231 protein-coding genes, 8 tRNA genes and 6 pseudogenes (1 of these 245 only partly in view) are annotated in these 230686 nt (G+C 38.9%); 92 read left to right on the top strand and 153 right to left on the bottom strand.

Translation table 11 applies throughout. The features are described from left to right. Positions 1–110, top strand: the end of a protein-coding gene (locus MJX77_RS07755) for an acyl-CoA dehydrogenase family protein (RefSeq protein ID WP_151823161.1). It extends 1063 nt beyond the left edge of the window; 110 of the gene's 1173 nt are visible here — the last part of the coding sequence; its start codon lies off the left edge, out of view; its stop codon occupies positions 108–110. A 51-nt stretch (positions 111–161) separates the two neighbouring features. Here MJX77_RS07755 and MJX77_RS07750 read toward each other — a convergent pair whose 3' ends face one another. The 30 genes and pseudogenes from MJX77_RS07750 to MJX77_RS07605 all read right to left on the bottom strand — a co-directional run bounded on the left by MJX77_RS07750 (position 162) and on the right by MJX77_RS07605 (position 16373). After that, entirely contained in the window at positions 162–1652 is a 1491-nt protein-coding gene (locus tag MJX77_RS07750; RefSeq protein WP_252061110.1) for a flavin-containing monooxygenase, read from the bottom strand. Positions 1653–1833: 181 nt separating this feature from the next. Then, on the bottom strand, positions 1834–2211 hold the full coding sequence (gene rplQ / locus MJX77_RS07745; RefSeq protein ID WP_002049717.1) for a 50S ribosomal protein L17: 378 nt from the start codon (positions 2209–2211) through the stop codon (positions 1834–1836). Between the two features lie 18 nt (positions 2212–2229). Continuing rightward, entirely contained in the window at positions 2230–3237 is a 1008-nt protein-coding gene (locus tag MJX77_RS07740) for a DNA-directed RNA polymerase subunit alpha (protein WP_003653641.1), read from the bottom strand. A gap of 17 nt (positions 3238–3254) precedes the next feature. After that, on the bottom strand, positions 3255–3881 hold the full coding sequence (gene rpsD, locus MJX77_RS07735; protein WP_005301294.1) for a 30S ribosomal protein S4: 627 nt from the start codon (positions 3879–3881) through the stop codon (positions 3255–3257). Positions 3882–3893: 12 nt separating this feature from the next. Continuing rightward, complete coding sequence (gene rpsK, locus MJX77_RS07730) at positions 3894–4280, bottom strand: 30S ribosomal protein S11 (protein WP_001040166.1); 387 nt, start codon at positions 4278–4280, stop codon at positions 3894–3896. 19 nt (positions 4281–4299) lie between these two features. Then, positions 4300–4656: a 30S ribosomal protein S13 gene (gene rpsM / locus MJX77_RS07725; protein WP_004789609.1), complete on the bottom strand. Its 357-nt coding sequence runs from the start codon at positions 4654–4656 to the stop codon at positions 4300–4302. Positions 4657–4761: 105 nt separating this feature from the next. Further along, positions 4762–4878 (bottom strand): 50S ribosomal protein L36, encoded by a 117-nt coding sequence (gene rpmJ / locus MJX77_RS07720; RefSeq protein WP_000867907.1) that lies wholly within the window; start codon positions 4876–4878, stop codon positions 4762–4764. A gap of 20 nt (positions 4879–4898) precedes the next feature. Continuing rightward, positions 4899–6218, bottom strand: coding sequence for a preprotein translocase subunit SecY (gene secY / locus MJX77_RS07715; RefSeq protein ID WP_171056864.1), 1320 nt, complete (start codon positions 6216–6218; stop codon positions 4899–4901). 45 nt (positions 6219–6263) lie between these two features. Then, entirely contained in the window at positions 6264–6704 is a 441-nt protein-coding gene (rplO, locus tag MJX77_RS07710; protein ID WP_004789613.1) for a 50S ribosomal protein L15, read from the bottom strand. Positions 6705–6707: 3 nt separating this feature from the next. After that, complete coding sequence (gene rpmD, locus MJX77_RS07705; RefSeq protein WP_000849088.1) at positions 6708–6884, bottom strand: 50S ribosomal protein L30; 177 nt, start codon at positions 6882–6884, stop codon at positions 6708–6710. A gap of 6 nt (positions 6885–6890) precedes the next feature. Then, a complete protein-coding gene (gene rpsE, locus MJX77_RS07700) occupies positions 6891–7388 on the bottom strand; it encodes a 30S ribosomal protein S5 (RefSeq protein ID WP_003653653.1) in 498 nt (165 codons plus the stop codon). A 2-nt stretch (positions 7389–7390) separates the two neighbouring features. Continuing rightward, positions 7391–7741, bottom strand: coding sequence for a 50S ribosomal protein L18 (gene rplR / locus MJX77_RS07695; RefSeq protein WP_003653654.1), 351 nt, complete (start codon positions 7739–7741; stop codon positions 7391–7393). A gap of 14 nt (positions 7742–7755) precedes the next feature. Next, entirely contained in the window at positions 7756–8289 is a 534-nt protein-coding gene (gene rplF, locus MJX77_RS07690) for a 50S ribosomal protein L6 (RefSeq protein ID WP_005301272.1), read from the bottom strand. 13 nt (positions 8290–8302) lie between these two features. After that, positions 8303–8698: a 30S ribosomal protein S8 gene (gene rpsH, locus MJX77_RS07685; protein ID WP_004789617.1), complete on the bottom strand. Its 396-nt coding sequence runs from the start codon at positions 8696–8698 to the stop codon at positions 8303–8305. 11 nt (positions 8699–8709) lie between these two features. Further along, positions 8710–9015: a 30S ribosomal protein S14 gene (gene rpsN, locus MJX77_RS07680; protein WP_004789619.1), complete on the bottom strand. Its 306-nt coding sequence runs from the start codon at positions 9013–9015 to the stop codon at positions 8710–8712. A 9-nt stretch (positions 9016–9024) separates the two neighbouring features. Continuing rightward, positions 9025–9561: a 50S ribosomal protein L5 gene (rplE, locus tag MJX77_RS07675; protein WP_004789621.1), complete on the bottom strand. Its 537-nt coding sequence runs from the start codon at positions 9559–9561 to the stop codon at positions 9025–9027. A gap of 15 nt (positions 9562–9576) precedes the next feature. Continuing rightward, positions 9577–9894, bottom strand: a complete 318-nt coding sequence (gene rplX / locus MJX77_RS07670; protein WP_002116820.1) for a 50S ribosomal protein L24 — start codon at positions 9892–9894, stop codon at positions 9577–9579. A gap of 9 nt (positions 9895–9903) precedes the next feature. Next, complete coding sequence (rplN, locus tag MJX77_RS07665; RefSeq protein WP_001982634.1) at positions 9904–10272, bottom strand: 50S ribosomal protein L14; 369 nt, start codon at positions 10270–10272, stop codon at positions 9904–9906. A gap of 92 nt (positions 10273–10364) precedes the next feature. Then, positions 10365–10622: a 30S ribosomal protein S17 gene (gene rpsQ, locus MJX77_RS07660; RefSeq protein WP_001291845.1), complete on the bottom strand. Its 258-nt coding sequence runs from the start codon at positions 10620–10622 to the stop codon at positions 10365–10367. Then, on the bottom strand, positions 10619–10816 hold the full coding sequence (gene rpmC, locus MJX77_RS07655) for a 50S ribosomal protein L29 (RefSeq protein WP_000849928.1): 198 nt from the start codon (positions 10814–10816) through the stop codon (positions 10619–10621). Before rpmC ends, rpsQ begins: the two co-directional genes overlap by 4 nt. Further along, complete coding sequence (rplP, locus tag MJX77_RS07650; RefSeq protein ID WP_002049688.1) at positions 10816–11229, bottom strand: 50S ribosomal protein L16; 414 nt, start codon at positions 11227–11229, stop codon at positions 10816–10818. The genes rpmC and rplP overlap by 1 nt, the downstream gene beginning before the upstream one ends. Continuing rightward, positions 11169–11985: pseudogene (rpsC, locus tag MJX77_RS07645) on the bottom strand (30S ribosomal protein S3). The gene rplP and the pseudogene rpsC overlap by 61 nt, the downstream one beginning before the upstream one ends. A 1-nt stretch (position 11986) precedes the next feature. Beyond that, the gene (gene rplV / locus MJX77_RS07640; RefSeq protein WP_004639524.1) at positions 11987–12316 is read right to left on the bottom strand and encodes a 50S ribosomal protein L22; all 330 of its coding nucleotides are present in this window, start codon (positions 12314–12316) and stop codon (positions 11987–11989) included. 11 nt (positions 12317–12327) lie between these two features. Beyond that, a complete protein-coding gene (rpsS, locus tag MJX77_RS07635; RefSeq protein WP_001138119.1) occupies positions 12328–12603 on the bottom strand; it encodes a 30S ribosomal protein S19 in 276 nt (91 codons plus the stop codon). A gap of 13 nt (positions 12604–12616) precedes the next feature. Beyond that, positions 12617–13441 (bottom strand): 50S ribosomal protein L2, encoded by an 825-nt coding sequence (rplB, locus tag MJX77_RS07630; protein ID WP_004789629.1) that lies wholly within the window; start codon positions 13439–13441, stop codon positions 12617–12619. A gap of 11 nt (positions 13442–13452) precedes the next feature. Beyond that, on the bottom strand, positions 13453–13773 hold the full coding sequence (gene rplW, locus MJX77_RS07625) for a 50S ribosomal protein L23 (RefSeq protein WP_003653662.1): 321 nt from the start codon (positions 13771–13773) through the stop codon (positions 13453–13455). After that, positions 13770–14372 (bottom strand): 50S ribosomal protein L4, encoded by a 603-nt coding sequence (gene rplD / locus MJX77_RS07620; RefSeq protein WP_003653663.1) that lies wholly within the window; start codon positions 14370–14372, stop codon positions 13770–13772. The genes rplW and rplD overlap by 4 nt, the downstream gene beginning before the upstream one ends. Positions 14373–14383: 11 nt before the next feature. After that, positions 14384–15022: a 50S ribosomal protein L3 gene (gene rplC, locus MJX77_RS07615; protein ID WP_004639526.1), complete on the bottom strand. Its 639-nt coding sequence runs from the start codon at positions 15020–15022 to the stop codon at positions 14384–14386. A gap of 58 nt (positions 15023–15080) precedes the next feature. After that, a complete protein-coding gene (gene rpsJ / locus MJX77_RS07610; protein ID WP_000070912.1) occupies positions 15081–15392 on the bottom strand; it encodes a 30S ribosomal protein S10 in 312 nt (103 codons plus the stop codon). Positions 15393–15644: 252 nt separating this feature from the next. Next, positions 15645–16373, bottom strand: a complete 729-nt coding sequence (locus tag MJX77_RS07605) for a type 1 glutamine amidotransferase (RefSeq protein WP_049837382.1) — start codon at positions 16371–16373, stop codon at positions 15645–15647. Positions 16374–16541: 168 nt separating this feature from the next. Between MJX77_RS07605 and MJX77_RS07600 the strand changes: the two genes are divergently transcribed. The 7 genes and pseudogenes from MJX77_RS07600 (at position 16542) to MJX77_RS07570 (ending at position 22706) form a co-directional block, all read left to right on the top strand. Then, positions 16542–17732: a PLP-dependent transferase gene (locus tag MJX77_RS07600; protein WP_252061108.1), complete on the top strand. Its 1191-nt coding sequence runs from the start codon at positions 16542–16544 to the stop codon at positions 17730–17732. Positions 17733–17775: 43 nt separating this feature from the next. After that, positions 17776–19323 carry a helicase HerA-like domain-containing protein gene (locus MJX77_RS07595; protein WP_144732986.1) on the top strand — a complete coding sequence of 516 codons (1548 nt, stop codon included), beginning with the start codon at positions 17776–17778 and terminating at the stop codon, positions 19321–19323. Between the two features lie 29 nt (positions 19324–19352). Then, positions 19353–19465 (top strand): annotated as a pseudogene (locus MJX77_RS07590) (hypothetical protein); the annotation flags it as partial. 2 nt (positions 19466–19467) lie between these two features. Beyond that, a complete protein-coding gene (locus MJX77_RS07585) occupies positions 19468–20232 on the top strand; it encodes a globin domain-containing protein (protein WP_252061106.1) in 765 nt (254 codons plus the stop codon). A gap of 85 nt (positions 20233–20317) precedes the next feature. After that, the gene (locus tag MJX77_RS07580) at positions 20318–20755 is read left to right on the top strand and encodes an RrF2 family transcriptional regulator (RefSeq protein WP_252061104.1); all 438 of its coding nucleotides are present in this window, start codon (positions 20318–20320) and stop codon (positions 20753–20755) included. Between the two features lie 100 nt (positions 20756–20855). Next, positions 20856–21632: a ribosome biogenesis GTP-binding protein YihA/YsxC gene (yihA, locus tag MJX77_RS07575; protein WP_004789642.1), complete on the top strand. Its 777-nt coding sequence runs from the start codon at positions 20856–20858 to the stop codon at positions 21630–21632. 123 nt (positions 21633–21755) lie between these two features. Next, on the top strand, positions 21756–22706 hold the full coding sequence (locus MJX77_RS07570) for a metal-dependent hydrolase (protein WP_252061102.1): 951 nt from the start codon (positions 21756–21758) through the stop codon (positions 22704–22706). A 47-nt stretch (positions 22707–22753) separates the two neighbouring features. Here MJX77_RS07570 and MJX77_RS07565 read toward each other — a convergent pair whose 3' ends face one another. Together MJX77_RS07565 and MJX77_RS07560 are read right to left on the bottom strand one after the other, a co-directional pair. Next, positions 22754–24019, bottom strand: coding sequence for a dicarboxylate/amino acid:cation symporter (locus tag MJX77_RS07565; protein ID WP_005301217.1), 1266 nt, complete (start codon positions 24017–24019; stop codon positions 22754–22756). Positions 24020–24127: 108 nt separating this feature from the next. Next, the gene (locus tag MJX77_RS07560; protein WP_003653674.1) at positions 24128–25000 is read right to left on the bottom strand and encodes an acyl-CoA thioesterase; all 873 of its coding nucleotides are present in this window, start codon (positions 24998–25000) and stop codon (positions 24128–24130) included. 276 nt (positions 25001–25276) lie between these two features. Here MJX77_RS07560 and plsB point away from each other — a divergent pair, with 276 nt between their 5' ends. Next, positions 25277–27850: a glycerol-3-phosphate 1-O-acyltransferase PlsB gene (plsB, locus tag MJX77_RS07555; RefSeq protein WP_252061100.1), complete on the top strand. Its 2574-nt coding sequence runs from the start codon at positions 25277–25279 to the stop codon at positions 27848–27850. Positions 27851–27897: 47 nt separating this feature from the next. Here plsB and MJX77_RS07550 read toward each other — a convergent pair whose 3' ends face one another. Together MJX77_RS07550 and MJX77_RS07545 are read right to left on the bottom strand one after the other, a co-directional pair. Beyond that, positions 27898–28881 carry a putative solute-binding protein gene (locus MJX77_RS07550; protein WP_252061099.1) on the bottom strand — a complete coding sequence of 328 codons (984 nt, stop codon included), beginning with the start codon at positions 28879–28881 and terminating at the stop codon, positions 27898–27900. Positions 28882–28960: 79 nt separating this feature from the next. Then, a complete protein-coding gene (locus MJX77_RS07545; RefSeq protein ID WP_252061098.1) occupies positions 28961–29776 on the bottom strand; it encodes an NAD-dependent epimerase/dehydratase family protein in 816 nt (271 codons plus the stop codon). Between the two features lie 20 nt (positions 29777–29796). Here MJX77_RS07545 and recG point away from each other — a divergent pair, with 20 nt between their 5' ends. Both recG and MJX77_RS07535 read left to right on the top strand, forming a co-directional pair. Then, positions 29797–31842, top strand: a complete 2046-nt coding sequence (recG, locus tag MJX77_RS07540) for an ATP-dependent DNA helicase RecG (protein WP_252061097.1) — start codon at positions 29797–29799, stop codon at positions 31840–31842. Then, the gene (locus MJX77_RS07535) at positions 31835–32464 is read left to right on the top strand and encodes a ComF family protein (protein WP_252061096.1); all 630 of its coding nucleotides are present in this window, start codon (positions 31835–31837) and stop codon (positions 32462–32464) included. The genes recG and MJX77_RS07535 overlap by 8 nt, the downstream gene beginning before the upstream one ends. Before the next feature lie 5 nt (positions 32465–32469). Here MJX77_RS07535 and MJX77_RS07530 read toward each other — a convergent pair whose 3' ends face one another. Together MJX77_RS07530 and MJX77_RS07525 are read right to left on the bottom strand one after the other, a co-directional pair. Beyond that, positions 32470–32868, bottom strand: a complete 399-nt coding sequence (locus MJX77_RS07530; RefSeq protein WP_252061094.1) for an NUDIX hydrolase — start codon at positions 32866–32868, stop codon at positions 32470–32472. 14 nt (positions 32869–32882) lie between these two features. After that, entirely contained in the window at positions 32883–33464 is a 582-nt protein-coding gene (locus tag MJX77_RS07525) for an LOG family protein (RefSeq protein WP_004789659.1), read from the bottom strand. A gap of 158 nt (positions 33465–33622) precedes the next feature. Between MJX77_RS07525 and MJX77_RS07520 the strand changes: the two genes are divergently transcribed. Continuing rightward, the gene (locus tag MJX77_RS07520) at positions 33623–34636 is read left to right on the top strand and encodes a CorA family divalent cation transporter (protein ID WP_004789661.1); all 1014 of its coding nucleotides are present in this window, start codon (positions 33623–33625) and stop codon (positions 34634–34636) included. 72 nt (positions 34637–34708) lie between these two features. On the opposite strand, the gene MJX77_RS07515 is transcribed toward MJX77_RS07520, so the two are convergent. The 9 genes from MJX77_RS07515 to dxs all read right to left on the bottom strand — a co-directional run bounded on the left by MJX77_RS07515 (position 34709) and on the right by dxs (position 43555). Further along, on the bottom strand, positions 34709–34996 hold the full coding sequence (locus tag MJX77_RS07515) for an STAS domain-containing protein (RefSeq protein WP_004789663.1): 288 nt from the start codon (positions 34994–34996) through the stop codon (positions 34709–34711). 10 nt (positions 34997–35006) lie between these two features. Further along, positions 35007–35648 carry an MlaC/ttg2D family ABC transporter substrate-binding protein gene (locus MJX77_RS07510; RefSeq protein WP_191900427.1) on the bottom strand — a complete coding sequence of 214 codons (642 nt, stop codon included), beginning with the start codon at positions 35646–35648 and terminating at the stop codon, positions 35007–35009. 26 nt (positions 35649–35674) lie between these two features. Then, positions 35675–36358, bottom strand: a complete 684-nt coding sequence (gene mlaD / locus MJX77_RS07505; RefSeq protein ID WP_005301188.1) for an outer membrane lipid asymmetry maintenance protein MlaD — start codon at positions 36356–36358, stop codon at positions 35675–35677. After that, entirely contained in the window at positions 36358–37137 is a 780-nt protein-coding gene (gene mlaE, locus MJX77_RS07500) for a lipid asymmetry maintenance ABC transporter permease subunit MlaE (RefSeq protein WP_005301186.1), read from the bottom strand. The genes mlaD and mlaE overlap by 1 nt, the downstream gene beginning before the upstream one ends. After that, positions 37134–37952 (bottom strand): ABC transporter ATP-binding protein, encoded by an 819-nt coding sequence (locus MJX77_RS07495; protein ID WP_252061092.1) that lies wholly within the window; start codon positions 37950–37952, stop codon positions 37134–37136. The genes mlaE and MJX77_RS07495 overlap by 4 nt, the downstream gene beginning before the upstream one ends. A gap of 90 nt (positions 37953–38042) precedes the next feature. Further along, positions 38043–38252, bottom strand: coding sequence for a hypothetical protein (locus MJX77_RS07490; protein ID WP_081399100.1), 210 nt, complete (start codon positions 38250–38252; stop codon positions 38043–38045). Between the two features lie 107 nt (positions 38253–38359). Next, entirely contained in the window at positions 38360–40294 is a 1935-nt protein-coding gene (locus tag MJX77_RS07485) for a DEAD/DEAH box helicase (protein ID WP_013196768.1), read from the bottom strand. A gap of 408 nt (positions 40295–40702) precedes the next feature. Further along, positions 40703–41533, bottom strand: coding sequence for an inositol monophosphatase family protein (locus MJX77_RS07480; protein WP_004789677.1), 831 nt, complete (start codon positions 41531–41533; stop codon positions 40703–40705). Between the two features lie 117 nt (positions 41534–41650). Next, positions 41651–43555, bottom strand: coding sequence for a 1-deoxy-D-xylulose-5-phosphate synthase (gene dxs / locus MJX77_RS07475; protein WP_252061091.1), 1905 nt, complete (start codon positions 43553–43555; stop codon positions 41651–41653). Between the two features lie 303 nt (positions 43556–43858). Between dxs and ribA the strand changes: the two genes are divergently transcribed. From ribA to aroE, 3 genes are all read left to right on the top strand, one after another. After that, on the top strand, positions 43859–44470 hold the full coding sequence (ribA, locus tag MJX77_RS07470) for a GTP cyclohydrolase II (protein WP_252061090.1): 612 nt from the start codon (positions 43859–43861) through the stop codon (positions 44468–44470). Positions 44471–44588: 118 nt separating this feature from the next. After that, positions 44589–45539 (top strand): oxygen-dependent coproporphyrinogen oxidase, encoded by a 951-nt coding sequence (gene hemF, locus MJX77_RS07465; RefSeq protein ID WP_252061087.1) that lies wholly within the window; start codon positions 44589–44591, stop codon positions 45537–45539. Between the two features lie 180 nt (positions 45540–45719). After that, positions 45720–46508, top strand: coding sequence for a shikimate dehydrogenase (aroE, locus tag MJX77_RS07460; RefSeq protein WP_252061085.1), 789 nt, complete (start codon positions 45720–45722; stop codon positions 46506–46508). Positions 46509–46558: 50 nt separating this feature from the next. Here the strand turns inward: aroE and MJX77_RS07455 are convergent, their stop codons facing one another. Further along, complete coding sequence (locus tag MJX77_RS07455) at positions 46559–48901, bottom strand: hypothetical protein (RefSeq protein ID WP_252061082.1); 2343 nt, start codon at positions 48899–48901, stop codon at positions 46559–46561. Positions 48902–49156: 255 nt separating this feature from the next. Between MJX77_RS07455 and MJX77_RS07450 the strand changes: the two genes are divergently transcribed. Further along, entirely contained in the window at positions 49157–50980 is a 1824-nt protein-coding gene (locus tag MJX77_RS07450) for an acyl-CoA dehydrogenase C-terminal domain-containing protein (protein ID WP_005301163.1), read from the top strand. A 73-nt stretch (positions 50981–51053) separates the two neighbouring features. Here MJX77_RS07450 and MJX77_RS07445 read toward each other — a convergent pair whose 3' ends face one another. Further along, positions 51054–51701, bottom strand: coding sequence for a hypothetical protein (locus tag MJX77_RS07445; RefSeq protein WP_151821445.1), 648 nt, complete (start codon positions 51699–51701; stop codon positions 51054–51056). A gap of 250 nt (positions 51702–51951) precedes the next feature. Here MJX77_RS07445 and MJX77_RS07440 point away from each other — a divergent pair, with 250 nt between their 5' ends. Further along, positions 51952–52206 (top strand): PspC domain-containing protein, encoded by a 255-nt coding sequence (locus tag MJX77_RS07440; protein WP_004789692.1) that lies wholly within the window; start codon positions 51952–51954, stop codon positions 52204–52206. Between the two features lie 63 nt (positions 52207–52269). On the opposite strand, the gene MJX77_RS07435 is transcribed toward MJX77_RS07440, so the two are convergent. The 4 genes from MJX77_RS07435 to MJX77_RS07420 form a co-directional block, all read right to left on the bottom strand. Next, the gene (locus MJX77_RS07435; protein ID WP_252061079.1) at positions 52270–53370 is read right to left on the bottom strand and encodes an HPP family protein; all 1101 of its coding nucleotides are present in this window, start codon (positions 53368–53370) and stop codon (positions 52270–52272) included. 133 nt (positions 53371–53503) lie between these two features. Next, positions 53504–54301 (bottom strand): TIGR03915 family putative DNA repair protein, encoded by a 798-nt coding sequence (locus MJX77_RS07430; protein ID WP_252061077.1) that lies wholly within the window; start codon positions 54299–54301, stop codon positions 53504–53506. A gap of 2 nt (positions 54302–54303) precedes the next feature. Continuing rightward, on the bottom strand, positions 54304–55566 hold the full coding sequence (locus tag MJX77_RS07425) for a putative DNA modification/repair radical SAM protein (RefSeq protein WP_252061075.1): 1263 nt from the start codon (positions 55564–55566) through the stop codon (positions 54304–54306). Between the two features lie 109 nt (positions 55567–55675). Continuing rightward, positions 55676–56092 carry a lysozyme inhibitor LprI family protein gene (locus MJX77_RS07420; RefSeq protein WP_053531377.1) on the bottom strand — a complete coding sequence of 139 codons (417 nt, stop codon included), beginning with the start codon at positions 56090–56092 and terminating at the stop codon, positions 55676–55678. Positions 56093–56895: 803 nt separating this feature from the next. Between MJX77_RS07420 and glyQ the strand changes: the two genes are divergently transcribed. Further along, positions 56896–57873, top strand: coding sequence for a glycine--tRNA ligase subunit alpha (gene glyQ, locus MJX77_RS07415; RefSeq protein WP_002044989.1), 978 nt, complete (start codon positions 56896–56898; stop codon positions 57871–57873). Next, positions 57873–59942 carry a glycine--tRNA ligase subunit beta gene (gene glyS, locus MJX77_RS07410; protein ID WP_252061072.1) on the top strand — a complete coding sequence of 690 codons (2070 nt, stop codon included), beginning with the start codon at positions 57873–57875 and terminating at the stop codon, positions 59940–59942. Before glyQ ends, glyS begins: the two co-directional genes overlap by 1 nt. A gap of 52 nt (positions 59943–59994) precedes the next feature. On the opposite strand, the gene MJX77_RS07405 is transcribed toward glyS, so the two are convergent. Both MJX77_RS07405 and MJX77_RS07400 read right to left on the bottom strand, forming a co-directional pair. Then, positions 59995–60279, bottom strand: a complete 285-nt coding sequence (locus tag MJX77_RS07405; RefSeq protein ID WP_151302269.1) for a YciI family protein — start codon at positions 60277–60279, stop codon at positions 59995–59997. Between the two features lie 67 nt (positions 60280–60346). Next, positions 60347–61249, bottom strand: coding sequence for a DMT family transporter (locus tag MJX77_RS07400; RefSeq protein ID WP_252061071.1), 903 nt, complete (start codon positions 61247–61249; stop codon positions 60347–60349). A 109-nt stretch (positions 61250–61358) separates the two neighbouring features. On the opposite strand from MJX77_RS07400, the gene MJX77_RS07395 reads away from it, so the two are divergent. The 3 genes from MJX77_RS07395 (at position 61359) to MJX77_RS07385 (ending at position 63324) form a co-directional block, all read left to right on the top strand. Then, positions 61359–62225, top strand: coding sequence for a LysR family transcriptional regulator (locus MJX77_RS07395; RefSeq protein ID WP_252061070.1), 867 nt, complete (start codon positions 61359–61361; stop codon positions 62223–62225). 148 nt (positions 62226–62373) lie between these two features. Then, entirely contained in the window at positions 62374–62793 is a 420-nt protein-coding gene (locus tag MJX77_RS07390) for a hypothetical protein (protein ID WP_013196750.1), read from the top strand. Positions 62794–62889: 96 nt separating this feature from the next. Then, complete coding sequence (locus tag MJX77_RS07385; RefSeq protein WP_252061068.1) at positions 62890–63324, top strand: hypothetical protein; 435 nt, start codon at positions 62890–62892, stop codon at positions 63322–63324. Positions 63325–63425: 101 nt separating this feature from the next. Here MJX77_RS07385 and MJX77_RS07380 read toward each other — a convergent pair whose 3' ends face one another. After that, a complete protein-coding gene (locus MJX77_RS07380) occupies positions 63426–64781 on the bottom strand; it encodes a S8 family peptidase (RefSeq protein WP_252061067.1) in 1356 nt (451 codons plus the stop codon). Between the two features lie 35 nt (positions 64782–64816). Beyond that, a complete protein-coding gene (locus MJX77_RS07375) occupies positions 64817–65125 on the bottom strand; it encodes a hypothetical protein (protein WP_252061066.1) in 309 nt (102 codons plus the stop codon). A gap of 591 nt (positions 65126–65716) precedes the next feature. Between MJX77_RS07375 and MJX77_RS07370 the strand changes: the two genes are divergently transcribed. Continuing rightward, positions 65717–66550, top strand: a complete 834-nt coding sequence (locus MJX77_RS07370) for a hypothetical protein (RefSeq protein ID WP_111855035.1) — start codon at positions 65717–65719, stop codon at positions 66548–66550. A 61-nt stretch (positions 66551–66611) separates the two neighbouring features. On the opposite strand, the gene astE is transcribed toward MJX77_RS07370, so the two are convergent. The 8 genes from astE to MJX77_RS07330 all read right to left on the bottom strand — a co-directional run bounded on the left by astE (position 66612) and on the right by MJX77_RS07330 (position 78261). Continuing rightward, positions 66612–67586, bottom strand: coding sequence for a succinylglutamate desuccinylase (gene astE / locus MJX77_RS07365; protein WP_252061065.1), 975 nt, complete (start codon positions 67584–67586; stop codon positions 66612–66614). 12 nt (positions 67587–67598) lie between these two features. Beyond that, positions 67599–68942, bottom strand: coding sequence for an N-succinylarginine dihydrolase (gene astB / locus MJX77_RS07360; RefSeq protein WP_004789725.1), 1344 nt, complete (start codon positions 68940–68942; stop codon positions 67599–67601). A gap of 17 nt (positions 68943–68959) precedes the next feature. After that, positions 68960–70429, bottom strand: a complete 1470-nt coding sequence (astD, locus tag MJX77_RS07355; RefSeq protein ID WP_013196744.1) for a succinylglutamate-semialdehyde dehydrogenase — start codon at positions 70427–70429, stop codon at positions 68960–68962. Continuing rightward, the gene (gene astA / locus MJX77_RS07350; protein ID WP_005301103.1) at positions 70429–71460 is read right to left on the bottom strand and encodes an arginine N-succinyltransferase; all 1032 of its coding nucleotides are present in this window, start codon (positions 71458–71460) and stop codon (positions 70429–70431) included. Before astA ends, astD begins: the two co-directional genes overlap by 1 nt. A gap of 19 nt (positions 71461–71479) precedes the next feature. Next, positions 71480–72694 carry an aspartate aminotransferase family protein gene (locus MJX77_RS07345; RefSeq protein WP_252061063.1) on the bottom strand — a complete coding sequence of 405 codons (1215 nt, stop codon included), beginning with the start codon at positions 72692–72694 and terminating at the stop codon, positions 71480–71482. 135 nt (positions 72695–72829) lie between these two features. Then, the gene (locus MJX77_RS07340; protein WP_013196743.1) at positions 72830–74104 is read right to left on the bottom strand and encodes a Glu/Leu/Phe/Val family dehydrogenase; all 1275 of its coding nucleotides are present in this window, start codon (positions 74102–74104) and stop codon (positions 72830–72832) included. Between the two features lie 1038 nt (positions 74105–75142). After that, complete coding sequence (locus MJX77_RS07335) at positions 75143–76570, bottom strand: amino acid permease (RefSeq protein ID WP_252061061.1); 1428 nt, start codon at positions 76568–76570, stop codon at positions 75143–75145. A 413-nt stretch (positions 76571–76983) separates the two neighbouring features. Continuing rightward, entirely contained in the window at positions 76984–78261 is a 1278-nt protein-coding gene (locus MJX77_RS07330) for a hypothetical protein (protein ID WP_252061060.1), read from the bottom strand. A 127-nt stretch (positions 78262–78388) separates the two neighbouring features. Between MJX77_RS07330 and MJX77_RS07325 the strand changes: the two genes are divergently transcribed. Both MJX77_RS07325 and MJX77_RS07320 read left to right on the top strand, forming a co-directional pair. After that, complete coding sequence (locus MJX77_RS07325; RefSeq protein ID WP_252061059.1) at positions 78389–79177, top strand: class I SAM-dependent methyltransferase; 789 nt, start codon at positions 78389–78391, stop codon at positions 79175–79177. A gap of 26 nt (positions 79178–79203) precedes the next feature. Further along, the gene (locus tag MJX77_RS07320) at positions 79204–79737 is read left to right on the top strand and encodes a hypothetical protein (protein WP_023274370.1); all 534 of its coding nucleotides are present in this window, start codon (positions 79204–79206) and stop codon (positions 79735–79737) included. A gap of 52 nt (positions 79738–79789) precedes the next feature. Here the strand turns inward: MJX77_RS07320 and MJX77_RS07315 are convergent, their stop codons facing one another. After that, positions 79790–80353, bottom strand: coding sequence for a hypothetical protein (locus tag MJX77_RS07315; protein WP_013196738.1), 564 nt, complete (start codon positions 80351–80353; stop codon positions 79790–79792). Between the two features lie 139 nt (positions 80354–80492). Further along, on the bottom strand, positions 80493–80960 hold the full coding sequence (locus MJX77_RS07310) for a Holliday junction resolvase-like protein (protein ID WP_002116954.1): 468 nt from the start codon (positions 80958–80960) through the stop codon (positions 80493–80495). A 158-nt stretch (positions 80961–81118) separates the two neighbouring features. Here MJX77_RS07310 and MJX77_RS07305 point away from each other — a divergent pair, with 158 nt between their 5' ends. From MJX77_RS07305 to yccS, 4 genes are all read left to right on the top strand, one after another. Continuing rightward, positions 81119–81763 (top strand): ParA family protein, encoded by a 645-nt coding sequence (locus MJX77_RS07305; RefSeq protein WP_013196737.1) that lies wholly within the window; start codon positions 81119–81121, stop codon positions 81761–81763. A 124-nt stretch (positions 81764–81887) separates the two neighbouring features. Then, positions 81888–83006: an AI-2E family transporter gene (locus tag MJX77_RS07300; protein WP_005301078.1), complete on the top strand. Its 1119-nt coding sequence runs from the start codon at positions 81888–81890 to the stop codon at positions 83004–83006. Between the two features lie 126 nt (positions 83007–83132). Then, complete coding sequence (sodC, locus tag MJX77_RS07295; RefSeq protein WP_081402079.1) at positions 83133–83702, top strand: superoxide dismutase family protein; 570 nt, start codon at positions 83133–83135, stop codon at positions 83700–83702. 203 nt (positions 83703–83905) lie between these two features. Next, positions 83906–86056, top strand: a complete 2151-nt coding sequence (yccS, locus tag MJX77_RS07290) for a YccS family putative transporter (protein ID WP_252061058.1) — start codon at positions 83906–83908, stop codon at positions 86054–86056. A gap of 43 nt (positions 86057–86099) precedes the next feature. Here yccS and craA read toward each other — a convergent pair whose 3' ends face one another. Together craA and MJX77_RS07280 are read right to left on the bottom strand one after the other, a co-directional pair. Then, the gene (gene craA, locus MJX77_RS07285; RefSeq protein ID WP_252061056.1) at positions 86100–87329 is read right to left on the bottom strand and encodes a chloramphenicol efflux MFS transporter CraA; all 1230 of its coding nucleotides are present in this window, start codon (positions 87327–87329) and stop codon (positions 86100–86102) included. Positions 87330–87696: 367 nt separating this feature from the next. After that, the gene (locus MJX77_RS07280; RefSeq protein WP_252061055.1) at positions 87697–88062 is read right to left on the bottom strand and encodes a hypothetical protein; all 366 of its coding nucleotides are present in this window, start codon (positions 88060–88062) and stop codon (positions 87697–87699) included. 224 nt (positions 88063–88286) lie between these two features. On the opposite strand from MJX77_RS07280, the gene MJX77_RS07275 reads away from it, so the two are divergent. Further along, the gene (locus MJX77_RS07275) at positions 88287–88874 is read left to right on the top strand and encodes an NAD(P)H-dependent oxidoreductase (RefSeq protein WP_252061054.1); all 588 of its coding nucleotides are present in this window, start codon (positions 88287–88289) and stop codon (positions 88872–88874) included. 13 nt (positions 88875–88887) lie between these two features. Next, complete coding sequence (locus MJX77_RS07270) at positions 88888–89202, top strand: putative quinol monooxygenase (RefSeq protein ID WP_013196729.1); 315 nt, start codon at positions 88888–88890, stop codon at positions 89200–89202. 45 nt (positions 89203–89247) lie between these two features. Here MJX77_RS07270 and MJX77_RS07265 read toward each other — a convergent pair whose 3' ends face one another. Next, on the bottom strand, positions 89248–89616 hold the full coding sequence (locus MJX77_RS07265) for a hypothetical protein (RefSeq protein WP_004789750.1): 369 nt from the start codon (positions 89614–89616) through the stop codon (positions 89248–89250). A 94-nt stretch (positions 89617–89710) separates the two neighbouring features. Further along, complete coding sequence (locus tag MJX77_RS07260) at positions 89711–91120, bottom strand: D-2-hydroxyglutarate dehydrogenase (RefSeq protein ID WP_252061053.1); 1410 nt, start codon at positions 91118–91120, stop codon at positions 89711–89713. A 378-nt stretch (positions 91121–91498) separates the two neighbouring features. Here MJX77_RS07260 and serA point away from each other — a divergent pair, with 378 nt between their 5' ends. The 3 genes from serA to MJX77_RS07245 all read left to right on the top strand — a co-directional run bounded on the left by serA (position 91499) and on the right by MJX77_RS07245 (position 94670). Further along, positions 91499–92731, top strand: coding sequence for a phosphoglycerate dehydrogenase (gene serA, locus MJX77_RS07255; RefSeq protein ID WP_004789759.1), 1233 nt, complete (start codon positions 91499–91501; stop codon positions 92729–92731). 98 nt (positions 92732–92829) lie between these two features. Continuing rightward, complete coding sequence (locus MJX77_RS07250) at positions 92830–93714, top strand: EamA family transporter (RefSeq protein WP_252061051.1); 885 nt, start codon at positions 92830–92832, stop codon at positions 93712–93714. A gap of 92 nt (positions 93715–93806) precedes the next feature. Next, entirely contained in the window at positions 93807–94670 is an 864-nt protein-coding gene (locus MJX77_RS07245) for an EamA family transporter (RefSeq protein WP_151963874.1), read from the top strand. 7 nt (positions 94671–94677) lie between these two features. On the opposite strand, the gene MJX77_RS07240 is transcribed toward MJX77_RS07245, so the two are convergent. The 3 genes from MJX77_RS07240 to truB all read right to left on the bottom strand — a co-directional run bounded on the left by MJX77_RS07240 (position 94678) and on the right by truB (position 97034). Further along, positions 94678–95121: a hemerythrin domain-containing protein gene (locus MJX77_RS07240; RefSeq protein ID WP_001019905.1), complete on the bottom strand. Its 444-nt coding sequence runs from the start codon at positions 95119–95121 to the stop codon at positions 94678–94680. Positions 95122–95332: 211 nt separating this feature from the next. Next, positions 95333–96109, bottom strand: a complete 777-nt coding sequence (locus MJX77_RS07235; RefSeq protein ID WP_005301047.1) for a sulfite exporter TauE/SafE family protein — start codon at positions 96107–96109, stop codon at positions 95333–95335. Positions 96110–96128: 19 nt separating this feature from the next. Next, complete coding sequence (gene truB / locus MJX77_RS07230; RefSeq protein ID WP_151826477.1) at positions 96129–97034, bottom strand: tRNA pseudouridine(55) synthase TruB; 906 nt, start codon at positions 97032–97034, stop codon at positions 96129–96131. A gap of 153 nt (positions 97035–97187) precedes the next feature. Here truB and MJX77_RS07225 point away from each other — a divergent pair, with 153 nt between their 5' ends. Next, the gene (locus MJX77_RS07225; RefSeq protein ID WP_252061049.1) at positions 97188–98219 is read left to right on the top strand and encodes a lipase secretion chaperone; all 1032 of its coding nucleotides are present in this window, start codon (positions 97188–97190) and stop codon (positions 98217–98219) included. A 117-nt stretch (positions 98220–98336) separates the two neighbouring features. After that, positions 98337–99278, top strand: a complete 942-nt coding sequence (locus MJX77_RS07220) for a lipase family alpha/beta hydrolase (protein WP_252061315.1) — start codon at positions 98337–98339, stop codon at positions 99276–99278. A 52-nt stretch (positions 99279–99330) separates the two neighbouring features. Here the strand turns inward: MJX77_RS07220 and rplS are convergent, their stop codons facing one another. The 11 genes from rplS to MJX77_RS07165 form a co-directional block, all read right to left on the bottom strand. Beyond that, positions 99331–99699: a 50S ribosomal protein L19 gene (gene rplS / locus MJX77_RS07215; RefSeq protein ID WP_004789772.1), complete on the bottom strand. Its 369-nt coding sequence runs from the start codon at positions 99697–99699 to the stop codon at positions 99331–99333. 219 nt (positions 99700–99918) lie between these two features. Next, positions 99919–100674, bottom strand: a complete 756-nt coding sequence (trmD, locus tag MJX77_RS07210) for a tRNA (guanosine(37)-N1)-methyltransferase TrmD (RefSeq protein WP_192836274.1) — start codon at positions 100672–100674, stop codon at positions 99919–99921. A gap of 42 nt (positions 100675–100716) precedes the next feature. Next, the gene (gene rimM / locus MJX77_RS07205; RefSeq protein WP_004789777.1) at positions 100717–101265 is read right to left on the bottom strand and encodes a ribosome maturation factor RimM; all 549 of its coding nucleotides are present in this window, start codon (positions 101263–101265) and stop codon (positions 100717–100719) included. Positions 101266–101285: 20 nt separating this feature from the next. Further along, a complete protein-coding gene (gene rpsP / locus MJX77_RS07200; RefSeq protein ID WP_000260334.1) occupies positions 101286–101537 on the bottom strand; it encodes a 30S ribosomal protein S16 in 252 nt (83 codons plus the stop codon). Positions 101538–101683: 146 nt separating this feature from the next. Next, positions 101684–102106, bottom strand: a complete 423-nt coding sequence (locus MJX77_RS07195) for a type IV pilin protein (RefSeq protein WP_252061047.1) — start codon at positions 102104–102106, stop codon at positions 101684–101686. Then, entirely contained in the window at positions 102106–102633 is a 528-nt protein-coding gene (locus MJX77_RS07190) for a type IV pilin protein (protein ID WP_252061314.1), read from the bottom strand. The genes MJX77_RS07195 and MJX77_RS07190 overlap by 1 nt, the downstream gene beginning before the upstream one ends. A 45-nt stretch (positions 102634–102678) precedes the next feature. Then, entirely contained in the window at positions 102679–106728 is a 4050-nt protein-coding gene (locus MJX77_RS07185) for a PilC/PilY family type IV pilus protein (protein ID WP_252061044.1), read from the bottom strand. A gap of 25 nt (positions 106729–106753) precedes the next feature. Then, positions 106754–107443, bottom strand: a complete 690-nt coding sequence (locus MJX77_RS07180) for a pilus assembly PilX family protein (protein WP_252061043.1) — start codon at positions 107441–107443, stop codon at positions 106754–106756. After that, entirely contained in the window at positions 107440–108357 is a 918-nt protein-coding gene (locus MJX77_RS07175) for a PilW family protein (RefSeq protein ID WP_252061041.1), read from the bottom strand. Before MJX77_RS07175 ends, MJX77_RS07180 begins: the two co-directional genes overlap by 4 nt. Then, entirely contained in the window at positions 108350–108841 is a 492-nt protein-coding gene (gene pilV, locus MJX77_RS07170; RefSeq protein ID WP_104075345.1) for a type IV pilus modification protein PilV, read from the bottom strand. Before pilV ends, MJX77_RS07175 begins: the two co-directional genes overlap by 8 nt. Positions 108842–108855: 14 nt before the next feature. Next, positions 108856–109296: a pilus assembly FimT family protein gene (locus MJX77_RS07165; protein ID WP_252061039.1), complete on the bottom strand. Its 441-nt coding sequence runs from the start codon at positions 109294–109296 to the stop codon at positions 108856–108858. On the opposite strand from MJX77_RS07165, the pseudogene MJX77_RS07160 reads away from it, so the two are divergent. Continuing rightward, a pseudogene (locus MJX77_RS07160) lies at positions 109202–109454 on the top strand (hypothetical protein); the annotation flags it as partial. The gene MJX77_RS07165 and the pseudogene MJX77_RS07160 sit on opposite strands and share 95 nt — an antisense overlap. Before the next feature lie 12 nt (positions 109455–109466). Here MJX77_RS07160 and ispH read toward each other — a convergent pair. Next, positions 109467–110417 (bottom strand): 4-hydroxy-3-methylbut-2-enyl diphosphate reductase, encoded by a 951-nt coding sequence (gene ispH / locus MJX77_RS07155; protein ID WP_252061038.1) that lies wholly within the window; start codon positions 110415–110417, stop codon positions 109467–109469. Between the two features lie 122 nt (positions 110418–110539). Between ispH and gmk the strand changes: the two genes are divergently transcribed. The 7 genes and pseudogenes from gmk (at position 110540) to bfr (ending at position 115487) form a co-directional block, all read left to right on the top strand. Then, a complete protein-coding gene (gene gmk / locus MJX77_RS07150) occupies positions 110540–111169 on the top strand; it encodes a guanylate kinase (RefSeq protein WP_004789787.1) in 630 nt (209 codons plus the stop codon). Between the two features lie 72 nt (positions 111170–111241). Then, entirely contained in the window at positions 111242–111520 is a 279-nt protein-coding gene (rpoZ, locus tag MJX77_RS07145) for a DNA-directed RNA polymerase subunit omega (protein WP_002116990.1), read from the top strand. An 80-nt stretch (positions 111521–111600) separates the two neighbouring features. Beyond that, positions 111601–111690 (top strand): annotated as a pseudogene (locus MJX77_RS07140) (hypothetical protein); the annotation flags it as partial. A 39-nt stretch (positions 111691–111729) separates the two neighbouring features. Then, positions 111730–113835 carry a RelA/SpoT family protein gene (locus tag MJX77_RS07135; protein ID WP_049837437.1) on the top strand — a complete coding sequence of 702 codons (2106 nt, stop codon included), beginning with the start codon at positions 111730–111732 and terminating at the stop codon, positions 113833–113835. Between the two features lie 144 nt (positions 113836–113979). Continuing rightward, the gene (gene ridA, locus MJX77_RS07130; RefSeq protein ID WP_004789789.1) at positions 113980–114363 is read left to right on the top strand and encodes a deaminase RidA; all 384 of its coding nucleotides are present in this window, start codon (positions 113980–113982) and stop codon (positions 114361–114363) included. Between the two features lie 219 nt (positions 114364–114582). Further along, positions 114583–114777 carry a bacterioferritin-associated ferredoxin gene (locus MJX77_RS07125; RefSeq protein ID WP_004789790.1) on the top strand — a complete coding sequence of 65 codons (195 nt, stop codon included), beginning with the start codon at positions 114583–114585 and terminating at the stop codon, positions 114775–114777. Positions 114778–115022: 245 nt separating this feature from the next. Next, positions 115023–115487, top strand: coding sequence for a heteropolymeric bacterioferritin subunit Bfr (bfr, locus tag MJX77_RS07120; RefSeq protein WP_000678123.1), 465 nt, complete (start codon positions 115023–115025; stop codon positions 115485–115487). A 42-nt stretch (positions 115488–115529) separates the two neighbouring features. Here the strand turns inward: bfr and MJX77_RS07115 are convergent, their stop codons facing one another. The 17 genes from MJX77_RS07115 to MJX77_RS07035 form a co-directional block, all read right to left on the bottom strand. Beyond that, entirely contained in the window at positions 115530–117158 is a 1629-nt protein-coding gene (locus MJX77_RS07115; protein WP_252061036.1) for a PglL family O-oligosaccharyltransferase, read from the bottom strand. Between the two features lie 111 nt (positions 117159–117269). Then, positions 117270–118580 (bottom strand): O-antigen ligase family protein, encoded by a 1311-nt coding sequence (locus MJX77_RS07110; protein ID WP_252061034.1) that lies wholly within the window; start codon positions 118578–118580, stop codon positions 117270–117272. Between the two features lie 59 nt (positions 118581–118639). Next, positions 118640–119101 (bottom strand): pilin, encoded by a 462-nt coding sequence (locus MJX77_RS07105; protein WP_252061032.1) that lies wholly within the window; start codon positions 119099–119101, stop codon positions 118640–118642. 349 nt (positions 119102–119450) lie between these two features. Continuing rightward, positions 119451–120011: a TPM domain-containing protein gene (locus tag MJX77_RS07100; protein WP_107880561.1), complete on the bottom strand. Its 561-nt coding sequence runs from the start codon at positions 120009–120011 to the stop codon at positions 119451–119453. Then, the gene (locus MJX77_RS07095; protein ID WP_252061030.1) at positions 120005–121087 is read right to left on the bottom strand and encodes a TPM domain-containing protein; all 1083 of its coding nucleotides are present in this window, start codon (positions 121085–121087) and stop codon (positions 120005–120007) included. The genes MJX77_RS07100 and MJX77_RS07095 overlap by 7 nt, the downstream gene beginning before the upstream one ends. 24 nt (positions 121088–121111) lie before the next feature. After that, the gene (locus tag MJX77_RS07090; RefSeq protein ID WP_252061027.1) at positions 121112–121702 is read right to left on the bottom strand and encodes a LemA family protein; all 591 of its coding nucleotides are present in this window, start codon (positions 121700–121702) and stop codon (positions 121112–121114) included. Positions 121703–121832: 130 nt separating this feature from the next. Beyond that, positions 121833–122720 (bottom strand): metal-dependent hydrolase, encoded by an 888-nt coding sequence (locus tag MJX77_RS07085; protein WP_013196702.1) that lies wholly within the window; start codon positions 122718–122720, stop codon positions 121833–121835. A gap of 173 nt (positions 122721–122893) precedes the next feature. Then, on the bottom strand, positions 122894–124315 hold the full coding sequence (locus MJX77_RS07080) for a glutamate synthase small subunit GltD family protein (RefSeq protein WP_004789801.1): 1422 nt from the start codon (positions 124313–124315) through the stop codon (positions 122894–122896). A gap of 69 nt (positions 124316–124384) precedes the next feature. Continuing rightward, the gene (gene gltB / locus MJX77_RS07075; RefSeq protein ID WP_171067762.1) at positions 124385–128860 is read right to left on the bottom strand and encodes a glutamate synthase large subunit; all 4476 of its coding nucleotides are present in this window, start codon (positions 128858–128860) and stop codon (positions 124385–124387) included. Positions 128861–129321: 461 nt separating this feature from the next. After that, positions 129322–130200, bottom strand: a complete 879-nt coding sequence (locus MJX77_RS07070; RefSeq protein ID WP_252061025.1) for a hypothetical protein — start codon at positions 130198–130200, stop codon at positions 129322–129324. Positions 130201–130216: 16 nt separating this feature from the next. After that, positions 130217–131299 (bottom strand): 3-dehydroquinate synthase, encoded by a 1083-nt coding sequence (gene aroB / locus MJX77_RS07065; RefSeq protein ID WP_252061022.1) that lies wholly within the window; start codon positions 131297–131299, stop codon positions 130217–130219. Between the two features lie 28 nt (positions 131300–131327). Then, positions 131328–131897: a shikimate kinase AroK gene (gene aroK / locus MJX77_RS07060; RefSeq protein WP_004789808.1), complete on the bottom strand. Its 570-nt coding sequence runs from the start codon at positions 131895–131897 to the stop codon at positions 131328–131330. Between the two features lie 11 nt (positions 131898–131908). Continuing rightward, positions 131909–134038, bottom strand: a complete 2130-nt coding sequence (locus MJX77_RS07055) for a type IV pilus secretin PilQ (RefSeq protein WP_252061018.1) — start codon at positions 134036–134038, stop codon at positions 131909–131911. Between the two features lie 63 nt (positions 134039–134101). Then, positions 134102–134629, bottom strand: a complete 528-nt coding sequence (locus MJX77_RS07050; RefSeq protein WP_042895464.1) for a pilus assembly protein PilP — start codon at positions 134627–134629, stop codon at positions 134102–134104. A gap of 10 nt (positions 134630–134639) precedes the next feature. Then, a complete protein-coding gene (locus tag MJX77_RS07045) occupies positions 134640–135389 on the bottom strand; it encodes a type IV pilus inner membrane component PilO (RefSeq protein WP_252061016.1) in 750 nt (249 codons plus the stop codon). After that, positions 135386–136027, bottom strand: a complete 642-nt coding sequence (locus tag MJX77_RS07040) for a PilN domain-containing protein (RefSeq protein WP_013196695.1) — start codon at positions 136025–136027, stop codon at positions 135386–135388. Before MJX77_RS07040 ends, MJX77_RS07045 begins: the two co-directional genes overlap by 4 nt. Next, on the bottom strand, positions 136027–137085 hold the full coding sequence (locus MJX77_RS07035; RefSeq protein WP_252061013.1) for a pilus assembly protein PilM: 1059 nt from the start codon (positions 137083–137085) through the stop codon (positions 136027–136029). Before MJX77_RS07035 ends, MJX77_RS07040 begins: the two co-directional genes overlap by 1 nt. 161 nt (positions 137086–137246) lie before the next feature. Here MJX77_RS07035 and ponA point away from each other — a divergent pair, with 161 nt between their 5' ends. Beyond that, the gene (gene ponA, locus MJX77_RS07030) at positions 137247–139808 is read left to right on the top strand and encodes a penicillin-binding protein PBP1a (protein WP_191900376.1); all 2562 of its coding nucleotides are present in this window, start codon (positions 137247–137249) and stop codon (positions 139806–139808) included. Positions 139809–139861: 53 nt separating this feature from the next. Here the strand turns inward: ponA and MJX77_RS07025 are convergent, their stop codons facing one another. From MJX77_RS07025 to MJX77_RS06985, 9 genes are all read right to left on the bottom strand, one after another. Then, complete coding sequence (locus MJX77_RS07025; protein ID WP_252061010.1) at positions 139862–140686, bottom strand: putative RNA methyltransferase; 825 nt, start codon at positions 140684–140686, stop codon at positions 139862–139864. 2 nt (positions 140687–140688) lie between these two features. Then, positions 140689–141021 carry a DUF7709 family protein gene (locus tag MJX77_RS07020; protein ID WP_252061008.1) on the bottom strand — a complete coding sequence of 111 codons (333 nt, stop codon included), beginning with the start codon at positions 141019–141021 and terminating at the stop codon, positions 140689–140691. Between the two features lie 59 nt (positions 141022–141080). After that, entirely contained in the window at positions 141081–142199 is a 1119-nt protein-coding gene (mraY, locus tag MJX77_RS07015; protein ID WP_004789827.1) for a phospho-N-acetylmuramoyl-pentapeptide-transferase, read from the bottom strand. Beyond that, complete coding sequence (locus MJX77_RS07010; RefSeq protein ID WP_252061007.1) at positions 142200–143600, bottom strand: UDP-N-acetylmuramoyl-tripeptide--D-alanyl-D-alanine ligase; 1401 nt, start codon at positions 143598–143600, stop codon at positions 142200–142202. It abuts the gene before it with no gap. An 8-nt stretch (positions 143601–143608) separates the two neighbouring features. After that, positions 143609–145108, bottom strand: coding sequence for a UDP-N-acetylmuramoyl-L-alanyl-D-glutamate--2,6-diaminopimelate ligase (locus tag MJX77_RS07005; RefSeq protein WP_252061005.1), 1500 nt, complete (start codon positions 145106–145108; stop codon positions 143609–143611). A gap of 3 nt (positions 145109–145111) precedes the next feature. After that, positions 145112–146944, bottom strand: coding sequence for a penicillin-binding protein PBP3 (gene ftsI / locus MJX77_RS07000; protein WP_005300944.1), 1833 nt, complete (start codon positions 146942–146944; stop codon positions 145112–145114). Positions 146945–146955: 11 nt separating this feature from the next. Continuing rightward, positions 146956–147288, bottom strand: a complete 333-nt coding sequence (gene ftsL / locus MJX77_RS06995; RefSeq protein WP_004789835.1) for a cell division protein FtsL — start codon at positions 147286–147288, stop codon at positions 146956–146958. Further along, a complete protein-coding gene (gene rsmH, locus MJX77_RS06990) occupies positions 147288–148211 on the bottom strand; it encodes a 16S rRNA (cytosine(1402)-N(4))-methyltransferase RsmH (protein WP_005300940.1) in 924 nt (307 codons plus the stop codon). The genes ftsL and rsmH overlap by 1 nt, the downstream gene beginning before the upstream one ends. A gap of 258 nt (positions 148212–148469) precedes the next feature. Beyond that, positions 148470–149075 carry an NAD(P)H-dependent oxidoreductase gene (locus MJX77_RS06985; protein WP_151822042.1) on the bottom strand — a complete coding sequence of 202 codons (606 nt, stop codon included), beginning with the start codon at positions 149073–149075 and terminating at the stop codon, positions 148470–148472. Between the two features lie 121 nt (positions 149076–149196). Here MJX77_RS06985 and MJX77_RS06980 point away from each other — a divergent pair, with 121 nt between their 5' ends. Beyond that, entirely contained in the window at positions 149197–149796 is a 600-nt protein-coding gene (locus tag MJX77_RS06980; RefSeq protein ID WP_151766988.1) for a TetR/AcrR family transcriptional regulator, read from the top strand. A gap of 81 nt (positions 149797–149877) precedes the next feature. On the opposite strand, the gene MJX77_RS06975 is transcribed toward MJX77_RS06980, so the two are convergent. Continuing rightward, positions 149878–150876 (bottom strand): sulfate ABC transporter substrate-binding protein, encoded by a 999-nt coding sequence (locus MJX77_RS06975; protein WP_252061004.1) that lies wholly within the window; start codon positions 150874–150876, stop codon positions 149878–149880. Positions 150877–151275: 399 nt separating this feature from the next. On the opposite strand from MJX77_RS06975, the gene MJX77_RS06970 reads away from it, so the two are divergent. From MJX77_RS06970 to MJX77_RS06935, 8 genes are all read left to right on the top strand, one after another. Next, positions 151276–151575, top strand: a complete 300-nt coding sequence (locus tag MJX77_RS06970; protein WP_005300933.1) for a hypothetical protein — start codon at positions 151276–151278, stop codon at positions 151573–151575. Between the two features lie 116 nt (positions 151576–151691). Beyond that, a complete protein-coding gene (gene gltX, locus MJX77_RS06965; protein WP_252061003.1) occupies positions 151692–153200 on the top strand; it encodes a glutamate--tRNA ligase in 1509 nt (502 codons plus the stop codon). A 57-nt stretch (positions 153201–153257) separates the two neighbouring features. After that, positions 153258–153333, top strand: a tRNA-Ala gene (locus tag MJX77_RS06960). Positions 153334–153358: 25 nt separating this feature from the next. Next, positions 153359–153434 (top strand) — tRNA-Glu (locus MJX77_RS06955). Positions 153435–153562: 128 nt separating this feature from the next. Then, a complete protein-coding gene (locus MJX77_RS06950) occupies positions 153563–154984 on the top strand; it encodes an amino acid permease (protein WP_005300929.1) in 1422 nt (473 codons plus the stop codon). Positions 154985–155103: 119 nt separating this feature from the next. Then, positions 155104–156003, top strand: a complete 900-nt coding sequence (locus tag MJX77_RS06945) for a hypothetical protein (protein ID WP_199986871.1) — start codon at positions 155104–155106, stop codon at positions 156001–156003. A 121-nt stretch (positions 156004–156124) separates the two neighbouring features. Next, positions 156125–156200 (top strand) — tRNA-Glu (locus tag MJX77_RS06940). Between the two features lie 30 nt (positions 156201–156230). Further along, positions 156231–156306: transfer RNA gene (locus MJX77_RS06935), tRNA-Glu, on the top strand. 87 nt (positions 156307–156393) lie between these two features. Here MJX77_RS06935 and MJX77_RS06930 read toward each other — a convergent pair. Further along, positions 156394–157344, bottom strand: coding sequence for a hypothetical protein (locus tag MJX77_RS06930; RefSeq protein WP_005300925.1), 951 nt, complete (start codon positions 157342–157344; stop codon positions 156394–156396). A gap of 275 nt (positions 157345–157619) precedes the next feature. Here MJX77_RS06930 and MJX77_RS06925 point away from each other — a divergent pair, with 275 nt between their 5' ends. Beyond that, entirely contained in the window at positions 157620–157958 is a 339-nt protein-coding gene (locus MJX77_RS06925; RefSeq protein ID WP_005300922.1) for a membrane protein, read from the top strand. Between the two features lie 18 nt (positions 157959–157976). Here the strand turns inward: MJX77_RS06925 and MJX77_RS06920 are convergent, their stop codons facing one another. The 5 genes from MJX77_RS06920 to MJX77_RS06900 all read right to left on the bottom strand — a co-directional run bounded on the left by MJX77_RS06920 (position 157977) and on the right by MJX77_RS06900 (position 165298). After that, positions 157977–158927 carry a cation diffusion facilitator family transporter gene (locus MJX77_RS06920; RefSeq protein WP_107880547.1) on the bottom strand — a complete coding sequence of 317 codons (951 nt, stop codon included), beginning with the start codon at positions 158925–158927 and terminating at the stop codon, positions 157977–157979. A gap of 131 nt (positions 158928–159058) precedes the next feature. Next, on the bottom strand, positions 159059–162217 hold the full coding sequence (locus MJX77_RS06915; RefSeq protein WP_252061002.1) for an efflux RND transporter permease subunit: 3159 nt from the start codon (positions 162215–162217) through the stop codon (positions 159059–159061). Next, positions 162207–163427 carry an efflux RND transporter periplasmic adaptor subunit gene (locus MJX77_RS06910; RefSeq protein ID WP_252061000.1) on the bottom strand — a complete coding sequence of 407 codons (1221 nt, stop codon included), beginning with the start codon at positions 163425–163427 and terminating at the stop codon, positions 162207–162209. The genes MJX77_RS06915 and MJX77_RS06910 overlap by 11 nt, the downstream gene beginning before the upstream one ends. A 2-nt stretch (positions 163428–163429) precedes the next feature. Further along, entirely contained in the window at positions 163430–164845 is a 1416-nt protein-coding gene (locus MJX77_RS06905; protein WP_252060998.1) for a TolC family protein, read from the bottom strand. Between the two features lie 54 nt (positions 164846–164899). Further along, positions 164900–165298, bottom strand: coding sequence for a cation efflux protein, CzcI-like (locus tag MJX77_RS06900; protein ID WP_215903543.1), 399 nt, complete (start codon positions 165296–165298; stop codon positions 164900–164902). A gap of 157 nt (positions 165299–165455) precedes the next feature. Here MJX77_RS06900 and MJX77_RS06895 point away from each other — a divergent pair, with 157 nt between their 5' ends. Both MJX77_RS06895 and MJX77_RS06890 read left to right on the top strand, forming a co-directional pair. Beyond that, complete coding sequence (locus tag MJX77_RS06895) at positions 165456–166148, top strand: YidX family protein (protein ID WP_252060997.1); 693 nt, start codon at positions 165456–165458, stop codon at positions 166146–166148. 359 nt (positions 166149–166507) lie between these two features. Then, positions 166508–166891, top strand: a complete 384-nt coding sequence (locus MJX77_RS06890; protein ID WP_005300904.1) for a tetratricopeptide repeat protein — start codon at positions 166508–166510, stop codon at positions 166889–166891. Between the two features lie 44 nt (positions 166892–166935). Here the strand turns inward: MJX77_RS06890 and ettA are convergent, their stop codons facing one another. Further along, positions 166936–168597: an energy-dependent translational throttle protein EttA gene (ettA, locus tag MJX77_RS06885; protein WP_107880541.1), complete on the bottom strand. Its 1662-nt coding sequence runs from the start codon at positions 168595–168597 to the stop codon at positions 166936–166938. Positions 168598–168892: 295 nt separating this feature from the next. Between ettA and MJX77_RS06880 the strand changes: the two genes are divergently transcribed. After that, the gene (locus tag MJX77_RS06880; protein WP_252060995.1) at positions 168893–170170 is read left to right on the top strand and encodes an O-acetylhomoserine aminocarboxypropyltransferase/cysteine synthase family protein; all 1278 of its coding nucleotides are present in this window, start codon (positions 168893–168895) and stop codon (positions 170168–170170) included. Positions 170171–170292: 122 nt separating this feature from the next. Here the strand turns inward: MJX77_RS06880 and MJX77_RS06875 are convergent, their stop codons facing one another. After that, positions 170293–171240 (bottom strand): GlxA family transcriptional regulator, encoded by a 948-nt coding sequence (locus MJX77_RS06875; RefSeq protein WP_252060994.1) that lies wholly within the window; start codon positions 171238–171240, stop codon positions 170293–170295. A gap of 270 nt (positions 171241–171510) precedes the next feature. Here MJX77_RS06875 and MJX77_RS06870 point away from each other — a divergent pair, with 270 nt between their 5' ends. From MJX77_RS06870 to MJX77_RS06860, 3 genes are all read left to right on the top strand, one after another. Further along, complete coding sequence (locus tag MJX77_RS06870) at positions 171511–171846, top strand: DUF3817 domain-containing protein (RefSeq protein WP_151988696.1); 336 nt, start codon at positions 171511–171513, stop codon at positions 171844–171846. After that, a complete protein-coding gene (locus MJX77_RS06865) occupies positions 171843–172268 on the top strand; it encodes a CopD family protein (RefSeq protein ID WP_252060993.1) in 426 nt (141 codons plus the stop codon). Before MJX77_RS06870 ends, MJX77_RS06865 begins: the two co-directional genes overlap by 4 nt. A 275-nt stretch (positions 172269–172543) precedes the next feature. Beyond that, the gene (locus tag MJX77_RS06860) at positions 172544–173434 is read left to right on the top strand and encodes an SDR family NAD(P)-dependent oxidoreductase (protein ID WP_005300894.1); all 891 of its coding nucleotides are present in this window, start codon (positions 172544–172546) and stop codon (positions 173432–173434) included. 67 nt (positions 173435–173501) lie between these two features. Here MJX77_RS06860 and MJX77_RS06855 read toward each other — a convergent pair whose 3' ends face one another. Together MJX77_RS06855 and MJX77_RS06850 are read right to left on the bottom strand one after the other, a co-directional pair. Further along, positions 173502–175688 (bottom strand): bifunctional SulP family inorganic anion transporter/carbonic anhydrase, encoded by a 2187-nt coding sequence (locus tag MJX77_RS06855; RefSeq protein WP_107880537.1) that lies wholly within the window; start codon positions 175686–175688, stop codon positions 173502–173504. Positions 175689–175984: 296 nt separating this feature from the next. Further along, positions 175985–178333, bottom strand: coding sequence for a Tex family protein (locus tag MJX77_RS06850; protein WP_252060992.1), 2349 nt, complete (start codon positions 178331–178333; stop codon positions 175985–175987). A gap of 667 nt (positions 178334–179000) precedes the next feature. Between MJX77_RS06850 and ompR the strand changes: the two genes are divergently transcribed. From ompR to MJX77_RS06825, 5 genes are all read left to right on the top strand, one after another. After that, the gene (ompR, locus tag MJX77_RS06845) at positions 179001–179765 is read left to right on the top strand and encodes an osmolarity response regulator transcription factor OmpR (protein WP_000060753.1); all 765 of its coding nucleotides are present in this window, start codon (positions 179001–179003) and stop codon (positions 179763–179765) included. Positions 179766–179782: 17 nt separating this feature from the next. Further along, entirely contained in the window at positions 179783–181240 is a 1458-nt protein-coding gene (locus MJX77_RS06840; protein WP_151988697.1) for an ATP-binding protein, read from the top strand. Positions 181241–181276: 36 nt separating this feature from the next. After that, positions 181277–181396, top strand: coding sequence for a hypothetical protein (locus MJX77_RS06835; protein ID WP_252061313.1), 120 nt, complete (start codon positions 181277–181279; stop codon positions 181394–181396). 35 nt (positions 181397–181431) lie between these two features. Then, positions 181432–182946, top strand: coding sequence for a succinyl-CoA:acetate CoA-transferase ScpC (gene scpC / locus MJX77_RS06830; protein WP_005044101.1), 1515 nt, complete (start codon positions 181432–181434; stop codon positions 182944–182946). 129 nt (positions 182947–183075) lie between these two features. Next, positions 183076–183507 (top strand): GNAT family acetyltransferase, encoded by a 432-nt coding sequence (locus MJX77_RS06825; RefSeq protein ID WP_004789884.1) that lies wholly within the window; start codon positions 183076–183078, stop codon positions 183505–183507. Between the two features lie 172 nt (positions 183508–183679). Here MJX77_RS06825 and MJX77_RS06820 read toward each other — a convergent pair. The 3 genes from MJX77_RS06820 to MJX77_RS06810 form a co-directional block, all read right to left on the bottom strand. Further along, positions 183680–183755, bottom strand: a tRNA-Phe gene (locus MJX77_RS06820). A gap of 126 nt (positions 183756–183881) precedes the next feature. Next, positions 183882–183957 (bottom strand) — tRNA-Phe (locus MJX77_RS06815). A 105-nt stretch (positions 183958–184062) separates the two neighbouring features. After that, positions 184063–184446, bottom strand: a complete 384-nt coding sequence (locus tag MJX77_RS06810; RefSeq protein ID WP_004789887.1) for a GNAT family N-acetyltransferase — start codon at positions 184444–184446, stop codon at positions 184063–184065. A gap of 102 nt (positions 184447–184548) precedes the next feature. Here MJX77_RS06810 and hisB point away from each other — a divergent pair, with 102 nt between their 5' ends. From hisB to hisA, 5 genes are all read left to right on the top strand, one after another. Continuing rightward, on the top strand, positions 184549–185142 hold the full coding sequence (hisB, locus tag MJX77_RS06805; protein WP_002116767.1) for an imidazoleglycerol-phosphate dehydratase HisB: 594 nt from the start codon (positions 184549–184551) through the stop codon (positions 185140–185142). Further along, entirely contained in the window at positions 185142–185759 is a 618-nt protein-coding gene (gene hisH / locus MJX77_RS06800) for an imidazole glycerol phosphate synthase subunit HisH (protein ID WP_002116911.1), read from the top strand. The genes hisB and hisH overlap by 1 nt, the downstream gene beginning before the upstream one ends. A gap of 150 nt (positions 185760–185909) precedes the next feature. Next, positions 185910–186458, top strand: a complete 549-nt coding sequence (locus MJX77_RS06795; protein WP_049837468.1) for a DUF805 domain-containing protein — start codon at positions 185910–185912, stop codon at positions 186456–186458. An 86-nt stretch (positions 186459–186544) separates the two neighbouring features. Further along, positions 186545–187186 carry a 3'-5' exonuclease gene (locus tag MJX77_RS06790; RefSeq protein ID WP_252060991.1) on the top strand — a complete coding sequence of 214 codons (642 nt, stop codon included), beginning with the start codon at positions 186545–186547 and terminating at the stop codon, positions 187184–187186. 94 nt (positions 187187–187280) lie between these two features. Next, positions 187281–188012, top strand: coding sequence for a 1-(5-phosphoribosyl)-5-[(5-phosphoribosylamino)methylideneamino]imidazole-4-carboxamide isomerase (gene hisA, locus MJX77_RS06785; protein WP_032049901.1), 732 nt, complete (start codon positions 187281–187283; stop codon positions 188010–188012). A gap of 56 nt (positions 188013–188068) precedes the next feature. Here hisA and MJX77_RS06780 read toward each other — a convergent pair whose 3' ends face one another. Then, positions 188069–189760: an ATP-binding cassette domain-containing protein gene (locus MJX77_RS06780; protein ID WP_252060990.1), complete on the bottom strand. Its 1692-nt coding sequence runs from the start codon at positions 189758–189760 to the stop codon at positions 188069–188071. A 183-nt stretch (positions 189761–189943) separates the two neighbouring features. Continuing rightward, positions 189944–190495 (bottom strand): helix-turn-helix domain-containing protein, encoded by a 552-nt coding sequence (locus MJX77_RS06775; RefSeq protein WP_252060989.1) that lies wholly within the window; start codon positions 190493–190495, stop codon positions 189944–189946. 98 nt (positions 190496–190593) lie between these two features. Here MJX77_RS06775 and MJX77_RS06770 point away from each other — a divergent pair, with 98 nt between their 5' ends. Then, the gene (locus MJX77_RS06770) at positions 190594–191496 is read left to right on the top strand and encodes a DMT family transporter (protein WP_191900358.1); all 903 of its coding nucleotides are present in this window, start codon (positions 190594–190596) and stop codon (positions 191494–191496) included. Positions 191497–191528: 32 nt separating this feature from the next. Here MJX77_RS06770 and MJX77_RS06765 read toward each other — a convergent pair whose 3' ends face one another. Genes MJX77_RS06765 through MJX77_RS06750 form a run of 4 tightly spaced genes read right to left on the bottom strand, consistent with a single transcriptional unit; the run spans position 191529 to position 193859 of the window. Beyond that, complete coding sequence (locus MJX77_RS06765) at positions 191529–191834, bottom strand: antibiotic biosynthesis monooxygenase family protein (protein ID WP_252060987.1); 306 nt, start codon at positions 191832–191834, stop codon at positions 191529–191531. Positions 191835–191837: 3 nt separating this feature from the next. Then, positions 191838–192230 carry a DUF4870 family protein gene (locus MJX77_RS06760; protein WP_016139947.1) on the bottom strand — a complete coding sequence of 131 codons (393 nt, stop codon included), beginning with the start codon at positions 192228–192230 and terminating at the stop codon, positions 191838–191840. Between the two features lie 36 nt (positions 192231–192266). Further along, complete coding sequence (locus tag MJX77_RS06755; RefSeq protein WP_252060986.1) at positions 192267–192896, bottom strand: DUF1294 domain-containing protein; 630 nt, start codon at positions 192894–192896, stop codon at positions 192267–192269. 12 nt (positions 192897–192908) lie between these two features. Continuing rightward, positions 192909–193859, bottom strand: coding sequence for a homoserine kinase (locus tag MJX77_RS06750; protein ID WP_252060985.1), 951 nt, complete (start codon positions 193857–193859; stop codon positions 192909–192911). Positions 193860–193971: 112 nt separating this feature from the next. Between MJX77_RS06750 and hisF the strand changes: the two genes are divergently transcribed. Further along, a complete protein-coding gene (gene hisF / locus MJX77_RS06745; RefSeq protein ID WP_198071962.1) occupies positions 193972–194730 on the top strand; it encodes an imidazole glycerol phosphate synthase subunit HisF in 759 nt (252 codons plus the stop codon). A gap of 41 nt (positions 194731–194771) precedes the next feature. Here hisF and MJX77_RS06740 read toward each other — a convergent pair whose 3' ends face one another. Next, complete coding sequence (locus MJX77_RS06740; protein ID WP_252060984.1) at positions 194772–195410, bottom strand: hypothetical protein; 639 nt, start codon at positions 195408–195410, stop codon at positions 194772–194774. Positions 195411–195519: 109 nt separating this feature from the next. Here MJX77_RS06740 and MJX77_RS06735 point away from each other — a divergent pair, with 109 nt between their 5' ends. Continuing rightward, positions 195520–196524, top strand: coding sequence for an AraC family transcriptional regulator (locus MJX77_RS06735; RefSeq protein ID WP_252060983.1), 1005 nt, complete (start codon positions 195520–195522; stop codon positions 196522–196524). 132 nt (positions 196525–196656) lie between these two features. Next, positions 196657–197346, top strand: a complete 690-nt coding sequence (gene aqpZ, locus MJX77_RS06730; protein ID WP_005300839.1) for an aquaporin Z — start codon at positions 196657–196659, stop codon at positions 197344–197346. Positions 197347–197564: 218 nt separating this feature from the next. Here the strand turns inward: aqpZ and MJX77_RS06725 are convergent, their stop codons facing one another. The 3 genes from MJX77_RS06725 to MJX77_RS06715 all read right to left on the bottom strand — a co-directional run bounded on the left by MJX77_RS06725 (position 197565) and on the right by MJX77_RS06715 (position 199629). Further along, positions 197565–197807, bottom strand: coding sequence for a hypothetical protein (locus MJX77_RS06725; RefSeq protein ID WP_252060981.1), 243 nt, complete (start codon positions 197805–197807; stop codon positions 197565–197567). A gap of 45 nt (positions 197808–197852) precedes the next feature. Further along, the gene (locus MJX77_RS06720) at positions 197853–198452 is read right to left on the bottom strand and encodes a LysE family translocator (RefSeq protein ID WP_252060980.1); all 600 of its coding nucleotides are present in this window, start codon (positions 198450–198452) and stop codon (positions 197853–197855) included. Positions 198453–198549: 97 nt separating this feature from the next. Beyond that, positions 198550–199629 (bottom strand): DNA/RNA non-specific endonuclease, encoded by a 1080-nt coding sequence (locus MJX77_RS06715; protein ID WP_252060978.1) that lies wholly within the window; start codon positions 199627–199629, stop codon positions 198550–198552. Between the two features lie 255 nt (positions 199630–199884). Here MJX77_RS06715 and MJX77_RS06710 point away from each other — a divergent pair, with 255 nt between their 5' ends. Then, a complete protein-coding gene (locus tag MJX77_RS06710) occupies positions 199885–200325 on the top strand; it encodes a hypothetical protein (RefSeq protein WP_252060977.1) in 441 nt (146 codons plus the stop codon). A 56-nt stretch (positions 200326–200381) separates the two neighbouring features. On the opposite strand, the gene MJX77_RS06705 is transcribed toward MJX77_RS06710, so the two are convergent. Further along, positions 200382–202259, bottom strand: coding sequence for a potassium transporter Kup (locus MJX77_RS06705; RefSeq protein ID WP_151766969.1), 1878 nt, complete (start codon positions 202257–202259; stop codon positions 200382–200384). A 118-nt stretch (positions 202260–202377) separates the two neighbouring features. On the opposite strand from MJX77_RS06705, the gene MJX77_RS06700 reads away from it, so the two are divergent. From MJX77_RS06700 to MJX77_RS06685, 4 genes and pseudogenes are all read left to right on the top strand, one after another. Beyond that, positions 202378–202467 (top strand) — tRNA-Ser (locus MJX77_RS06700). A gap of 136 nt (positions 202468–202603) precedes the next feature. After that, positions 202604–202906, top strand: a pseudogene (locus tag MJX77_RS06695) (AraC family transcriptional regulator); the annotation flags it as partial. Beyond that, positions 202902–203036 (top strand): annotated as a pseudogene (locus MJX77_RS06690) (isoprenoid biosynthesis glyoxalase ElbB); the annotation flags it as partial. The pseudogenes MJX77_RS06695 and MJX77_RS06690, both read left to right, overlap by 5 nt. A gap of 643 nt (positions 203037–203679) precedes the next feature. Next, a complete protein-coding gene (locus MJX77_RS06685; protein WP_252060976.1) occupies positions 203680–203985 on the top strand; it encodes a cupin domain-containing protein in 306 nt (101 codons plus the stop codon). Positions 203986–204246: 261 nt separating this feature from the next. Here the strand turns inward: MJX77_RS06685 and MJX77_RS06680 are convergent, their stop codons facing one another. From MJX77_RS06680 to MJX77_RS06660, 5 genes are all read right to left on the bottom strand, one after another. Next, a complete protein-coding gene (locus MJX77_RS06680; RefSeq protein WP_252060974.1) occupies positions 204247–204588 on the bottom strand; it encodes a DHCW motif cupin fold protein in 342 nt (113 codons plus the stop codon). An 81-nt stretch (positions 204589–204669) separates the two neighbouring features. Then, on the bottom strand, positions 204670–205128 hold the full coding sequence (locus MJX77_RS06675; RefSeq protein WP_252060972.1) for a hypothetical protein: 459 nt from the start codon (positions 205126–205128) through the stop codon (positions 204670–204672). A gap of 120 nt (positions 205129–205248) precedes the next feature. Then, the gene (locus MJX77_RS06670; protein WP_252060970.1) at positions 205249–205821 is read right to left on the bottom strand and encodes a hypothetical protein; all 573 of its coding nucleotides are present in this window, start codon (positions 205819–205821) and stop codon (positions 205249–205251) included. A 53-nt stretch (positions 205822–205874) separates the two neighbouring features. Beyond that, positions 205875–206654 carry a hypothetical protein gene (locus MJX77_RS06665; protein ID WP_252060969.1) on the bottom strand — a complete coding sequence of 260 codons (780 nt, stop codon included), beginning with the start codon at positions 206652–206654 and terminating at the stop codon, positions 205875–205877. 145 nt (positions 206655–206799) lie between these two features. Then, the gene (locus tag MJX77_RS06660; RefSeq protein WP_252060966.1) at positions 206800–207357 is read right to left on the bottom strand and encodes an NAD(P)H-dependent oxidoreductase; all 558 of its coding nucleotides are present in this window, start codon (positions 207355–207357) and stop codon (positions 206800–206802) included. A gap of 116 nt (positions 207358–207473) precedes the next feature. On the opposite strand from MJX77_RS06660, the gene MJX77_RS06655 reads away from it, so the two are divergent. The 4 genes from MJX77_RS06655 to MJX77_RS06640 all read left to right on the top strand — a co-directional run bounded on the left by MJX77_RS06655 (position 207474) and on the right by MJX77_RS06640 (position 211199). Beyond that, complete coding sequence (locus tag MJX77_RS06655; RefSeq protein ID WP_005066976.1) at positions 207474–207809, top strand: winged helix-turn-helix transcriptional regulator; 336 nt, start codon at positions 207474–207476, stop codon at positions 207807–207809. A gap of 27 nt (positions 207810–207836) precedes the next feature. After that, the gene (locus tag MJX77_RS06650; RefSeq protein ID WP_252060965.1) at positions 207837–208055 is read left to right on the top strand and encodes a DUF6500 family protein; all 219 of its coding nucleotides are present in this window, start codon (positions 207837–207839) and stop codon (positions 208053–208055) included. A 214-nt stretch (positions 208056–208269) separates the two neighbouring features. After that, a complete protein-coding gene (locus tag MJX77_RS06645) occupies positions 208270–210507 on the top strand; it encodes a DEAD/DEAH box helicase (RefSeq protein WP_252060964.1) in 2238 nt (745 codons plus the stop codon). Continuing rightward, complete coding sequence (locus tag MJX77_RS06640; RefSeq protein ID WP_252060963.1) at positions 210507–211199, top strand: DUF2290 domain-containing protein; 693 nt, start codon at positions 210507–210509, stop codon at positions 211197–211199. The genes MJX77_RS06645 and MJX77_RS06640 overlap by 1 nt, the downstream gene beginning before the upstream one ends. A 62-nt stretch (positions 211200–211261) precedes the next feature. Here MJX77_RS06640 and MJX77_RS06635 read toward each other — a convergent pair whose 3' ends face one another. Then, positions 211262–211810 carry a TetR/AcrR family transcriptional regulator gene (locus MJX77_RS06635; protein WP_252060962.1) on the bottom strand — a complete coding sequence of 183 codons (549 nt, stop codon included), beginning with the start codon at positions 211808–211810 and terminating at the stop codon, positions 211262–211264. A 761-nt stretch (positions 211811–212571) separates the two neighbouring features. On the opposite strand from MJX77_RS06635, the gene MJX77_RS06630 reads away from it, so the two are divergent. Both MJX77_RS06630 and MJX77_RS06625 read left to right on the top strand, forming a co-directional pair. After that, a complete protein-coding gene (locus MJX77_RS06630; RefSeq protein ID WP_252060961.1) occupies positions 212572–213474 on the top strand; it encodes a helix-turn-helix domain-containing protein in 903 nt (300 codons plus the stop codon). Positions 213475–213586: 112 nt separating this feature from the next. Further along, positions 213587–214588 carry an aldo/keto reductase gene (locus MJX77_RS06625; RefSeq protein ID WP_252060960.1) on the top strand — a complete coding sequence of 334 codons (1002 nt, stop codon included), beginning with the start codon at positions 213587–213589 and terminating at the stop codon, positions 214586–214588. A gap of 46 nt (positions 214589–214634) precedes the next feature. Here the strand turns inward: MJX77_RS06625 and MJX77_RS06620 are convergent, their stop codons facing one another. The 6 genes from MJX77_RS06620 to MJX77_RS06595 all read right to left on the bottom strand — a co-directional run bounded on the left by MJX77_RS06620 (position 214635) and on the right by MJX77_RS06595 (position 219954). Continuing rightward, positions 214635–215027 carry a hypothetical protein gene (locus MJX77_RS06620; protein WP_252060959.1) on the bottom strand — a complete coding sequence of 131 codons (393 nt, stop codon included), beginning with the start codon at positions 215025–215027 and terminating at the stop codon, positions 214635–214637. A gap of 21 nt (positions 215028–215048) precedes the next feature. Further along, a complete protein-coding gene (locus MJX77_RS06615; protein ID WP_252060958.1) occupies positions 215049–215792 on the bottom strand; it encodes a hypothetical protein in 744 nt (247 codons plus the stop codon). A 156-nt stretch (positions 215793–215948) separates the two neighbouring features. Beyond that, entirely contained in the window at positions 215949–217145 is a 1197-nt protein-coding gene (locus MJX77_RS06610) for an ATP-grasp domain-containing protein (protein WP_252060957.1), read from the bottom strand. Further along, positions 217142–218353, bottom strand: coding sequence for an ATP-grasp domain-containing protein (locus MJX77_RS06605; protein WP_252060956.1), 1212 nt, complete (start codon positions 218351–218353; stop codon positions 217142–217144). The genes MJX77_RS06610 and MJX77_RS06605 overlap by 4 nt, the downstream gene beginning before the upstream one ends. Positions 218354–218367: 14 nt before the next feature. Beyond that, positions 218368–219258: a 2Fe-2S iron-sulfur cluster binding domain-containing protein gene (locus MJX77_RS06600; protein WP_252060955.1), complete on the bottom strand. Its 891-nt coding sequence runs from the start codon at positions 219256–219258 to the stop codon at positions 218368–218370. 15 nt (positions 219259–219273) lie between these two features. Beyond that, entirely contained in the window at positions 219274–219954 is a 681-nt protein-coding gene (locus tag MJX77_RS06595; protein WP_004789949.1) for a hypothetical protein, read from the bottom strand. Between the two features lie 351 nt (positions 219955–220305). On the opposite strand from MJX77_RS06595, the gene MJX77_RS06590 reads away from it, so the two are divergent. Next, positions 220306–221190 (top strand): DMT family transporter, encoded by an 885-nt coding sequence (locus MJX77_RS06590; protein ID WP_252060953.1) that lies wholly within the window; start codon positions 220306–220308, stop codon positions 221188–221190. Positions 221191–221197: 7 nt separating this feature from the next. On the opposite strand, the gene sxtR is transcribed toward MJX77_RS06590, so the two are convergent. Continuing rightward, entirely contained in the window at positions 221198–222109 is a 912-nt protein-coding gene (gene sxtR, locus MJX77_RS06585) for a multidrug efflux pump transcriptional activator SxtR (RefSeq protein WP_252060951.1), read from the bottom strand. A 140-nt stretch (positions 222110–222249) separates the two neighbouring features. Here sxtR and sxtP point away from each other — a divergent pair, with 140 nt between their 5' ends. The 3 genes from sxtP to MJX77_RS06570 all read left to right on the top strand — a co-directional run bounded on the left by sxtP (position 222250) and on the right by MJX77_RS06570 (position 224031). After that, positions 222250–223494: a multidrug efflux MFS transporter SxtP gene (gene sxtP / locus MJX77_RS06580; RefSeq protein ID WP_252060949.1), complete on the top strand. Its 1245-nt coding sequence runs from the start codon at positions 222250–222252 to the stop codon at positions 223492–223494. 23 nt (positions 223495–223517) lie between these two features. Next, positions 223518–223844, top strand: coding sequence for a gamma-glutamylcyclotransferase family protein (locus MJX77_RS06575; RefSeq protein ID WP_252060947.1), 327 nt, complete (start codon positions 223518–223520; stop codon positions 223842–223844). Positions 223845–223955: 111 nt separating this feature from the next. Then, positions 223956–224031, top strand: a tRNA-Thr gene (locus MJX77_RS06570). Between the two features lie 124 nt (positions 224032–224155). Here the strand turns inward: MJX77_RS06570 and MJX77_RS06565 are convergent. After that, the gene (locus tag MJX77_RS06565; RefSeq protein ID WP_252060945.1) at positions 224156–224668 is read right to left on the bottom strand and encodes a DUF2059 domain-containing protein; all 513 of its coding nucleotides are present in this window, start codon (positions 224666–224668) and stop codon (positions 224156–224158) included. A gap of 300 nt (positions 224669–224968) precedes the next feature. On the opposite strand from MJX77_RS06565, the gene MJX77_RS06560 reads away from it, so the two are divergent. Next, positions 224969–225352 carry a hypothetical protein gene (locus tag MJX77_RS06560; protein WP_252060944.1) on the top strand — a complete coding sequence of 128 codons (384 nt, stop codon included), beginning with the start codon at positions 224969–224971 and terminating at the stop codon, positions 225350–225352. A 545-nt stretch (positions 225353–225897) separates the two neighbouring features. Here MJX77_RS06560 and MJX77_RS06555 read toward each other — a convergent pair. The 4 genes from MJX77_RS06555 to MJX77_RS06540 form a co-directional block, all read right to left on the bottom strand. Further along, positions 225898–226320, bottom strand: a complete 423-nt coding sequence (locus MJX77_RS06555) for a GFA family protein (RefSeq protein WP_192836194.1) — start codon at positions 226318–226320, stop codon at positions 225898–225900. After that, a complete protein-coding gene (locus tag MJX77_RS06550) occupies positions 226310–227155 on the bottom strand; it encodes an SAM-dependent methyltransferase (RefSeq protein WP_252060942.1) in 846 nt (281 codons plus the stop codon). The genes MJX77_RS06555 and MJX77_RS06550 overlap by 11 nt, the downstream gene beginning before the upstream one ends. A 4-nt stretch (positions 227156–227159) precedes the next feature. Next, positions 227160–228458 (bottom strand): FAD-dependent oxidoreductase, encoded by a 1299-nt coding sequence (locus MJX77_RS06545; RefSeq protein WP_043961653.1) that lies wholly within the window; start codon positions 228456–228458, stop codon positions 227160–227162. Positions 228459–228897: 439 nt separating this feature from the next. Further along, complete coding sequence (locus tag MJX77_RS06540) at positions 228898–229770, bottom strand: pirin family protein (RefSeq protein WP_252060940.1); 873 nt, start codon at positions 229768–229770, stop codon at positions 228898–228900. 277 nt (positions 229771–230047) lie between these two features. Here MJX77_RS06540 and ycaC point away from each other — a divergent pair, with 277 nt between their 5' ends. Further along, positions 230048–230674, top strand: a complete 627-nt coding sequence (gene ycaC, locus MJX77_RS06535; protein ID WP_005300736.1) for an isochorismate family cysteine hydrolase YcaC — start codon at positions 230048–230050, stop codon at positions 230672–230674. Positions 230675–230686: the final 12 nt, after the last annotated feature.

Genomic DNA, 230686 nt, shown 5'->3' with positions numbered 1-230686 from the left:
GTTACATGCTTGAATATCCGATTGCGCGTGCCTACATAGATCACCGAGCAAATCGAATTTATGCAGGTACCAATGAAATTATGAAAGAATTAATCTCTAGAACGCTTTAATAAATTCAATATAAAAGGGGCATTACGCCCCTTTTATTTATCTAATATCTATTAAGATACTAGTTTTGGCTTACGCTCATTCGTTTCTGAACGTTTATGAAAATGTAGAACACCATCTTCAAATTTTGAATTTTTAAGCGACTTTCTATCTTCTAAATAGTTATTAGTAACTTGCCATGGAGCATGCTTACCTTGTTTTGGAAGTTCATGTGCCGCACGACTGATATAACCTGAAGATAATTTACCCATTACAGTATCTTCTTCCATTTCAGTCTTATCACCAGATGGAACTACTTCATCATAACTATTTTTGTCCATATAGTTTAACAAGCGACAAATATATTCCGCAGCGATATCAACCTTAAGCGTCCATGATGCATTTACATAGCCAATGATCATGGCCATATTTGGTACATCACTCAACATCACGCCATTATAAAGCATATGTTCAGATGAATTAAGAGCTTTACCATCAATAGTAGCCTGAACCCCACCCATAATTTGAACTTGCAAACCAGTTGCAGAAATCACAATATCCGCATCAAGATGTTTACCAGATTTAAGTAAAATACCTTTTTCAGTAAATTTCTCAACTTGATCTGTTTCTACACTCGCTTTACCTTCACGCAAAATCTTAAATAAGTCACCATCTGGTACAACACATAGACGTTGATCCCAAGGATTGTATGAAGGGGTAAAATGCTTCATATCAACTTTACCCTTTAACTGCACTTCAATTGCTTTTAAGAGTAAACGACGTACAGTCTTTGGATGCTTCTGAGACAATGCATAAATAGCGCGCTGCATACCAATATTACGTGCACGGGTAAATTTATAAGCCGCTTCTTCAGACATAAATTTACGCGTTTTTTCATAAATAAAGTCGATAGAAGGTACACTAGCAATATATGTTGGTGAACGCTGCAACATCGTTACATGACCAGCCCCACCTTTCGCCATTGCCGGCACTAAAGTAATCGCTGTTGCACCACTACCAATAATAACGACCTTTTTACCTGTGTAATCTAAATTTTCAGGCCAATGCTGCGGGTGAATAAGCTGCCCTTTAAATGCTTCTTGATTTGGGAAAGAAGGCGCATATCCTTGATCATAGTTATAGTAACCAGTACACCCTACAACAAAATTAGCAATCCAAGTCTTTTGTTTTTTCTTGCTATCTTCAATTACAACCTGCCATTTCTTTGATTCAGAATCATAATTAGCAGAAAGTACACGATGACCAAAGTGAATTTTTTCTTTTAATTTATATTCATCAATAACTTCGCCTAGATATCCTTTAATAGAAGCACCATCAGCTAATACATTCGCTTTACACCACGGCTTAAAATTAAAACCAAATGTGGACATATCTGAGTCTGAGCGAATACCTGGATAACGGAAAAGATCCCATGTGCCACCAAAAGATTCACGACGCTCTAAAATTTCAAATTGGCGTTGTGGAGAATTTTTTGATAAATGGGCAGCAACTCCAATTCCTGAGATACCTGCGCCAATGATTAAAATATCAACTTGCTTTTCCATTTTATTTTTATACCCATTGTTGAGAATATAAGTTTATTAAAGCACAATTTTGACAATACACAATGTCAAGTTTGACCGTTTATCCGTTTTTTTATGTCACTTGAGGACATTTTTATAATTTTAGTAATTATCAAAAATAAAAAAGACCGGTATAAAACCGGTCTTTTTTGAATAAAATCAATTATTCAGCTGAAGTATTCACTTCACGATCTACTAGCTCAACGTAAGCCATCGGTGCTGCATCACCAGCACGGAAGCCCGCTTTAAGAACACGTAGATAACCGCCGTTACGTTCTTTGTAACGAGGGCCGAGTACGGTAAATAATTTACCTACAGTTGCAGCATTACGAGTACGAGCAAATGCTAAACGACGATTTGCTACAGTATCGTTTTTTGCTAGAGTGATTAAAGGCTCAGCAACACGACGTAATTCTTTAGCTTTAGGAACAGTTGTTTTGATCAACTCGTGTTCAAATAAAGAATTAGCCAAGTTTTGGAACATCGCTTTACGATGGCTGCTTGTACGGCCTAATTTCACACCACTATTACGATGACGCATGGTGATAGTCCTACTTAATTAACGGCTACGATAGGCAAAACGGTCGTCCATACGAAGACTAGCTGGTGGCCAGTTTTCAAGACGCATACCGAGTTGTAAGCCTTTCGATGCCAAAACATCTTTGATCTCTGTTAACGATTTTTTACCAAGGTTAGGAGTTTTTAACAACTCAACTTCAGTACGTTGAACAAGATCACCAATGTAGTAAATATTTTCTGCTTTCAAACAGTTAGCAGAACGAACAGTAAGCTCTAGATCATCTACTGGGCGAAGCAAGATTGGGTCAACTTCTTCACGAGGCTCTTGAGCAACTGGAGTTTGGTCTTTCTGAAGATCAACAAAAATTGCAATTTGTTGTTGCAAGATTGTTGCCGCTTTGCGGATTGCTTCTTCAGGATCAACCGTACCATTTGTCTCGAGGTCGATTACCAGTTTATCTAAATCGGTACGTTGTTCTACACGCGCATTTTCAACGGTGTAAGAAACACGCTTAATCGGGCTATAAGAAGCATCTAATTGCAAACGACCAACAGGACGTGTTTCACCTTCAGGGAAACGAGAATCAGATGTTTCATAACCACGACCTTGAGCAACCTTCAAGCGCATTTTTAATGAGCCTGAAGCACTCAAAGTACCGATCAAATGTTCTGGGTTAACCACTTCAACATTATGAGGTAAACGAAGGTCAGCAGCAGTAATTTCGCCAGGACCTTGTTTCTCCAATGTTAAATATGCTTCATTTTGATCGAACAGCTTAATAGACAATCCTTTTAGGTTCAGCAAGAGCTCGACGATGTCCTGCTGCAAGCCTTCTAAAGTACTGTACTCGTGCTCGACACCTTCTATCTCTACTTCAACCACAGCAGCGCCAGGTAAAGAAGACAATAGAATGCGACGTAAAGCATTACCTAGAGTATGGCCAAAACCACGCTCTAAAGGTTCTAGAATCACTTTTGCCGAGGTCCCGCTAACCGCTTCGACCTTGATCGCTTGCGGAGTTAGAAACTCGTTTGCAGTACGCGTCATTATTGCTACCTCAAGGATTATTTAGAATACAATTCTACAATCAAGCTTTCATTGATTTCAGCAGGTAAATCCGCACGATCTGGTGCAGCTTTAAACGTACCTTCAAGCTTAGAATGATCAACATCGATCCAAGCTGGAATACCACGTTGTGCAGCTAACTCAATCGCGTTTTTAATACGCAATTGTTGTTTAGCACCTTCGTGAACCGCAATTACATCACCAGCTTTAACTTGAATAGATGCGATGTTTACACGACGACCATTCAAAGTAATGCTACGGTGACTTACTAACTGACGAGCTTCTGCACGTGTAGAACCAAAACCCATGCGATAAACAACGTTATCAAGACGGCTTTCAAGCAATTTCAACAAGTTCTCACCTGTTGCGCCTTTAACACGAGCTGCTTCTTTATAGTAGTTACTAAATTGACGTTCTAACACACCGTAAATACGACGGACTTTTTGTTTTTCACGTAATTGTAGTGAATACTCAGATTGCTTACCACCGCGTGCCTGACCATGTTGACCAGGTGCTTTGTTAGCTTTTTTAGTTTTGACGTCAAAAGGTTTAACGCCAGATTTAAGTTGCAGGTCTGTCCCTTCGCGGCGAGAGAGTTTGCATTTTGGACCAATATAACGAGCCATGAATGTTTCTCCTTACACGCGACGTTTTTTAGGTGGACGGCAACCGTTGTGAGGAATTGGCGTCACATCGGTAATGCTGTTAATTTTATAACCCACTGCGCCTAATGCACGAACCGCAGACTCACGACCTGGACCAGGACCTTTTACAAGGACATCCAGATTTTTCAAACCGTAATCTAAAGCTGCTTTACCAGCAACTTCAGCAGCTACCTGAGCAGCAAACGGAGTTGATTTACGTGAACCACGGAAGCCTTGTCCACCAGAGGTGGCCCAAGCCAATGCATTACCTTGACGATCAGTAATCGTAACAATGGTGTTATTAAAAGACGCGTGAATGTGTGCAACACCTTCAGAGACGGTACGAGTGACCTTCTTGCGTGTGCGAGTATCTTTAGCCATCTTTTAGCTTCCAGAAATCTTACTTTTTAATCGGTTTGCGCGGACCTTTACGGGTACGTGCGTTAGTTTTGGTGCGTTGACCACGGACAGGCAAGCTGCGACGATGGCGAAGGCCGCGATAGCAACCCAAATCCATTAAACGTTTAATGTTCATGGAAATTTCGCGACGTAAGTCACCTTCGGTAGGAACCTTAGCAACTTCTGCACGAATCGCATCAAGCTGAGCATCGTCCAACTCACGGATCTTAGTAGTTTCAGTAATACCAACTGTAGCTAAGATATTCTTAGCAGTATGGCGACCGACACCAAAGATGTAAGTGAGGGAGATAACAGCATGCTTGTTATCCGGAATGTTTACACCGGCAATACGAGCCATTCACTTTCTCCAAAAAGGCAGTAGAGATAATCAACCGCCCCACAAAATCTTGAGGGGCGGATATTAACCCAATTCGCCTACTGAAATCAACAGGTCTTGATTAGATTAACCTTGACGCTGCTTATGACGAGGTTCTGCGCTACAAATTACGCGAATAACCCCATTACGACGGATAACTTTACAGCTACCACAAATTTTCTTTACAGAAGCTTGTACTTTCATGATGAAACCTCTAAGTGCGCTTATCCCTTAGGATGAGCAGTCGTTTTTCTCATTAATGTTTGATTATCATATTGATGAGATGTTAAGTGCGCTTGTAGCTGAGCCATAAAGTCCATAACAACGACAACTACGATTAGTAATGATGTTCCACCCAAAGAGAATGGGATTCCAAAAGAACTTTGTAGAATCATTGGCATTAAACAAATGACCGTAATATAAATCGCACCAATAAACGTCAAACGATTAAGAATATGATCTAAGTAACGAGCAGTTTGCTCACCTGGGCGAATACCAGGCACATAAGCTCCGCTGCGTTTTAGATTTTCTGATACTTCCTTAGGGCTAAATACTAAAGCCGTATAAAAGTAACAGAAAAAGATAATTAACGCACCAAAGAGCACCAAATACAAAGGCTGTCCAGGCGACAATACTAAAGCTAAATCTTGTAAGCTACGCTTAATTAATCCAGCATTTGCATCTGCACTTCCTACCCATTGACCAAGACTCGCTGGGAACAATAGTAAAGAACTTGCAAAAATCGCAGGAATCACACCAGCCATATTAATTTTTAATGGCAAGTGTGTCTGCTGTGCCGTAAATATACGACGACCTTGCTGCTTTTGTGCATAATTTACTGGAATACGACGTTGTGCTTTTTCAATAAACACAATGGCAGCCAGCACACCTACAGACAAAAGACCAAAGATCACAAGACCAATTAAGCTTGTCTGACCATTATCTACTGATGAAACTGATTGCATAATTAACTTAGGCAAACCAGAAACAATACCAGCAAAAATAATCATTGAGATACCGTTACCAATACCTCTTTCAGTGATTTGTTCACCCAGCCACATTAAGAACATAGTTCCAGCGACAAGCGAAGTAACCGCTGGTATATAAAACTCAAGACCAACTGACAGAGTAATACCCTGACCAATCAAACCTGCGCACATACCAACTGCCTGAACCACTGCAAGCAACAATGTACCCTGACGCGTATATTGATTAATTTTACGCTTACCTTGCTCACCTTCCTTTTTCAAGGCTTCTAGTGAAGGAATTACCGTAGACATTAACTGCACAATAATTGATGCAGAAATGTAAGGCATAATTCCTAAAGCAAGAATAGACATTCGCTCTAAAGCACCGCCAGAAAACATATTGAATAGCCCAAGAATAGTTCCTTGGTTCGCATGAAATAAATTTTCTAACGCAGCATTATTAATGCCTGGTACTGGAATATGCGCTCCTAGTCGAAAGACCAGCAATGCACCGATTAGAAAACTCATCCGGCGAATAATTTCACGATATTTCACGTGAAATGGCTGACCTTTCATCATGTTGACATGACCTGAAGAACTAGGAGACATAGACACTCGAGATTACTCCTCGACTTTGCCGCCAGCTGCTTCAATTGCAGCTTTAGCGCCTTTAGTCAATGCAACACCTTGAACAGTGAATGCACGAGTGATTTCACCAGAAAGTACGATACGAGCACGAACTTGGTCACGACGAACAACATTCGCAGCTTTCAAAGTTTCTAGGCTAACGATGTCGCCTTCAACTTTGCTTAACTCAGATAAACGTACTTCAGCAGTTTTTAAAGCGATTTGGCTAGTGAAACCGAATTTAGGTAAACGACGATAAATCGCTGTTTGACCGCCTTCAAAGCCTGGACGAACGCCACCACTTTTACGTGATTTTTGACCTTTGACACCACGGCCACCAGTCTTACCAACGCCAGAACCGATACCACGGCCTAAACGACGGTTTTCACGTTTTGCACCTTCCGCAGGCGCAAGCTCATTTAAACGCAGAGTCATGGCTTATTCCTCTACACTAACCATATAGTAGACTTTGTTGATCATACCGCGGTTAGAAGGCGTATCTTGCACTTCTACAGTATGACCAATACGACGCAGACCTAAACCTTGTAAGCAAAGCTTGTGATTTTTCAAGCGATGTGAAGAAGATTTAGTCTGGGTAACTTTAATCGTTTTCATGATTGATTACCCTTGAATTTCTGCTACTGATTTACCACGTTTCGCAGCGACTTTCTCAGGAGAAGTCATATCACGCAAACCTTTGAAAGTTGCGTTTACTACGTTTGCAGCATTAGTAGAACCATAACATTTAGCAAGTACGTTATGCACGCCCGCAGCTTCTAGAACGGCACGCATTGCGCCACCAGCGATTACGCCAGTACCTTCAGAAGCAGGTTGCATGTATACACGGCTTGCGCCATGACGAGCATTCACAGGGTGTTGTAAAGTAGTACCTGCAAGGTCTACAGTAATCATGTTGCGACGTGCAGCTTCAAGTGCTTTAGAAATAGCAGCTGGAACTTCACGTGCTTTACCACGACCAAAACCAACACGACCATTACCATCACCCACAACAGTTAATGCTGTGAAAGAGAAGATACGACCGCCCTTAACAACTTTGGCTACACGATCAACGGCAACCAGCTTTTCAACAAGACCTTCGTTTTGTTCAACTTTAGCCATGATTAGAACTCCAAGCCGTTTTCACGAGCAGCATCAGCCAAGGCTTTGATACGACCATGATATTTAAAACCAGAACGGTCAAATGCAACTTTAGTTACACCAGCTGCTTTCGCGCGTTCTGCGATTAAAGCACCTACTTTAGTAGCCGCGTCTACATTACCTGTAGTACCGCTACGTAAAGATGCATCCAAAGTTGAAGCTTGCGCTAAAACTTTGCCACCATCTGCTGAAATAACTTGAGCATAGATGTGACGCGGAGTGCGGTTTACACACAAACGAGTCGCACCCAATGCACGGATGTGCAAGCGTGTGCTTTTCGCACGACGCAAACGGGTTTGTTTCTTTTCGTTCATAAGAACCTCGCGCCTTATTTCTTCTTAGCTTCTTTACGAAGAATGACTTCATCCGAATAGCGAACACCTTTACCTTTATATGGTTCAGGAGCACGATACGCACGGATTTCTGCCGCTACTTGACCTAACAACTGCTTGTTTGCTGATTTCAAAATGATTTCAGTTGCAGTTGGAGTTTCCGCTGTTACACTTTCAGGTAAAGCGTAGTCAATTGGGTGTGAGTAACCAAGGTTAAGGTTTACAACAGTACCCTTAACCGCAGCTTTATAACCAACACCAACTAGCTGCAACTTACGTTCGAAGCCTTCACTAACCCCTTTTACAAGGTTATTCAATACAGCGCGAGCAGTACCAGCTTGCATCCAAGCATCTTTCGATTCTTTAACTGGAGCAAGTTGAAGTTTACCTTCTTCCTGTTTTAGCTCGACCAGCGCATGCAGGTTGAAAGACAACGTACCTTTGCTGCCTTTCACTTCGACCTGCCGGCCGTTCTGAGTAACTGTTACACCATTCGGTACAGTTACTGGGGCTTTAGCCACACGAGACATGAGGAATCACCTATTAAGAAACAAAAGCAATAACTTCACCACCAACGCCCGCAGCACGTGCAGCGCGATCAGTCATGATGCCTTTGCTTGTAGAAACAATTGCAATACCTAAACCTTGCTTAACGCTTGGAAGTTTATCTTTACCACGGTATTGGCGAAGACCTGGACGGCTTACGCGCTTAACCATTTCGATAACTGGTTTGCCTTCGAAATATTTTAAAGTAATTGTCAAAGTAGATTTTGTCTCTTCTTGAGCAACTTCTACGTTTGAAACATAACCTTCTTGTTGAAGTACGTTTGCAATTGCAACTTTCAACTTAGAAGAAGGCATAGAAACAGTTTGTTTCTTAGCCATTTGTGCGTTACGAACACGTGTTAGCATGTCGGCAACGGTATCTTGCATACTCATTTAGTCGCTCCTTACCAGCTTGCCTTAACAACGCCTGGTACATCACCCTGCATTACTGTGTCACGTAATTTGTTACGGCTTAAACCGAACTTACGGAAGTAACCATGAGGACGACCAGTTAAACCACAACGGTTACGAAGACGTACCGGAGATGCATTACGTGGCAACGCTTGTAACTTTAACATCGCTTCGAAACGTTCTTCTTCACTTGCATTTACGTTTGCAATCGTAGCTTTTAATTCAGCACGTTTTGCAGCGTATTTAGCAACTGTTTTTTCGCGTTTCAATTCGCGATTAACCATACCTTTCTTAGCCATATCGACCTCTTATTTGAACGGGAAGCCGAATGCACGCATAAGCGCACGGCCTTCGTCATCGGTGCGAGCAGTCGTAGTAATAGTAATATCCATACCACGAATACGATCAATCTTATCGAAATCGATTTCAGGGAAAACGATTTGCTCTTTCAAACCCATTGAGTAGTTACCACGACCATCAAATGATTTCGAAGAGAAACCACGGAAGTCACGGATACGAGGGATTGCGATTGAGATCAAACGGTCCAAGAATTCGTACATTTGGTCGCCACGTAAAGTAACTTTACAACCAATCGGCCAACCGTCACGGATTTTAAAACCAGCGATAGATTTGCGAGCAAGTGTAATTACTGGTTTTTGACCAGCAATTAATTGCATGTCGACTACAGCGCCATCTAATAATTTCTTATCAGTTGCAGCTGCGCCTACACCCATGTTTAGGGTAATTTTTGTGATGCGTGGAATTTCCATCACGTTCTTAATGCTAAGTTCTTCTTTTAACTTTGCTTTAAGTTCATCATTGTAACGTGCTTTAAGTCTGGCCATTGCCTTTTCAACCTATTACTTCGCTACCGCCACTGATTCACCATTTGATTTATAAACGCGAGTTTTCACGCCATCAATCACTTGGTAACCAACACGGTCAGCCTTCTGGGTTGTAGCATTTAAAATTGCCACGTTTGAAATATGAAGCGAAGCTTCTTGAGTAACGATACCGCCTTCAGCGCCAGTTACACGATTCGGCTTTTGATGCTTCTTCACTAAGTTAAGGCCTTCAACCTTAACGCGGTCTTCAGAAACAGACAATACAGTACCCTGTTTGCCTTTTTCTTTACCTGCGATCACGATAACTTGATCGCCTTTTTTAATCTTAGCCATGATTGCCTCTTATAGAACTTCAGGAGCCAATGAAATGATTTTCATGAACTGTTCAGTACGAAGTTCACGAGTCACTGGTCCGAAGATACGAGTAGCAATCGGAGCTTTGTTGTTGTTCAGGATAACTGCAGCATTATCATCAAAACGGATCACAGAACCATCTGGACGACGAATGCCGAATTTAGTACGAACTACAACCGCATTCATCACGTCACCTTTTTTAACACGTGCGCGTGGGATTGCTTCTTTTACAGTAACTTTAATAATGTCGCCAACAGAAGCATAACGACGATGTGAACCACCAAGTACTTTAATACATTGTACGCGGCGAGCACCACTGTTGTCTGCTACGTCGAGCATAGTTTCGGTTTGAATCATTGCCCTACTCCAAAACCGAGCATCACCGGTCACAATTTCGAAAGGCTCAAAGAGTACTCGAAATTGACCGATGATGCAACAAGAACGTCGAATTACTCAGCAGCTGCTTCAACTACTTCCACTAAAGTCCAAGCTTTAGTTTTAGAAATTGGGCGGCTTTCTTTGATTGTCACAACATCACCAATTTTAGCGACATTGTTCTCATCATGAGCGTGTAACTTAGTTGAACGGCGAATTGACTTGCCATACAACGGGTGTTGAACGCGGCGTTCAATAAGAACAACAATAGATTTATCCATTTTGTCACTTACGACTTTGCCGGTTAACGTGCGGACTGTTTTTTCACTCATTGTCCGTTCCCCTGTTTTTCGGTAAGGAGTGTCTTAATACGAGCAATTGTCTTACGAGCAACTTGCACTTCGTGCGATTTACCCAACTGACCAGTTGCTTTCGCCATACGAAGACGGAATTGGTTAAGCTGTTGCTCATCAAGCAAAGCTTTCAACTCTTCTACCGACTTTTCACGTAAATCTTTAGTTTTCATTACATTACCGTCCGAGTCACGATAGTGGTTTTAAACGGAAGTTTAGCAGCAGCTAAAGCAAATGCTTCACGCGCTAATTCTTCGTTCACACCTTCAATTTCGTACAGGATCTTACCTGGTTGGATCTGGCAAACCCAGTATTCCACGCTACCCTTACCTTTACCCATACGCACTTCAAGAGGCTTTTGAGTAATTGGTTTATCCGGGAATACGCGAATAAAGATTTTACCACCACGCTTAATACGGCGGCTAATAGTACGACGTGCAGCTTCAATCTGACGCGCAGTCATACGACCACGTTCAGTTGCTTTGATTGCAATCGAACCAAATGATACTGTACTACCACGATGCGCTAGACCAGTATTACGGCCTTTGTGCACCTTACGGAATTTGGTACGTTTAGGTTGCAACATGGATTATTCTCCCTTGTCAGCAGCACGGTCACCGCGACGACCACGACGCTCTTGACCTTCACCACGACCACGACCACGTTTAGCTGGACGATCTTCAGCAGGAGCAGGGTTCATGACTTGTTTCATGCCACCTAAAATCTCGCCACGGAAAATCCAAACTTTAACACCAATCGTACCGTAAGTTGTTTCTGCACGCATAGTTGCATAGTCAATGTCTGCACGTAATGTATGCAAAGGTACACGACCTTCACGATACCATTCCGTACGAGCAATCTCTGCACCACCTAAACGGCCAGACACTTCAACTTTGATACCTTTAGCACCAGCACGCATAGTGTTTTGAACCGCACGCTTCATAGCACGACGGAACATTACACGCTTTTCTAATTGAGAAGCGATTGCTTCAGCAACTAAACGCGCATCTAAGTCTGGGCGATCAATTTCATTGATACTTACTTGCGCAGGAACACCCATAATGCTGGTAAGTTCGCGCTGTAATTTCTCAATATCTTCGCCTTTTTTACCGATTACGATACCAGGACGAGCTGTGCTAATTGTTACTTTAGCAGCGCCTGATGGACGTTCGATAAGAATGTTGCTAATCATCGCATTCTTAAGTTTTTTAGTTAAAAACTCACGAACTTGAAGATCTTTAAGCAAGTATTCAGCGTATTGTTTCGGACTCGCATACCAGTTAGCGTTATGACGTTTCACAACACCTAGGCGGATACCGATTGGATGAACCTTCTGACCCATATCAAACCCCTACCTTAACGGTGATGTGACAAGTACGCTTCGTAATACGATCTGCACGGCCTTTAGCACGTGGCATAATACGTTTAAGGCTAACACCTTCATCAACGTAAATCGTAGAAACTTTAAGATCGTCAACATCTAAACTGTTATTATGTTCAGCGTTTGCAATCGCAGATTCCAATGCTTTTTTTACTAAAACAGCAGCTTTTTTATTGCTGAAGTTTAAGATATTCAAAGCATGCGCAACAGATTTGCCGCGAATAAGATCTGCAACCAAACGTGCCTTTTGTGCCGAGATAGCGGCACCGCGTAATTTAGCAGTTACTTCCATCATGACACCTATTAACGTTTAGACTTCTTGTCAACACCGTGACCACGATAGGTACGAGTTGGCGCGAATTCACCGAGTTTATGACCAACCATATGCTCAGTAACAATTACTGGAACGTGATTACGACCATTATGAACAGAAATTGTTAAACCAACAAAATCTGGAAGGATCATCGAACGACGAGACCAAGTTTTAATCGGCTTGCGAGAGTTACTAGCAACAGCCGCTTCAACCTTAGCGAACAAGTGCGCATCGACGAATGGGCCTTTTTTCAGAGAACGAGGCATTAGTCAGATTCCTTTACTTGACGCGACGGTCGCGAATAATCATCTTAGTCGTACGCTTATTGGTACGTGTCTTGTACCCTTTAGCTTTTTGACCCCATGGGCTTACAGGTTGAATACCTTTGTTACGCCCTTCACCACCACCGTGCGGGTGATCAACTGGGTTCATCGCCATACCACGTACGGTAGGACGAACACCACGCCAGCGCGCAGCACCAGCTTTACCCAATGAACGAAGGTTGTTTTCTTGGTTAGAAACTTCACCAATTACAGCGCGGCATTCAACATGAATTTTACGCATTTCGCCTGAACGAAGACGAACAATCGCGTAAGAACCATCACGACCCAACAACTGAACAGAAGCACCAGCAGAACGCGCTAATTGCGCACCCTTACCAATTTTAAGTTCAACGTTATGAAGTGTAGAACCGATAGGCATGTTACGAAGTGGCAAGCAGTTACCTGGACGAATTGGAGCATCGTTACCAGATTGTACTTTATCGCCAGCACGTAAGCCTTTAGGAGCAATGATATAACGACGCTCACCATCAGCATATTTCAACAAAGCAATATGTGCTGTACGGTTAGGATCGTACTCAATGCGCTCTACAACAGCTGGGATGCTGTCTTTATTACGCTTAAAGTCAACGATACGATAGTGTTGCTTATGACCACCACCAACGTGACGAGTTGTAATGTGACCGTTATTATTACGACCACCAGTACGTTTTTTTGCTTCAACCAACGGTGAGTAAGGCGCGCCTTTGTGAAGGTGGTCATGAACCACTTTCTCTACAAAGCGACGTCCTGGAGACGTTGGCTTACATTTTTGAATCGGCATAATTTTCGTCCTTATTCCGCTGCGCTTTCAGCGGTATCGCCCAAGTCAGCCATTTCAACATCTTGGCCAGCTTTCAGGGTGACGTATGCTTTTTTAACATCAGAACGACGTCCTAATGTTTTACCAAAGCGCTTAGTTTTACCTTTAGTAATAGTAGTGTTAACTTTAACAACTTCTACACCAAAAAGTTTTTCAACTGCTTTTTTAACTTCAAGTTTAGTAGCATTAATATCTACTTTAAATACTTGAACGCCAACAGTATCACCTAAAACTTGTGCCTTTTCTGAGAAGACTGGTCCTTTAAGGACTTGATAGATACGTTCGTTGTTCATCCGAGTTCTACCTCAATTTTCTTAGCAGCAGCTACAGACATCACAACTTTATCAAACGCGATCAAGCTTACAGGATCGATTGCAGTAGCATCCACCACATCTACATGCGGAAGGTTGCGTGCTGCAAGATATAAGTTCTCATCTACAGCTTCAGTAACGATCAATGCACGAGCGGCATTTAAATCGCCAAGCTTTGCAAGCAATTCTTTAGTTTTTGGAGCTGCAATAGCAAACTCTTCAACTAATACAAGACGATCTTGGCGAACAAGTTCAGCTAAGATACATTGCATTGCACCGCGATACATTTTACGGTTTACTTTTTGAGACCAATCTTGTGGACGAGCAGCAAAAGTTTTACCACCACCAACCCAGATTGGGCTACGAGTAGAACCCGCACGAGCACGACCAGTACCTTTTTGACGGAATGGTTTTTTACCACCGCCAGAAACGTCTGCACGTGACTTCTGAGCACGAGTACCTTGACGACCACCTGCTAAGTAAGCAGTAACAACTTGGTGTACAAGAGCTTCGTTAAATTCACGTCCGAAAGCAACTTCAGACAATTCAACAGCAGAGCCGGAAACAGTTTTCAAATTCACGGTATTTCCCCTCAGGCCTTGATGGTAGGACGTACAATCACGTCACCGCCAGTTGAACCAGGAATTGCACCTTTAACAACTAAAACAGAACGTTCAGCGTCAATAGATACGATTTCAAGACCTTGTACTGTTACGCGTTCATCACCTAAGTGACCAGCCATTTTTTTGCCTTTGAACACGCGACCAGGAGTTTGGTTTTGACCTGTAGAACCTAATACACGGTGAGAAACTGAGTTACCGTGAGTAGCGTCTTGGGTACGGAAGTTCCAACGTTTAACACCACCTTGGAAACCTTTACCTTTTGATTGACCAGTTACGTCAACTACTTGACCAACTGTGAACAAATCAACACCAATAGTACCGCCAACTTCACGACCTTCAAGCTCAGCTTCAGTAACACGGAACTCTTTAACTAAACGACCAGCAGCAACACCAGCTTTCGCGAAGTGACCTTTCTGAGCGTTAGTTACGCGAGATTCGCGACGTTCACCAGTAGTTACTTGAACAGCTTGATAACCATCAGTTTCAAGTGTTTTGATTTGCGTAATGCGGTTTGGATCGACTTCGATGACTGTAACAGGTACAGAAACACCTGCATCTGTAAAGATGCGAGTCATACCACATTTGCGACCGACTAAACCAATAGCCATGTGCATAAACCTCTAAAAAAGCGGCCTAATTAACTTAAAAGTTAATCAACCGAAAGCCTTAACCCAAAGCGATCTGAACATCAACACCAGCCGCAAGATCTAATTTCATCAATGCATCAACAGTTTTATCTGTAGGTTGAACGATGTCGATCAAACGTTTGTAGGTGCGGATTTCGTACTGGTCACGCGCATCTTTGTTAACGTGCGGTGAAGTAAGAACGTTGAAGCGTTCGATGCGAGTAGGCATCGGAATTGGACCACAAACTTGTGCGCCAGTACGCTTAGCGGTTTCTACGATCTCTTGAGCTGATTGATCAATCAGACGATGATCAAAAGACTTCAAACGGATACGAATTCTCTGGTTAGACATACCAGTAAACTCCAAGCCAAACATATAAAGAATCACCTTTGACGCATCTCACCCATTGGTAAGTGTCAAAGGCAGTGAAAATCACTAAGGTCATGATCGATGCCACGACTGTAATGCACATTTACCACTTTCTTCGCAGCAAATGCCCCTCCTATTGAGGGTCGCTCATTATAACGATTGTTTAAGTCTTATGCAATTCTCTTTTTCTATTTTCTCCACAAAACCTGCTTTAATCGAGTATTAGGAACTAAACTAAGCACTTATTACAAATTCAATCGCTTTATTTAGAAGTTGATTACCTTGTTCAAATTTTTGTGCTTCGGAATAGTATAGTTCACGCGTAGATTGAACATATTCTCCATCAAAAATAGAAAGCTCTTCTTCATCTTCAAGTAAAAGCGCTAGAGCTGCTGGTGTCATCTCTGGATGGAACTGAAAACCTAGTACATTTTTTCCAATCTGATACATCTGATTGCGACAGGCCTGATTTTCAGCCAAATGTATAGCACCTTTAGGTATTTCAAATGTCTCGCTATGCCACTGCATCACCTTTATCTTCTCTGGTAATGGGAAGCTTTCTTGAGGTAGATTTGCAACTCTCTGAACTGTTGACCATCCAAGTTCCTGATAGCGATTACGGCTTACCGCAGCACCTAACGCATTAGCAATTAACTGCCCTCCTAAACAAAGACCAATAGCTGGCTTTCCCGCTGCCAAATAACGGCGCAACCATCTTTTTTCTATCTTTAGCCATGGGAAGTTTGCCTCATCATTTACACTCATGGTGCCACCCATGACCAATAGTAAATCAACCTCATCAATTCGAGGCAAAGCTTCTATTTCAAGTGACCGATCAACCGGAAGTGCAAAAAACTCTGTAGAGCTAATTGTCGCGTGGTGGGCTTTTAAAAATGAATAACAACTTCCAAATCCCTCACCCGCGATATGTTGAAAATAGTGAACACGTAAATGCGACTTCATGCGCTTAAACCTATTGTTGTTAGAATGTTGTAGTGGTCTTTGCAAAAATAAAGCCAAGTTTTTATTTTATGAGCCTACTGTAACGAAACGTCCTATAAAACTTCGTAAATCTAGCGAAGAATCTAAATTTCTCTTAATCTAACTTTATTATTTAAAATGCAAAGCACTATGAAAAAGCATAACGACTTCCAGACTCGCCTCATTCATGCACAAAGAAAGGCTCCGCAATTTATTGAAACCGTGCAACCACCCTTATTTCGTGCATCTACTATTATTTTTAAATCAACTTCGCACCTTTTTGATCGTCATTGGACAGATGACTACGATTATAGCTATGGGACACACGGCACCCCCACTACCTTCACCTTAGGCGACAATATTGCGCAAATTGAAGGTGGATTGCATTGTTTACTTGCACCAAGCGGCTTATCAGCAATTAATGTTGTGAACTCAGCATTTTTAAGTACTAATGATGAAGTATGGGTACCAGACAACATTTATGGACCAAACCTTGAGCATTTAAATCATCTGCAAAATCAATATGGCGTTATTGTCAAAGTGTACAACCCTATTGACGCCTCAAGCTTCCAACCAACTGAAAGAAGTAAACTGTTGTGGTTAGAGGCTGCAGGCTCAGTTACTCTAGAATTTCCTGATCTTAAGAATCTAGTCAAAAAAGCCAAAAAACACGGTGTATTAACAGCCCTAGATAACACTTGGGGAGCTGGGCTTGCGTTTAATGCTTTTAATTTTTCTGATGAACATCTATCAGTCGATTTAACCGTGCATGCCCTCACCAAATATCCGAGTGGCGGCGGTGACATCTTAATGGGTAGCATTGTAACTCGCGATGAGAAACTTCATCACCGTCTGTTCCGTACGCATGCCATTTTAGGTATTGCAGTTTCAGGAGACGATGCAGCTCAAGTCCAACGCAGTCTTGCTCATATGTCTTTACGTTATGAACAACAATCAGCCAATGCTCAAACTTTACTTAAATGGCTAAAAGACCAATCTCAATTTGCACAAGTTCTACATCCAAGTGATGAGGCTGCCCCAGGCCATCAATATTGGCAAGAAATCTGCATAGACAGTCAAAGTGCTGGTCTAGTTAGTGTTATTTTCAAACCTGAATATGACATTACAGCAGTACGTCGTTTTTGCGATGCATTAGCGTTATTTAAGCTCGGTTTTAGCTGGGGAGGACCCGTTAGTCTGATTATGCTTTATGATTTAAAAATGATGAGAAAACTTGAGAATACACATTTACAACAAGGATTATTGGTTCGCTTCTGTATAGGACTAGAAGATCCACAAGATTTAATACAAGATATCGAAAATGCACTGAAACAACTGTAAAAACGACAAGATCATAGTGACTCGAACCACAGGATAAAAATATATGGGTACACCGATTGTTATTGCTAAAAATATTAATGACACATCCAAAGAAATTGTTTTACTTTCCCAGTTTGCTAACCGCCATGGGCTTATTGCGGGCGCCACAGGTACAGGTAAAACAGTTACGTTAAAAGTTCTAGCAGAGAGTTTTTCTCGAATTGGTGTACCGGTATTTCTTGCCGATGCTAAAGGTGATGTTTCGAGTCTCGCAAAAGCGGGAGAGGCTTCAGATAAATTTAATGAACGACTAAAGCTTTTGCAGATTGATAGCGTTCCTTTCGCAGCAAATCCTGTCGTTTTTTGGGATTTATTTGGTCAACAAGGCCACCCTATTCGCACTACCATTTCTGAAATTGGGCCAATTTTATTGGCTCGTATGCTCAATTTAAATGATACTCAAGAGGGTGTGCTATCTGCTGTATTCCGTATTGCAGATGACCAAGGTCTACTATTAGTAGATTTTAAAGATTTAAAAGCCATGATCACTTTTGTGAGTGAACATGCAGCCGAGTTTAAAGCAGAGTATGGCAATTTATCTCCAGCAAGCCTAGGCGCTATTCAGCGTAATTTACTCGCCCTTGCCGACCAAGGTGGAGAGCAATTTTTTGGTGAACCTGCTTTAAATATTTTAGATTTTATTCAAACCGATGCAAATGGACATGGCTACATTAATATTCTTGCTGCTGACAAGCTCATGAATACACCTAAGCTATATGCCACTTTCCTTTTATGGATGCTTTCAGAATTATTTGAACAGCTTCCAGAAGTCGGTGATATGGATAAACCTAAACTCGTGTTTTTCTTTGATGAAGCTCACTTATTATTTGACAATGCCAGCCAAGCACTCCAAGACAAAATTGAACAAGTTGTACGTTTAATCCGTTCTAAAGGAGTAGGTATCTATTTCATTACCCAAAATCCACTCGATTTACCTGAAAGTGTACTAGGTCAACTTGGTAATCGCGTTCAACATGCCCTACGCGCATTTACCCCTAAAGATCAAAAAGCGGTAAAAACCGCAGCAGATACTTTCCGAGCCAATCCAAACTTTAAAGTTGATGAAGCGATTACTGAACTTGGTGTTGGTGAGGCACTCATTAGCTGCCTAGATGAGCAAGGTACTCCACAAATTGTTGAGCGTGGTTGGGTCATGCCTCCTTACTCTGCATTTACACCAATCACTCCAGAAGAGCGTCAAGCCTTAATCTCACAAAGTATTATTGCCGGAGTTTATGAGCAGGTTGTAGATCGTGATAGCGCCTATGAAATGCTACAAAATAAAGTGGCTGAACGCGAACAGCAGCAACAAAATGCCGAGCTTGCAAAACAACAAGCGAAAGAGCAAGAAACCCTAGCAAAACAGCAGGCGAAAGAGCAGGAAAGATTGGCACGTGATCAATTAAAAGAGGAAGAACGAGCAGCACGTGAAAGAGCTAAACTCACCCAAGATATTGTTGGAACTTTTGCAAAAAGTGCTGCGCGCAGTTTAGGAGGAAGTACAGGTCAAAAACTTGTTCGAGGCCTACTTGGTTCTTTATTTGGTAAATAAAAATATTTAATAACATAATGTTAATTTAAGGGGATTTTATATCCCCTAATTTTTTTATGGTTTTTATCGAAAAGCTATTGCCATTACTTTTTTAAAGATGTATTTTAAATACATCTTATATAGCCAGATAAATAAGGTCTAGCCATGACTCCACAACAAATTGAACTTGTTAAATCTACTGTACCGGTTTTACGTGAACACGGTGTTACGCTGACTACATACTTTTATAAGCGTATGCTTAATAACAATCCCGAATTAAAAAATGTTTTTAACTTAGATGACCAAACTAGCTTACGTCAGCCGCGTGCGCTTGCAGCTGCGGTTCTTGCTTATGCAGAAAATATTGAGAACCCTACTGTTCTAGCTAAAGCTGTTGAACGTATCACTACTAAACATGTGAGCTTGGATATTCAGCCTGATCAATATGCAATTGTTGGTGACAACCTACTTCATTCAATTAGTGAAGTACTTAACGTGCCATTTGAATCAGAACTTATCGAAGCGTGGAAGCAAGCTTATCTACAATTGGCAGATATCTTGATTGGCGTTGAAAAACAAAAATATGAACAACTTGAGAGCTTAAAAGGTGGATGGGCTGGCTGGCGTCCATTTGAAATTACACAAATTGATTCTCTTGAATCTGGCAAACGTTTCACGTTAAAAGCAACTGATCATGAGGACGTACTAACCAGTCCTGCAAATGCTTTTATTTCGGTTAAGGTACAAGTTCCAGAGCAACAGCTTGAACAGCCGAAAGCTTTTAAATTTACAGAAGCTCAAGAAAACAACTCATATCACTTTGAAGTTCAGCCTGAAGAAAACCATACTGAATTTTCAGTTTCAAATATCTTGCTTGAACATTATAGAGTTGGCGATCAAGTACAGGTTTCAGCTCCTTTAACGCTGTAATGTAAAAACCTCTTGCCTGAAAGTTTTCTTATTTAAACTTTCAGGCTAAGATGATCATCCTTTTTCTCTTCCATTTTTGGTGATCATGCAGCTTAATAAATTTACCGATTATGCATTACGAATATTAATGTATGTTGCACGCCCAAGTGATGCACCCTACACGATTGCAGAAATCGCGAAAGATTTGCATGTTTCACAAAACCATCTGGTAAAAGTTGTTCACTTTATGGGTAAACAAGAATGGATTATTACCATTCGTGGAAAAGGCGGTGGAATTCGCTTAAACCCAGATGCACTTAACTCCAATTTAGGTTCAATTGTTCGAATATTACAAGGCGACAATCAAATCGTTGAATGCAATACACCACCTTGTGTATTACGCAGTAACTGTGGTTTAAAAGGTATTTTAGATCAAGCTCTAGAGAGCTTTTATCAAAGCCTAGACCAATACACACTCGGAGAAGTTTTGCAGCAATCTAAATCTGCTCCTGCTAACTCCCCTATTGCCTTTTTAGAAATCTAACTTCTATTGATTTTCATAAGTTGATTTATTGAAAATTAGCAAGAATACCCAAGCTCCTTTATACTAGGCGCGAGCCCTTTCATTTAAAAAGTTATTTTTTATGCGTCGTAGTGAAAAATCGAAAGACACCAAAGCCAGACTCGCACCCAAGCAAAAGATCAGCTATGAAAAAGCACCAGATCCGGCGATCACAGCCTATGCTGTGCAATCTCTAAACTGGTTACGCCAAGCTGAGTTTCTAATGAGTGCACCTAAATTGGCACTTTGTGTTGAAGATAGTGGCTACGAAATTGCTTTTGCAGGACGCTCAAATGCGGGTAAGTCTAGTGCTATTAATGCATTAACTAATCAGAAACAACTTGCCCGTGCTTCTAAAAAGCCTGGTCGTACCCAGATGATTAACTTCTTTAGTCTAGGTAATCCTGATCAGCGTTTAGTCGATCTTCCAGGTTACGGTTATGCAGCTGTACCTGAAGATATGAAAAAGGTGTGGCAAAAGGAATTAGAAAACTATCTAATTCACCGTAAAAGCTTACAAGGCTTAGTCTTACTTATGGATATTCGCCATCCTCTACAGCATTTTGATATGATGATGTTAGAGTGGGCTTATTCGCGCCATCTATTCGTTCATATTCTCTTAACGAAAGCAGACAAACTTAATCGTGGTCCTGCAAATAAAGTATTGCTTGAAGTTAAACAACAACTTAAAAAAATGAAGCTTGATTTTTCCATTCAGCTTTTCTCTTCACTTAACAAATTAGGTTTGGAAGAGCTTGCAAGTGTCATGGGTGGACGTCTGCATTTTACGCTAGATCAACAGCCAGAATTTGATGTCGATTCAATCCCTGAAGCGACAGATGAAGATGCTGAAAGCTAAATTGTCATAACAGATACAATTTTTTCATTAAATTTATACTCAATTGTCCCCTATTGCTAAACACAAATGTAGGGGCTTTTTTTATACTCGTTATAACTTCATCGAGTTAAAAATCAGGACTAAATGATGAAATTGTTATCTTTTTTGAAGAACAAGGCTTTAGGTTCTTCTATTGATTATAAAATTCTTCCACGTAAAGTTAAATTTGACTGGAAAGATACCCCTGTCGACTGGATTCCTAATCAGCCTTTCGCAAGTTATTTTATTAATGAGATTAATAACATCTTGCCTGCTGGAGAGTTCTGGTTTTGCCGTTTGTATAACAAGGTTTTACCGCAAATCACAGATGAAAAACTCAAGCAGGATGTACAAGCATTTATACGGCAGGAAGCTATGCATGCCAATGCACATACTTCAGCCAATAAAGAATATTTAAGTGCGCGCAATATTGATATCCAGAGAAATCTGGACATTATGAATTATCTATTTACCAAAGCCTTAGCAGATAAGCCTTTCGATAAAGAAGTTCCAAATTTCTTACAAGGCCAATGGGACCTTTTCCGTTTAGGCGTTATTGCCACTGTTGAACATATGACCTGTGTGTTAGGCAAATATGCACTCTATAACAAACGTTGGGAAGAATTAGGCGCTGACCCTGAAATGGTCGATCTGGTTAAATGGCATGGTTCAGAAGAAATTGAACACCGTACCGTAGCCTTTGATTTATATCGTCATCTTGGTGGTGGCTATATTCCCCGCTACTATTTAAGCCTTGCAGTGATTGTATTGGTACTTGGTTTATGGGTAGACGGTGCTGCACATATTATGAAACAAGATCCACGTTTTGCTGATGCAGCTAAATCTAGATTTTTCCCAGTATGGGTTGCTGTAGAATGGCTTAAGATTAGCCGCAAAGATAACCAAGTGCTACCAAATCCATTTTGGCTTATTTCGCAACAAATTGATTACCTCATGCCTTGGTATGATCCAGTCAAAGAAGGTAGCACTGAAGATGCGGTTAGCTATTTATCGCAATCTCCAGCAGCAAAAAGAGCAGAACTTCAAGCAGCTTAAAAATAAAAAAAGCAGGATTTAAAATCCTGCTTTTTTATTTAGAGGTATTAAACACTGATATCTTTATCTTTCGTATAGCGATCTACAACCACACTAATCATCATATCCCCTTGCACATTTACTACCGTTCTTACCGTATCTAGTAAACGGTCAATTGGTAGTAAAATGGCAATTGCTTCAGCTGGTAAGCCTACCGATTGTAAAACCATAATCATCGTCACCATGCCAGCGCTCGGAATTCCAGGAGCACCAAGTGATGCGATCATTGCTGTTAAACACACAATAATTTGCTGTGTCAGGTTTAAATCTAGACCCACCAAATTTGCTACAAACAGTGCAGCTGCCGCCTCATATAGAGCAGTACCATCCATATTAAGCTGAGTACCAAGTGGGATAACAAAACCAGCTGTTTGAGGGCGTACCCCTAAGTTTTCTTGTGCACACTTCATGCTAAGTGGCATCGTGGCAGAACTAGAACTGGTTGCAAATGCTGTAATTAATGCTGTACGTGTTCCTTTGAAAAAAGTCCAAGGACTCATGCGACCAAAAATCCAAAGCAGTAGTGGTAAAACAACTGCACCATGGAAAATGGTTGTACCTGTTACAACAACTGCAAACTCAGCCAAACGACTTAATACCGAAATATCTTCGGTTGCCATTAGTTTTGCTAATAAAGCAAAAATACCCAAAGGCGCTAATTTCATGACCCACCCAACGAGCAGCATCATCATTTCAAAGAACTGGTGGCTCAATACACGAATACTTTTAAAACGTTCCCCACCCTGCACCAAAGCGACACCGACAAATAAAGCAAAGACCACAACGGCCAAAACGTTGCCATCACTAAATGCTTTAAATGGATTGATTAAAGTATTTTGAATAAAATTAGTGAAAAAACTTGCTGGGTTTAAACTATCTGGTGCTTGATAATTTTGCATAGATGTCTGAAAAATAGAAATATCTATGCCACGCCCCACCTCAAATAAATGAGCACAACTAATACCTAAAATTAGAGCTAAAGTTGTTGTAGTTAAACAGCATAAAAATGTGATTTTCCAGACTGGCCCTAACTGTCCGCCCGCTTGTAAGTTTGATACCCCTACAACAATCGAACTGAAAATTAAAGGCACCAAAAGCATTTTAAGAAGCCCGATAAAAACACTACTTAATATTCCAAGACCATATAAACTATGTTTTACAAAAGCTGTGTCTGGATACATGGTGAGTAGGAAACCAAAGGCTAAACCTAAAATGGCGGCAATCAGAATTTGTGTATTTAAGTTCATATCAGCATTATTTTTTTCAGTTGGCATACCTATTTACAATATGACATGAGGTTGCTTTTCATTCGAGCAATTTTTTGTCACATCGTTCCCATTAAAAATAAAAAAGCCATCTGGTTAGATGGCTCTTCAATAGGACTATTGAGTTTCAATTTCCCGCAAACGAATTAAACCCTCTTGTACGGTACTGCATACAAGTTGGCCATTTTGCCACATACGACCGAAATTGAGACCTCTTGAAGCCGCACTCACTGTGGCTTCCATGTCATAAAGCATCCACTCATCAGCACGCAATGGACGGTGGAAATAAATTGCATGATCAATACTTGCACATTGCAAACTTGGAGAAATATAACTTAAGCCATGCGGTCTTAAAGCCGTGGTCATTAAGGTAAAGTCTGAATAAAACGCCACAATTGCTTGATGCAAGGCAATATCATCTAGCTGTTTTGGAATGCGATCATGGGTACGAATATAGTGCGCATTATAGGGAGCTTCAGGTTGTGGCTGAAACGGGTTTACCGGATCAATTGGGCGAATTTCTACATGACGCTCACGCATGAAACTAGCACGAACATTTTCAGGTACAAAGTTTAAAATACCCTGTTTTAGCTCATTTTCAGATTTAAGTGTTTCCGGTGCAGGATACTCAGGTTCTTGATGTTGATAGTTCAAGCCTTCTTCTGGATTGGCAAAAGACACCATTGCTGAAAATATAACTCGCCCATGCTGAATCGCACGAACTTGACGACTTACAAAGCTTTTTCCATCCCGTAAACGGTCTACTTCATAGATAATTGGGGCATTAATATCGCCACCATACAAAAAATATGCATGTAAAGAATGCGCTGGGCGATCCGTTGTATAAGATGCTGCACGTAAAGCCTGACCCAAAACCTGTCCACCAAAGACACGTTTACCGACAAGATTACGGCTCATGCCACGGTAAATATTTTCTTCTAGCTTTTCTAAAGTGAGAAGCTCGACTAGTTCTTGGGTTAACGCATTCATGAGAGATACCTTCATATTTCAGGTAAAAAATCGTATTAAAGGACAGATGTGTAGAATCTATTGTGCCATAAAAAACTATTTGAACATGGAACAATCAGTCAACTTCTGATGAACATTGCTCATATAACAGCTAAAAATACGATTTTTAACGATAAAATATGCCAAAAGCATTATAATTTATAAGAAAGTAGCATATTGTTTTTTTTAATAAATGCCTCAAAATAATTACCCTCCGCATTTGGTGCTGGGATTTGTCTTTAAGAAGTAGGAGTTCTTATGTCCAAGAGTGGGTTTGGTCAAATGTATCGTCGGCTTTCGAGTAAACTACTTGACCTCGTGGTAACACCACATGTTCTTGGGGAAGTTCCTACTGAACCAGTATCAGAAACAACAGAAGCAGAAGCAAAGACTGACCGCCAAAAAGTGGTGTGCTATGTCTTACAAAACCACTCTCGAAGCAATGCTTTGGTGGTTGATGGAGAAACGCGTCGTTTAAATTTAAAACCTGCGTTAGACCCATTAGTTGTTGGCACTCATCAGGAAAAAGCATCAGTTTTATTTTTACAGCACAATGATGAAAATAATTTACTGAATCCTCCTCCTCATGCTTTTCCACCACGCTTATTAAAACTGATCGAAGTCTTACAAGAAAATCCTGAACTTGATATAGAGCTTGTTCCAGTTACCGTTTTATGGGGTCGTTCTCCAGATAAAGAAGACTCTTGGTTTAAGCTTTTATTTTCAGATACATGGGCTACACCAAGCACCGTTAAGCAATTGGTCAACATTGGCTTACATGGTCGCCAATCTTACTTAGAGTTTCATGAACCACAATCGCTACGTGAATTGGTTGAATACGCTCAACAGCATTATCCGAATCTTTCACCAGCCACTTATATTGTAAGTACGTTAAATGATTACTTAGATCGTCAGCGTGAAGTGGTCTTAGGCCCCGATTTATCGGATCGCCGTAATGTCATGCAGTCGGTTGTGAAATCTCGTGATGTTCAAGAAGCAATCCGCCGTGAAAGTATTCGCGGGAAAGTTAGTATGCTCGAAGCTGAACGTCGTGCGATTGGCTATGTCAATGAAATCGTATCGGATTATTCACATTCAGCAGTGCGCTTTGCCGATCTTGCTTTAACGCGCTTATGGACTCAGCTTTATGACGGCGTAGATGTGCATAACTTCAGTACCGTTCGTGAACTGGCAAAAGATTATGAAGTGGTTTACACACCTTGCCACCGCAGTCACATCGACTATTTATTATTGTCTTATGTGATTTATAGACGTGGCCTTATGGTTCCGTATATTGCTGCGGGTGATAACCTAAACTTGCCTTTCGTAGGTCAGCTTTTACGTGGTGGTGGTGCCTTCTTTATTCGCCGCTCTTTCCGCGGAAATGGCCTTTATACAACGGTATTTAAAGAATATTTATATAGTATCCTTTCTCGCAATACGCCACTTGAGTACTTTATTGAAGGTGGACGTTCGCGTACAGGACGCCTATTACCGCCTAAGACTGGTATGCTTGCCATGACGATTCATAGTCATTTACGTGGCCGTACAAAGCCAATTGTATTTGTACCAACCTACATTGGTTATGAACGCCTGATGGAAGGCTCGACCTACGTAGGCGAAATGCAAGGTAAACCGAAAGAAGCTGAATCAATTTTTGGTATTGTGAAAACCTTACGAAAAATTGAACGTATTTTCGGTAAAGTCCACGTGAACTTTGGTGAACCTGTTTTCCTTGATGATCTGCTTAAACAACATAATGCAGAAAACGTTTTTATCGAGAAAAATGATGACCCAATTCCTCAAGCAGTTTCAGATGCCGTAAATAGCTCTGCACATGCAATTTTAGAAAATATTAACCGAGCTGTGGTGATTAACCCTGTCTCTTTACTTTCTATTATTTTGCTTGCAACTCCAAAGCATACGCTTGATGAAGAAATTTGTATTAAGCAGCTTGAAGCTTACCGCAATCTGGCATCTAACTTCCCATATGACCAACGTATGGAAGTAACGCCGCTTTCTGGTAAAGAAATCATTGCGTATGGTTTAAAGCTTAAACTCATTAAACGAGTTCAGCATGCACTCGGCGATATTATTGCGATTGAAGATAACCAAGCTGTTCTTCTAACCTACTTCCGTAATAACATTTTGCATGCCTTTGTTTTACCGTCATTGGTTGCATCACTTGTTGAACACAATGGAAAAATCAGCCGTTCAGATTTAACCAATGTGATCTACACCCTGTATCCATTCTTGAAAGCAGAATTATTCCTTAAATGGAAGAGTAGCGAACTTAAAGAACAAATTGAGCAATATGCAAATGCATTGGTTCAATCAAATCTTATTCAGCAAGATGATGAAGGTAATTTAATTAGCTCTGCACCAAACACTGAAGAGCATAATCAGCTTGTTGTTTTAGCTACACCTGTTAAGCAAAGTCTTGAGCGTTACTACATGACACTTGCGCTCATTACTCAACGTGGTTCGGGTAATATTTCTGCTAAACAGGTTGAAGAATTAAGTCATTTACTCGGACAACGTTTGTCAGTTCTATATGAATTTAATTCACCAGAGTTCTTCGACAAAGCTTTATTCCAAAGCTTCTTAAAAGTTCTGACACAGCAAAATTACATTCGTACAAATGACCAAGGCCAAATCGAGTTTGATGATAATTTCCGTCAAATGGCTGCTGGAGCACAGTTGGTTCTTGATGAAGTAACCTTACAAATGTTACAGCACATCACGACCTTTACCGACGAAGAATTAAAAGATGCGCTTGAAGCGATGGCATCTCAACAAGCAAAACGACGTTTAAAGCGTAAAAAATCTTAAGGTTTTTACTCAAAATAAAAGGCAACTTCGGTTGCCTTTTTATTTTATTAGCGAATTGGACATTCAAAATAGCGTGGATCATCCATACAACGTAGACGCTTCATAAGTTGAACAAAATAAGCATCGTAATAACCTGAAAGCACGTACTGATTACGTATTTTGGCAACCATCACGTCATAACTTTGCTTTTCATAAAAAGAGACATCCACCCAATAATAAGCAGGTAAATGATTTTCCCACTGAGTTGCACGATTAGTTAGTAATTGGCTATTTTGAACAAACCATCCTCGAATTTTTCGACCAAAATTAGCAGGATAAGCTTGCGGCTTAATAATTAAATTAACGCCAAAATATGCCAAAGGAAAGTTAATGACTTGGACATCTGGTCCAAATTCTTTTTGTAGGTTATATGGTAATAGTCCATACACTGGCGCAGGAACAATATCGATTTTGTCTTGCTTAAATTGCACAATCGCATTAGATAAATCAACGTAAACTGGCTGAGCACCTACACTTCGTACCAATGCTTGTTGTGGTGGATTATTTGGTAACACGCCAATACGCTGATTTCTTAATTGAGCAACTCTAGAGATTTTTTTATTTTTTAGAACCATATAGGCCGTGCCAACAGGAATCATTCCTACAGCTTCATAGTCTTTAGAAATTAATCTTTTTTCGACTGTTGGATGATTCAAAAGTTGTAATAAACTTTTCGCAGTACGATTATTAGGAATAAGCCCGATACCAGCAGTGCTTCCCATAAACTGGTTATAACGATAAGTATTAAAATTAGATGCCGCTAAACCTGAACATTTACCTTCATCAAAAGCTTGTATGGCCTGTTGTTCTTTTTGATAGGTCACCACTTTAAATTTGACTTGGTACTGCTGTGCATATAACCGAATGTCATTTAAACGACGTGTAATATCTCCTTGGGAACCAATCGGATCATATGCACACCATACCTGATCCTCGGCCCAACTCGCAACAGCTGTTACGCTCAAAATAAGAGCTAAACAAATTCTTTTCACTTTCAAACTTTTTATCTTTATCGGCAATTTGACTGCCTCATCAGGTATTTCTGTTCTTATTTAAAGTTTAATCAAAATTTTATTTAGTGCTATGAACATTTAAACATAATAAATAGTCATTAAAGCAAATCGGATGCTCTAATTGAAAACCCGTTTCAGGCAAATGTTTCGCATAAATTCGTTTACCTGAAGTTTGGTTTGATTCTAAAGTTAACTCGGGTAACCCCAATTGTTTTTGGAACCACAAGATAACTTCATGCAAAGGCAATGGTTGGTTATTAGTCACAATATAGCTGGCTTGATGATTTTCATAGTCAGCCATAAAAGCCAAAAATCTTGCTAAATCATCAATATGTATTCGATTGCTATAATGTATATTTGGATAACTTTGACTATTTTCAGCCATCTTTTTTAAACGGACAACTGAGGTTCCGTAAATCCCAGTTGGGCGAATAATTACACATTGTGCTGGATAGTGTTTTTGCCAAAGGAGTTCCATATTACGCAATATATGGCCTTGTGCGTCATTTGGCTGAATTTCACTAAAATCATCAATGATCTCCCCCGCATTTTCGCCGTATACCCGCGTAGACGACACTACGATTATTTTTTTTACTGGATGTATTTTTAATGCATCTCGAATCGGTTCAATACTATCGACATAAGTATGTTGATAGCCCTCAACCGTACTCTCATTTGGAGAAAGTAAAATATATACAACATCCACAGGTTCAATTTTACTTAAATCAAGTTTAAAGATATCTTGAACAAGATGTGTTGCGTAACTATCCGTTTTTACACTACGGCTGATTGTGGTAATTTGATGTTCTTTCTCAAATAGTTGTTTAGCAACACGCTGAGATGTTTTACCATAACCGATAAATAATATATGCATAGAAAACTCGTTGAGGGGACATGACTTCAGTCCATCAGTTACAAGGCGTTGGATCGGCTTCAGCAGCCCTACTCGAAAAACTAAATATTTTTACCACAGATGATTTACTGTTTCATCTGCCACGTGATTATGAAGACCGCAGCACGATTATTGCAATGAATCAACTTGTGGTTGGGCGGAGCTATTTACTTGAAGGTGAAGTCAGATCAATTGATTTTCCTCCGGGAAAAAGAAAATCTATGGCAGCCTTGGTTCAAGATGAATTCGGTAAAGTTACCTTACGCTTTTATCATATTTATAAAAACCTGACTGACAAAATAAAACCGGGTCATCGCTTACGTATTTTTGGTGAAGTTCGTGTCGGCGCTCGCGGGCTTGAGATGTATCATCCTGAAATTCAGCTCATTCATGAACATACACCTCTACCAAAAACTCAGCTTACAGCAATTTATCCAAGTACGGATGGGCTAACTCAACCCAAACTGCGCGAATATGTAAAACAAGCTTTAAAGCACCATAGTGATGCCTTACCAGAGCTACTCCCTAAAAAATATACTAATGGCTATGCGCTTAAAGAGGCTTTGTATTACATTCATGAGCCTCCTGTTGATGCCAATATGCTCCAGTTGGCCCAAGGTTCACATCCAGCCCAACAACGACTTATTTTTGAAGAACTGGTTGCACACCAGATTAGTTTACTTAATCGTCGTGCTTATATTCGTCAAATTGCATCTCCAGCTTTTTCAAGCAGTAAAATATTAGCTAAAAAGCTTTTAGAAGCTTTACCTTTTCAAATGACCAATGCACAAAAACGTGTATCTAAAGAAATTCTAAATGACTTAAAACAACACCAACCTATGTTGCGCCTAGTACAAGGTGACGTTGGGGCTGGAAAGACTTTAGTTGCTGCTGTAGCGGCTTGCCATGCTTTAGAAGCGGATTGGCAAGTTGCATTAATGGCCCCGACCGAGATTCTTGCAGAACAGCACTATTTGAATTTTAAACGTTGGTTTGAACCATTAGGCATTACAGTTGCTTGGCTATCTGGCAAACAAAAAGGTAAAGCCCGTGCCCAAGCAGAACAACAGATTAAAGAAGGTCATGCAGAACTTATTGTTGGTACACATGCCTTATTTCAAGACAATGTTGGCTTCGCTAAATTAGGACTAGTAATCATTGATGAACAACATCGTTTTGGTGTAGACCAACGCTTAGCTTTACGTAATAAAGGTGCTGAGCAATTCACCCCACACCAACTCGTCATGACAGCCACCCCTATCCCAAGGACACTAGCAATGAGTGCCTATGGGGACTTAGACACATCAATTATTGATGAATTACCACCAGGCCGTACTCCAATTCAAACCGTTACGATTCCACTTGATCGTCGCGAAGAAGTACTTCAACGAATTGCTTCGAATTGTAGAGATGGAAAACAGGCATATTGGGTATGTACACTGGTTGAACAGTCTGAAACTTTAGATGCTCAAGCAGCTGAAGCCACCTATCAAGAAATGAGGGAACGCTTCCCTGAGCTTAATATTGGCTTAGTGCATGGCAAAATGAAAGCTGACGAAAAACAGTCGGTCATGCAAGCGTTCAAAAATAATGAGTTACAGCTTCTTATCGCAACTACGGTCATTGAAGTTGGTGTCGATGTTCCCAACTCTTCTATTATGGTCATTGAAAATGCTGAACGTTTAGGGCTTTCTCAGCTACATCAATTACGCGGTCGTGTAGGTCGAGGCGCACAGGCCAGCTTTTGCGTCCTTTTATATAAAACGCCTCTTTCACAAAATGGGCAAGAAAGACTTTCTATTTTAAGAGAAAGCAATGATGGCTTTGTGATTGCAGAAAAAGATCTTGAGTTACGCGGACCGGGTGAATTACTAGGTACTAAACAAACTGGGGATATGGGGTTTAGAGTTGCTCGTTTAGAGCGAGATGATCACTTACTCAGTCAAGCTCATTATGTAGCTCAGCAAGTCTTAAAAGATTATCCAGAACAAGCAGATGCATTATTAAAACGTTGGCTTCCGGAAGCGCCTCGCTACGCGTATGTTTAGTTTCTTAAATCCACAGCATCTTATTCAATTGCTCACACCTTGCTTGTTATGTGAGTCAGATGTACGAGAAAAACATTCGCTCTGTAAGGAATGTTGGAAGCAGTTTCCTTGGCTTAAGCAAACAATTCAACGCAATGATCAATCAGTTCTTGTGGCCTGTGATTATGCTTATCCAGTTAGCCGAATCATTCAGCAGTTTAAATATGAACAGAAATTACATTATGAAATTTTGTTAGGTGAAATTTTACAACAACTCAAATTTCCCAAGGTACAAGCTATCGTACCTATGCCTATTTCAAATCAACGTTTAATCGAACGTGGCTTTAATCAGTCATTGTTACTTGCAAACATCTTAAGCAAACAATTAAAAATACCTGTTTGGCAGCCAGTACAACGTCTTGCTGAACATTCGCAGAAAGGGCTTTCTCGACTTGAACGCTTTGAGAACATTGAGCAACAATTTATTGCGCTTTCTCAAGAAAAACGGCGTTATCGCCGTGTTCTTATTATTGATGATGTAATAACCACTGGAAGCTCTATTCAAGCACTCAGCCAAGCACTTAAACAATTAGGCTGCACATCTATCTATGCCGCTTGTTTAGCGGCAACTTTGACCAGTTAAAACGATTAAACTGTAGATAAATGCTGCTCACACCAAGGAATAACAATTTCACGGGTTAATGGTGCAAGGTGCGTTTCTGAATCATTTAAATCAACCCATTTCATTTCTGCAATTTCGGCTGCGATTTTAGGCGCCTGATTGAGCTGAACAAGATATAAATGACTGACCAGAATATGATCTGGTTCATTGGCAGCTGCCGTTTCGAAACGACCAAGAAATTGTTCAATTACACAAGAACTTCCAACTTCTTCTAAAATTTCTCGCTGCATTGTAATCTCTGGCACCTCATTGGGTTCCAGCTTACCACCCACTTGCATAAAAGCATGAGTATTACGCTTCCTCACGAGCAACAACTGATTTTGCTCATTCAAGATCACTGCAGCAGCGACCGTAATTGTTTTCACTTATTTAACCTCGTTTATGGTTGAACATCTGCATTTGTCCATTTTGGAGCAGGAGCCTGATATTGCTCAAATTGTTGAAGAATGTCTTCAATTTTGTCTGATGCGATCAATTTATCAACGAACCGTGCTTGGCTGAATCCATTATCCACCGTCCCTTGAATCATTTTAAGTAAATCTTCATAAAAGCCAGCTACATTTAAGAAAGCACATGGCTTTTGATGAATACCTAATTGCGCCCACGTCCATTGTTCAAAGATTTCTTCCAATGTACCCGCACCACCAGGTAAAGCAATAAAACCATCGGAGAGATCCGCCATTTTGGTTTTGCGCTCATGCATATTTTCGACCACATATAATTTGGTTAAGCCCGGATGAGCTAACTCACGATCGACCAAAGCACGAGGAATCACGCCAATGACTTGTCCACCCGCCTGCAAGGCACTATCAGCGACAACGCCCATTAAGCCTGAGCGACCGCCACCATAAACCAAGGTCTTACCTTGTTTTGCAATAGCCTCACCAGTAATTTTGGCAATTTGTTGGAAAATTGGGTTTGAACCAAGAGATGAACCACAGAAAATACAAATTGAATTCATAGTGTAAAAAACCGTTTTATTGAACTGTCATGCTGACAAACTAAACTATCGATAGAGTTTTTTTTTGCAAAATAGCGTATTGGCAAGTGTTTTTCGGCAAATCCTTGTCTAAAATACACCCATCCATTTCCATCAGACTGCGTGAGGAAAAAAGACACATGCTTGAAGCCTTTTATGCCACAGAACGCGGAAGTCTGGAAGATGCCACCATCAATGGTGGATTTGATCTACATCCCGAATTAGTCTGGCTTGATCTTATTGCACCCTCGCAAGAAGAGCAACAATGGGTACTAGATGCCTATGACCAAAATTTACCCACACTAAAATCGCTGGAAGATATTTCATCCTCAGCACGATTCTACCGTGATGATGATGGTATTTTGCATATCAGTACTTATTTTTTAACGAAAAATAAAAACTATCAAGTGGATGGTGATGCAGAAGATTCATCACACATTTTGGCGATGGTACAAACGGTCGCATTTATTTTACATAAAGACCGTCTCTTTACGATGCGGGGAGAAAAATTAGTTGCGTTCCGTGCCTTTCGTGCGCGTGCTCGCCGAAATGACTACGACATGGACTATAAAGATCCAACATGGATTTTATTAGGTCTTCTTGAAGCAAAACTCGATGAGCTTGCGGATATCTTAGAAGATATCCACAAAGATTTAGAAAAATACTCGACAGAGGTTCTTAACAATCACCAACGTGAACAAATTCTAGATCTAGATGACATGATTACGCGCCTAGCTCAACAAGAAGACATGCTAGGAAAAGCTCAGCTCTGTTTAATTGATTTACGACGTGTACTTACTTTTTTATCACGTCCTCGAGCATTAGGCAGTCATATTTACGATGCTGATATTCGAGAATTGAGTGAAGATGTCCGCTCACTCGTAGAACATGATGCTTTCTTATTCCAAAAAGTACGATTCTTGCTTGATACAACGTCTGGGTTCATTAATACCGAACAGAATGACACGATCCGTCGATTCTCGATCTTACCAAGTATGTTAGCTCCTCCAATGCTTATTGCCAGCATCTATGGGATGAACACAGATGTATTGCCTTTTGCACATGGTACGACCAGTTTCATCATCGTTTTACTGATTATTATCGGTTTCTTTATTGGCCCCATTATTTATTTCCGCTGGAAAAAATGGATTTAGGCTTTGTAATAAAATGCTAGTCCAAAGCATAAAAAAGCACCTAAATATAGGTGCTTTTTTACATCTAGAACATCAGATCAAATGTAGATCTTCCTGCAAATGGCAGGCTTGAATGATCTTCAGCATTTTTTCGGGTACATTTTTAAAATGCAAACCAGCTTTTTGTGGAGTCACTCGTAACCATTGAACTAAAACAGCCAAGGCCAAGGTACTACCATGCTCAAGCTCTGTTAAATCTACCACCAGAGGAAAGCTTTGCTGCTTCTTGATGATAGCTAAACCTGCTTGATACTGTTGTTCCGCATTTTCAAAATCAATTTTTCCCGAAACAACCAATTGTTGGTTGAGATACTGAACCACTCTTCACCTACTATTTTTGTTTATTCTGATTAACAGCAGCGTCTGCATCCGGTTGGAAGGTTGCAATTGCTTTATTCAAATCGCCACCGTTACGTTTCACTGTTGCAGCAAACTGATTACGGAACTGTAATCCCAAATCAATACCAGAAACATTGATATTACGGATTTTCCATTGAGTACCTTTATCAGCTAACTGGAAAGATACTGGAATTTTGTCGCCGTTATGACTGAAGTCCAATGTCACTACTGGGTTTTTACCCGCAGTTGCCTTGTAAGGGCGCATGGTATAGCTTTGGTTCGTATATTTAGCAAATGCACTACCGTAATTTTCAATTAAAGTATTACGGAAGTTAGTCTCGAACTGAGCACGCTGTGCCGCTGTACTATACTGATTTGTTGCATAAGTACCCATTACAATGCGAGTAAATGCTTGTGAATCAACATACGGGTCTAAATTCTGACGTACGATACTCTTCACTAATGCTGGGTTATTTTGCAATTTTGCATGATCAGCTTTCAAACGAGCAATCAAACCATCAGCAACACGCTTGATAAAATCAGGTGGTGCTTCTGAAGGTGCAGCAAATGCTGTACCTGCAATCATGGTAGACAAAAGACTTGCTGTCAGGGTTTGTTTAAACAACGTATTCACCAGGAACCACTCCTTCAAATAATCTTTTACTCAACAAATGAGGCTTGTGCACTATCTTTATCAGTGCTTGCAGGAGCACTCGCTTCTGTTGAGCCTGAACCGGCAGCAACTTTACCAGCCCCACCACCAGTAATAAATTTACTAATTAAATCTTCTAAATCCATAGTTCCTTGAGTGTTTGAAATCGTGTCACCTCGTTTCAAGTAGTTCACACCACCACCAGGTACAACTTTCAAATATTTCTCACCCAACAAACCATTGGTTGCTACCATTATATAAGCATCTTCATCAATACTTGTGATGGAGGTCATGTTACTGGTCAGTTGCTGTTCCATTGCTTTTTGTTGCTCTGGAGAAGCTTGAGTATAATCTGAGCTATAACGCAACTCTTCCAGCGCATTCTTCTGAACTTCTTTTAATTGTTCAGGATTGAAACTTGTCAACTTTCCATCTAAACCAAATGTTACGGTAGCCAAACGCGTAACCGGATCAAGCGTAATTGAATCAACACGACCAATTGTAACACCACTCATTGTCACTTTAGCACGTGGCTTTAGCCCATTGACGTTATCAAATTGAGCCTTCATGGTATAACTATCACTTAAGTTCGTACCAACAAGCCCACTAACTTTCATTGCTAAGAAAAACAATGCAATACCGAAGATAATAACAAAGATACCAACGGCCAGTTCACTACTACGTGATTTCATTAAATCCCTCCGAACATGACCGCAGTCAACACGAAATCAAAACCTAAAACACATAATGAAGAATACACAACCGTCCGGGTCATTGCCGTTGCAATGCCTTCTGGTGTCGGATCACAGGCATAGCCCTGATAAACAGCGACCCATGTACAAATCAAAGCAAAAACAATACTTTTAATAATCGTGCCATTGATAATGTCATGCCCGAAACGCACTGTATTTTGCATGCCACTCCAGAAGGAGCCTTCATCAGCACCTAAAAAGTCAACACCGACCATCTTGCCACCAATAATACCAATGGCTGCAAATATCACAGTTAACATTGGCAAACTGACAATACCTGCCCAAAGACGTGGCGATACGATTTGCTTTAAAGGGTCAACCCCGATCATTTCCATACTGGCAAGCTGTTCGCTTTGCTTCATTGAACCAATTTCGGCAGTCAATGCAGAACCTGCTCGTCCTGCAAATAGCAATGCAGCAACCACAGAAGCAAGCTCACGGAGTAGGGTTAACGAAATCGCTGTACCCAACATCGACTCAGCACCGAAAGTGACCAAAATGCTATACATCTGCAAGCCAAGAACCGCACCAATAAACAAACCAGAAACGGTAATAATAAGTAAGGACATCACACCTACGCGGTGCATTTGGTAACCAAAACGACCAAAACCACCCTTGCTAGGAAGTGAAAAAATAATCTGCAAGAGCATATGTGCCGCAGCACCAATGCCTCGAATCCGCTCAATAACGAGTCTACCTAACCAGGCAATCGTATTCATGGACGAACCTCGTTATTTAAATAAGCTAGATGACTAAACTGGTATTCAACTGGTCCTTCTGCCGAACCTGTTAAGAATTGGTGTACAAATGGAGAAGCATGTTTTTGCAACTCGTCAGGTGTACCCTCTCCCTGAATTTTTCCTTCAGCTACCACATAGATGTAGTCAGCAATCGATAATGTTTCTGCAACATCATGCGAAACAATAATTGTTGTTAAATCTAACGCTTCACGTAGTGAACGAATTAAACGTGTCAAAACACCTTTCACAATTGGGTCTTGACCAGCAAAAGGTTCATCGTACATGATCAAATCGGGATCAAGTGCAATCGCGCGAGCCAATGCTACACGGCGATTCATACCACCTGAAAGTTCTGTCGGCATTAATTGTTCAGAACCACGTAGACCCACCGATTCAAGTTTTAATGCAACCAGTTCAGCAATGAGATTTTCGGGAAGCTTTGTGTGCGCTCGGATTGGAAACGCCACATTTTCATAAACGGACATATCCGTAAATAGAGCTCCACTCTGAAATAACATTCCCATACGTGCACGAGCGGAAAAAAGTTCCTGACGAGACATTTTGGCAATATCTTTAGCGTCGAGTAAAACTTCCCCCTGATCTGGAACTAATTGTCCACCAATCAGACGTAATAAAGTTGTTTTACCTGTACCAGAAGGTCCCATAATGGCCGTAATCTGGCCTCGACGTATATTTAAACTAATATTGTCATAAATGACGCGTTCCCCTCGATTAAAACTCAAGTTCTTCACTTCAATAAGCGGTTGAGTCGAGAGAGGAGTTTTATTATTCATAATGGCAATCGTTCCTGCACTTTTATGCACGCATACTATAACACTGAAAATTAGCAAACTTGTTGTAATTTTGACAAAAGCAAAGCTAACTTACTTGAGAGAATTCGAAGAAGTATGTTCGTAAAAAGAGGTCAATTCAGAAGCTTGGAATTGCTCAACAGAACTTCCATTTATAAAAGCGTAGGCGAAGTAAACCCCATTACACAAAACGAGTGCAATAAAAAGATAAGGCAACCCATGCTGAACCAGAAGGTTCTTCAACTGTGCCATTATTGTCTCTTTTCGCTTACTTTTACGCATTATTTAATAAAAAATTGAACCAATTCACATTTTGTTAGTTTATAACAAAACTGAAAAATAAAAAAGGCCAGTATTTTTACTGGCCTTTTTTTCAAACTAAATTTTGATTAGCGGTCGAATTTACGACGCGGCGGTTTGTCATCAAAACTACGACGCGGACGATCTTCACCACCAAAGCTACGTTTTGGACGATCTTCACCAAACGCTGGACGTTCACCACGTGGTTTATCATCGAAGCTACGACGTGGCTTATCGCTGAAACCGCCTTCACGACGTGGACGATCTGAGTTGAACTCGCGACGCGGACGATCTTCACCACCGAACGCTGGACGTTCACCACGTGGTTTATCATCAAAACTACGACGTGGACGATCTTCACCACCAAACGCTGGACGCTCGCCACGTGGCTTGTCATCAAAACTACGACGTGGACGATCTTCACCACCGAAGCTACGTTTTGGACGATCACCAAAACCACTTTCACGACGTGGTTTATAATCTACGCGATTACCACGGTTGTCATCATTCGAGTCAAAACGCGGTTTATCATTGAAACCACCTTCGCGACGCGGACGATCTGAACCGAACTCACGACGTGGACGATCTTCAAAACCACCTTCACGACGTGGACGGTCTGAATTGAACTCGCGACGTGGACGATCTTCACCACCAAATGCTGGACGCTCACCACGTGGTTTATCATCGAAGCTACGACGTGGACGGTCATCACGACCACCTTCACGGCGTTTGAAGTTGCTTTCGCCTTCAAAACGACGACCGCCACCGAAACCGCCGCCACCACGACGACCATCACGGCTACCGCCATTACCGCCACGACCACGACCACCGCCATCACGACCTGAACGAGCAGGAGGTGGAGATGGCTCTAAGCCTTCAATTTCAGAAACACTTAAACGCGCTTCTAAATATTCTTCAAGTGCACGAATCTTACCGCGTTCACGATAAGTCGCTAAAGTAATTGCTTGACCAGTACGACCAGCACGACCAGTACGACCAATACGGTGTACATAATCTTCATGCTTCATCGGAAGACCGAAGTTAATTACGTGAGAGATTGTCGGAACGTCAAGACCACGAGCAGCAACGTCAGTTGCAACTAAGATTTTTGCACGACCTTCACGAATACTACGTAAACGACGGTTACGAACTGTTTGTGGCATTGCACCATGAAGTGCAACTACAGAATGACCTGCTTCAGCAAGTTCTTCTGCCAACATATCTGTATCTTCTTGCGTACTAGCAAAAACAACAGCTTGATCTAAGTTTTCATCACTTAACCAATGGGTAAGTAATTTTTTCTTATGTTCGAAGCCATCAGTCCAATGCAATGTTTGTGTAATATCAGTATTGGTTGAATGACCTGTTTCAATTGCGATACGCATAGGATCTTTCATCATGCATGATGCAAGACGAATAATACGGTCAGCAAATGTTGCAGAGAACATTAATGTTTGTTTACGGTTAGCCGCTAATTCGCTAATTGCTTCTAAGTCTTCAGAGAAACCTAGGTCAAGCATACGGTCCGCTTCATCAACGATTAAAGCATCTACTTGATCTAATTTAATTTGACGACGATTTACCAAGTCAAGTAAACGACCAGGTGTTGCAACAACAACTTGCGCGCCTTTTAATTGTTGAATTTGTTTTGCAAATGGCATACCACCCATAATGGCAGCAATACGAACACCTTTCATGTGACGTACAAATGCAATTGCATCTTGACTTACTTGCTGAGCCAATTCACGAGTTGGTGAAATTACCAAGATATTCGGTTGAGTTACTGCTTTCATACGGTCTTTGAACGGTACAACAGTCTCTTGACCAGCTAAAGCATTTAATGTTGGGAGTAAGAATGCAGCAGTTTTACCAGAGCCAGTTTGGCTTGATACGAGAAGGTCTTTACCTTCTAAAGCAGCAGGAATTGCTTGTTCTTGCACAGGAGTCGGGGCAGTAAAACCTAAACCTTCAAGCGCTTGTTGTAAGGTTTCATGCAAAGAAAATTCGGCAAAAGTTTTGCTCATAGAGAGTTTCACCCTTGTGGGTGCTCCATTTTTAATAAATACAAAAAAATAGACATCGGCAAAAAGCGGCAAAGCAAAATTAGCTGAAACGTTTTTTCAGCAGCAATCCGAGTAACGACGATGTGGACTAAACGCACGCTTGATTACGGCCGAACCTGAAGAATCGCTGAGCGATTGGGGCGCAAGTAATGGTCCTCTCTATGGACAGCGTGCGCTTACAATGAATAGAACAGAATGTTCAGGTAATGAACGGAAATTTAAGTGCGTTGGCGGATTATAGCAGAAATAATTTAAAAGTCACCTTTTTTAATCAACTTTATGCATATTTCTTGAATTAACTTAATTTTACTCTTTATTTAAAACATAAAACCCTCTGAATACAGAGGGTTTTATTAATAATGAACCAAATTATTTTGCAGCTTTATCCCAAGCTGGAACAACTGTTTGCATTAAAGGTTTTAGCAATTTAAGCGAACATGCGAGTACTTGACCATTTTCAAGTGAATTATTACCACCACGTGCGTCAACCACTACACCGCCTGCTTCTTTAAGAATAAGTTCGCCAGCAGCAATATCCCATGGCTTTAAACCAAGTTCAAAGAAACCATCAAAACGACCAGCAGCTACATAAGCTAAATCTAGAGCAGCTGAACCACCACGACGGATTTGTGCGCCTGCTTCAGTAACAGCTAATAATGATGCGAAATGCTGCTCTGCATAAGATACGATTTCGCCAGCACGTTTAGCACGGTAAGGATGGCCTACTGCCAAGAATGTATTTTCTAAACTATCTTTTACATTTACACGAATACGGCGTTGATTCATAACTGCACCGCGACCACGGCTAGCAGAGAATAACTCATCACGTACTGGATCGTAGATTACGCCGTGTTGAGTAACACCTTTATGCTGAACTGCAATAGAAATACAGAAATGAGGGAAACCATTAATAAAGTTTTGTGTGCCATCAAGCGGGTCAATTACCCAGCACCACTCTGCATCATGGCCTTTGCCTTCTTGTAAACCAAACTCTTCACCTAAGAAGCTATGGTTTTTATAACTTTTACGTAACGTATCAATCGCTAACTGTTCTAAATAACGATCTACACGTGTTACTGGGCCATCAATGCCTTTCTCTTCAACTTGTAAATCGAGTTTATGACGATTTTGATGCGCTTTTAAAAGCTCTTGACCAACTGTTTGAGCCGCACGCGCAGCCATAACCACCATAGGTTCCATTGAACACCCACTAGACAAATTTGAAGATTTTGACAAAGAATAATGCATAAAAGCGCAAATATTTTAGCAAATATATGCGCTTTTAGGGGGAAAATGTTTCAAAAATTTTATTGAGGGTTAAACGACCTGGTTTAACTTGAGCCAAACTTTCTCAATTGAGCTCAAAATACCCTTAGCGTCTAGACCACAGTCTTGCAACATTTGTCCGTGTGAAGCCTGTTGTAAGAACAAATCTGGCAAGCCTAAATTAATGATTGGTTTCACAATTTGTTCTTGAGCCATGAACTCATTTACCGCACTTCCCGCACCCCCCATAATGGCATGCTCTTCAACAGTGACAAATAAATGTGTGTGCTCAGCCAAATCACGAATAATTTTTTCATCAAGTGGTTTCACAAAACGCATATTTACAACACGCACACCCACATCATGTTTTTGTGCAAATTGTTCAGCAGCTTCTATGGCAACCATAACGCGGCTACCAAATGCCAAAATTGTAATCTGTTCATCACAAGCAGATTTAATTTCTGCAACGATTTCAGCTTTTCCTAACTCAATAGCAGTCAACTCTTGCTGAATTTCAACACCTACACCTGCACCACGTGGGTAACGTACTGCCGCTGGTCCATTATAGACATAGGCTGTATGAAGCATCTGACGGCATTCATTTTCATCTTTTGGTGCCATGATGACCATATTTGGCACTGTACGCATGTATGCATAATCATATGCACCTGCATGAGTTGGACCATCTTCACCAACCAAACCTGCACGGTCAATTCCGAAAGTCACATCAAGGTTTTGTAATGCGACATCATGAATAAGCTGATCATAACCACGCTGTAAGAATGTTGAGTAGATCGCAACAACAGGTTTTAAGCCTTCACAAGCCATTCCTGCTGCAAGTGTTACTGCATGCTGCTCAGCAATCGCTACATCAAAAAATCTCTGCGGAAATTCTTTAGCAAACTGAACCATACCTGAGCCTTCACACATCGCTGGTGTGATCGCAAGTAGACGCTCATCTTGTGCTGCTTCATCACATAACCACTGACCAAATACATCAGAATATTTAGGTGGTGTTTTACCTGCTGAAGTTGCATTAATTTTGCTAATTGCATGGTAGGTAATCGGATCCGCTTCTGCTGGAGTGAAACCTTTACCTTTTTTAGTATAGACGTGGACTAAACGTGGGCCTTTACGCTTCTTGAGAGCATTAAATACTTGGGCCAGTTGATTTACGTCATGGCCATCGAATGGGCCAAAATAATCAAAACCAATCGCTTTAAATAAATTGTCTGCCGCATCTGTTGCCGATTGATGTAAACGAGAGTTATAGGTCCATTTTGGATGTGGCTGAATGTAAGCCTCACCATGTTCATCTACATTTACTAAATGGCCTTTTTCCCAAATTGCAGCTAAATGTTTAGCAAAACCGCCTGTGCTACAAGAAATTGACATGTCATTGTCATTCAGCACAACAATTAAATCAGCATCATGTGCAACAGCGTCGTTCATGGCTTCAAACGCCATACCTGCTGTCATTGCACCATCACCAACAATACAAACGACTTCACATGGATCATTTTGATAGCGACGTGCTAACGACATTCCTAAACCAGCTGAAATTGCTGTTGATGAATGTCCTACGCCGAATGTATCAAAAACTGATTCTTCTCTGGCTGGAAATGCTGCTAAACCATTTTTAGAACGAATCGTGGTCATTTGCTCACGACGACCTGTCAGGACTTTATGCGGATACGCCTGATGTCCCACATCCCAAACTAATCGGTCATTTGGTGTATTAAAGCAATAATGCAGCGCAACCGTCAGCTCAACCACGCCGAGATTAGCACCGAAATGGCCACCACTCTGGCCTGCTGCATATAAAATATATTGACGCAACTCATCAGCCACTTGAACCAATTGGCTATGCTCGAGCTGACGTAATTGTTGAGGATGATCAATTGCATCTAACAATGGCGTAACAGGGCGTTGAGTTGGAATTTCGGTATACAACATATGTGGCAAAGCCTTTATAAGCCTGGCAAATCCTAAGCTGGGTCAAAATGGGTCGATCATACAATCGAATGAAGTCACCTTCAATCAGCCACATTTGCGAACGAGGTCATGCAAAGCAGTCTCTCATACATCATGGGTATGGTTGGCAGATTATCCTGAATAATCTGACTATTTATCAACTATTATCGTCATCTTTATACAAAAAAGAAAACCTTAGTGTGCAAAATGATTATGACAATTCGACCAATCTCCCAGCATTACGCTATACTTTAAACCGTTTTCGGTTAAAAGATGAGTTAATCTGTGCCTATAGAGTTCATTGCAACATCAAAACTCCCGACCGCTTTTGGTGAATTCAATATTTCTGTGTTTCAAGATCCAGTATCAGGTGAAGAACATGTGGCACTTTCTAAAGGGTTAGAAAATCCCCCTACAGGCCCTGTTTTGGTTCGTGTACATTCAGAATGTTTAACAGGTGATGCCTTTGCATCATTAAAATGCGACTGTGGTCCTCAATTACAGGCAACTCAAAAGCTCATCAACGAGACAGGCCAAGGCGTTATTTTATATTTACGTCAAGAAGGTCGTGGTATTGGGCTTACAAATAAAATTCGCGCCTATGCTTTACAAGATCAAGGTCATGACACCGTAGATGCTAATTTACTTTTAAATTTACCTGCCGATGCACGTCGTTACGACATGTGTAGCATCATGCTAGATCATTTAGAAGTTAAAGAAGTTAAATTAATTACCAATAATCCTTTGAAAATTCAGGCACTCAAAGATCAAGGAATTAATGTTGTTGACCGTGTTCCATTAACGGTTGGGCGCAACCCTTTTAATGAACAATATTTAAAAACTAAACGTGAACGTATGGATCACCTTTACCAAAAAGATGATTTTTTAAAAAAATAAATATTAAAAAAGCAATCACAGGGAATTTTTGAGACATTTCTCAAAAATCCCTTACTTTTTTTATGGTTTTGTGTTTTGATGTACCTATCTCCTATCTCAATCATCTTTGAGGGTCATTATGCAACATCCGACTTCCACAGATATTCAACGTGTCCGCGAATTTCTCCTCGATTTACAAGCTCGTATATGTGCTGGTTTAGAACAACAAGAAAAAGCTGGCGGCGGTACGAGTGAATTTATTATTGATGATTGGGAACGCCCTGAAGGCGGCGGTGGTCGTTCACGTGTACTGCAAAATGGCACAGTGATTGAAAAAGGTGGTGTGATGTTCTCTCACATCAACATTAGTAAACTGCCTGCTTCCGCTACAGAAAGACACCCTCAAATTGCTGGTGCTAAAGCTCAAGCGCTTGGCGTTTCGTTAGTGATTCACCCTAAAAACCCGAATATTCCGACTTCTCATGCCAATGTACGTTTATTCGTTGCAGAGCCTGAAGGTCAAGATCCAATTTGGTGGTTTGGCGGTGGTTTTGACTTAACTCCTTTTTATCCAGATGAGCAAGATGTTATCGATTGGCATCAAGCCGCACATGACCTATGCCAGCCTTTTGGTGACCATGTCTACGCTGAACATAAAAAATGGTGTGATGACTATTTCTATTTAAAACACCGTGATGAACAACGTGGTGTTGGTGGTTTATTTTTTGATGATCTCAATGGCTGGGATTTCGAAACTTGCTTTAAATATATTCAAGCTGTAGGTAATGGTTATTTAAATGCCATTCTGCCAATTTTTGAAAAACATCGTGAACAGCCGTATACACAAGCTCAACGTGAGTTCCAAATTTACCGTCGCGGTAGATATGTCGAATATAACTTAGTATATGACCGCGGAACATTGTTTGGCTTACAAACAGGTGGACGTATCGAATCTATTTTAGTCAGCCTACCGAACCTTGCAGGTTGGTCGTATCGTCCAGAATGGGATGAAGATTCCCCAGAGAAACGTTTAACTGACTATTACCTAAAACCACGTGACTGGTTAAATCTAAAAGAAAAAGTTGCTTAATTTTTTGCTTTTTGGAGATTCTTTGGCTTCCACCCTAGAGAATCTCCTTTTTTATTTTCACTTTTCTGAACCTCATTCAAATATTTTTTCTTATTCCAATTTGGCTTATAGTGAGGCCTGCTGAATATTCAGCACACGTTTTTAACTGCTTCATGCCATTTTAAAATTTTGGATATAAGAATGACCAAACAGTTTGCAGTAATTGGCAACCCGATCGAACAATCACGCTCTCCTGAATTGCATCATGCTTTCGCTGAAAAAACAGGTGTTGATCTCGACTATCAAAAACGTCTTGCCCCTCTTGATGGTTTTGAACCGAGTATGCGTAGTTTCTTTGCAAATGGTGGAAGTGGCATGAACGTTACCGTACCATTTAAAGAACAAGCTTTTGCTTTGTGTGATGTGTTAACCGAACGCGCTCAAATTGCGAAAGCGGTGAATACATTATGGATGCAAAATGGCAAATTGCATGGCGATAATACTGATGGCCAAGGCTTAGTGGCCGCAATTCAAGCCTTAGATTGGAACTTAGAAAATACAAATATTTTAATTTTAGGAGCTGGGGGTGCAACTCGTGGTGTTATTTACCCACTGGTACAGGCTGGCGCTAAAAAGATAGTGATTGCAAACCGTACTCTCGCTCGTGCAGAGCAACTTGTAGATGACTTAAAATTAGCAGTTCCTCAAGCTCAATTACAAGCAATTTCTCTTAGTGAGCTAGAAGGGAATTTTGATATTGTAATTAATGCAACTTCTGCAAGCCTTTCAGGTGATGCATTACAATTACCTGAAAATTTAGAGTTCAAATATGCCTATGAAATGGCTTATGGCAAGCCATCCAGCTTCCTTGAGCAAGCTAAACAACGCAATGTGCCTTATGCGGAAGGTTTTGGAATGTTAGTGGGTCAGGCTATTGAAGCCTTCTATATATGGAATGGTGTGAAACCTGAATTAAAAGATTTTCTATAAAACAAAAAAGAACCTACTTTAAGTAGGTTCTTTTTTGACGGCATTATTTATTATTTTTTGGTCACGACCATTTGCTGGTAAACATCTCGGAAAATCTCATAATCAATAAATTCATTATGTTCAGGTTTTAAATTCTGAATTGTTTTTTCCGTAAGTTGCTGTTTACGCGCAGCAGCATAGGCCTTACCTAAAATATCAGCTGTTTGTGACAATAATGGTTTTTCTTCAGCAGAAGCACCATTTTGTTGTTCAAATTTTAATTGATATTGCTTCGAGAAAAGCTGCTCAGGCTGCTTATATTGTTTCTGTAATTTTTGCCATGCTTCACGCCCTGCCTCACCTTGTATTGTCGTAATCACAATATGGTCCACAGCACGACCTAAATCATTATCAAATTGCTCTTCTTGCTCAAGATGATGCTTTTTCTGCAATGCTTCAATACGCTCTAAAGCCTTACCTTGAGGATTATAAGTTTCTTCTTCAGAGAACCAATAAGCATAAACTTCAGCAATTTCTTGCAACTGTTGAACTGAATAATAATTAATATATGACGGTTTTTCGGCAGTCAATTTTGCAATAAACACAGCCTTATATGTTTTGTCATAGGCACGTGTTGCATCATAAGTTTGGTTAGCCAACAGCGCTAGACTAGAATCTAAATCTTGTACATCGCTATGTAAGCCAACTGGATGCTCAGAAACATCACTCTGCCCAAGTTTTTCACTAAAGCCTTTTACAAAGTTTTCAAATAGCGAACCTTTGCTTGCTTCAGCAACTGATTTAGCTTGTTTAAGCTGCTGCTGGTCAATTGAAGTGGCTTTACCATAATTTAAAATTTGCATGTCCATTTTAATATTAAAGCGATGATTAAACTCGGCTGGTGTATATGCCACATCATAGTCTGCGTTAACTAAACGGCCTTTTTCATCAAGTCCAACATCAATCGTAATTGGATTTCTTTGTTTTGGTAAAGCTTGCTCAATCTCGGCTTTATGTTTTAACCATAAAGCTTTAAATGCATCATCATTCACAAACTGGTTCTGATCATAAGCAGCAAAAGTTTGTTTTAGTGCAGCTTGACGAGCTTTCAACTGAGTTTTTTCGGTATTTACAGCGCTCTGATCAAGCACATTAATACCGTAAATTTGACAGTAATTAACATCACCTAAGGCAACTGGTTTCTTAAGAGACTGTAATTCAACACACTGCTCTTCTGTAAGTGTAGCCACTTCTTCATCTTGTGCAGTTGGTTCAGCATTTGCCACAGCAACGTCTTCGGCTTGAGCTGAATCAGAGGCTGCTTCTGCTGCTGCCACATCTTGAGCTGCACTTGCTTGGTCTTCATCACCTTCCTCAGAAGCCAATGTATTGCCAAAATGAGCATTAATAAGTGAGTAGAGTTGCTGACTGACAGCCGCTGCATCTTCAGAAGAAACCCTCTGCCCCTCAGCACCAGTCACCTTTTTCTTAGCTTCAGAAGCAGCAAGTTCAGTTGCTATAGATTCGGCAACCTTTTGGTCATCAAACCCTAAAACATTTTTTTGCAAATATTTTTCATTGACTTGACCATAGAGTTCCGATTGCAGCAATAACTCTTCGACCGTATCTTTTAAACGAATTTTTTCTACAATTCCGGCTTTGCGGTCAGCATCGGTAATGGGTAAACGCTGTAAATTTTGTGGTTCAGCCAAACGATAAGATACCGCGCTAGAAGCTTTTGCATATTCAACAAACTTCTTCATATCGACGTTTGTAAACAGATTTTTATACTTTGAAAAATCGACATACGCCAAGTTATTTTGATTGTCTTTATTGACCAAATAAGGCATTAATCCGAAATAATTAACGTAAAATTTATAGTCTTTCAGATCAAGTACCATTGGCAATTTTGCCTGTACCAATAAGGTCGGTTTCTCATATCTTGCAGTGAGATTTAATGACCCCATTTTTTGATGGTAATGAACTGAACCATCGTAACTAAATTGGAGATCATTTAATAAATTTATTAATACGGCATTTACTTTTTCTGAACGTGATTCGTCAGATACACCCGAAACAGATTGCTCATTTGCAATTGCAGCATAAAGCGCCTGCTTCTGTTTTTTATTCAAATTAGTTTTTTGTTCACGTAAATATTGATCTACTTTTTTTTGCACTCCAGCATCAAGCTGAGCCGTTTTCTCTACAGTACTGATTTTCTTAGGCTGATTTGAATCAACATTAACTTTAAAATGCCCGCGGTAGTCATAGCTTGGGTATTCATACATTGCATTCATACCCTGAATGACTTTTTGATCTAAGTTGGCAGATGCCACTGATGGACGTAGGTTATGCTGCGCACATGCGGTCAAACCCAAACTAAATAAACATAAACTGAGATATTTTAAATGCATAACCTTTTTTAAAACCTTATAGCTTTATCTTTTTAGCAAAACTTGCTAAAAATAAAAAATAGTTGTTTTTTCACATAAAAGTATAAGTCCTGAATGTAGCAGAAAATGTATTTTCGGGTGTATTTATTTTCGACAAAATTCGCTTTTCTGACATTTCTTTCGGATGTGATTATCATTGTATTTTTATCAGGTGAGTGAATAATCAAATCATCGATTCAGATAATCCCACAATGATTCAAAATTAGGATTAAAGCCATGCCAGCATATAAAGCCCCGCTACATGATATTCGTTTCTTAATGAATGAAGTATTAGATTACCCTGCTCACTATAAAACTTTATCAAATGGTGAAAATGCAGATCCAGATACAGTTGATATGATTCTTGAAGGTGCGGCAGATTATTGTGAAAACGTATTGTCGCCACTTAACCAACCTGGTGATGAAGAAGGTTGCCATTTTGACAATGGTGAAGTGAGAACGCCTAAAGGCTTTAAAGAAGCTTATGACCAATTCGTAATGGGCGGTTGGCAAGGTCTTTCTTATCCAGAAGAATTTGGTGGCCAAGGCCTACCAATGTCATTAAATCTGATTAAATCAGAAATGATGGGTACTGCAAACTGGTCATTTACGATGTACCCTGGCTTAAGTTCGGGTTGTATGAATACTATCTTGCAATTCGGTACTGATGAGCAAAAACAAACCTATATGCCTAAACTTGTTGAAGGAACTTGGAGCGGCACAATGTGCTTAACCGAACCTCAATGTGGTACAGACTTAGGTCAAGTTAAAACTAAAGCTGAACCTCAAGCAGATGGCACTTATAAAATCTCTGGTACAAAAATCTTCATTTCTGCCGGTGAACATGACTTAACTGAAAATATTATTCACATCGTACTTGCACGTCTTCCAGATGCTCCTGCTGGTACTCGTGGTATTTCATTATTTATCGTACCTAAATTCATCCCTACTGCTGATGGCGGTGTTGGTGAGCGTAATACAGTCGCTTGTGGTTCAATCGAACACAAAATGGGGATTCGTGCCTCTGCTACCGCGGTGCTGAACTTTGATAATGCAACTGGTTATTTAATCGGTGAAGTGAACAAAGGCTTACATGCAATGTTTACCTTCATGAACACAGCACGTATCGGTACTGCTGTTCAAGGTATTGCACATGCTGAGTTATCTTATCAAGGTGCGTTACCTTATGCGAAAGACCGTATGTCTATGCGTGCGCTTTCTGGTAAAAAAGATCCAGATAAAGTTGCTGACGCAATCATTCATCATGCTGACGTACGCCGCCTATTGTTGACTCAAAAAGCAATTGCTGAAGGTGGTCGTTCAATGATCTATCATGCTGCAAAACTTGCAGACAAAATGACAGATGCATTAACACGTGGCGACCAAGCTGCTTATGAAGACTATGATGACAAACTTGGTTTCTATACCCCGATTTTAAAAGGTTTCTTGACTGAACTTGGTTTAGAAGCTGCAAATAACGGTATGCAAGTTTACGGCGGCCACGGCTACATCAAAGAATGGGGCATGGAACAAATCGCTCGTGATGCTCGTATTTCAACGCTATACGAAGGTACCACAGGCATTCAAGCACTTGACTTGATTGGTCGTAAAGTATTGCTTAGCTCAAAAGGTAAAGTGGTTCGTGACTACACTGCTGAAATCTTAAAATTCTGTGCTGCACACGCACGTAATAAATATTTACGTCGTTTTGCTTGGGACTTAACTAAGCTTTGTGCTCAATGGAATACTTTAACTGTTCGTATCATGCTTGCTGCACGTAAAGACCGTGACATCGTATCTTCTGCTTCTGTAGACTTTTTAATGTTCTCAGGTTACGTGATGATGGCTTACTTCTGGGCGCAACAAGCAGTCATTGCTTCTGAAAAACTTGAAGCAGGTGATGGTGCAGAAACACCTGAATTCTATAAAGCTAAAATCAAAGTTGCAGACTTCTACTTTGACCGTATGCTACCTCGTACTCAAGGTCATGCAGAGTCGATGGTAACAAGCTCTCGCACATTAACATCATTACCAGTTGAACACTTTAGCTTCGACTACTAATGATTTTTAAATAGAGAAACGAAAAGAGCGCAATTTATATTGCGCTCTTTTTTATTAAAGGAAAATTGAATATTTATTCTTTAGTTAATACATAAGCCTGATTTGGAACAAAATAGTTTTGCTCTAAAAATTCACGATTTTTACCATAATCGCTATAAAACAGTTTTTCTAGATTCATGACCAATCTTTTGTTTGAATCAAAATTAAAATAAAAATTAACTTTAGACAAAGGACATTGAATGGTTAACTCATGCTCTTTTTCATCCACCTTCCAATTTAAAGAAGGACATAATTCATTTACAGCGGCACTTTTAGCTCCATCTTTACTTCCCACGCGACCAAAATGAATAACATTCCAATAAGCCGATCCATTGGGTAATAAATTTAAAATGTACTCTGCTTCACCCGACTCACAATCAGCAAAAGCATCCTCACATGAAATTCGGGTGTGATATCGCCCTACATATTGCAATAAGGTTCCGCTTAACTTTTTAGCTTGATCTAAGTTTTCTTCGGGTAAAAAAGTACGGCCTGCCACATAATCTAATGTTTTTGTAGATGTACTATTTTTTATTAGATTTTCTTCATGCGTAGAATTAGAGCTGGCACTAGAGTGATCTTTTGAGTTGGCATGGTTTATATCGCAAGCACTCAGTGTCAGGCACATCATAGCCCCTACAACTAAATACTTAACTAAAAAACTAGACCGCTTCAAAGACATATACATTATTCACAGATAACAGCAACCGCCATGTTTATATTCATTTCAGGCATTAACCAATTGCTGTAATAACCCCTTAAGCCCTGAAAAGGTGCATTTTAGTTGATGTTGGTTTCCTTCATCCCAATCCTTTACATATTTTAACCAATTTACTTTTGAGAGGACTTTAAACCCGTTATTTCGCCTCCATATTTTTATTAAGAAAGAGCACAATAGCTTCTTGTAATTATTTATCTTTAAGGAGAATTAGATGGCCAGTTCTGGTTTATATCGCTCGAACCGACACAGCATGATCGCCGGTGTAATGGGTGGTATTGCTGAACGTTTTGGTTGGAACGTAACTTTACTACGTGTCATTTTTGTTTTGATCTCAGTTATGAGTGCGGCCTTTCCAGGAATTTTAGTTTATCTGGTTTTATGGTTAGTCATTCCGAAAAAACAGCCAGAGCATATTGAAGGCTATCGACAATCCGTTCGAACAGTAAATGAAGAACAAGTACGTTAATTAATAATTTTGGTCGCTACGGTTGCATCCCCTAATCAACCGTAGCTTTTTTTATTCTAAAAATTATAGCTTTTGATTTAACTGTTGCTGTAACGCAGCAATCATATCTGCGCGGCTGATCATTCCTACGAGCTTGCGATGTTCAACCACAGGTATGTAGTTAAACGACTTTTCTACAAAGTATGGTACCAAATCTTGAATAGGTTGAGTTGGCAGTACCGTGACCACTCGATGACTCATAATTTGTTTTACATAGTGCTGCCAAGAGTTTCTTGGATCTGCTGCGCCCTTAAACCACTCTACAACTTCATATAACGCTAAAGTTCCTACCAAATGATTTTCTGCATTTACTACAGGTAGGCTCATCAAGTTCACTTGTTTAAATTTATCGAGTGCCTGATGAATGTCGTCATCTTCATGTAGTTTGATGACATCACGACTCATAATATCCTGACAGATATATTGATTTACCATACGCTCATTGGCATGTTCCTGAGCCTCTAAAATGATCTTTTCTAAATCATACTGACTAATATCTAAAAGCTCAGTGTGATGCCCTAATGCATACTCAATGTCTTTGGGTTGAATTGATACTTTTTGAGTCGGTGTAGGGTCTTTACTGCGGTCATTAAGATGAGCAGTAACTGGATAATGCCGCCCAATTAATCTATTAAAAAAGATGGCGAAACCGAGTAGAAGTAACGAGTTGAGTAAAACTGGATAAAAAATAAAATAAAAGCCTAATTTATGAATTGCAGCCCCACCTAATACCGCGGTAATTGCGACTGCGCCACTCGGCGGATGCAAAGAGTCGGTGGTCATCATTAAAAATATGGCAAAACCTACTGCGACACTAAAAGCTGTAGTTAAATCAGGAATCCACTGTGCGCAGGAAACACCAATAATTCCAGCTAAGGTATTACCAACAATCACATTCCATGGTTGAGCCAAGGGACTAGTCGGCACAGCAAACAATAGAACAGATGAGGCGCCCATTGGGGCGATGTACCAAGCATTAATTCCACCTAGAACATACCAGCTAATTAAGGAAGAAATTGCTAAACCACACAACGCTCCAATACCGCAAAATAACCGTTCCTTTAAAGGTAAAACCTTAAAATTTGGCTTTAAAATCTGTAACCATTCTGGCTGTATAACACTCACAGTACACCTTTGGGGATATGCCGTTATTTATAACGGGCAAAAGTATACGCCCAAAGCCACATAAAGTGCATTTAAATTATATCTTTAAACGACAAGAAAACTTATTAAAAATAATCTTTATAATTTTAAAACTTTAATATTCCAACAATTTTTCATTTAAATAACGCCAATAGCGCGTCGGCAAATATTGCACATGAAGTTTTATATTCTGGCGTTCAGTAATATTAACGCTATTAAAATAATCTTTCCAAAGCTGGTCATATAAAACTTCTTGTTCATCCAACTCAAGCTGAAAGCTTTGACTCATGCCATTTTTTAAATTACGGTCGACCTCAGAAGCTTCAAGTGAAACTTCATGTATTTCACGTAAATCATAATAAATTCCGAACTTACGTTTTTCGTCATAAATCAGCCAACGCTGATCTTGGTAACGCCGTTTAAAATGAGGCTGAATAAGCGGTAAAACATTAAAATCAGGACGTACTAAACTCAAAAAAAGCTCATCTTTGGTTTTCTTAAACCGAATAAAAGCCTCCATCCGATGCTTCTCTCGCCCGACCTTTTTCGTCCATTGTGCAATCGCTAAAACACTAGGATTTGAATAATCTTTTTCTACGGAAAAATGGCTAGTAAACACATAGATACAGTAATTAAATAAATGCTGATAAGCGTCTAAAGACTCAGATAAAGAGGCAAAATAAAATTGTTTTAACGATGAAGATGAAAGCTTTTTTTGTAGCGCGGACCAAACACGTTCGGCATGTTGTTCGTTATTTGAAACCTCAATCTTATCTGCAAATAAGCCATGTTGAGCCGCATCATTTAAACAGAGTCTGACCTGCAATTCTTTAAATTGAAATGCACGAAAAACACAGCTCAGCAGCCCCACCATTGAACCATCAAAATAGTAAGCCACTTCATCATTAAACATGGCTAAAACCCAAGGCTTAATTGTGGCGAGAGTTGCTGCACATATTTCGAAGAACCTTGCGTTAAAATCTGCTGCCGAATAAAACTTGAAGAAAGTTCTTTTTGGAACTTTAGGCTGTCTTCACAGCGAATAAAGAATTTAGCACGCTGATAAGCTACACCGAGTTTTTTAAGTAAATCGATATGGATTTTTCCAAAACGGCGAGCCTGCACAATTTTCTTAGCTGATTTCACGCCAATGCCCGGCACACGTAAAATCATTTGATAGTCGGCACGATTTAAATCTACTGGAAACTGTTCAGGATGCCTTAAAGCCCAGCTTAATTTCGGGTCTACATCAAGATCTAAGTTTGGGTGTTTTTCATTGACGATTTCATTGACCTGAAAACCATAAAAACGCATCAACCAATCGCTTTGATAGAGTCGGTTTTCCCGCAGTAATGGCGGTGCAGAACCCACTGCTGGCAAGTAATTATTTTCGGTATTAATTGGGATATAACCCGAAAAATAGACACGTTTGAGTTTAAATTCCTTGTAGTGCTTATCTGCCATAAACAAGACATCTTGGTCTGACTCTTGATGTGCTCCCACTACCATTTGCGTAGTCTGTCCTGCTGGTACATATTTCGGCACATGCTTAATGATTTGGCGTTCATCTTTAAGCTGAATGAGCCTGTCACGGACCAAACCTAAATCTTTTTGCACTTCCTGATGTGATTTTTCTGGTGCAAAAGTTTTTAGGCCAACCTCGGTAGGCATCTCTAAATTAATACTCATACGGTCAGCATACAAACCAGCTTCATGAATCAGTTCAGGCGATGCCCCCGGAATAGTTTTTAGATGAATATAGCCATTAAAATTTTCTTCAAGACGTAACTTTTTCACGACTTGGAGCATACGTTCCATCGTATGATCCGCCGATTTAAAAATACCTGAGCTTAAAAATAAGCCTTCAATATAATTACGACGGTAAAAATTAATGGTTAAATCTACAACCTCTTGCACCGTAAATGCTGCACGCTGGACATCATTAGAACGACGTGAAACGCAATAGGCACAATCAAAAATACACACATTACTAAATAGAATTTTTAAGAGAGATACACAGCGACCATCTTCGGTATAACTATGGCAAATACCTGAATGACTGGCATCGCCTAGGCCTTTATCTTTGTTTTTACGGTCACTGCCACTTGATGAACAAGACACATCATATTTAGCAGCATCAGCAAGAATCTGTAGTTTTTCTCGAATGCGATCAGACATATCAAACGACTCATTTATGGCATCGTTTAAAAAATATCATTTTGCATTCTTAAATTTAATCCAGTGAAGTACGCTATGCGTCATGAGGTGACGTTTAAAATAATCCGTCTTAATTAACGTATTCTTCAAGCTGTTTTACACGCGCTGCATACTCTTGCATTGGACAATATGAATACATCGGTGAGCCAATGTATGAGCCTGCATTATTACACTCCTGATCTACATAAGCTTTCCAAAGTCGCTGAGATTTTAAAATATCTTGGTAACGCTCTGGCTGTTTGTATTCTTCGCTTTGTGTACGAATTTGATCAATGAGAGCAACAATTTTTTCTTCATAAGTCTTTTTAGCTTGTTCAGAACAGCTATGCACGACCATGTTGTTAATACTCTCAAGCTTCATTTCTTTAATGGTCTGATCTACACATTGGTTATATTCATCTTGCTCATCAGTTTCGGTTTGTGCATATAGCCACGGACTACAGAAAAGACTGGATAAAACAATGAGTTTGCAGCAAAATTTCAGCATAATTAATTCTCGATTCTATAATTTTTAATATGCTTCAATATAACAAAAATTCTGTAACGGTTGCTTATCAGTCTAAATTCACAGAACAGAACATCAACATTGAATGAACGCTCAGCTAATTGAATATAAAATCCTTATAAGCAGAACTATATTAATTAAATACTTTTATTTGATCGCATTCTTAAATACATTAATTTGCATTCATGTTATATAGTTATAAAAATCAAATTTACATTGATTTATATGAAGAACGCTATCTTTAATAATTTAAAAATCTTCATTCAAAATTTAGATCCAGATAAAGATCAAATTTGGCATTGTCTAATCATGACACCAATCCACCTATATATTATTGCTTTATTCCTATTATTAGGCCACATAACTATCTACGGAAGATTTGCTTTTGGAACTATAGGAGATATTCCTATAATTTTGCTTTTCATGACAGTAATTTATTACGTATTAGTTTTTATACCTGCATATTTTTTACAATTATTCTTGTTGAAATTCAATTTCCTTAATTTCTTCTCTATCCTTGCAAGTGCAATTATTCTCACCTTTTTAATACCTAATATCTTAATAATTTTTTTTCGAGACTCATGGGAACTAATGCCATTAGAAGGCTTATTTTTCTTCAGTTGTTTTTCTATAATTTTCGCTATTACATATTGGATATTACTACTCAAAAGTATAAAAAAAGCAGCTAAACCATCAAATCTGAAATTCCCAAACTAGCCTTTGCCACTCCCCCACAAAATCCTTATACTTAGGGGCAATTTTTCTCATAAATTCGTGGATGCTACATGAGTCGCGCCATCTCGCACATTGATACATTTCAGGGCTTAATTCTTGCCCTACAAAACTATTGGGCCGAACAAGGCTGCGTCGTACTACAACCTTACGACATGGAAATGGGCGCTGGAACATTCCACACCGCAACATTCTTACGTGCTTTAGGGCCTGAAACTTGGAATGCTGCATACGTTCAACCTTCACGTCGTCCAAAAGATGGCCGCTATGGTGAAAACCCGAACCGTTTGCAACACTACTACCAATTCCAAGTGGTGCTTAAGCCAAATCCAGACAACATCCAACAGCTCTATCTTGATTCTTTAAAAGCAATCGGGATTGATACGCTTACTCATGACATTCGCTTCGTAGAAGACAACTGGGAATCTCCGACGCTAGGTGCTTGGGGCTTAGGTTGGGAAGTTTGGCTTAACGGTATGGAAGTGACTCAGTTCACTTACTTCCAACAAGTCGGTGGTGTTGAATGTTACCCAGTAACAGGCGAAATCACTTACGGTTTAGAACGTCTTGCAATGTACCTTCAAGGTGTTGACTCGGTTTATGACCTTGTTTGGACCAAAGGCCAATTTGGTACTGTGACTTACGGCGACGTATTCCATCAAAATGAAGTTGAACAATCGACTTATAACTTTGAATACGCTCCAGTTGAAAAACTATTTGAACTATTTGATTTTTACGAATCAGAAGCAAACCGTTTAATTGAAGCAAAACTTTCTCTTCCTGCTTATGAGCAAGTTGTTAAAGCATCTCATACCTTTAACTTGCTAGATGCACGTGGCGCAATTTCTGTGACTGAGCGTCAACGTTACATTTTACGTGTACGTACTTTAGCGCGTGCTATCGCACAAAGTTATGTACAAGCACGTGCTGAACTTGGCTTCCCAATGGCAGAACCACACTTACGTGATGAAGTATTGGCACAGTTAAAAGCACAAGCTGAAAGTGAAGCAGCAAAGGCGGAGAAAAACTAATGAGCAAACATACTGTTTTATTCGAACTTGGCTGTGAAGAGCTTCCACCAAAAAGCTTAAAAACTTTACGTGATGCTTTACAGGCAGAAACGGTAAAAGGCCTAAAAGATGCTGGCTTAAATTTCGCATCAATTGAAGCTTATGCAGCTCCACGTCGTTTAGCGCTTAAAATTGTTGATATCGATGCTGCTCAAGCTGATACACAAAAACGTTTTGATGGCCCTGCTGTTCAAGCGGCTTACGATGCAGAAGGCAAACCGACTAAAGCACTCGAAGGCTTTATGCGTGGTCAAGGGATTACAGTTGACCAGCTTTCTACTTTCCAAGCAGGTAAAGTTGAAAAAGTTTGCTATTTAAAAGATGTAAAAGGTCAAAGCCTTGATGCTTTACTTCCACAGATTTTACAAACTGCGCTAGACAATTTACCAATTGCTAAGCGTATGCGTTCTGCGGCAAGCCGTACCGAATTTGTACGTCCAGTGAAATGGGTTCTTTTACTCAAAGACGACCAAATTATTGACGCGACTATTCAAGATCACAAAGCTGGTAATGTGACTTATGGTCACCGTTTCCATGCACCTGAAGCGATTACTTTAGCCAATGCCGATGCCTACTTAGATGCACTTCGCGCTGCAAAAGTTGTGGCAAATTTTGAAGAACGTCATGCAATCATTTTAGATCAAGTATTAGCTCTTTCTACTGAAGTTAATTGCCAAGCAATTGTACCAACTGATCTACTTGAAGAAGTTATTAGCTTAGTTGAATGGCCAGTTGCGCTTCGTGCCAGCTTTGAAGAACGCTTCCTTGCCGTGCCTCAAGAAGCTTTAATTACTACGATGCAGGACAACCAAAAGTATTTCTGCTTGGTAAATGCGGACAATAAATTACAGCCTTACTTTATTACTGTTTCAAACATTGAGTCTAAAGACCCAACTCAAATTATTGAAGGTAATGAAAAAGTTGTTCGCCCTCGTTTGTCTGATGCTGAATTCTTCTTCTTACAAGATCAAAAGCAACCGCTTGCATCTCGTAAAGAAAAATTAGCAAACATGGTATTCCAAGCACAGCTTGGTACGCTTTGGGACAAATCAACACGTATTGCAAAACTTGCTGTTGCATTGTCTTCAATCACTGGTGCAAACCCAGCCGATGCTGAAAAAGCTGCATTACTTGCTAAGTGCGACTTAACCTCTGAGCTTGTAGGTGAGTTCCCAGAACTTCAAGGTATTGCGGGTACTTACTACGCACGTATTGAAGGTGAAAACACTGAAGTTTCAGAAGCTTTAGGTGAGCAATATTTACCAAAATTTGCGGGTGATGTTTTACCTAAAACTAAAACAGGTACAACGATTGCTCTTGCTGACCGTTTAGATACGCTTGTTGGTATTTTCGGTATTGGACAAGCGCCTACAGGTTCTAAAGACCCGTTTGCTCTTCGTCGTTCAGCAATTGGTATCTTACGTTTAATCATTGAAAATGAATTAGATGTAACAATTGAAGAGTTAGTAAATCTTGCACTTCAAGGTTATGGCGATATCGTTAAAGACCATGACAAGACTCGCGCTGATGCTGTTGCATTCTTGGAAGGCCGTTACCGAGCTAAGTACGAAGACCAAGGTGTTGCTGTTGACGTACTTCAAGCAGTTCAAGCACTTGCACCAAAATCTCCACTTGATTTTGACAAGCGCGTAAATGCAGTTAATCACTTCCGTACATTACCTGAAGCTGCTGCACTTGCTGCTGCAAACAAACGTGTTGCTAATATTCTTGCAAAAGAAGCGGCACCAGAAGGTTCTGTAGTTGAAGCAAACTTGGTTGAAGATGCTGAAAAAGCATTATTCGCTGAACTTCAAGCAGTTACCCCTGCTGTTGAACCATTACTTGCGGCAAAAGACTACACTGCTGCCCTATCTAAGCTTGCAGCACTTCGCGCGCCGATTGATGCATTCTTTGATGGTGTAATGGTAATGGCAGATGATGCTGATCTGAAAGCAAACCGTTTACGTTTATTGGCTCAGTTACGTCACTTGTTTACCGCTGTGGCTGATGTGAGTGTATTGCAGGGTTAATTAGCTCATTATTAAATAAAGGGATCTTTTATAGATCCCTTTATTTTTTGAGTTAAACAAACTCTTTAATTTCTTCTAAACTTTTTGATGGCTCAAACCACATAAAATCATAATCAGCTACATCATGAATATAAAACGGATCATTTTTCATAATTTCTTCAGCTTCTGGAATCGAAGAGCTTAAAACCAAAATCACCCCACCTACTCTATTTTCTCGACGCCCTGATGCCAAAAACTTCTTTTGCTCATAATAATGATCTAAAAAAGCAATATGCTCTTTGAGTACAGCATCAACTTCGGCTAATGGTTTTTTATAGGTCAAGGTAACAACAATCATCTCATTCTCTTAAAGCAAGTAACACATGACATAGCATCAATCTACAGAATATTTAAATATCTGTAGCTTATTCGATAGTACGCCGATTGCCCCAATTCATCCACACCAAACTCCCCACAATAATCGCTCCACCCAACAACACCATCATGGATGGTTTTTCATTTAAAAAAAGCACTGCCAAACTCATCGCGACAATGGGCGAGCAATACAAAAAATTCGATGCAATCGTTAAAGGCATATTTTTAAGTACATATCCCCAAAGCACATACGCCATCGCACTTGGAAAAATACCCAATAAGACAACCGACATATTAGCCTGCCAAGTAGCATGTAAAATCTCATTAGGCAAATGAGCACTATAAAATAGTAAAGGAATAGTCCCGAACCAGATGATGTAGCACATCATGCTCAAAGCATCATAATTTAAAGCAAATTTTTTATATAAATTAAAATAAAGACCCCATGCAATTGCGGCTAACACAATCAATAAACTGTAAGGGCTCGGCACACCAAAACCATGATCTCCACTAACCACCAACACGGCGCCGCAAAGACCGAGCAAAATACATAACCATTGTTTGAAACTAATTTTTTCTTTAAAAAGCAAAGCTGAAATAATAAAGGTGAATAGAGGAATGGATTGACTCAAAATACTAGATGCGACTGCACTTACATATTGCTGCCCTGTATTTATAAGCAAATGATGCAGAGTTACAGAGAAAAAACCTAATACAGCAAGTGCAGGGACATCTTTCCACTTTAAAGGCTGAATGCCTTTTTTCATGACCAAAAGCAGTAAAAAAAATGATGCAATCAAAAAGCGGAGCAAGGCAATATGCTGCGGTGTATATGAATGCAAAGCGCTATGTACGCCAATAGGTGAATAGCCCCAACAAAAGACAGTCACAGCAATACATAAATAGAGCTTAAATGCGGGAGGCTGGGTTTCGGCAGCAAGAGAAATTGCCATGTTAAATCTGCACTAATGAAATGGAACACTTTCATCATATGCGCATGGATAGTTGAATAAAATTAACTTATATTGAGTCAAATATTCATTAAAAGTGAATGATAAAATCATGGATATCACACAGTTAAAAATGTTTCAGACCGTGGTTGAATGCGGAACAATGGCTAAGGCATCAATGCAACTACATTGTGTACCATCCAATATCACAACGCGCATTAAACAACTCGAAGAAGAACTAGGCGCACCGCTGTTTTATCGGGAAGGAAAAAGTTTAAAACTCACGCCATCAGGAGAAATCTTTCTTAATTATTGCCATAAAATTTTAGCGCTGTGCGATGAAGCAAAACGAAGTATTCATCCTGATGCACCGCCCTCTGGCCCATTAAAAATTGGGGCGATTGAATCTTCAGCTACAACTCGCCTACCCAATTTACTTGCGAAATATCATCAACGTTTTCCAGAGGTTTCCATTCAAATTATTACAGGCACATGGAAACAGCTATTAGTCGATATTTCTCAGCACAAACTTGATGGTGCAATTGTCGCGGGCAATATTGAGTTTCCGATGCTAAATAAACTTAGTATTTACCAAGAAGAAATGGTCTTGATTGCATCTCATTCTTTGGGAGAAATCCACAACCAAGAAGACCTGATTGGTAAAGAAATTTTTATGTGGACTGAGGGCTGTCCTTACCGAGCAGCTCTTGAAGAATGGCTTAAGCTCAAAAATATTTCACTTCCAATTACTAGCATTACCAGTTACGCCACCATTATTGGTTGCGTCAGTGCAGGCTCTGGTGTGTCTTTGGTACCGAAGAGTATTTATGAACAATATAAAAATTTAACCAATATTCGAGCCTATAAATTTGAACACCTTGCCTTTATGCAAAATCAATTTTTCTGGCATAAAAATGTGAGCAACCATAAAGCCAGAGATATGTTTTTAGATTTAATTAAGTCTGAATTTTGTTTATGAGTCATTGGGATAATTACTTTATTGCGAACAAGTGATGATTTATCGTAATCAAATCGTATGGGTTTTATCTCATTGCAGTACAAGCTTTATTTTTAACAGTAAGATCACCACTTCATCTTTTGATTCTGGTTGGGGAGATTTATCCAAAATGAAAACCATACACATTTTATGTATTGCGACCTCTATGTTGGCTTCATCAACCTTATTTGCAGAAACAACGCAACCACAACAAGTGGGTGAAACAACCTCTAAAGCACAACCTTATGGTGATAACCCAAGTTTAGGTCGTGTATTGTTGTATAAAACTGGAAAAGGCATACAAAATTTAGGAGACTCTATTCAAGGAGCTTCTGAAAAAACCTCAAATAAAATTAGCGAAAAGTGGAAAAACACCAAAGAATTTACAGCTGAAAAAGCAGAAGTTGTTCAGCAGAAAGCAGATACAGCCAAAGCTTTTACAGAAAATAAAATAGATCAAGCGAAGCAAAATATTACCAGTAGTCGAAACGGTGAAAATATCCCAATTGAACAAGGTGAGCTAAGTAAATCGAGCACAACAACTAACTAATTTGCTAAGACAGCGCGATAAATTCGCACTTTTATAAATACAGATATTCATTTAGAACTATTGATCATCAACTATAAAGAGCTAGGAATCTGCCTTATGAATAGTCAAAAACTTCTCTTTTCAACACTATGCTGCTTAGCATTAACTGCATGTGCAACCTCTACACCTCCTTCTTCATCTTATTCTCAGGCACAAGTTCTAGAGCAAGATACCAATATCGAAGCTTATCCATCAACTACAGGCAATGTGGCCAAACTCATTAAACAAGATAAGCAAGCTTGTATGATTGAATTTACGGGATATTTAGGGGGCGGACACGTTACTGAACACTGGGTATTTAATGATAAAGGGCTCATTGCAGCCACATCATTTACACAACAATACCCTGATGAGTCAGGCATATTAAATCAGGCAACAAACTCTACGACCAAAAGCTCAACGACTTTTAATATTCAAGATCCAGAAATTCAGAATAATTTCAAAAAACTCCAAAATAACTTTAATCCAGCAAATTTAGAAAAGTGTCATTAATACTTTTCATAAAAAGCCCGTTGCAAAAGCTACCTTCTGCAACGGGTTATAGCTATTTTAAAAATTTCTTGGACCTAATTTAAAAATTATAAATAAGCTATTTAGTTAATAGTCAAACCATTTGTTGCTGCCAGTAAATCAATACGCGGGAAAACTAAGCCCGTTCTTGAGTCAGTAATTGGTTTACCTGTCGTTTTTAAACGGCTGATGGTTTGATCAATACTTTCTGTTGGACTTACGCTATTCGCTCGTAATAAAGCAATCGCACCGGCCACATGTGGTGTCGCTTGAGATGTACCTCCCATAGTGTAGCCACCTGCCGTAATCATTGCTCCCGGTGCCAATAAAGTCACAAGGCTACCACCATTACTGAAACACGCCACTTTGTCTGCTGCTGTTGTTGGGTCAGAACATTTCACTGGATTCCCCCATGACACACCACCAATATTACTATCATAAACAGCACCAACTCTTACTGCACCAGCAACACAGGCAGGAGATGAAATTCCATCTGAAAATGCATCATTGCCTGAAGCGACTACAGGTACCACACCAGCAGCTCGTGCATTAGCAAATGCCGTTCCATAACTGCTGTCGCTACACTCCGAGGTATATTTAACACCTGGTACGCCAAGGCTTAAGTTAACTGCTTTAATATTATAGGTTTGTGCATTATTTACAGCCCAGTTAATCCCTGCGAGGATATCACTATCATAAGCTGTGCTTACCCATTTACCTTGGGATCTGACCTTTCTAAACACATCAATGCCTATAATTTTGGTCTTGGTGGCAACCTTAGACACAATGCCTGAAACATTACTACCATGCCCATCATCATCTAAAGCGCCATCATCTGGTGCACTATCAAATGAGTAAACAACGTGACAAGTATTTGATGGTGTATTTACTGCCGTACAACCAAAATCAGAATGAAGATAATTCACCCCTGTATCAATCACTGCCACACTAGAGCCTTCACCAGTGAAACCATTGGTATTTGCTTGTGGTTGATTAATCAAAGGTAAACTTTCATTGGTCGTGGTTTGATTAATACGATTTGGATAAACCGCTTTAACATTCGGATCATTGAGTAAAGAGACCAAAGCTTCTCGGTTACTAATCCGATAAAAAGCTAAAGGCAAATTATTGTAGTCCCGAAGTACTTGAACACCACCAGCACGGTTAAACCTTGCCTGTAAATTTTTCTTATTTGTTGCAATATAACTTCGCCGTTCTAACCCGGAAGGCACGCTCACCGAAGCAATATTGTATTCAACAATTAAATCATTCGAATCATTATTCACCAAGGCATCTAAATCGATTTTACCCTGAAATACTTTTTGTTTTGCTGCCTGATTTAATCGCTGTTTAGCACCTTTAGAATCTAAAGGAAGAGCAGATGCAGTTGTACTTAAAATCGTACATAGACCTAATAGAAATAACGTTTTACTTTGCATTATTTTTCTCCGTAGTTTTTCAACTAACAATTTACTTATTTCGCTTTTATTTCATTTGCTGGATCTTTTTCTGGATCAATCGGTTGAATTGAAGGATCACTTTTTGTGTCATAAAAAGGAACAGTATCAGCTGATACCGATTGTGAATGAGTTGAATGTTGAGATAGATTTTTAGGTTGAGTAGGCTCCTTAAGTTTAGAAAGAAAAGATGATGTGTCTGGTTGTGGCGAATTCGACTCATGTAAAGCAGAATTAAACACATCAGATGCACCACTTGTGGGCTTTAAATAGAGAACAACGGCGATCAAGCCGACGATTACAAGAAGGGAAGCAATAATTTTCATCTGTCATATCTCTGTTTTTTTGTTTATAGATATCTATTTTTATTTTTGATTATTTGAAATAAAGCAGCATTTCTTAATAGATTTATCATGTGAAAAATCTATTTAATGAAATACATAACCACTAAAAAGTTAAAATAACTTTATCCCGAATAAGCAAAAATACAGTTCTGCCCTGTACGTTTATATTTCTGGCAGAAGATGGTTCAAAAAAGTGCTAAAAAGCGCCTTATTCTCATAATAAGCAATAACTATGCCGTTTACTCCAATAAATAATGAGATTTACATCACATTTGAAGATATAGAGAACAAATTCGAAAAAACGAAATGAAAAAATTAAAATATATTTTTTTAAAAACTAAATAATAAGAACTCATTTTGCTTAATTAGATTTTCTAATAAATAAATGTTCTTTTTCACTTTATTATTAATTTTTATTAATCTCCACAATTCCTCCCTAGTCTGTTTACTCAACGTAACACTGTTGTAACGTTTTGATGAAGTCAGTTCCCAAGCCCATATTCCCTTGGCTATGATTCGTTTGCGTTTATGAAATACCTCACTAAAAGGGTATATTCTTTGAAGGATATCGCAATGAAAATGATGAAAACAGCTATCGTTACTGCAAGTGTTCTTGCTTCTGCTTCTATTTTTGCACAAAGTGCGGGCGTTAATGCAGATGCTTCTGCTCAAGTAAATGTACAACCGGGTGGTCTTGTTAGTGGCGTAGCCAATACAGTCAAAAATACTGCACACACTGTAGGTAGCACAGCAAAGCATGCTGGTCATGTCGCTGCTGACACTACAGTTAAAGCAACTAAAAAAACAACAGGAAAAGTGACTGAACTTTCTTCTAAAGCTGCAAATGGTACAAAACACATAGCAACTGAAGCTGCAACGGGTACCAAACACTTTGCTACCGAAGCTGCGACAGGTACTAAAAATGTAGCGACTAAAGCTGCAACTGGTACTAAACATTTTGCTACCGAAGCAGTAACAGGTACTAAAAATGTAGCGACTAAAGCTGCAAACGGCACTAAAAACCTAGCAGTTGAGGCTAAAGCTGATACAAAAGCAGGTTTTAATGCTGTAAAGACTAAAGTTACAGAAAAACAAGCAGACCAAAAAGAATTTACTGCTGAAAAACAAGCTAATGCTCAAGCGCATGTAGATGCAGTAAAAACTCGTGTAGCTCAAAATCAAGCTGAGCAAAAAGAATTTGTAGCTGATACTAAAGCTGATGCCCAAGCACAGTTGAATGCAGCTCAACCAGCACATGCAATTAATGCTCAAACTGGTGTAAATGTTGGCGTTAACGTTGGTCCTGTTGGAGTTAACACAAACGCAAATATAAACGCTGGTGCTCAAACATCTACACAAAAAGCTGAAAAGAAATCTTGGGTTAAAGGTCTTTTCGGTACAAACTAATATCTTATAAATAAAAAAGGGCAATTCATTGCCCTTTTTTTATTTCTTAAAAATCAAATGTTCAGCTGGTTTCAGTTAAAACCAAACCTGCACGTAAACCAATTTTCACATTTGGATTTGGAAATAAAATCCAGACTTGATCTTGCTCAACAACATAATTGCCAGAAGGTTGAGCTGCAATGATTTCACCTTTGGTAAAAGTCGAAAAATTTGGTGCTTCAGCCGATAAGTTCATCTGAAAATCTTCGTCTTTTTTAATTAAAGAGTCCGATACTTTAAAAACCCGAATTTTTGTTTTATTACGTGGTGGCAAAGCTTGCTCAGAAACCACATGACGAATAACTTCATCAATTGCAGCAAACTGGCTCAAGTCATTTTGTCCAAATGGTAAGGCTTTGCCTAACTCTAAAGTTGCGCTCGCAGCTTTAAAATTTTCACTAGTAAAATGCGTAAAGGTTTTACCGACCGCATTGTGGTAAACCAAAGCATCCAAGTCAGCTGCTTCAAGGCTCGCTGTCAAATCTGCATCATAAGCATGTGTTTGATAGGGAAATAAAGCAAACGTTGGCAATAAAGAAGCGCGAATTGCGGTGTGCAAATCATAGTGATAACGTTTTGCTTGGCTTGAACTTTCCTGAAAAAAAGTCGTAACCACTTGCTCTAAAACTTCAGCACGTTTTGATTCTTCAGTCACAGGTAGAGTTTTATACCCACCACAAAACATTCGGTTTACATCGTCATACACATAACGTTTACCTTGACGCATTGCATAAGGATTACCCAGTACAAACAGTAATCTCACAGCAAGGTTTAAACGTCCTGCAAACAAATCTGTGCATAGATGAGATAACAATTCAATTGGTGCTGTTTCATTACCATGTACTCCAGCTGACAGTACGACAGCTTTGTCGTACTGTGCATTTGGTGTACATTCAAGAATCCCCTCACCCAACCAACGCCAAGAAAAATTATTTTGTTTTCCTTCGCGGGTTTTAGGCTGCTCACCTTGTAAGGTTAATGCTAGAAAATCTTGCATGTCACCTCCTCATTATTTTTGGAAAGGATAAACCGAACCTAAACCTAAAATTTTGGTCAGTTCATCGAGTGCCATACGGCTTTCCATGAGTAAATGCGGATCAGCCAAATCTTCTTGTGCTAAACGATCACGATAATGTTTATCAACCCATTGATTGAGTGTGCCAAACAATTGATCATTCATTAATACTTTTGGATTTACAGCATTTAACTCAGTTTCGTTTAAAGCTACGCGTAAACGTAAACATGCCGGACCACCACCATTACGCATACTTTCACGTAAGTCATATACCTGAATAGCATCAATTGGTGTGCCCATCTGAACCATATCGTTCAGATAACCCCAAACTGCCTTATTCTGGCGAGACTCTTCTGGCACAACAATAGTCATTCCACCATCTGGACGAGTCAAAATCTGGCTATTAAATAAATAAGTTGCTACGGCATCATCAACAGTAACGCGGTTTTCAGGAACTTCAATCGAGATAAAATCTTCACCGATGCTTGCCATTTTCTGACGAATTTCAGCAAAAGCTTGATCTTGATTTAAGAATGCATGTTGATGATGGAATAAAACCTGTTGGTTACTTACCGCAATAACATCATTATGGAATACACCCTGATCAATTACATCCGGATTTTGTTGAACAAAAACGGTATGCGCATCATCTAAACGATGCAAACGTGCAATTGCTTCACTTGCTTCACGCGTCTGACGAGCTGGATAGCGTTTTGGTCCTGGTAAACCATTATTTAAATGTTGTTGACCATAAACAAATACTTGAACACCGCGCTTAGCATAATCACCACCTAAACGGTTGTGATTTGCTGCACCTTCATCACCAAACAAGGCCACTTGTGGTAAAGCTTCATGATGAACAAAATGACGTTCATTTTTAAAGATCGCTTGTAGGACCTGACTTGTAGTTTCAGCCTCAATTGAACGGTGAAACTTATTATTCAAGTTCGCTGCTGTAAAATGCACGCGTTCATCTTGGCTATCTGCCGAAGGTGAAACAGTTGCCGCATTTGCAGTCCACATTGGCGAAGCTGAACTTAGCGATGATAATAGTTCAGGTGAATGACGCATTGCTTGAGCAACTACGCTAATGTCATCTCCTGTAAAACCTAAACGGCGTAACATTGGAACATGTGGGCGCTCATGCGGAACAAGCACACCTTGTTTCATTCCCATGTCAGCCAAGGCCTTCATCTTTAGCAAGCCCTGTTTAGCTGCTAATTTTGGATTCGAGGCATTATTACGGTTTTTTGTCGATGCTTCATTACCAAACGACAAGCCCGCGTAGTGATGTGTTGGTCCCACCAAACCATCGAAATTTACTTCATATCCTTTCATTTTTCTTTCCCTAGTGTTTAAGGCAACACAATCCCTGGAGATAATTTTTCTGGTAAGGTTAAGCTGTCACTTTCAAGTGAAGCCATTGGCCAAGCACAATAATCAGCTGCATAAAAGGCACTTGCGCGGTGGTTACCAGATGCACCGACACCACCAAAAGGTGCAGCACTTGAAGCACCTGTTAATGGCTTATTCCAGTTCACAATACCGGCACGCGCTTCAATAAGTACTTGATCAAACAGTGCACGTTTTGGTGAAACCAGACCAACTGACAAACCAAAGCGAGTTGCATTCGCAATTTTTAATGCTTCTTCAAAGTTGTCATAACGTTGAATCGTCGTAAGCGGACCAAAATATTCTTCATCTGGAATATCAGTGATGCCTGTTACATCAACAATGCCTGGAGTAAGTAACGAACTATCTTCTTGCGGACGCGTCATTGGCAACAAGCTTTTTGCGCCAAGCTCAAGCAATTTTTGCTGAGCAAGCATCATATTTGATGCGGCAACTGACGAGATAACGCCACCCATAAATGGTTGTTGCTCATCGTTCCAACGACCAACTTTTAGATTTTTAGCAACTTCAACGAAACGTTGAATAAATGCATCACCTTCTGCGCCATTTTTCACCAAGATACGGCGTGCACATGTACAACGCTGACCCGCCGAAACAAATGCAGATTGAATAGTGAGATTAACTACAGCATCGACATCGATAATTTCATCAATAATCAATGCATTATTGCCACCCATTTCAAGCGCAAGGATTTTCTCAGGTGCACCCGCCATTTGCTTATGCAAGTGATAACCCGTGTTTGCACTTCCGGTAAACAATAAACCATCAATTTCATGTGAAGCAGCTAACGCTTCACCAGTGGTACGACCACCTTGCACCAAGTTCATAACACCATTTGGCAAACCAGCTTGCTGCCAAAGTTTTACAGTTTCTTCAGCAGTCCAAGGTGTTAATTCGCTTGGTTTAAATACCACGGTATTACCTGCTAGTAATGCAGGAACAATATGCCCATTTGGTAAATGGCCCGGGAAGTTATATGGACCGAAAACTGCAAGCACACCATGTGGACGGTGACGTAAAGATGCTACACCATCGGCCATTTCAGTTGAGCTTTCACCTGTACGCTGATGATAAGCACGGATTGAAATCGCAACTTTGCCAATCATTGATTGAACTTCAGTTAATGTTTCCCAAAATGGCTTACTGGTTTCTTGGCTAATTACTTCTGCTAAATGCTTTTTATTTTCTTCAAGCAAAGCTGCGAATTTCTCAACAATCGCTACACGTTCTGCAAGTGGCAAACGTGCCCATGCTGGAAATGCAGTACGCGCTGCCTGACAAGCTTGCTCTACATCAGCAGCAGTTGCTTCAGCACCTGACCATACAGTTTGGTTATCAACTGGATTTGTTTTTTCAAATGTTGTGCCGCTGCCTTGTAACCAGACACCGTTTATAAATAAAGAGTTTGACATCAGGATACTTCCATTGGATTTAGTGATAACACACGAACAACGTGACCTTCTTGTACACCGAGTTTTTCAGCTTGTTCATGTGTTAAATTTATAGTGTTATCAACAAGATCAAGCTTCATCAACATTGCCTTATAGTCATGATAATTATCATTGGCAACGAGATATTGGGTCTTACCGACCGCAGCTTCACTTGTAATTTTGACGTTTAAAAACTGACTTTCTTTTACTGCCCGCAATTCATCAATATTGGCTTCAATGGTTGGACCCGCATCAAAAATATCGACATATCCTTGATAGCGTAAGCCTTCTGACTCAAGCACATGGTAAGCAGGCAAAGTTTGTGGGTGCATTTTTCCAATCACCTCTTGCGCATCTTTTGGCAAGAGATCCACATAGACTGGAAAACGTGGCATAAGCTCTGCAATAAATACTTTTTGCCCAATTCCACTTAAATAGTCTGCTGTTGAGAAATCCATATTAAAGAAATGGTGACCAATCGCATCCCAAAATGGAGAACATCCATTTTCGTCTGAGAAACCACGCATTTCAGCAATTAACTTTTTCTCGAAATATTGCTTAAAGGCAGCAATAAACATAAAACGGATTTTCGATAAGAATTTACCGTTTTGGTTTTCACGACGCTCTGGATCTAAAAATAATGTACAGAGTTCACTACTACCCGTTCTGTCATTACTCAAAAATAAGGTAGGTAGTGACTTATAAACGTTTAGTGCTTTTGAAGCGTGTACTTGAGTACCAACATGAAAGTTGTACCAAGGCTCAATGAGTCCTACAGCAACTTCAATTGCGCTTAAACCAATAACACGTTGAGCTTCTGTATCTTCGAGAACAAACAGATAGCCTTGTTCACTTTTATGGACATTGCCATTTAAAGTATTGCGAGTACGTGAAATTCGAGCCGAAAGTGTATCCATATTTTGTGGCAAGGAAGTCAGGCCTACACCCGACTTACCCGCTAATTTATAAATATCTTCAAGGTCTCGAAACTCGGCATGACGGACAATCATCATGGCTAGCTTTCCTTTTTTTTTATTTAGCCAATTTAGCCAACGCTCTTTTTAAACGAGCAATCCCTTCATCAATATCTTGTTCAGGAATGATAAGCGACGGAGTAAAACGAACCACATTCGGGCCTGCAATTAAAGCAAGTAAACCTTCTTCACCCGCCCAAGTCGTAATATCTTTAGCTTTCCCTACATACTCAACTTTTAATTCACAGCCAATCAATAAACCTTGACCACGAATTTCTTCAAAAATCTGATGTTCAGCGTTTAATGCATTTAGTGCATCGAGGAAATATTGATGACGATGCTTCACACCTTCGAGTACTTCAGGCGTATTAATAAATTCGAATACTGCACCTGCAACTGCACTTGCTAATGGGTTACCACCATAAGTCGTACCATGTGTACCGACTGAAAAATGCGGAGCAAATTTATCAGTTGTTAACATTGCACCCACTGGGAAACCACCGCCTAGTGCTTTTGCAGTCGTTAACACATCTGGAATAACACCAGAGTTCATGTAGGCATACAGTGCACCTGTACGGCCAACGCCAGTTTGCACTTCATCAAAAATAAGTAAGGCACCGAACTCATCGCACAGTGCACGTAAACCTTTTAAAAATTCGATGTCAGCAGGAATAACGCCGCCCTCACCTTGAATCGGTTCAACAATGACTGCACATGTTTGCTCATTAATCACCGCTTTTGCAGCTTCTAAATCGTTAAAGGCAACGTGGTTAATTCCGTTTGGAAGTGGTGCAAAGTCTTGTGAATATTTAGGTTGACCGCCTGCCGAAACGGTAAATAAGGTACGGCCGTGGAAAGCGTTATTAAATGCCACAATGCCACTTTTGCCAGCAATGCCGCTGTCTAAACCAACTTTACGAGCCAGTTTTAAAGCAGCTTCGTTGGCTTCAGCACCTGAGTTACAGAAGAAAACCTTATCTGCAAATGTATTATCGGTGAGTTGTTTTGCAAGGCGTAGAACGGGTTCATTTGTATAACCGTTGCCTACATGCCAAAGTTTTGTTGCTTGTTCTGTTAAAGCATTCACTGCCACTGGATGCGCATGACCTAATGCGTTTACTGCAATCCCGCCTGCAAAATCAATATATTCTTTATTTTCTTGATCCCAAATACGTGAACCTTCGCCACGTACCGGAATGAAATTTGCCGGTGCAAAAACTGGAACCATCCAGTCGTTAAAGTTGCTTCGAGTTACAGAAATTGGCTGTTCCATGCTTACCTCAGTATTTATTTAATATATTCGATAACACTTAATTTTGAATAATTCAGAAAAAGGGGCTGAACAAATAACCCTATAACATCCTTAATATTTGCTCAGACCACTTTTCCTAAAAGTAATTTCCGCAGATTAGCCTGGGAAAATACCACGCTCTTTACGAGCTTTTAAAATACGCTCACATGCCAAGATGTAAGCTGCTGTACGTAAAGTACAAGCGTTACTGTTCGCTGTGTTCCAAACGTCATCCATAGCTTGAACCATCAATTTGTCTAAACGCTCATTGATTTCTTCTTCAGTCCAGAAGTAGCTCGCCATGTCTTGAACCCATTCGAAGTAACTTACAGTTACACCGCCGGCGTTACATACAACGTCAGGTACTACAACAATGCCACGCTCAACTAATACGTCTTCAGCTTTAGGATAAGTCGGGCCGTTCGCACCTTCTAAAATCAACTTAGCTTTAAGTTTTTCAGCACGTTCAACTGTGATTTGACCTTCTAACGCAGCAGGAATAATGATGTCTACATCTGCAGTCCAGAAATCTTCATCAGCAATTGCTTGCGCGCCAGCGAAACCACCAACACCACCTTGGTTTGCATTTACGTGTTCACGTAATGCAACAAGATCAATACCATCAGCATTGAAAATTGTGCCAGTGTGATCTTGAACGTGAGTGATTTTTGCTTTTGATTCAACAAATAAGAAAGCAGCTTCACTACCTACGTTACCAAAACCTTGGACAGCGATTTTCGCGCCTTCAATTGGTAAATTGATTTTTGCAGCTACTTCACGACCTGTAACGAATACACCACGACCAGTCGCTTTTACACGACCTAAAGAACCACCTAAGTGAACTGGCTTACCAGTTACAACACCAGTTACTGTGTAACCTTGGCTTGTAGAATAAGTATCCATCATCCAACCCATGATATTGGCATTTGTACCAACGTCTGGAGCTGGGATATCTTTTTGAGGCCCGATAATGTGACCGATTTCAGTCGTATAACGACGAGTTAAACGCTCTAATTCACGATTAGATAATTTACGTGGATCAACACGGATACCACCTTTTGCACCGCCAAATGGCAAATTCAAAACAGCAGTTTTAATTGTCATCCATGCAGACAACGCCATAACTTCGTTCAAATCAACATTCGGATGGTAACGAACACCACCTTTACCAGGACCACGAGACAAGTTGTGTTGTACGCGGTAGCCTTCAAAGTGCTGAATAGAACCGTCATCCATTACAATTGGCACGTCTACAATAAGTGCACGTTTTGGACGTTTTAAAGTGTCGATAAACTCAGCCAAGTGGTCTAAGTACGGAGCAACACGGTCAATTTGTGCCAAGTAAGTTTGCCATGCATCACTGTGTTCGTTTACGTATGAAAGATCTGACATCTTTTTTCCTATATACCTTCATAGACTCAGATTTGATAAATCTGTAATCTTTATTATTTAGCAACTAAAACCCTGAAATAACAGTGCTTTAGTTTATTTACTAAATCTTTTGCTCTTCTAAAGCATCAGATTTTTTAAATTCCATTTGTTGGTACTAAAAGTACGATTTACTTTTATATACCGATATCTTTTACAAGTTTTCTTTTGTCTAAATTGCTGTTTATAAAGAGAGTTTTATAAAAGCAAAAAACTAGCCACAACCCACTAAAACCAGCCGGCTGAAATATAAATACAAAAGAAGTGACATAACCGTTTGGGAGTTAAAAAGAACTATGATTTACAAAAACCATGAGTCCATAAAATTTTTTTGACTAATCGATAGATCCCTCCATTAGTCTTTTTAAAATAAACTTTGTTCAATAATCCTACAGATTAATTATTTCCACACATACTGCTTAAAATTAAGCCGCAACATAGATATAAAATCTTCCAATAAATATAGCATAGAGCAAGCTCATTTAGAACATTTTAAAATAAATAAGAAGAGAAAAAATAATCAAATCGAACGGACATTTATAATAAAAAAACAACAAATATTAAAAAATCCTTAACTTTAATAAAAAAATATTATAGAAAACACACAACCATAAATACAAAAAATGTAAATATTTTTATTAATATATAACAATAACTTAATAACTTTTAATTTTTAAAAAACCATCAAAAAATTATTTATTCTTCACATTAAATCCATATTACGTTCATTCAAGCCTTATATTCAAAAAAACTAAAAACAGCTCTTTATTAAATAACAAGACTAAACATAGACTTAATCAAATATTTATAATAAATAAATATTAATAAAAATCCGATCAGTGGTAAATTCATAAAACAATATTTGTTTTTATGATCAAAAATAAAAATTCATTTTTAAAAAAAATATATAAAATCCCCCCTTTTCTAATTTCCTACAGGCAATAAAAAAGCCCCAAATGGGGCCTTTAGACTATGCTTCAGAAAGCATATCTTTACTTAGCTCTACACCGCATCTTTCTTGTGATAAAAAATGAAGTAGCTCGCATAACACAAAAGAATGAAAACAATACAACAGATGAAGCCAACCTGCATCGAAGGATCGAATACCATGCTAATACAAGTAATAGCACAGAACAGACCACCCACGATTGGAGTCAAAGGAAATAAAGGAGCAGCAAAACGCAAATCTTTTGCAGTTTTACCTGATTTATACCACTGTCTACGGAAGTTGAATTGAGATACGCAAATTGCAATCCACACTACAACCATGGTGAAAGCAGCGACACCCAATAAATTCTTAAAAATAGTTTCAGGTGCAAATTGTTCTGAAAGTAAACCTGGTATAGCACCCAGCATTGTGACCACAATAGCTACAATAGGTGTTCCTGAAGGTGTAAGTTTAGAAAAGATTTTTGGTAATTGATTTTTTGCAGAAAGCGACCACATCATACGTGAAGCAGCAAATAAACCAGAATTTGCAGCAGAGAGTAAAGCCGTAATAATCACAAAGCGAATAATATCTTCGGCATACGGGATACCAATATAATTAAACACAGTCACAAATGGACTATTACTCACTTCATTACCACTCAAACCAGCAAGCTGGAATGGTAACAATGAACTAATTACAACAATTGTGCCGACAAAGAAAATCAGTAGTCGCCAAATAGCAGCATTGATTGCTTTAGGAACTGTCTGTGCTGGATTCTCCGCTTCTCCAGCTGCCACTCCAATTAATTCTGTACCCGAAAAAGCAAAATTAACAATCAGCATGGTTGTAAAAATTGGAAATAACCCATGTGGGAACCAGCCTTGGGCAGTTAAATTGCTAAACAACGGGGCAGTTTCGTGTCCGTGATAAGGAATAAAACCAAAAATCGCCAGCAAACCCAAGCCAATAAAACAAATAATCGTGACAACTTTCACAAGTGCCAACCAAAACTCTGACTCGGCAAATAATCGCGTTGAACTAATATTAATGAAAAATACTAAGGCACCAAAACATAATGTCCAAGCCCAAACCGAAGTAGAAGGAAACCACTCCCGAACCAGTAAAGCTGCGGCGGTAAATTCAGTTCCTAAAGTCGCGGTCCAAGTTAACCAATATAACCAAGTGATCATATAACCTGTACCCGGACCAATATAACGACGAGCGTACTCACCGAATGATCCTGATTCTGGTACATGTACCGCAAGTTCACCAAGACATAACATCACGGTATAGGCAATTAAACCGCCTAAAAAATAAGAAATAATTGCGCCAATTGGGCCAGCTTGGGAAATTACATCACCCGACCCTAAAAAAAGACCTGTACCTATGGCACCGCCAAGGGAGATCATCACCAAATGTCGAGTACTCATTGCTCGTTTCAAAGGTGCAGAACTTCCATGTTGCGATGCATCATTATTCCGATAATTTAATGATTGCATATAAAAAACTGTAACGACAATTTAGTAAAAAATCATTTTAGGAGAAAAAAATAAATATGCAATTATCTTTGAATAGTGAACTTATTTTAAGCAACCCCATCTTCTTTAAATAAAATAAATAACAAAAACATAATCTTACAAAAGGACATCGTTATTTATGTATTTTAATTAACCTAACACTATTTCTATAATTTATATATTAATAAAACCCATTTATTTTAAAATATAGTATTTATATTCACTACTAGTTATATCTACTTTTAATACAGTAAATATTCGCAGAACAAACCCACTATTTATTTAAATAATGAATTTCAAATTAATATACAAATAAGTTTATGAAAAAATATTTTTTAAGCAAAAAATAAAGCTCAAACCTAAAGGTCTGAGCTTTATTTAACCACTATCAAATTTTAAAAGTTGATCGAGGCTAGTTGTTCAGTCGGCTGAATTGAACCTTCTATAAATTCACACATCCCATGTTCATCACAAGATAAATTTAATTGCTTATAGCTGATTGCAAAACAATCGGAATATTTTTTGATTACAAATGGGCTCATATCAGATGATAAAGGTTCGTCGTGCTTGAACAATTTAATGACTTTGCGATCATTCATTCCCAACAAATAAGTTTCATTATTTAATTTAATATGCACTACACCAGTGTGTTCAGCCACAATTGGAATCAAATAAGACTTATTCGCCAGCAGAATATCTAGAGCGTAACTTTCAAACTTTGAATTAATGAGGTTGAATACCAAAATTGAGCCAAAGCTGGTCTGCAATCCTTCGTTATAATTTGCAGTGTCCTGAATTCGCTGTATTTTGATACCTAACTTTTGAAAGTCTAGCTCAGTTGCTTGCTGTGTCTTTATCAGACTACGAGTAATAGCCTGTTTAAGGGGGTTATCAAAATAACGCTCATCAAGCTGAAAATCATTTTGGCGTAATATTTTTAACAACATGTCATCATGATGTGAAAGTACATGCGCAAGTACATTACGGAAGTAAAACTTACTTTGCTTTTTGACCTTGCGAACCTGCTGATAAAAATAAATTTCATCAAATTCATGTTCAATAAAATCATGCAATAAACTTGAGCTTGCCAATACAGACAATGCTTCATGACCAGTAAATGGCAAATGAATCGTATGTAAGCTTGGTAATAGCTCTTTTATTTTTAGATAATGTTCACGGTCAGTTGAAAAATAAGGATCATAAACAATGACATATTCACGCGCTGCATCGACATCTTGCGACTGGATTTGCATGTCTTTATTTGCTACATCATCGAAAAACTCAGCATAGCGTCGATCTTCAACCTGCTCAGGATCAATTGAATATTGAGGCACAAATGCAATCACACGATTCATATTCAATAAATTAGAATATTTGATTGCTGCATAGCCGCCCATTGAACCGCCATAACCCACAATATTTTTAAAGCCTTCTAGAATAGGCGAAATCGCTTTTGCCAGCTCAATCATGCTCGCTTGAGGAAACCATGATTTTTGTTTTGGCATTACCCCAATAATATTATATTGGTATTTAATTAGGGACTTTTCAGCATTGATAGATAAGCCACTCGCTCGGGTAATCAAATCGCCAAAAGAGAGAACCAATGTATTAGAATCGCCTGATAAAAAAATGGCTCTAATGTGTTCGTCTTCAAAAATAATTTGCTTATCCATGCTCACACCGAAAGAAAATTTACTCCCACATACAACGTCAAAAATGAAACAAAATAGGTGTTTTGCCAATTTATGATTGCGGAGTATCTTATTTTATAGATGCCAGTCAGATTAAAAAGCGCAAAATATGACACAATCCTTACATCCTGCCGCTCAAAAAGGCTTCAGCTCAGCTGCTGAACTATATCAGCAAGTTAGACCTAATTATCCCGCAGAAATAGTAAGTTGGCTGCAAAATTGCCTACAAATACAGGAAAACTCTACTGTTATCGATCTTGGATCGGGTACTGGCAAATTCTTACCCTACTTAAAACAAACACATGCAGATGTTATTGCAGTTGAGCCAATTGGCGAGATGTTACAGCAGCTTCAACAAGTTTATCCTGATATTAAAACATTACAGGCTTTTAGCCATTCGATTCCTGTAGCAGACCATGAAATTGATGCCATTATTTGTGCGCAATCTTTCCACTGGTTTGACAACCTTGAGACCCTAACAGAAATGTATAGAGTATTAAAACCACAAGGACATTTAGGACTTGTTTGGAATCAACGCGACGAGCGTACGGATTGGGTGAAAGCCTTAGCTGATTTTCTACTTCCACTTGAAGGAGACACGCCGCGTTACCATAGTGAAAAGTGGAAACGTGTGTTTGAACAACAAGATTTATTCGTATTTGATAGCCTACAAACATTTACACAGTCGCAATGCGGTCCTGTCGAACAAGTCGTGAGTAAACGTTTGCTCTCTACGAGTTTTATTGCTGCAATGACTGAAAAAGATCAGTTACAACTCAAAGCACAGTTTGAAAAAATTGTTTATGATTTTACAGGATTAGGTCCTCAAGATCAGATTGATTTTCCATATGTCACATATGCATATCACTTTCAGAAAAGTACGTTACCCGTTAAATAATTAGTGAATAGGTTTGGTTGAAAGTTATGAAGAAGAAAACACCTCAAGTCATATTAATGTCTTTGCTTTGCTCTAGCCTATTACTTACTGCTTGTAAAAAAGCGGATGAGCCTGCTAAGACGGAGCAACCGTCTGCCACTTCATCTACAGATCAGGTTTTAGAAAAACTAAATGAAAGACCTGTTAAGACGTTCCCTGCCACTGCTGATGATGCACACGATATTGCACTTTTAGAGGACTATGACCGCCGCTTTACAGAAATGAGCGATGAGATGGAAAATGAGTTAGCAAAAATGCATGAAGCGGGAACACTCACAACAGATTTTGAGCAAAAACGTACACTCGATAATGTACGCTCTGCTCTAACCATGTTAAAAGATTTAGATTTAAAAACTGAACAAGGCCGTTATATTCAGGGACTACTTTATCAATATTGGGAAAACCAAGAAAAACACTATAGTGATAAGCACGCGACTAAAGATGAACAGATCAATGATCTTGCCGACTATTTACAAGCGCAAAATCAACTAAAGTATTGGAAAGCATCGCAGCAGAAATAAGTATTACTTTACTTATAAAAAAGCCTTCATATTTATGAAGGCTTTTTTCAAATTATATATTTTGCTTTTCAACCCAATGAATTGCCTGAACACGGAATAATTCACATGCACCATCACCCGTGTCGGTTGGCGTAAGTGAAGATTTCCAGACTAAGTTTTTGTCTTTAATCTCGACAAGATCCCCTTTTAGATAAACGAGATCACCACGTTTAACTTGTTTAATCTGCTGAGCAATTTCAGGGTTTGCAGGAATGATATGCATGTTAGACACCATTTGCATTGCTTGCTCTGCTGGAACAGGTAATTTAGGAATTTTCCAGTTTAAATAACGGTCATATTGTTTCACTGAAATATGACGTGCAATTTCAGGCTGGGCAAACAACCCCCAACTTACGGCATAGTCGATAGGAGAAAATTTAGCTTGTTCATCATTTTGATAGACTTTTGATCCCAAGATCCTGAAATTTCCTTGAAAAGGCTGTAACACAGAAATAGATTGATCTTTTTCTATCGGGTTCAAACCATTGGCAATATTATATTCACTTGAGGTCGATGCAAATGCTGAACTCATGCCAATAGCAGTCAGCAAGCCCATCATCAAACATTGTTTTTTCATCGCGTTACACCTCAAATATTGCCAGATCAAAGTGAATAGATCTTCAATTTATAGTAGCTTTAAGCGATGAAAAAAATATCGGAATTTAGTAACAATACAGATCAATTTCGTCTATTTTTGTGCTGAATTAAACAGTTTGTTAATCTTCAAAATCTATTCTCAAAGTTTCAAAACGAACCTTACCTTGTTGAACCGCTTGCGCAATGGCTTGCTGGCCCTTAGTCAGTCGAGCACCGCCACTTTTTACATCAAGTAGAATAATATTAATGTCTTCTGCCGTCCCATCACCATCACGAAAATCGGTATATCCATCAAAGATAATATAGTCCACCGGATCGCCCATGAATTTTGCATCGCTGGGTAGATACTGAAATTCAGGCAAAACTGGAGCAAATTGTTCTGCCATTTTTCCTTTCAACACAGCACGGCTTGTATTTACACTTCTCTTTTGTGCTTGAGTAAGAGCTTGTTGATGCTCTAATTCAAGTTCAGCAATATATTGCTCATATTCAGCCTTAATTCGACCATTCCGAGTGTTTGATAAAATAAGAGTAGTGATAATGATGCCAATTCCAGCACCAATAAGCATGGCAAGCCATACAGACATAAATTTTCCTTAAAAAGCGCGAATTAAGATTACAGATCTAATCATATCTAAAATAACGAAACAGCTTAAACTTTTGTCAAATGTGGTCATCTCCTTCACATAAAAAGATGCTAAGGTATAAAACATAAACAAATGTGCTGCTGAAAATAATTGGATTTATGAAAACGATACTTATTGCAAATCAAAAGGGCGGATGCGGAAAAACCATGACGGCCATTACGTTGGCAACAGCATTGGCACAAAAAGGATATAAAGTAGCATTAGCAGATTCGGACAATCAAAAATCGGCTTTACAGTGGTTAAAACAGCGCCCCGATGGTGTCGCAAAAATTCAAAGCCTCGACTGGCGTCATGAAAAATCAATTGGTGACGCGCCTAAAAATCTGGATTATTTAATTATTGATGCGCCTGGTGCACTTTCAGGTGAACATGCTGAGCAACTGATTAGTGAAGCTCATGCCATTATTACTCCACTTCAGCCTTCATTTTTTGATATAGACAGTACTCGTCGCTTTTTAAAGCATTTACAAGATATTAAGCGTATTCGTAAAGGCAAAGTTCAGATTTTACTTCTTGCAAATCGCGTAAAACCAAACAGTGCCAGTTCAAAAGATATTCAGCAGTTTTTTGAAAAAATTGAACAGGAACCTGTTGCTTGGATTGCTGAACGCACTGCATATGGTAGCTTAGCAATGCAAGGCTTAAGCATTTTTGATAAGCCTCAAAAAAACTTTATTACGATTCAAAATCAATGGCAACCTGTTCTAAACAAGTTAGTTGAAGATAAAGCTGAGTGGTTTTAAATGACTTTTAGTCTCTAAAAAGAGATGTATAAGGTTCTTTACATTACGGCCTTAAAATTTGCCTCAGGTTATTTTTCAGTTAATATGACTTTATTCTATGTAGAAAATTAGAGAAATATTGTTCGTGCATCCATACGCTCCTAATTTACAGCGCGTTTTATTGTTTGGGCTGTTTTTTATTTTGATTTTTTTAGGATTTAATATCCTGAAATATTTTATTGTTCCTGTACTTTGGGCTGCCATCATTGCTTATATGACTTGGCCTATTTATTTAAGAATTCAACGTTTTTTTGGAGAAACCCGTAATACTTTAAATGCAACTCTAATGATTAGTCTGGTCATTTTGGTTGTTGGCGTCCCTTTTACATGCGCTATTTTTATTTTGCAGCATGAAGGCCGCAACTTATATTTTGACTTACAACGTCAGGTTTTTTCAGGTCATTTAAGTGTTCCTGATTTTATTCGTGATCTTCCTTTTGTTGGAAAAGAAATTTCTCGCACACTCAATGAGTTAAATAACGATCCTAATAGCACGATTCAAAATGTTGCAGCTTGGGTACAAAGCCACTTAAGTTATGGCCGTGTACTGCTCGGTGAAATTAGTAAAAATATTGTCAAACTTGGCTTTGCTGTATTTAGCCTATTTTTCTTCTACCGTGATGGTCAAATGATTTTGTCTCAGGTGAGCAAAGCCTTAGAAATGGTTATAGGCCCCCGTATTCACCATTATCTCGATACGATTTCGGAGACGACTCGTGCTGTAGTCTATGGCGTGGGTTTAACTGCAATTGCTCAAGCTGTTTTAGCTGGATTAAGTTATTTCGTAGCAGGTGTCCCAAACCCAATGGTACTTACCATTGCTACTTTCTTATTGGCTTTAATTCCATTTGGTACACCAATTTCCTATTTAGGGGTCGGTCTATGGTTGTTCTCTCAGGGACAAACTATGGAAGCAATTGGTGTAGTGGTTTGGGGTGTAGTGATTGTTAGTAGCTCAGATAATGTGATTCGACCACTTGTGATTTCTGGCGCCACAAAAATTCCATTCTTATTAATTATGTTTGGTGTATTAGGCGGTATTGCTAGTTTTGGATTAGTAGGTTTATTTATTGGACCTGTAATTCTAGCTATTTTATTGGCAATTTGGCGTGAATGGTTACATGAAACCATTGAGCCTGAACCTATGCCTAAAACGACTATGATCTATGATTCTGAAAATGAATCTTCTAATGATAAAGAGTGATCCTATTTATTTAATTTAAAAATGTTTCTAGATACAAATTAACTATTTAAATTAACTTGTAGGTTAAACCTTCGTTTGTTTGAATCAAACAATCATATATATTTATAAGGACATCCGATCATGCAGATGTTTAATAAAATTGGCGCAGTCTGTGCGCTTACAGCTTTTTTTACGGTTGGCTGTAGTTCAGTCACAAAAACTGTATCAGATACAGCTCAAGCATTAACGACAATGCATACGAAAAAAGTGGTCGATGTAAATGAAGTGACTGCCGCTGGTATTGGTAAAAAATTAGGTACGATTAGCTTTCAAGATAGCGACAAAGGTTTAATTATTACGCCTGCTCTAGCTGACTTACCAAGTGGTACACGCGGCTTCCATATTCATGAAAATGCCTCTTGTGAACCAGCTGTAAAAGATGGGAAACCGGGTGCTGCCTTAGCTGCTGGTAGTCACTACAACCCGAATCAAGCTCCTCATCACGGTACTCCAACAACTGGCCACTTAGGTGATTTACCTGCTTTAGTAGTCGATAATACTGGTGTTGCAACGACTGCTGTAATCGCACCTCGATTGAAACTTGCTGATCTTCAAGGTCGAGCTATCATGATTCATGCGGGTGGTGATAACTACTCAGACTCACCTCTTCCTCTCGGTGGTGGCGGAGCACGAATTGCATGTGGTGTGATTAAATAATTTATGTCTTTTTCAAATTGTGGGTATCTAAAAAGATATCCACAATTTTGTTAATTTATTGATCGTTACAACTTGATTTAAGTCTAATAAAATCTTAAAAAATGACTGACTTTTGTAGATAAAAAGAATAATATTTTTGAAGTAATAAAAATTTAAAGTTACATACTGCTTTCTCACGTATTCTCTAATTTAGAACAAAAGCCGTGAACTATCTGACCCAAATATTTAATAGTTTTAAGACAAACTCGATTTTAATTTATTGCCTGCAAATTTTGATTGTACTCACAGGCACAACTTTGGGTTTACTTTGGCTGGGCCATAACGAACTCATCGTTCCCGTGACTTTAGGCGCAATTGCAGCAGCGTTAACCGACTTTGATGATCGCTTAAGTATTCGATTACGTAACTTGGTTTACGTCTGCCTCCTCTTTTTTACAGTCAGTAGTATTCTTGGCTTTTTAGCTCCCTACAAAATTTTCTTTATTTTATATCTTTCTCTTTCGAGTGCTTTTTTCATTTTATTAGGCGCTTTAGGGCAACGTTATGCCACAATTTCGTTTGGCACTATTTTGCTTTCCATTTATAGCATGTTCGGTTTAGGAGAATATGCACACTGGTATCAACAACCTACCTACTTTGTTTATGGTGCTTTGTGGTACGGCTTTACATCTATTTTGTTTTTTATTATTAAGCCGACACTTCCCTTACAAGATAAACTCTCACAAATTTTTAAAGAAATTTCTGTTCTACTACAAGCAAAAGCACGTTTGTTTGATCCCGACAATAAAGAGAATGTAGAACAACTTTTATATGAACTGTCCTTACAAAATACGCAAGTTGCTCAAAGTCTCAATCAAATACGTAGCTCCCTCCTCACTCGACTCAAGGCTTCACGTGTCAGTAATAAAAGTATTTATTGGCTAAACCTGTATTTTTTTGCGCGGGACATTCACGAGCAAGCAACCTCTAATTATTTACATTACGAACATATTCAACAGAACTTCAGCCGTAGTGATCTTATTTTCCGTTTCCAGAAAAACCTGCGCCTACAAGCACAAGCGTGCCAAGATCTAGCTCAGTGTATTTTGCATAATCGACCCTCTCAGCCTTCGCAAGAAAGCCGGACGGTATTGAACCATTTGGAAAGTTCTTTAAAGGACTGGATACAACAGCATCCACAAAACTTTGAAGTTAAAAATTTAAGACTTATTTTTGATAATTTAAAAGGGATGCATGAACAGTTTGAACAACTACAATATGCACAGCCCTTTCCTGAAAATAATACTCAAACAAGACAAGAACACTTAAATTTACTTGATGATGATATTCAAGGGTTTTCAGATCTGATCTTAAAACTCAGGCAACAGCTTACACCACAGTCGGCCTTATTTAGACATGCCATACGAATTGCAGTCGTTTTCGCCGCAGGTTATGCCATTTCATTATTACCATTTGCTCAGCATGGCTATTGGATTTTACTGACTAGTTTATTTGTCTGTCAGATCACTTATTTTGCGACTAAAAGCCGTCTTAAACTAAGAACGATTGGCACCTTACTCGGTGTTTTATTAGGAATACCTATTCTATATTTTGTACCGAGTATTGAAGGCCAGCTCATCATTACGATTATTTGCGGAGTCTGTTTTTTCTACTTACGGCAAAAGAAATATGCATTGGCTACACTTATGGCCACCCTCATGGTGCTATTAATTTTTAACTTAAAAGGTGCAGGCTACAGCATTATTTTACCCCGTCTGATAGATACGCTATTAGGCTGTTTTATTGCATGGCTTGCCGTAAACTTTATTTGGCCTGATTGGAACTTCCGCAATATTCCTAACAATATTAAGAAAAGTAGCAAAGCGACCTTAGATTATTTCAATGTGATTGTTGAGCAATATCAATATGGGAAAAATCAGGATATAGAATACCGTCGAATTCGTCGTGCTGCCCATAATGCTCAAATCGAGCTATCGAACATGATCTCGAGTTTAAGTGCTGAACCGACTCCAAATCCTCAGCTCATTCATTACGCTTTTCGCTATTTGGTTTACAGCCATAGCCAGCTGAGCTATGTGGCAGCGTTAGGTAGCCAACGGCAGAAAATTGATGAAGAGCAGGTTTTACAATTATTACTACGCTGTCAAGAAATTTTGAGCCAGAGCGTACTTGGGCAAACCCTACCCGACCACACGCTCATTTCTCAAGTTTTAATAGAAATTCAGGACTTAACAGCTCAAGAACAGCTATCTGAGAAATACACCTTGGTATTGAAACAAATCAGTTTATTGTTAGAAACATTACCAGAATTGCTGATGCTTAAAGATAAGCTGTTAGAGCAAGAAATTACCTAATATTAAAAAAAATACCGGAATATAAATTCCGGTATTTTTTAATTTAATCATTTCCTTCGAGCTTTCTTTCTTGCATTTCCTGCTTTAAAGCACTTCGTGGCTGAGTAAACCAAAGAGCAATAAAGGTAAATGCTGATAATACAAAGGCCCATAAATGAAATTGTGTATAGAGGTAACGTACCAGCTCAATCATGGCAAAGAAGCTCATCATCAATAGCATCGAAACTGCCGCTGCAACAGTTCCTTTTGATACTTCAGATGACATGAGTGCAAAGCGATATAAGACTGAAAAGCTAATTCCCTCACCAAAACAGATGAGCGTCATGCCTGTAAGCAAACAAGGAATTAAATAGGTTTGCCACACCACTCCTAATATTAAAATGAGTGTCCCAATCAGCATAATCGGCAAGCCAATTAGAATAGTTTTACCTAAAGCTAGACGGTCAATAATTTTAATTAAGACAATGTTACCTACAATGAGACCAACAAATACTGGAAATTGAGCCAAGCCATATTGCACACTAGTGAGCTTTAACTCATCTACCAAAATGATTGGAGATAAAGCAATCCAAAGCATTAAAGGCATGCCCACCAACGGTAAGGCAAGACTTAAGCCTAAAAAACGGCGGTTAGTAAACACCTTTTTAAAATCATCAAAAAGATAACTAAAAGGTTGTCGAGTTACACTGGCTTGCTGACTTGGCATCTGTTTTTTCAAACCGACCCAACTGAGTAATGCCAATACAGCAATGGCGACAAAGCCCCAATGCCAAGACACATAATCAATTAAAAAGGCTCCAAGTACAGGCCCCAACAATGGTGCAAGCAATGAGATATTTGCCATGAGTGCCATAACTTTAATTGCATCACGCTCAGCAAAACTCTCTTGAATAGCGGCATAACCGACTGCGGAGATTACAGTTAAGCCAATTCCTTGCAAAAATCTTAATGCTAAAAACTGTTCTATTTGCCGCGTTAGTAAAATTAAAAAGCAGCATAGAGCAAAAAACAAAACCCCTGCTAGCAGTACTTTTTTACGTCCGAGACGATCTGACAATGGTCCAAGTAACCACGCAACTGTAGCGCCACCTAATAAATAAAATGACATTGAAGATGGTGCCCAAGTGGCATTTACACCAAAATCTTCAGTAATTGCCAACATTGCTGGCTGAATAAGGTCATTGCCAATATAAACCGCAAATTCAAATAGCACTAAGGCCAAAGGAAACATCAACGTTGTACGGTTCAACGTTGTCGTTTGAATATTTTTCATGAGTTGTACACTTCAAAATAGCGGCCATATGTCTGTACGACTACCTATAAAATAAGATGTAGTCATGACGATGACAGTATGGTCTATCAATCTTTAGTTAAGTTTTTATATGCCGTGAGAGTGCATGTTTAGAATGTGAAACACCGTATTCACAAGGTGTCTAAAACGAGAAAAAATGTATGACGTGAGATTCGGTAATTTTTACCAATTGGCACAATTGCCGAGCGCAACAATAGCACTTTTTAAATTGATCAGCAATCATGCAATTTCAAGAAGCTTAAATTTCAGTTTTTTGCACTAAAAGACCCACAAATTCTTATTGTGCACAAACTCAAAGTTATCCACATATTCGATAAAAAATTAAGCATTAAGGACAAGGATTAACTTGAAAGTCTGGGGCATCTTGTCCTTGTGTACATTGATAGCTTTGCTTTTTATTTACAATTTTCCAGACTTGCTGGTCTCGCTTTAATAAATATTCTGTACGGACTTTTGTTATCGCATCTTCGCTCGGATCTATCTGTAAAATAGTAACTTGAGCATTAGAGGGATCATCGGCAGCATTCATTTGCTGTGAAATATCCAAATTGTTTGCATCATTTAAGAGATCGGGCTGATCAAGTAATACCGCTTGTATCGGGCTATCAGCAAGTTGAGCAGAAGAATTTTTCGCTGGGGAACAAGCCGTTAGCGTTACAAGGCTAAAGGCAATCAGCAAACTCATTTTTCTCATACGTGATCTCTTAGATTTACTCAAATTTAATGCTAAAGACTACAAATAATTTTTTCCGTTCTACTTTGTAAAGTGTTTATCTTTAAAGTGGCAAATAAAATGATGCATCAAATCAATATTAGTGATTTTTAATCAATAATATTTTTCCAATTACTACATTTTTCTCTAAGAGTAAGTTCTTTAAAGTACACATCAAATTTAGGAATTTAATTAGAGTAACTCTCATGAGCAATATTTTAGTGATTAATGGCGCCAAACAATTTGCCCATTCAAATGGTGAATTAAATGACACGCTAACGGCATTGGCAACCGACCATCTCACTGAACTAGGCAATGAAGTTCAAGTGACTCGTGCAGATAGCGACTACAATGCAGAAACTGAGGTAGAAAAATTCTTATGGGCAGATGTTGTTATTTATCAAATGCCAGGTTGGTGGATGGGCGCACCTTGGACTGTGAAAAAATATATTGATGATGTATTTACGACAGGTCACGGTTCACTTTATGCAAGTGATGGTCGTAGCCGCTCTGATGCTTCAAAAAAATATGGTTCAGGTGGTTTAATTCATGACAAAAAATATATGCTGTCACTCACTTGGAATGCACCAATGGAAGCATTTGACGATGCAGATCAGTTCTTCCACGGCGTAGGCGTAGATGGTGTTTATTTACCATTCCATAAAGCTAATCAGTTCTTAGGCATGGGTACATTACCGACTTTTATTGTAAACGACGTGATTAAAATGCCTGACATTGATAGTTATGTTGAAGAATATAAAACACACTTAAATAGTGTATTTGCAGCAGCTTAATAAGGAGAAATCCATGCTAACCATTATTGCAGAAATTCGCACCAAATCAGCTGGACAGCATCGTCAAAACGTATTGGATGCTTTTCAAAAAATTATTCCAACTGTTTTAGCAGAAGATGGTTGTCATGGTTATGAACCTTTAATTGATCACAAATCAAATGCGAGCTTCCAAACCCACGAGCCTGACACGATTGTGATGTTAGAAAAATGGGAAAGTGTTGCTCATCTTGAGGCACATTTGGCTACACCTCATATGCAAGCACATCATGAAGCAGTTAAAGATGATGTCATTGATGTCAAAATTAAAATTTTAGAAAGCGGCGTATAATTTACCCCATAAAAAAGACGATATATTTATCGTCTTTTTTTGTTTTTATGAACAAAGCTGTGTTTGGAAACCTCTAGAGCCTTTCCCTCTCGCACACTGATAGCTTTTTTGCTTATTCTGCAACTGCCACTTTTCATCGACTAATTTAAATGCATATTCTGTTCGAATAGCAGAGACAGAGTCATCCATTAAACCTGTTTGAATGACAACAATACGAGAAACAGTTGGGGATTCTACTCGGTTAAACACTTGCTGAACTGAGGTATTGTTATGCTCTTTTACAATCTCAGGTTGAGCTTTAAGTACTTGTTGCATTGGGGTTTCAGAACCCACAAAAGGAATTAGTTTACTGGTCGTCGCACATCCAGTGAAAAGTCCAGCGCAGAGCGCTGAAATTAAAAATAAACGTTGCATTTTTATCACCAAAAACAAAAGGCATAGCTTTATGATGCTATGCCTTTGTCGGTTACTCTGTAGAAACTATGTAGTCCTACAAAATAGATCTAATTTAAAGATCAAATAATTTACCTGGGTTCATCAAACCATTCGGATCAAATACTTTCTTCAAAGCTTTCATATATTCAATTTCTTCAGGCGAACGTGAATACTCCAAATACGGCTTTTTCGTCATACCTACGCCATGTTCAGCAGAGATTGAACCATCGTATTTTTTCACGGTATCAAACACATATTTATTCACAATCTGACACTTCGCAAAGAACTCATCTTTGGTTAAGTTTTCAGGTTTTAAAATATTTAAGTGCAAGTTACCATCACCGATATGACCGAACCAGCAAATTTCAAAATCAGGATAGTTCTCTTGAACAATTGCATCAATCTCACGAATAAATGCAGGCACGTGAGTAATTAACACTGAAATATCGTTTTTATATGGAATAAACGGCGCGATTGATTCAGAAATATCTTCACGTAAACGCCATAAACTTTCGACTTGGTCAAGGCTCTGGCTCATTACACCATCAAGTACCCAACCCTGCTCCATACAATGCTCGAAAATTTCCATTGCTTTATCGAGAATCGGCTCATATGGTGCTTCAAACTCAAGCAATACATAGAACGGACATTCAGTTTCAAATGGGCGTTGTACATGCCCATGATCTAAAACTTTTTGCATTGCAAGTTCACCAAAGAACTCAAATGCAGTTAAATCGATATCTTTTTGGAACGCATGTAATACAGGCATTACTGCATCAAAATCTGGAACACCTAACACTAAAACTTGTAAGTTTTGTGGTTGACGCTCTAGTTTAATTTCTGCTTCCGTCACTAAACCTAATGTACCTTCACCACCAATAAACAAATGCTGTAATGCATAACCAGTTGCATTTTTAACCATGCCTTTGTTTAAACGTAAAATATCGCCTTTACCAGTGACAACAGTTAAACCAAGCACCCAATTACGTGTCATGCCGTATTTAATAACTTTAATACCACCAGCATTGGTACCGATATTACCGCCAATCTGGCTAGAACCCGCTGACGCGAAATCAACCGGATAATACATCCCTTGCTCTTCAGCATAGTTTTGCAATTGTTCAGTTACAACACCAGCTTGCACTCGTACCATACGATCTGCTGGGAAGAACTCAAGAATCTGGTTCATTTTGTCCATGCTAATGACAATTTCACCATTGGTTGCTACAGCGCCAGCAGAGAGACCAGTACGACCGCCTGACGGTGTAATCGCGATATTAAACTGGTTCGCAAGCTTTACAACTGCCTGAACTTGTTCTGTGGTCGATGGAAAAACGATGACCGATGGGTTCGGATTAAAATGCTTGGTATGATCTTTACCCCAGTTTTCGAGACTATCAGCATCGGTTTTAATACGGTTTTCACCGACGATTGCTGTTAATTGGGTGAGTAACTCAGGTGTTAAAGCGACTGGAGCATTCATCGTTTGCAGACCTAGCAAGAAGTAAACTATGGTGGGACTATGACTTCATATTTTCAGGGTTCTCACCTGAGCAAAGCCATAATGTTCAAGGAACTCCTATATTCTACATGCAACAGCTCAAGCGATAAAGTTCAGAATAGAGATACTGTCACTACAAAACATGTTTAACGTAAATAAATGCTTTTCTATGGGACTTTCAGAGAAAAATCGCATTTAAATTCCATGCCAAACCTATTCTAAATGACTCACAAGCCATAAATAGAAGTGATTAGACATAGATAAAATTGCCATAAGACGATGGCGCAAACGAAATATCTATAGTACCGACCATTATGTTATGATAGCGCCACCAAATTTGGCCTTTGTAGCGGAGCCGTAATGAGCCAACATCTTTCACTACCTAAAGATAAAATCCGTTTCCTTTTGTTAGAAGGCGTTCACCAAAACGCAGTCGATACTCTAAACGCTGCGGGTTACACCAATATTGACTATCGCAAAACTGCTCTTGAAGGCGAAGCACTAAAAGAAGCTGTTAAAGATGCTCACTTTATTGGTATTCGTTCGCGTACCCAATTGACTGAAGAAGTTTTCGAAGCTGCAAATAAATTGATCGCAGTGGGTTGTTTCTGTATCGGAACAAACCAAGTTGATCTTAAAGCAGCAATGGCACGTGGTATTCCTGTATTCAACGCGCCGTATTCAAATACGCGTTCGGTTGCAGAGCTTGTACTTGCTGAAACAATTCTTCTTCTTCGCCGTGTTCCTGAAAAATCGGCGGCTTGTCATCGTGGTGGTTGGGACAAGTCTGCTGTCGGTTCTTTCGAAACTCGTGGCAAAACTTTAGGTATTGTAGGTTACGGTTCCATCGGTTCTCAGCTTTCTGTTCTTGCTGAAAGCTTAGGTATGCATGTGATTTATTACGATGCAGTAACTAAATTACCAATGGGTAATGCTCGCCAAGTTGGTTCGTTAGACGAACTTTTAGCGACTGCTGATGTAGTTACATTACATGTGCCTGATGTTCCATCTACACGTAACTTCTTCACTAAAGCACAGTTTGCAAAAATGAAAGAAGGCGCAATCTTCCTAAATGCTGCACGTGGTACATGTGTAGTGATTGAAGATTTAGCAGATGCAATCAAATCTGGTCATATTGCTGGTGCAGCGGTTGACGTATTCCCTAAAGAACCAAAAGCAAATGGCGAAGAGTTTGTTTCTCCACTTCGTGGCTTAGACAATGTGATTTTGACTCCTCACGTTGGTGGTTCAACCATGGAAGCGCAAGCAAACATCGGTTTAGAAGTTGCAGAGAAATTTGTTGCTTACTCTGACAAGGGTATGACGCTTTCTGCGGTAAACTTCCCAGAAATCGCGTTACCATTGACTGCTGGTCAACACCGTTTATTGCATATCCACAAAAACGTACCGGGCGTATTGTCTAAAATCAACAACTTGTTTGCTGAGCAAGGCATCAACATTTCTGGTCAATCACTCATGACTAAAGGTGACATCGGTTACCTCGTAATGGACGTTGACGCTTCTGCTTCTCACGAAGCTTTAGATATGTTGCATGAAGTTGAAGGTACAATTCGCGTGCGCGTATTGTTCTAATACGAACTGTAAATTTAAAAGCCACAGCATTGTCTGTGGCTTTTTTATGGACATTTACATTATCATGTGAAAAGTATACCAATCGATCAAATAATAAAATGTCCAGTTCGAACCAGAAATCTCAGCTACATGCGTTGGGTTTTCTTATTCTTGCCATGTTAAGTGTTCAAAGCAGCGCATCTTTAGCTAAATTTCTGTTCCAGAGCTTTCCTACCCTTACCGTTTCAGCAATGCGCTTATGCTTAGGTGCAATTATTCTTGCCTTTATTTTTAGAATTTGGCGAATTAACTTTAGTCAGGTCCGCTGGAAAGCTATTTTAGCGTATGGCTTTGCTCTTGCAGGAATGAACGCGCTTTTTTATCTGTCAATTGAACGGTTACCCATTGGTATTGCAGTTGCTTTTGAATTTATTGGCCCCTTAAGTGTGGCCTTATACCATGCACGCCAAAAATATGATTTTGTTTGGGTCAGTTTAGCGATTGTTGGCCTCATTTTACTTTTCCCTTTCAATCAGGCTCATAGTCTGGATTGGATCGGAGTATTATTTGCAGTTAGTGCTGGTGCATGTTGGGCACTTTATATTATTGCTGGACAGAAACCGTCAGGTATATCAGGCAATCACACTGTGTGTTTAGGAATGAGTGTGGGCGCATGCATCTTATTACCCATTACTTTTTTCTCAGGCTCAATAGGGCAAGTTATAGAGTTCCCCTATCTTGTTTATTTTATTGGTTTGGCAATTTTAGCCAGCGCATTACCCTTTTCTTTAGAAATGTTAGCCCTACGTAATTTAACGCCCTTAAGTTTCGGAACATTGATGAGCCTAGAGCCCGCAGTTGCTGCACTTTCTGGTTTTATCTTTTTAGGTGAATATTTGTTATGGAATCAATGGTTGGCACTTGCAACAATTATTGCAGCTTCGGTCGGTTGTACCATAACTACCCAAAAAGCACGTCAGGAACGTGAAAAAACACTAAGTTAAATCGACTAAAACTGCGAGTTAAAACATAGCATTCGCTATAATTAACCCTTGTTAGTTTTAAATAATATTAGATGAGGCCCTAGGGTATTTCCATGCAGAATCTTCCCATTATTGCTGTACTATATATGATTCTGTCGATGGTCTCATATCAAATCAGTGCTTCATTTGCTAAACAGCTCATTGCAATATTAGACCCTCTTACCGTTACAGTTTTAAGGCTGAGTTTTGCAACGGTTATTGTCGCCATCATGTTCCGCTCGTGGAAAATCTGGTCACGCTTACCCTATTTAAAATGGCGTGATTTATTGATGTACTGCGCATCTTTGGGTCTCATGAATATTTTATTCTATACGTCACTTGGAAAGTTACCTCAAGGAATTGCCGTGGGCTTAGAGTTCATTGGTCCTTTAGGACTAGCTCTACTTTCCATTAAACAAAAGAGTGACTATATTTGGGTGGCATTTGCGATGTTAGGTATTGCATTGATGGTGCCTTGGCAAGACCCAACACAACACCACTTTTCCTATGTCGGTGCTGCCTGCGCGCTAGGCGCTGGATTTTGCTGGGCATTCTATATTTATTTTGGTCAGAAAGTTGTGACCCAAAATATAGGGATGCATGCTTTAACCATTGGAATTGGATTATCTGCTTTAACCTTACTACCGATTAGCATCTGGCATAATGCTCCTGCATTACTTGAAACACAGTACTGGGGTAAAGCATTACTTATTGCAGTTTTAGCGACCGCCATTCCGTACGCTCTTGATTTAATGGCTCTCAAACAACTTACTAAATTAACTTACGGTACCCTAACGAGTTTAGCACCAGCATTGGCAGCACTAACGGGTTTCTTATTACTTCACGAAGAAATCAGCATGCTGCAATGGGTGGCTTTAGGTTGTGTAATGTTGGCATCAATTGGCGTTACTTTAAGAAGTACTAAAAAAGTAGCATAGTTAAATACTATTGCTGCTTTTTATACTTTTTATATTCCTTTAAATATTTATTACCGAGTGTTTCTTTTTCACTATCTTTAAGAATTTTTCCCGCCTGTTGAAAAAACTTATGTTCTTCTTCTTTTAAATGATGATGAACTTTTTCACTCAACTGTTTGGCAGTTGCTAACCAGCTTGGGCTACTCATATCGGTTTTTTCAAGCTGCTCAACCAACTCATCCATTTCGTGATGCTCAGATAAAGCATGTCTCGTAATATCTAAACCGACATCGTCAAACATTAAAGGAATATAGAGGTAACGGTCTTCGGCAACTGAATGGGCATAAAGTTCATTTTTCAATGCATCAAATAGTTCTTTTCTTTCTTCAGTTAAACCATGTGTCTGAATAAGTTGTTCAGAAAGGTTACGTTGATTTTCATGGCTTTCTCTTAATGCTTCGAAAATATTCATTCTCTTCCTCATTTTTTAGCTAAAAAATCTTTTTTATTTCAAGGTTTATCATACGTTGAAATTTATAATGTTTAAGTAGCTTAAAATGAGACTATTTTTTACACAGTTTTCTTTCTAGTAAACTTCTGTAATGATTTTTATATTTCTAGCTTTAAATGATACATAAAAGTATGAACTGCATTTTATGGACAGCTCATACTTTCAATCTTATTTAACCGGTAACAAACATTTGATAGCCCAAACGGCAAATCAAAATACTCACCAAAATTAAAAAGATAATACGAACAAATCCACTTCCGTATTTAAGCGCGGTACGTACCCCAACAACAGAACCAAGCACGTTTGCAACTGCCATCATTAGACCAATATGCAAAATCGCGTGACCTGTCGGAATGAGGAAACTCAAAGCAGCTAAGTTCGTCATAAAGTTACCGATTTTTGACAAAGCTGAAGCATGCAAGAAATCAACTTGTAAAAAACGGATAAAGAAGAAAATAAAGAAACTACCTGTACCCGGCCCAAAAATACCGTCGTAGAAACCAATCGCCAAACTACCTATAGCAGCTAAAATTAGCATTTTATTGGTAATTTTTTGCTCAGTGTGAACCTGTCCAAAGTTCTTTTTAACTAGCGTATAAACGGCAATTACAATCAACATCACGAACACGAAAGGACGTAATACCGATTGAGGAATAAGCGATAGACAAGCTGCCCCAGCAAAAGAGCTAATCAGAGCACAAATGGCAATAACGGCTAAAAGCTTCCACTGCAATTTTACTTTTTTAGCAAATGTATAAGCAGCCGATGCAGTGCCAAAAATGGATGAGACTTTATTAGTACCAATCACCGTTGCAGTCGACATGTTAGGAAAAGTGCTCATGATCCCGGGAATCTGGATGAGTCCACCGCCACCTACAGCAGCATCAATTGCTCCCGCAGTAAACGCAAAAAAGATCAAACTTAGGATAACGTCCCATTCCATGCCCATGCTCTATACTCTACATCTACTACAAATTTAAGATACGCTTAGGTACCAACCGTTTTTTATCGGTAATCTCAGCTAAGCCTAAACAGCGCTCACCCGAAAAAACCAAAACTTCTGCTTCTGCAGAATGCTCAATATTGCTTTCTAAACCGTTGCAAAAATATTTTTCACGCCCTTCAGGCACCTGAATTTTTAGGAAATGGTCAACTGGAGCATAAACAGGAAGTAGTAAAGCTTCTCTTTGCTCTTCAGTTAAGCTTTCCAGATATTCAATGGTATAACTCGGGATGAGTTCAAAATGTCCTGTTTGAGTCCGGTTTAGCATCGTTAAATGCCCACCACAACCAAGTGCTTCACCAATATCTTCACCTAATACACGAATGTATGTTCCTTTAGAACAAGTGACATCAAGAGTGATACTATTTTCGGTAAATTCAATGAGCTCTAAAGCATAAATTGTGACTGGGCGTGCTTCACGCTCAATTTCAATACCTTTTCGGGCAAGCTCATATAATGGTCTGCCTTCTTTTTTCAAAGCCGAATACATCGGCGGAACTTGTTGAATATCACCTCTAAATTTTTCTAAGGTTTGTTCAATAAGCTCTTGGTTGAGAACAGGAACGGAGCGTTCTTGTAGAATCTCCCCTTCCACATCACCTGTCGTCGTGGTTTGCCCCAAGCGAACAGTAGTTTGGTAGCGCTTTGTTGAGTCCAGCAAATAATGTGAGAACTTGGTAGCCTCTCCCAAACAAATCGGGAGTAAACCTGTCGCCAATGGGTCTAAAGCTCCAGTATGACCTGCTTTTTGGGCGCGATATAACCAACGCACTTTTTGCAAAGCCGCATTTGAGCTGAGCCCTAATGGTTTATTTAATAGAAATACACCACTGATATGGCGACGAGAAATTTTTTGATTTTTTGTCGTCATTTTTACTGGAACACAAAGCTAGAAAAAAGTGCCGACATGTTAGCAAATTCGGCAAGATATTTTCACAATATTTAGGTGCCTTTTCACTTATTTTATGGCACATTAATGATCGAGTAAAAAAACAACAAATTAAAACTTAAGGAAGATATCTTTATGCAAGGGATGCAGAAGAAGGTATTGTGGTGCGTGCTTGGATTTTTTATTTTGAGCCTCATTGCATGTGTCTATTGGTTAAGTCCTGACTCAAAAAACACATCAGCCCAAGTCAGTGAAAATACAGCTCAAAATCTAGCATCAGTTCCACCCACAGATCATTCATCGCTAAATGAAGATGCGTACCATAGTAAAAGTCAGCAAGACACTGAAGTTAACTGCCAGTTAAAAATTGATAGTTCCCAACATTTGGTCGTGAATAGTCAAACACGTGACTGCTTTGAATATTTTATTACTCAATATGGCGAAAATGATTTAGAACAAATCAAAAATCACTTTGGGAAATTCATTCAAGGACAATATTTAGAGCCAGCCCGCTCACAAATCAGGGATTTATGGACCCGTTATTTAAAATATCGTGAACAGCTTGCTCAAATCCAAACACCTTCTGCAAAACAACAAGATAAAAATTATTTTCAAAAGATCTTTAATTCAATTCAAGATATAAGAAAACGTTTCTTTTCGACTTCTGAAATTGAAGGCCTTTTCTCGAGCGAAGATATCTATCAGAACTATACGCTAGATCGAATGCAGATACTTGAAGACTCTTCTCTAAGCGAAATTGAAAAAGCACGAAAACTTAAAGAACGTTTTGAAGAACTTCCAGAAGACTGGCAACAAAACCTGCAAGAACTTTCTAAACTTGATGATTTACATACACTGACCAAACAAATTAAAGCTCGTAAGGGTTCAGCTGAAGAACTTCGACAAATGCGTACAGCACTCGTTGGAGCCGAGGCGACTCAACGATTAGAAACTTTAGATACAGAGCGGAATGCTTGGCAACAAAGGGTCACAAGTTATCTCGATGGTCGAGATGAAATTATTAAAAGTAACATGCGTGATAGCGCCAAAAATCAAGCTATTCAACAGTTACGCCAACAACAATTCAATTCTTCACAAGAACAACTAAGACTTCGAACTTTTGAAACGGTCCATGATCAGGGAGGTGAGCTGCCATTTAATTACTAAGCCTTCCCTTTTTTGGGAATTGGCTAAACATTCACTAGCAGTAAGAAACTGCTTTTCATACAAAATAAAAATAGTGAGTAAAAAATGAAAAGGAAGTTAATGTTTTTCTGCGCTGCAATGCTCTCAGGACTGAGTATTTCAGCGGCCCATGCAACAAATGCTGAACAATTTAAAAGCTCGTTCGTTTATTCATCTTACGCGCAAACAAAATATCCAATGGTTTTTAATCATGGTATGGCGGGTTTTAACAGAATTGGAACAGATACGCTTGGTCTCGATTACTGGTACCAAATTCTGCCTGATCTTGCTCGCAATGGAGGAAATGTCTGGGCTACAAGGGTCTCACCATTTAACTCAACAGAAGTGCGTGGAGAACAACTTGCCCAGCAAGTAGAAGAGATTATTGCCATTACTGGTAAACCTAAAGTCAACTTAATCGGTCATAGCCATGGGGGTCCAACAATTCGCTATGTGGCCGGTATCATGCCAGAAAAAGTTGCCTCACTTACCACGATTGGTGCGCCTCATAAGGGATCACCAATGGCAGATGTCATTCTGAACGTTGAGGGTACTCCTCTGTCTGGACTGGCAACGTTAGTAAATTGGTTTTCAGCAGCAATTACTTGGGCAGGAGGTCTAGATCCGACTAGCTATCCGCATGACTCTTTAGCAGGCGCCCATAGCTTATCAACTCAAGGTTCAGCTCAGTTTAATACTCAATTCCCTATGGGTATACCAACCACTTCTTGTGGTGAGGGAGCATATCAAGAGAAAGGCATTTATATGTATTCTTTCTCTGGAAATAAAGCCTTAACCAATCCATTAGATCCATTTGATATTGCTCTTACAGGCAGTAGCTTAGTGGTCGATCCATTTGGTGATAATGATGGACTTGTTTCTCGATGCAGTGCCAAATTTGGTAAAACAATTCGTGATGATTACAACTGGAATCATTTAGATGAAGTGAACCAAGTACTTGGAATACGTTCTATTTTTGCATCAGATCCGGTCTCGGTTTACCGTCAACATGCAAACCGTTTGAAACTTCAAGGACTGTAATTTTTTAAAACAAAAAATGCGCCAAAAGGCGCATTTTTTACTCGCGATAAGCTTACGCTTTACGAGCTGGTAATTTTTCACGAATACGTGCAGCTTTACCAGACAAGTCGCGGAGGTAGTAAAGTTTAGCACGACGAACGTCACCACGACGTTTCACTTCGATTTTAGCAACAACTGGTGAGTGAGTTTGGAATACACGCTCAACACCAACACCGCTAGAAATTTTACGCACTGTGAACGCAGAGTTCAAACCACGGTTTTTCTTAGCAATTACAACACCTTCAAATGCCTGAAGACGTTCACGCTCACCTTCTTTTACTTTAACTTGGACAATAACAGTGTCACCAGGAGCAAAAGCAGGGATATCAGATTTTAACTGTGCATTTTCAACAGCTTGAACTAAAGGATGTTTACCACTCATTGTGGGAATCTCCAATATGTGCGGAGTCAGAAGAGGTCTGAAATTCCGCTGGGGATAGAGGCTAAAGCGCATATCAACCCGTTTATCTTTCCCTTTACGACAAAATGTCTATAAAGAGCCTTAGAATATACATAAAACTATTCATTAAATAGAATCATGCTTTAACTCGAAGCATTGCTTCTCGTATTTTTGCAGAACTTCCGTTCCTGAGAATAGTGGTTAAGAATTACCACCGCTCTCTTGCGCATCTTTTAGCCACTTTTTCTGCTGCTTATTCAACTCAACTTTCTCGGTCAACTCTGGTCGACGTTCTAAAGTTCGTTGATAACGCTGCAAAAAGCGCCATTTTTCGATATTGCCGTGATGTCCAGATTTTAAAACTTCTGGTACATCCAGCCCCTCAAAATGGTCTGGCTTTGTATATTGTGGACAATCTAAAAGACCATCAACAAAAGAATCTTGTACTGCTGACTGTTCATCTGACATTACATTCGGCAAACGGCGAATAATACTGTCAAGTAACACCATAGCGGGCAGTTCACCACCTGATAAAACGTAATCACCAATTGACCATTCCTGATCAACATAATGCTGGATTAAACGCTCATCCACTCCCTCATAACGTCCACACAGTACAATTAATCCGTCGTAATCAACAAACTGCTGTACTGCCTGTTCATTTAAAGTTTTGCCTTGTGGAGACATGTACACCACAGGAACATGAACATGTCCTGCTTGTGAGGCAAGCTGTTTGGCATGCGCAATTGCCCTCGCCAAAGGCTCAGCCATCATCACCATCCCAGGGCCACCACCAAATGGACGTTCATCCACTCTTCTGTAGTTTCCCTCAGCAAAATCACGAGGGTTAATACAAGTAACTTGTACGATATCTCGTTTTGCCGCACGTCCGCTGATGCCGTAGGCTGTAATCGCTTCAAACATTTCAGGAAAAAGCGTAATGACTGCAAAAAACATCACAGACTCCTCTATTTTCCTGCTGTATTAACCCTAAAAGAATTAATAATCTACGCCCCAATTGACGTAAATACGACCAGCTTCAAGATCAACACGTTGTACTACATCTTTATGCCAAGGAATCATGCGTTCTTCTGAATCAACGCTGTCTGGGGTAGCATGTACCACCATCACATCATTAGCTCCAGTTTCAAACAGCTCATGAATTTTACCTAAGTTTACTTCCTGCTCTTCATCATCCAGACCAAACACTGTTAAGCCTTTTAAATCTGACCAGTAGTACTCATCTACATCTGCTTTTGGCAGTTGAGACTTAGCAATCCAGATATTAGCGCCAACCAAGTTTTCTGCTCCAGTGCGATCACTCACACCTTTCAAAGCAACAACTAGACCTTTGCCATGTGGTTTCCAACGTTTTACATCTATTGTTTGCCAACCGGCCTTGGTCTCAATGTACCAAGGCAGGTAGTCAAACATGTTACTCATAGGTTCTGTATTTGAATACACCCAGAGCCACCCATTCAATCCATAAGCTGAACGTAACTGTCCAATCTGAATACGATCTTCGGGAACATTCTGTGTTGATGTCATGGGCTACCTACTACAAAAAATTATGCAGTAGCTTTTTTAGCTTGAGCAGCTAAAGAAGCAACACGTTCAGAAGGTTGAGCACCTTGAGAAACCCAGTGAGCAAAACGGTCTGCATCTAAACGAAGTTTTTCTGCTTGACCTTGTGCAGTCGGGTTAAAGAAACCGATACGCTCGATGAAACGACCATCACGTGCATTGCGGCTGTCAGTCACAACGATTTGATAGAATGGACGTTTTTTTGCGCCGCCACGTGCTAAACGAATAACAACCATGATAAAAGCCTTATAATTCTTACGGACTATCCCTGCGCCGACCATCGGCAACACTTCAAACCCCTTTCATAGAGGGCGACATTCTACGTGATTTTCGCCCTGAAAGAAAGATTATTTTTTGAGTTATCCGCAGTTTTGAATTTAAATTAACGTCCATCCCAATTTGAAGTTGCAGAGGTTGTACAAGACTGACCTTTAGTCCAACATTTCTGCCCTTCACTGTTCAAAAGTACAGTCCCATTTCCAGCTTGAATCGTATTTGTTTTAGGAGTTGCTGTAAGCGTCCATGTTTGAGAATTTGTAACTAATGCAATAGTATAAATTGGATTGGATGCTGGATAATCTTTACTAGCTAAACCATTATCTAGCGTTGCACTAGTATAATTATGATTAATCACATAATAACTTTGTAGACGCTGTGCTGTTTGCATCATTTCACTCTGCACATCCGCACGATTTCCACGAATTTTATACTGTGTATATGAGGGATAAGCAATTGCTACTAAAATTGCAATAATAGCAACCACAATCATTAGCTCTATGAGGGTAAAACCTTCATATTTTTTCATTACCATGTCTCACTATTACTGCCACAGTTTGTATATTCACTGACTACATCTTTAACTTTTGTCATACAACGAAAACCATCACTATTTATAAGTAAATCATAGTTATTAGCTTGCTTAGGTTCGCCACTACTATCCTTAGCCCTTTCCACAGTAATAACCCAGTTTAGGCCTTGGACTTTCGCTGAATCTGTCGTCTCTTTATCATCAAAGCCCTTTAAAATAGATAAAGGTAAATGTTGAGTGCCATCTAATAGAGTCAGTGTGTACTTTGCAGTTGTTGACGTCGCATCCAGTGGTAACAATAGAATACCAGTGGTTTTATCATAAGGAGTGACCGTTCCAGCATTATAAAGGTAAGTCGCATCAAAACCTTTATAGCTAAAGTTTTTAGCTTTAAAACGCTCTAACTCCGTAGCAATATGCTGAGCCTCTTGTTTTGCTACGGCTAGATCTTTTTTTTCAATGTATCGCGTATAAGTTGGATACGCGATAGCAGCTAAAATCGCAACAATTACCACGGTGACCATTAGCTCAAGCAGAGTAAAAGCTCGTTGTTTCAACCTGACTTCCCCCTAACGTGTTTCATACCAACGCAAATGTTGCAACTTCGCAGTAGTATTGAACAATTGACATTCTGGTAAATTTTTATTAGCTGCTGTTGTACAATCACGATCAGTTGAAACTACATTTTTTATCAGCTTATTACCCGTAGCATTACCAGAATAGGCTCCTAGTCCTGTTCCCAAAATACCAGCACCCAAATCTGTATTATTCGGTTGGGTTGTAGAGCTATCGTAAAAACTACACTTTCCAGTTGGCAAGCAAAATTGATAGAGTTTAGAATCGCCTTTTACCCCACCGGTACATGTACTACCAATACCATTACCATCACGGTGAAATACATTGACATAAAGCATGCCATCTAATGCATAAAGCCCATTCATACCTTTATATACACCAGCACTATTAGAATATATATATTTCCAGCCATTATGCCCAGCTACAGTTACTCCATTTTTATAATCATCACCAGTAAAGGCCTTGGTAAAATATGTATTTAAAGAATCAAGAATACTAATATCTTTTGTACTCAACTTAGTATTGTCTAAACCATATAAATCAGTTTTCACTACATCTTTATCAAAAACAATAAATACACCATCACTTGCACTAGCTGAAGCAGTCGCATTATTTGTGCCAACAGTGCCCGATAAGGGTGAACTACGGTTACCCGAACTGAGTGCAACAATACCAACAAGTGAACCACTTTCATCCCTAGAGACAGAGAAACTTGGCATTTCATAAAAACGTGGACTCGCACCATCACTATCAACATGTTGATTAAGTAAACGTACTACATGTGTTGCAAAATCAGATTTGTTTGTAGTTGTATTATTTAAGTCAATACGGAAAGCCTGGCCACCCAAGTCCCCAAAATATAGATGATCAACTAAACCATCACTATCACGATCTACAGCATTAATTTGACTAACTACACTATATTTTAAATCATTATTTTGAGTTGATGCTTGTGCACCTTTATCTGCAGATGCATTAGCACTTGACCACCAAAGTAAATCACCATTATTAGCATCAAACATATAGACGCCTGCACCCTTACTGTTGGTCTGATTATAATTAGGCAATTCATAACCAGTGTCATAACCACCACCGACAAACATGACCAGTTTCTTTTCACCACCAAAATTAACATAAGCTAATGTTGGTTTTGACCAACTTTGCCCCATATAACTTAATGCACTATTAGTATTTAGTGTCCCATCCGTATTATCAGCACCAGCCGGGTTAATATGAAACTTGAGTGTAGGGTTTGTAATATCGGATAAATTTAATGCATAGTAGCTACGTCCACCCATACGCAAACCACCATAAACCCACTGCAATCCTTTTAAAGCAATGTCTTTACCACTCGTACTATCTGTTACAGTGCGTCCAGACTCATTTACCGTGAGTGTTCCATCTGACTTTGCAATGTATTGGGTATGCGCTGTCCAAGGACCATCTATACCATAAAGTAATTCTGGACTATCTGACTTTTCTTGTAAGAAAGCTGTTCTTTGTTTTTCATTTTGCATCATTTCATTGGGTACGAAAGCAAAAATCTCTTTACCTGTTTCAACATCTACCACATGTAAAAGTCCTTGTGTGGTACCAAATAACAAGTAATCTTTACGACTGGCAGTGCCTAACTGTCCATCTGTAATTGTAATTTTACCTTCTTGAGTAAGTAAAATTGGAGCTGAGTGCATAACTGCACCAATCTGGCGAAGTTCTGTTTTACCAATTACATCACTTAAATCAACAGCCTCATCTACTCCAACATTGTAACCCAATAAATTTAGCCAATAGTTCTTAGCAGGATCATTAGTAAATAGAGTTGAGCCACTTGGGTTAATAGCAAATAGATTTTGTAAAGTAACCTTTTCCAACGATTTTATTTCATTTGCTGTATAAGATGCCGCACTTCCTGTAATTTCCCGGTTAGTATAAATTGTTCTATTTTCAACTTGGATATTGTCTGTATTTAAATGAATACCTAATGGTAACTGACCTTTTACTCCACCACCCCAGATACCTTCTACAGATTGATTAAATGAACCATCTTCGAATATTGCGGTCGTCTTATTAGCTCCATACAATTGACCATTAAGCACATGGTATTTATCCATATTGCCGGCCCACATTTGAGTATTGTCCTGAGGTTTAGGATTGAATGAAGCATAATAGCCATAAGGCTGGATACGCAGAGGATTTAATGCATCTTGTGGTAATGTTGGTGAGCCTGTAACAACAGGAGGAATACTTTGATCAAAGACATCGTCAAGGAACCTATTGATACTAGACACTACTCCAGCTTTTGCTCCACCAGAATCACTTGAACTTACAGAGGTATACTGCCCACCACCAGCAGCAGCCCAATTTGATAAAGCACTTCCTGTATAATTAAAACCAACTGTATACGTCTTAATTTTTACTTCTCGATTACTAAAAGGGTTTCCAGCTGTTTTCAGCAGTCCCTTTGCCATGAATTGAGCACAACTATCAAAGCTATTACACGAAATGGAAGACAACCCCATGGAAGATGCAAACAACTTATCATTAGCGGTAGGTGCATTCGCCTCACCATCAGTTAAAAAATAGATACCGTGTTGTCCACATTGCTGTTCTTTATGATATACACTCGCATAAGTCTCATTCGTAGAATTACTTACATAATTACGTATGCTCTCAATTGGACTCAGATATTTAATAGTATTACCACTTCCAGTTGTCAAACCAGATTGTGCAACATCAATAGAAGTATTTGCTGGATTAGTATTAGTTAATGGTTTAGTACTATTCCCTAACATATATGCTATTGTTTCTGCATATAATTGTGCAGATGGAGTGGCAGTATCAGTAATAATTCGCTGAACTTGCAAATTCATCGCTTGTCTTGCTGTCATACCACTTACAGAACCAACACTACCTAGATTAGTAATACGCTGACTAGATGATCGCTTTGTATCTGTAAACATGCAGTTATCGGCGCGTTTAGCATTATCATCGAGTGTCCAATCAATATATAAGTGTGGATTTACCCTATCCTCTCGGTCAGAATAAAAAGTATAATTTTTACTACTATCTCGAGACAATTCAAAAATAATATCTCCCATTCCGCACCAATTATTATTATTCTTAATTAACGCCTCCATTTCACTCTTAATATCCATAGAGTAAACATACATTGGGTTTGGGTTTGATACATTATCATTTGCATAACTATTTCTATAAGCATCTATAGCTCTTGGAGTTGTTGCATTAGAAAATATTGTTGTTAAATAATTATTATCTACGCCTGATTGAATCGTTTTTGATGTATCAGCTCCAGTATAAGATTGCAATCTTGTAACCGATGGATTTGACATATATAAATTATCATGTCTTGCTACTCTAACTTTTAGTTTATTCGCTCCATTATCAATATTAGACCGCAGTTCCAAATAGGCAGAATTAATCGTGGCTCCTCTCGGAACATCCACTTGAAAACGAATATATACTTTTTTATCATCAGTATTTATGGTGGAAGCCCCACTTGATACCACTGGCTGATTATTACCACTCTTAAATATTACATCACCATTAGTTGGAAATAAATCTTTACGAGAGGAAGGATAAGTTACCTTATCGTCCAACAGCTGGGCTGGTCGGGCAATATATCCGGCATCACGACGTGGCGCAGTTATTGAACTATCAGAAGCAGCGCTACTGGTCGCAGGATGGACTGCAGTATAATAAAGAGTCGTATTACCATTTTTTATTGGATACCATGGAGGGCTTTCAAAAGTAGATAATCCTGCACGGATATTCCTTGCTGGTTTAATTTTATCACCATCACCAAGCAATACCGCCTGCATAGAATCTTTTAAATCAAAAGCACTTCTTTTACCCGACATAGATCCTGAATTGTCTAATGCAAACATAACAACAGGTTTAGGTGTAAAGCCCGATTTATAAATATCAATATCACTGGCATAGCCCGAAACACTATAACAAGTCGTAAATGTCATTAATGCGGACATCGCTATAGAAAGCCATTTTTTTTGACTTAAGTTCATCATTTTCTCAATCCCCAATCTTTCTATATTACGATGCCAACTTTGGCGAACCACCAACGGTATAATCTGCATGCTGCATGTTGTAAGGTATATTTATAGTTTCAAAACAAGTTGCGACTTCCGATGCACTTTTTTTGAAACAAGCTTCGATACTTGAGCTACTTGCGCCAGAAAAACTTGGCAATACAGAAATCACAGTTGCTCCAATATTATTCGAAATACTAGGAATACTACTTTGCCCTTGACTCGTCCCTAAAGGCACATTTCCAAAAGGAGTTGCAGTGGTTGCAGCTCGTGTTAAATACACCTGAGATAAAACAGCTGAACGGCCTGTGGCAAACCAATTGGACTTGCAAAAACCAGTTACCCCAATTTTTGTCGTTTTACCATCAGAAGTAATCGCGCTTGCATTTTGTAAACTAAAAAAAGTACTTTCTGATGACTTATAACAAAATACCAGTTCATCTTTTGCATTATCTGCCGAGTTAAAATAGGCAAACATGCCATTTAAAGCCAGTTGCTGCTCAATCTTTGCTGGGTTCTCAATATTAAATAATGCTGCATCAGAGTTTTCGAGCAATAAGGCATTTACTTGACTATTTGTCGCAATTTTTAAGCCTAATATCCCCGATTTAATAGCAAGTGTTCCAAGTAATGTCACCATAATTAAAATAATAAGAACAACAATGAGTGTTGCACCGTGCTGCTTTGTTCTCATGATGCCCCCAATGTATTTCTTAATGCCACCACTTGACTTACAGCCTGTCGTAAATATTTTTGATTGACTGCATCTGTTCCATTTAATGTCACAGTCTGTCCTGCCAAGTTAAATGTCTTCTGGGTGTTTACATTTGAATCAGAACCAATTTTTCCAGTTGAACGCGCTAACACCCCAATTTCAACTGAAACCACTTGTAAATAATTTTTGGGATCAGTAACACTACTACCCATAGCTGCTTTATATTCATCTAAAGTCATATAACGTAAGTTTTTATTTACTAAGTTTTTAATTCCTAATCGCACTTTAAAAGCATCAATGTATTGCATAATTTGCTGAGCATTATTATCTAAACCAGTAATTGTGGTATCGCTAGTTGCATACCATCCAGCATCACAAGCCAAAGAATAAGAAACTGGCTCACCTGTAGGCTTACTAATCTCTTTTAAGAAATAGCGTTGCACAATAGTTTTAGCCTGCGCATTGGTAATCGAATTTCCTTCACAATCTATAATTTCATTTGCAGCAGGCACATATTGAATAGTTAATTGGTCACTTTTTCCTGAAGTGTTATCAGTATCTTTCCCTTGTAAAGACACAAATTTAGTTTCTAAATTTGCAATATTTTGCAAACTATTAGGAAGGTTTTCTTTCGCAAAAATAATACCTGAGCCGATCACTTTATTATTTACATATTGACTGGATGCGGTATTCAAATTGGCATGTCGTAAATCATGTGTTAAAGATGAAAGTCCAAAATTGGCATTTTGCTGTAAGCCTCCTAAACTACTTTGTAGTCCCATTGAGCGCTGGCTACTCAAAAAAACAGCAAGTCCTGCAGCAACAATAAGCAAACCAAGCGCTAAAGCAACCATGAGTTCAATCAGAGTAAAAGCTTGTTGAGGTTTAATCATGGTTATAAACCTCCATAATGATACATTTGGCATCAGGTACATAGGCTGTGCCATTGGTACAGTTTGAACCACCACTTCCATTTGTAGCTGTTGTACCACCCCATGCTACATATATACATTGACGAGTTAACGTAGAGCCTTGACAATCCGACATTGCAAGGCTCATACCTAAGTCTGTAGCACGTTGTTTGACCTGAGCATAATCGTATTTCGCCATCTTAGCAGCACTACAAAACCCAGCAGAACAATCCGTTAATGTTTCGCCTTCGCTAAGATCTACATAGCTATTTAACTCAGTACGGTTCACCCGCATGCGCTCTGCTAAATCTCGGGCTATATTGATTGCTTGAATGTTCTGACCTGCTTCAGTGCTTGCAGCAACTGCTCGCACTTGTAAAGCAACAAAACCCAGTACAGCAATGCTCAATAAAAGTAATGCAACAAGCACTTCCATCAAACCGGCACCTTTTTGAGACGTTATCATTATTATTTCCCCAATTAATTCGGACAGCTGGTTGCCGATTTATCGTAAAAAACGATGCCATCTTTTTGCACATAAATATAGGATTTTAAAGTGTTATCTGAAGTATGCTGAAATACAAAACATAAGTTTGTAGTTGCTGTAGATTGTCCCTGACGGTTATACGTAATACTTGCAGCACCCGTGTATTTCTCAACGCGGCTCGAAGGGATCCATTTTTTATAAAAGGTTGTCACGCTACTATCTAAAGCCAACACTCGATTAGTTTGTTTAAATACAGCTTCTGAACGAGTTTCAGCCAGCAAGTTAACAAAATTACTAGTATCAACGGTCAATTCATTTTTACGGATCGTTTTAGTAAAAGACGGCGCAGCCATCATCGCGATAATAGCCATTACTGCAATCGTCACCATGAGCTCAACCAAGGTGAACCCTTCTTGTGGAATAATTCCCCTCATCCCCAGAACCCCAAATAAACTTAAGAATTTTTTATTTATTATTTAAATTTTACGGCTTAGATTTACAAAACAAATACAAAGCAGATAAAGGGTATAAAAAAACAGATAACTGTCATATCAACAATTATCTGTTTACTATTTTAAAATCAGTATGTTAAATAAGTCACATTTTATGCTTGAGTCACATGAATACGTAATTCTTTAGGAAGACTAAAGGTTATATTCTCTTCACGTCCATCTAATTCTTTAGGTGCTTGCGCGCCCCAGTCTTGTAAACGTTGAATTACTTGCTTAATTAGAATTTCTGGTGCTGAAGCACCCGCTGTCACACCAATTTTACAAGTTTCATTGAACCATGACTGCTCTAACTGGTCAGCATTATCTACAAGGTAAGCAGCTTTGCCCATACGCTCTGCAAGCTCACGTAAACGATTTGAATTTGAAGAGTTAGGTGAGCCTACAACCAACACCACATCACACTGTTCCGCCAAGTCACGTACAGCATCTTGTCTGTTTTGAGTGGCGTAGCAAATATCATCCTTACGCGGACCTTGGATCTGAGGAAATTTTGCACGTAAAGCATCAATAACTTTAGCTGTATCATCAATAGATAAAGTTGTTTGAGTTACAAATGCAAGTTTTTCAGGATGTCTTACTGCAAGCGCAGCAACATCAGCTTCATCTTCAACTAAATAAATGTCACCACCCTTCAATTTATCATATTGGCCCATTGTTCCTTCAACTTCTGGATGTCCTTCATGACCAATTAAAATGGCTTCAGTACCTTCTCGTGCATATTTAGTCACTTCAATATGAACTTTAGTAACTAAAGGACAAGTTGCATCAAATACTTTTAAACCTCGGTGCTCCGCTTCTTGCTGAACAGCTTTTGAAACACCGTGAGCACTAAAAATTACAATTGAGTCATCCGGAACCTGATCTAGTTCATCAACAAAAACCGCCCCTCTTTGACGTAAGTCATCAACAACAAATTTATTGTGTACAACCTCATGACGTACATAAATAGGAGGGTTAAAACATTCTAAAGCCCGATTGACGATTGCTATGGCTCGATCAACACCGGCACAAAAACCACGCGGATTAGCTAACACAATTTCCATAACAGCCTCAAAATTAATAAAACAGGGGAATTTCTCTTGAATATTTGCAATTAAAACTATTCAGTTTAAACGCACGGTACACTACAATAGCGAAGATATTTTATCATATCAGGAAAAATATCATGTCGGGTCTATTGTTTGTCGTTTCTGCTGCATCAGGAACGGGCAAAACATCTTTGGTGAAAGCCCTGCTTGACCGTGTGAGCAATTTACATGTTTCAGTCTCACATACTACCCGAGGTCAACGTCCCGGTGAATTAGATGGTGTTCACTATCACTTCACTACAAAAGATGAATTTCTAGACCAAGTCAACCATGACGGTTTTATTGAATACGCTGAAGTATTTGGTAATTACTATGGCACTTCTCAAGCAACTGTAAAACAACAGTTAGCTCAAGGACACGATGTTCTACTTGAAATTGATTGGCAAGGTGCAGAGCAAGTTCGCAAACTTTTTCCTGAATCCAAGCAAATATTTATTTTACCGCCAACACAGTTTGACCTTCGTCAGCGTTTATCTAATCGCGGCACAGACTCAGTTGAAGTCATTGAACATCGCTTAAGCTGTGCAGTTGAAGATATGCAGCATTACACGAACTTTGATTACATCATTATTAATGATGACTTTAATAAAGCCTTACATGAGATTGAAGCTGTGATCACAGCAAACCGTCTAGTGCTATCTCAGCAAGCGAAACGTTATCAAACATTAATTCAAGACTTGATTACTCCTCAACCAAAACAGGAATAACTTGAGTCTAGATCGAAAGCCTTTTATACTGTTTAGTCTGTTCAAATTCACCATTCCAAAACGAGAACTTTTATGGCACGCGTCACCGTTGAAGATTGTTTAGATCATGTAGACAACCGTTTTGAGCTTGTGCTCGTTGCAAGTAAACGTGCTCGTCAATTGGCACGTCAAGGCATGGAGCCAACTGTAGAATGGGATAACGACAAACCGACTGTAGTTTCTTTGCGCGAAATCGCGGCAGGGCACGTTACGAAAGAAATTCTTAAGCAACGTGAACAAGATTATCAAACTTCTAGTCTTGATCTTGCTCTTTCTACAAACAGCTTGAATTTAGAAGGTTTTTCTTTCTAATTAATTCTGTTTCATAAAAAAACCATCGTTTTTCTGCGGTGGTTTTTTATTTGGCTTTGTCTTGAATTTAAAGATATTGAAAAAAGCAATTATTTTCATTGAAAAAAAAATACACTTTTTCAAATGAAAAAATTGACAAGTTCCGCAATATGCTTTTCATTAAGAAGTAGATAGATTTAGTTTTTCAGTATTAGGAAAAAGGGTGATTTATGCCAGGCGAAGAGGTCAGCCAAGCCAAGCAACAGCTTAAATTGATTATCGACCCTTACTTATCGGTAAGTGAGGTCGAGAAAGTGCTTGCTGCCTGTGATTTTGCCGATCTAGCGCATACTGGCATCACACGTAAAAGTGGTGAACCTTACATTCTGCATCCAATTGCTGTCAGCTGTATTCTTGCGAACATGCGCTTAGATGCTGAGACTTTAATGGCAGCTCTTTTGCATGATGTTATTGAAGATACTCAATATACAAAAGAAGATATTACTGAAAAATTTGGCCTGACGGTTGCCGAGCTAGTTGACGGCGTAACAAAACTTAGCCAATCAAGTGATAAAGAATATAACAAAGCCGCCTCATTCCGAAAAATCCTGCAAGCGACCCTACAGGACCCGCGTGTCATTATTATTAAATTAGCTGACCGCTATCATAATATGACTACTCTAGGTGCTTTACGTCCAGATAAACGCGCTCGTATTGCTCAAGAAACTCTTGATATCTTTGTGCCAATGGCAAGATTAGTCGGCATGAATGAAATGGGTGATAATCTAGAAAATCTTTGTTATCAAAATCTTGATCTTGATATGTTTGATAACGTGCAAAATGCACTACGTCTAACCAAACCAGAGCGATGTAAATATCAAAGTATCTGGGAACAAAACCTCGCTGAACTTCTTCATAATTATCATATTCAAGGCCGTATTAAAAAGAAAAACAACAATATCGAATTATTACGCCATTTCGTTAAAAATGAGATGGATTTACAAGAACTTACCCACAGCCATGCTTTTGAAATCGTTTTACAATCAATTGCCGACTGTGACCGCCTAGTTGATGCTTTAAGAGAAAACTTTCAGGTCATTCAATATAAAGACCATATCCGTCGTCCGCTACCGGGCGGCAACCAGTCTTTATTAATTAAGCTCAAAGGCGAAAAAACCACACTCTCTCTTACTATTCAAACCGAGCTTATGCGTAAAGCTGCTCGGTTTGGGGTAGTGCTTGGTGAAAATGCACCACAAACTTGTCGTTCGGCTATTCAGGCTTCAATGCAAAATCTGAATACGCTCATCGATGGAGAATGTGCAAAAACGACCTTCAATGATTTATTAGATTACTTACACCAAGAAAAAATTTGGGTTTACACTCCACATGGTCAGCTCCACGAATTACCACAAGGTGCTACCGTAGTTGATTTTGCTTATTCAGCCAGTTTATTTTTAGGTAACCATGCCGTTGGTGCAAAAGTAGATGGCGAGATTAAACCACTATCGACACCATTAATCAGCGGTCAGGTTATTGAAGTTATTACGGATGTTTTAGCAACACCAAATCCAGACTGGTTAAGTTTTATTAATACGCAAAAAGCTCGCCGTGCCTTACAGCATGTCCTTAAAGATCAAGATATTGAAGAACAACGTCTTGTCGGTGCACAAGCACTTTCTCGAGCACTGAAACTATTTAACCGTTCGATTAACGATCTCTCTGAAGCCGACTGGTTAGATTTACTTCAATGGCGTCACATCGATAATAAAAATACATTGTTTGAACAAATTGCTGTTGGCGACCTACTACCTCAACTTGTGGCTAATCACTTATTTGCTCATGACAAGCATCCACAAGTGGAAAATTCAGATCGACTCATTCAAAGTACTGAAGGTATCGACGTTAAATATGCGCATTGCTGTAATCCAGTTTTGGGCGACCCAATTCAAGGACATTTAACACGTCGTGGGTTAATTGTGCATCGTATCCGCTGCCATAACTTGCTACATGAACAACATCTACATCCTGAAAATATTATGCCGCTTCAATGGAAAGCAGATGACGTAGATGATGTTCGTTTTACAGCCTACCTCGCTATAGAAATGGCAATGAATGATGAGCAGGTATCAGACCTGATCTATCAATGTCGTAAAAATAATGCAGGAGTAGAAATGGTTCACTCAAATGAGCAAAGAACTTTTGTTAATATTGTGGTGAACAACCGCAAACATATTGCAAAAGTCATCCGTGACTTACGTATGCATTATGGTTTTCCACGTATTGAGCGTTTGGATGCACCTAATCCACAGATGGAAATTTCAAAAGTAAGTTAAGTCTTTACAAGGGCTATTGGTCAGATTTATGTTTCTTTAACAAAATCAAACTTTCCAAATCCACTTAATCAATTAAATCGATGATACTTTTGTCCAAAGCGATCATCGATTATGATGAAATGAGATTTAATCAAGGAGAACCAAATGTCCCGCCAAGTAATTCATACTGAAAATGCCCCTGCTGCTATCGGCACATACTCTCAAGCCATTTTAGTAGATAATACATTATATCTTTCGGGGCAAATTGGTTTAGACCCATACAGTATGGAACTTGTAGAAGGTATTGAAGCTCAAATTCGCCGTGTATTTGATAATTTAAAAGCAGTTTGTGAAGCTGCCGGCGGTTCTCTAGCAGACATTGCCAAGCTCAATATTTTTCTAACTGATTTATCAAACTTCCAACTTGTAAACCAAATTATGGGTGAATATTTTGCTCAACCATATCCTGCACGTGCAGCTCTTGGTGTAGCAAGTTTACCAAAAGGTGCTTTAGTTGAAATGGATGGTATTGTAGTTATTAATCAATAAGATATAGAAATACATTAAATATTTTCCGTTAAATTCTTAACTGTAAATCATGAACCACCTTTGTATAAAATCTGAACATAACTCAGATTTCCGCTCAGGTGGTATTTTTTTATCCAAATTCCCAATAATAATAAATGAGATTTTAAATGAATTTCATTGACAAACGATAATAATTATCAATAATATCAATTATCGCATTTATATTTGGGGATCACTCCCATGTACGTTTGCTTGTGTCGTGGCATTACCGATCAAGATATTAAAGACGCTGTTGAAAATGGCGCAGAAAGCTATCGCGAAATTCGTGATTTGCTTGATCTTGGTACTTGCTGTGGACGCTGTGCACCAGAAGCACGTGCTATTATTAATGAAGAATTAGCAGAAATCGCTGCTCGTATTTCTGTAGCTGCGTAAAAGATTTATAAAAATTTAATAGTATTTATTAGCTCCTCCACCGCTTTTTGCGGAACGTTAATAGTTCCTCATTCAAGCGGTTTTTTTTGGTTGGAAACTCTCCTTTTCTAATATTGTGTTGTTTTTGATTGCGATTTTCATTTGCTGTTCTATAAATTACTCGCTATATCAGTGTTTGTTCACTAGAATGGTTCTATAGATTGCCTTAATTGAATTAAGGCAGAAATTGTTTTGGAGTAGCTACAATGAAAGGCAATCGTGATGTCATTAATCAGCTCAACCAAGTGCTGTATCATCATCTAACTGCAATTAATCAATACTTTTTGCATTCACGCATGTTTAATGATTGGGGAATTGAGCAGCTTGGCTCTGCTGAATATAAAGAATCCATTCGCCAAATGAAGCATGCAGACAAAATTATTGAACGTATTTTATTCTTGGAAGGTTTACCTAATCTTCAGCACTTAGGCAAACTTTATATTGGTCAACATACAGAAGAAGTTCTGCAATGTGACATTCGTAAAGTGAAAGAAAATATAGAAGCGATTCAAAAAGCAGTTGCACTCGCTGAAACAGAACAAGACTATGTGACGCGTGATCTTGTTCAAGAAATTTTAGAAAAAGAAGAAGAATATTGGGACTGGTTAGATACTCAAATTGACCTTATCGGCAGCGTTGGTATTGAAAATTACATCCAGAGTCAGATGTAATTTCTCATGAAAAAATCCCCTTGAATACAAGGGGATTTTTTATTACTTTTCTTTTAATAACTCTGGTAGCGTTATTTTTTGCTTATAGAGATGCTGTAAAATAAATATTTGCTGCTCTGCTTGCTCTACTTTTCCATTATAAGCTAGTAATTTTGCATATTTACGTAAGTTATAGGGAGTAGGTTTATTCTTTACGAAATTTTCCCAATGAACTAAGTCAGCTTCGGGTAATGCAGTTTCAGAATTAAGTTCAATCCATTTTAAACGCTCTTCAAATTGCGTTAAAACAAAAATCTTACTGCTTCCCATAAATTCAGCATTTGGACGCTTATTATTAAAAAGCAAATTACTATTTAGAACATACACATTGTAATCACGTAAGATCGCAATAATCAGTAATAAACTTACAACCCATATTAAGCGGAGAAGTTGTTTATTAAGCACAATTCCTTTGAGCACTGGACTCTGTGCTTGCACAACACCAAGTAAAAAACCACAAGTAAGTAAGAAATAAGCATAGCGCTGTGGGAACTCTAACATGGCATGAGTAAGCACGGTACATACCATCATAATCGCTACAATCGAGATGGTATTTTTAGCTTGTTGATTCAGCCAAAGAAACCAACACGTAAAGTAAGCAATGATTACAGTAGCTAATGGAATACCATTCCAGATAATTAAATCAAGTAACACATTATGGGCACTAGTCGTCCACTCTCCTGTGGGAAAAGCATGATAAACAGTAATTTGTGCCACACTGGTTTGATTCCAGCCATATCCCCACCAAGGGTGCTGCTGCACAGCAAGTAACATTTGCGACCAGATATTAAAACGTAAATACCCAGAGCTTGCTCGTTCCACCAAAGTGCTTGCTTCGGTTACATTTGTACTTGACCATGCCTCAATTAGATTTGTTACAAAGGGTAGAATCCCCCCTGCAACTACAAAAAAACCTAAACACCACAAAAGACTTTGAATAACTCCAAAACGTTTTTGCTGTTTAAATTGCTTAAACACCCAATATATGAATAAAAATGGGAAAACAATCCATGAGGTACGTGATTGACTCAATGCAACCGCGAACAAAATAATCAGTGCTGAAGGTAAGAGCAACCAAAGTGTTACTTTATTTTTTTCATATAAATATAAACATCCTAATAATCCAATAATTAAAAACGTTGCCATATTATTAGGTTGACCGAAGTTCGCGTAAGGACGGTTACCAATCAGATGAAGCATATGAACAAAATGTGACTCGATATTTAACCACTGGCAAATTGCAATGAAGCTACTAGCAACAGATACAATAATTACGAGTAAGCTAAAACCCGAAAAAATTTGATCTCGCTTTTGTTGATCTAAAGACAGATTGTAACCAGCCAAGACCATAAACCAAAAACCTAGAAAGTAAAATGAACTCAATAAGGCTGTGCTCAGATCAAAAACTAAACCAAAACCCCACTGCACTATGGGAATTAAAGTAAATGGCAGCAACAATAGCTGTGCTCTGGGAATTTTTATATTTTGCTGAATTAGGGCGGCTAATACGCATAATCCAGCCCCAAAAGTACTCACTTCACTCGAGAACATAACCCAAGGGCTATAGTGAAATGGAGATAACCATGCAAAACCTAACAGAATTGCAGCGAGGAATAGGAAGAATACTTGCATAGTGACAGGTTAGAGGCTAAAACTTGAAAGAATTATACATGGAAGCCTTAAAAAAATTGTAACTACGCCCATTTATGTGATCAGTACCTCTAAACCTTACAGCAGAATAAATTAAGGAAGTTGTGTAGTTGAGACTAAATGCTCTGTACCACCATAAAACCAAAAATTTGGTGCCATCCGTCCAACATAACTCGCACATCCCCAACAAGTTAAGTCTTGTCCTAGATACATGATCGTAATATATAAAAATAAAGCCCCCCATAAACTGATAAGTATTTTTGTCATTGGATTATAAGACTTTAAATTAATAGCTAATTTCATTTGAGAAAAAGCAAATGCCAAAAATAATATACAGGCCATTTGTGAAGCAGGATAAACCATACTTCCCGAGAACATCGCATCAATTAAAATTGCCGCAACACCAGCTTTTGCAATAGGTAAAACACTCTTATCTAAGAATAATCTAATAACTTGATATATCATCCACACTAAACAAATACAACCAACTAACCCCCACTCAAAAATTAACCTTAAATATAGGTTATGCATGTGATGTCCATATTTGTATTGAATTTTTGAAAGATAACCTCCTCCTACTCCAGACCATGGCTGTTCTTTCCATTGTTCAAAAACAAAACTCCACATCTCTGCACGCAATGATGTACCCGTTCGTATTACAGTCATTGTATTTTTATCAGCTAAATAAATAGTACTTTTATAAACCAAAAAAGCGAAAAAAATATAAATACAGCTTTGCAAAATAAGCTTTCGATTTTCTTGAGAGTATATAAAGAAGACTAATAGCCCTATCATTACAGCAAGTAAGGCTGATCTAGCACCATCAAAAAACCATGCAAGTGCAAAAAAGAAAATAGCAATCGGATAAAAGTAATGAATATATGGATAATTTTTAATTCTTAAAAAAATCAGAAAAAAGAAAAAGGGGACTATAACGCTGTCATAAATTCTAATTGACCCAGAATTAAATTGCCAATTAAACCATTGTTTATAATAAATAAAATTAATAATAGAAGTTGGAAAAAATAGACACGGGATAAATACTGAGACTAACATTAGTGCTAAATAATGTTCTATTTTCTCTAGATCCCTTAATTCATCTATTAAAGCAGCTAATATAGAAAATAACGTTATTGCAGAAAAGAGTTCCTGATATTGAAAAATGCTATAATTGATCAATTGCAGAGTAGTTAAAACACTTATAAGAAAAAAAGAAACTTTTGTAAAAATAGAATATTCTATTTTTCTTGTGAAAATTAAAATAAATAAAGCGCAAAATGCTAAAGGAAACTGCAATAAGCGAAGCTCATCATATTGAAACCTAGATAAGCCAACTTGGTATCCCGATAAGGCTACAATGATATATATTGTACTTAATATAAACAAAATATTTTTTTTTGACATATTTATTTTCTTCAATAAAAAAGAGAGGCCGAAACCTCTCTTGTCATCATTATTTACTATTAAGAACCAGCAACAGTTAATGAGTTAGGTAAATATTTATCAGCAATAGTTGTACCAGAAGCTGCTTTACTTAAAACACCATTATCATTAGTTTGCAGAGCAAGAACTTTAGCAGCAATTTTACTTGAAACACCCGTAGTTTTAAATGTATAGGTAATACCACATACGAGGTTATTTGCCGCTGCAGTACCGCTTATAGTCGTAATAGTAGCTGTACCATATTTACCTGTTACAGTATCCGTCCCAGCTACAGCTGCCGTCGCACCATTGGCAAAACAAGAATTGCTTTGAAGATTAGTTTGAATATTTGTTTTCAAACCATCAGCAAGAGTCAGTGGCTCTGAAGCTTGAGATTTAGCAATATAATCCTGATAAGCAGGAATCGCAATTGCCGCCAAAATACCAATAATCGCAACCACGATCATAAGTTCAATTAATGTAAAACCTTTTTGTGCATTCATAGCCTTTTCCCCAAAGATTGTATGTATGTTTTTATATAAGCTTTTTTAGCTCTCAACTATATAGCAGCATTCATGCCAACTTTTATTTTACTTATAAAACAAAAACTTATATTAATTTTAAAATTTACTTCATCTAAAATCACTGTAAATAAATGACAAAAATCGTCACATAACTTTTCGCTATAACAAGTCACACATCGAAAAAAGTAAACAAAACTTATCAAACTTTATATTTGTTTTTGTGAGCAAATTCTCTTTAAAAATAAATAAATAGGTGACATTTTTTGTCAGCCATCTTAAGAAATGAAAACTTAAAAAATTATGAGATATAGAACTTTTAGAAAATAACTTAATTAATAATAATTGGAGCATTTCCCAATTCATTTGATTGATCTGGCATGTTTTCATCATAAAAATGTGACAATACCTCTCCAATTTGCTGCACACCCATCACGACAGCTTGTTGATATTGTTTTTGTTTAAGTTTTTGAACGATAGACTCACAAATCTGCTGCCAGACCTGATCATTGGTCGCATTTCTAATACCTCGGTCAAATATAACTTCTACAGTACGTTCACATAAATTTAGGTATAACAATACGCCGCTATTTAATGCAGTATCCCAAACGCCCAATTCTGCAAATAACTGCTGTGCTCTTAAACGTGTGTTTTGTCTATAGGCTTGTGAACATGGAATATGGCCTTCAATTACCACCTGTATCTCGCCAACATGTCCATGTTCTGCTCGCTGTACAGCATCGGCAATAATTTGCTTATCTTGTTTTGAAAAATAACGGCTACTGGCTGGGAAATAACATAAATGTTTAAACCAACGTTTTAGACTTGGCTCTACAGATTCCTCAATTTTTGGCTGAGTAATAATTTGTGTTGTTTCTGATGTTGTTACCATGAGCCTGAAGCACCTCCACCGCCAAAACGACCTCCACCACCACCATAGCCTCCGCCACCACCACCGAAGCCTCCTCCACGGCCACCGCCGCCAGAACCACTCAGAATGGCCTGTAAAATAAGTTGGGCAATAGAAGTAATGAGTAAAAAGAAGATTCCAAAACCAAGTAATAAGCTAGTCACTAGACCTGCGCCATTTACAAAACCTGCTACCGCGGCAGCAACACCTGCAGTAGATGCACTAAGAGGTCGTCCTACAATAAATGAACCCACAATTCCAGCAACAAGAATAAATAAAGCCATTGTCAGGGTTGTCTGTTTAGCTTGTTGCTCTTCCGCAGCTTGATGTTGGCGTTCTTTTAAATCTTGAGCAGCTTGCTGAGCGACTTCTGGGTCAAGATTTAAAATCCTTCCAATTTCATCAAGACCTGCATTTAAACCTTGTGCATATTGGGCTTGTTTAAAATAAGGTGTAATTTGGTTTCGAATAATCCGACTTGCGACAATATCAGGCAATACGCCTTCTAAACCGTATCCAGTTAAAATTTGTATGCGTCGATCATTTACCGCAACTGCAATGAGCAGTCCATTGTCCCGTTTAGCTGAACCTAATTGCCACTGCTCACCCACTCGTAATGCATAATCAAAAATATCTTCTTGGCCCGTAGTCGGAACAATAACGACACCAATTTGCGCTTTGCCTTGTTGGTATAAACTTAGAATTTTTTGGTCAAGCTGCTGTTTCTCAGCTGCACTTAAAATGTTAGCTTGATCAATAACAGGCTGATTTAAAGTTGGCAAACCACGAATTGCTTCACCTTCTGCCATATCGTTAGAGACTTTAGGCGAAGCAGCAACACTTGAAGCAGCTTGTTCACCTGTCTTAGACGCAGTGGCTTGATTTTGCTGTTTTTGAATGATTTTGCCCGCTACTATTGTGTCAGTCTCGTCAGTAGCAGTTGCAATATTACTTTCACTCCATGCCGTATTCTGAAAAAGGACACCACAACAGAGCAAAATTAAGGTCGCAATAAAGACCTTAATTTGCTTAGACTGAAGCAATATAATATTTCTCATACAGCACTCCTTTGATTTATTAAATTAATCAAAAGAAACTTTTGGAGCCTGTTGTGCAGAAGCTTCTGCAGAGAAATTGGCTTTAGGATGCATACCAATTACTTTTGCGGTCACTGCTTGCGGGAACTGGCGTACATATCCATTGTAATCTTGCACTGTTGTAATATAACGATTACGGGCAACTGCGATACGGTTTTCTGTACCCTCAAGCTGAACTTGTAATTCTTGGAATTGAGTATTGGCTTTCAAATCCGGGTAATTTTCAGACACAGCAATAAGTCGAGATAATGCCCCTGTTAATTGACTTTGAGCCTGTTGATATTTTTCAAGTAAAGCTGGGTCTTCTAAAACTTCTTTATCAACTTTTAAACCCGCAACATTCGAGCGAGCCTGTGTCACTTCAGTTAATACTTGCTCTTCATGTTTAGCATAACCTTTTACTACATTGACAAGGTTTGGCACCAAATCTGATCGACGTTGATATTGGTTTTGTACTTCAGACCACGCTGCTGTCACAGCCTCATCTTTTACTTGTAGAGTATTATAGCCACATCCCGAAAACAGTAAGGTGCTGGCAAGTGTTGTTGCAATCGCTAATTGTTTCAACATTTTCATCGTCACATTATCCTCAAGTTTTTCTTTATATTTTTGACCTCTTTACCCGATTGTATGATGAATTTGGCATTATTGTGTTGCTTTTATTTTATTGATTTTTAAAAACCGGATTTTTAAATCCGGTTTTCTATTAACTTAATCTTTGATGTTTTTCTTGTTGAAAACTTGCCATTTGGTATTCTTCTGCTAAAGAACTTTTCCAGTAATCGACCATCTTGTCGTAATCCTTTTGACTAGGATGAAAATCTTTTTTGTAATATGCAAAGTATTCAGGCATTAATTGGACAAGCATCTTTATCAGCAAATATGACCCAAATAAATTACCTCCGATTTTAGGTAAGCTGTTCCATTTATCTTGCCAAAATAAACGAGTTGTCCCATAAAAAGCCAGGCTCGCAAACCCAGTAGTGACGCTACGCATGAGTAAACGACGAATACGGTCATCTCCATATACATGTTGATAGACATCGAAAGCGACTGAACGATGTTCAATTTCTTCAATCGCATGCCATACCCAAAGTTTTAACGCATCTTGATCTAACGTTTTTAACAATTCTGGATGTTGTAAAACATATGCTCCAAGGAGAGCTGTAAAATGTTCAAAAGCACAGGTAAGAGCTAATTGCAGCTTAGGTGGAATCGTTCTTAAATATTTATCCCGCTCATTCAACCAATTTTGAAAACTGTCCAGATTATAATCATCACGACGCCAAGCTTCATTAAACTCGCCATGCGCTTTTGAATGCATAGCCTCCTGTCCAATAAAAGCTGCAATTTGCGCTTGTAATTGAGGATCTGAAACTTTATCACGCACATTACGTACGCTATTTACAAAAAATTGCTCACCTACTGGAAACGTTGATGAGAGTGCAGTTAAAAAATGAGACATGAGGGGTGAATTTGCAAAATAGTGCCGCTTGATCGCCTTTGGATTAAATTCAAGACGACGCACTGTAATACCCAACGCTTTTCGACGATTTAAATATGATTTTTCTGCCGTCATACCTGCGATGTTCATACTCAACACCTATTGTATTGAAGAAGGAAGTTTTGAGTATGTCGTGAGCTTAAAAAGCTAAAAAGGGCAAAAAAGCTTATTATATTTGCCAAAAACATCAAAGTGACTAATGGTAGACAATAAAAAAGCCTACTTGAAGTAGGCTTTTTTGCGTGTTTTAACACATTAATTTATTAAACACCTAGGTAATCCAAAATGCCTTCAGCAGCTTGACGGCCTTCCCAAATCGCAGTCACGACTAGGTCTGAGCCACGCACCATATCACCACCAGCAAAGATTTTCGGGTTTGATGTCTGGAATTTGAATTCTTGTTTTTCAGCTGCGACAACACGACCTGAACCATCAAGATTAATATTCGCGTTACCAAACCAATCCGCTGGGCTTGGGCGGAAACCGAATGCAAGTAAAACAGCATCGGCTGGTAATACTTCTTCAGAACCTGGAACTGGTTCAGGACTACGACGGCCACGACTATCTGGTTCACCCATTTGTGTCGTTACCACTTTTACGCCTGTCACTTTGCCATTTTCACCAACGATTTCGATCGGTTGACGATTGAATAGGAATTTTACACCCTCTTCATAGGCATTTTTTACTTCACGTGCAGAACCCGGCATGTTGCTTTCATCACGACGGTATGCACACGTTACATCATGAGCGCCTTGACGTAATGAAGTACGGTTACAGTCCATCGCTGTATCACCACCACCAAGTACAATCACCTTTTTACCATCTAAGCTGATGTACTCACTTGGATCTTTTTCCCAACCTTGGCAGCGGTTCACGTTAGAGATTAGGAAATCAAGAGCATCATAAACGCCATTAAGATCTTCACCCGGGAAACCACCCTTCATGTAGGTATAAGTTCCCATACCCATGAACACCGCATCATATTCTGCTAGTAATTCATCAATGGTTACATCTGTGCCAATTTCAGTATTTAAACGGAATTCGATGCCCATACCCGTGAAAATTTCACGGCGGCGTTTCATCACATCTTTTTCCATTTTAAATTCTGGAATACCAAATGTAAGTAAGCCACCAATTTCAGGACGCTTGTCGAATACAACTGGTTTAACACCACCGCGAGCTAGAATATCCGCACAGCCTAAACCAGCAGGGCCAGCACCAATAATGGCAACTTTTTTGTCAGTCCATTTTACGCCTGACATATCTGGACGCCAGCCCAAAGCAAAGGCTGTATCATTGATATATTTTTCAGCATTACCAATGGTTACTGCACCAAAACCATCATTTAAGGTACAAGCACCTTCACATAAACGGTCTTGTGGGCATACGCGACCACACACCTCAGGTAGTGTGTTCGTTTGATGACAAAGCTCAGCAGCTTGGAAAATTTGGCCTTCAGCGATGAGTTTTAACCAGTTTGGAATGTAGTTATGTACAGGACATTTCCATTCGCAATATGGGTTACCACAACCTAAACAACGGTGAGTCTGATTAGTAACAGTTTCCGATGTAAATGGCTTATAAATTTCCACAAATTCTGCTTTGCGGACAGTAATATCTTTTTTCTCTGGATCTTGGCGTGCTACATCCAGAAATTGAAAGTCATTATTTAGGCGTTCTGCCATGTCTCTCTCCGTGGGTAGGCGCGGTTTTCACTGTTATCCGCACCTGCCTATGTCGTTGCAGTCGTGGAATTATTGTGGATCAGCTTGTGTTGTTTTCAAAAGCGTTTGTAAATTAGCAGCCTTTGGTTTCACAAGCCAGAATTTACGGCTGTAGAAATCGAACTCATTGCGGATTTTATAAGCCCAGGCACTACCTGTTTCTTTAATATGCTCATCGATAATACGCAACAAGAACTCTTTATGATCTTCCATAGATTCTGTTGAAATACGATTTAAATCAATCAATTCGTGGTTGTAGTAATCTACGAAGTCATTGTCCAGGTCAAGTACATAAGCAAAACCACCAGTCATGCCCGCGCCAAAGTTATGGCCTACTTTACCAAGTACAGTCACAACACCACCTGTCATATATTCACAGCAGTGATCGCCAGCACCTTCAATTACAGCAAATGCACCAGAGTTACGAACTGCAAAACGCTCACCCGCTGTACCCGCTGCAAAAAGCTTACCGCCAGTTGCGCCATACAAACAGGTATTACCAATAATTGCTGTGTTTTGGGTTTGGAAAGGTGAACCTTTTGGTGGGAAAATTGAGATACGACCACCTGCCATACCTTTACCCACATAGTCATTTGCATCACCTTCAAGACGGATGTGTAAACCACCTGCGTTCCATACACCAAGTGACTGACCAGCTGTACCAGTTAAGTTCATCACTACTGGATGTACTTCCATACCTAAGTTGCCATAGCGACGAGCAATTTCACCAGACACACGAGCACCGATCGAGCGGTCACAGTTCACAACATTGAAGTTGAACTGACCACCTGCACTTGATTCAATTGCAGGAAGCATTTCAGCAACCATTTTCTCAGCTAACACACCTTTATCAAATGGTGCATTCCCTTGTACTTCACAGTACTGCGCTTTACCGTCAGCAGATGGATGAGAAGTTAACAATGCACTTAAATCTAGGTGAGCATGTTTTTCAGTTTCACCCGGTAATACTTCGAGTAAATCAACACGACCGATTAAGTCTTTCAATGAAGACACACCTAATGCTGCCAACCATTCTCGTGTTTCTTCCGCAATAAAGTGGAAGAAATTGATGAGCATTTCTGGTTCGCCAATGTAGTGCTCTTGACGTAAGTGATCTTGTTGAGTTGCAACGCCAGTCGCACAGTTATTTAGGTGGCAAATACGTAGATATTTACAACCTAATGCAATCATTGGTGTTGAACCGAAACCAAAGCTCTCAGCACCTAAAATTGCTGCCTTGATCACATCAAGACCCGTTTTTAAGCCACCATCAGTTTGCACACGTACTTTGCCACGTAAGTCATTTACACGAAGAGCTTGATGCGCCTCACTTAAACCTAACTCCCATGGAGAACCCGCATGGTGAATTGATGAAAGTGGAGATGCAGCTGTACCACCGTCATAACCAGAAATGGTAATGAAGTCTGCATATGCCTTCGCAACACCAGCAGCAATCGTACCTACACCCGGTTCAGATACCAACTTCACAGATACCATTGCTTGCGGATTAACTTGTTTCAAGTCAAAAATTAACTGAGACAAATCTTCAATTGAGTAAATATCGTGGTGCGGTGGAGGTGAAATCAGTGTTACACCCGGCACTGAGTAACGTAAACGTGCAATTAAACCATTTACTTTACCACCCGGTAACTGACCGCCTTCACCTGGTTTTGCACCTTGAGCAACTTTAATTTGCAATACTTCAGCAGAAGTTAGATATGCAGGCGTTACACCAAAACGACCAGATGCGATCTGTTTGATTTTCGAGTTACGAATTGTGCCGTAGCGAACAGGATCTTCACCACCTTCACCAGAGTTTGAACGACCACCAATCGTGTTCATCGCAATTGCAATAGCTTCATGGGCTTCTGGAGAAAGAGCACCTAAAGACATCCCTGCCGAGTCAAAACGAGGCAAGATTTCTTCAACTGATTCAACTTGCTCAACTGGAATCGAGTTCGTTGTTTTTAACTTAAATAAGTCACGAATAGTCGCTACTGGACGGTTATTCACCAGCTCAGCATATTCTTTAAAGTGTTCGTATTTACCTGAGCGAACCGCTTTGTGTAATGAGTTAATCACATCTGGGTTAAACGCGTGATATTCTTTATCAAATACGAATTTAAGCAGACCACCTTGATCAATTGGTTTACGATTTGACCATGCTGTAGCAGCTAATTTTTTCTGGTCTTTTTCAAGATCAGCAAATGTTGCACCCTGAATACGACTTGGAACACCCAAGAAGCACTGATCTACAACTTCAGATGATAAACCCACTGCTTCAAATAGCTGACCACCACGATACGAAGCAACGGTAGAGATACCCATTTTTGAAAGAACTTTTAATAAGCCTTTCTCAATACCTTTACGGAAGTTCGCTTGAGCATGGATTGGATCACCTAAAAGCTCACCTTTCGCAATCAAATCATTAATTACGTCATATGCAAGGTATGGGTAAACAGCGGTTGCACCGAAACCTAGTAATACCGCAAATTGGTGCGGATCACGTGCAAAACCAGTTTCAACCATGATGTTTGCATCAGTACGTAAACCAGTTTTAATGAGGTAATGATGTACTGCACCTGTTGCAAGTGCTGCGTTTGCAGGCAAGAAACCTTGGCGAATATTTTTATCAGTTAAAACAATTAAAGTTTTACCGTCACGAACCGCTTGCGCCGCTTCTTCACAGATACGTGTAATCGCAGCTTGCAAACCTTCTTCTTCAGCATAGTTCAAATTGATGTCAACAGACGCATAGCCTGCACGATCAATACTACGGATTTGCTGCATTTTTGAGTTAGACAGAACAGGGCTCGAAATAATGATTCGATCTGCGTGCTCTGGACCTTGCTCAAATACATTCTGCTCACGGCCTAAACAGGTTTCGAGCGACATTACAATCGATTCACGTAGTGGATCAATTGGCGGGTTTGTTACTTGCGCAAATTGTTGACGGAAATAATCAGTCACATGGCGTACTTGACGAGACAATACAGCCATTGGCGTATCATCACCCATAGAACCTACAGCTTCCTGACCACTTTCAGCAATAGGACGCAACAACTGGTCGCGCTCTTCAAATGTCACCATAAACATTTTTTGAGCTGCTTTTAAAGCATCACCAGTTAAACCTTGATCAACTAATTGTTCTTCAAGTTCAGGGTTAGCATTGAGGCGAATTGCATGATCACGTAACCACTCACGGTACGGACGCATGTTTTTCAAATGAGTACTAACATCTTTAGTATCAAGTACTTTACCTGTTAAAGTATCAACTACTAAAATTTGACCAGGGCCTACGCGACCTTTAGAAATAACATCTTCAGGCTCATAACCCCACACACCAATTTCAGATGCCAAGGTAATGTAATCATTTTTGGTAATAACCCAACGTGCAGGGCGTAAACCATTACGGTCAAGCATACAAATAGCATGACGACCATCTTGAATTACTAAACCTGCTGGACCATCCCAAGCTTCCATATGCTTAGAGTTGAACTCATAGAATGCACGTAAGTCTGCATCCAAAGTTTCAACGTTTTGCCAAGCTGGTGGCACAAGCATACGCAATGCACGGAATAAATCCATACCGCCACCAACCAAGATTTCAAGCATGTTATCTAAGCTTGAAGAGTCTGAACCAGTACGGTTCACAATTGGGTTAAGCTCAGTTAGGCCTGGTAACAATGGGTTTTCAAATTTAGGCGTACGTGCCAATGCCCAGTTACGGTTTGCTGTAATAGTGTTGATTTCACCATTATGCGCAAGGTAACGGAATGGTTGAGCCAAAGGCCAACGCGGTAAAGTGTTGGTCGAGAAACGTTGGTGGAACACCACGATATGTGATTTTAAACGTTCGTCTGCCAAATCTGTATAGAACTCAGCAATTGCAGCCGGCATCATCAAGCCTTTATAGCTGATCACTGTCGAACAAAGCGTAGTCACATAGAATGACGGATCATTTTGTAATTGTTGTTCTGCACGACGACGTGCCAAAAATAGTTTACGGTTAAACTCAACTTCAGTTACACCCATTGGACAGTTCACAATGACCTGTTCAAAAGCAGGTAAAGATTGAAGTGCAATTTCACCTAGTGCATCGTTATTTGTAGGGACAACACGCCAAGCCAATACGCGTAAGCCATCAGCCTCAATTTCTTTAGTTAAAATATTTTTAGAGTGCTGTGCTAATGCCGGATCGACATTTAAAAATACCGTTCCTACAGCAAAAACTTCGCTAAGTGTAATATCGCTTAGTTTTTTTGCTTCATCACGGAAAAATTGCTTTGGCATCGCCAATAATAAGCCGCAACCATCTCCCGTCTTGCCATCTGCGGCAATACCACCACGGTGCGTCATGCAACTTAAACTGTGAATCGCGGTTTCTACAAGATGATGACTTGATTCACCCTTCATATGGGCAATCAGTCCAAAACCACAGTTATCCTTAAACTCATCAGGTTGATATAAACCTTGAGCGGGAGCTACAGTATTAGGCGATGGCATGTGCATAGCGTACCCTTCTTTCAATAAGGCTCTTTCGAGCGTCAAACAAACAACTTATTTCTGCGATATTGCCTACGGACGATAGTTAGCTCAATGTTTCGCAAAAAAAAATTTTGGGCTGATAAGCCAATATACGCTGTTCCATTTTTACGTACACTGGTTTTTGCTAGAAAAATGTTTTGACTTATTTCGCACTCTTTTAAAGCAGCTCGACCCCACGACTCTGCATAGACTTCACTCTTTAGAGCGCCAAAATAGTTAGCAGTACATTAATAAGCACAAGAATAAAGCAAAAACTATGCCAATATAATTTTCGTAGCTTAAGTGTTTATATTTCTTAAAAATAGATGAGTTTTATTCAGGCTATCATTTTAATAAATGACCAAATATGCACCACACTTGATCAAAAATTATATATATCTTTTGTTATTGCACTATATTTGTGCACATTATTCTTATCCTTAGTTCCCTCTTGTGCCCTCATTTGTTGCATTTTTAGGAGTAGCTTCAATTTCACGATTTTGCTGAGTCTTTTTAGAAGCATCTGCAGAATTCGACTGGTGTACATCCACAACATTTCCTTCAGCATCTCGGCGAATAATGGTCGTCCGGGTTGTAGAGTTCGTTGCTGGAGCAGTCACTTTCGGCTGCGTACTTATCATACCGTTTACACCTGCACCCATGAGCAAAGACTCATCAATTTTAGGCAATGCAGCTGGACGTAAACGCACTTCATAAGTTTGGCTAATTCCACCTTTCATTTCATCTGCACCCAAGTCATTAACTAGTGGCACATAAGTAGAAAATTGTTGTGGTTGTGGCTTAATTGATTCAGGCAAATCAAGATTCAGTTGCGTTAACTGCTGAATTGCATCTTCAGAACGCTTAAATACACCATATGTCAAAACATATTGCTCAGACTGCTTCTCTCCACTTAATCGGAAGTAGATAAATTTATTCCGGTCTGAACGATTCTTTAAAAAGTTTTTAATAATATCTTCGTCAGATGCCCGGAATAGCTCAAGCGTCCACTGTTTCTTGTTTTCGTTAATAAATTTTGTACCACGGAACTCTGCTTCATGCTGACCTGAAGCAACCGTGCGAGTCGTTAAATCAAGAGGCCTAACTTCATCAGCTAAAGCCCCTAAGTTAGCCGTTGTTGCTACTTTTTCTGGCTGAATTTGCACAGGTGCTTCTGAATCGGCAGCTTTTTCAACTTCTACAAGCTTCTTGCTATCCGTCATTACCCAGAAAAGAAAAGCCAGAAACAAGCAGACGATACCACCCACCAACCAGATATATTGTTGAACATTCTGCCAAAGTGTACGTGATACAGTCATGTGTTACCTTAATTTATTATCCGTGTTGATTTGCCAAAATAGCTTGTTTCATGAATTCAACATCAAAGTCTTTAGTAATTACCGCTTGTCCAAGTTGCTTTAACAACACTAAACGTAATTGACCATTGAGGACTTTTTTATCATGTGCCATATATCCAAGGAATTCATCCAATGGAATTTTTGGACATGATATCGGCAAATTAGCGCGTTGAATAATTTTTTTTGTACGCTCTACATCATCACTTGAAATCCAGCCTAAACGCTGTGATAAATCAGCTGCCATAACCATGCCGGTAGCTACTGCTTCGCCATGCAACCAAGTTCCATAACCCAGATAAGATTCAATAGCATGCCCAAACGTATGACCTAAGTTGAGTAAGGCTCTTTCGCCTTGCTCTTTTTCATCGTTTGCAACAATACGGGCTTTATGAGCACATGAACGATAAACAGCTTCTGCTAAAAGATCAGCATCTCGCCCAATCAACCCATCCATATTTTGTTCTAACCAAACAAGAAAATCAGCATCGCCTAACAAGGCATATTTAATGACTTCTGATAATCCAGCAGACAACTCTCGATCCGGTAAGGTGTTGAGTTGAGCCATATCAGCCAAAACAACTTGAGGTTGCTGAAATGCACCAAGCATGTTTTTACCCAGTGGGTGATTAATACCAGTTTTACCACCTACACTTGAATCTACTTGTGAAAGGAGCGTAGTTGGAACCTGAACAAAATAAACGCCGCGCTGAAAACATGCCGATGCAAAGCCAGCCATATCCCCAATCACACCGCCGCCTAAAGCTAAAACCGTACAATCTCGGTTAAAACCAGCTTCAAGAAGTGCATCAAAAATTAAATTTAAATGTTGAATATCTTTATATTTTTCACCATCGGACAAAATACATGTAGCTACAGTTTTACCCAAACTTTTTAATGCTTCTTGATAGTGAGATAAATATAAAGGTGCGACCGTTTCATTACTCACAATCATGACCTGTTGACCATGAATATAAGGTTCAAGCAACTGTTTAGGATCAAGTTGACTGCCAATAAAAATAGGATAACGGCGTTCGCCTAATTCAACATGTAAAGTTTGCATGAGTTTATTAAACCACGAGTAAGTTTGGCTATTTTAGCGTGTTAGACAAAATAAGTTGCAGAATCTTTTGAGCAAGATCGCGTGCAGCACCCTGATTGGTTTCAATCGTGTAATGAGCAACTTCACGATATAAAGGATCACGTATTTTTAACAAATCTCGCAATTTTTGTTCAGGGTTTTCAACTTGTAATAGAGGTCTGTTTTTATCGCGATAAGTTCGTTGTAATTGTAGTTCCACTGGAGTGTAAAGATAAACAACAATACCACGCTGCTTTAGGAACTCACGATTGGGTGCTTGAGTAATCGCACCGCCGCCTGTTGCTAAAACTAAAGCCTTGCGGGAAGTTAACTCATTCAACACTATGGTTTCACGAGCACGAAATCCGAATTCCCCTTCTTTTTCAAAAATCCAAGGAATAGTAGCCCCTGTTTTGCGTTCAATTTCATGATCACTATCTAAAAATTCACGCCCTAATATTTCGGCTAAATGACGTCCAACGGTTGTTTTTCCTGCCCCCATGGGCCCCACCAAATAAATATTTGGCAGGGTTTCAAACGCTTTGCTTGGCAAGGCGCCACCTATTTCAATTGCTTTCATTAAAAAATATATTAATGATTTCTCACCAAAGTGTCATTAACAATTCGTGGAGTAACGAAAATCAGTAACTCTTGTTTATCATCAGATTTCACATCTTTTCTGAATAAATGCCCAAGTACAGGAATATCACCAAAGAAAGGAACCTTAGTTTGTGAGTTAGACGTAGTCTGCTCAAACACCCCTCCTAAAATGACCGTTTCACCGTTATTAACCAATACATTTGTATTAATATTATTTTTATTTAAAATTAACTCACCGTTAGGGGCTTCGCCTGCTACAGAATCCTTAGAAATATCTAATTTCATTTGAATTTTACCATCAGGCGTAATACTTGGAGTAACATCCAAGCTTAGCAGCGCATCTTTAAAAGAAGTAGTAGCGGTAGTACCCGTACCAGAAGTAACAGCAGTTTGATAAGGAACTTGCTGACCTGTCGCAACTTTGGCAGTTTGCTTATCTGTAGTCATGACTTTCGGTGTTGAAATAACTTCACCATAACCATCGGCTTGTAATGCAGAAAGTTCTAGATCAAGCATAAAATCAGACATACTAATTAAACTAAAAGCTATGCTACTTGCTCCAGCTGATGTAACACCCAAATCAACGTTTAAATTATCTGGACGTTCAATCGTATATTTATAGCCACCCGTTGTACTGTCTTTTTCTGGCTTCCTTAAATTCCACAAGGTTGTTTCACTACCACCAACCAGCAAGTTATTATTGTTGGTAATCCCTTGTGATAATATCCCCCACTTAACGCCAAGCTCTTTTGTAAAAGAAGTAGAAGCTCTTACAATCCTCGCTTCAACCATGACTTGTTTGACCTGCACATCCAGCAAATCAACCATTTTACGGATTTTATCAATATTTTGGGCGGTATCATTGATAATCAAAGTATTAGTACGCGTATCAGCCACAGCACTACCGCGTGAACTTAGTAAGCTCTCCAACGCAAGAGAATCCGAGTTTGCAGTACGATTCGCAACCGCCCCCTTACCATCACGAGTATCTTCAATTAGCTTAAGTACATCCGCTGCTTTCGCATAATTCAAACGAATATAATCGGTTTGGATCGGCGCTAACTTAATCGTTTGTGCTAAAGCTTTTGCCTCATCATCTTCGGCTTTAATCAACTCTGCAACAGGAGCAATCCAAATAACATTACCATTTCTGCGTTTATCTAAATTTTTAGTCTTTAAAATAATATCAAGTGCCTGATCCCACGGAACATCTTTCAAGCGCAAAGTAATATTACCCTGAACACTATCGGCGGCTACCATATTGATGCCAGTAAAATCGGCAAGTAACTGTAGAACTCTACGAACTTCAATATCTTGGAAATCAAGAGAAAGCTTATTACCAGAATAATTAGATGGCTTAGATGAAGAACCTACACTTTTGTCCTGCGGACGCTTTAAGCTAATGGTGAGTTTATTTTCCGCTTGATAAGCCATATATTCATAGCTACCAGTAGATTGGATCGTAATAACGCCATTGCCTTTTTCGTTATAAGATTCAATGGTAGAAACAGGAGTTGCAAAATCATTCACATTTAAACGTTTAGCTAAATGTGTGGGAATTTTAGAGCCCAGAGTTCTCACTACGACTTTGCTACCTTGCTGCTGAACATCAACAGGGGTATTACTTCCCAATAAATCAATAACAATTAATCCTTCACCTTGACCACCGCGCTGAAAGCCAATATTTGAGACACCTTGCGGTTGTACTGTAGTGGTTGGTAAAGGCTTAATAGCTGCTTGAGCTGAATTAATCTTTAGGATAAAAGTATTGCCTTCAATGCGCGTTGTAAACGCACCTGCCTCTTTTAAATTTACAGTTAAACGTGAGCGCTGATCATCAGAACTTACATCAACTGTGCTTGCTTCATTTGTACCAATTGCCACTTTTGACTGTGTTAAAGTTTGCTGAGCTTTATTAAAATCCAAAATCAAACGTGAAGGATTTTCAAGTTGATATGCCTGTGGTTGTGGTGGCAAACCATTAAACATAACTCGAATTTCTGTACCCTGACCTGCAATTTGCGTTGGTACAATATTGGTCATGCTGACCTGTGCAGAGGCAACCTGCACAAGTGCAATGGCTACAGCCCCCATAGAAAACTGACGGAATACGTGATTCATTGTCTGACCATCCCCAATTAAATAATCTTTAAAAATACTTTTTCTTTCTTATTCCCTAAATTTTTAGGGTGCGGGCCCAATGAGCACTAAGGTTCTTGGTCTCTCCACATAGCCTTCGCGCCCATCAGGGACAATCTCCACCAGATCAATCTGGGTTGGACCAATATGGGTAATACGCCCTTGGTTCATCCCGATATAGTTCCCCACCTGTACCCGTTCAATTTGCTGATCGGGTGATTGGATAAGAGCCAATACTTGCCCGCGGTTATTACGTATGCTTCCTTTCATGTTTAAGGATTCTAATGCATAACTTTCTAGAGGCTGAGGTGCACGTGAGAAATTCGGATATACCCGTTTTCCTGCCATAATTTTGAGCTCAGCAGCAAGTGAGCTTGGTAAAAATGGACTCTTTAGCTGATGAGCCGCATAGTTAAATTGTGGCACAGGCGTGAAAACAGGTGCTGGATCTATCGGTTGTGGTGGCTGATTACGTATATTTGCCATTTGCTGATTTACAGCATCGATTCTCGAGTCACATCCAACTAAAACTAAACATGCCAAAATAGAAAAAGAAATTTGCTTAAGCTTCATTGTAATGCTCCTATTTCGACTGTGTATTAGCAGTAGAGGGAACAGGTGTTACTGAAGCCGAAGCGTTGTTTTCCGGATGTTCAGCATTTCCTACGGCGCCCATATAGCGATAAGTTTTTGCTTTAATAGAATAATTAAGGACAGGAATATCTGACTTACTATCTTTAACAGGTGCAACTTCTACAACAAAATCATGCATCGTCACAATACGTGGTAATGCCGCAATACTACTAACAAAAGCACCAAAAGCGTGATAATCGCCAGTTGCTTCCATCGTAATAGGCTGTTCAATAAAGATTTCCTGCTTCACTTCATCTTCTAAACGAATATTTTTAAACTTCAGACCAGAATTCACCCCAGTTAAGTTAATATCCTCAACCAAGCTTGGAATCTCGGTTTCTTTTGGCAGTTGCTCTAACTGCTGATTAAAGTTTGCTTGCATCTCTTGAAGTTGAAGTTGATATTGTTGCAAGTTACGTAATTTTGAATCCTTTTCGCGAAATTCATTCAACAAATTACTTTCTTGCGCCTGTGCATTATCAATTGCTTGTAACTTTGGCTGAATAACAACAAAGTATCCCAAAGCCAAAACAGCAAAGAAAATAAAAACCCAGCACGTAATTTTCACAGATAATGGCCAGCTACCATAACTGTTCATATCTAGTGTGTTAAATTGCTGAAGAAATTTTTCTAAAGTAATCTGTTTTTTCTTAGATGGAGCTTGTTCTAACGACAACTCATGAAGTTCATCCGGACTCATTTAACCGCCCCCTTATCCGCACTTACAGACGTATTGGCGGTATCATCTGTTGTAGTCACCCCCATTTCTCCTAAATCAACAGTCACAACAAAACTGCCATAACTATCTTCTACTCTAGGAAGCAGTGAACTCGCCGTCTTATCTTTTTTCTCTTCGGTCGCCAAGAAAGAGTTCATAAAAGCATTGCGATACCATGGTGATGCTTCGAGATTACGTAATAACTCCGCGACCGTATTTGGACTTTCTGCTTTACCTTCAATGGTAAATTTATCTCCAGTTCTGCTAAATTTAGTCAAATACATCGCTGCCGGAGTCACCCGTACCAATTCATCCACCAAACGCACAACAACAGGACGTTGACTTTGCAACCCCTGAATAAGTTTCATACGTTCGATAATGGCATCACGCTGTTCTTGCAAGCCATTTAAGGTTTTAAGCTGTTGATCTAGACTCTGGTTTGTACTGGTAATGAGTTGATTAGCTTGTTCTTGATCATCTAATTTTTGATTTAAATAAAACCACCCAGAAGATACAGTGGTAATCCCCAGCACAACGACCCCAAAACAGAAAATAATAAATTGTTTTTTGCGTTGTTCCCTAAGCCCATCACGCCAAGGAAGTAAATTAATTGTTGCCATTAATCAAAACTCCTTAAAGCCAAACCACATGCCACCATTAATGATGAAGCATCATTTTCAAGTTTTTGAATATCGACTTGAGGAGAAAAACCCATTTGTAAAAATGGATTGGCAATGGTCACACGATAACCAAGTTTTTGCTGCAACAATTTGGCAAGCCCAGGAATATTGGCATTCCCACCCGCTAGTAAAATATGGTCTATTTCATTGAACTGTGATGAAGAAAAGAAAAATTGTAGAGATCTGGCTGCTTGTTGCACTACCGCATCTAAAAATGGCTCTAAGACTTCGATGTCATAGTCATCAGGTAAAGAGCGTTCTTTTTTAGCTCGTCCTGCTTCTTCCAATGACAAACCATAACGACTTTGAATTTCCAGAGTAAGCTGCTTGCCGCCGAAGACTTGTTCACGGGTATAAATGATTTTGCCACTTTGCATAACCGATAATGTAGTCATGGTATGGCCGATATCTAAAATACCAATGGTATTCGCACCCATGGGCAAACTATCAGCAAATACACTAAAAGCACGCTCGACAGCATAACTTTCGACATCAGCAAGCTTAGGCGTTAGATCTACCAGTTCCAGCACTTCTACTCGTGTTTCAACATTTTCTGTTCTTGTTGCAACTAGAAGTACATTTACACGGTTTGGATTAGGCAGTCGATCTGGTAAAACCTCAAAATCAAGACTCACTTCATCCAAAGGGAACGGTATATACTGCTCCGCATCTAAACGAATCTGAACTTCTCGTTCATCATCATTCATATCTGTATCCATTTCTATGGTTTTATGAATAACCGTCGATGTTGGAACAGCAATTGCAGCGTTACTGGTTTGGGGATTTGCTAAATTAATCGCCCGTTCCAAAGCTTCTGCTACTGCCTCTGGATTCAAGATATTTTTTTCAACTACACTGTTCTCGGGTAAAGGCATCAAAGCATAGCTTTCCACCCAATATTTACCGTTCTTAACAGAGAGCTCTAACAACTTAACAGAAGTCGAACTAATATCGACACCCATTAACCCCTTATTCGGTTTACGATATAACCTGAGCACACTATTGTCCTATTATTTTTTTATCCCCAAAAAAAATTACAAACCAATAATCTAGGTCTTTATTTTTACACGGATACAATATCTCATCTAACAATCCGCATGTCTAAAGGCTATACTGACCACAATTAGTTTGTATTCGATCTTATTAAAGCTTACTTATCATGAAAAAGCTATCCAGTTTGGGCTTCGTGCGTCCAATTTTTTTGATCATTATTATTATCTTAGTCTCACTTCCGATGGGCTTTTATGGCATGTATCTCTATATCGCCCCATCGCTCCCTGAAATGAGTTCACTAAAAAAAGCTCCGCTTTTAAAACCGCTACAGGTCTATACCTCGGATAATCAACTGATTGCCGAGTATGGTGGTAAGCTTTCTATTCCAGTTGAATACAAACAAATTCCTCCTGCTTTTATTCATGCATTTTTAGCAGCAGAAGATTCTTCTTTCTTTGAACATAGCGGGATCAGTTTTAAAGGTTTAGGGCGTGCTTTAAGTGAAAGTGTAACTGGTTCTGATGTGCAAACTGGTGGTTCAACCATTACCATGCAGGTTGCAAAGAACTATTATTTAAGTCCAGAAAGAACCTTAAAACGCAAAATAACCGAGATCTTTTTAGCTCGAAAAATTGAGCAAAACTTATCTAAAGAAGAAATTCTCAGTCTTTATGTGAATAAAATCTTCTTAGGAAAAAATGCCTACGGTATCGCAGCGGCAGCCAAAATTTATTACAACAAAAGTATTAATGAGCTCAGCATTGCTCAAATGGCAATGATTGCAGGTTTGCCGAAAGCACCTTCTAAATACAATCCTGTCGTTAATCCTGAACGCGCACTTGAACGCCGCAACTGGATTTTAGGCCGTATGTTACAGCTGGGTTATATCTCTCAAACAGAATATCAAAAAGCTGTAGCTGAACCGATCAACTTAAACATGCCCAATCGGGATTTAAATAATATTCACCCGTATGCGGGTGAAATGGTTCGTTCAGAGCTTGTAAAGCATTTTGGTGAACAAGCCATTGATTCTGGCTATAAAGTCTATACAACCATCAATGCTAAACGCCAAGCGATTGCAGAGAAATCTGTACAAGATGGTCTTGAAGCTTATGATCGTCGTCATGGCTGGCGTGGTGCGGAAGCACACGATAAACCATTAAATGAATTTAGAGCATATGCCAATACTTACCCGGCACAAGTTACCAAGGTAAATAGCAGCTCTTTTGATGCACTCATGCAAGATGGTACAACCGTTACTGTACAGTGGTCAGGTATGTCATGGGCTCGCCCCTATCGCAATGCGAATAGTGTAGGTGGTGCTCCGTCACGTGCATCTCAAATTGTTCAAGTTAAAGATATTGTTCGCTTACGTCCAAATGATGCAAAAACAGCATGGTCTTTAGTTCAGGTTCCAAAAGTTCAAGGTCAACTTATTGCGATTAACCCGAATGATGGTTCAATTGAAGCAATTGTAGGTGGTTATAACTTCTATCAATCGAAATTTAACCGTGCCTTACAAGGCTGGCGCCAACCAGGTTCAACGATCAAACCATTTGTTTATGCATTGGCATTAGAACGCGGTATGACGCCATACAGCATGGTGAATGATAGTCCTATCACAATTGGCAAATGGACACCGAGAAACTCAGACGGTCGTTATTTAGGGATGATTCCATTACGTCGTGCTTTGTATTTGTCTCGTAATACCGTGTCGGTACGCCTTTTGCAAACGGTGGGAATTGAACGTACTCGCCAGTTATTCATGGATTTTGGTTTACAAGAAGATCAAATTCCACGTAACTACACCATTGCTCTAGGTACACCTCAAGTTTTACCAATTCAAATGGCAACTGGATATGCAACTTTTGCAAATGGTGGTTATCGCGTTCAACCACACTTTATTCAGCGTATTGAAGATGCATACGGCAAAGTGATTTATCAAGCTAAGCCAGAATATGCATGTATTCCATGTATTAATGCACCAGACACAACTGATGACGAGCAGAAAGCTACGACAACAGATGATGAAGTGATTGAGGTTACTAACAAAGACGTAGAGCAGAAAGAAAAGGCAGCTAAGCAACTTAATCTTAAACAAACTGATAAAGCAAATAGCGAATATCGCCAAGCTCAACGTATTTTAAAATCAAGCTCTGCTTACGATATGGCGAACATTTTACGTGATGTAATTGAGCATGGTACAGGCCGTGCCGCACTTAAAATTGGCCGTAGTGATTTAGGCGGTAAAACAGGTACAACCAACGATGCAAAAGATGCATGGTTTGCAGGTTTTAACGGCAAATTAGTGACTGTAACGTGGGTTGGGTTTGACCAACCGACAACATTAGGTCGACGTGAGTATGGTGGTATTGCTGCATTACCGATCTGGATTAACTTTATGGGTCAAGCTTTGCAAGGTACGCCAGCATCTTGGGTTCGTTTAGATAAAGATGCCCAAGGTCCTATTTCACGTGACAAACAACAAACTGTTACTGAGGTAGGCGATAAGAAAACTTATCGTGCAGCTCCACCATTAGCACGCCCGCTATATCGCCCAGCACCACCACAACCAAAACTGAGCAATGACAATGACTTCTCCGATTTACCAGGTGAGGAAATTGTTATTCCATCAAAAGCTGCACCTCCTGCGATGAAGCCTTCACAGGGAGCAGCGCCGAAGCGTGAGAAAGATGAACTAGAAAATCTGATTAATCAGATTGAATAGCAAAAAAGAAGCCATCATCAGATGGCTTCTTTTTTGCTTTTAAAAATATACTGTTAACTAGCTATTTTATTACGTTTCTGAAAGACATAAATTTGAAAAGATGCCGTTACCTCTAATTGCGACTGCTGCTCTAACTGCAAACGACGCTCAGGAGATGCTTTATAAGCATAAGGTGTCATAGCAATCAGATTTTTTAAAGCCTGTTGGTCAAGCACAAAAGGGGCATTAATAATTTGCTCTTGTTTGAGCTCAAACAAATCTTGCAACTGCTCTACAAACTTCTCTGGTATATGAGGGTTAACCTGCTCAAATAGAGCCTCACGCATTGCATACAAATGCTCAGATGCAGGAGTGACAACAATTAAATATCCATCATCTTTTAAAACACGTGCAATTTCTGCTTGTGGAATTGGGCTAAACAAACTGGTACATGCATCCATGCTTTGATCAAGCACAGGCAAAGTCGCACCCGTTCCCACAACCCAAGTCACCTCAGAATTAAGCTTTGCTGCACGCTGTACCGCATTTTTTGCAATATCAACACCAACACATTGCTCAACGACTTGCTGCATAGCACTGGTGTAGTAACCTTCACCACACCCGATATCAAGTACGGTTTTTACATCTAATTGTTTTAATAAAGCAACTACAGCATGTTGTAAAGGCTGATAATAACCACCTTGTAAAAAAGCTCTTCGCGCATCGACTGACTCTGGTGTATCTCCAGGGTTCTTACTATGTTTATGCTGCACAACATGTAAGTTCACATAACCTTGTTTAGCGACATCATAACTATGTCCTTGTCCACATCGCCAAGTTTTTTCATTTAAATCGAGAGACTGACGACACACAGGACACATTAAAATTTGCTTAGTCACTTTTAATTATTCTCTTGTTCTTTATGTTGTAAATAAGACTTTGCATGCATTCCCACAAATGTACGCCCTGCATTTGCTCCCTTAATCCATTCATCTACCTGAAATAAATCAAATAGCCCCACTTTGACTAAAGTTGGAATAGCAATCTTTAATTCTTCCTCAATCTGGCCTCTTTGGCCTGCATTATATAATTCAATATTATGCAGCATTGTAGCGACAGTTCCTGTTTGTACCTGACTTCCATCTTTAAGCACAACTTGAGGTAATACTTCGCCCTCTCCAACTACTTTCTGATTAATTACAGATAATTGGTCTAGACCAGCAACTTTTGTCATTCATCTCTCCAATAAAAAAAGCCAGTAGAACTGGCTTTATATTGACACTAAAATAAGATCTATCGCAATTTTAAAGTCATTAGACCTAAAACTACTAATATAATTGTAATAATCCAAAAACGAATCACAACTTGGGTTTCTTTCCAGCCCTGCTTTTCATAGTGATGATGTAGCGGCGCCATTAAGAACACGCGTTTATTACGCATCCGCAGCGATCCAATTTGCAAGAAGACAGATACAGCCTCCATTACAAACACACCACCCATAATCGCAAATACGATTTCTTGGCGTACCATAACAGCAATTGTTCCAAGCATCGCGCCTAAAGCTAATGCGCCAACATCACCCATAAAGATTTGAGCTGGGTGTGCGTTATACCAAAGAAATGCCAAACCCGCACCAATCATCGCAGAGCAGATTACAACAAGCTCAGATGTATATTTCACATATGGAATATGCAAATAGTTAGCAAAACGAATATCACCTGACAAGTAAGCAAATACGCCTAAGCCCGTAGCTACCATTACAACAGGCATGATTGCCAAACCATCTAAACCATCCGTTAAGTTAACGGCGTTAGAAGCACCATTAATAACTAGATAGGTAAATACAATAAATGCCAAGCCTAAAGGAACCATAGAGAGTGGAATTGAAAGATTCTTAAAGAATGGAATCAATAAATCCAGCATGTTTGCAGTATGTTCAGCATTCGACTGTTGGGTTGCAATTAAATATAAAGCAATACCAGCCCCAAGCGATGCAACGGAAGTCCAGAAAAACTTCTTACGGGCAGGTAAACCTGCATTGTCTTTATAGCGGATTTTAATCCAGTCATCTGCCCAGCCCACAGCACCGAATACAACCATTACACCAAGCACAATCCAGACATAAGGGTTAGATAAATCAGCCCAGAGTAAAGTACTAATACCAATTGAAAGCAGAATTAAAATCCCGCCCATGGTTGGTGTACCCATCTTTTTAGCATGATTTTCAGGAGCAAATGAACTTACTGCCTGACCGTATTTTAACGCTTGTAATTTACGAATCATGATCGGTCCGAGGACCAAACCAATGGTCAGTGAAGTTAATACACTGAGTAAAGAACGTAATGTTAAATAACGAACGACCTGAAACGAACTGTGATAGCCCGCAAGTTGTTCAAACAACCATAACAGCATTTAAAGTTTCTCCATCAAATCAGCCATCAACGTTTCCATATGAGTAAAGCGAGAACCTTTAAACAGGAAACTCATGGACTGTGGTTGATGTGTTTGGATTAGATTGATTAGAAATGGAAGCGCCTCAGCTTGTGTCTGAAATGCTTTCACTTTATTGAAATGAGAGTGTGCACCCTCGAGAGCGGCTGGAGCAAACTGCCCAACTGCAATAATATGATCTAAATGAAGCTCAGCAAGATCACGACCTAAATCATGGTGTTCTTGCCAACTGCTATCACCTAACTCACCAATATCTCCCATGACCATGACTTTTATGCCTTGTTGCTGCAACAACACTTGTGCAGCAGCGCGCATTGAAGTCGGATTGGCATTATAGGTATCATCAATAAATAAGTAAGGTGACTTTTGAATAAAGTTAAGACGACCTTTAGCTCCCTGAGCTTGCTCTAGGCCTTGGACAATATCTTCCAGTCCAATACCAATTGCTAAAGCAAAGGCTACAGCTGCGGTCGCATTCTGAACATTATGCTCACCTGCAAAAGGGAGTTTAACGGCACTGACACCTTGCGGCGTATGTAGCGTAAAATTTGTTGATTGAGGTAATAATTCAATATCTGTTGCATACACATCGCCACCCACACCAAATGTAGAAATACGATGCGCTTTTGCGGCGTCAAGAATCTCAGCAGTGAAATCATCTTGTTGCGGTACGATTGCAACGCCATTTGGTAAAATATGACGATAAATTTCCGATTTAGCTCGGCAAATACCTTCACGTCCACCAAATTCGCCCAGATGAGCTGTACCAATATTTAAAATGCCTGCAACATGAGGCTGAACTAATTTAGAAGTATAGTCAATTTCACCTTGATGGCTTGCACCCAACTCCATCACCGCATATTGATGTTCCTTACGAAGCTCTAGCAGCATCATGGGTACACCAAGATCATTATTTAAATTACCACGGGTGATTAATGTCGGAGCTAAGCGCGATAATATACTTCCCAACATTTCTTTAGTTGTGGTTTTACCGCTACTGCCTGTTAAAGCAATCACTTTTAATTGGGTATTTTGCTCACGGCGATAAGCGCCGAGTTGCCCCAAAGCCAAGCGAGTATCGGTAACAACTAACTGTGCAATTTCTATATCTAAAGGACGTTCAACAATGGCAATTTGACAACCATTCGCAGCAACCTGAGTTACAAAGTCGTGTGCATCAAAACGCTCACCTTTTAGTGCTAAAAAGGCATCCCCAGTTTCCGCATGACGAGAATCCGTCAAAATACGTTTAATTTCAGTTTGAGGGATCTGGTCTTTATGCCAATAGCCCTGCGTTGCCTGTTGTAATTTTTGAGCTGTCCACGGTTCCAAAGGCACGGTACTGGTGGTTGAAGTATGCATAAATAATCCTATTGTGCAGGGTAAGCAGCGTCTACAGTATGGTGTTGCGCAGCAATTGCTGATTGTACTTCGACAACATCATCAAACCAGTGGCGCACACCATTAATTTCTTGATAATTTTCATGACCTTTACCAGCAATAACCACAATATCACCAGCTTGAGCTTGCTGTGCAACAAATTTAATTGCTTCACGGCGATCATGAATTTCCTGCATGCGATACCCAGAGAAATTAATTCCTTGCTTCATATCAGCAAAAATTTGTTCAGGGTCTTCAGTTCTTGGATTATCCGAAGTCAGAATAATCGGATTCGCTCCATCCAATGCTGCTTGAGTCATGAGTGGACGTTTACCGCGGTCACGATCCCCGCCACACCCGAATACTGCCCAAAGCTGATTAGATACATGACGTTTTAAAGTCTTAAGCACCTGAATCAAAGCATCAGGTGTGTGCGCATAATCCACAACAAATAAACGTTCGCCATCACGAATGACCTGCATTCGTCCCGGCGCACCAATAAGCTTAGGAACAAAAGCGACTAATGCTTCCAAATCAAAACCTGCTTGCTCAGCAGCAATAAGCGCTGCAATCAGGTTTTCGACATTGAAATGTCCCAATAATGGACTTTGAACAGCAAAAGAACCTTGCGAGCTGACTAAATTAAAAGTCGCCCCTGCCAAACTGTAACTTAAGTCACTAATATAATAATCAGCTGTATTTTGGGTAAGTGAATACGTCAGAATCTTTGGCTGAGCAGGATTTTGTTTTGCCGCATTCATCATAAGAGCAGCATGTTCATCATCAAGATTAATAACAGCTACTTTTAAAGAATTAAAACGGAATAAGAGAGCCTTTGCTTCTGCGTAAGCCTCTAAAGTGCCATGATAATCCAGATGGTCACGACTCAAATTACTATAAACAGCAATTTCAATCGCACAACCATTTAAACGACCTTGCTCTAAACCATGTGAGCTTGCTTCCAAAGAAGCGAAAGTTGCACCTTGTTTAGCATAATCATGCAATGCATTTTGTAGTTGTAAAGCATCGAGCGTAGTATGAGTTGATGGCGTCAGATCAGGCAAAATTCCATTACCTGTTGTTCCCATCACCACACAGCGCTGTTGTTGTGAACTAATTAATTCAGCAACTAAACGTGAAATTGTCGTTTTACCATTTGTGCCTGTTACTGCAACAATACGCGCTGGTGTAACAGGGTCAATATGTTGCAAATAACGCTCTTGCCATTCGCCCATGCGCTGACGTACATCAGGGCATACCCATTCATTTGCCACACCCAGCTCAGTCTCGCTAATGATCGCAAGTGCGCCATTGGCTAGCGCTGACTCAGCAAAAGCACGTGTTTTTTCAGGTTGGCTATAACTGGTCAAAGCAATAAAAATTTGGCCTGACTCAACCTTACGGCTGTCTAGACTGAAGCCATGAAAAGGCTGCTGAGACCACTGTGCATTAATCTCGACTGGATTAATTTCTTGAAAAGAAACAGACATAGCTTACCTGCGAATAGGATTTACTGAAGTATCAAGGGGCTTATCAAGCGGTACATTCATTAAACGTAATGATTCTTGCATAATGCGTGCAAAAACAGGAGCCGCAACCAAACCACCGTAATAACGGCCTTGTGGGTTTTCAACAACGACAATAACAGCTAAACGTGGGTCACTAATTGGAGCAACACCCGCAAATAAAGCACGGTATTCATTATTTGAATAACCTTTACGGTCTGCACGAAGTTTATGAGCCGTACCTGTTTTACCACCAACGCGATAACCCGGAATATTAGCTTGCTTTGCAGTACCACCAGGCATCGTAACCTGCTCTAACATAAGCAAAACCTGATCAGCAATTTTTGGAGCAAGAACTTGTTCCCCTTTAGGTGCTTGATCGAGCTTATGCAAGCTTAGAGGCATTTTTACGCCATGATTTGCAAGCATTGCATAGCCTTGCGCCAACTGAAGAATAGTTGCGTTCAAGCCATAACCATAAGCCATGGTACCAATTTGAGAAGAGTTCAACTTACTTACTGGAAGTACTAAACCTGAGCTTTCCCCCGGAAATTTCACAGCCGAGCGTTTACCAAAACCAGCACGATTAAAGAAGCTTGGTAGTGTTTCTTTTGGAAGTGACAATGCAATTTTTGCAGAACCCACGTTTGAAGATTTGATAATGACGCCACTAACAGTTAAAGCACCATAGTTGTGGGTATCACGAATCGTATGCCAACCTAAACGCATTGAACCTGGAGAAGTATTTACAATCGTGTTAGGCGTATATTGCCCAGTTTCTAATGCAGAAGAAATTGTAAATGGCTTCATGGTTGAACCCGGTTCGAACATATCAATTGCACCGCGGTTACGCATGGCATCTTTATTAGACAAACCATTTTTATCATTCGGGTTATATGACGGCCAACTGGTCATTGCCAGAATTTCACCAGTCTTAACATCTACAGCAATTGCCGTTGCCGAACGGGCATTATTTGCAACACCAGCTGCGGTCAGCTCTCTATACATAATGTATTGCAAACGAGAGTCGATACTTAAAGTGATATTTTCGCCTGGTTCACCCTCACGGATAACCTCTGAAACCTTTAAGCGGTTTCCGCGCTTATCACGAATAATTTTTTGCTCACCATCCACACCTGACAGCTGTTTATTGAGCTGCATTTCCAAGCCTTCAATCCCTTGGCCTTCACTGTTAGTTAAACCAATAATCTGGGCATTTGGCTGTGGCTGAGGATAATAGCGCTTATAAGTTTTCTCGGCATACACGCCTTGAAAGTTGCCTTTCGTAATAAGGTCTGCCTGTTGCGGTGGTATTTCTTTTTTCAGAACCAGATAACGAGAACGCGGTCGAGCATTCATCTGCTTTTTAAGATCGGCACGGTCTAAACCAACGACATCCGCCAACTCATCAAGATTTAAGTTTTTATCGGGTAATTGTCTTTTTAATTTACGATTATTGGGATCTTTCTTTAATTCCGCTGTAATTTGGTCATATAAATGCTTTGTATCGAAATAATCACGCGGATCCATTACGATTTTCATGATCGGTGTACTAATTGCCAAAGGCACACCATGGCGATCACTAATCACGCCACGCATAGCTTCCACACGCTCAGTACGCAAAATATTGGCATTGGCCTTGTTTTGTAAAAAATCCTTATTAATTACCTGTACATAAAATGCACGTGCAATTAAAACAACAAAACAGAGTAACACTACCGCCCAGAGCAGATAAAACCGCCACATATCAAAGGCAAGAGTTGGTTTTTCCGAAATAGACTGCTGTTTTTTCCGTGTTTGTTTTGTTCGCTTATCTACCATACAGCAAGGCCTTACTTATTTTGCTCTGAGGTCATTGGTAAAGAAATTACCACCGTTTCTGCAGCCGGTGGAGAAAACATCCGTAGCTGAGTTACAGCACGTGTACCAATCTGTGCCGTTGCACCAAAGGTTTGTTGCTCAATGAGCAAACGCCCCCATTCAGCATTGAGATCATCACGTTCACGCATATAAGAGCTAAGCTCTCTATAATCATGACGATATTCAAATACTTGAAATACCACCATCATGGCACTTATAAAAACAAGAGCCACCAAGACTGTATACACCACAACTTTTTTCACCACTTTATTTTCTGTGGTTGCGATTTCATCACTGCTTTTCATTACGCGCCTTTTTCTTCCAAGCGTTCAGCAACCCGAAGCCATGCACTACGTGACCGAGGGTTCGCTTTTACTTCTTCTTCACTCGCACGAACCCGTGAAATTTTCTTTAATCTTCTTGTATCTACCCGCTGCTCTGGCATTCCCCAACCAAAATCTTCTGCTAACGTAGATTCTTTTTGAATAAACTGCTTAATCAGTCGGTCTTCAAGAGAATGGAAACTAATAACAGACAAACGTCCTTCCGGTTTGAGTAAGTCTACAGCTTGCGGCAAAAACACTTCAATATCTTCGAGCTCTTTATTAATAGCAATACGAATAGCCTGAAATGTACGTGTCGCTGGATGTTTATGTTTTTCCCATTTTGGATGAGCTGTTTTTACAAGTTCCGCCAATTGAGCTGTTGTATCTAGCTTTCCAGCATTTTTAATGGCTTTAGCAATACGTCGACTATAACGCTCTTCACCATATTGATAAATAATATTTGCTAATTGTTCTTCTTCAATTTCAAGTAACCACTCGGCCGCAGTTAAACCCTTAGAATTATCCATTCGCATATCCAACGGACCATCTTGCATGAAACTAAAACCACGTTCTGCCTGATCAAGTTGAGGAGATGACACTCCCAGATCAGCCATAATGCCATCAACACTCATCACGCCAATTTCCTGCATCTTCTCTTTGATATCAGCAAAACTCGCATGAATGATCGTAAATCTTGGATCTTCTTGTGCCAAAGCAGCAGCAACTTCGAGTGCTTGAGGGTCTTTATCAAATGCATACACTCGTGCATTTTCATCAAGTTTAGAGAGCAATAAACGTGTATGCCCACCTCTTCCGAAGGTTGCATCGATATACACCCCTGTTGTGCGATCTGCCAATAAGCTCTCAACGGTCTCAAAAAGTAAGACAGAAATATGCGACATAGGTGTTAAATCATTGCGTAAAAATGTAACTGCACATTATCACCTTGTTTATGACCAACGCCAAACGGCTTTTTGTAGGAAAATATTAATTTTTCATAGATAAAACCGTTTTGTTAGCACTTTTTAAGCAAAATAAGAAAGTAAGAATAATTTTCTAGAGTTAAATACGAATTAATAAAACTTTTTTATTAAATTCTTTATTTAAAAAACTCTCTTTTCCTTTACGCTTATTTTGTTAAAAACTCCCGCCGATTTACCTTAGGACGAGATGAACTGGCAATCTTTTTCTGCATATTTACCGATTTGATTTAACCATTTTTGCCGTTGGTCTGAACTTGCGCCCCGCACTGTTCCAACATAATTAACTTTGACTTTACTAACCCCACAAAATTGCAAAGTCGCTTTTTTAAGTTGTCGAGTACTTGGCTCACCATAATACCAACGATAAAACCAACCTGGCTGATCTAAAGTCGTAATCAGTCGTGCTGTTTTTGACTGTAAATGACCAATAACGCGATTGCTGTTTTCTCGGTAACTAAATACAAGATTCGGTAAAAAGAGTCGGTCAATAAAACCTTTAGCGATAGCCGGAAGCCCTCCCCACCACACTGGAAAGAACCATACCAAATGATCAGCAGCCTGAATTTTTTCAAGCGCATTCATTAAATCAGGTTCCAATTCCATTCGTTTCTCATAACCATATTTTAAATTAGGTTCAAAACCCAACTTGGCAATTTCTATTAGATCTACGTGAATACCTAATGTTTTTGCCTGCTCTACATAGTTGTGAGCTAATGCATGATTAAAACTAGTATCGGATGGATGACCATTGATAACTACAATACGTTTAGAGACTTGAGACATATAGCGCCTTTATTGTCGCACAATAAGATATCAGTTGATATCTGAAATAAATATGTAGCAAAAATATCTCATAAAAATTAAGATATCAAGTGATATCTCAATTATTATTTATCTGACTCTTATGACTCTTTCTCGCAATGAAAAACAGATACAAACTCGGCAACATCTCATTGACGCTGGGTTTGCTCTCATTTCTGAATTTGGTTATAACGCGGTATCTATCAGGAATCTTTCCAAACAGGCAGGCTATACTCAAGGTGCCTTTTATTCGAATTTCAACAATAAAGAAGAGTTTTTACTTGAGCTAATGCAGCTTCAATTCGCTAAAGAAAATTTACAGCTACAAGAAATCTTTACCAGCACCCCTTCAAATACGGAACAACTCATTGATTCATTGCGCCAATGGCTGACCGCTTTTTTTACAAACGATGAATGGCTTAAAATATCAATAGAACTACAACTGTTTGCTGCACGTGATATTACCTTCGCCGAGGAGTATCAAAAGGTTTGGAAAACTCATCAACAAGAAGTAACGAAGATTATGAAGCAATTCTTTTCTTTAACGGAGATAACTGAACCTGATGACTATGATTCTATTGTTATAGAGCTCGTATCATTAAGTTATGGGCTAGCTTTACAATATATGATTTTCAAAGATGATATAGATCACTACATTAATATCTTTATCAATACCTTAGTAAAAAGATTAGGTAATTTTTAAATTAATCAAAAATTAGATCTAAAAAACACAAAGAGCCGCTTAATGATTAAATAAGCGGCTCTAAGCAAAAAGCTTAATTAATTATTGCTTACCATCGTAAATTTGATCGAAGACAGCCCCATTTGCAAAGTGAGTTTTTTGAGCTTTAGCCCAGCCACCAAAAACATCATTAATTGTAAATAATTTAATTTTTGGGAATTGTGCTGCATATTTAGCAGCCACTTGCGCATTGCGTGGTCGGAAATAATGTTTAGCCGCCAACTCTTGCCCTAACGGTGAATATAAAAAGTTCAGATAGCCTTTTGCTAAAGTTCGGTTGCCATCTTTATCTACGGTTTTATCTACAATTGCGACGGAAGGCTCTGCCAAAATTGAAATTGATGGGTAAACGATTTCATATTTATCTTTATCAGGTCCTTTAGTCGCCAATAAAGCTTCGTTTTCCCATGATAATAAAACGTCACCAATTCCACGCTCAGCAAATGTTGTTAGCGAACCACGTGCTCCCGAATCAAGTACTTTTACATTGTGATAAAGTTTTTTAACTAACTCACGAGCCTTGGCATCATTTCCACCCGGTTGTTTTAAGGCATAGCCCCATGCCGACAAATAAATCCAACGCGGTGCCCCCCCTGTTTTAGGATTAGGGGTGATAATTTCCACACCTGGTTTTGTTAAGTCATTCCAGTCACGTATATTTTTTGGATTACCTTTTCGTACTAGGAACACAACCGTGGACGTATAAGGTGCAGAATTGTTTGGAAATTCTTTTTGCCAATTTGGTTGGATAAAACCCGCTTTCACAATCTCATCAATATCATTCGCTAACGCTAAAGTTACAACATCGGCTTCAAGACCCGTAGCTACTGCCCGAGCTTGTTTACCAGATCCACCATGCGACTGTTTAAACTCAACATCCTGACCTGTACGCTGTTTCCAAAACTTCCCAAAAGCCTGATTATATTCTTGATAAAATTCTCGGGTCGGATCATAAGAAACATTTAAAAAAGAAGTAGCGGCCTGAGCTGCTGTTGCCATTCCCAAGTACATCGCTACAGCCATTATTGATATTTTTTTCATTTACAAAATCCATCATTGGTTTTAGTTTTACTATATTTTTAATTTTATAATTTACAATCAATTACTTATATTAATATATTTTTTATTAATCTCTTTAAAATATATAGCTTAAGATGCCTAAATCATTTCATTTTTGAAATTTTTTGTAATTATTCTTACAACTTAATGAGGGCCTTCACTTTATCTACACATTAATTTGTTAAATAATGAAGCGTAAAGGATACATATGACCTACATTGGCGTCGACCAGATTAAAATATAGATATTTTTTGTAAAAAGTGTGACACAGTTCCACTTTTTTATTAAGATTTATGTTTAAATCGTAGCATTACCGTAATTTTACATTTCGTTAAACTCAAAAAATAGTTGAAATGTAATGAACAGAGGGGATGATTAATAATGAAAATTCATTATGGAAAAGCGTTAAGCTTAAGTTTGGTGCTGGGTTTAGCATCACAATTTTCTGCAGCAGCAGTACTTAAAGATACCCCAAATAAGACCGGGTCAGATAAGCAGACTTCGCTTATTGAAAAAGCTTTAGATCAACAGAAACGTAATCCTATTGTATTACCTTCTTCAGATGATGAGCTTAAAGTACTTAATACTATTCGCGTTACACCGACTCAAAATTTTCTTGCCGCACAACACGAACGTTTTTCACGTTTTGTTCAGGCAATCTTCCAGCCGCATGCTTCTTAAAATCTGAAACACCCCCTCTTCGTTTCAGTTTTAGCCCAGACTGACGTTAAATAAAACGTCAGAATACTGGGCTTTTTCGTTATAATAGTTTCAATTTTTATTTTGACCCATTACCTATGAAAGTTCGTACTCGTATTGCACCTTCTCCTACCGGTTTTCCTCATGTCGGCACTGCCTACATCGCTTTATTTAATATGTGTTTTGCGAAACAACATGGCGGAGAATTCATTTTAAGAATTGAAGATACAGACCAACTTCGCTCTACACCAGAGTCTGAAAAAATGATTTTGGATTCATTGCGTTGGTTAGGTTTAAACTGGTCTGAAGGTCCAGATGTAGGTGGTCCTCATGCACCGTATCGCCAATCTGAACGTATGGGAATTTATAAGCAATATGCGTTAGAACTTGTTGAAAAAGGCCATGCTTTTTATTGTTTCGCTACTGCTGAAGAACTAGACCAGATGCGTGCTGAACAACAAGCACGTGGTGAAACACCAAAATATGACGGTCGCGGGTTAAAACTTTCTCAAGAAGAAGTGACTCGTCGCTTAGAAGCGGGCGAACCCCACGTCATCCGTATGAAAGTACCTGAAGAAGGTATTTGTAAATTTAATGACTTATTACGTGGGGAAGTTGAAATTCCTTGGGCGCAAGTCGACATGCAAGTTCTTCTTAAAAATGATGGCTTACCGACTTATCATTTAGCAAATGTTGTAGATGACCATTTAATGGAAATCACGCATGTACTACGTGGTGAAGAATGGCTTCCATCTGCACCGAAGCATCAGTTGCTTTACCAATATTTTGGTTGGGAAATGCCGACACTTTGTCACATGCCATTGTTGCGTAACCCAGATAAATCAAAATTATCTAAACGTAAGAACCCGACATCAATTAACTATTACCGCGATATCGGCGTTTTACCAGAAGCCTTATTAAACTATTTAGGCCGTATGGGCTGGTCAATGCCAGATGAGCGTGAAGTATTTACGCTACAAGACATGATGAATAGCTTTGATATTCAACGTGTTTCACTAGGTGGACCAATTTTCGATGTTGAAAAACTAAATTGGTTAAATGGTCAATGGATCAAAGGTTTAACACCTGGCCAATTATTAGACCGTTTATTAACATGGAAAAGTGATCGCAGCACTTTAGAAGATATTGCAGCTGCCATTCAACCGCGTATTAATTTACTTTCAGAAGCTGTGAATTGGGCTGGTTTCTATTTTAACCATATGCCACAAATTACTGCTGAAATGTTTGAAAGCAAAAAATTGACTCAAGAACAGGTTCGTCAAAGTCTGCAATTTGCAATTTGGCGTCTTGAAGGTCAGTTTACTTGGAATAACGACACTGTTAGCCAAACCCTAATGGATCTTGCGAACCAGATGGAGATTAAATTACGCGATTTCATGCCAGCGTTCTTTATCGCAATTGCAGGTTCAACGAGTTCAACACCTGTAATGCAGTCGATGGTCACCCTTGGACCTGATTTAACTTTCGCTCGTTTACGCCGTGCCTTAGAAGTTGTGGGTGGACCAAGCAAGAAAGAAGTTAAAATTTGGGAAAAACTTAATGAGAGCTTAAAATTGCCTAAAAATGAAGCAACTAGCGAAGCTTAATTCATTTTTTTGTTGACGTGTGAGCGCATCCCCCCTAATATTGCGCTCACACAAACTGGGGTCATAGCTCAGTTGGTAGAGCGCTACAATGGCATTGTAGAGGTCAGCGGTTCGATCCCGCTTGACTCCACCACGCTCCTTTGTGTTTGCCTCATCATGTCCCTATCGTCTAGAGGCCTAGGACATCGCCCTTTCACGGCGGTAACCGGGGTTCGAATCCCCGTAGGGACGCCATATTCTGCTTTAAAAATTATAAAAAGACTCTATCGTCACCTTACTGTTTATTCTTTATCTCTTTCTAGATTGCACATTTGTCTATTTTATCTAAAATAGCGTCTTTCTTAATTCTCTCAATGTGTAATATGCAGCCATCTGACAATCAACTAGATGCTCATCAGCATCAGAACAGTACTGCACCTTTAAAAAGAGCCATGAGTACTCGCCATCTTGTGATGTTATCACTAGGCGGAGCTATCGGAACTGGTCTCTTTTTAGGTTCAGGGGAAGTCATTTCACAAACTGGAGCTATTGGCGCAATTATTGCCTATATACTTGGTGGCGCGATCGCTTATATGGTCATGCTTTGCCTAGGAGAGCTTGCTGTACACATGCCTGTTTCAGGCTCTTTTGGTGCTTATGCCAAAAAATATATTAGTCCTAGTACTGGCTATATGATTTCTTGGATGTACTGGCTGACCTGGACTGCAACGCTTGGAACTGAGTTCACAGCTGCGGCATTACTCATGCAGGAATGGTTCCCACATATTTCAATGTGGATCTGGACAATTGTTTTTGCAATCACTATTTTTGGCTTAAATATTAGTTCAACTCGCATTTTTGCTGAGTCTGAGTTTTGGCTCGCTCTTGTTAAAGTCATTACCGTGATTGCTTTTATTGTACTTGGCCTGCTAGCAATTTTTGGTTTAATTCCTTTTCATGGCAGCCAAACTGCACCGCTATTTAGTAACCTTACAGCGCAAGGCTGGTTCCCACATGGTTTAATTCCTATTTTCACCACCATGCTGATTGTTAACTTTGCTTTCTCAGGCACAGAATTAATTGGCGTAGCAGCAGGTGAAACCAAAGATCCAGCTCAGAATGTACCCAAAGCAATTAATGCCGCGATTTGGCGTCTTCTTATTTTCTTTGTGGGTACCATTATTGTTATTAGTGCTTTGCTTCCCTTCCAGCTTGCAGGTTTAGGCGGTGAAAGCGTAAGTAGCAGTCCATTTGTTACTGTATTTAATTATATTGGCATTCCATATGCGGATGATATTATTCGATTTGTAATTATTACAGCTCTGCTTTCAGCAGCAAACTCAGGACTTTATGCTGCTTCACGTATGATGTGGTCACTGTCGGAACAAAAATTATTACCTAGCGTATTTTCTAAACTTTCAAGAAGTGGAACACCTATTGTTGCTCTAGTTGTAACAATGTTTGGAGCAATTCCTGGTTTGTTATCAGAGCAATTTGCACCAGAGACTATTTTTAAGAATCTACTCGGTGTAGCTGCTTTCACCATGGTTATTGTCTGGATGAGCATTTGTTTAAGTCAGTTCAATTTCCGCCGCCAATGGTACAAATCTGGCCATACTGTTAAAGACTTACAATATGCCGCTCCATTATTCCCTATCGTTCCAATTTTAGGTTTTATTTTCTGCTTTATTACTTGCTTAAGTATGGCTGCAGACCCTGAAATGCGTGCTGGTTTTGTGGGCTGTCTTATTTTTACAGCTTTATGTTATGTCAGCTATTTTATTTTTTACCGCAATAAAGCCTAATTCGCTTTGATTGAATTAAAGTGTAGCAAAAAGCTACACTTTTTTTTGCCTACATACTGGTTTTATATAACGTACCGTTGTAGATTAAAATTTATATTAAAAACAATTCCTTGTATAGAATGAAAATTATATTTATCCACGGGATGAATCAACAGAATTACACTGCTCATCGCTTGAAAGAGCATTGGCTAAAAGTATTTAAGCTTGGCCTAAAACAGATGCCTTGCAAAGTTAACGTGCGCGATCTTCATATTCATATGCCATTTTATGGCGACCTAATGACTAAATATCGATTAAGCAATCAATTAGACCTCAACACGTTATTACCTAAGTCATTTTTAAATAATTATTTACCCATTCATTTACATCCCCATAATCCTCCTGCTAAAGAGCACACCCCATTTGTTCCTTTATTGCTACCAGCAACTGACTCCGCTGAAAAAAGCTTTTCAGAACGAATCTATCTGACCTCTCAGCTCGTAAAAGACCGCGTACTCAAAGAGTTGGTTGTTCTGTTAAATAACTTCCCTAAATTACATGAGAGCTTGATACAACAGTTTCTGATTGAGACTTATATGTACTTATCTAATCCTGAATTTATGGAGGAAGTAAATGAACGGATTTTAAAGAAAATGCGAGAAGATGAAGATTATATTGTCGTTGCACATTCTCTCGGCTCGGTTATTGCTTTTAACCTTCTTTCAAACCCTGCATATCGGTTCTCAATTAAACGATTTATAACGTTAGCTTCTCCTTTATCTTTTCGCGTAATTCAAAGTAAGCTTCCGATTCCAATTGTTAGGCCATCATGTATTCACGGTGATTGGTTTAATTTTTACTCTCAAGACGATTTTCTAACTGCATTTCCACTATGTGAGGCGCCATTTAATTTTGATCCTCCAATTATTAATCAGAAAATTTATACCTTTGCCAACCAACCGCATGAGATTTTAGGTTATCTACAACATCCGTCTGTTATAAAGGCAATTATTGAGCCTTTTCAGAAAAATGAAGGATAAATGTATATATTTTCTACAATTAGAGTTATTTTTAATCGGTTGACTGTTTTTTTTAATATTTCTTCAGAAAACTATTTGACACTTTTATTAAATCGACCTAATATACGCCCACCTCTGAAACGTCCCTATCGTCTAGAGGCCTAGGACATCGCCCTTTCACGGCGGTAACCGGGGTTCGAATCCCCGTAGGGACGCCAATAATTTTTTCAGATGTATGCCTCACATATGTCCCTATCGTCTAGAGGCCTAGGACATCGCCCTTTCACGGCGGTAACCGGGGTTCGAATCCCCGTAGGGACGCCAAATTCTAAAAAGCCACTGCATAACGTCAGTGGCTTTTTTTTACCTAAAAAAATAAAAAGCCAATCAATGATCGGCTTTTACTATGCTCTATGAGCTTGCTATTCCCACTTGTACTTCAAGGCGACCCGACTGTACCCGTAGTCCTCTAATTTCAAATTGATCTACCAATTGTTGGACCAACTCTCGACTTTCTCTCAAAATATTCAAACCAGGTAAAATACTAAAATCTGTCAGACTCAAAAGCTTTTCAACCATCCAAGATCGGTTATTAATAAAATCAATAAATCCTGCCTGCTCTAGGTCAATAAACCACATACGGTGGCCATCACGCTGGATACCCGGAATATCACCAATCAAATGATTAATAAGTGATGGAATGGGTAACATATTTACGACTTCAAAACCAACTCGACCAATACGGCGCACAGCCCAGTTTGACAGTGTTCCTCCATGACGAATCTGGACATCAAGACTTTCATCCATTTGACGTAGGCGCAAAAACTTTTCCTGCCCAATACGACATTCCAATACTTTAAAATCTAAACTTAAACGGTACATGAACCGATGATAATGTCCATCGATCTCGACTTGGAAACTATCATTGCCGCACTTAATTTTAATATCATCAATTTCAGAGCGGTCTATGCGCTTACGGATTTGATTATTTAACAACATTTCAGGTAAGTACAACGTTAGGGTACTCTTGCCCAAAAATGTACGCGCCATTATCAATGCGACTTGGCGTGCGGTTTCACTGGTTTCGGACACCATATCTCTTACAGTGCCGGCCGCCAGATTTGTCATTCCAACAACTCCACGTCTGGTGTGGGTAGTCACTTGATCGAGCGCGTCTAAAGCCGCGTCAGCAACCTCTGCAATATTACGTGTTGTGTCGCTAGCAAACCCAACTGCATCTTGGGCATGTTGCAATGTCTTATGCAGTAATCGACGAGATAATGACGGTTTTGCGGTATCTGGGGTAGCTAAAACCGATGCTGTCGTTGTAGGCTGCGACTTATTGTCATCTTGTTGACCCAAGTCCCTCTCTCCTTTTTATATTTATTCCACGTCCTATTTATGAGTATTTAAGCTCATTTATAGTGCTAATCACACTTCATTTTTCTGTAGATTAGCATGCTCTACAATATTATTTTAATTTTTATGTGTACGGATAAATCATCAGTTTTTTATATTTCTTTGTTTATTCATAAGTAATTTTTTTGCTAACTCATAGCACTTCATCGATATCTTACAAATTTTTTTCTTTTCCGACATTTCCGTTAGAATAGATTCAAACTAAATGTGGAGTTCTCATGCAATATCGTTGCCCTCAATGTCAAAGTGTTAAAATCATGCCTGTAAGCCAAGGCATGAACAGCGTAAAACCAGCAGTTCCTAAAAGCCTCGCTATCTTAATTCCTGCACTTTTTATGCTTTTACTCTTGGTTGTGATTAGCATTTTTATGTGGATTTTTGGCAATGGTGCAGGTAGCACTCTTCAAATTGCAACAGTAGTTGTTTTTGTTGTGACTGTAGGAGCAGGTTTTATGTTTTGGCGTGATTTGCCGGACTTTAAACTGTCTATGCAAGCATTTATGCAGTCACAAAAACATTGGAAATGCCGTGACTGCAATCACGAATGGGAAATTTAAAAAAGTGTTCACATCAGCTTAATGCTGATGTGAATGTTCTTTGTCATCATGCTCGTGTGAAGTATGTTGAGCAATATGCTGACAATTGATCTCGGCATCGTCTTCAATTTGCAAGGTCACTTCGCCAATACCATGTTCATGGGAAAGCATTTCAACAGCATCTTGATAGAGCTTGGTACGATCCGCTTGCGGTGCAAATAAGTGCACCGTTAAATGGATATTTTTAGAAGTAATCGCCCATACTTTAAGTTGGTGAATACTCTCCACACCATTTAAAGAAAGCAGATCTGTACGTAACTTCTCAATATCCACTTCTTCTGGCACGCCTTCGAGCAAAATATTAATACTTTGTTTAAGTAAAACCCATGTTCTTGGTAATACCCAAAAGCCAATCAGTACCGCAATAATCGTATCGACCCAGTACCAGTTGGTGAAGTAAATGATGAGTGCCCCAATAATAACGCCGACTGAGCCTAGCGCATCACTCAATACCTCTAGATAAGCACCTTTCACATTTAAACTGCTATTGGCACTCGACATGAGAATTTTCATTGAGATGAGATTAATTACCAAACCAATGGTCGCCACAATGAGCATTCCCATACTTTGAATTTCAGGTGGCTTAGAGAAGCGGATATAGGCCTCATATAAAATATAAATTGCCACCACAAAAAGCATGAGTGCATTAAATAAAGCAGCCAGAATTTCAAAGCGCTGATAACCGAAAGTGCGTTTATTATCAGCAGGACGTTTGGAAATTTGAATAGCGACCAAAGCAATTGCCAAAGCAGCTGCATCTGTAAACATATGTGCAGCGTCAGAAAGCAATGCCAAACTTTGTGTGATTAAACCTGCAATGACCTCAACAATTAAAAACGTTGTCGTAAGCGCTAAAGCAATTGTTAACTTCTTAGCATTACCTTCAGTCACTACAGCATGACTATGATCATGACCATGATGTCCACCCATTTTGCGGACTCCTTTTTATTTATCTTTATGGTGAGTTAAAAGTAACGATGAAGACACCATTACCTTTAACTCTTTCAAACACTCTTTTGAATTGACTCTATCATCAAAAAAGATATCTCAAATCGATGACATTATGAATGTTCAACACTTTTCGTCTTGCCTTCATTCATCCATCGATAAATGACCGGTAATAAAACCAGCGTTAATATCGTAGATGAAATAATGCCACCGATTACTACAGTTGCCAAAGGTCGCTGTACTTCTGCACCAGTTCCAGTTGCCAAAGCCATTGGAATAAAGCCAAGTGACGCGACACAAGCCGTCATGAGTACAGGTCTTAAACGTAAGATCGCCCCATTCCATGTTGCAGTTTGAATATCAAATTTTTCTCTAAGCTCTTTAATAAAGCTCAGCATCACCAGACCATTCAAAACAGCGACACCTGATAAGGCAATAAACCCAACACCAGCCGACATGGACAGCGGAATATCTCTTAGCCAAAGGGCAATTAGACCACCCGACAAAGCAAATGGCACACCACTAAAGACCAACAGGCTTTCCTTAACATTATGGAATACAGCCATGAGTAGAATGAAAATCATAGCAAGCGCCAATGGAACAACAATTTTCATTCGGGCAGCAGCTGAAGCTAGATTTTCAAACTGACCGCCATATTCCAACCAATAACCTGCTGGCAGTTGTTCCTTTGCAAGTGTTGTTCTTAACTCTTGAACAAATGATCCTAAGTCACGGCCTTCTACGTTTGCAGTAATAATGACACGGCGCTTACCATTTTCACGCCCCACCTGATTTAATCCTGAGGTACGTTCAACTTTAGCAACATCTTGAAGCTGGATCAGTCCACCATTTGGTAGCTGAATCGGAAGTTGAGCTAAGTTTTGGATGGTACGCTGCTGGTCTTCTAGGCGAATTTCAAAATCAAATCGTCTATCACCTTGTAAAATCTGCCCAACATTTTGTCCACCTACACTTGCTGCCACAATATCTTGAATAGCTTTTGCAGATAATCCATATTGCGCAGCCAGAGGTCGGTTAATTTCAACACTCAGCACCGGTAAACCGCTCGTTTGTTCTACCTTAACCGCGGTAGCGCCTGAAATTTTTTGTACTTTCTGAGCGAGTGCTTGAGCCTGCTCATTGAGTACTTGCATATCATCACCAAAAATCTTGACACCAATATCACTCCGGATCCCTGAAATTAGCTCATTAAAGCGCAGCTCGATCGGTTGAGAGAACTCACTGTTATTACCAGGTAATGTCACTAAAAAAGCTTCCATACGTGAACGCAGCTCAGCTAGCGTCTCTTTAGAGTTTGGCCATTGATCATGCGGTTTAAGTAAAATAACTGCATCAGAGATATTTGGCGGCATCACATCCGTTGCAACCTCAGCCGTTCCTGTCCGTGCAAAAACAGCTTTTACCTCTGGAAAGTTTTTCAAAATGAGTTTTTCAGTATTTTCCTGCATTCGCAGTGATTGTTCGAGTCCAGTACTCGGTGAACGCATTTGCTGTAAGGCGAAGTCACCCTCACTAAGCTGTGGAGCAAATTCACTGCCCATTTGGGTAGCTAACACACCTGTGAGCACTAAAATACTTAATGCAAAACTAACAACCACTATCTTAAGCTGATAAGCCTGATCGAGGATATCTCGATATTTCTGCTTTAAAAGCAGCATCCAACGCGTTTCTTTTTCTTTCACTTCGCCCGTAACAAAAAGAGCAACTGCCGCAGGTACAAATGTCACAGAAAGAATCATGGCACCCAATAATGCCATCACCACAGTCATTGCCATTGGATGGAACATTTTGGCTTCAACACCAGATAAAGCAAAAATAGGTAAATAGACCACCAAAATAATCATTTGCCCAAAAATAAGTGGTCGACGGGCCTGTTTTGCTGCAAGGAATACTTCTTTGAATCGGTCAGCCCGTGTAAGTGGCCGATGTAAAGCATGCTGTGCTTCTGCTAGACGTCGAATACAGTTTTCTACAATAACGACTGCACCATCTACAATAATCCCGAAATCGAGCGCTCCTAAGCTCATGAGGTTGGCACTAATGTTTTGTTCAGCCATACCTGTCAGGGTAAATAACATCGAAAGGGGAATAACGCAGGCTGTGATTAAAGCAGCTCGAAAATTTCCTAGAAAAATAAACAAAATCACAATAACCAGAATTGCACCTTCAATAAGGTTCTTCTGTACGGTTGCAATTGCTTTGTTTACTAAACTTGTTCGGTCATAAACCGTTTCGATTTCAACACCTTTAGGTAATGTAGGCTGAATTTCCTTAATTTTGGTATCAACCGCCTGAGCAACGGTACGGCTATTTTCGCCCATCATCATCATGGCAATGCCAAGAACGCTTTCCTCACCATTGTAAGTTGCAGCTCCTGTTCTTAAATCATGCCCAATAGAAACATTTGCTACATCGGCCACGCGAATTGGTAGCCCATTTTTGGTGCTCACAGTAATGTTTTGAATATCTTCAACACTACTTAGCATGCCTGGCACACGAACAGTGAGTTGCTCTCCATTTTCTTCAATGAAACCTGCACCGCGATTTTCATTATTTTCTTGCAGAGCAGTTTGAAATTCATTGATTGAAATCTGAAGCTGCTGCAAACGTTTTAAATCAGGCGATACAATATAAGTTTTATTGTAGCCACCGATACTGTTAATTTCCGCCACGCCTTTCACACGCTGCAATTGAGGACGTACAATCCAGTCCTGAATTTCACGTAAATCCATGGCTGTATAGGCCGTGCCATCTGCTTTTTTAGCACCAGATTTTGCTTTTACGACCCATTGGTAAATTTCACCTAAACCTGTAGAAACAGGAGACATAACTGGATCGACTGATTCAGGCAGTTGCCCGTCCGCCTCTTGTAAACGCTGGTTAATCAGTTGTCTTGCCCAATAAATATCGGTTCCATCTTTAAAAATGATGGTGACTTGAGAAAGCCCATAACGTGAAATAGAACGGGTTTGTTCCAGATTTGGAATTCCAGCCATCGCATTTTCAATAGGATAGGTAATCCGCTGTTCAACCTCTAAAGCGGTATACCCATTGGCTTGAGTATTAATCTGGACCTGCGTATTAGTAATATCTGGAACTGCATCAATAGGAAGCTTTTGATAACTCCAGATCCCAACTCCAATCCAAGTCAGTACAAATAGCATGACCCAAATGGCATTTTGAATAGCAAACTGAATAACTCTATCAAACAGTCCCTCTGGTTTGGGTAGCTCAGGTTTATTAATGTCCATGCTCCGCCTCTCCCTTTTCCAGTTCGGATTTCAGCAAGAAGCTACCTTCTGCCACATAGCGCTGGCTTGGATTAATACCTTTTACAACTTCGACCCACTGGCCATCTTTAGAACGTTGTCCCAACTGCACAGTAACAGGTTCAAACTCAAAACCTGTTTTGACCATTTTTGGAGTAAAGATAACGTCTTTACCTTCAACTTGTTGAATCGCCTGAGCTTTTACACGGGTCACTTTTTGCGTTGTACCTGAAGAATTCAGCTCAACATTAACCATTAAGTTTGGACGCAATTCACTACTATTTGCCAAGACCTTGGCACGTACTTGTAAACGCCCCGTTTGAGCATCGGCTTCAGTTGTTAAACTTTGAACTTGAGCGTTAAATGCATTCCCAGTTTGTAAAGATTTAAATTCAATCTGCTGATTTGGCTGTAAATTCAGATTTGCGGTGCTTGGTAAAATAAACTCCAGCCACAACTGATCAAGCTGATTAATAATAAAAAGTTGGTCTGCTAGCTGTACGTTTTCACCCACCACAATATCTTTATTACTCACCATCCCAGCAATTGGCGCTGTTAAGGTATAGCGCCCTCCTGAGCCGGAACCCGCCCCGAATGCACTTAGACGTGAGCGAGCTGCTTTCACTTGAATTTGTGCTTGCTGATAGGCGTTATAAGCTCGTTGATAATCTTGTTTGGCAGAAATTCCTTGAGACCATAAGCTACGCTCACGTTCATAGTCCTGACGCGCTAAATCAAGATTAGACTGTGCAATTTGCAAATTTGCTTGTTGATCGACTAAATCTGGAACCAATAAGCTTGCAAGAGCCTGCCCTTTTTTAACCTGTTGCCCCAATTCAACATATACCGCTTCGACACGACCACTAAAACTTGGTGAGACATGGGCTTGTCGATCTGTATTCACAACCAGTTTTGCTGGATAAGTTTGAAGTTGAGGAACCTCACCTAGTTCAGCTTGTTCAATTTTTAAATTTTGTTCCTGCATTTGCTGAGCAGTGAGTAGCAGTGGTTTTTCACCTTCTTCGTGGTGTTCTTCACCCCCTTCTTCAGCATGCCCGTGACCTTCCGATGCTTCAGAAGAATTAGATTTATTTTTTGAATTTAAAACCAGTAAACCAATTAATATTGCAGTGATTGCAGCAATCACCCCGACCCAAAGCCATTGAGAATTTTTCTTTAAATTTGTCGACATTATTATTCTCCTACCTGAGTTGGGAATGTTTGACTTTGTTGCCAAGCACGTTGATTGAGTTGCATTAAGGCATCTTTCGCCATGATTTGTTCTGGTTCTAACCCAAGACGCAAACTTTGAATTTCAATTGAATTTTGCCAAGCTTGTTTTAATAGCTCGACTTTACGTAAGCGCACGTCTTGCAATTGCATGGTGGCTTGTTGAACATCGGTAACGGCGAACTTACCCAAACGGAAACCTTGCAATGTTTTTTGCTGAACTTGAATAGCAAGAGGAACTTGCTGATCATTCAGTTGTTTAAACTGGATACGTAAACCTTTTAACTCTGACATTAGGGTTTCAATATCAACCTGATTTTGCTGTCGATAAAAGCTTTGCTGACGTTGAGATAGCTCTTGTTTGGCCTGAGCAATCTTGATTCCGTATTGCTGGCGATTAAAAAGATTTAAAGGAATTTCCACACCTAAACGAATTTGGTTATCTGTACTCTGTTCTGGAGAACGAGTGTTATTAACACCCAAAGTTACAGTAGGTTGCTGTCTTGCTTTTGCTTTAAGCTGTTGAATATTGGCTTGCTGAGCAAGAGCATCTAGCTGGAAAGAACGCTCTAATAAATTATTTTGCGCATCTTGGCTGGATTCTACATTCGCTGCCAATGCCCATAATTGATTTGGACTTTGCAATAGCTGAAACTGACTTGAACCACCTCCCCATAAGTTCACCAATTGTTGTTTCGCAACTTGAAGTTTTAAATCAACTTGTTGGTATAAACGCTGATTTTCCAAGTGAGACATCCGCACTCGATCTACATCAACTTGCGCAATACTTCCTGCTTGATAACGCTTTTCCGATGCTTGTAAATTTTCTTGGCTGACTTCTAACTGCTCTGCAATAAGAGACTTTTCAAGCTCAAGTAAAGCCACTTGTGACCAGAAATATTTAACGATTAATCCAAGCTCAGCTTGATAACGCTGTTCAGCCAAATCAATTTTTGATATTTCCACTTTTGCTAAGTTTTGCGCTGCCTTACGTTGTCCAAAAATATCTAAAGGCTGAGAAATGCCTATCGCAAGTTCTTTTTCTTGATCACTTTGGAAGCCAGTTTGTTCAATGGAAAGACTTGGGTTGGCCCATAAACGACTTTGCTTTAAATTGGCCTCAGCCATTTGCTGCTGTGCTTGCCAAACACCTTGCTGACTTTGATATTTTTGTACCTGCTCTAAGGCTTGGTCAAAAGTAAAGGCTGCTTTTTGAATATAACGTTCTTGTTGAATCTCAGACTGAGCCATCGCTACTTGTCCAGCCAATAGCATGGCAACAGATAGGCTTGAGATTGTTAAAACCTTTTTTAACGTTATCTTAACGTTACTCTCTAAGTGAGAAGTAGAACTCACTCGAGTTGAAAAAATAGAAGACATGTTTTTGCCCCGCAATAAATAAGAGATGCGGTGGGCTTGTTTTGGCTACCCCACCTATAGCGGGGTTAAAACAGGAGGAGGTTTTAAAGCAGTAAGATGGGGTGACTGGTAAGAATTAGACCAGTGATAAATTTGTGAGAGTTCCTGCACATGCACTACAGGTGTTTCAGCTTGCTTTGCAACTTCAGTCATCACCACATGAAAACATGAAGGCAAATGATCATGATGATCTTGCAAATTTAAAGGCGCTTTATGAGAAATATTTCCAGCATCTTTCTGTTCAGTATGAGCTTGATGTGAAGGTTGATATACATCTAAAGCTGCGTGATGCCCGAAATGATGCAATGCTTTTTCCTGATTTTCATGCGCGCAAAATGCAGCTGCTACATTCCATAAACTCTGGAATATAAGCAAACTAAACAAGATGGACATAAAAATTGCGGAACGTGGCAAAAGCACACCATTAAACTAAAAAGTTGAACAAAGGCACTATAACAGGCTCTAGGCATGTAATAAAATTACAAAACCTCGATTCATAAATCTCCGTTTTTTAATTTAGAACTTATCTCACTCTATATGAGACAAAAATAATTTCTTTTGAGTAATCATTATGTACAAGCTTTTTTCTGCATCTATATTAACAATTTGTCTGGGCTTAACGGGCTGCGCGACCAATATGTTGTCCACCGCTTTACCAAATGAAACAACTGAAATTAAAACAACCATTTTAAAAACCGATCAAATTATTGCCTTAGGTCAAGCAGTTAAAAATGAGCAAGAACAAGGCCTTGTGTTTATTGGTCAAGATTATAATTATTTGATGACAGAAGGGAGTTCTAAATTTCTTAATATTATTAAAAATATTCCAGCAGAACAGAGAACTTTGAATATTTCATCACCTCTTGTCCTTGAAATGGATGATCCCACCCATTTTCACGGAGAACTTCAATTTCAATATAAAACTCCTCTATCAGTACTTTCTGATCAACAAAAAGAAAATTTAAAAAACTTGGGATTTAAAAATCATTTTGTCGTGATGGAAAATCAAAAAGAAGTTTTATATCCGTACGCCTTTCTTCCTTTTAAAGGACAAATTTATAAAGCTCCAAGCACACAAAAAATTCAACAAGCCATGCCTACTCCCTACTCAGTCGCTTTACAGCAAAAAGATGAGATAACCAAGAAACATCCGTTTAAACGTGTAACACGCATGGCGTTATATCCTTTAGCAATGACCTTTGACGTGATTACGGTAGCTCCATCATTAATATGGTCAGATTTACATGGTGACTTTAATAAATAAGATCTTTCACTCTTAAAATAAAAAACCAGCCCTTAGGCTGGTTTTGTTTAAAAAAATTTCTTTTGTTTGATATTTATAACTTTTAATTAAATGTTCTAGTCAAAATAAATTGAAGAAAAAATTAAAAAATATTGTTTTCTATTTTTAAAACTCGGTCATACGCTAGGTATAAACAGAAGCTCTAAACTAATCTTCTTAACATAAAAACACATGTAACTTTTATGTAAGCCAAAACTTCATTATTTTTCATCCAAAGGCGCTATATCACATTTACAAAAAAAAACATAAGATTTCAATATAAGGGACTAGCTTAAAAGTGTGAGTCAATTCAATCAAATTGAGGAACAAGGGAGACTATCATGAATATGAAATCAATCAAGCATGGGCTTAATCACTTGTTTGCTTTTGAAAACTTGCCATCTGATATGCATTCGCAAGCTGTAGATGAAATTGAACAAGGCTTACGCTTTGAAGAGTTAGCCGTACAAGATCATGAACGTATGCAAAATTGGTTAGATATTACTCCAAACGACCGCAATGCAATGTGGTGCTATCTCCGTGCAGCTTTAAGGGGTAACGCCGATGCTTCATTTAAACTCGGTATTGGTTATCTTAATGGCCAATTTGGCCTAGATAAAAATTATAGTGAAGCTGAAAAATGGCTGAAAAAAGCAGCCAGTCAAGGTCACCCCGATGCGGAGCATCGCTTACAAGAAGCTTTTAGTAAACTAGCTTTCTCATAAAACAAAAAACCAGCCCTTAGGCTGGTTTTTTCCATTAGCAGAGATTAACCGCTAATTTTTTTGTATTTCGTACGTTTTTGAACAGCGTCGTCACCTAAACGTGACTGACGATACGCTTCGTATTCTGCATAGTTACCTGCGTAGAATTCTGGCTGTTCATTTTCAAATGACAAGATATGTGTCGCAATACGGTCAAGGAACCAACGGTCATGCGATACCACCATTACCGTACCTGGGAATACAAGAATTGCATCCTCAAGCGCACGTAAAGTTTCAATATCCAAGTCGTTTGATGGCTCATCCAGTAAGATAACGTTTGCACCTAACTGTAAGATCTTCGCAAGTTGTAAACGGTTACGCTCACCACCAGACAATTCACCTACACGTTTTTGCTGATCTTGACCTTTAAAGTTAAAACGGCCGATATAAGCACGTGATGCGATTTCGTAATCACCGATTTTTAAGATATCTAAACCGCCAGAAACTTCTTCCCAAACAGTTTTATTATTATCTAGAGTGTCACGAATCTGACCAACATAAGCCACTTTAACTGACTCACCTAAGGTCACAGTACCTGTATCAGGTTGCTGTTCGCCAGTCATCATACGGAATAAAGTCGTTTTACCCGCACCGTTTGGACCAACAATACCAACAATCGCTGTTGGAGGTACGGTAAACGTTAAGTTTTCGTACAACACGCGGCCGTCAAATGATTTACTGATACCTTCCACTTCCACAACTTTGTTACCCAAACGTGGGCCAGGTGGAATATAGATTTCAGATGTTTCATTACGTTGTTGGAATTCTTTAGAGTTAAGCTCTTCAAAACGTTCCATACGCGCTTTGTTTTTCTTTTGCTGACCTTTCGCATTTGAACGAACCCATTCAAGTTCTTTTTTCAATGCTTTAGCAAAAGATTCTTCTTGTTTATTTTCCTGCTCTAAACGAGCATTCTTTTGTTCTAACCAAGAAGAATAGTTTCCTTGATAAGGAATACCCATACCACGGTCAAGTTCAAGAATCCACTCAGCCACGTTATCCAAGAAATAACGATCATGCGTAATCGCAACGATAGTGCCCGGAAAATCTTTCAAGAAACGTTCTAACCAAGTTACAGATTCTGCATCTAAATGGTTCGTCGGTTCGTCCAGAAGTAACATATCTGGTTTTGAAAGTAATAAACGGCACAGTGCAACACGACGACGCTCACCACCAGAAAGTAATGTTACGTCTGCATCCCAAGCTGGAAGATTCAAAGCATCCGCAGCAATTTCAAGCTGGTTGTTTAGGTTATGTGCATCCCAAGCATGGATAATTGATTCTAATTTTTCCTGCTCTTTTGCAAGTGCATCAAAATCTGCATCTGGGTCTGCATATTCTGCAAAAACCTGATCAAGACGCTCTAATGCATCTAAAGCTTCACGCACGCCATCTTCAACGTTACCACGAACGTCTTTAGTTGGATCAAGCGGTGGTTCTTGCTCTAAATAGCCGATTTTAATTCCAGGTTGTGCACGAGCTTCACCAGAGAAATCTTTATCTACGCCAGCCATAATACGAAGCAGGGTAGATTTACCTGCACCGTTCAAACCGAGTACACCAATTTTGGCACCCGGGAAAAATGATAAAGAGATGTCTTTTAAGATTTCGCGCTTTGGCGGAACCATTTTAGACACTCGGTTCATCGTATAAATATATTGGGCCACGCAGGACTCCTCAATTGAAAAACCAATACATCGCATAAGCGATAAATAATCGCGCGTATTATACGCTGAAAACCTCATTGACTTGAAGTTATGATTTCCATCGTACGGATTTATCAAACAATTTTCTTTTTCAATAAGTTGCAAAATGTTTATGTATAAGATTTATACAGCGTTTCAGCGTATATTTTTCTATCTTTATTCCTAAAATTAGAAAACAAACCAGAATTTCTGCAATTTTCAATATGAATTTTAGGCTAGACTCGCTCAATATTTAACTCACGAAGATGAAGTAATCATGACTTATAAAGATGAAACTTTAGCAATCCATGCTGGTTATTCACCAGAAGCAACCACAAAAGCTGTCGCGGTTCCTATTTATCAAACCACTTCTTATGCATTTGATAACACACAACACGGTGCTGATCTTTTTGATTTAAAAGTTCAGGGTAATATTTATACCCGTATTATGAACCCGACCACTGCCGTACTTGAGCAACGTCTTGCTGCACTCGAAGACGGGATTGGTGCTTTAGCTCTAGCTTCTGGAATGGCAGCAATTACTTACTCAATTCAGACGATTACCGAAGCTGGAGACAATATTGCTTCAGTCTCAACCTTATATGGCGGAACGTATAATCTATTTGCCCATACGTTACCAAAACAAGGCATTGAAGTTCGCTTTTTTGATTATCAAAAACCTGAAAGCTTACGTGACTTAATTGATGATAAAACTAAACTTGTTTTTGTTGAGTCGATTGGTAACCCACTTGGAAATATCATCGATTTAGAAGAAATTTCAAAAATCGCACATGAATATGGTGTACCCGTCATTGTCGATAACACCGTTGCCACCCCTGCTTTATTAAAACCTTTTGAATATGGTGCCGATATCGTCATTCATTCGCTTACTAAATATATCGGTGGTCATGGTAATAGCATTGGTGGAGCAATTGTAGATAGCGGCAAATTTCCTTGGGGTAAATATCCAGAACGTTTTAAAGTTTTGAACACGCCTGATCCAAGTTATCACGGGGTTAATTATGTCGAAGCTTTAGGTGAAGCAGCCTATATTGCACGAGCTCGTGTAGTGCCATTACGTAATACAGGCGCGGCAATTAGCCCATTGAGTGTTTTCTTGATTTTACAAGGTCTCGAAACTCTAAACCTCCGCATCGAGCGTCATACTGAAAATGCTCAAAAAATTGCGGAATATTTACAGACTCATCCAAAAGTAAAATGGGTTAACTACGCAGGTTTAAAAGATCATCCACAACATCAGCTTGCTCAAAAATATGTAAAAGGTAAACCTTCTGCAATTTTATCTTTCGGCGTACAAGATGGTCTCGAAGGTGGCACTCGGTTCATCGATGCTCTTCAATTATTTACTCGTCTCGTAAATATTGGTGATGCAAAAAGTTTGGCGTGTCATCCTGCAACGACGACTCATCGCCAGCTCAATGAAGAAGAACTTAAATCTGCTGGTGTAAGCGAAGATATGGTACGTCTTTCAATTGGAATTGAGCATATTGATGACTTAATTGCCGATTTAGACCAAGCACTTTCAGCTGTATAACTTTTAAACTATTCAACAAGCCTCTGGAAATAGAGGCTTTCTTATTTGTCTTTATTCAAATTCAGATGAAGTCTGCTCTCATCTACAATAATAATTTGATCCATTTGCACAACACAGATAATTCAAAGCAAAGAATGAGAAATAAATCTAGCCCGATAGGTACTAGGACTAAGCCCTACACAATTTCTAAACCGAGTCCGGAAAGTGACAGGAGAATTAAAACCACAGCTTAAAGAAATGTCTTCAATGGATTGTGAAGATGTCTCCAGTAACTCTTGAGCCCGTTGTATACGCATGGTAAGTAACCATTGCAATGGTGTAGTTCCAATCTGATCGCGGAAACGTCGTGCGAATGTTCTTGGGCTCATATTTGCTTTATAAGCAAGTAATTTAATATCAATTTCTTCATTCAAATGTGCCCTCACCCATTCCAGTACCGGAGCCAAACTATCACGAGTCTCTGGTACTTCATGTTGAATAAACTGTGCTTGCCCTCCCTCACGATTTAAGGGAGCTACGGCAAGCTTTGCAGCATGAGCAGCCACAGTTTGACCATAATCCCGACGCACAAGATGTAAACACATATCCAATCCAGATGAGGCTCCAGCTGAAGTTATAAGACGTCCTTCATCAATGAACAATACATTTGGGTCGACCTTGATCTGGGGGTATCGAAGAGCTAACTCCTCTGCAAGAACCCAATGGGTTGTAGCTCGATATCCATCAAGAAGTCCCGTTTCTGCTAGAACAAATGCCCCAGAACAAATTGAAGCAATTCTTGCCCCTTTTTTCCACGCTTTGAGAATGGCTGTCCGTACCTTGGGATTAAGAGTCTTTTTAGGATCTTTAATACCGGGAATAATAATAGTGTCTGCATCAATAAGATGATTAAGCCCAAAATGTGCTTGAAGTGTAAATGCTCCTGTATTTACATGCTCTGCTTCACCACAAACTTTTACACAGTACCCCGCCTCACCATTTAATAAACGTACGAAGCCAAAGGCCTCACATGGAATACCCAAGTCAAATGGGATGAAATCATGCAAAGCAAGAATAGCTATCGTATGCATGGATAAAGGCTCTATTAATAAACTTTTCTTATTTTGGCAGATATCAAATTGGCAGTAAATGAACGATTATTGTCATTCCTGCCACTCATAACAATAGGTTAATACTGACAGAATTACCCGTAGTAATTTTTATGTCAAAACTATGAATGGAAAAACTATTCCCTCAGCTCAGCTTGTCTATTTTCAAAATATAGAATGAATAGTTATCTCCCCCCATTCTTAGTATCGATAAATTAAATCTTCAAATGGGCTAAATACGGATCAATAAATATGGCTAATCCGAAAGCACACAATATTACTCAATTTCAAAAATTGAAATTTTTTTCATTATTAGAGACAGTTTCTCTACTGCTATTGGTTGCTGTTGCAGTACCTTTAAAATATTTTAATGGATGGGATACAGGTGTTCATTTTATGGGGCCTATCCACGGGCTTACTTTTTTTACTTATATCTGGTTCGCAGTACAAACCATAGCTGATAGTAAATGGACACCATTAGAAATATTAAGATTAGTAGTGATTACGCTCATCCCGTTCGGTGTTTACTTCAATTTATCATTTATAAAAAATAAAATAGCTAAGTTAGATGAAGCTCAATCATCATGATAGAGCTTTTTACAACCTTAAGCCCATGGCTAAAAGCTATACATATAGTCTCAATGACCATTTTTATAAGTGGCGTTCTTACCACTTCGATGTCACTTAAAATAGAGTTTGATATTAACGAAAATATACGTATTCCTATCTGGGCTGAGCGTGAGTACCGATGGGATCAAATTATGACGACCCCAGCTCTCTTCATTACTTTTGCGTCTGGTTTAATATTAGCAATTAACGGCCAATGGTTTAGCTCTAAATGGCTACCTGCAAAAATTGTATTTGTACTTATTTTGGCGGCTATCCATGGCTTTCAAGCTAAACTTTTACGACAAATCGCAAATGGTATAAATGTTAGAAAAAAACAGGCAACACTGATTATCTTTATCTGTACTATTTCAATTATCGTTCTTGCTATTATTAAGCCATAACCTTACTGTTTATTCTTTAGCCAATAAAAATGTATTAAACAATTATCATATTATTCAGAAGATTAGGATAAAGAAGGAAATATTCCAACTTCCACTTTAGAGTTTTTACTCTAAATAAATTGTTAAATTTCATATATTTACAGACTAGACAATTTTTAAACATCTATTAAGATAATAGCCATATTTATGAGTTCATTTGGATGAACCTACGGTTGTAAAAAATAAAAATTACATACCGGAATAAATAGTCCCTGCCCCTACTTAGGTAAAATGCTGTGAATAAAAAATTAGAAGCTCTGTTCCAGGAAAAGGTACAAGATAAAGTCATTTTAGTGACAGGCGCCTCGAGTGGAATCGGATTAACGATTTCAAATAAGCTTGCTGATGCTGGTGCCCATGTTTTACTGGTTGCCCGTACTCAAGAAACTTTGGAAGAAGTGAAAGCAGATATTGAAAGTCGTGGCGGTAAGGCATCAATTTTCCCGTGTGATCTCAATGATATGGACATGATTGATCAAGTGTCTAAAGAAATTTTAGCGACCGTTGATCACATTGATATTTTAATTAATAACGCAGGCCGCTCTATTCGCCGTGCCGTACATGAGTCTTATGATCGTTTTCATGACTTTGAACGTACCATGCAATTAAATTATTTTGGCGCAGTACGCTTAGTTCTTAATATTTTGCCGCATATGATTCAGCGTAAAGACGGGCAAATCATTAATATTAGCTCGATTGGTGTATTAGCAAATGCGACTCGCTTTTCTGCTTACGTTGCATCTAAAGCAGCGCTTGATGCATTTAGCCGCTGTCTATCGGCTGAAGTTCATGCGCATAAAATTGCGATTACTTCAATTTATATGCCATTGGTTCGTACCCCAATGATTGCACCGACTAAAATTTATAAATATGTACCAACACTTTCACCTGAGCAGGCTGCTGACTTAATTGCTTATGCAATTGTGAAACGTCCAAAACGTATGGCAACTAACTTAGGCCGCTTAGCTTCAATGACATATTCGGTTGCACCGGGCATCAACAATATGTTTATGTCGATTGGTTTCCGTTTATTCCCAAGTTCAGATGCAGCAAAAGGTGAAAAAACCGAGAAATTAAACTGGGCACAAAAAGCATATGCACGAATCTTCCCAGGCGAACACTGGTAATTTTGAGTTGATGTCATAGTGAAAAAAAGCGCCTTAAATAAGGCGCTTTTTTTATTTAAAGAGCTTATTAGTCAAGAAATTGAACATGCCCTGTTTTTACATCGTAAATTGCACCCACCACTACAATGTCACCTCGCTCAACCATATCTTTGAGCACACTGCTATTATTAATAATGTATTGGATGTTGTAGTGAACATTCATTGCTGTTACTTGGCTAATAAAAGCATTACCTAATTCACGTGGCTGCATAATGTCATATACGCTATCAACCGAATGCATTAATGGCCCAAGCACATATTGAATGTGGGGCATTTCCTTCACATCAGACACTTGCTTTTGTTCTAGACGTAATTGACATGCACTCGTCACCGCACCACAATCGGTATGTCCTAAAACAACAATTACTTTGGAACCTTTAGCCTGACAAGCAAACTCAAGAGAACCCAATACTTTTTGCCCAGCAATATTACCTGCAATTCGTAAGCTAAACAGATCACCAATACCCACATCAAAAATCATTTCGGTAGGTGCACGTGAATCCATACAACCAAGCACTGCTGCGATCGGATGCTGGCCTTCATCTGCAGTAACACGAATTTGTCGATAAATATCTCGTTGAAGGCGTTCATTTTTTACAAAACGTTCGTTCCCTTCTTTAAGTAAGTTGACGACCTGTTGAGGACTCAACTTTTGTTGCAAATCATGTGTACTAATATCAATATCAAGTACAGCATCATCAACATCTTGATAATGCTGTTTGAACCCGACCAGTTTAAGATTTACCTGACGTTTAATAGCCGTTTCACTTTGATAATCTTGAATAACTTGATAGATATCAGGATCGATCGAATCACATTGAGTCGCATCAATAATGAGTTGCTGATGTTTATGCACATGTTCCAATGCTGAAATAAGCGCAGAACGATTAAGAAAAGTCACTTGTGATGGGAGTTCAATACGAGTTACTACGCCATGCAAGCGCTTTTCTCTATAAACACGAATACCTTTATTAAAGTTACCATAGAGAATAAAAGCACTACTGGTGAACAGACCAATTAAAATTCCCATCAAAAGATCGGTCAGTAAAATTGCAACTAAGGTAATAATAAATGGCAGAAACTGTTTCCAACCTTTTTGATAAAGCTGTTTAAACAGTTTTGGATGGGTCAGCTTAAAACCTGTCACGATTAAGATCGCAGCCAATGCAGACAGAGGAATCATGTTCATTAATGGCACGAAGAACAAAACCGCTAGTAGCAACAATACGCCATGAATAATGGTAGAGCATTTGCTACGCGCACCTGTATTTGCATTCACCGAACTACGTACAATCACCGAGGTCACCGGCATTCCACCAATTAAGCCAGAAATGATGTTACCTGTACCTTGTGCCCAGAGTTCACGGTTAGGAGGAGAAGAGCGTTTCTGAGGATCGATTTTATCTGCCGCTTCTAGATTCAATAATGTTTCTAAAGATGCCACGACAGCCAGAGTAATTGCCCCTGTGTAAATCATAGGCTCAGCTAAATAGCTAAAATCAGGAAAAATTAATACATCTTCGGGTGCTTGTAAGATATTCGGTAATTGAATGAGGTTATCAATTTGCACTGCCCAGGCAGAACCAATACTCACTAAAACAAAATTTAAAACTGCTGCAAGCACAACCGCAATCAATGCCGAAGGCAAAGCTAGTTTTTTGAGTGGACTACTATCCCACGCTAAAATTAAGAATAAACTGAGCAAACCAATAAGTGCAGCTCCGCCATCAAAACGTTGCAGAAATGCATCTGGAGTCGATGTCCAAACCTGTTTCAATGAAAAATCAGAAAGTCCAAACAGATAAGGCAACTGTGTCGCAATCAGGATGACACCAATAGCGGCGAGTAATCCTAAAATGACATTATTTGGAATAAAGTTGGCAAAAAAACCTAACTTGAACAACCCAAATAGAATTTGCAGGACACCAGCAAAAATAATACATAATAAAAAGGCGGCATAATTGCCGCCTAGTTGTTCTAACTGTACAAGAATGACGGCAGTCAGCCCTGCCGCTGGGCCTGCAACGCTAATGTGGGAACCACTTAGCAAACCTACAATAATGCCGCCCACAATACCTGCAATAATGCCTGAGATGATGGGAGCACCTGAGGCTAAAGCGATACCCAAGCACAGCGGTAATGCCACAAGGAATACGACGACTCCAGATAAGAGGTCTTTTAAATGAAATCTATTTTTCAGGTTTAAAACCGACATAAAACAACCATTTATAATAAAAAGAAATAAGCAAAGTTGTACTATTACAGCCTGAAAGTGAGTAAATGCTTCAAGGCTGGGTTGATGATGTCGAACAACTGAATATCATTAAAGTTTAGTTATGCTATAACGTTGTATATTTAATTGTGTATTTAACAACGATTTGTTGATCTTAAGATTCACCTCATCTTTACGACTGCGATTTTTTCCTGAATTGCTCTTTAACCCCTATTAAAAATAATACTTCGCCAATAAAAAAGCCCCCGATTGGAGGCCTTTTTATTAATTAAAGACGCTTATTTAGAGCCTTTAATCCCTGCTTGTAGCAACAATGCACCTAAACCACCAATTTTTTGTTCTTGAGGTTTCTCTTGCTTGGCGCGCTGAGGACGTTCAGCTTGATCTTTACGTGGTTGAGGACGTTTACCTTGCGGTTTACGTTCAAAACGTTGTTCTGTATTTTGTTCACGGCGTAGTGGACGCTGAGCTTTTACAGGTGCAGAACCTTCAGCACGCATACTTAAGTTCACACGGTTACGTTCAACATCAACCTGCATAACACGTACTTGTACAATCTGGCCCGGTTTTACAACTTTATGTGGATCAGATACAAACTCATTTGCAAGTTCAGAAATATGAACTAAACCATCCTGATGTACACCAATATCAACAAAGGCACCAAAGTTTGTGACATTCGTAATCACACCTTCAAGTTGCATACCTTCTGTCAATTGACCAACTTCAGTAATATCTTCACGGAATTTAGCAGTACGGAACTCTGGACGTGGGTCACGACCTGGTTTTTCAAGTTCAGCTAAAACATCTTGAATTGTTGGTAAACCAAATTTGTCATCAACAAATTCATCAGCTTTTACTTGGCGAATGATTTCAGTATTCCCGATGATGTCTTTAACAGTTGTTGCTTTTGCTGCAACAATTTTCTCAACAAGACCATAACTTTCAGGGTGAACTGAAGAAGCATCTAAAGGTTCAGAACCATTTTGAATACGTAAGAAACCAGCTGCCTGTTCAAAAGTACGTTCACCTAAACGCGGTACGCTTTTCAACGCTTGACGGTTGTCAAAACGGCCATGCTCTTTGCGGTATTCAACAATCTGTTGAGCAATTGCTTTGTTTAAACCAGCAATATAAGCCAAGATTGCTGGTGAAGCGGTATTTACATCAACACCTACAGCATTCACACAGTCTTCTACCACTGCATCAAGGGTTTTTGCCAAACCAGTCTGGTTCACATCGTGTTGATATTGACCCACACCAATTGATTTCGGATCAATCTTAACAAGTTCAGCAAGTGGATCTTGTAAACGGCGAGCAATAGAAACTGCACCACGAATTGAAACGTCAAGCTCTGGAAGTTCCGCCGATGCAAGTTCACTTGCCGAGTAAACTGATGCACCCGCTTCACTTACAGTGATTCGTGTTAAATTCAGATCAGTATTCGCAGCCATCATTTCAGCAACAACAGCTTCTGTTTCACGGCTAGCTGTACCATTACCAATTGCAATCAGCTCTACATTATATTCACGGCATAGACGTGCAAGTTCAGCAATTGAACCTTCTTTATCATCTTTTGGTGCAAATGGATAAATCGTGCTGTGAGCAAGTACATCACCAGCATCGCTGATCACTGCTAGTTTCACACCTGTACGAATACCAGGGTCAACACCCAAAGTCGTACGGCTGCCTGCTGGCGCTGACAATAATAAATGACGAAGATTTTCAGCAAATACCTGCATTGCTTCTGCTTCAGCAGTAAGACGTTTTTCTGTTAGCAATGAATGTTCGATTTGAGGACGAATCTTGCCTAACCAGAATAATTTTGCAGTTTGCTTTAAGAAATCCTGACGTGCTTGAGGTTGAATTTGCTCAAGGTTGTATTCAGTTTCAATACGTGCCAATGGCGCATCATCTTCACCATCTACTTTCAAACCCAATACGTTTTCTTGACGACCACGTAACATCGCTAATAAACGGTGTGAAGGTAATTTGTTTAGACCTTCAGAGAACTCAAAGTAATCACGGAATTTTTTACCAACTTCTTTCTTTTCTTCAGATGCAACTGCACTTTTTAAAACCGCAGTTTTTGCAAAAGTTGTTTTTAATTCTGTAGTAAGTGAAATATTTTGTGCCCAGTCATCAATCAGAATATGCTGAATCGCATCTAACTGACTCTCAACGTCTGGATAGTCTTCGTGACTAAAACCAGCCAATGCTTCTGTCGGGTCAACTTGTTCTGCAATGATTTTTTCAGCAATTGGTCCTAAACCTGCTTCTTTTGCTTTAAAAGATTTACTTGTACGCTTAGGGCGATACGGTGCATAAATTTCTTCTAAAGCATTTTTTGTTTCGGCTGCATTCACCCGCGCCAACAAGTCATCACTCAATTTATTCTGTTCTTGCAATGACTGAATAACCTTTTCACGGCGCTCATATAAATCACGTAAATACGCTAAACGAGTATCTAATTGGCGTAACTGCGTATCATCTAAACCTTGTGTTACTTCTTTACGGTAACGGGCAATAAATGGAACACTGGCACCTTCATCAATTAAGCGGATGGCAGCTTCTACTTGGTTTGGACGTACGGCAAGCTCACTTGCCAACTGCTGAACTAAGTCAGTCATCGTGTTTGATCCCACAAGGATAAAGTTTAAAAGCACTGATTATAAAGACCAAGCCCATAAAATCCACACTTGTTTGCGTATTCAAAACGTTTTTTTGTATTGACTCTGAATATTTATACTTTTTACGACTACTAGAGCACATAAAAACAGGAGTTCAACTATGAAAAAGTTGAGACTGAGCTCTGTCTTTTAATCTTTATAAAATATAAACGTAGGACTTACTTTCATTAATCTGACAAAATTTTATTATAATTTATGAGAAAATGAACATATTGGTACACTCTTCAAAAGATAAAAATATAGAGATTCAACAAGGTTTTATTCATTTAACTTTTTATAGAACCCAGCTATTTGCTTATTTCAACAATTAAAAAATCAAAAGAAACAAGTCAGCGGACCTAAAATAACTTATTTGAAACAATTAGTTATTAATATTTAATTATTAAAAAATTATCAAAGATTTAACTATTTGTTTTTTTAGATCAGTCTTTGCTAAATTATGAGCTTAAGATGTTGTTTTTTGGTTTCAAACTACCTTGAAAATTGTAATTTTGAGCAAATTGATACATAGTCTTAACAAGAACATCAGCATTATACTGAGGGCTTGTTGGCAATAAGCCTCACCGACCCAATAATATATAAATTATGACTTTAAAGGGAGTACATCATGAGTTTAGTTGTACCTGCTGAACATCCTGAAACCGTACACAACGAAACGGATCGTGTCGAACGTATTTTAGTGGTCGATGACGATGTGCGTTTACGTACCCTCTTGCAACGTTTTTTGGAAGATAAAGGCTTTGTTGTAAAAACTGCCCACGATGCTTCGCAAATGGACCGTCTATTACAACGTGAGTTATTTTCACTTATCGTACTCGACTTTATGTTGCCAGTTGAAGATGGTTTGAGTATTTGCCGTCGTTTACGTCAATCAAATATTGATACACCAATCATCATGCTCACAGCGCGCGGTAGCGATTCAGACCGTATTGCAGGTCTTGAAGCTGGTGCAGACGATTACTTGCCAAAGCCATTTAATCCAAATGAACTTTTAGCCCGTATCCGTGCTGTATTACGTCGCCAAGTTCGTGAAGTTCCTGGTGCTCCAAGCCAACAAGTTGAAGTTGTAAGCTTTGGTCCATGGTCTCTAGACTTGTCTACCCGCACACTAACACGCGAAGGACAAATCGTTACCTTAACGACTGGTGAATTTGCAGTATTAAAAGCATTGGTACAACACCCACGTGAACCATTAACGCGCGATAAACTCATGAATTTAGCTCGTGGCCGTGAATGGGGTGCAATGGAACGTTCAATTGACGTTCAAGTCTCTCGCCTACGTCGTTTAATTGAAGATAATCCTGCACGTGCACGTTATATCCAAACGGTATGGGGCGTGGGTTATGTATTTGTTCCAGATGGTGCGGAATAAGTTTGAGATAAAATAGAGTGAGTTTAGATCCAATCGCGCCACAAAACTTTACTGATTACGCTACCTACTCAGAACGGAAACGAACTCGGTGGGAACGTTTTCTCGACAAAATTAAGCCACGCTCTGCTGCCATGCGTACCACTATTCTGGTACTGCTGGTGGTGTTCTTTAGCTTATTTATGTCGTTATGGTTCTTTTGGCGCACTCTTTACTTACCTGAAATTCAACAACACGCGCGTTATCTTGCAGTTGAACTCGAGCTCGTCAACAATCCGGATATACGAATTTTTCATCGCGAAAATGAAGTCGATGTTGATGAGTGGTTACGTAATCGGGTTGGAATTGAATACATTACCAATCCCAAAGAATATCCAAGTGTCCGCGATAAAGTAATTGCTGAGTTTTTTACTAATCAAATCGAACAAAAACTGGCAAATGAGATTGGGGCCAAGGATGTTACGGTTTACTTCCAGTTTAAGCCTAGCCCACGTATTTGGATTCAAACACCTGAAATGCATGGGAACTGGGTTCGTGAACCTTTAAAAACCTATGCAAACTACAGTCCTGAGCTATTAATTGGTTGGGTCGTTGGTGTTCCTCTACTGTCAGCTATCATTATTTTGATTCTCGTCAGACAAATGAACCGCCCTTTACGTCGTTTGCAAAATGCTGCCAATGAATATAGTAAGTCAGGGACAGCGCCTTATCTAGATACCAATCATGGTCCATTAGAAATTCGACAGGTGAACCAAGCCTTTAACCGCATGGTCTATACGCTCGATCAAACCGAGCGTGAACGACGTATTATGTTGGCCGGTATCTCGCATGATTTGCGAACTCCTCTAACACGCATCCGCTTAACAGCAGAAATGTTACCTGACGAGTTTTTACGTGAAGGTCTGGTCTATGACGTAGATGATATGGACGCAATTCTTAATCAGTTCATTTCATATATGCGTGATGGTTCAGATGAAGAGTTGAAAGACACCAATATCAATATACTTTTGCAAGAACTTGTTGTGCAATTTAAGCCACTTGATATTCAATTTGAGATGCAGGATGTGCCCATTATTCCGGCACGTAGCCTTTCTTTAAAACGGCTTATTGCAAACCTGATTAATAATGCAAAACGCTATGGTGCTGAACCTATAGATCTCAGTGCAAAAGTTGAAAATGAAAATATTTTAATTACTGTTGCTGATCATGGTGAAGGTATTCCACCAGATCAAATTGAAGAATTAATGCAGCCCTTTGTCCGCGGAGACGCCGCAAGAACGATCCAAGGGAGTGGACTTGGATTGGCTATTGTCAAACGTATTGTCGATATTCATCATGGTGAAATTCAAATTCACAACCGTGAACAAGGCGGTTTAGAAGTTATTATTTCTTTACCGATCCCAAAATCAGTCCCTGAAGAAAATAGCTCGATCAATCCATTAGAAAAAATAAAACAAACTTTGAGTGAGCGCTTTTAATTTAACCAGTTGGTTATTAAAAGCCTCATTTTAAAGATAAATAAAAACGATAAAAATCAATTAAATAAAATCCATAAATATAATTTATACCACCATTTATTTACAAAATTAGACCTTAGCCTAACACCTATGCACTTTTCAATTTTTCATAGCTAAAATCCCGTATGTTTTGACAATTCTGAGGATGTCCAATGTCTTTAAGTCGTATTCGCCTAGCTTCTCTTCATGACAAGGTCATCAGTGCTGAACAAGCTGCGCAATTCATCGAAGATGGAATGACTGTAGGTATGAGTGGTTTTACTCGTGCTGGTGAAGCTAAAGCTGTTCCACAAGCACTTGTAGAACTTGCAAAGAAAAATCCGTTAAAAATCACGTTAATTACGGGTGCCAGCTTAGGTAATGACTTAGACAAACAACTCACGGAAGCAGGTGTTTTATCTCGTCGTATGCCATTCCAAGTGGACAACACTTTACGTCGTGCCATTAACAATGGCGAAGTTATGTTTATTGATCAACATTTGTCTGAAACTGTTGAACAAATGCGTAACCAACAGCTTAAACGTCCTGATGTTGCGGTAATTGAAGCAATTGCAATTACTGAAGATGGCGGCATTATTCCAACAACTTCTGTAGGTAACTCTGCAAGTTTCGCTATTTTTGCCGAGAAAGTTATTGTTGAAATCAACACATCTTTAAGCGAAAGCTTTGAAGGTTTGCACGATATCTACATCCCAACTTACCGCCCAACACGTACTCCAATTCCATTAACAAAAGTGGATGAGCGTATTGGTACATCAGCAATCCAAATCGATCCTGCAAAGATTGTCGGTATTGTATTTAACGACACTCACGATTCACCATCAACGGTAACTCCGCCAGATGATGAAACTCAAGGCATTGCAAATCACCTCATTGCTTTCTTTAATAAAGAAGTTGCTGAAGGTCGCTTACCAAAGAGCCTTGGTCCATTACAAGCGGGTATCGGTTCTATTGCAAATGCGGTATTAACTGGCTTAAAAGATTCTGACTTTGAAGACCTCATCATGTACTCAGAAGTATTACAAGACTGTACTTTTGAATTAATTGATGCAGGCAAAATGAAATTTGCTTCTGGTAGCTCAATTACACTTTCTGCAAAATGTGGCGAGAAAGTTTTTGGCAATATCGAAGCTTACAAAGACAAATTAGTACTTCGTCCACAAGAAATTTCTAACCACCCTGAACTGGTTCGCCGTTTAGGTATTATCGGCATTAACACTGCGCTTGAGTTTGATATTTACGGCAACGTGAACTCAACTCACGTATGTGGCACTAAAATGATGAACGGTATTGGCGGTTCTGGTGACTTCGCTCGTAATGCTCACTTAGCAATCTTTGTGACCAAATCAATTGCTAAAGGCGGTGATATCTCATCTATCGTGCCAATGGTGAGCCATGTTGACCACAGTGAACATGATGTTGATATTTTAGTGACAGAACAAGGTTTAGCAGACTTACGCGGTTTGGCGCCTCGTGAACGCGCTCGCGCTGTTATCGACAATTGTGTACACCCACTTTATCGTGATGCATTAAATGATTACTTTGATCGTGCATGTGCTAAAGGTGGACACACTCCTCATTTACTTCGTGAAGCGTTGTCTTGGCATGCAAACTTCGAAGAAACTGGTCAAATGCTTCAAGCAGCACCAGTTGCAAAATCAGCTTAAATAACTGGTTGAATTAAAGCACTCCTAAGGGAGTGCTTTTTTATTTGTGTAAATTATTAATAAACACTGCTCAAGCCCGAGTTTTTATTTTATCTTTTGAGCACATCAAAACAAAAAGTAGAAATCCATATGTTTATCATTCGTCAATTTACAAATGCGGATCTGGAAGATGTCGTCATTTTATGGGAAAGCTGCGGCCTGACTCGACCTTGGAATAATCCTGAAACGGATATTTTTAGAAAAGTCTCACAACAAGATGATTTGTTTCTAGTTGCGATTAAAGATGAGCAACTGATTGGTACGCTTATGGGTGGCTATGACGGCCATAGAGGCTGGATTAATTATTTGGCTGTTCACCCCCACCAACAACGCTTAGGGATAGCTACAGCCCTTGTTCAGCAGCTTGAAAAGCGGCTGATTGCGCGAGGCTGCCCAAAACTTCAATTATTGGTGCGTAAAGATAATTTGAATGTACTGAATTTTTATGAACAACTCGGCTATGACGAAGTAGAAGCGGTATGTTTAGGAAAACGTCTAATTAACGATAGTTCACATGATTAGAGCCTTATTTATTATCATTTTGGTATAACACAGAAAATAAACTGAGTTTGGGGATAAGTAAGTGTCCTTGTGGATAAATCTCATTTTACCCACAGTTAAACAAATAATGCTTTAGATAAAATCACAAGCATGAAAAAAGCCTCATACGTTATGTATGAGGCTTTTTCGAATATGGTGGCGAGACCCAGGATCGAACTGGGGACACACGGATTTTCAATCCGTTGCTCTACCTACTGAGCTATCACGCCGTTGGCCTGTATTAAGCCGTATCTCAGAACAATAGTCAACAATTATCCTGAGTTTTTGATTTAACTGAGTATTTTTTATACTTAAAAAAAATCCCTGATGGGATCAGGGATTGAAAACACAAATAATGGTGGCGAGACCCAGGATCGAACTGGGGACACACGGATTTTCAATCCGTTGCTCTACCTACTGAGCTATCACGCCGAAGTGGGCGTATTAAACAATGTTTATATGACCACGTCAAGCAACTTCCGTATTTTTTGTAACAAGTGATTATTTTTAAATCACCATCACATACGGACTAGGCTGTTAATGATGTAATTTACCAATATGAGCTAAACAACGATGAATTGCGCCGCAGCCCGGCTCAAAAATTTTAACGCCTTTTGACTCTTCTATACGACAAGCTTCTTCAACCAAGCGCTCAGCTACCCCACGACCACGGTTAGCAGGGTGAACAACAATATATTCAAGGACCTTGCTTTCACCTTGTCCTGAAGACCAGATTGCACCTATAATTTTGGTGTTAAATTCAGCAGTGTATAGCGTGGTATACTGTTGTAAATCTTGTTCAAGTTGTTCAATCGCATCGTGCCCGTCACCAAACTCCGGACTTGTATCATACAAACGCTCAAGCTGATCGCGGATCTCTGAATTATCTAGAGAACTATAAGCATGTACGGTAATAGGCATTGATTAACCCTCCTGAGCAAACTATGATGCTGTCACGAATTCGTCACAGCGAAATTGTCGTTAACATCCAATCATTTTTGACGTTTTTTGAGGAACGTGTCCATGACGCAACGTATCAGTGAAGTGGTTAGAAATACCAATGAAACCAAAATTCGAGTTCGATTAAATCTCGACGGTACTGGTCAAGGCACACTAAACACTGGAGTTCCATTTTTAGACCATATGATTGATCAAATCAAGCGACATGGCTTATTTGATATCGATATTCATTGTGACGGAGACCTCGAGATTGATGATCACCACACCGTAGAAGACTGTGGAATCACGCTTGGACAAGCTTTTGCACAAGCTTTAGGCGATAAAAAAGGTTTAAAACGCTATGGTCATTTTTATGCACCATTAGACGAAGCTTTATCTCGCGTTGTTGTAGATTTATCTGGTCGTCCGGGTTTATTCATGGATATTCCATTTACCCGTGCACGCATCGGTACCTTTGATGTCGATTTATTCTCTGAGTTTTTCCAAGGTTTCGTAAACCATGCGCTTATGACCTTACACATCGATAATTTGAAAGGTAAAAATAGTCACCATCAAATTGAAAGTGTGTTCAAAGCGCTAGCTCGTGCTTTACGTATGGCATGTGAAGTTGATCCACGTGCAGAAAACACGATTGCATCGACAAAAGGTAGCCTCTAATGACACGTATCGCGTTACTTGATTATGGCATGGGCAATCTACACTCAGCAGCTAAAGCACTTGAGCATGTGGGCGCTACAGTCGATGTGACCAATGATCCAAAATTAATTGCACAAGCCGACAAAATTGTTTTTCCGGGCGTTGGTGCAATGCGTGACTGTATGCAAGGCATGCGTGAAGCAGGTATTGATGAAGTCGTACGTAAAGCTGCTTTTAATAAGCCAGTTCTTGCGATTTGCGTAGGCATGCAGGCATTACTACAAAGTTCTGAAGAAAATGGCGGTGTAGACGCACTCGGTATTTTTGATGGTGTAGTAAAGCACTTCCCTCAAATGGAAGGTTTAAAAGTACCACACATGGGCTGGAACCAAGTTCACCAAATGGACCCAAGCCATCCAATGTGGAACAACATCGAACAAGATGCTCGCTTCTACTTTGTACATAGCTACTATGTCGAACCAAAAGATGAAAGCGTTGTGGCTGCGACTTGCGAGTATGGTGTGAACTTCTGCACAGCGATTCACAAAGATAATTTATTCGCGACTCAATTCCACCCAGAGAAAAGTCATACTGCTGGTTTGCAGTTACTTAAAAACTTTGTGGAATGGAATATTTAATCTGATTTAAAACTGAAAAAGATCAGGTCCAGATGGCCTGATCTTTTTTTTATTTACAATAATAACTAATCATTTATAGAATGATGTTTTATTCAACAAAATATTGAATATTTATACTTTTAAATAAAACCAAATGATCAGGAAAACAAAATGAATTCACCTTTTGAAAATCAGCCACTTCAACAAGATTCCCCCTTTAAAGCTAATGGTCGTTTTGGACGACTCTCTTATGCTGCTTGGACATTCTTATTTTCACTCGTCATCGGCATCATTGTTGTTGCCATCGCATTCACTTTTGGATTTACATCTAGTCAGGAACTAACAGGCCTTTCTACAGCAGGCATGATTGTTATCGCCATTCTTTATATTGTCTGTCTCTATGTAAGCTTTGTATTTACAATTCGTCGCTTACATGACCGAAATAATACAGGATGGCTATCATTGCTAATGCTTATCCCTGTCGTAAACCTCATTTTCATGATTTATCTCTTTGCAGCAAAAGGTACAGAAGGCAATAATGATTACGGCCCGCAGCGCCCTACCCCTGGTTGGGAACGCGTTTTAGGCTGGATTTATATTATTCTGATTCCGCTTGCTTTTGTTTTTGCTATTGTGGCCACAATCATGGCTCCGACCTATGAAGGTTATGTTGAAAAAAGCGAAAGCGTTGTCATTGGTACACCGTCTCAGTCTCAATAATTTTTAAAGACTGTCATAAAGCCTAGTTCTCTAGGCTTTATTCATATATAAAGCTAATAGCTCAATTCATTTGTATGCTGTTAAATATGTCCGAAGCCTCTCCCCTCCTTGATAAAGCCTCTATTCAGCAACTTCCTCCTTTTGAAAATCTTAACTATCAAAATATTGTCGTGATTGAAAATATTGAGCAATGCAAAACTATTGAAGAAGAATTAAAAAACGCTGTAGTTTTAGGATTTGATTCTGAATCTAAACCGACTTTTCGAGTGGGTGAAGTGTCAACAGGTCCACATTTGATTCAGCTGGCCACAGCAAAAAAAGCCTATTTATTTCATGTAAATTCATCGACTTTAAAATTTTTACAGCCCATTTTGTCTAACAAAAAGCAAATTAAAGTCGGCTTTGGCCTTAAAAATGATAAACACATTTTTCATAAAAAAGGCATTGAACTAGAAAGTTGTGTCGACCTAGCCAAAGGCTTTAGTCACTTTGGTTTTACACAGCAAATGGGGGTTCAAAAAGCAATTGCTCTGCTATTTGGGCAATATCTTGCAAAGTCAAAAAAAGTTGGAACTTCAAATTGGGCACGAAAGCCACTTACATCACAACAAATAAGCTACGCTGCCGCCGATGCGTATGCTGCATTATTGGTATTTGAAGAGCTCAGAAAGCAAGAACTATTACCTGCTCACATTTCACAAACGATTCAAACCGCACTTCAAGCTTAAAGTTATAAAAGTCTTTTCTAAGGCTTAGCGATTGATCAATACTTTGCTAAGATGTGCACAATTTCATAATCATGATGAAGCAAGGAGCGGAAGCATGCTAATCATTCCAGCAATTGACCTGAAAGATGGTAAATGTGTGCGTTTAAAACAAGGGCGTATGGAAGACGATACCGTTTTCTCTGACGATCCAGTTGCAACTGCCCAGCATTGGGTAAATGAAGGCGCACGTCGTTTGCATTTGGTTGATTTGAATGGCGCTTTCGCAGGTACCCCAATTCATAAGCCTGTTGTTGAAGCAATTGCTAAAGCTCAGCCAGAATTACCAATTCAAATTGGTGGTGGTATTCGCTCACTAGAGACTATCGAACACTACTTAGAAGCTGGCGTGACTTTTGTCATTATTGGTACTAAAGCAGTTCAAGAGCCTGAATTTGTAGAAGAAGCTTGTAAGCGCTTTGCTGGCCACATCATTGTTGGTATTGATGCCATGAATGGTATGGTTGCAACTGACGGCTGGGCAAACGTTACTGACGTTAAAGCAACAGATTTAGCAAAACGTTTTGCAGATGCAGGCGTGTCTAGCATTGTTTATACAGACATTGCACGTGATGGCATGATGCAAGGTGTAAACGTTGAGCAGACTGTAAACTTGGCTGAATACTCAGGTTTACCAGTGATTGCTTCAGGTGGTGTAACTAACCTTGATGACGTTCGTAACTTAAAAGGCAAACCAGGCATTTTAGGTGCAATCACAGGTCGTGCAATTTATGAAGGTACTTTAAACCTTCGTGAAGCTCAGCTTCTGTTAGATGAAAACCGTCTTTAATTTTTAAGATGTAAAAAAAGAGCCTGTTTAGGCTCTTTTTTATTTCTTAATAATCTTTAATTTAATAACTTTTCTAAATCAATAACCTCATCTGCAAGCTCCATTGCATAAGGTGAATGCGTAATCATAATCACGGATGGAACGACCTGCTGAATATATTTAAGTATATTTTTTGCAGTACCTACATCTAAAGCTGCAGTTGGTTCATCTAAGATTATGAGTTGAGGACGAGCCAAAAGGCCTCGAAGAATACAAATTCTTTGCTTTTCTCCTCCTGAAAAATTCTTATAAATTTCAGTTAGATCATCATCGAGCGTTAATTGATGTTTTTTCAAAATATGCAATAAATTAAACTGCTCAAGCATCTGAAGTAAGTAAGAATCTTCATATATATGCTGAGAGTTATAGACCAAATTCTCTCTTAAAGAATAAGGGAAAATAACTGGCTGCTGTGCAACATAAATGACCTCATCAAAAATAGGCTGGGAAAAGTTATGGCTAATATCAATGCTTTTATACAAAAGCTGTCCTGATTGAATCTGGTATACCCCCATTAAATAATTCATCAGAGAGGTCTTACCTAGCCCTGTTTGCCCAATCACGACATATGTTTTATTGGCTAATATTGTTAAATTAAATTGATCTACTGCTCTTTTTCCTAATAAAAATTGAGCGTTTATAAATTGGAAGAGGACTTCAGAATGTTGAATAGCAGAAGACGTATATTGTTCTTTCTTAAGATTAAAATACTGTCGGTATTTTGCTAAGGCCACAAAGTTTCCATTTAAGCGCATCAAGCTTTGAGAAACAGCCAAAAATGGATTGGTGAGTTGAATAATATAAGTACTTATCAATACGAAAGCACCTGGAGTTAATTGCTTTTCAGTTGAAAGAAATACGGTAAATAACATAAAAATAAGTAAGAATAAAAAAATCATGAATAATTGAGAAATCATCAATAGTCCTATTTTCTTATTCCTATCTTTAGCTGTTGTAATGGATAAATTGAGCGTTTCATTAAATTTTGATAATTGAAACGGTACTGCATTTTTCACTTTAATTTCATAGGAGTTGGATATCTGATGTATCAAATGACTATTCACCTGATTATCTTTTTGGTACATCGCATCGAATAGTGAACTACTTGTTTTATTTATATGAAAGGAAACTAGGAAAATAATGATAGCTATTAATAAAAAGCTAATACTAAAGACTAGGCTAATGGTCGTAAATAGAACTGCAAAAATCATCGCCAATTGAAAAATAATTGGCCCCAAATGAAGAAGTAACGTTAAATTAATCTCACCAAAAGCAGAGCTTCCTCTTGCGAGATCACTGATTACTGTTCCAGCTTCAATTTGATCTTGTTCATCTTTTTTAAGATTTAAATAATTTTTTAAGCCTGCAAAAATTAATGCTCCTTTGAAATCAACCATCAAATAAGCACTAAAAATATTTTGCGTCCAATGGCATAACTCATTCACCAACCATGCAGTCGCGTAGGCAAGTACGAGTAGATATAAAAAATTAAATGGGATTTGAATATTGAAGAAAAAGTTATATTCGTGTGCAGAATAGTCGATAATAATTTTCAGCAGGTATGGCAACAATGTTGTAAAGAATGCTGAAAACATCACTAATAAAAACATGAGAAACATACTACTCTTCTGTTTCTTATAATTTTCTTTAGAAACCTGCCATATAAATTTATAGTTCTGAATATCTTGCGAACTTAATAAAAATTTCATTTCTGTATCTTTTTTCTATTAAAACGAGTTAAAAATAATTTCATTACACAAGAAATATTATAACTTGCCTTATTTATTGTTCTTCTTATTTTTTTGTTTAGAATTAAGCTTACAAATTTTTAAATAAGAGAAATTCTTTATATAAAATTTAATAACTCATGTGATTTTATAAAGACTTTAAAATCAATACACCACATTACGAATAAACTTAAGTAGTTGGTTACCACTATTGATATAGGTATAAGTCACTGAACTAGCATATATAAATGAAGAACCAGCAACGATAGTTTTTGAGCTATCCGCAAATTGTATGGTCAACTCACCTTCTAATACATAAATAAGCTCTTGCCATCCTTCCGGGTCTGCTTCGGCAACATAAGACTCCCCTACTGCTAACGACCATGTCCAAAGCTCAACTTGAGAACGCGATGGAACTGAAGCCAAAAAAGTCGCTCTGCTTTCTTCTTTTTCACCTTGCCAAGCAAGTGCATTGACCAAAGCTTGTTCTTTATGCTCAGGTGCACTCACAATCGTTCTAAAATCGACGCCCAACACCGCCGCAATTCCATCGAGTTTAGCTAAGCTAATATTGACTTGTCCTGTTTCCAAAGCTGCGATTGTCCGTCTGCTCACCCCTGCCTGATCGGCCAACTCCTGTTGGCTTAAATCTCGCTCATCTCTTAAGGAACGGATATTTGTGCTGACATGCTGTAAAACGGTACTGGACTGGCTCATAAATTAATGCAGCAAATAAAATATGAGCAATATATTGCACAAAATAGAAGAATAGCGCAATATGTGCAGTATATTGCACAATTCTTTCTATTTTGAATATGTCACCAATTTCTTTGAGTTCAAGCAAAGCCCCACAGTTAGCACTCGTTTTGATTACGATCATTTGGGGTGGAACATTCCTTACTGTGCAATATGCACTGAATTTTTCATCGCCTATGTTTTTTGTGGGTTGCCGCTTTGCTGTCGCGGCGCTTACCTTGCTGCTTATTTCTTTTAAAAGTATGAAAGGCATTACTTTAAAAGATTTAGGTGCTGGCAGCACGATTGGTCTTGTAATTGCGGCAGGTTATGGCACACAGACGATTGGTCTTCAAACCATTCCAAGTAGTGAGTCGGCTTTTTTAACAGCACTCTATGTTCCGCTTGTACCTATTTTAATGTGGCTCATCTTTAGAAAAGTTCCACACATTATGACTTGGGTGGGAGCAGTCCTTGCTTTTGCTGGCCTTATTTTATTGACAGGTAATGGTTTTGAACAAATCTCTTTAAATTTTGGACAGCTTGTAACAGTACTCGGATCACTTGCGATTGCTTTAGAAATTATTTTTATTAGTTACTTTGCTGGAAAAGTAAATTTACGTCGCGTCACCGTCATTCAACTCGGCGTAGCCTCTCTGGTTTCTTTTGCCATTATGCCTGTGGTGGGTGAACATGCAATTCCTGCATTTTCATGGCCACTTGTACTCCTTGCTGTTGCATTAGGTTTAGCCAGTGCGCTTATTCAATTTGTGATGAACTGGGCTCAACGTATGGTTGATCCTTCCCGTGCTGCAATTATCTATGCAGGAGAACCTGTTTGGGCAGGAATTATTGGTCGAATTGCGGGTGAGCGTTTACCAGTTATTGCTCTTTTGGGTGGTGCTTTAGTGGTATTAGGTGTTTTAGTGAGTGAGTTAAAACTTAAGTTGCCCATTAAAAAAACTAAAAGAATTCGAGAATAAAAAAGAGAGCTTAATGCTCTCTTTTTTATCTATTATTTTTTCTTCAATGAAATACAAGGCTGGTAGTACTCAACCGTAGGCATTGGATCATAAAAGGGATGGAGCAATGCCTTCCATTCCTGATAAGCATCAGACTTTCTAAACCCTTCTGTATGATTTTCAATCTCATCCCAGGAAATCATTAAAATATAATGATGTGGGTCAGTTGCATGCCTAATGAGCTGGACAGCATTAAAGCCTTCCATTGGATAAACAATATGTTTAGCTTGCTCGAAAGTTTCAAGAAATGCTTCACTTTGCCCAGACTTTATACTCAAATGCACATGTTCAATAATCATGATTTATTGATACATCGGACGGTTATCATTTAAAGCAATCAAGCCGCGAATTGCACGATATACAATCCAGATCCATGCAGCACCAATTACACCCACACAGAATACGGTCGATGAGATTGCAACTCCTGCAAACAGGTCAGTATTTTCACCTGTAAAGAACAAGAAAATAAACGGCAGAAAAGCAATAATATTCCAAGCCAGATACCACCAGAATGTTCGGATTTGCCAAGTAAAGTGGCTCGCAAAAATTGACCCTTGCACATCAGAACGTTTTACATAGTTAATAATTAAAGCAATAACCGCAAGTAAGCCGCCTGTAAAAATGGCAACAATATAAAGTACATATAAAATAAGTGTTAAAGTACGATTTGAATCTTGGTCGATAGAACTATTCATTTTTATACCTCTCAAGTTTAATAAAACGATTTACTTTTATGAGCCCCGCAACACATTTAAGGGAGAAATTAGCCACAAAATCAAAAGTAAATGAAGGAATATGGTACAAAAATAAATCTTACGGAATGGTTGTTTTTGTGTTTTATGTCTCAGTTTTTGTTGTGCCCACCATGCAGCAGGCCAGCCTCCTAAAAAGCTGACAATGTGCAATGTTTGCTCAGGCACACGGCGATTACCCAATTGTGCTGCTTCTTTATCTTGTGAATAAAGCCAGTAACTAAGCACATTCATCATTAAAATAAACAATAAGGTATAAGTCGGCAAGATATGAATAAAACTCATAATTCCCATTAAAACGAAATAAAACACGATCCCCATTTGCATTGCAGACCATGGACTAGCTTGAAAAGAAGATTGTGTTTTTACTGGTTTTGACATTTTACGAGTTTGAGATGCTTTTAAATAAGTGACCTGCTGAGCACGAAAGCGACCTTGCTCATCGAGAATAATCAGATATTCCAGTGCACAGCCAATAATTGGCCGAGGACCGGGGCGTGCAAAATCTTTAATATGCAAAAAGACTCGTTCTTTTTCAGCATCATCTGGCTGAATAAAGCCATAACCTTTTTCGTCGAACCATTCGACTAATCGCCCCTGATCTCGCATCTTTATTCCCTTTTATGCTTTTACATGACTTAAACGGTCTTGCATCATTGCTCGCATTTCCTGCGGGTCTTTTTGCAAAATGTCATCGCCGGTACGTCCTTCTTCTTTATTTTTTTGAGCAACTTGCAAGCGCATTGACCAAAAACGACAAGCCGCCATTGCTAAGAATACATCTAAACACTCAATTTCATCGGAAGTAAGTGCACGAACTTTTTGGTATGCCGCTAAGTAAGCTGCAACTTTGTCTGAGTTTAAATGCGCCGCTGGGTATTCAGTACAAAAATCATTGATGGTAATCGCAATATCAAATAGCAATTCATCTTGATTTAATTCATAAAAATCTAAAATACCTTGTAATTGCTCACCTTCAAACAAAGTATTGTCACGGAACAAATCGGAGTGAATAAAACCTGTTGGTCGGTTTGAATACTGCGCTGTTTTCGCATTAAAAGCTTGATAGACCTGCTCAAGTAACGTTTGGTCTTCTTGAGTCATATTTGGTTTAAGCTGTTCTGCAACGCCTGTCCAGTATTGATGATCACGTCGATATTCACGTTCAAGTGGAAAATCTTGTAAAGCCATATGCAGTTTCGCCTGTGCATCTGCAATCGCTGCAACTTGCGCTACTGTCGTTTGCATGGGATGGTGGCCCATTAAACGTGGTGCAATTTGTGCAGGCTTGTCTGCAATAACATGAACCGCTTGTCCGCTATGTTTTAACGGCACAGCAACAGGTACATCATGAGTCCCCAATTGTTCAAGAATAGGAATGAGTTCACCTGCCCCTTGTGCATCTAACTCTTCAAACACGGTAAGTACATATTGTTTGCGGTTTACATCAACCAGAAAATAATTGGTGTTTTGAATACCTCCCTGAATTGGGTTCAGCTCCAACACCTCTAATCCATAAGGTGCAGCAAAGGTGCGAACTTCATCTAAACTCAACGGGGTATAAACCGACATGGAAAACCTGCAAAAAACATCTGTGAAGTTTGATAGAATACCTCTTCCCTCCATTAAGGTGTAGCGCCTGTGTAGGAACTTTCACCAACGGCGATTATTTTTGGAAAAAGCTATGCTTGCTAAACGTATTATTCCTTGCCTAGACGTTGATAACGGACGCGTAGTTAAAGGCGTTCAATTCCTCGATATTCGTGATGCTGGCGACCCTGTTGAAGTGGCACGTCGCTATAATGAACAAGGTGCAGACGAAATTACTTTCTTAGACATTACCGCTACACATCATGGACGCGATACCACTTACCGTACTGTTGAACGTATGGCCGAGACTGTATTTGTGCCATTAACTGTCGGTGGTGGTGTACGTAAGGTTGAAGATATTCGTGCGTTATTAAATGCAGGTGCGGACAAAGTAAGTATTAACTCTGCTGCCGTATTTAACCCAGAATTTGTTCAAGAAGCGTCACAGCACTTTGGCGCACAATGTATTGTCGTTGCGATTGATGCCAAAAAAACTGGCGATAACAAATGGGAAATCTTTACTCACGGTGGCCGTAAACCAACGGGCATTGATGCGATTGAGTGGGCTGTACAAATGGCTAACTACGGTGCGGGTGAGTTACTGATTACCAGTATGGATGCCGATGGTACGAAAGCAGGTTACGACATTGCTTTAATGCGTGCCATTAATGACCGCGTTACCATTCCAACCATTGCTTCAGGCGGTGTAGGTAACTTACAACACCTTGCAGACGGTATTTTACAAGGTGGTGCAGACGCAGTATTGGCAGCAAGTATTTTCCACTTTGGCCAATATACTATTCCAGAAGCTAAACAATATTTAGCTGAACAAGGGATCGAAATGCGCTTGTAAGCGCATTGATAATAAAAGGGGCGATATGCCCCTTTATTTTTTTATGCAGCACCATCGACCGAATTAATGTCGCTAACGAGTTGAGGTTTTTCTTTTTTCTCGACCCATTTTGCAGGAAAGATTTTTTCTACAGCTTGAGACAGCGGTCTAGCAAACGCAGCAGGTAAACGCACACCCAAAGGATTTTGTTCTTTTAAATCTGCCGACGACACCACCCGTGTTCCCATTACATAATCAAACCAAGGTTTAGTCACACACCAATTGGCATCTTGATTGGAGTTCATGTGGTGATCGTAATGCCACGGAATTTTACGCTTTGCCCAGTCGGGCTCTAAATGCGCACGGCGATGAATATAATAATAATTACCAGCACTGTACCAAGCTGCGAAAGCCATACCTTTTGAAAATGGATAGAAAATTGCGCTTGAAACGGTTGCCACCACAGCAAGTGAAATTAACTCATTTTTAGTGCGCCAGTTTCCAATGCCCTCAACATAGCAATCATCATGAAATTGTTGTTTACGGACTTCACGATGATGTGCCCAATGAGACTCCATACTTCTTGGCACTGGGCTATATCGCGGTTTTCCAGCACGGTGTACACCATGCAATATATATTTATGCGCCACCCATTCAAATGCATTGGCAACCGCAACTCCTGCAATAAACCCTTTTAACATCACCTAACTCCTTTTTCTTTTTATTCAGCATATAAAATTCGTTATGCTAGGTATTGACCAGAATTTATGGTTTCATTGACAAATCACGACAAGAAAGAGGTGGTCACGGATGCCACAACTAAAAAATTATACAGGCTCAGTATATGGAGGACTGGGACATCTATTAAAAGCTTATTGTGAAGCGAATAAGTTAGCTATTCCTGAACAATTAGAACAAATTCAAAATCTAGAACGCTTTGACTACGTCGTTTGGCGTGACCTTTTAGAAATGATTTATAAACTAGACCCGAAGCCGGGTTTAGGGCTAGAAATTGCCAAATACGTGCAACCCAAACACTTAGGGATTATTGCCTACCTTGCTCTCTCTTGCGATAACTTAGGTGAAGCCTTAATTCGCTATCATGATTTTCATCGTCTGATTTATGACGGCAGCCCTTTAGTCGTTGAGTTACAAGGAAGATATGGTTCTATTCGTTGGGAAGCGACCGAGCTACACCCTACCCAGCTTACTGATGAAATCGCGATTGCACTGGTCATTCAGTTTTTACGTCTTTTTATGTCTCATGAAGATGTGCATTTACATGAAGTACATTTCTTAAATGCTGCCCCTAAAAATATCAGGGTTTATGAACAATACTTCCAATGTCCCGTTCGTTTTAGCCAGCCGCGTACCGAGTTGCTCATTCCAATTACAGAAATTCATAAACCGCTTAGCAGCGCTGACCATACCTTACAGCAACTATTGGTTCAGCAAGCACAAGCGCTGTTAGAACAATTACCAAATTCGACTCAACTTGATCAGCGTTTACAGCATTCAATTTTGACTGGACTGCAAAAAAATCAATATCAAATTGAATATATTGCCGCTCAATTAGGCCTGTCAGTTCGACAACTCCAAAGACATTTACAACAGCAAAACACCACCTTTCAGGAACGCGTTCAGCAAGTGCGCTTTATGCTGGCAACCGAGTATTTAAAAGACCCGCATTTAAGTTTACAAGAGATAGCTCTTTTGCTTTGTTACTCGGAACAAAGTGCTTTTCAAAGAGCTTTTAAGCATTGGACCAATCAAACACCACAGCAATGGAGGGATCATTTTTTAGACAAAGAATAACCAACCAAAACTTACAAATCTTTTCTTGATTAAAACAACACTGAAAACAAAAATTTCATATAGTCACATGCTTCAAATTTATGTGACGCAATTCACATTAATTAAAATAGATTAAATAAATGAGTAATCAGAATGAATAAATATTTTGCTGAATTTCTAGGTACGTTTTGGCTAGTCTTTGGTGGTTGTGGTAGCGCAGTATTAGCCGCAGCTTTCCCTGAACTTGGTATTGGCTTTGCAGGTGTAGCCCTTGCCTTTGGTTTAACCGTACTGACAGGCGCCTATGCTCTAGGGCATATCTCAGGTGGACATTTTAATCCCGCGGTAAGTGTTGGCCTTTGGGTCGGCGGCCGCTTCGATGTTAAAGATTTAATTCCCTATATTGTTGCTCAAGTGGTCGGTGCGACTGCTGCTGCATTTGTTCTCTACATTATTGCTCAAGGCCAAGCGGGCTTTAGCGGTGTTGGTGGTTTTGCTTCAAATGGTTTCGGTGATTTATCACCAAACAAGTTTGGCTTAGGTTCAGCTTTCATTATTGAAGTCGTTCTTACAGCTTTCTTCTTAATCATTATTTTAGGTGCAACTGACCGCCGTGCACCTGCCGGCTTCGCTCCTATTGCCATTGGTTTAGGCTTAACGCTTATTCACTTAATCAGTATTCCAGTAACCAACACTTCGGTGAACCCTGCACGTAGTACAGGTGTTGCATTCTTTGCTGAAACTGCTGCTTTAAGTCAGTTGTGGTTGTTCTGGGTAGCGCCGATTTTAGGGGCTGTGATTGGGGCAATTATTTATAAGGTAGTTGCTGGGGAGAAGGATTAACTTTACCTAGATGTAATCTACTATCGCGGAAGGTGACATGGATGTCACCTGTTGAGCAGGGGTACACGGAAGTACCCTCTGATCAACAAAAGACTTTTGCTTACTTTTGGTCTTTCAAAAGTAAGCAAAAGTCTATACAAACTCAATAAGACCTAACGTGGTACTAAAGACTGTATGGCAGCATGTCTATGCTAAACATCACACATAGAATGCATAAATTATAAAAACGGATTATTAATTTCTTGTTCAGCTGGACGTTCAATTTTCTCAGGCAATTCTTCTTTTTCCAAAGTCGCAACCACTTCGTTTAAAAAGCTCTGTAAAGCCTTCGCTTGTTCTAATCCGACTTTGTCTTTGGTGATCTGCAAGTTGCCATAAATGCTGACGCAATCGACATCATTTTCTAATGTTAAATCTTCAATTGATGAAGACTCTGTACCCTTTTCAAATGGCTTAAACATAGGTCTTGTCTCGTTGTTATATCTTCACAGTTTAATACGACCAATTTAAAAAAAATCGATCAAAATTAAAAGAGCCGATAAAATTAAAAAAGTGCCCATCAAGATATTAAAATATTTCAAACGGTTGCCCTGATTCAGCACCACTGAAAATTTATCACCACAGAATCCCCAAAAGAACAAACACACATAGCAAGTAAAGAAATAAATAACGATAAAGATCGGCAACGACTGTGGGTTTTCAATACTTGTAAACATGGTAATACCCGATACACAAGCCAACCAAGCTTTAGGGTTCAGCCATTGTAATAAGAACCCATCTTTAAAATTGGGAATAATCATCTGTTCTATAGGAACACTGGAAATAGAAATATTTGCAGCAGAAAGAATAATTTTTATGCCGATATAACAGACAAATAGTGTTCCACAAATCGCAAGAATCTTTAATACAACAGGAAACTGAGTTAATAAACTCTGAAGCCCAAATGCCATAAAAATTAAAAGTAAAGTAAAACCAATCGTGGCGCCTGAAATGTAAGGAAGTGACCGTTTTAAACCATGATTTAAACTGGTCGATAAAATGACGGTATTTACTGGCCCGGGGGTAATAGACATTGCAAATGAAAAAAGAAACATCGAGGCAAACATTGTTATTGTCCTTATTAAAATAGAATCCATAGACAGATCTGTCTATGGATTCTATTTTAAACATTTCCGGTTTTGCAATAACAATCAAAAAAGCTGCTTATTTCATTATTTGCAAGAAATAGTTCACCAACGCTTCAACCAGTTGCTTCACAATCGCTTGGCGTGTTTCTTCGTCAATCGTTGGAACTTTTGCTTCCATTGCTTCTGATGAACCACTTTTTTGCTTTTTAAATTGGTCTTGTAACGCTTTAATTTGATCAGCGTTTAAGTCCTGCTCACATTGGCTCTCGCCATCCCAATGTAAATAGTCCAACTTCTGATTTGGCTTAACTTGACTCGCTGTTAAAGGTAAGCGATAGACATTACGCTTTTGCTGCTCAGTTAACTGCGGGAACAGGTTAACGCCTAAGCGTTCTTCAAGGTAGCAAACACTCACCACTTTCACTTGTAAAGAGTTATTGTTTGGTGCGTAGTAAGCCCCAATAGCGCCAGTTTTTGGCATATAGACCGCTTTATAAACTGCGGTAGGAACAATCACACCCTTCCCAATCGTTTTAAGGCGTTTACCCTCAAAAACAGGGCCTGTAACCACATAAACATCTTGTTTTTGCTTAGTCGCGATAGCACGCGTAGCTTCTTCAAGTTTACGCCAAACTTCCTGATTATTTTTAGGTGCTTGCGGCACCATATTACTTAACGAGAAGCTATCAGACTGTGAGCTTTTATTTGGCATATCACCATTCGGTGCCATATGACCACGGTCATAGCCTGAACCACGATAATCACTTAATAGTGCTCGATGCTTTTGATCGATACGGGTTTCTTCATGGAAGTTGTCTTCACGCTTAATTTTGACACTCAAACGTTCTACATTTAAATGCTCAGCCGACCATAACGGCGTTTTAGAAATGCCTGAATACAAAACATTAAAACCATTAAAGCACAGCGGATAACTGTCTTTTTTTAAGCTATCTTTATTTAAAGCAGGGGGAACTTCTCGATAGAACTGATTAAGGCAAGTCGAGTTAGTACTTAAAGGTGAAAACCACTGTGAAATCTTTTCACTACCAAATGCAATCGCAAAACTTCCAGCAGCAATACAAGCAAGAATAATCTTGCCAAAATGCTCACTTAGAGAGAATGAGTTTGTACCTTTACTACGTTTTTTACTTGCCATGTTTCTATCAATACCACTGTCCACACGCAGCTTAACAATCCTGCTTTTTTAAGTATATCTCTTATCTTTCAAATGGTTAAAACATGGTCATCTTTTTTGTAACTCCAATTCCCCTTACGTAACAATCTGTTGGAATTATGAGATGCTTTGGCTATTGAATTACGCCAATTGCGTATCTTTCGTTGAAAAACACTGATTGCTTATGACATGGTTAGCTCCACAAATTTGGATAAAAATATAATCGGAGTCCACTTAATGATCCATTCAAAGATTATTGGTATTGGCGTAATCACGGGATTATGTAGTATGGCCGCTTTGGCTGAGCCAGCAGTCCAGCCAGGAGATACTTTAGAAAGTTTGTCTAAAGTGAAAGTTACGACAACGGTAAATGGCCAACCTGGTTCTATTAGCGATTTAGTCAATAGCGGACAAGTACAGCAAGTTTCTGCTGCACCGACAAATGCAGCGCCTACAGGTGCTCCTATTCCAGCAGATGTTCCACCAGCACCTCCAGCAGGCGGTGAATTAGTTCCTCCAGCTGCACCAACTGATGCAGTACCACCTGCACCAAACCAAGCGCCTCCAGCGCCACAAGATCCGAACACTCCACCGCCTCCGGCAGATCCAACTCAGTCGGCAGACCCGATGGCAAAAGATGGTGGTTTACCAGCAGATGCACCTATGCAAGCTCAGTAATCAGAGCCATAAAAAAACCAAGACATCTGTCTTGGTTTTTTTATTACATCAAATCTTTAGATTTCGATTTGGCTACCTAACTCAACTACACGGTTAGTTGGAATTTGGTAGAAGTCACTCACTGGACTGGTGTTACGCTGCATAGAGATAAATAGTTTTTCTCTCCATGGAGACATACCATCACCCACCGAATGAACAATACGATCGCGCGAAATAAAGAAGCTGATGTGCATCAAGTCATATTCAAGACCTAACTGCTCATAAGCTTGCATAAGCGCTTTTGGTACATTCATTTCATCTTTAAACCCGTAGAATATTTTAATACGGAAGAAATGTTCAGCTAGGGTTTCTGTTGAAATACGTTCTTCTGGTGCAACAAATGGTACATCTTCAATAACTACCGTTACCAAGATATTGCGTTGATGCAGCACTTTATTATGCTTGATGTTATGCAGCATGGCATGCGGCACAACGTTTGGCGTACCCGTCATAAAGACAGCATCACCTGGCACCCAGTGCACACTATTACCAATACTTTTCACAAACAAATCTAGCGATAAAGTATCGTGTTCGAGCTTGGCAAAAGTAAGCTCACGACCACGTTTCCATGTCATTAAGATCGTCACTGCAATCGCACCAATTAATAATGGTACCCAACCGCCCGACAAGATTTTAAGTGAAGTTGCTGCGACTAAAACCGACTCTAAAATAAAGAATGGAATAATCAGGAGTAGCACTTTTGGCATGCTCCACTTCCAAGCTGAATAGATGAACACAGCAACCAAAATCGTGTCACACAGCATAGTCAAAGTTACAGCGAGACCGTACGCACTTGCCAAGTTTGAGCTGGTTTTGAAAATCAAGATTAAGATAATAATTGCGATTAAAAGTAACCAGTTTAAGAAAGGAACATAGATCTGACCTTCTTCAGACTCAGAGGTATGTTTAATACTTAAACGTGGTAAATAACCCAATTGAATCGCTTGGCGAGCAAGTGAAAACACCCCAGAAATTACGGCTTGAGAAGCAATCACGGTTGCCATGGTCGCCATAATAATCATTGGGTAAAGTGCCCACTGCGGTACCAACAAATAGAATGGGTTTTGAATCGCCGCTGGGTCTCTTAATAGTAAGGCACCTTGTCCTGCGTAGTTTAAAACCAAGCACGGCAACACCACAAAGAACCATGCCAGACGAATTGGAACTGGTCCAAAATGTCCCATATCGGCATAAAGTGCTTCACCACCAGTGACTGTTAAAACGACAGCACCCATAACAAAAAAAGTCATTACGGGGTGGTGATAGATAAACTGAATCGCCCAATGTGGACTAAACATACCCAACACCACAGGAGTCTGAATGACGCTGTGAAGGCCTAATAATCCTAACGATAAGAACCACACCATCGTGATCGGGCCAAAAAACTTACCGACAAAGGCCGTACCATGTTTTTGTACCAAAAATAACGCGATGATAATGGTGATCGCGATTGGCATGATGAAAGGGTCAAACACATTGGTTGCAATAGACAAACCTTCGACTGCCGACAGTACCGAAATGGCTGGGGTAATAATACCGTCACCAAAAAATAGCGATGCACCAATAAAACCAATGGCAATCATGTAGATTTTTTTGTTGTCGGCAATTTTGGCTTTACGCAAGTTCAATGCGAGTAAGGCCATGATTCCGCCTTCGCCATTGTTGTCTGCACGCATGACAATGGCGACATACTTGATGCTGATGATCAGCATTAAGCACCAAAAAATAATGGATAAAATTCCTAATACGTTTTCAGGCTGAATTCCCAACCCATGCGCTGCATGGAAGGACTCTTTTAAGGCGTAGAGTGGACTTGTTCCAATATCTCCAAAGACCACCCCAAGAGCTGCCAAAGCCGTGGCAGGCAAGGTTGCTTTTTTGGCCGTATTTTGCATTGTGTAATTAAACCAATATGATTTTTATCGCAATCTTATCACCTCTATTATTTTTTTTCTGTAATGCTCATCTTAAATCTTGGCAGGACTCGTTTTTTTAGTTACTATCGCACGCCTTGGTGAGGTGTCCGAGTGGCTTAAGGAGCACGCCTGGAAAGTGTGTATACGTTTGCGCGTATCGAGGGTTCGAATCCCTCTCTCACCGCCAGAATTGAAATTTAAAGAGGCTTAAACCTAATGGGTTTAAGCTTTTTTATTAGCCAAATATTAAAAAACCACCTCGAAAAGACCGATAATTTTCTGATCTTATTTAAGCCATAGATTAAATCAAACATTTTAATTGAATGAAAAATCTCACTTCTTTATCTAAAAAAGCAATTAACTTACATAACAATTTAAACTTACCTTTTTCAATTTATTCAGCCTATAAAGAACAGAAAATTAGAAATGTTCCGATTACGAAACCGTTACTCATCGCTATTTTAAGTGGCGTTAAAGAGTTAGGGAGAACTGAAAATATTGTATGTGAAGCGGGTTCTTTTATATTTCTATCAAATAGTGCCAGCATTGATATGCACAACATTCCAAATCAAGAAGAATATTTTGCGCTCCTCATCGAATTCGATTTTGATGACTTTAAAGACCTCAAGCTGCGTGGTCGACAAACAAAACTTATTTGTTACCACGCCTGCCTATATGGATGACCAAGCTGGCTTAAAGGATGTCTTTTTAGGAATTACAAGTTTAGTTACTGCCATGACAACTTTGACAAATTAAGATATTTGATTAGGGATAGAAATTGCTATCCCTTTATTTGGTTGCGTTCTTTAATAGATCCTAGGCAATACCTACTAGTGATGGGCCTTTACAGTGACAGAGAAAACTAACTGAATACTTTCCCCCCTTCAATTCTAAAAACTATTGGTCTTTGTTTTATTAATGTTAAGGATGATAAGGTTACATTTTACGATATGGGTAACTACTACGAGATCTGGCAGAAAGATCGTAATTCGGGGCGCCCACTAACAGTAGAAGGCGATATCTTACGATTCGTATCTGGAGCCACGCCTGCGAAGTGGAATATCCAAGATGGAACTTGGGACTAATGTAATCTGAACATCTGATACAACTCACACTCTTAATATGTATTAGCTCAGATTTGACCTGACACAGCTATGGCACAGATCTAAACCTAATCTGACAGGCAGCTCCGTGCCATAAGCGGACGCAATTACCCTCATCGGCTCTGCGATAATTATGATTCTGGAAGAACAGAATGCATCCTCTGCCACGTCAGAATTAATCGCGTATTGATAAAATAGATAGCTTTTTTTCGAAATGTTTTTCCATATTTGTTATATGGCGAAAGGGAATTTATATGTCATAAATGCACTACAGGAATATTAAAGGAAATGATCTTATGTCACTTTATGACCTTAGGATCGAAGCGCAGGCGTTACCGCAGGCTTGGCACTCTCAAGTATTAGGCCACATAGGGGACACAAATCTCAAAGTTCTGCGAATGGATGAACGCTCAATAATTGAAGAGATACATGAGTATGACGAGGGGTTACTGGTCATTGACGGATGTCTGGAACTGCGTGTTGGAGGTAAAAAAATTTCTTTAACCTCTGGTCAGCTTTATGTAGCCAAAGCCGGAGTTCCTCATACCGTGGAAATTGGCAGCTTTGGCACACTGGTAATCATCGACTTACCAGAAACATAAACTGTTTTTTGCTCTCAGAAGCGCATACCATGAATCAATTCAAAGTGTAGTTAGCAGGGGGGGGATGACTATATTTTGCTCAAAGCAGACTGTCAGATTCGATTGTGTGCTGCCAGTGAAAACCGTCAGATCAAGTCTGAGCTAATATACTTAATACGACCCGGTGACATTAGTCTCACCGGGTTTTACTAGATAATTGAGCCCCTATCACAATATATTTAAGCCTTTATCCCTTTATTTGATTGCGTTCTTTGTATAAATCTAATCAACGATAAGTAACTTTGCACCATGCAGGCTGAAAGACTGATGTGGCTCGGAATTATCTCCGACTTGATAACTCATGCCTGATGTTAAAGTAAATGTTCTTCCGTCTTTCAATCTACTTTCTAACTCGCCTTCTAGGCAAAATAATATGTGCCCTTTTTCGCACCAATGGTCTGCTAAATAGTTTGCTGAGTACTCGACAAGTCTCACTCTAATTTTATTTGCTTCTTCACCAAAAAATTGAGTTTTCCAATAAGCTTTTCCAGTTTCACCGCTATATTCAGTGACTTCAATTTCTTCCCAGTTTGTAATTTGAAATGGAAAAGGCGCGATATTCATAATTTTTCCAAAAACGTATTATTGTATTTTTCAACTTATAGACAAATTTGATTTTTGCAAAGGATTTAAAAATATTATTTCTTAAGGCCCGCTGCCTAACTCAGTAACGAGCCAATGAGACTTCGGATCCTTTTTTACAACAGTTACAAATACAATATAGGTTCCCGCAGGGTTACCAGCAAGATCCGCATGTACTGTTTTTATCTTTATGGCGAGTGAAATCATTTTATAAAATTGTTGATAGTAATCAGGTCTATTTGTTGGTGAGTCGTAACTAATTTTTAAGACTTTTAGAACTTTTGAGTCCTTATAAACCTTAGCTGTTTCGGTACTTCGAATATTTAACTCCTCACCTGACCAAACATATTTATATGCTGTAGCTGAATCTCCACTAGAAAGTGAATTTAAAAAGGAAATAGCAACACGACTCGCTTGTTCTTTTTCAAAGTTAGCCTTTTTCTCGTATGATTTAAAGGCTACAAATAAACATAATCCAGCAAGAAGTAGTCCGGTAGTTATAAAGATTCTAGACTTTAGCATTTGGCTTCCTTTCTAATTTTTAAAATGCCGTGTTAAGAAATAGTCTGATCAAAATTAATTTACAGAAAAGCCTAAATCATTTTGATTTAGGCTTTTTTATTTTAAATAAAAATTAAAACGTTAGTTAGTACCTAGATGTTTTGAAACATCCTTAGTGACTTGTACAGCAATATCATCCCATGCTTTATCTAACAAACCTGTTTGAGATGAGCCGCCCATTTTTGGATCTTTTAGCTTAGAGTTAAATGTATTTGTCCATTTCTGCCCTTTATATTCAAAGGTAGCAACTAGAGTTACATCCGCTACGTCTATGGCTGGTGCCCTATTTAAAATACCAGCAGTGTATTCAAAGCCAGATCTGGCTTTTTCGACCGTAATCGTTAATGGACTTCCATTTGATGATAGTTTTGCTATCTGAGCAATCGCTTCTTCTATACGACTCGATAGAGCTACACCAGTAGGAATACGTGTTCTAGTACCGCCTCCTACAAAACCATCCGAACCTTGAATATCAATACGTTGAGGGAAAGTCTCAGGATTCCATTTGATATACACATTATCTTGCACTTTCGGAAGAGCAGATAGTTCTGAAATAGACGTGTAGTTTAGACGATTGTTATAAGGTAAATTAACTGCACACCCTGTTAATGTAGTTACCAATATTAATGCACTTAAACTGAGTAGTTTTTTCATACTTTGAATCTCATGTACTTTTAAAAATAAAATTTAGACTTCTCTAATCAACCTTAATCCAAAATGAATACTTCCAATGATTCTACATAAGGCAAAATAAGATATTCATGATTAGATAAATGCTGTTCTAGCTGGTTATGCGTTATTTGATTGAATTGATAAAAGTTGCTCAACTCATTAAGCAATTGAGGAGTTTTATTTGCATCAAATTTTGGTGTTTTAATGAAGAATAATAAGCTTGCCCCTAAGCCAACATACTCTAAATCATAGTTTTGATCTAAATGCTGAATTAGGCTAAAAGATTCAAACGGATTCAAATCACAACTAAAGTATCCATTGAGGCATGCTGCAAATTTTTGAGTTTCAGTTACACTGTTTACTAGTTTTACTTGAATAACCTCATCTAAAATTTCTTCGGGTTCAGCATTGATCTGTAACAGAGTCGCTTGATCTTCATCGCTATACTGAAGTTTTTTAGGCAAGTTATTAAAGTCTATATAATTTTCTGGCTTTAATAATTGTTCAATGTGGTATTGAAGTTCTAAGGGTCGAGTATTATCCCAACTTGCTTCACTGTCATCTTCAACGAGTTCTGAAGTATCAAAGTAAAGCCCATCTCCCATTGAAGCATGCATAGAAGTATATTGGCATTGTCCAATATCTTCTAAAAGTAATAATACTTTTTTTGGAAAGTTGTTCTGCTTAATTTCTGAATATAAGTTAACAACATCCTTCCATAAGTCTATTTCATTGATTGTTGCGTAGCATATTAACTCATGAGCATCATTAGTTATAAGGAGATTTTCTTTTTCTTTAATATCAAGAATAGTCATAAATTTTTAAATTTAATCTATATTTAGCGGACATTTATATCATAAATAAATTGTATATTTAACTTAAAACCTTAATGTAATTTTTTTAAAAATCTTCGATATAAGAAGCCCAAACTCACTCGCTTAGGCCTCCCCCTTTTTTAACTTACTCAGACAACGCTAATAACTTCTGAACATACTGAACCGCATTATTCTCTATGTCTTGGTGAGTCGGAACATCGTCGTCTTCTGAAGGGTTTGTGTCTAAACCATAAAATGCATGAAGTGGTTGATAGTCCGCCCCAACATATAAAGCCGTTAGCTTAAATGGAGTAAAAATCTGCTCTAAAGAAAGCTTGTATTCACCAGACTCTGAATAAACTTTTTCTTTCACACCAGCAGACAAAGCTAACATAAACTTTTTATTTTTAAGCTTGTCACCTGTTGAGCCGTAAGCCCAACCATAAGTCACAACTTCATCAATCCATTGTTTCAAAAGCGGTGGGCAGTTAAACCAATACACTGGAAATTGAAATACTAAATTTTCGTGTTCTTCTACCAATGCTTGTTCTTTAGCAACATCAATCACCCCGTCTGGGTAGGCCTGATAAATTTGGTGAACCGTAAATTGGTCTGGGTATTTTTCTAGTTCCTCTACCCATCTTTTATTTACGACAGATTGGTCTATGTGAGGATGAGTAACAATGACTAATGTCTTTTTCATTATGAAAACACTCTTATCGAAAAGTTGATAAATCGATTATAGAAGTGTACTTTCCTAAATATAAGTACGGTAATTTGTGTTATATACTATACTAAAAGATAGTGTTGATTTTAAAAATGACTGAATGCGTTCCATCACATACGCCATTAGAAGAAACGGGATTTGGCTACACTCTTTCTTTGATTAATGGCAAATATAAAATGATTATTATGTATTGGCTGTATGAAAAAAATGTCATGCGTTTTAATGAGATGCAACGGTGTATTGGCAATATTTCTTTTAGAACACTCAGCAATACACTTAAAGAGTTAGAAAGAGACGAGCTTATTATTCGCAAGGAATATCCTCAAATTCCGCCAAAGGTTGAATATCGCCTTTCAGAAAGAGGACAGTCTTTGATTCCTTTATTAGATATGATGTGCGATTGGGGCGAGCGCAATAAATCGTCTTAGTTTTATAGACTTGAAGTGATACTAAATATGAGAAATGAATTAAGAGAAATTTTTATTAAGGGATGCGACGATAAAATTGAAAAGAAGGGAGACAATGTCGGTCTGTCTTTTTATGCTTTTTTTAAAAATAAGAATGATAACCCTGAGTTACTGATGGAAGCAGCGCATTGGTGGATTATGGAGCATAAGCTAGATCACTTTGAGAAAGCTGTGAAGATTAAAGAGTTGGTTTTGAGTGAGCGTTAGAATGTAAGAGGTTAACTTTTATAAAAAGAAAATTCTTTAATTAAATATAATTTATGAATAGAGTAGAAATAATAATTCATCTTATTTTTATAGCAATTTACTTAAAAATCAGTTGATTAATTAAAAACAGTTTGAAATATTATTTCAATATATCTTATCCTTTTGGTTCAAAAATAATATAATTTGTATGTCTCTAAGGAATTAATAAAAAATTATGTCTAACTTTGACTTCATCGCGGGTTCTTTAGCTATAACAGCAAACTCTAGTCCATTTACAGTAGAAATCTCAAAAAAAATTAAAGAATTATTAGATTCAAGTAATGGCTATTTCGCATATAAATTTGCTTCTATTAGCCAAAATAAACAGCAAGATGTACCATCTTTCCTTATTGTTACTCAGGAATATGGGATATTAATTGTCGATGTCGTTGAGAAGAAAATTGATAAGACAATTGAACTAGATGAAAATGAATACTGGCAATCTGGAGATAACTATTTAATTTCAAGAGAAATCATAACACTTGATTATGAAGATGCCGTAAGAGCACGTCTACGAAATAAAGCCACTTTATACAACCGTAAAACTAAAAAGTTTAATGTAGAGGTACAATCAATTATTGTATTTTGTGAGAATACAAATTTTGAAAATTTTTTAGACGAAGAATTAAATATAAATGGTTTAAATTTTTCTAATTTTGATCAATACATAATTGATTATTATAAAAATACAGAGAAAGAAAAACTTTCAGAAGAAATATTTGATCAAGTTTGCTCTCAAATAGAAGGTACCTTTATATTTGAGAAAAAATTAGATTTAAAAAATCTAATTGAAAATCCGCCCTTAAAAACCATGAATGACTTTATTCAACAATCTTTGAATGTGACATTTAGTCAAGATCGTATCCAACGGCAAGTATCAATGCAATTACCTGATGGTGTTCAAAGGATTAGGGGGCTTGCTGGAACAGGTAAAACTATTGTACTTTGTCTTAAAGCTGCCCTTACCCATGCTTTACCAGAAAATTTCAAGATACTTTATTTATTTAATACTCAAAGTTTATATAAAACAATCCAAAACACTATTACAACTTATTACGGTCATGAAACAGGCAAAGTACCTGATTTCGAAAAACTACATATTTTTCATGCTTGGGGTGGAGTAAATAAAGCTGGTTTATATTCTGAATTATGTAAAGAATTAGGAATTAAACCTCTAAACTATACTCATTTGAAAGGAAGTATTGACCCACTAAAAAGTCTTTACGCTGATTTATTAAGTAAGGCTGGGGATAGAATTGAACCGAGATATGATTTAGTTTTAATAGATGAAGCTCAAGATTTTGCTCCTGAAATTTTTGAAGTTGTCTATAAGTTAACCAAGGGTCATAAAGAAAAAAAACGTATCATTTGGGCGTATGATGAATTTCAATCTCTACGTGATACAGTGATGAGAGAACCTGAGCAGTTATTTGGGAAAGACCATAATAATCAGCCCAATATTCCAAACTCGAGCCTTCAGGGTACTTATGAAGGAGGCATTAAAAAAGATTTTATCTTACCGAACTGCTATAGAACTCCACGTCCAGTATTGATGACAGCACATGGTATAGCTATGGGGTTATATGCAGCTCGTAAAACTCATATGTTTTATGAACGGGCGCCTTGGGAAGCTATTGGTTATAGTGTAAAAGAACCTATTACAGAAACTATTGAAGAAAATGATAAAGTTATTTTAGAAAGACCTGATTCAAATAGTTTAAATCGTCTCGAAAGATTACTTATTGAAAACAAAAGAACTATTACTGAATTGATACATGTAGAAGAATGCTCAGAATATATGTATCAAATGGAATATATTGCTAAAGAATGCTCTCGATTAATATACGAAGAAGAAGTATCTCCAGAACAAATTATTATCATTAATTTATCAAAAGGTAATAATAAAGATGAGATGTTATCAATTGCTAGCCATCTAACATCTAAAGGACTATCTTCCGTAATTCCAGGTTATATAGAAAGTGCTGATATTTTCCAACCAACAGGACAGATTACAATTACTACTCCTTTTAGAGCGAAAGGAAATGAGTCAAATATAGTATTTCTGATAAATGCGCATCTTGTAGCAAGTGATCATACCCCAAAAACTAGGAACTCTTTCTTTGTCTCATTAACACGTTCTCGTGGCTGGTGTTATGTTGTAGGTATAGGAGAAGGTATAAAAAAATTAAATAATGAAATAAAACAATTGCTTATACATTTTCCGATGTTTGAATTTATTGCTCCAAATAAGAGTGAAGTTACAGGAAAGCTAGATTATTTAACTACATCAGATAATGAGATTAAAAGTATCAATGAAGCTCTTAACTTAATTAAAAAGAACCCAGATCTATTAAAGCTTTTAGATCCAGAGGTTTTAGCAGCAGCTATGTCAGACCAAAAGGATGGTAACTAATGGATAGTATCTCTATTAGTGTTATAGAAAGATCTCTGAGCGATATAGTTATAGGATTAGAGAAACATATTATAGGTAATAACATTTGCAGAAAAGATAATCAAATAACTTGGAACAATTATCAATCTGGAATTATCAAAAAAACTTACTATCCTTTCGAATATCAAAAAATTATTGATGAAAAACAATATTCAATACTCTTAAGTGATCTATCTGCAATTCAATTCTTTTATGACTTCAATAATGATTCAAAATTAATCAGCGCTAGACTAGCTATTTATCCTAATCCTGAGTTAACAATACCTGTTACAGGAATTAATGAGTTTGAAAGTCTATCCTTTCGAGATGAGGTTTATGATCATATATATTCTATTATGGATATAATGAGTGAATTAAATGAATATGATTGTTTGTTTCCTACTAATACGAGTCATTTACGATTTGATTACGATTCAAAAGCTGAGTCACACTCAAAAAGTCATTTTCAAGTAAGCAGTATTAATAATCTTAGAATAGATACTAATTTTATTTTTCTACCTAAAGTATTTCTTTTCTTTTGTAGGAATCTTTTTAAAAATGATATTTTCTCTTTCTTGAATTTAGAAAATGAAGAGGCTCATTTTACAAGTTTTGATGATTTGAAAAGAAGCTTCTGGCACATGCATTATCAAAAAAATTTAAGAATTCAATGAACTAGTCTTTAATTTTTTTTAATTATTTATAAAAAAGCCCAACTCCCGTCGGGCCTCCCCCATCAAACCCGCTTTAAAAAATACTCAAGCAAAGCATCTCTTTCCCTTTCTTCATCTGAACTTAATAAGCCCAAAATCGCGCCATCAATCATAAATACAAATATCTCCGCTTCTGCATAGGAAGCCATTTTTTTAGTTTCCGTCAGCAGGCAGAAAATTTCATTTTTAAGCCAGCGTCTATAGCGAATCGCGGTTTGATAGGCATTTGGATAAATCGTTTTAATTTCAAAAATTGCTTTAAACAGTAAATAGTAGGCGCTATTTAAGTCGGCATGTAAAAGGTAAATCTGCCTGAGTTTATGCACCAAAGTTGAATATTTAGAAGTTTCTATAACTCCCCTCACTTTCTCTTTTAACAGGTCTTTTTGGAAAGTTAGACACAGGGCAATAAACTTTTCTTTAGATTGAAAGTAGTTGTAAAAGGTCGCCTTTGGAATTTTGGCTTCCTCAATAATTCGATCTATCCCGATGTAAAACCCATTTTGTTTAAATAAATGTGTTGTCGTATGGAGCACTCGCAGTGCTCTAAATGAAGATTGTAAATTTTTCATGTATACCGTTTAAAATAATTTTTTGTTGTAAATAAAAGAGATAGAAATGCCGTCACTCTTAAATTGAGCGCTAAAAACAGGCATGCAAAAACCGCACAAAAATGGTGTGCTTGCCTATCTCAGGTTTTATTGTTGCTATGATTTTTTAGTCGTAATGACCTATGGCTTAAAACCTAGAGTCGGTTAAACCGTTTTAAAGACCAGTTGGGTATAGACGTAAAGATTTTGGCAAAGGTTGCCAATGAGAGAGATGAAATAGTACGCATATGGCGGACTCCTTTTGATTTAGAAGAGTCTTACCAATTACTGCTAAATAATGGTGGCAAGACTAGAAGGGTTAGCAGACTGGTACAAAAGGAAACCAGCACACCCGAAGGTGTCCCTCCTAGCCTCACCATAAAGGCGTGACTTAAGAGAACGCACAAAAACCAAAACAGCATTGTTGTGCGCCTTTTGTAGACGGTCTGCTAAAACCGACTGGCAATGTAGGCCAGCAGGCAAAGGATAATCCGCGAGTTTTGGAGTGTCAATGTGATATTGGCAGTTCATTTATAAAGATTATTTTTATTTTTCATTGGCCTAGTGATTTAAGAATATATTTTCTTAAAGTTTAGTTTGTCTGCTTATTTCATTATTAATTTACCGTTCATTTTCAAACCTGTTTAAATGATCCGATTGATCGCGCTATAAATAAAAGCTACAGTAAATAAAGTTTGAATTTTATAACTTTAAATAAATTGATAACGCACGCAGGCAAAGACATGGAAACCATACATGATTTTTATCGCCGCTTTTCTTTAACCAGAGATAGCGATTACTCGGTTCCATCAACTTCGTTTGGACATTTTAACGTGTTCCAACGCGATGCCTGCTCATTTCTCACGCCTTATAGCCGCCGCGATTATTATAAAATTTCACTGGTTTTAGGCACAGGTGAACTTCACTACGCCAACCGCTGGATTCGAGTAGACCGCCCTGCTTTACTGTTTTCAAACCCGATGGTTCCCTATGCATGGGAAATTAATTCGCCCGAACAAGCAGGCTGGTTTTGCCTATTTACTGAAGAGTTTGTAAACCAAGAATCAAGGCAAAGCTTTTTAAAAGATTCACCGCTGTTTAAAGTCGATGGCGACCCACTGTATTTTTTAAATGACCAACAAGTTGAAGAAATTTCATTTATTTTCAAAAAGATGATGACTGAAATAAATTCAGATTATATTCATAAATACAACGTTTTAAGAAACTATTTGCATCTGATTGTGCATGAAGCCATGAAAATACAACCGACCCAACAGTTTGAAAAACATAGTAATGCTGCGGTTCGGATTTGCCATTTGTTCTTTGAATTATTAGAGCGCCAGTTCCCAATCGACTCGCCACATTTTCAGCTTAAACTCAAAACTGCAAATGACTATGCCTATGGTCTGTCGGTGCATGTGAACCATTTAAACCGAGCTGTAAAAGAAGCCACAGGCAAAACGACTTCTGAGCATATTAGCTCGCGTATTACGCAAGAAGCCAAAGCACTGCTACAACACACCAGTTGGAATATTTCTGAAATTGCCTATAGCTTAGGCTTTGAATATTCAGCATATTTCACCAACTTCTTTAAGAAAAATACAGGATTTTCACCTAAAAAGTTCCGTGAAGATTGTGTAGCCTAAAAACATATTGTTTGAATTTTATAATTATTGGTTTGAATGTTATACGTCAGTTTGAGCCAAAACATTTTATAGTTTTTCTACTCAAGTGATTTTGCAAAAAAGAGTGTGAAAAATGAAATATAGAACTTTAGGACAAACAGGCGAAAAAGTATCAGCACTTGGTTTAGGTTGCATGGGAATGAGCTTTGCCTATGGTGCCTCAGACGACACACAAAGCATTGCCACTCTAGAAAAAGCATTAGACCTCGGCATTAACTTTTGGGACACCGCCGACATGTACGGTAACGGCGCAAACGAAGTTTTGCTCTCAAAAGTTTTAGAAAAACACCGCGACAAAGTGTTCTTGGCGACCAAATTTGGCTTTCGCTATAAAGAAGACAACCTTAACCCACAAAATTCTTTAGAGTCTTATATCGACGGTTCTCCAGAGTGGATTAAAGTTGCGGTCGAAAACAGTTTAAAACGCTTAAATACAGACGTGATTGATTTGTATTATGCGCACCGCATTGACCCGAACATTCCAGTTGAAGACACCATTGGCGCCATGGCTGACTTGGTCCAACAAGGTAAAGTTCGCTACTTAGGCCTAAGTGAAGCTTCGGCTGAAACCATTCGTAAAGCACATGCGATTCACCCGATTGCAGCGGTTCAACATGAATATTCGCTCCTCACCCGTGAATTTGAGCAAACCCATTTGCAAACCATTCGTGAGTTAGGCATTAGCCTTGTGCCGTATTCACCGCTATCACGTGGTTTAATTACCAACACGCTCGATGTCGGCAACCTAGAAGAAAACGATTTCCGTCGCCAATTGCCACGCTATCAAGGCGATAACTGGAAAAATAACCAAAGCTTGGCACAAGCATTTAGCGAATTTGCCCAAAGCAAAAATGCGACAGCGGCTCAACTGGCTTTGGCTTGGATTTTGGCGCAAGGTGATGACATTATTCCAATTCCAGGTACGCGTAAAATCGAACGTCTTGTTGAAAATGCTGGCGCTGTAGACCTTCATTTAACAGCCGCAGATTTGGCAGAAATTGACGCGATTATTGCGAGATACCCAAACATGGGCGCACGCTATAACGCTCAGCAACTCGCTGCGGTAAATCACTAAAATTTAAGCTATAAAAAAGTCCGACTCAGTGTCGGACTTTTTTAATTTAGTCTTTGCTATATGTGCCTTGCTGGCGCCCACCTTCCCAAATCGCGTCTAATGATTTGTCAGAAATCGTTAGGCTTTCAGGGAAAATACTTAAATCTTTTTTAAATTTAGCCTCTGGTTTTAAACCAATACAGTCACCATTTTTCCACCATGTACCTTCGGCATATTGGTCCAACGCACCCACTGCAAGCATCCATTTAAACTTACCATCTGGCTGAAGTAAAAGTTCTGAACCCACTTCCATCACGCCATTTAAATAATAGTGCCCACTCCACGTTTCATCGGCTTTTTGGAATTTCACTTCTTTGCATGTGCTGGTTGGCTCAGCATAAATTTGAGATGAAATGGCAATCGTAGAAACGAGTAGCAACCGTGCAAATTTATTCATCATTCAATTCCCTATTTTTTAGTTTTATTTCCCCGACTCAACTTTTAAATACGTGCCATCTGCATATACATTATGTCCAAAGCCACAACCTGAGTCACCTTCATTTTGTTTGGCTTGAATATAATTTCCTAATTTCGCGTTGGTTTTAAAGTCGAGTTGAATGCGACAGTCTTGATCTTTATAGACGATTTGCTTTTTACCACTCGGCATTTTGGTGCCAAACTCACCCATATTTGGGCCATAGATCAAGCTTCTAAGTCCCATATATAAACCAGCATAGCTAATTGCATATTGGCCCTTCTCACGGCTTACCGTGATGTGATCCCACTCACCAAAACCTGAGTAACGCACATATTCGCCTGACAAATCATTTGAGGCTTTAGGTTGAGGTAATTGCTTAAGATTAAACTGGCTCGATTTTGATTTTTCATCGAGCATAAACCATGCTCTGGCCCAAAGTGGCTGACCCAATTTGGCATGGGCTAAGCCCACATTATTGTTGGCAACTTCAATATCACGGTCGGTAAATTTAACTGTAGTTTCATCTTCATTGGCTTTACAAAATGCAGTCCAAGAGGCTTGGTTTTGGAAATTTTCGAGCGCTTTTTTATATTGTTTTTGGTCGTAGTTTTTCTTACCTAAGCTCGCGTATTGCTTCACTTTATTACAACCTTGCTGTAGCTCTTGTTCAAAAGAAAACTCTGCATGTGTGACCGCGAAAGCCGAAAGTGTGAGAACCGCGCAACCTGAAATAATAGATTTAATCATTTTTTAAAATTCTTTAATAATTAACTAATTATATAATATGAGTAAGCTTTATAAATCACAATTCTCTGAAACAAAAGTCCCTTACAATGCTATTAAAAAAGGCCTGAACATTTTAAGTCCAAGCCTTTTGATTTTTAGAATTTAGCCAAATCTCAACTAAGAAGATTCACTCAGACTCAAATTAGAATGATGATTTTGACAAATTGCGCTTTGCAAAATTTTCATACTATTTTTAATCGCATCTTCGACCTGTATTTGGCTATCTCCCATAAAGTGAATTTTTGCAGGAATATTTTCATAACTAAAATTGTTATGGTCACCACTTTCCTGAATCAACTGATAGGTAATGGTTTCATTTTCGAGCTCTTTAATCCCATTAAATAAAAAGCCTGAACTATAAGGATTAGGCATCATTAGAAAGCCCGTAATTTTCGTGTTCACTGGCTCTTGTGGAATTTTCATGGCTGCCTTAATCCACATTTCATATAAGTCGACTGACTCATTGCGTAATGTGATGAATGGAATTTCTCCACCGCCTACTCGTCCACCCACTTCCAAAAAGACCAACTCACCCTTCGATTCAATAAATTCAAGATGAATCGCCTGATCTTTTAATTTTAAGAATTTACATACGTCTAAAGTAAATTTTTCTACTTTATTAATAAATTCAGAATTATCAATCGTTACAGAGCCTAATGGCACACCATTTCTGAAATCTAAACAGGTATTAATATATTTTGAGACTTTAAAGTAAGGCATTTGATTGTCTGAAATAATCGCATCGACGTGATAGATATCCCCTTCAACAAATTCTTCTACTTCATAGCCCGCATATGAAGATAAACGAGGAATATCGGCCAACTCACTAATTTTAATTACCCCTTCAGAAGCCGCGCCTACTTGAGGTTTTAAAATAATCGCTGAGCCAATTTCCAGCAAAAACTTTTCAATATCTTGATACGAAGACACTTCCGAATATTTTGGATAACGCACAGTAGAGTGAGCTAAAGCATCTTTCATTTTTTTCTTGTTACGGCACAACAAATTGTCTTCGACAGTTGCACCCACAATATTCAATTCAGTTCGAATGCGAGCGGCAGCATCGAGGTCATATTCTGAGATGGCAATAACGTAATCTATAGGTTTTTTCTTATAGATTTTTTTAGCCTGATCGAGAACATCTTCTTCATTTAACTGCTCTAAACCAGCTATGCAGTAACAGTTTGAAGAAGTGATATAACGCATGGTTTCTGTTAATGAAATATACGACACATGCACGGCATCGTGATCTATATATTTATTATAATCAGATAGTTCATCGTCATATCTATTGATGATTAATACATGTTTCATATGACTTTCACCTGCTCATGTATATGTTTGACTAAACTACGGATCTTATCTTCGCTTTCGGAACGGAAAATGAAGTAACCTAATCGTGAGGTCCAATCATGGTTGCACGCCAATTCATCGTTTATTTCATAGTAGAAGTGATGATGTACATATTCAGGTGCTTCTAACAGTTGATCTAAACCACTAAAACCTTTGAACAGACGGTGATTACCTTGGGGCATAAAGGCAATTGCAGAAACCAGATTTTTCTCTATTGAAGGTGCATATGGCAGGTCTAGGTATTCACTCAGTACCGCTTGAGCAAGGTCAAAATTAGTCGCCAATTTAATTAACTCAACAATATTGTCGCCCGGTAAACGTGCTGCTAACTCAATTGCGACTGCTTTTCCTTGAGGTGTAACCCGCAGTTCTAAGTGAAAAGGCCCTATATTTAACTCTAAGGTTCGAATTACTTTTTCGGCATAGTCAAAAACATGTGCAGAAAATTGGCGGTCATATTGATTACCCACAATATGCCCAATTTCGACAAAGTAAGGTTCTGGCCCTAATAGTTTTTCTGTTAGCGAAGCAAAGGTTATTTTTCCATCTGTATGGATAATTCCTTCAACACTGTATTCTTTACCTATAATGTATTCTTCAACAATTAAATCACCACTTGCATAGAAACCAATATCGTTGGGCTTAGCTTTCCAGATCGCTTCAACTGTTCTCAAAAGTTCCTCAAAATCTGCAACTTTTTTAACAGACATACTGCCCGCCATATCAACTGGCTTTACTACAGCAGGAAATTTAAAGCCGTGAGGTAAGTCAATTTCTTTACCCTGTGAAATTAAGGCATATTTAATATCGCTTAAACCCGACTTGGTTAGCTTGTCACGAAATTTAAATTTATTTCGAACTGTTTGAGCTGCCACATATTCAAGTGAGTTTTTGGCAAATGAGTTACCGAGTTGTGCTGCCATAGGTACTGCATATTCAACACCAGGTAATATGGCTTTTATGGTCTTTAACTCAACAATTTTAGAGAGTTGACTATGAAAATCACTGGTATCTATTTTTATTATTTCTTTTGCTTTTTGGCGCATTGTTCCATCAATGCTGCACTCTCCTTCATCAGTAGAAAAAACATATAAATCTATCCCTAATTCTTGAGCGGCATTTAAATAAGTGACGCCTGAAGAAATAGGTTCTATAACTACTACTGTCATTGTTACAGTCTCCGTTAGGGACCAAAACTTTCTAACTCACATAGAGGCTGATTTAAAATTTTATTAATTATTGGGGTAGAACCAACACCCACTGTTAACTCGTGAGAGTCCAAATAATTTGAAAAATCAAATCCATTATTCGTCCACGTACAAAACGGGATATTTATAATATTGACCTCAGCATCAACTTGTTCTCGAAAAACATTGAAGCAATGTTGATGATAAATACTTAAAACAGACCGATTAATCGCATAGATATTTACTTTAGAAATAGGATTTTTCCGGATAAGATCTAATCCACGAGTAAGTGCAGCTCCCATGCCGCTTCCACCGCTTACAATATTGAGCGTAGAGATATCTTTCTCGTATTCAGGTTCTATATGATTATTCAGGTTGTATTCTAATTGATCACCAATCGCTAGCTTTTCAAATAAGTTAGAAAATATTCCATTTGGTCTTAATTTTATGTGCAAAACAAAAAAATCATAATTTTTTACACCCAGTGAAACTACAGAGTAACTTCGAATTAAAGGCTCTGATGGGTGTTTGATATTCACAATTGCTTTAGAGCTAAAGAACGTCCTTTTAATTTTAAATGTGAGCTCAACAATATTTTCAGCAAGAAAACTTCTACTAACAAGTCGAGCCACACTAAAATTATTAACCAATGGTGCGATTTCGACATCGCTATGAGCATAGCTAATACAAGGTAAGAACTCTTTCCCTACGGCAACCTGATTTCCCGACTCATATACGACTCCACCTTTTAGCTTACATCGACAAACCCGGCACACACCTTTTAAACAGCCTTTCATCACGGCGCTATCAGGCACCGCATTGATGAAAGGCTGTTCAGAATCAGCAACGTAAATATGCTCTTGAATGCGGATATTTACCATTGGCATATTCTAATTCCATTGCTATGAAAGCGTTTCAGCACGTACAGCCTGAAAATACTCACCCACCATCGGAACAAAGCTATTGATATGCTTGATTGCTAGATCAAAGTCTTCTTGTGTCTTAATTACAGAAGAAAGCATCTCTGTCATCATGCCACTATGGTCTTCAGCTTCATCAAATGCAACATGCGAAGCTGCGCCCGATACAGCCTGATTCCCCATGTGAACACCCGCTTTTTGGGTAATAAAATTATTAAATTTGTCGCCATAATATTCGAGGAACCAGTCCCAAACGACTGCTGGTAATGCCCCAAATTTCTCTACGCAGAAGTTTAAATACCCCATCAGTTTCCATGTTTCAGGAAATGCATTTTTTGAAACGATCTGATCTGAAGAATAACCATATTTAGTCAAATCCTGACCAAACATTTCATCGTGACCAAATTCATCATATAAATAATATGAAAGCTGTTTTGCGGCAGAGATATTATTGATTGCTGCAACACGCACTGCATTTGCATCTAATTCATTATTCATATGAATGCGAATAACGCACTCTAAAATATGACGTTTATAATAATTTTCATCGAACCAGTCTTCATTATGGAATTTATGCATAATCTCATCTTTTTTAAACTCGCTATGCATAGCATGATCAACCGCACTTTCTAATTTTTTCAAACTTTCCTGTGAAAAAAACACGAGTTATCTCCATTATATTTAAATTATTATCCAAGTATTAAATACTTATTTAGCTAGAATTAAGACTGTTATTAATTAAACTTAAAACAATCAAATATTATGTTTAAATATATTTTTAAAAATGTCAACAAAATATTATTTTTAAGAATTTCTAATTAAAATTAAATAAAATATTTTAATTAACAATCGAACAACAAATAATTTTTAATAAATGGAGTAATTCAAATTAATATCCTTCACCAACAAAATTTAAATAATTTATACTTCATGGAAAAGAAGGAATTTGACAGGGCTATATTGCGAAAAACAATGTAGACTCCTTATGGCTAAATATATGGAAGTATTAGAAAAGTGAATAATCTGATTATTGGGACTCTATTTGCGCTCTGTGCTGCTGCACTCAATGCCTCTATTGGTGTGATCAGTAAACTGCTTATGCACAGCGGCTTAAGCCCACAAGACATTGCTTTTTTAAAAACAGTCATCGCGTTCTTCTTTTTAAGTGTGTTTTTATTTAAAGTTCCTGTTAGCCAAAAGATTGCATTTATTAGCAACACGCCAAGTAAACTGAGTGTCTTTGTCCAAATTGCGATATGTGCTTTTTTAGGAATTTTTTCACTATTCTTTTTCGAAACTATTGCCTACAACCATGGTGCAGCAGCTAATGTAGTTGTGGTACTTATGGCTTCAGCGGCTATTTCAGCTTTATTTTTTGGTAGATTAGTTTTAAAAGAAAGTATTTATATTCATTCTATTTCTGGAACATTATTAGCTGTAACAGGTATTAGTTTAATTTCATGGAAAGGTGAAAATAGTTTATTAATGCTTATCAATGCCTCTATTGCAGGCACTGGCTATGGGCTATTTTCAGTATTAATTAAAAAATTCAGATTAAATGGTGGCTTATTCCTAACGAAGTATTTATTACTTTTTGGTAGTGTTTATCTTGCCGTTCCCTTTTTAATTAATTTTCATAGCATTAGTTTTAATTCCAATATTATTTTAGGTTTAATTGGCTTGGCAGTTCTGCCTACCATTCTTGGATTTTATTGCACAACCAAAGCGTTAACATATCTACCCGCAGCAAAAGTACAAGTGACCGAACTTTCCGAACCCATTTTTGCGGCACTGATGGCTTGGGTTTTCATTCATGAACAGCCAACCTTATCATTTTTATATGGCGCAATTTTCATTATTTCAGGCATTGTTTTAATTAATAAAGCGCCTAAAGCATAAACCAACCTCACTGATATTCATCTGCATGGTGACAAGCCACTTGCACCACACTGGCAAAATTAATTGCCATTTGTGAAGGGGCATGTTTTTTATAAGCAAGCCCTAAACCCACCGTAGGTACTGGCGCCTTCAAAGAACGATAAGCTACGCCTTGTATTTGCAATTGTTTGGTCGACTCTGGCACCAAAGACACACCTAAATTTGCAGACACTAACGATAAAATTGACACAATTTGCGGTGCATTTTGTCCAATTTTTAGTTCAAAACCACGCTCATGACAGGCTTGTTTAATCGCATCGAAAAGCCCTGCGCTAATTGAAGGTGGCGAGACAATAAAATCAAGTTCTCGGAGTGCCGTTAAATCAATTTCTTGTGATGAATCGTCTAAATTAAAAGACTCCGAAGGTAAAGCAGCAATGAGTGGCTCTGCTAATAACTCTTGAATAATTAAACTGTCTGGAATATTGCGTGGTGACCTTATAATCGCAACATCCAAACGGTCTTCGAGTAATAAATCGATGAGCAGCAAGGTGTTTGCTTCTTCAAGTTTTAAATCCACTTTAGGATATTGCTGCTGGAAATAGCGAACGCATTTAGGAATTAGGGGGTTCAACATAGAGGTACCCGTAAAACCCAATCGCAATTGACCAACTTCACCATTTGCTACCTGTTTAACCAAGTTCGCTGCATCTTCTACACGTTGTTGTACAGGCTGAATCGCATTTAAAAAGGCAAGCCCAGCTTCAGTCAACTCGACCCCTTGCGGAGAACGAATAAATAAATCTGCACCTAGCTCTTCCTCTAAGTCCCTTATTTGCATGCTTAAAGGCGGCTGACTCATGTTTAAACGATGTGCAGCTCTGGTAAAGTTTTTTTCTTCTGCCACTGCTAAAAAGTAGCGTATATGTCTGAGTTCCATTGCTATATATAAAACATATCATGACCTGTTGTTAAATATATTAGAAAAATACCACCTAAATTGCTAATTTTAATTTATCGAATTCTCTCGATGCAGCATGCGCCCAAAGCACTGCTATTTCTTTCTGTCATGGTCATGATATGAGCTCTTCATCTACACCCAGTACCTTAAACACTGAGGCAACTTCTGTTCTTTCCCGCGAATGGATTCACAAAGGGACTAAAGCCTACAAACATGCAGGATTTGCTTTATTCCTCGTAGGCTTTGCCAGTTTTTCTCTGATTTATTGTGTACAACCGCTCCTGCCAGCATTCAGCCAAAGCTTCCAAATTAGCCCTGCGAGCAGCTCTCTCGCGCTGTCTTTAACAACTGCCTTTTTAGCTATTTCAATTGTTCTATCTAGTGCTTTTTCACAGGCAATTGGTCGTCGTGGTGTCATCTTCAGTTCAATGCTGTGTGCAGCTATTCTTAATATTGTGGCGATGTTTACACCTAACTGGCATAGCTTACTCATAGCACGAGCACTAGAAGGTCTATTGCTTGGTGGTGTACCAGCCGTAACGATGGCTTGGATTGCCGAAGAAATCGCACCTGAACACTTGGGTAAAACTATGGGTTTGTATATTGCAGGTACGGCTTTTGGTGGAATGATGGGCCGCGTCGGCATGGGCATTTTGATTGAATATTTTTCTTGGCGAACTGCTTTAGGCTTACTTGGCGCAATCTGTTTTATTTGCTCGATTGCCTTTTTGAATTTACTTCCTGTTTCGCGTAATTTCGTACAGAAAAAAGGTTTGAATTTAAATTTTCACCTGCAAATGTGGCGGACCCATTTAAGTAATTTAAAATTACTACGCCTGTTTACTATTGGTTTCTTGCTCACGAGTGTGTTTGTTACCTTGTTTAACTACGCCACTTTCCGTTTAAGCGGAGCACCTTATTCACTGAGTCAGACTCAAATTAGCCTTATTTTCTTGTCGTATAGCTTTGGTATGGTGTCTTCATCATTGGCAGGTACATTAGCCGACCGCTTCGGTAAAAAAACCATGATGATGAGCGGCTTTGCGTTAATGATTGTGGGTAGCCTCATGACCCTGCTCAGCTCTCTTTTCGGCATTATTATTGGTATTGCATTTATTACCACAGGGTTCTTTATTACCCACTCACTCACCAGTAGTTCCGTTGGCGCCGAAAGCAAACAAGCCAAAGCCCACGCCAGTTCCTTGTACTTACTGTTTTACTATATGGGCTCGAGTATTGTTGGCTCAGCAGGTGGCTGGTTCTGGTTACATGGTGGCTGGAGTGCGATTGTTGGCTTAACCGTTGTACTGTCGTTACTTGGAATATTTTTAGTCGTTTATACATCACACGCAAAAGCTCATTAATTTTTAAATTAAAGGAAAATCACATGTCGAGTTTATTTGTTTATGGCACTTTAGGTCCTGGTCGTCCTAATGCACATATACTTGAAAATATTGGCGGACAATGGGCAGAAGGTTGGGTCAACGGAACCTTGCATAATCAAGGTTGGGGAGCTGATTTAGGCTATCCGGGAATTGTGCTTGATGAAAGTACCAATCAAGTTCAAGGTTTTGTTTTTAGCTCAGAACATTTAAATGCAAACTGGAAATTACTTGATGATTTTGAAGGCGAGGAATACCAAAGAGTACCTGTTCAAGTCACTTTAAATAGTGGCGAATGTGTTGATTCTTTTATTTATGTGTTGAAGTCTTAAGCTATTTCTAAAGCTCAAGCCCATAAACATTTAAAAACTGATAGAAAAAATTTAAGTGATCATTTTTTGGCTTGTATTTTTTTAAAGAAACTGTAGAATTCATTCCACGTCGCCGACATAGCTCAGTTGGTAGAGCAACTGACTTGTAATCAGTAGGTCCACAGTTCGAATCCGTGTGTCGGCACCATCATTAAACCTCATGAATATTTGATTTATGGGGTTTTTTGTTGCCTGTAGGTTTTAAAATACTTAAAGATTTATAATTATTACCAAAAAATTGAGTGCAGACCTATTGATCCGCACCCTTCAAATTATTTTTCATATTTCTCTAATTCAATAACCATTTCTTTTGCTGCGGCTATAATTTTAGGCATAGCTTCTTTAGTTAAATCTTGGCCCAATTTCATGCTTTGCTCCATCACTAGAGGCATTTTGTTTATAGCTGCTTGACCAACTGGTGATTTATAAAAATTAATTAATCCATCGATTTCTTCTTGAGTGAAATTTGTCACATAAATACGAGTAAATTCAGGCTCAAGTTTTTCCCAACCCATGTCTTCTACACTAATGTTAGAGAACTTTTTAGCAAAATTTGCCACGACCTGTTTTTGTTGTGAATTAAGGGGTTTACCTTGTTGCATTTCAACTTCAGAGATTGTTTTTGAAATCATCTGCTCAATGTACGAGTTCATTTGTTTATATAAATCTTGGGATTTTGTGACCTTCATTAATTCTTTTACAGACTCACTAGAAGCAGGCTGTGCAAAGGTTGGATGAGTGAGACATAAACCAATAACTAAAGTAGATAATATTTTCTTCATCATAATTAATAACATATTAAGAATATTTTTTAAGGATAATAATTGGGATAGACAATTCTTGTCAAAGGCTTTGTTTTTTTGTTTTTAATAAAGACTTATTATAAACCTAATCTTAAAAATAATTTTCTAAAACGAATTTATTTATTTAACAAGTGAAATAGAATGCTGCTAATTTATTAAAAAATATAAGATTAAAATAAGAAATATTAAAAAGATACGATTATAATGCGCCCCCAAATAAGGTCATATGAATAAGACCTATTTTATAAACTTTAATTCATTAAGATACCAATACGGAAAAGTATGAAACTTCGTTTTATTTTACCTGCTTTATTTCTAACGTTGCCTTTAACAACATATGCTCAAGACACTACATCTCAAGCTCAAATGCAAACTACTGCAAACCCACCCATTTGCTTAATTGAGGGTACTCCTTCAGCAGAGCACTATAAATCTATTAAACGAATTAAAGCCGCGAAAGGAACCTATGGTGGTTTTGAAGAAGTAAAACCTAAATTAGCGATCATTGCTCGTAAATACGGTGCAGATGTGGTGATTAATTATCATCAAAGTCAAAGATTTGGTTTCTGGCCATGGCGTATTGTACGTCCAGTACTTACAGGAACTGCCGTGAAATGGAATACGCCAGTTGATTGCACAGCATTAGGCGGCAAACAAATTTATTAATATAAAATGAAAAAAGCCCAACATCCTGTTGGGCTTTTTTCGTATTTCGTTACTAGGTACACTTCCTGTAATACCTCACGTCCTGATGCTTAAACTTATTATTGTTGTTTTACGTTTCGGAACTTCCTGTTCCTGATGAGTTCATCATAGGCAATTCGTGAGGTCATAAAAAGACGCCAATTTCCCGAATGTATGTAAGAAAAAGCGTACATAGTGCTTTTAAATTTAAAACTTGATTTGCCTATATTTGAAAATAAAAAACGAAAATATGAATTTATGAAGAAGTTCAGTTCGTCAATTAAATAAGAAGACGATATAATGAGATTATTACTTTATTTCTAAAATAAATTTAAAAACAACAAGGAACTGAGATGTTTACTTTGCCATCAAATATTTTTCAGCCCTTAGCGCTCATACTCGCCTGCCTTATTTTCATTGTAAGTAAAATGCCGCAGCTAAAATATAGAAAAACTATATTATTTCTAGCTATTGGCAGCCTTACTTTAATGATTATTTTAGGAATATTTGGCTTTTTTAATTAAGCTTTATTTCTTGCTCTTCTCTATCATTTTTTCAAAATGTCTAAGGTTTGGGTTCAGCGTATCCCAAGCGTAGGCTTGGCTCACAAACACCTCTGCTCTAGGCTGATAGAGACTCGGGTCATCAAGCGTACCTGCACGTATTGAAATCATTTCAGGGGCAATTTCAGGTAAGCCAAAAAGCTGAGAACCACAAGTCGGACAAAATGCTCTTTTAATAGGTCGGCCAGAAGATCCTAAAGTTTCAAAATATTTCAGCTCACCACTTACTTTCAATTCAGATTGGTGAAAAAAAGCAATTGGTGCATATGCTGAACCTGTTGCCTTCTGGCAATCTCGACAATGGCAATTAAAGCTATAACGTGGCTCTGCTTCGCTTTGGTAGCTCACAGCTCCACATAAACACGATCCTTGATATTTAGCTGACATGGCTCATCCTATTTTTTATTGCTGTGATTTGAATATAACGTACATATCCATTTTGGTAGAGTTGCTGGCATAACTTTGCAGTCATTTGAATTTTAAAATTTGCCAACCCTCGGCTTTGATTTTCTCCTTGCTGATTTTGAATATACTGCGAAAAACCGAGTAATACAGGCTCGGATAAATCTTCAATTTGAATATCAGCAAAACCTTGTTGTTCCAAGGTTGTTCTTAGTATTTTTTCAGTCGGTACAGCATCCCAAGCGACATTTGCTGCTTTGAGTAAATAACGATGCTTTTGTTCTTGCAGGATGGTCATGTTTTGACATGTGTCAGCACGCATTAAGTAATGAAAACCTAATCGGCCTTTTGAATTTAAAACTGGAGTGACTGAATCTAGAAATGAATTTAAATTGCTGTGATAAGCCGCATCAATACATAACACAGCATCGAAGTGTTGTTTAAATTCAAATTGTTTTAAATTTAAAAATGAACCACAAAAAATCTGGCTTATTTCAGGAATAAGCTTTTGAATTTTATTAACACACTCTGGTTGTAAGTCAACTGCACTGAGGCTTTTGGGCTGATAGTGCTGTAGCCAGTGCAATAAACTTGCACCCTGTCCGCAGCCTAAATCTAAGAGATGATCTTTTGAATTTAAATTGACGGCTTGTGCCAAATGATCTGCCAATAGGCAACAAGCTTCACGGTAGTTTTGGGTATTTTTCCAAAAACCCAAATTTGTCCAAGCAAGCTCTTCATCATCTCCCAAACTTGATGCATCAATTGCATATTTATGGGGAATAAGTCGAGAAAGAGCCGCTCGGACTTTTATTTTCACAATTTTAGTAACCGAGCTCAGGAGCAACTTCAACTTGAGGTTTTAAACCTACAAATGGTAAAGGTGCACCTAAAATTTCAGCAATATGCATCGCAGAAGTAACTGCCGACTCTAAAATTGGTAAGCCATCACATGACCATGAACCACAGTAAAATACTTTACGGTTTAAGTCTAAATGGCGTTGTTGCAATTCTTTATTTAGAGCAATTGTTTGCGAGTCTACAACTGCACGCGTTAAGGTCACTTTTGAAATGATTTTTTTAGGGTCAATATCAGTCACTGGACGCCAAGTTTGGAATACAGGATTTTTGCCCACAAGCGATGGCTCAACCGCATTCATCCAAACTGTGAATTGCTGACGGGTAAACTTACGATCCATCATATAGCTCAGCACTGACCAGTCTTTACGACGTGGTGGCATTACTGTTGCATCTGTATGAATAACAAGATCACCTTGCTCAAAACGGAATTGCTTAAGCAAATTCATATCTTCAGCAAATTGTTCAGGGTTCAAAAACTCATCAATTTTAGACGTTGGCGTTGCCACAATCACTCGATCAAATAAGTTCTTTTCACCTTGGCTGTTTTCAACCAGTACTTTTTCGCCTTGTAATTCAACGTTCTTAATCGCTGATCCGCTATGAATGTCGATATCTTTAATTAAGCTGTCTACAAATGCAGGTGTACCACCTTTCATACGTAAAAGCATATCACCATCAGTTAAGTGACGTAAAAACTCAAGTAAGTTTTTTGCAGGCCAGTCGCCAATTGTTTTTGGATTACACGTACAAATTGTATAGAGCACCGGCATTACAACGCCATGCCAGAATACTTCTTCTATATCGTTCTGATTAATAAATTCAGCGAGGGTAATATCTTGATTTTTAGATTTGAAAAACTGGTGAATTGCAGTTTTTAATTGCAACATTCCTTTCACAAGACGCCAGCCATATTGCTGGATGCCTTTACGGTTATTGATAATTGGGAAATTACCAATACGACTACGAGATGTCGTTAACCATGTTTCCGTACGATCTTCGAATAACCAGCTACATGACATATAAGTACGAACTGGGAAAGTTTTAATGCCTAAATGAGCAGCAAGGCTGAGTGTATTCTTCCACAGATGTGGATTCATCACACGTAGCGGTGCATCAATAATTCCACCATCGAATTCAATGCTATGGCTATCCATTCCCCGGCCAGGAAGTGCTTCAAATATCGTGATCGTATGCCCTGCATCTTTCAGAATTCTTGCTGCCGCAAGACCTGCCATTCCACTGCCAATAATTGCGATATTCAAAATGATGTCCCATTTTTCGAGAATTTTTTTGATTATCACTCATACCCTAAAAAAACACCGTATTAAAAACTACCAGATTTTTATTTTTTGCATCAATTTATATAGAAAAAATTTCATTACCGAGCAGGCTAGCTTTTTATATTTTTTTACAAAAATATACAGTCATATAAAAACTGATATTTTTTATAAATTTAAAAAAAATCTTTTAAATAAAATAAGATAATTTAACTATATTTATATCATATGTTTTACAACTATCTTTTTTTGAGATATCATAGAGCCACAATAATGAGAACCAAATCACATAAAACAATGCCGCAACAACAATGAAAACCATCATAAAAACAGAATCTTTACAGCGAAAAAGCCCGCTATTCACACTTGATAGCGGGCTTTTTATTACTTTGTTTTAATAGCGGATTAAGCGCAATTAAACAATTTATCCTTCTTGCATGATTGAACCGAATTTTCCACGATTAAAATCATTAATCGCTTCCATAATCTCAGCTTTGGTATTCATTACGAATGGACCATAACCTTCGATTGGTTCGTTAAGTGGTTGACCAGTCAACACTAAGAATTTAGTGTCTTCTTCTGCATTTAAGCTAAACTCAACACCCTCACGAGACAAAATCGCAACGGTTTTACCTTCAAGACGATTAGCATCATTGACCACAACTGCGCCATCTAATACCACAACAAGCGTGGTGTGACCTTCAGGTACATAGAGGGTATGTTTTTGACCTTTAGCCAATTTACCATCCCATACATTTAATGGACTAAATGTCGTTGCTGCACCTTTTGCATCTGCATATTCACCAGCAATCACACGTAAATGACTGCCATGCTCGTCTAACGCAATGTCTGGAATCTCTTTCGCTTCAATTGCTTGATATTTTCCAGGCGTCATTTTTGAATGAGCAGGTAAATTTACCCACAATTGCACCATTTCAAAAAGACCACCATGCTCTGCAAATTCAGGAGAATGGAACTCTTCATGCAACACGCCTGCACCCGCAGTCATCCATTGCACATCACCAGTTTTAATGGTTCCGCCGCCGCTACTTGAGTCTTTATGAGTCACTTCACCTTGATAGGCGATTGTCACTGTTTCAAAGCCACGGTGTGGATGCGAACCGACACCTTGCTGTTCAGTCGTTGGCGAGAAGGTATAAGGCGCTGCATAATCGAGTAGCAAAAATGGGCTTAAGGTTTGGCCTAAACGGTCATAAGAGAATAGGTTATATACAGGGAAACCATCACCCACCCAATGCATGTGGTTATTTTGATATGCACCAAGAAATTTCTTCATCTGATCTCTCCTATATATGTAGGATTTTCTTGAACTGAGATTGATTTTACGCCTCAATAATTGCAGTTTATAGATCAGGATTAGCAACACATTATTTCATCTATGAGACAATCATAAAGTTTGAGGTACTCTTTTTAAGATCGTCCTATTTTTAAAATTCTTAATCCTATTTTTTAGACTTAATCACGACAACAAACTCATCTAGCATAATTTTAGGCACTGATGACCTACTTAATAATTTTTGATTATTTATTTTGATAACACGAGGACATAAAAAATGGCTCAAGATTACGTACGTTTAGACAAGGATAATGCTGCGGTTCTTTTAGTTGACCACCAAGCAGGTTTACTTTCTTTAGTTCGAGATATCGATCCAGATAAATTTAAAAATAATGTATTAGCACTTGCAGATGCTGCGAAATATTTTAATTTACCGACTATTCTTACCACGAGTTTTGAAAACGGTCCAAATGGTCCTTTAGTTCCAGAATTAAAAGAGCTTTTTCCAGATGCGCCATTTATTCCACGTCCTGGTCAAATCAACGCTTGGGACAATGAAGATTTTGTAAAAGCGGTCAAAGCGACAGGTAAAAAACAACTGATTATTGCTGGTGTAGTCACTGAGGTTTGCGTGGCGTTCCCAGCTTTATCTGCACTCGCTGAAGGCTTTGAAGTGTTTGTGATTACCGATGCTTCTGGTACTTTCAATGAATTAACACGTGATGCTGCTTGGGACCGTATGTCAAAAGCAGGTGCTCAGCTTATGACTTGGTTCGGTATGGCTTGTGAGTTACACCGTGACTGGCGTAATGATATTGAAGGTCTAGGTGCACTCTTCTCAAATCATATTCCTGATTACCGCAACCTGATGACCAGCTATAGCTTTAATACATCGCAAAAATAAATTCTATTGCCA

It is taken from the genome of Acinetobacter sp. AHP123, assembly GCF_023757925.1.
Taxonomy (GTDB): domain Bacteria; phylum Pseudomonadota; class Gammaproteobacteria; order Pseudomonadales; family Moraxellaceae; genus Acinetobacter; species Acinetobacter oleivorans.
Note: the sequence above shows the minus strand (reverse complement) of the source record. Positions and strands in the feature narration are given on the sequence as shown.

Coding starts and splice junctions, on each gene's coding strand:
- MJX77_RS06620 (WP_252060959.1), bottom strand. CDS start 215,027: ATGATGAATAAATTTGCACGGTTGCTACTCGTTTCTACGATTGCCATT.
- MJX77_RS07195 (WP_252061047.1), bottom strand. CDS start 102,106: ATGAAAAAATATGAAGGTTTTACCCTCATAGAGCTAATGATTGTGGTT.
- MJX77_RS07085 (WP_013196702.1), bottom strand. CDS start 122,720: ATGAACATCGCAGGTATGACGGCAGAAAAATCATATTTAAATCGTCGA.
- MJX77_RS07135 (WP_049837437.1), top strand. CDS start 111,730: ATGCCAGGCGAAGAGGTCAGCCAAGCCAAGCAACAGCTTAAATTGATT.
- astA (WP_005301103.1), bottom strand. CDS start 71,460: ATGATGATTGTCCGTCATGCCGAGTTTCGAGACCTTGAAGATATTTAT.
- MJX77_RS07585 (WP_252061106.1), top strand. CDS start 19,468: ATGACTCCACAACAAATTGAACTTGTTAAATCTACTGTACCGGTTTTA.
- MJX77_RS07070 (WP_252061025.1), bottom strand. CDS start 130,200: ATGACTGTATCACGTACACTTTGGCAGAATGTTCAACAATATATCTGG.
- MJX77_RS07125 (WP_004789790.1), top strand. CDS start 114,583: ATGTACGTTTGCTTGTGTCGTGGCATTACCGATCAAGATATTAAAGAC.
- dxs (WP_252061091.1), bottom strand. CDS start 43,555: ATGTTGTATACCGAAATTCCAACTCAACGCCCTGTTACGCCATTGTTA.
- MJX77_RS07235 (WP_005301047.1), bottom strand. CDS start 96,109: ATGGGCATGGAATGGGACGTTATCCTAAGTTTGATCTTTTTTGCGTTT.
- ycaC (WP_005300736.1), top strand. CDS start 230,048: ATGGCTCAAGATTACGTACGTTTAGACAAGGATAATGCTGCGGTTCTT.
- MJX77_RS06575 (WP_252060947.1), top strand. CDS start 223,518: ATGTCGAGTTTATTTGTTTATGGCACTTTAGGTCCTGGTCGTCCTAAT.
- MJX77_RS06905 (WP_252060998.1), bottom strand. CDS start 164,845: ATGTCTTCTATTTTTTCAACTCGAGTGAGTTCTACTTCTCACTTAGAG.
- rplW (WP_003653662.1), bottom strand. CDS start 13,773: ATGAACAACGAACGTATCTATCAAGTCCTTAAAGGACCAGTCTTCTCA.
- MJX77_RS07405 (WP_151302269.1), bottom strand. CDS start 60,279: ATGATTGTTGTTACCTTGACCTATAAAAAACCATTAGCCGAAGTTGAT.
- MJX77_RS06875 (WP_252060994.1), bottom strand. CDS start 171,240: ATGCATACGATAGCTATTCTTGCTTTGCATGATTTCATCCCATTTGAC.
- MJX77_RS06925 (WP_005300922.1), top strand. CDS start 157,620: ATGCAATATCGTTGCCCTCAATGTCAAAGTGTTAAAATCATGCCTGTA.
- rimM (WP_004789777.1), bottom strand. CDS start 101,265: ATGACATCAACACAGAATGTTCCCGAAGATCGTATTCAGATTGGACAG.
- MJX77_RS07430 (WP_252061077.1), bottom strand. CDS start 54,301: ATGTTTAATGATGAAGTGGCTTACTATTTTGATGGTTCAATGGTGGGG.
- MJX77_RS06600 (WP_252060955.1), bottom strand. CDS start 219,258: ATGCCAATGGTAAATATCCGCATTCAAGAGCATATTTACGTTGCTGAT.
- aroB (WP_252061022.1), bottom strand. CDS start 131,299: ATGCAAACTTTACATGTTGAATTAGGCGAACGCCGTTATCCTATTTTT.
- rplV (WP_004639524.1), bottom strand. CDS start 12,316: ATGGAAGTAACTGCTAAATTACGCGGTGCCGCTATCTCGGCACAAAAG.
- MJX77_RS07520 (WP_004789661.1), top strand. CDS start 33,623: ATGCTTGAAGCCTTTTATGCCACAGAACGCGGAAGTCTGGAAGATGCC.
- MJX77_RS07485 (WP_013196768.1), bottom strand. CDS start 40,294: ATGAGCAAAACTTTTGCCGAATTTTCTTTGCATGAAACCTTACAACAA.
- MJX77_RS06685 (WP_252060976.1), top strand. CDS start 203,680: ATGTCACTTTATGACCTTAGGATCGAAGCGCAGGCGTTACCGCAGGCT.
- MJX77_RS07020 (WP_252061008.1), bottom strand. CDS start 141,021: ATGACAAAAGTTGCTGGTCTAGACCAATTATCTGTAATTAATCAGAAA.
- MJX77_RS06655 (WP_005066976.1), top strand. CDS start 207,474: ATGACTGAATGCGTTCCATCACATACGCCATTAGAAGAAACGGGATTT.
- MJX77_RS06855 (WP_107880537.1), bottom strand. CDS start 175,688: ATGTCGGTTTTAAACCTGAAAAATAGATTTCATTTAAAAGACCTCTTA.
- rplR (WP_003653654.1), bottom strand. CDS start 7,741: ATGAACGAAAAGAAACAAACCCGTTTGCGTCGTGCGAAAAGCACACGC.
- rplE (WP_004789621.1), bottom strand. CDS start 9,561: ATGGCCAGACTTAAAGCACGTTACAATGATGAACTTAAAGCAAAGTTA.
- rpsJ (WP_000070912.1), bottom strand. CDS start 15,392: ATGTCTAACCAGAGAATTCGTATCCGTTTGAAGTCTTTTGATCATCGT.
- glyS (WP_252061072.1), top strand. CDS start 57,873: ATGAGCAAACATACTGTTTTATTCGAACTTGGCTGTGAAGAGCTTCCA.
- gltB (WP_171067762.1), bottom strand. CDS start 128,860: ATGCCATCGCCTAATACTGTAGCTCCCGCTCAAGGTTTATATCAACCT.
- MJX77_RS07055 (WP_252061018.1), bottom strand. CDS start 134,038: ATGAATCACGTATTCCGTCAGTTTTCTATGGGGGCTGTAGCCATTGCA.
- astE (WP_252061065.1), bottom strand. CDS start 67,586: ATGCAAGATTTTCTAGCATTAACCTTACAAGGTGAGCAGCCTAAAACC.
- MJX77_RS07010 (WP_252061007.1), bottom strand. CDS start 143,600: ATGCATACTTCAACCACCAGTACCGTGCCTTTGGAACCGTGGACAGCT.
- MJX77_RS07595 (WP_144732986.1), top strand. CDS start 17,776: ATGGGTACACCGATTGTTATTGCTAAAAATATTAATGACACATCCAAA.
- rplN (WP_001982634.1), bottom strand. CDS start 10,272: ATGATTCAAACCGAAACTATGCTCGACGTAGCAGACAACAGTGGTGCT.
- rpmJ (WP_000867907.1), bottom strand. CDS start 4,878: ATGAAAGTACAAGCTTCTGTAAAGAAAATTTGTGGTAGCTGTAAAGTT.
- rplB (WP_004789629.1), bottom strand. CDS start 13,441: ATGCCGATTCAAAAATGTAAGCCAACGTCTCCAGGACGTCGCTTTGTA.
- ridA (WP_004789789.1), top strand. CDS start 113,980: ATGTCCCGCCAAGTAATTCATACTGAAAATGCCCCTGCTGCTATCGGC.
- hisB (WP_002116767.1), top strand. CDS start 184,549: ATGACGCAACGTATCAGTGAAGTGGTTAGAAATACCAATGAAACCAAA.
- MJX77_RS06665 (WP_252060969.1), bottom strand. CDS start 206,654: ATGACTATTCTTGATATTAAAGAAAAAGAAAATCTCCTTATAACTAAT.
- MJX77_RS07445 (WP_151821445.1), bottom strand. CDS start 51,701: ATGTCTTTGAAGCGGTCTAGTTTTTTAGTTAAGTATTTAGTTGTAGGG.
- MJX77_RS07580 (WP_252061104.1), top strand. CDS start 20,318: ATGCAGCTTAATAAATTTACCGATTATGCATTACGAATATTAATGTAT.
- MJX77_RS06945 (WP_199986871.1), top strand. CDS start 155,104: ATGAAAATTATATTTATCCACGGGATGAATCAACAGAATTACACTGCT.
- MJX77_RS06560 (WP_252060944.1), top strand. CDS start 224,969: ATGAAACTTCGTTTTATTTTACCTGCTTTATTTCTAACGTTGCCTTTA.
- MJX77_RS07095 (WP_252061030.1), bottom strand. CDS start 121,087: ATGAGAAATATTATATTGCTTCAGTCTAAGCAAATTAAGGTCTTTATT.
- ispH (WP_252061038.1), bottom strand. CDS start 110,417: ATGGAAATTGTGTTAGCTAATCCGCGTGGTTTTTGTGCCGGTGTTGAT.
- rpmD (WP_000849088.1), bottom strand. CDS start 6,884: ATGAAAACGATTAAAGTTACCCAGACTAAATCTTCTTCACATCGCTTG.
- plsB (WP_252061100.1), top strand. CDS start 25,277: ATGTCCAAGAGTGGGTTTGGTCAAATGTATCGTCGGCTTTCGAGTAAA.
- MJX77_RS07275 (WP_252061054.1), top strand. CDS start 88,287: ATGAGCAATATTTTAGTGATTAATGGCGCCAAACAATTTGCCCATTCA.
- MJX77_RS07600 (WP_252061108.1), top strand. CDS start 16,542: ATGAAAAAGCATAACGACTTCCAGACTCGCCTCATTCATGCACAAAGA.
- MJX77_RS07260 (WP_252061053.1), bottom strand. CDS start 91,120: ATGAATGCTCCAGTCGCTTTAACACCTGAGTTACTCACCCAATTAACA.
- rpsN (WP_004789619.1), bottom strand. CDS start 9,015: ATGGCTAAGAAAGGTATGGTTAATCGCGAATTGAAACGCGAAAAAACA.
- MJX77_RS06565 (WP_252060945.1), bottom strand. CDS start 224,668: ATGATGAAGAAAATATTATCTACTTTAGTTATTGGTTTATGTCTCACT.
- MJX77_RS07240 (WP_001019905.1), bottom strand. CDS start 95,121: ATGAATATTTTCGAAGCATTAAGAGAAAGCCATGAAAATCAACGTAAC.
- rpsD (WP_005301294.1), bottom strand. CDS start 3,881: ATGGCTCGTTATATTGGTCCAAAATGCAAACTCTCTCGCCGCGAAGGG.
- MJX77_RS06750 (WP_252060985.1), bottom strand. CDS start 193,859: ATGTCGGTTTATACCCCGTTGAGTTTAGATGAAGTTCGCACCTTTGCT.
- MJX77_RS06770 (WP_191900358.1), top strand. CDS start 190,594: ATGTCACCAATTTCTTTGAGTTCAAGCAAAGCCCCACAGTTAGCACTC.
- MJX77_RS06710 (WP_252060977.1), top strand. CDS start 199,885: ATGATCCATTCAAAGATTATTGGTATTGGCGTAATCACGGGATTATGT.
- aroK (WP_004789808.1), bottom strand. CDS start 131,897: ATGAAAGCAATTGAAATAGGTGGCGCCTTGCCAAGCAAAGCGTTTGAA.
- MJX77_RS07325 (WP_252061059.1), top strand. CDS start 78,389: ATGACACAATCCTTACATCCTGCCGCTCAAAAAGGCTTCAGCTCAGCT.
- hisA (WP_032049901.1), top strand. CDS start 187,281: ATGCTAATCATTCCAGCAATTGACCTGAAAGATGGTAAATGTGTGCGT.
- MJX77_RS06920 (WP_107880547.1), bottom strand. CDS start 158,927: ATGGGTGGACATCATGGTCATGATCATAGTCATGCTGTAGTGACTGAA.
- MJX77_RS07400 (WP_252061071.1), bottom strand. CDS start 61,249: ATGGCAATTTCTCTTGCTGCCGAAACCCAGCCTCCCGCATTTAAGCTC.
- MJX77_RS07545 (WP_252061098.1), bottom strand. CDS start 29,776: ATGCATATATTATTTATCGGTTATGGTAAAACATCTCAGCGTGTTGCT.
- MJX77_RS07180 (WP_252061043.1), bottom strand. CDS start 107,443: ATGAGAACAAAGCAGCACGGTGCAACACTCATTGTTGTTCTTATTATT.
- rsmH (WP_005300940.1), bottom strand. CDS start 148,211: ATGTCGCATATTTCTGTCTTACTTTTTGAGACCGTTGAGAGCTTATTG.
- MJX77_RS07040 (WP_013196695.1), bottom strand. CDS start 136,027: ATGGCAACAATTAATTTACTTCCTTGGCGTGATGGGCTTAGGGAACAA.
- MJX77_RS06915 (WP_252061002.1), bottom strand. CDS start 162,217: ATGGACATTAATAAACCTGAGCTACCCAAACCAGAGGGACTGTTTGAT.
- MJX77_RS06725 (WP_252060981.1), bottom strand. CDS start 197,807: ATGTTTAAGCCATTTGAAAAGGGTACAGAGTCTTCATCAATTGAAGAT.
- rpsE (WP_003653653.1), bottom strand. CDS start 7,388: ATGGCTAAAGTTGAACAAAACGAAGGTCTTGTTGAAAAGCTGGTTGCC.
- MJX77_RS06775 (WP_252060989.1), bottom strand. CDS start 190,495: ATGAGCCAGTCCAGTACCGTTTTACAGCATGTCAGCACAAATATCCGT.
- bfr (WP_000678123.1), top strand. CDS start 115,023: ATGAAAGGCAATCGTGATGTCATTAATCAGCTCAACCAAGTGCTGTAT.
- truB (WP_151826477.1), bottom strand. CDS start 97,034: ATGACGACAAAAAATCAAAAAATTTCTCGTCGCCATATCAGTGGTGTA.
- secY (WP_171056864.1), bottom strand. CDS start 6,218: ATGAAAGGTCAGCCATTTCACGTGAAATATCGTGAAATTATTCGCCGG.
- MJX77_RS07080 (WP_004789801.1), bottom strand. CDS start 124,315: ATGGCAGAACGCCTAAATAATGACTTTCAATTTCTGGATGTAGCACGC.
- rpmC (WP_000849928.1), bottom strand. CDS start 10,816: ATGAAAACTAAAGATTTACGTGAAAAGTCGGTAGAAGAGTTGAAAGCT.
- MJX77_RS06950 (WP_005300929.1), top strand. CDS start 153,563: ATGCAGCCATCTGACAATCAACTAGATGCTCATCAGCATCAGAACAGT.
- MJX77_RS07310 (WP_002116954.1), bottom strand. CDS start 80,960: ATGTCTGTATGGCTTGCCATGCTTATTGGTGCTGGAATTGGCATCATT.
- aroE (WP_252061085.1), top strand. CDS start 45,720: ATGACCAAACAGTTTGCAGTAATTGGCAACCCGATCGAACAATCACGC.
- MJX77_RS06975 (WP_252061004.1), bottom strand. CDS start 150,876: ATGAAAAAAATATCAATAATGGCTGTAGCGATGTACTTGGGAATGGCA.
- rpsH (WP_004789617.1), bottom strand. CDS start 8,698: ATGAGTATGCAAGATACCGTTGCCGACATGCTAACACGTGTTCGTAAC.
- MJX77_RS07560 (WP_003653674.1), bottom strand. CDS start 25,000: ATGAATGCGTTAACCCAAGAACTAGTCGAGCTTCTCACTTTAGAAAAG.
- MJX77_RS07225 (WP_252061049.1), top strand. CDS start 97,188: ATGCAAGGGATGCAGAAGAAGGTATTGTGGTGCGTGCTTGGATTTTTT.
- MJX77_RS06540 (WP_252060940.1), bottom strand. CDS start 229,770: ATGAAGAAATTTCTTGGTGCATATCAAAATAACCACATGCATTGGGTG.
- MJX77_RS06760 (WP_016139947.1), bottom strand. CDS start 192,230: ATGAATAGTTCTATCGACCAAGATTCAAATCGTACTTTAACACTTATT.
- MJX77_RS07315 (WP_013196738.1), bottom strand. CDS start 80,353: ATGAAAAAACAATGTTTGATGATGGGCTTGCTGACTGCTATTGGCATG.
- glyQ (WP_002044989.1), top strand. CDS start 56,896: ATGAGTCGCGCCATCTCGCACATTGATACATTTCAGGGCTTAATTCTT.
- MJX77_RS07270 (WP_013196729.1), top strand. CDS start 88,888: ATGCTAACCATTATTGCAGAAATTCGCACCAAATCAGCTGGACAGCAT.
- hemF (WP_252061087.1), top strand. CDS start 44,589: ATGCAACATCCGACTTCCACAGATATTCAACGTGTCCGCGAATTTCTC.
- MJX77_RS07385 (WP_252061068.1), top strand. CDS start 62,890: ATGAATAGTCAAAAACTTCTCTTTTCAACACTATGCTGCTTAGCATTA.
- mlaE (WP_005301186.1), bottom strand. CDS start 37,137: ATGAATACGATTGCCTGGTTAGGTAGACTCGTTATTGAGCGGATTCGA.
- rpsQ (WP_001291845.1), bottom strand. CDS start 10,622: ATGAGTGAAAAAACAGTCCGCACGTTAACCGGCAAAGTCGTAAGTGAC.
- MJX77_RS06895 (WP_252060997.1), top strand. CDS start 165,456: ATGTACAAGCTTTTTTCTGCATCTATATTAACAATTTGTCTGGGCTTA.
- rpsS (WP_001138119.1), bottom strand. CDS start 12,603: ATGCCTCGTTCTCTGAAAAAAGGCCCATTCGTCGATGCGCACTTGTTC.
- MJX77_RS07245 (WP_151963874.1), top strand. CDS start 93,807: ATGCAGAATCTTCCCATTATTGCTGTACTATATATGATTCTGTCGATG.
- MJX77_RS06825 (WP_004789884.1), top strand. CDS start 183,076: ATGTTTATCATTCGTCAATTTACAAATGCGGATCTGGAAGATGTCGTC.
- rplQ (WP_002049717.1), bottom strand. CDS start 2,211: ATGCGTCATCGTAATAGTGGTGTGAAATTAGGCCGTACAAGCAGCCAT.
- rplP (WP_002049688.1), bottom strand. CDS start 11,229: ATGTTGCAACCTAAACGTACCAAATTCCGTAAGGTGCACAAAGGCCGT.
- MJX77_RS07340 (WP_013196743.1), bottom strand. CDS start 74,104: ATGTCAGATCTTTCATACGTAAACGAACACAGTGATGCATGGCAAACT.
- MJX77_RS07005 (WP_252061005.1), bottom strand. CDS start 145,108: ATGTCTGTTTCTTTTCAAGAAATTAATCCAGTCGAGATTAATGCACAG.
- MJX77_RS07420 (WP_053531377.1), bottom strand. CDS start 56,092: ATGCTGAAATTTTGCTGCAAACTCATTGTTTTATCCAGTCTTTTCTGT.
- MJX77_RS07050 (WP_042895464.1), bottom strand. CDS start 134,629: ATGAAGCTTAAGCAAATTTCTTTTTCTATTTTGGCATGTTTAGTTTTA.
- pilV (WP_104075345.1), bottom strand. CDS start 108,841: ATGATAACGTCTCAAAAAGGTGCCGGTTTGATGGAAGTGCTTGTTGCA.
- ompR (WP_000060753.1), top strand. CDS start 179,001: ATGAGTTTAGTTGTACCTGCTGAACATCCTGAAACCGTACACAACGAA.
- gltX (WP_252061003.1), top strand. CDS start 151,692: ATGAAAGTTCGTACTCGTATTGCACCTTCTCCTACCGGTTTTCCTCAT.
- MJX77_RS07115 (WP_252061036.1), bottom strand. CDS start 117,158: ATGCAAGTATTCTTCCTATTCCTCGCTGCAATTCTGTTAGGTTTTGCA.
- MJX77_RS07455 (WP_252061082.1), bottom strand. CDS start 48,901: ATGCATTTAAAATATCTCAGTTTATGTTTATTTAGTTTGGGTTTGACC.
- sxtR (WP_252060951.1), bottom strand. CDS start 222,109: ATGGAACTCAGACATATACGCTACTTTTTAGCAGTGGCAGAAGAAAAA.
- MJX77_RS07105 (WP_252061032.1), bottom strand. CDS start 119,101: ATGAATGCACAAAAAGGTTTTACATTAATTGAACTTATGATCGTGGTT.
- MJX77_RS06635 (WP_252060962.1), bottom strand. CDS start 211,810: ATGAAAAATTTACAATCTTCATTTAGAGCACTGCGAGTGCTCCATACG.
- MJX77_RS07375 (WP_252061066.1), bottom strand. CDS start 65,125: ATGAAAATTATTGCTTCCCTTCTTGTAATCGTCGGCTTGATCGCCGTT.
- astB (WP_004789725.1), bottom strand. CDS start 68,942: ATGAAAGGATATGAAGTAAATTTCGATGGTTTGGTGGGACCAACACAT.
- MJX77_RS06910 (WP_252061000.1), bottom strand. CDS start 163,427: ATGTCGACAAATTTAAAGAAAAATTCTCAATGGCTTTGGGTCGGGGTG.
- MJX77_RS06880 (WP_252060995.1), top strand. CDS start 168,893: ATGACTTATAAAGATGAAACTTTAGCAATCCATGCTGGTTATTCACCA.
- recG (WP_252061097.1), top strand. CDS start 29,797: ATGACTTCAGTCCATCAGTTACAAGGCGTTGGATCGGCTTCAGCAGCC.
- MJX77_RS06670 (WP_252060970.1), bottom strand. CDS start 205,821: ATGAAAAAACTACTCAGTTTAAGTGCATTAATATTGGTAACTACATTA.
- sodC (WP_081402079.1), top strand. CDS start 83,133: ATGTTTAATAAAATTGGCGCAGTCTGTGCGCTTACAGCTTTTTTTACG.
- MJX77_RS06740 (WP_252060984.1), bottom strand. CDS start 195,410: ATGTTAAAAGGGTTTATTGCAGGAGTTGCGGTTGCCAATGCATTTGAA.
- MJX77_RS06890 (WP_005300904.1), top strand. CDS start 166,508: ATGAATATGAAATCAATCAAGCATGGGCTTAATCACTTGTTTGCTTTT.
- MJX77_RS07045 (WP_252061016.1), bottom strand. CDS start 135,389: ATGAGTCCGGATGAACTTCATGAGTTGTCGTTAGAACAAGCTCCATCT.
- hisF (WP_198071962.1), top strand. CDS start 193,972: ATGCTTGCTAAACGTATTATTCCTTGCCTAGACGTTGATAACGGACGC.
- MJX77_RS07100 (WP_107880561.1), bottom strand. CDS start 120,011: ATGGTAACAACATCAGAAACAACACAAATTATTACTCAGCCAAAAATT.
- MJX77_RS06625 (WP_252060960.1), top strand. CDS start 213,587: ATGAAATATAGAACTTTAGGACAAACAGGCGAAAAAGTATCAGCACTT.
- MJX77_RS07750 (WP_252061110.1), bottom strand. CDS start 1,652: ATGGAAAAGCAAGTTGATATTTTAATCATTGGCGCAGGTATCTCAGGA.
- MJX77_RS06715 (WP_252060978.1), bottom strand. CDS start 199,629: ATGGCAAGTAAAAAACGTAGTAAAGGTACAAACTCATTCTCTCTAAGT.
- MJX77_RS06980 (WP_151766988.1), top strand. CDS start 149,197: ATGACTCTTTCTCGCAATGAAAAACAGATACAAACTCGGCAACATCTC.
- rplC (WP_004639526.1), bottom strand. CDS start 15,022: ATGGCTATTGGTTTAGTCGGTCGCAAATGTGGTATGACTCGCATCTTT.
- MJX77_RS06795 (WP_049837468.1), top strand. CDS start 185,910: ATGAATTCACCTTTTGAAAATCAGCCACTTCAACAAGATTCCCCCTTT.
- MJX77_RS06970 (WP_005300933.1), top strand. CDS start 151,276: ATGAAAATTCATTATGGAAAAGCGTTAAGCTTAAGTTTGGTGCTGGGT.
- MJX77_RS07250 (WP_252061051.1), top strand. CDS start 92,830: ATGTCCAGTTCGAACCAGAAATCTCAGCTACATGCGTTGGGTTTTCTT.
- MJX77_RS07280 (WP_252061055.1), bottom strand. CDS start 88,062: ATGAGAAAAATGAGTTTGCTGATTGCCTTTAGCCTTGTAACGCTAACG.
- MJX77_RS06660 (WP_252060966.1), bottom strand. CDS start 207,357: ATGAAAAAGACATTAGTCATTGTTACTCATCCTCACATAGACCAATCT.
- MJX77_RS07565 (WP_005301217.1), bottom strand. CDS start 24,019: ATGCCAACTGAAAAAAATAATGCTGATATGAACTTAAATACACAAATT.
- ftsI (WP_005300944.1), bottom strand. CDS start 146,944: ATGGTAGATAAGCGAACAAAACAAACACGGAAAAAACAGCAGTCTATT.
- sxtP (WP_252060949.1), top strand. CDS start 222,250: ATGAGCTCTTCATCTACACCCAGTACCTTAAACACTGAGGCAACTTCT.
- MJX77_RS07535 (WP_252061096.1), top strand. CDS start 31,835: ATGTTTAGTTTCTTAAATCCACAGCATCTTATTCAATTGCTCACACCT.
- MJX77_RS07440 (WP_004789692.1), top strand. CDS start 51,952: ATGGCCAGTTCTGGTTTATATCGCTCGAACCGACACAGCATGATCGCC.
- MJX77_RS07490 (WP_081399100.1), bottom strand. CDS start 38,252: ATGCGTAAAAGTAAGCGAAAAGAGACAATAATGGCACAGTTGAAGAAC.
- MJX77_RS06765 (WP_252060987.1), bottom strand. CDS start 191,834: ATGATTATTGAACATGTGCATTTGAGTATAAAGTCTGGGCAAAGTGAA.
- trmD (WP_192836274.1), bottom strand. CDS start 100,674: ATGTTTTTTGCAGTCATTACGCTTTTTCCTGAAATGTTTGAAGCGATT.
- rplF (WP_005301272.1), bottom strand. CDS start 8,289: ATGTCTCGTGTGGCTAAAGCCCCAGTAACTGTACCGAATGGTGTAACA.
- MJX77_RS07495 (WP_252061092.1), bottom strand. CDS start 37,952: ATGAATAATAAAACTCCTCTCTCGACTCAACCGCTTATTGAAGTGAAG.
- MJX77_RS07425 (WP_252061075.1), bottom strand. CDS start 55,566: ATGTCTGATCGCATTCGAGAAAAACTACAGATTCTTGCTGATGCTGCT.
- MJX77_RS07335 (WP_252061061.1), bottom strand. CDS start 76,570: ATGCAATCATTAAATTATCGGAATAATGATGCATCGCAACATGGAAGT.
- MJX77_RS06810 (WP_004789887.1), bottom strand. CDS start 184,446: ATGCCTATTACCGTACATGCTTATAGTTCTCTAGATAATTCAGAGATC.
- MJX77_RS06790 (WP_252060991.1), top strand. CDS start 186,545: ATGTCCGAAGCCTCTCCCCTCCTTGATAAAGCCTCTATTCAGCAACTT.
- mraY (WP_004789827.1), bottom strand. CDS start 142,199: ATGCTGTTATGGTTGTTTGAACAACTTGCGGGCTATCACAGTTCGTTT.
- MJX77_RS07570 (WP_252061102.1), top strand. CDS start 21,756: ATGATGAAATTGTTATCTTTTTTGAAGAACAAGGCTTTAGGTTCTTCT.
- rpsP (WP_000260334.1), bottom strand. CDS start 101,537: ATGGTTGTTATTCGTTTAGCACGTGGCGGCGCAAAAAAACGTCCATTC.
- rplX (WP_002116820.1), bottom strand. CDS start 9,894: ATGGCTAAGATTAAAAAAGGCGATCAAGTTATCGTGATCGCAGGTAAA.
- MJX77_RS07740 (WP_003653641.1), bottom strand. CDS start 3,237: ATGACGCGTACTGCAAACGAGTTTCTAACTCCGCAAGCGATCAAGGTC.
- MJX77_RS07265 (WP_004789750.1), bottom strand. CDS start 89,616: ATGCAACGTTTATTTTTAATTTCAGCGCTCTGCGCTGGACTTTTCACT.
- MJX77_RS06640 (WP_252060963.1), top strand. CDS start 210,507: ATGGATAGTATCTCTATTAGTGTTATAGAAAGATCTCTGAGCGATATA.
- MJX77_RS06555 (WP_192836194.1), bottom strand. CDS start 226,320: ATGTCAGCTAAATATCAAGGATCGTGTTTATGTGGAGCTGTGAGCTAC.
- ftsL (WP_004789835.1), bottom strand. CDS start 147,288: ATGAAAAGCAGTGATGAAATCGCAACCACAGAAAATAAAGTGGTGAAA.
- MJX77_RS06870 (WP_151988696.1), top strand. CDS start 171,511: ATGGCTAATCCGAAAGCACACAATATTACTCAATTTCAAAAATTGAAA.
- MJX77_RS06680 (WP_252060974.1), bottom strand. CDS start 204,588: ATGAATATCGCGCCTTTTCCATTTCAAATTACAAACTGGGAAGAAATT.
- rpsM (WP_004789609.1), bottom strand. CDS start 4,656: ATGGCTCGTATTGCCGGTGTAAACATTCCGGATAACAAGCATGCTGTT.
- MJX77_RS07390 (WP_013196750.1), top strand. CDS start 62,374: ATGAAAACCATACACATTTTATGTATTGCGACCTCTATGTTGGCTTCA.
- MJX77_RS06675 (WP_252060972.1), bottom strand. CDS start 205,128: ATGCTAAAGTCTAGAATCTTTATAACTACCGGACTACTTCTTGCTGGA.
- MJX77_RS07345 (WP_252061063.1), bottom strand. CDS start 72,694: ATGGAACAGCCAATTTCTGTAACTCGAAGCAACTTTAACGACTGGATG.
- MJX77_RS06850 (WP_252060992.1), bottom strand. CDS start 178,333: ATGACTGACTTAGTTCAGCAGTTGGCAAGTGAGCTTGCCGTACGTCCA.
- serA (WP_004789759.1), top strand. CDS start 91,499: ATGAGCCAACATCTTTCACTACCTAAAGATAAAATCCGTTTCCTTTTG.
- MJX77_RS07110 (WP_252061034.1), bottom strand. CDS start 118,580: ATGTCAAAAAAAAATATTTTGTTTATATTAAGTACAATATATATCATT.
- MJX77_RS07480 (WP_004789677.1), bottom strand. CDS start 41,533: ATGGAACCTATGGTGGTTATGGCTGCGCGTGCGGCTCAAACAGTTGGT.
- aqpZ (WP_005300839.1), top strand. CDS start 196,657: ATGAATAAATATTTTGCTGAATTTCTAGGTACGTTTTGGCTAGTCTTT.
- yihA (WP_004789642.1), top strand. CDS start 20,856: ATGCGTCGTAGTGAAAAATCGAAAGACACCAAAGCCAGACTCGCACCC.
- MJX77_RS07175 (WP_252061041.1), bottom strand. CDS start 108,357: ATGATTAAACCTCAACAAGCTTTTACTCTGATTGAACTCATGGTTGCT.
- MJX77_RS07165 (WP_252061039.1), bottom strand. CDS start 109,296: ATGAGGGGAATTATTCCACAAGAAGGGTTCACCTTGGTTGAGCTCATG.
- MJX77_RS07395 (WP_252061070.1), top strand. CDS start 61,359: ATGGATATCACACAGTTAAAAATGTTTCAGACCGTGGTTGAATGCGGA.
- hisH (WP_002116911.1), top strand. CDS start 185,142: ATGACACGTATCGCGTTACTTGATTATGGCATGGGCAATCTACACTCA.
- scpC (WP_005044101.1), top strand. CDS start 181,432: ATGTCTTTAAGTCGTATTCGCCTAGCTTCTCTTCATGACAAGGTCATC.
- MJX77_RS07320 (WP_023274370.1), top strand. CDS start 79,204: ATGAAGAAGAAAACACCTCAAGTCATATTAATGTCTTTGCTTTGCTCT.
- MJX77_RS07090 (WP_252061027.1), bottom strand. CDS start 121,702: ATGAAAATGTTGAAACAATTAGCGATTGCAACAACACTTGCCAGCACC.
- MJX77_RS07370 (WP_111855035.1), top strand. CDS start 65,717: ATGAAAATGATGAAAACAGCTATCGTTACTGCAAGTGTTCTTGCTTCT.
- MJX77_RS07450 (WP_005301163.1), top strand. CDS start 49,157: ATGCCAGCATATAAAGCCCCGCTACATGATATTCGTTTCTTAATGAAT.
- MJX77_RS07380 (WP_252061067.1), bottom strand. CDS start 64,781: ATGCAAAGTAAAACGTTATTTCTATTAGGTCTATGTACGATTTTAAGT.
- MJX77_RS07525 (WP_004789659.1), bottom strand. CDS start 33,464: ATGAATTCAATTTGTATTTTCTGTGGTTCATCTCTTGGTTCAAACCCA.
- MJX77_RS06705 (WP_151766969.1), bottom strand. CDS start 202,259: ATGCAAAATACGGCCAAAAAAGCAACCTTGCCTGCCACGGCTTTGGCA.
- MJX77_RS06610 (WP_252060957.1), bottom strand. CDS start 217,145: ATGAAACATGTATTAATCATCAATAGATATGACGATGAACTATCTGAT.
- astD (WP_013196744.1), bottom strand. CDS start 70,429: ATGTCAAACTCTTTATTTATAAACGGTGTCTGGTTACAAGGCAGCGGC.
- MJX77_RS06630 (WP_252060961.1), top strand. CDS start 212,572: ATGGAAACCATACATGATTTTTATCGCCGCTTTTCTTTAACCAGAGAT.
- MJX77_RS06865 (WP_252060993.1), top strand. CDS start 171,843: ATGATAGAGCTTTTTACAACCTTAAGCCCATGGCTAAAAGCTATACAT.
- MJX77_RS06755 (WP_252060986.1), bottom strand. CDS start 192,896: ATGCGAGATCAGGGGCGATTAGTCGAATGGTTCGACGAAAAAGGTTAT.
- MJX77_RS06720 (WP_252060980.1), bottom strand. CDS start 198,452: ATGTTTGCCTCGATGTTTCTTTTTTCATTTGCAATGTCTATTACCCCC.
- MJX77_RS06615 (WP_252060958.1), bottom strand. CDS start 215,792: ATGATTAAATCTATTATTTCAGGTTGCGCGGTTCTCACACTTTCGGCT.
- MJX77_RS06780 (WP_252060990.1), bottom strand. CDS start 189,760: ATGAAATTTTTATTAAGTTCGCAAGATATTCAGAACTATAAATTTATA.
- MJX77_RS07330 (WP_252061060.1), bottom strand. CDS start 78,261: ATGGATAAGCAAATTATTTTTGAAGACGAACACATTAGAGCCATTTTT.
- MJX77_RS06985 (WP_151822042.1), bottom strand. CDS start 149,075: ATGTCTCAAGTCTCTAAACGTATTGTAGTTATCAATGGTCATCCATCC.
- MJX77_RS06645 (WP_252060964.1), top strand. CDS start 208,270: ATGTCTAACTTTGACTTCATCGCGGGTTCTTTAGCTATAACAGCAAAC.
- gmk (WP_004789787.1), top strand. CDS start 110,540: ATGTCGGGTCTATTGTTTGTCGTTTCTGCTGCATCAGGAACGGGCAAA.
- MJX77_RS06650 (WP_252060965.1), top strand. CDS start 207,837: ATGAGAAATGAATTAAGAGAAATTTTTATTAAGGGATGCGACGATAAA.
- mlaD (WP_005301188.1), bottom strand. CDS start 36,358: ATGAAATCACGTAGTAGTGAACTGGCCGTTGGTATCTTTGTTATTATC.
- ponA (WP_191900376.1), top strand. CDS start 137,247: ATGAAAAAGCTATCCAGTTTGGGCTTCGTGCGTCCAATTTTTTTGATC.
- rplS (WP_004789772.1), bottom strand. CDS start 99,699: ATGAGTGGTAAACATCCTTTAGTTCAAGCTGTTGAAAATGCACAGTTA.
- rpoZ (WP_002116990.1), top strand. CDS start 111,242: ATGGCACGCGTCACCGTTGAAGATTGTTTAGATCATGTAGACAACCGT.
- MJX77_RS06605 (WP_252060956.1), bottom strand. CDS start 218,353: ATGACAGTAGTAGTTATAGAACCTATTTCTTCAGGCGTCACTTATTTA.
- rplO (WP_004789613.1), bottom strand. CDS start 6,704: ATGACTCTGCGTTTAAATGAGCTTGCGCCTGCGGAAGGTGCAAAACGT.
- MJX77_RS07185 (WP_252061044.1), bottom strand. CDS start 106,728: ATGATGAACTTAAGTCAAAAAAAATGGCTTTCTATAGCGATGTCCGCA.
- MJX77_RS07220 (WP_252061315.1), top strand. CDS start 98,337: ATGCTCTCAGGACTGAGTATTTCAGCGGCCCATGCAACAAATGCTGAA.
- MJX77_RS06735 (WP_252060983.1), top strand. CDS start 195,520: ATGCCACAACTAAAAAATTATACAGGCTCAGTATATGGAGGACTGGGA.
- craA (WP_252061056.1), bottom strand. CDS start 87,329: ATGAAAAATATTCAAACGACAACGTTGAACCGTACAACGTTGATGTTT.
- MJX77_RS07305 (WP_013196737.1), top strand. CDS start 81,119: ATGAAAACGATACTTATTGCAAATCAAAAGGGCGGATGCGGAAAAACC.
- MJX77_RS07190 (WP_252061314.1), bottom strand. CDS start 102,633: ATGGTCACCGTGGTAATTGTTGCGATTTTAGCTGCTATCGCGTATCCA.
- MJX77_RS07605 (WP_049837382.1), bottom strand. CDS start 16,373: ATGAAGTCGCATTTACGTGTTCACTATTTTCAACATATCGCGGGTGAG.
- rpsK (WP_001040166.1), bottom strand. CDS start 4,280: ATGGCTAAAGATACTCGCACACGCAAGAAGGTCACTCGTACCGTCTCT.